Genomic DNA, 189,031 nt, shown 5'->3' with positions numbered 1-189,031 from the left:
TGCTCGACACCCGCAAGGGCCAGCACGACTACCACTACGACCCCCTCGCCCGCCTGACCCGCGCCAACCACTCGCAAGACGTACAGGAACGCTTCGGCCACGACCCGGCGGGCAACCTGCTGATGCAAAACCGCCCCGGCCCGGACATCGTCGCCGGCAATCGCCTGATGATCCAGGGCGATCATCACTATGACTACGACGCCTTCGGCAACCTGATCCGCGAGCGACGCGGCAAAGGCCAGCAACTTGTCACCGAATACCGCTACGACTGCCAGCACCGCCTGATTGACCTCACCACACCCAACGGGCAAACCGCCCACTATCGCTACGACCCGTTTGGACGGCGCATCAGCAAAACCGTGGAGGACACCACCACGGAGTTTTTCTGGCAAGGCGACAAGCTGATTGCCGAGCATCATGCGGAGCGCCATCGCAGTTACCTATACGAACCCGACAGCTTCCGCCCATTGGTTTTACTGGAAGGTTTTGGCCCAAAAGAAACAAAACCCTACCACTACCAACTCGACCACCTCGGTACGCCGCAGGAGCTCACCGCCCCCGACGGCGAAATCGTCTGGTCCGCGCATTACCGCGCTTACGGCGAAGTCGCACGCCTCGATGTCGGCAAAATCGACAACCCGTTGCGTTTTCAGGGCCAGTACTGCGACGTGGAAAGCGGGCTGCACTACAACCGTCATCGCTACTACAATCCGGATATTGGTCGATACCTGACACCGGATCCGGTGAAGCTGGCGGGTGGGATTAACGCATACCAGTACGTGCCGAATCCTACGGGGTGGGTGGATCCGCTGGGGTTGAGTACGTGTCCTGGTGGGGATGGGTGCGGACCAAGCGCTGAAGCTGAAAACTCTGCTGAAGCTGTTAATCATGGCGAACCCGCGTTACCGCAACTGAATCGCGCACAGAGACAGGCAAGGATTGATGAACTTGCAGAAGCAAATGCTCACCGGCGACTAAAAGAAATTGAACAGGAGCACCCAAGAGCACACTTTTTAGAGAAACACGGAGCACAAACAACTCTAACGTCTCAACTTGAGCGTGTGCAAACAGCAAAAAACCCAACAACCGGAGAAATCGAAATATATGCTAGAGGTCCAAATGAAGGACAACCGAAAATACCTAGCGCCGCCACTCGATATACTAGTCACAGGGATCAATTAAACGCTATCTATCGCGCCAAACTCATTTTTCGACGCACCAATATTGAAATGTCTCGCGAACCTATGGATATGGGAAAAACAATTGGAGAAGGATATAAAAAAGACACACTAGAGTATGGAATACAAAGAAGCGCCAGAGTAATATTAGACATAGATGGCAACCCAATTACCGCCTATACGGAATTCTAAAATGAAACTTCGCCCCAAACTCTCTATCATCCAAAGTTTATTATTCACATACAGTATAGAAAATTTTGACGACCTAGATAGAGAGTCCTATATTACATCAAAAAACATAAACGATGAGACAGAGCTTTCTGAATTATTTGACAAGCTAACCAAGCCGGAATTTACTTCATATAAACGCAGAGAGCGTCAATGGCACATAGATACACTTCGTCACTTCTTAAACACCGATGAAAATTTCAACTCCGTTTTTTATTTATTTGATACATATTTCAATGACGAAATTATAGATAATAGAAAATTCATGGAGGTTTTATTGAAATGTCTTGAGCGCTATGAAATCGAGTTAACTGATCATGATGGCGACACAGCTCAAATCGAGAGTTAACCGACCTCACCGAATAAAAATTGCCGATCATGGTTATAAACAATAAAAACAACGGAAGAAAAAAACTATTTCTCAATTCGTCAATGACCGGCATCAGCAAAAGTGGACAAATAAATCAATTGAATAAAATATTTATCCACCCCAAATGAGTAAAAAGGACAGATTTATTTGAATTTAACGAGCATTACGAAAAGCATGGACCTGAATTTGGTGCTGATAACAACCGTGAGCATCTGGTCACTGCGCAATACGTTGTAAACGAAGGCATACCGGCTCAATATTCGTACAAGGGCAAGCCAGCGATCGGCTATGTTTTACTTATGAAAGCAAACAAAGAAGGACAGGCTAAGCTTGCATTTTTCGGAATAAATACAAATGAACATATAAACACCTTGCATATAGTAACATCGGGAAAAACTTTTGGATAATGATAAATGGAGACGCAAATAAAAAAATCAGGCCTTACAGCGAACAACTATAAAAAAGCCAAAGTATTAGCACTTAACGACCACGTGAAAGAAGACGTAACACTACTTATTGAGGGCACAACTATAAACTGCTTTATCAGTTACAGCCCATACCAAATAATGATTGGAAATACTTATGACGTAGAATTAACAATAAATCTCGCAGATGACTACCATATTGAGATGGCCCAACCAAGGAATACCCTTGCCGAGTGGGCAGGGTGCGGATACTCATACTTTCTATATGGAGAGCTATGCAATGATTCACTCCATACTTTCACGACCCTAAATGACGAAGACGTGCACTACGACCACCCTGAGTGCAACGACCACTTCATCAAGCTGAAAGTTGAGAGAATTGACGTTACTTTTCACTAACACAGGCATATGAATCATAGATCCTCCAAGAGAAGAAATGGCAAAACAAACCAAACCTGTGCGGAGCAACGTCCCTGCCACAGGCTTGTGCAGTCCCTTAGATTTCCACTAATGCTAAGTTCATCGGGTACAAAGGAGCCGGTTTATTAGAAGCCCTCGCATGACCAGTGAGCTCGTCTGATAAAGCGCATCGAACCAGACTGCGTCGAACATTTCAAATAATTAAAAAACAAGCTCCGAAGAGGCTTTTATCACTTCAATAACTAAAAGACAATCTATAACAATAAAACAGAAAGCAACTAAATAATATAAATCCTTCCCCTTTTGTACACTAGACCACTCTGCAGGCCATAGATTCGGTAGAGTAGATGGCATTGGGGACCACTCATCACACTTCAACCTGCGACCAATCGAAAACCCTCGAAACGGTTATCTTGAGGGCGCCAAAAAACATTATCCATTCAGGAAGTAAGAATGAAATACTGGAACGACTTAGAGGGAAGTATATTTCTTAGCAAAATATTCAGCACCCCTATTGAAATTGGAAGAGTAGCTCTTTTCTCTTTAAGAATAGAAAACGACCAACCTTGTATTAGAATGGGTTTCGACATACCCGAATTCCCAGACAACCTACCGGATAAATGGAAAAACAAGGGGTTTAACATGTGCAGAATTGGCTTAACCTGCAATGACATTAAAAACCTAAACATCTTAAACCTTCCTGCACATGAGATATTCGCCGTAAAAATTAAAAAGGACAGTCACTATTTCACATTCGAAGCCATGAGCCAAAACGCCTCTATAAAGTTTAATGCTAAATTTGTCTCACTTGACGGACCTACTGTCTACACCAATGCCCCTGACGATTACTATTTCAAATGATATAAATACAATTACAACTTTCACGATCACATCTAAACACCGGAAAAATATTTTTAAATAACAGCCAAAATTCTAAAAAACTTAACAACCACTTTAAGATTGGTAATCGATCGCATAGATTTTTTTAGAACATACCGCATGAGCGCACACCAATACATGACAGCCCATGCTTATAAAACACTAATAAAATATCATTCGACCGGACATTGGCGGTCAAAATGGAGCAAGCAGTTAAACTGCTTACCTCTCAACTTCTGAGTGACTGACACACCGAGAGGAAGCCAAGAGAAGATCACCAATGCCTATTTACGAATAAAACCACACCAAACCACTTTAAACCAACTACAACCTTTAAAAAATCATTCAGCCATTTCCTTGAACAGGGAAAATCTATATCCGTTCGTCAGAGATAAGAAAAGACCAATTTCTCTCATCAATACCATAGCTGGTCAGCAGGCGCTTTGTAGAGTGAGAGAAAGGGAGTGTTTTACATAACAGAAACTATGGGCTCTATAGTCAGCCCCAATTCGCCCACCCGCCCCACCCCGCCTAAACTCCTCTGCATGTTGTTTCAACGGACAGAGGATTCACCATCATGGGCAAACGTCACCCCAATCTCCCCGCCTGGCAATGGCGTAACTACCCGCAGAACCATCAACACCCGACCAACCTGGCGCTGCACCTGATTGCCGTGCCGCTGTTTATCATCGGGTTTCTGTTGATCGTATCCGGGGTGTTCAGCCTGAGCCTGGCCAGTGTTGCTGTGGGCATCATCGGCATCCTGGCCGGCCTGGCGTTGCAGCGCCATGGCCATAGCCTGGAAACCCAGGCCAGTGAGCCCTTCAGTGATCGTAAAGATGCGGTGCAACGGCTGGTGGTCGAACAGTTCGTGACGTTTCCGCGTTTTGTATTGAGCGGTGGCTGGTGGCGTGCCTGGCGACAGCGCCACCGGCATTGAGGTCAGGCGAAGACCACGACGCTCTGGCGGCTGATGGCGATCAACTCGCCGGTCGGGCTCCAGAGTGCGGCGGCGGCATGCCCGTAGCCGTCGCGGGCGTGTTCGATATTGACGTAGTACTGGCACCAGTCGAGGGTGGTCAGCTGCTGCAACGGCTGGATAAATTCGATGGTCCAGGTCAGGGTGCTGCCCGGCGCGGGTTTGCTCAGGTGCGGCAGCAAGGCCGGTGGCCAAGCGTCCACCAGAGCGAGGATATGCGCCTCGGTCAACGCCTCTTCCTTCACATCGCCCCGCAGGCGCACCCAACCGCCCATATCGCGTGATTTATTGCCGGTAAACGGCAGCCCGCCGACGCTCCATCGCATGGCCAGGTGCCGCATGAACTCAGGTGTCACACCTTTGATGTACGGCAACTCCTGGCATTCATCCCAGTGTTTGAACGCCGGTGCAGGTTCGCTTGCGACGTCAATCTGCGACTCACGCGCGGCGCCAAAGCTGGACTGGACCACGGTCGCGACTTCGCCGTTCTGCACCACACGGCCGAGCAACTGGCTGACGGCTTTGCCTTCGCGCAATACTTCCACGTGGTAACTGGCGGCTACCTCCGGCTCAACCGGGCCGACGAAGGTGATCGCCAGTGAGCGTAACGGACGGTCCGCCGGTACCTGCGCGCGCAGGGCTTCATATTGCAAGGCGGCGACCAACCCACCAAACGTAGCCCGGCCCTGGCCCCATTCGGCCGGAATGGTCACATCCAGCGGGTTGCTACGGGCGGCATCGAGCAAATCACTAAAGCGCATCGGGACCTCACATCAAGAACACGGATGGGGTGATCTTAACCAGCGTGGGGTGACTGCACAGCGCCCATACCGGCCAAAAACCGGACCGGTTCAGAAACAATCGGCGCTGAGTTTATCCAGCACCCGATCCGCGTGCCCTTCTGCCTGGGCCATGGTGCGATGCCACACCGCAACGCAGGGTTGCAAATCCGCTTGGTGTTCGGCCTGGGCCAGCCACTGCCAGCAGTCGTGCCAATCGCCCAACGCGCTTTGGGCACGCTTGAGACGGGACATCGCTTTGGCGGGGAGTTTGTTCAGGTTGGGATACGCCTCGGCCGCGTAGCGCACGCGCTTGATCAGCAACCGTAAACGGTGACGGTCATGATCAGGGTCCTTCAAGGCGTCACCGAGCTTTTGCCATTGCTTGGCCAGACGCTTTTCGATGCGCGGGCGCAAGCCCTTGAGCAACTTCTGGTGCTCGGACGCACGAATAAACCTGGGGAAAGCATCGAGGATCAACAGCAGGTGGGCCACTTCGGGGGATTGCGCAACCTGCCGATAAGCCTCGGGTTGCAAGCGCAAACGCCGCGCAGCCGCCTCATGATAACCCTGCTGGTGCAGGTAGGCGGCCAGTACTTCTCGGTCGCGCAGGGGCGTGGTCAATTGACCCACCGCACTGGCGGCCAATTCAAGTTGCTCCACCCCCGGCAAGCCGCGCAGGGGCCGCAACAGGCTGCGCAGCCGCCGCACGGTGGTGCGCAGATCATGCAGGGCTTCATCGTCGGTGACGGCAGCGAGGCGAGCCTGGCAGCTCAGTAACCCTACTTCCAGGCCAATGACCTGAGCGACTAACTGATCGACCAAAGCTGACATCCCTTCCTCCGCTGACGATGAAATGCTCTGTCGCTACGGCTTAACGGCCGGCACGCGACTCACGAATATAGAAGCGTGCTTTCTCGGCCTTGTTGGCGCACCCCTCAAAGGCTTCGAATTGCTGCTGGGTCTTGGCGCCAGTCAACAAAGACAGGGCCTTGGAGTAACTGACGGTCCCGGCAAAGCCTTCAGCCTTGGCCAGGTCCAGCTCATGCCAGGCGGCATCCAATTGCGTGCCACAGCTATCACGGTAAGCCGTTTTCCCGGCGCAACCGGCCAGGGCCAACACGATCACAGGCACACACATCCAGGCTTTCATCGATGACACCTCAAAATAAACAGAAACAGTCGTAGGCTGTAGACGTTGCCTACAAGGAAAAGTGCCTTGTCTGGCCGCCCAAAAGCATAACTGACGATCGCCAGAGCATACCCGAGCGCCCTGGCCAAGCAGCAAAAATATTCCGCACATCGACGAAGATTGAGCCGCCCCTCGGATGAGCGCATTGTGGTCAACTGTTTTGCGAAGGATCAGCTCATGAAGAAACGTGTGGCCTTGGTACTGGGTTCCGGCGGAGCCCGAGGGTACGCCCATATCGGCGTGATCGAAGAAATCGAACGGCGTGGCTATGACATCGCCTGTATCGCCGGCTGTTCCATGGGCGCGGTGGTGGGTGGGATATACGCCGCCGGCAAGCTGGACGAGTATCGAAACTGGATCGAAAGCCTCGACTACCTCGACGTACTGCGCCTGGTGGATGTGAGCTTTCGCCTGGGCGCGATTCGTGGCGAGAAAGTGTTCGGGCAGATCCGCAAGATCGTTGGCGAGCTCAATATCGAAGAGCTGCGCATTCCCTACACCGCCGTCGCCACCGACCTGACCAACCAACAGGAAATCTGGTTCCAGGAAGGCTGCCTGCACCAAGCCATGCGCGCCTCCGCGGCGATCCCCAGCCTGTTTACCCCCGTGATGCAGGGCAACCGCATGCTGGTCGACGGCGGCCTGCTCAACCCATTGCCGATCGTGCCGGTGGTGTCGAGCCATTGCGACTTGATCATCGCGGTCAACCTCAATGCCACCAATCAAAAACACTACCAGTTGCCGGTGATCCAGCGGCCGCCTGCGTTCAAGAGTCGCTTCAATAACCTGGCCAGATCCCTGGGCTCACACCTGCCGTTTCGCCGTAAACAGGCTGAACAGTTACTGAAGCTGGAACAGGAAGCATTGCAGGCCGAAGCGGCAGAGATCAACCCATGGCTGGAGTCGGCGGAACCCGAGGCCCAGCAGCCCGCCGCAGCGCCGGAAAAAGAAGGCGCACCGAAGTCCGCAACCGGTTCGTTCATCATCGACAACGTCGGCCCGGCGTCACTGCTGGACTTGATCAACCAGAGTTTCGAGGTGATGCAGACGTCATTGGCGCAGTACAAGATTGCCGGTTACCCGCCCGACGTGCTGATCAACGTGCCGAAACGGGTGTGCCGGTTTTTCGAGTTCTACAAAGCGCCGGAGTTGATCGCCCTGGGGCGGGAGATTGCCAGTGATACGCTGGATCGGTATGAGAGTGAGCAGCATTGAAGTTGAGCTGTAGCTGATGGCCTCATCGGGAGCAAGCCCCCTCCCACAGGGGACCGAGTTCTACTTTTGGAATGTGCTCAAATGTGGGAGGGGGCTTGCTCCCGATGGCGTCGGAACAGGCACCCGCAATCTAGGCATTCAACAACCGATACCCCACGCCCGCCTCGGTCACGATAAACCTTGGCTGAGTGGGGTCGTCCGCCAGCTTCTGCCGCAGATGGCCCACGACGATGCGCAGGTAGTGGCTGTCCTCGGTATGGGTTGGCCCCCAGATGTCCTTGAGCAGTTGTTGCTGGGTGATCACCCGTCCCGGATGCCGGGCCAACTGCGCCAGTACCGCATATTCCTTGCGGGTAAGCGCCACTTCGGCACCGTCCAACAGCACGCGGCGATAGGCCAGGTCCACCGTCAGGGGGCCGAAATTCAAGGCGGCCTCCTGGGCCTCACCCACCGGCGCCTGGCGCAGCAATGCACGTACGCGGGCGAGAAACTCCTGGATCCCGAACGGCTTGGTCACATAGTCATTGGCGCCGCCGTCGAGGGCCTCGACCTTCTGACCTTCGCTGGCCCGCACCGACAGCACCAGCACCGGCACCGTCGACCACTCGCGAAACTCGCGCAGCACTTGCTGGCCGTCCATGTCGGGCAGGCCAAGGTCAAGGACCAGCAAGTCCGGTTTGCTCAACGCCGCTTGGGCCAGGCCTTCGTTGCCGGTGCCGGCTTCGATCACCTTATAGCCTTGGGAGGCCAGGCTGATGCGCAGGAATTTGCGGATCTGCGGTTCGTCATCAATGACTAGAATCGTCGCGGTCTGGCTCATGGTGTCCAATCAAAATCCGTGGAGAAAAGAGGGTAGCTCAGGCCCCGTGTTCCAAGCCAGGTTGTGTCGGTAAAGGCAGGAACAAAGTGATGCAGGTGCCCCGCCCGTCGATGCCATCGGCCACGCTGATATGCCCACCGTGCGCGCCAACCATACCCTGGCAGATCGCCAGGCCCAGGCCCGTGCCCTGCCCGCCCCGGTCACCACGGGCAGCGGTGTAGAACATATCGAAAATCTTCGCCCGCTCGTCCTCGGGAATCCCCGGGCCCTCATCGGCCACCGCGAAAAACAGCTGCTCATCCGCCACGCCGGCAGACAGCTGCAAGCGGCCCTGGGGCGGCGAAAAACGTGCGGCGTTTTCCAGCACATTGACCAAGGCTTGTTCGATCAACGCAGCATGGACATACAACAGCGGCAATTCAGCCGGCACATCGGTGCTTACGCGCAACGGCGCCAGCACGGCGCGCAAACGAGCGAGAGCACTGCCGACGATATCGCCGGGTGACACCCAGTCGCGCGCCAGCTTCAATGCACCATGCCCCAGGCGCGTCATATCCAGCAGGTTCTGGATGTAACGGTCGAGGCGCTCGGCTTCATCGCGGGTGCCCTCAAGCAACTCGCGGCGATCTTCCAGAGGGATCGCCTCGCCGAGAGCCAACAGACTGTCGATGCTGCCGCGCATGGAGGTCAACGGCGTGCGCAAATCGTGGGACACCGACGCCAGCAACGCGCTGCGCAACTGTTCGGTTTCGCCATGCAGCCGAGCCGATTCGAGTTCCTGGCCCAACTGAGCCCGCGCCAACGCCTGCGCCAGCGGCTGGCTCAACGCAGTGAGCAAGCGACGGCGTTGGCCGCTCAACTCCAGACCGGGCTTGGGGCTGACACCGAGCAACCCCAAAGGCCCCTCCTCACCCGATAACGGCCACCACCACCAGCGCCCGAATGGCAAGGTGCCCGTGCCCATGCCGGCCGGTTGATCGTGTTGCCAGGCCCAATCGGCGGCGGCGCGTTCGGCTTCGGTCAGGGTCAGCGGGCTGCCGGTCTCGACCTTCCAACCGCCCTGGCCGTCACGGTTGACCAGGCACAGGTCGAGGTCACTCCAGCCTTCCAGATGATGCGCCGCCGCGCTGATCACCGCCTGGCGATCGGTGGCGGCAGTGAGTTTGCGCGACAGGTCGAGCAGTTCACTGGTTTCTTCCTGGGTATCGCGCAGGGCCTGCAATTGCCGGCGTTGGCGCGCAGCAAGGTTGCCGGTCAAGGCCGCCATCAACAAGAAGAACAGCAGGGTCAGCACGTCTTCTTCACGCTGGATGGCAAACGAGAAATTCGGTGGGATAAACAGGAAGTCGTAGGTCAGGAACGACAACGCGGCGCACACCAGGGCCGGTCCCAGGCTGCTGCGTACCGCCACCAGCAAGACGGCCGCGAGAAACACCAGGGAGATATTCGGCAGCGGCAACACACTGGCCACCGCCCAGGCCAACGCCGCCGCGACGATGGTCGCCAGCACCGCCAGGCCGTAGTCGAACCAGACCAGCCCGCGCACGTCCGGCAGGCGCGGCGGTGCGGGCATGTCGTCGCTGTCGAGCACGTTGATTTCCAGGCCCCGTGCATTGCGCAGCAAGCGCGCCGCCAGGCCACCTCCAAACAAGCGGCGGCGCCAACGCATCCGTGACTGCCCCACCAGCAACAGGCTGGCACGACGTTCGGCGGCATGCTGGATCAGGGTTTTCGCCACTTCCCCCGCCCGCAGCAGGACGACCTCCCCCCCGAGCCGTTCAGCCAGTTGCTGGGCATTCTGCAGGTGCAGGCGCGATTGCTCATCGCGCGCACGACCGTTGTCGACATGCACCAGGCTCCAGGGTAAATGCCGGCGCTGGGCCACGCGGCTGGCGTGCCGTACCAGACGTTCGGCCTGGGCATCGCCATCGACTCCCACCAACAAGCGTCCGCGTACCGTCGGTGCCGCCTGGCCGAGCTGACGATAGCCTTGAGCCAAGTCATCATCGACGTGCGCGGCGGCGGTTTGCATCGCCAGCTCGCGCAAAGCCATCAGGTTGGTCTGGGTAAAAAACGCGTCGATCGCCGCGCGCGCCTGTTCCGGCACGTAGACTTTGCCGTCGCGCAAACGCTCCAGCAGCTCGCGCGATGGCAGGTCGATCAAGAGTAATTCGTCAGCCTCTTGCAGCACCCAGTCCGGCAGGGTTTCACGCACTTGCACGCCCGTGATGCCACGGACCTGGTCATTGAGGCTTTCCAGGTGCTGGACGTTGACCGTGGTGAACACGTTGATGCCGGCGGCGAGCAGCTCCTGGATGTCCTGCCAGCGTTTTTCGTGACGGCTGCCGGGGGCGTTGCTGTGGGCCAGTTCGTCCACCAGCACCAGCTTGGGTTTGGCGGTCAGCAGGCCGTCGAGGTCCATTTCTTCGAGCATCACGCCGCGGTATTCGCTGCGTACCAAGGGTTGCTGCGGCAGGCCACTGAGCAGGGCTTCGGTTTCGGCGCGACCGTGGGTTTCGACCACCCCGGCGATCAACCGCACGCCCTGGCGCAGCTGGGTGTGCGCGGCCTGGAGCATGGCGTAGGTCTTGCCCACACCCGGCGCGGCACCGAGGAAAACTTTGAGCCGGCCACGGCCGTCCCGGGGCAGTTCGGCTAACAAGGCATCGGCGCGGCCGGAGTCGCTCATGCGGGCAGTGTCCTTCAGGTATTTATCTAATCTGGCTCGATGAAGATCAACGGTGGGAGGGGGTTTGCTCCCGATAGCGGTGGGTCAGTTGCACTATCTGTAGCTGAGACACCGCTATCGGGAGCAAGCCCCCTCCCACACGGGATCAGAGTTTTTCCAGGGCCATGTTCAGTGCCAATACATTAACCACCGGCGGCCCCACCAACGGGCTTTCGATATGTTCATCCAACAACCGCTGCAAGGTCGAGACCGGCACATTCCGCGCGGCCGCCACCCGCGCCAGTTGATAGGCAATTGCCTGCGGTGGCAAGTGTGGATCAAGACCGCTGCCGGAGGTAGTCAGCGATGCCAGAGGGACCGGGCCCTGGCTGGGCACCCACTGTTTATTCGCGTCGTCAAAAATGCGCGTCGCCAGCGCCGGGTTGCTTGGGCCCAGGTTGCTGGCGCTGCTGGACACCGTCGCAAAGGCACCGGCCGACGGGCGCGGATGGAACCAGCTGTCACCGGTAAAGTCCTGTGCGATCAGGCTGGAGCCGCGCACCTTGCCGCTATCATCGCGCACCAGGCTGCCATTGGCCTGGTCGGGAAACGCCACCTGGGCGACACCGGTGACGACCAAGGGGTAAGCCACGCCAGTGATCAGGGTCATGAGTACCAGCAGGCTCAGGGCCGGGCGGATCATGTTAGTCATCTTCACATCCTCAATAAATCGACAAACCAGTGGGGTGGGTTACACCAAGTGCAGTGCGGTCAACAGCATGTCGATCGCCTTGATACCCACGAACGGCACCAGAATCCCGCCCAGCCCATAGATCAGCAGGTTGCGCCGCAACAGCGCCGCCGCACTTGCCGCCTGCACGCGCACACCGCGCAGCGCCAGCGGAATCAGCACCACGATGATCAGCGCGTTGAACACGATGGCCGAGAGAATCGCGCTTTGCGGGCTCTGCAAGTGCATGACGTTGAGCACGCCCAACTGCGGGTAGATCGCGGCAAACAGCGCCGGCAGGATCGCGAAATACTTGGCCACGTCGTTGGCGATGGAAAAGGTGGTCAACGCACCACGGGTGACCAGCAATTCCTTGCCAATCTGTACCACGTCCAGCAGCTTGGTCGGGTCGCTGTCGAGGTCGACCATGTTGGCGGCTTCGCGAGCGGCCTGGGTGCCATCATTCATCGCCATGCCGACGTCGGCCTGGGCCAGTGCCGGGGCATCGTTGGCGCCGTCACCGCACATCGCCACCAACCGGCCGTCGTTCTGTTCGTGGCGAATGCGGGCAAGTTTCTTCTCCGGCGTGGCTTCGGCCAGCACGTCGTCCACACCCGCCTCGGCGGCAATCGCGGCGGCGGTCAGCGGGTTGTCGCCGGTGACCATCACCGTGCGGATGCCCAGTTTGCGCAACTCTGCGAAACGCTCGCGGATGCCAGGCTTGACCACGTCCTTGAGATGGATCGCACCCAGCAATTTGCCATCGGCGCACACCAGCAGCGGTGTGCCGCCGCTCTGGGCAATCTTGTCGATTTCGCGGGACAGTGCCGGTTGCAGATCACGACGTTGTTGGCCAATGAATGCCAGCAGCGAATCCACGGCACCTTTGCGGTACACACGGCCCTGGTAGTCGACACCCGATAAACGGGTTTCGGCACTGAACGGCACGGCGGTCAGTTGATCCAGGGTCGGCTCCGCCTGGGGGTGCAGGGCGCGCAGGTATTCGACGATGGACTTGCCTTCGGCCGTGTCGTCCGCCAGCGACGCCAGCAAAGCACCTTCGGCCAGGTCCCGGCCGCTGACGCCAGGCGCTGCGAGCACTGCCGCGCAACGACGGTTGCCGAACGTGATGGTGCCGGTCTTATCCAGCAGCAATACGTGTACATCCCCCGCCGCTTCCACGGCACGCCCGGACTTGGCAATCACGTTGAGGCGCACCAGGCGGTCCATGCCGGCGATACCGATGGCCGACAACAGCCCACCAATGGTGGTAGGAATCAGCGTCACCAGCAGTGCGACCAGGAACACCAGCGGCAAGCTGCCATTGGCGAAGTGAGCGAACGGCTGCAGGGTCACCACCACCAACAGGAAGATCAGGGTCAGGCCGATCAGCAAAATGTCCAACGCGACTTCGTTGGGGGTTTTCTGACGTTTGGCGCCTTCCACGAGGGCGATCATACGATCCAGGGTCGACTCACCGGGGTTGGCGCTGATGCGGATCAGCAACCAGTCCGACACCAGCCGGGTGTTGCCGGTGACGGCCGAACGGTCGCCGCCGGACTCGCGGATCACCGGCGCGGATTCGCCCGTGATCGCCGCTTCGTTGACCGCCGCAATCCCTTCGATGACCTCGCCGTCACCGGGGATCATTTCCCCGGCGGCAACGCGGACCACGTCGCCTTTACGCAGGCTGGTGGCCGGCACCACCTTGAAACTGCCATCGGTCTCTTTACGCCGTGCGCTCAGACCTTCACTGCCGGCCTTGAGGCTGTCGGCGCGGGCCTTGCCGCGACCTTCGGCCAAGGCTTCGGCGAAGTTGGCGAACAACACGGTGAACCACAGCCACACCGCGATTTGCACGGCGACAAAGGTCGGCACGGCGGTGTCGGGCACGAAGCACAACACGGTCGTCAGGATGGCGGTCAGTTCAACCACCAGCATGACCGGAGAGCGTTGCAGCTGCCGTGGGTCCAGCTTGACGAAAGCCTTGCCCAGCGCCGGGCGCCACAGGTCGGAGATGGCGGTTTTGGCGGGTTCCTGGGTGGCTACGGAAGCCGCATTTTTTGCAGGCATATTCATTGTCATATCCCTTATCAGAAGCCCATGCTCAAGTGTTCGGCGATGGGGCCCAACGCCAGTGTCGGCAGGAAAGTCAGGCCGCCCACCAGCAAGATGGTCACGGTCAACAACGTCACGAACAGCGGGCCGTGGGTGGGGAAGCTGTTCTGGCCGATCGGCGCGGTCTTCTTCATCGCCAGGCTGCCGGCCAGGGCCAGTACCGGGAGGATGTAGCCGAAGCGGCCGATCAACATGCCCAGGCCCAACATCAGGTTATGGAACGCGGTGTTGCCACTGAAACCGCCGAACGCCGAGCCGTTGTTGGCGCTGGCCGAGGTATAGGCATACAGCAACTGGCTGAACCCGTGCGGCCCTGGGTTACTGATGGCACCGGCCGGGCCGGGCAGGCTGGCGGCGATAGCGCCGAGTACCAGCACACCCACCGGCATCACCAGCAGGGTCACGACGAGCAATTGCACTTCCTTGGCCTGCAGCTTCTTGCCCAGGTATTCGGGAGTACGGCCGATCATCAGGCCGGCGAGGAAGACCGCGATCAACACGTTGAGCAACATGCCGTACATGCCCGCGCCGACGCCGCCGAAGATCACTTCGCCGACCATCATGTTGACCAGCGCCACCATCCCGCTCAGGGGATTGAGGCTGTCTTGCATGCCGTTGACCGAACCGTTGGACGCCGCCGTGGTGGTCACCGACCACAGCACGGTGCCGGTGGTGCCGAAGCGCGCTTCTTTACCTTCCAGTGGTGCGGTTTGCTCAACCGCCGGGTTGCTCAGGGTCGGGTTGGGCTGGTATTCGGCCCACAGCGAAGTCGCGCCACCAATCAGGAACAGGGCCAGCATGCAACCCAGGATCGCGCGGCTCTGGCGCAGGTCCTTGACGTAGTGACCGAAGGTGAACACCAGTGCCACGGGGATCAGGATGATCGCGGCCAATTCGAACAGGTTGGCCCAGGCAGTCGGGTCTTCGAAGGGATGGGCGGAGTTGACGCCGAAGAAACCGCCGCCGTTGGTGCCCAATTGTTTAATCGCAATCTGGCTGGCCGCAGGGCCCAGCGGAATCACTTGATCCACGCCTTGCAGGGTCACGGCGTCCACGTAATGCGCGAAGGTCTGCGGTACGCCCTGCCATACCAGGAACAGCGCAAGCACCAGGCACAAGGGCAACAGGCCATAGAGGGTGGCGCGGGTCATATCGACCCAGAAGTTACCCAAGGTCTTGGTGGACTTGCGACCGATACCGCGGCAGAGCGCGACCAGGACGGCCAGGCCGGTGGCGGCGCTGACGAAGTTCTGCACGGTCAGGCCGACCATCTGGCTGAGGTAGCTCAGGGACGCTTCGCCGCTGTAGTTCTGCCAGTTGGTATTGGTCATGAAACTGACCGCGGTGTTGAAGGCCAGCGTCCACTCCTGCCCCGGCAATTTCTGCGGGTTCAGTGGGAGGTAGTCCTGGAACAGCAGGATCGCGAACAGCAACACAAAACCGGCCAGGTTGAACGCGATCAGCGCCAGCGTGTACTTCTGCCAGCTTTGCTCCTGGTGCTCGTCGACGCCCGACAGGCGATAGCAGGCTTTTTCCACCGGCGCCAGAACCGGGCTCAACCACGTGCGCTGGCCTTCCATCACCTTGTAGTAGAACCGCCCCAGGAACGGCGCCGGCACCAGCACCACGGCAAAAAAGGCGATGATCAGCCAATAGTCATAACTGTGCATAGCCCGCTCCTAGTTCCGATCCGCGCGTAACAGCGCAACCAGCAGATAAATGAACAGTGCCACGGCCAATAGCAGTGACACCGCGTCCAGAACGCTCATGGAAGTCTCTCCGTTTTGCGGCGATTGCCGCGTGTGAGGCAATTGTCCGCAGGAGCGGCGTAAAGGAACGAGACCGAGGGCGTGGGTGGGGCGTAAAGACGGCGTAAAGAGTGGCTTTACAGGAGGTTTACAGGGGCTGGGAGGGCCTCTTCGCGAGTAAGCCCGCTCCCACACTTGACCGCGTATTTTCTGATGAACCTCGGTGAAGTGTGGGAGCGGGCTTGCTCGCGAAAGCGCCAGTCGAGTCTCTGCCGCACTTTGCTGGTGCAACTCCAGCGACTTTCAAACGCCAAACCGTTCCCCCGACGACAGTCGCGTGTCTTTACGACACGGTTGCGTGGGCTGGCATGGCCGCTGCAACACCTTGAATCATTCCAACCAGTTCAGGGAGCACCCCATAATGAACACACAACTCAAACCCACTTTGGGCACCTTGCACCTGTGGGGCATCGCGGTCGGCCTGGTGATATCCGGCGAGTATTTTGGCTGGAGCTACGGCTGGGGCGTGGCAGGCACGCTGGGGTTTCTGGTGACGTCGCTGATGGTCGCGGCGATGTACACCTGCTTTATCTTCAGCTTCACCGAGCTGACGACTGCCATCCCCCATGCCGGTGGGCCGTTTGCCTACAGCCGCCGCGCCTTTGGTGAAAAAGGCGGCTTGATCGCCGGCCTCGCGACCTTGATCGAGTTTGTGTTTGCGCCCCCCGCCATCGCCTTGGCCATCGGTGCTTACCTGAATGTGCAGTTCCCCGCACTGGACCCGAAACACGCAGCCGTCGGTGCCTACATCGTGTTCATGGGCCTCAACATTCTCGGGGTGAAGCTCGCTGCCACGTTCGAACTGGTGGTGTGTGTACTCGCAGTCGCCGAATTGCTGGTCTTCATGGGCGTGGTCGCGCCGGCATTCAGCTTCAGCAACTTTGCCCTCAATGGCTGGGCCGGTGCGGACACCTTCGGCGCGCCGGCGATTGCCGGGATGTTCGCGGCGATCCCCTTCGCCATCTGGTTCTTCCTGGCTATTGAAGGTGCCGCCATGGCGGCCGAGGAGGCGAAAGATCCGAAACGCACCATCCCGAAGGCCTACATCAGCGGCATCCTGACGCTGGTGATCCTGGCCATGGGCGTGATGTTCTTTGCCGGCGGCGTGGGCGACTGGCGTGCGCTGTCGAACATCAACGACCCGCTGCCCCAAGCCATGAAGGCCGTGGTCGGTAACGGTTCGGGCTGGCTGCACATGCTGGTCTGGATCGGCCTGTTCGGGCTGGTGGCCAGTTTCCACGGCATCATCCTCGGCTACTCGCGTCAGTTCTTTGCCTTGGCGCGTGCGGGCTACTTGCCGTCCTTCCTGGCCAAACTGTCGCGTTTTCAGACACCGCACCGGGCGATCATCGCCGGTGGCGTGGTCGGCATCGCCGCCATCTACAGCGATGGCCTGATCAACCTGGGCGGCATGACACTGACAGCGGCCATGATCACCATGGCGGTGTTCGGTGCCATCGTGATGTACATCATGAGCATGCTCAGCCTGTTCAAGCTGCGCAATACCGAGCCACTGCTGGAACGTACGTTCCGCGCGCCGGGCTATCCCATCGTGCCGGGCATTGCGCTGGTGCTGGCCGTGGTATGCCTGGTGGCCATGGCCTGGTTCAATGCGCTGATCGGCTTGATCTTCCTGGGTTTCATGCTGGTGGGGTTCGTGTACTTCCAGATGACCGCACAGGACCGTGCCGACGCACCGGCGGATGCGATGTTGACCGGGCTCTGAGATATTGAGGCGGAACGGGCCTACACTGAACTACTCAGAATGCCCGTGACTCAAAGCGGTACTACTGTGGGAAAATTCTCCCACGATAGTCCGCCTCAAGGAGAGCCTTATGCCGTGGTATGCGTGGTTGATTTTAGTGGTAGCGATCGGGTCGATCGTCGGTGGGCTGCTGATGCTGCGTGACAGCGCCAACAAGGTGGAACTTACCGACGAACAACGTAAACGCGTGGCCGAACGCAACGCCCAGGCGGACGCCAAGGATGCGCAGGATCGCTAAGCCGGTTTACTCCCAGGCCGCCTTGGCAATGTGCAAACCGTGCTGCCCTTTGTAGGCAGCACGCTCAGGCTGGCTCCAGCCGTCCAATAACTCATCCTCCAACCGGTAGATTTCGACCCCCAGCGGACGGCACACCGTCAACGGGTCCTGCGCGTCCGGCCCCCACATCGGCAGCGAAAGATCTCCGCCAGGGCAAGTCGACAATGCGCACAGCAGATCGATCTCGGCGAAGAACTCCAGGTAGTCGCCCTTCTGTGCCGGGCAAGCCTTCATGAAGTACATGTCGTCATGATTGAGCCCGGTGCACTGGAAAATATTCAGCACGTCATGCACATCGAATTCCGTCAGGCCGTGGGGCAATACCGCACGAGTGAGGTTGGAGTGGCAATGATGATGGAAGTCCTCGCCCGTCAGCATGCGGTTCACATACGGATCGCAGCGCGTGCCTAGCAGATCATGCAAACGACCGCCATGTTCATCGATGCCATAGCTGGCCAGACTGTCATCGGTGATCGTTACCAGAGGTCTTAAAAATGGCAGGTTGGACCATAACCGGTCGTGGGTGCTGACATGGGCGCCCTGCAATTGCCTCGTACGCGCCGCCCACAGACGTTCGCGCGGGTCATTGGCGTTCCACACGTTGAAGTCACCCACCTGCGGCCCCACCGGCGTAGTGACACGGAACACATGCCCGGCCGGCACCTTCCACGCCCTCCCCGTCCGAATTGACACCTCGAACTGTTCGATCAGCGTACGCTGGCCGGCCCGGTCCCGAATACGCTCATAGAACGCCGTATCGACTTGCAGCGCAGAGCCTTTGCTGACTTGGTAAGCAGCTGGGTAGTCTTTGTACATGGGGCAACCCTCCTTCAAGGGTGATCAAACAAGGCAAGGGAAAGGCGTTCGGAATCGTCCAGGTACAGGCTCATCGCCTCTCAGGCGGCCAGCTTATTGTTACCAACTAATAACGTGTAGATCTCTTGGTCCCGTTCCAGCCAAGGTAGCTGAAAACACTGCTCGTTGGGCGCCGCACAAAACATCAGGCGCAACTGAGCAATAATCTGGGCAAAAAAATCATCGAACAAGGTACTGCACATAAGCCCGACAATCTGTTGGTGGAATACTAGGCTGTGCGTAGCAACGGCCCGCCAGTCCTCTCGCTCGCAGGCCAAACCCGCCGCTTCAATGGAACTCTGCATACACTCGGATTGGGAATTTGTCAGCGCGCGACTCTGAGCAATCGCCTGCAACTCCAGAGTGCGGCGGACCATAAACAGATCATGCACATCCTTTCGCTCCACGCGCCGAACCATCACACCCTTGTTGCGCACATAACGTGTGAGCCTTTCCTGACTCAAGCGATGCAACGCCTCACGAATCGTATTGCGCGATGCGTTATATCCCTTGACCAGATCCATCTCGATCAACGACATACCCGGAGATAACCGCCCACCGATGATGTCAGCGCGCAGCTCCCGCACGATCTGGTCCGCTAAAGACAAACTGAGTGACATATCCACCTCGAGATTGTTGAACAATCATTGGCCAAAACGGGATCACGTTTCATGCCAATAACGCCAGGTGGAGTAAAAAGTGCGACGCCGTTAAAATTTTCAATCGCTCGCGAGGTAGCTATGTGCGCTCCTCATCATCAGCGAAGAGCTTCCGTCCGTTTTCGACGTGACGAAGTAGCCGCATGTCGATGCCAGTAGGGAGTAATGATATCGCCGCGTAGCGCACCAGAATGCCAAGCTAGCAACACATGTGCTGATTGCAGCGCGCTGTAACATGAAAATTTATAGACAGAAAAGCCGGTCAATGACCGGCCTTTTTTACCTAAGGTTTCTTAATTAACTTCCAAACGATCGCGATTTTTTTCCAGAAGTGCCTTGCCAATACCTTTAACTTCCAGTAACTCATCGACCACTGTGAATGGGCCATTGCTCTCGCGGTAAGCGACAATCGCTTTAGCCTTGGAGGCGCCGATACCAAATAGGTCGCGCCTCAAGGTCTCCGCGTCGGCCGAATTGAGTTTGACTTTGACGGACTGTTGGGTGCCGCCAGACTGAACCGCAATAGAGACAGCGCTCTCGGCCTTGGAGGCAGGGACCGCGTACGCCAATGAGGTAGCACTGGTTAGAAACGCAAGAAAAAGTGCAGAAAAAACAGCGTTATACATAATCGATATACTCCATGACATCATAAGAAAGGCAGCCAATCCGAAGCTGCTCTCCAAACTTAGATGATGTGGCGCGCATGTCAAAAAGCAGAGCATTGCTAAGTATGTATCGTCGCTTCAGTGCATACAGCCTGTTCCCCCGTCAATTCGTGTAGGAGCAGATCACAGCGCCGGGAACGTTGCATGCTTGCCTACAGCCTGACTATCCGATCCTGATTCGATCATTTTCTAACAACATAGCCTTGAAGGTAAAATCACTAGTCATTTTCAAGTATCGAAGCTAGATAACTGCTAAAATGCATGAAATACTTTCACTATTGGATTATCTGTTTGTGAATAACCGCTATCTTAATCTGATGGGGCTCGCCTCGATTATCGTCTCGATATATTCACTTACCGCTCTTTATCCTGGGGCCATGACTTGGGACAGTCTAGATCAACTCAGACAAGCTCGGACAGGCACGTATACCGACTGGCAGCCTCCGACGATGGCTTTTCTCTGGAGCCTCTTTCTTAATTTAAGCGATGGCCCAGGCGCCATGCTGATTTTCCATTTTACTTTGTTATGGGGTACTTCGCTATTACTCTTCAAATGGAGTATCCGAGAAGGACATAGGTTTGGTTTTTTATTCTTGATTCTCCCCCTACTTCCCTGGGTAATGAATTTTCAGTTTACGATTTGGAAAGATGTTGGAATGGCCTACTCATGGGGGCTTTCCATTGCGATATGTATTTATTTCAGAGATCAGAAAAAATTTCCCGTGCTTGCAGCCGCCTTGGTGATAATTTTATTTCTTTATGGATCACTCGTTCGCTCCAACTCGCTCAGCGCCGGAGTGTTTTTAATGGCATTTCTATGTGCAAGCATCTTCAAGGTCAGCTCTAAAAAAAGCCTGCTTGGATTTATGATTGTTGGCATTGTGACAATCGTGATAGCACATTTGTCAGCAAGCGCCTTGTTAAATGCCAAAAAAGCCAACCCGGTTAGCTACGTTTTATTTGACGATGTCATAGCCCTTAAATTGCAAGGAGTAGATATACCCGTCAGCTTTTTGAATAGAGAAGAAATGGAAACCATCAAAAGCTGTGACTACCTTCACGCCCACGAGATCGGAGCCGCATTCTGCCTATCCGACGAAAAATTCACCGAAATCACTAGAGTACACTATGCAGAGTTGAAGGCTGTGTGGCTAGCAAATATCCCGCTGCATTTTTCGACTTATGCAAACTTTCGGCTGAATGCTTTTCTCAATCTCATTCGTGCACCATCGATGGCACCTTATTATTACAGCGAATTCAGCGTCAAGAATCAGCCGTTCACGGCAAGTTCAGGCAATCGCGAAGAGTCGGCTTCGAAACACTTAGTAGAACAATACATCACAACCTCCCAAGATATAGTGCCGGAGCTATTTAAACCATACACATGGATCTTAATCAGCTTAAGCTTGGTGGTGATGCTAACTTTATGTAAGGATCCCAAGGGAGCCGCCCTTTGGCTGCTCCCTTTCTCAGGGTTGAGCTATATGCTCAGCTACTTCCCCATAACACCTGCTGCGGACTTTAGATACGCATATTGGATGTGCTTCATAGCAAGCGTATCCTTCTTAATACTTGTAAATATACATTCAAAAAAACCTGTCAAACAAAAAAAACCCAAGGAAGTCTAAATACACTACGAAACCCAGCACTGATCATCATGTGCTGGGACACTCCCAGTCCAGCTGCGTTCATGAAGGCCTAAAAGTCGCCCCTGAAAACTCAAGGGTTATAACGACCAAAACACGTTTTAAATAACACGAATAAGATCGATAAATTACCTTTCACGCTGCTGATTTTCGTTGGCACCTCTCCCTCGGGATAACGCCTGGCGGTAGCCAGCTCAATGCAACGATAACCTAGTTTAGGGGCTCTATATGAAAGATAAGCCAAAAGCTCATATGTCACGAAAACATCACGAAAAATAGAGACTCTCGGATCTTCCAGCAGTCTACGGCTATACGCTCTGAAGCCTTGAGTTGTGTCGGACCATTTAAACCCGGAAAACAGACTAAGCATCGGCGCATGAACAAATCGAATGGCAAAATCTCGTAATTTAGGAGTATTCTCAGCGACGCCACCCACGACAAATCGCGAGGCTTGCACGAAGTCTATCCCGTTTTTTAATGCATTGATAAAATCAGGGATGGCACTCGGATCGTCCTTATCATTCCCGTCAATGGTTACGATACCTTCATACCCTTGTTCGAGCGCGAAAGCATAGGCGCAACGAAGCTGCGCGCTGAGCTTTCCTGCAGAGGTTTTAAGCAAGAGCCCTCTTACACTCAACTGTTGTAAAGCAGATACACCGAGTGAACCATCAGTAGTCCCACCATCGACGATAATAATGTCAGCAGCACCCGATATATTAAGCGCATGCATCTTATTCAACATATTTTTAATCCGTTCCCCCTCATTGATCACTGGAATGATTACACAGCAGGGATGCTGACGACCAAGCCAAAGTTGAATATTATAAGCAGGCACCACCCAATGCTCACAAACAGATGAAACATTATCTGGAGTACTCATGATGTTATATACCTTCAAGACACACGAACAGTGATCAAACCAACCCCAATGATAACTAGTACAATCCCCGCCACTGTCGTCCAATGAAAGGACTCACGAAAAAAAAAGACAGAAAACAATGCGACAGTAGCAATAGCCCCGGCTGTCAAAACCGGATGAGCGACATTCAAAGGAAGACGTGCAAGAGCACTCGCGTAAAATAGAAATGCGCCGCCATACAATGACAACCCAAGCCAAAATGGCCAGTTACTCAGGGCAGCAATAGGATCGCTTAGAGAGGGAAACTTTCTTGGTGGCATCATCGCCATTTTTATCAAAACACTAGCAGATGCATTGGAGAGTATTCCAAAAATCAAAATGAACCATTTAGCGCTCATACATCAGCTCCAGTTCGCAAGTTATGATAATGTTGCTGCGCGACTTGTATGGAACGCTCAATAGAAACCTCATGTGGCTCACTGGTCGTCGCAACCATCTCAATGGTCAACACATGCTCTGGCAAGTACTGGCTCAGAACCCGAGATATCAGCTGGTGTGCTGTATCACCATCACCCAAAGGTACCAAATCGGGTTCACTGAGGTGCACATGACCGATCAACGCCGCATAATCATGCAGGACCACTCGGGGATCCTCGCCATTAATCGTCAAAGCGCCAGTATCCAATTGCATCCGGAGTGCGGGATGTGCCAGTTGCTTAACCACTGCGGCGGTGCTAGAACTGTCAGTCATAAAATTTGCGCCATAATGCTCGGGGTTTGGCTCAAGACAGACTGTTACTCCTAGTGCTTGCGCGACATCTGCTAACTTTCGAAAAAAAGGTAATGCTATCGCCGCCGCCTGCGCATCATCTAGCCCCGTACGATCACGATTCTTGGGGGAGCCAAACACCACTCGGGAGGCTCCCAACTCTGCTCCTATACGGCAAACCGCTGCTAGATGTGTCTGTAATTTGGCTCTGTCCTCCCCGGTGCCAAACACATTCAACCCAGTGGTCCCAAACAACAGCGCCTGCATGCCGGTGATTTCGATATCTCGATCAGCCCACCACTTTTTGACTCGAAAAATATCAGCCGTGGTTGCATCAATTGGGTTGGGGAAGTACTTTCCGGGTGCGATATCAATAGCATCAATTGCATAGCGGTGTAGAAGCGCCGCAATGGCCTCGTCTTCTGAAACGTCCCAAGCAATATTAGAAACCGCGAGCCTCATAGTTACCTCGATGTAATAGTCACGGGCTCTGATTGCGCATACGCTCTGATGGCGAGAAGAACCTCACGCGAGCTATATTGATAACGGCCTTGCCCGTCAAATACATCCGCGTGTTTGCTTTGGAAATCATAAACTGCGGGAGAACTAGCCGTCATGTTAGAAAAATGCTTACCAAACCCAAGGGACGCAATCTCACTCACACTGACCGGTTCAGCCGTCAAGTGAACCAACTTCAGCCGGGCGGCGACGGCTTTCTCAATATCAGACCAAAGATTGACCATTGGGTAGAATTGGAATACTCCACGGCTATCAATTTCGGTAAGATTATTATAATTCAATAGATCGTAAATAACATTTTTGCGCAGGCCCGGGCCCACCAAGCCGGGCAATCGAACAATCAAATGATTAGAAAATTGACTCTCGACAAATTTCTCTAAGGCGCGGCGATTGAGGCCGTAAGCATGCAATCCGTCCTCCTCAACGACAGTATCTTCATCAACACCCAGCGGATCTCGAAAAACGTCGACAGTACTAATTAGAATGAACATTTTACATTGAATAGTTTTCAGGTGTGCAATCAGCCCTTCAATCGTACGACGGTCACCTTGAGAATCTTTATTAGCGATCCACTTCTGAGCTGGAGCTCCTGCACAGACGACCACATTGAATTTTTTATCTTCGATTTCTCCAATCGTTGTAGATCGATAGGAATATTCGAAAGAACTTTGTTTTAGCAAAGTGCTACCCACAAATCCTGAACAACCAATCAATGCATTCAATTGGCACCTGCCGGCTGATTAACAATCAACAATTCAAGGCTAAACATAACGTAAAACCCAAAAAGCTTAAGTGCAAATATAATATAAGTGCTAATACTTGAAAATTTAACTAGCGGCTTTCGCAGCGGATATGTTACAAGCTTCATGACGTCTAAGTGGCCATCAAATTCCGCCAAACGATCAGCCAAAGTATAATCGTTAAGATCAGCCGCATGAGAAACAGCGTGGTCGTCCGACGCGCTAAACAACTTCATTCAACCTCTCCAAGACATCATAAATATTGTCAATTTTACCGCCGAGGATCGAGTAGCAGCCAGGTAACGTGGTGTGCCTCTCAAAGAGAATCGGCCGCCCATCGTCACTTTCATTTTTAGCAAGAACAGTTTTTATCTCAAACAATGATTCTTGATAGGTTGCCCGCCAAACATCTGGCATATAGCGAGCAACGTCCCGCACCATACGCTCGACTCTGCTGGTTTTATGGTAACTCCGCAGCTTTTCATAAGGATCAAGGTCTGGCTGATCACACCAGTGCTGATGCGGCGTATAACGGACATGGGACAACGTGTGCAGGCCCCGAGCAGGAAACGGCATGATTGAAAAAAAGGGGCCATCCATAACCGTAACCCCCAATCCACATAGTGAATCTGGCATTTTCATCAACGCCATTTCAGTTATTTCTTGCTTAAGGCTACTCTGAATCCCAGAAAAATCACCAGCAAACTGATTAAGGCCACTATATGTACAGTTGAAAACATAACGGCTCTGGATGAGTTGTTCTGTACCCGAGTTAGTGCGAACGCCCACCTGCAACGGCGTCTCCCGACCTTTCGAAATAGTCAACGCATGAGTATTACAACGAACTGAAACACCGTTCTCCGCTAGCTCTCGCGCAGCCCAGCTCGCAAGCTTGAGAGTATCAAATGCATATTCGTTGACGACGTATACACTTTCAATCAAGCGAGGCTCAAATAATGTACGCAACATGGGGTCCGCTGCCCTAAACTCGACACCTATCTCACGACAAAATCGCTCAAACTGCCTGGATGTCACTTTAGAGTTTCTACGTGAAATAGCATACAGTTTAGTAAAGTCTTGATTTATCGCCTGAGGCCAATCCCGAACAAATTTCGGAAAATTTATTCGACTGCGGTAGGCAGTAGTGAAACTTCTTGGGTAGTGATAACCATTGTGGACGCGTGCTTGGTTATTGTAAGACGCCCGTGTTAATAAAGCGGCCTCGCGCTCAATCAGCACAACATGCTTAAACCCTTTCTGCTTTACAAGATAAATAGCAATTGCGGCACCGTAGAACCCTCCACCGATGATGACGGCATCCTGGTGGAGATGTGTCATGAAGGACTAACATTTGATGTAGGTTCGGACGCCGAAATTCCTGACACCACTTCTTCTAAGTTCAACTTATCAAAACGGGTAATACGTGCACTCGTAAACTCTTGCCCCACATGATACAGCGGCCCTTCGTTTGATAAACTCGCCATATTCAAAATATATTCACCCAACACTAGCAAGACCAGCGAGGTTAGGAAAAACATACCCGACAACTGCAGCGAGAAACTTATCCATCCGGGCGCTACATCTGTTTTAAATATAGCGATACAAACGACATACACACAGTACGCAAGGTTAGCCAGCGCTCCAAACAATGACAATGACGTCACCAATCGCATGGGAGCACGGGTGGTCGACACTAATAAGCGCATCCCTCTATCAATACTATCTCCTAAACGCTTTGGTGTAGAGGCTGCGGGTGTGGAACTATAATCCAAATAGGCACGGGCAAAGCCTCCCGTCGCTGGGAGATGTCGATAGGTAATTGCAGGTTGCGGATGCTGAAGAATAAAGTTGATTACTCTTTTGCTGAGAAGACGATACTGAGGGGCTTCTCGAGCCAAGTGCACACCATTAAACCGGTTATAAAGACTATGAAATGCAGTGTTGGCCCAACGATAAGCAAAACTTTGCTTATGTTTTTGTGCATTATTTGCAAATACCACATCAGCGCCATTGACCGCCTGATCGAGCATCTGAGGGATAAACCGAATATCATCAGATAATGGATCAATCACCGCAACGAAATCGCCCAACGCATTTTCCAAGCCAACCCAAGACGCTGTATCTGCATCCACCTCCTTGGTCAACGCATAGATTTGCAAATTCGCTAATCCAGTTTCACTGGTCAGGCGCTTTAAAACGCGAATACTGTCATCATTGGAAGCGTTGTCTACAACGATTAACTCGTAATCGCTGACGATGGAGGCAATTACAGACGCTGCGTCACAAAGGAACTGCTCGACTTCATCTGATCTGTTTCGAATGACGAATACCACTGATAAAAAACAAGGAAAAAACGTCATTTGCAACTCTCTCAAAAAACAACTGCCCAAAGCCCGACCGGTTGAGGTCCAGATATCAAACAAAGCAAAGGGCCTTATCCGATGCCTCTCATCCAATCAGGATAACAATTCGCCTATGGCGCCAGGTGACCTTTGTCGGCAACTGGTTGACCGTAATCTGAAAACCGCAGAGTAGCATCTCCTTTCCTAAAGACACTACTCAGTAGAACTGATGCAGAAAAGGCGTGAAGATAGTCAGGGTTCGAGCCGACGTTGCTGATAGATCAAGTCAACAATTTCGCCGTCAGGCGCGTATCCGCTGACGGTGTCACGCAGCAGCTGACGAACCCGTGCGTAATCATCCTGATCTACTGAAGCAAGCAGCTCCGTCAACTTAGCTTTAAGTATATCCCACGGCAAGTAATCTTCATTGGCACTCATGATCATCGGGTGTTGTGTCGCCGCAACGTTGTCACCAATCAGCAGCTCTTCGTATAGCTTTTCTCCTGGGCGCAACCCGGAAAACTCGATTGCGATATCGCCATGAGGATTTTTTTCTGAGCGCACACTCAGACCGGAGAGATGAATCATTTTCTCCGCCAGTTCAACGATTTTTACCGGCTCCCCCATATCCAGCACGAACACATCCCCGCCGAGCCCCATGGAACCAGCTTGGATTACCAACTGGGCAGCCTCTGGTATGGTCATGAAGTAACGCGTGATCTTGGGGTGGGTAACCGTTAATGGTCCTCCCGACTTGATTTGTTTATAAAACAGCGGAATCACGGAACCGGAAGAGCCGAGCACATTGCCAAAACGTACCATGGTGAAACGCGTTTTATTAACTCGTGACACGTTCGACTTATCGCCAAACAGCACCGGGGCCGGCTCGTGACTAAGAGCTTGGAGCGTTAACTCGGCTAGGCGCTTGGTGCTACCCATCACGTTAGTTGGACGCACTGCTTTATCGGTAGAAATTAAAACAAAGTTGGCCACGCCCGCCTGAAGAGCGGCTTGGGCGGTATTCAGTGTACCAATAACATTGTTTAATACACCTTCTGCAATATTATGTTCAACCATAGGCACATGTTTATAAGCCGCAGCATGGTATACAGTGTCTACACGCCATGTTTTAAAAACATCCAGCAGCTTCAGCTGATTACGTACCGAACCGAGGATTGGAAGTACCTTTACGGGTAGCGACTCACGAGTAATACGCTGTTCGAGCTCCGAAAGAATACTGTAGAGATTGAATTCGCTGTGCTCAAATAGTAGAAGTGTTATCGGACGCAGGGCAATAATCTGTCTGCACAATTCAGAGCCGATAGAACCGCCTGCTCCCGTCACCAGAACACATTGCCCTTTAATACAATGTTCGAGCAATTCAGCTTGGGCGGGCACTGCGTCACGGCCCAAAAGGTCAGCAATATCCACTTCTTGAATATCATCCACTTTGACCCTGCCGCTAGCGAGATCCATAAAGCCAGGGACACTTCGCACATGCAATGGAAAGCCTTCAAGGAAACCAAGTATTTCCCGGCGACGTGCGCGATTGGAGGAAGGGATCGCGAGTAAAATCTCCTGAGCTCCCGTTACGTCGATCATATGTTGGATGTGTTTTGGCTTATAAACTTGCAATCCGGAAATGACACGATCGGAAATGCTGGTATCGTCGTCGATAAACGCAACTGGGCGCATCACTCGCCCCATGCGCAACGCGGCAACCAATTGATTGCCAGCGGCACCAGCGCCATAGATGGCGACTCTGGGTAGGCCGTCTTCACGATTGGTAAATGGCACGTGCTGTGCTGCTGCAAACCAGTCCCCCAAAAAATATTGGCGCATAGCCAGTCGCAGCCCGCCAACCATAATAAGACTGAGCCACCAGTAATTGAAAATGATGGAGCGTGGGACGACGGTCTGGTGATTGCTATACCAGTACACCAATACACCAAGAATAAGAGAAGACAGGCTCACAGCCTTGATAATGGCGATGAGGGCATCGTTACCAAAGTAGCGCATGACCGCCCGATACATTCCGAAGCGCACGAACAACGGGATGGCAACTATAGGTGCGGCAACAAATAGCCAGAAATGATCGCGAAAGGGATTGACCATCTCGTCCACCCCAAGGCGAACGACGAAAGCAAGCCATAAAGCCGCCCACACGACGAACGTGTCGGTCCCGACCTGAATTAATCGTTTCTTTCGACGTGGCAAACCCACCAAGAATGCTCGCAACCTATCCATAGCCCTCTCACCCACCTCAGACCTCTCCCCTAGTTTTCAAAGCTGATATTCTACGTTTTTAAATACATCATGGTTCACTAAAAATTTGACCTATTGGGGCCTAGCTCCCAACCGGCTGCTCTAGCGCGCCGGCATTGAACTTCAGAGCGAGACCAATAAGCGGCACGTACGCCACAATCAGACCGAAAGCGCCGTCCAGCCCGAGGTATACGACACAAAAAGAGAGAGGGAGTAGCCAAAAGAGGTTGATGCCCGCTACAGCCAGGGTAACTGGCAAATGCCGGCCAAATCGCCTACTGGCAAACTGGTACGCATGGCTGCGGTGTGCTTCATACACCTTATCCCCACGCACAAGGCGACGGATCAACGTGAAGGTTGCATCAACAACAAACACTCCAATTAGAATCAACCATCCCCAAAACAATTGGGAAGAAGCCCATGCAGCCTGAATCGAAAGAACTCCGAGGGTGATACCCAAAAATCCACTGCCTGCATCGCCCATAAAAATGCGTGCTGGCGGGAAATTCCAGAACAAAAATCCAGCCACAGCTGCAGCTAGAAGCATTGGAAGCCATATCAAACCTTCAAAACCAGCCAGCCAATAGAGCAAACAAGCTCCCAGACACGCACTGATAGCCTCGATACTCGCAATTCCATCGATACCATCCATGAAGTTGTATAAGTTGAGCATCCATACAAGATACAAAATAGCGATAAACTGACCAAACCATTGAAGATTCACTTCTAAGCCAAAGATCGTAATCTGTGGCAGCCCCCCCAACCAGAATAGTGCCCAGCCGGCGCCCAGAAAGTGCCCCAACAAACGCCATCTGGCTGCAATATGACCATGGTCGTCCATAAAACCAATTAACGCGACCAGCGCCCCGGCCCCACCTAGAGCAATAACAGACGGTAGCGGAGCAAGCTCTGCTATAACCAGAAGCGGGAGTGTGAGAAGAAAGGTAAGTACAATCGCTACTCCGCCACCACGGGGAGTGGGCACAGAATGGGAACTGCGTGCGTTGGGAATATCAATAATACTTTTAGCCAAAGCATATCGGCGTAACACGGCAGTCAAAACGAGAGACAGAACAACGGCAATGAGCACCAACCACCAACTAGTCATTAGTTTTTTGTTTCCAGATAGTATGAGGCTGCAAGACCCAAAGCGTGATCAACAGTAACCGGCGGTCTCCAAGACAACAATGAGCACGTCTTACTAATGTCGACCTGTAGCGACCCACATAAGCGCTGCGACAGAGACTTTTTACCCAACAGACTTGCGCCAGTACTCAAAAACGCGCTAGGAATTGGCAAAAGCAAAGCTTTTTTATTTAACGCTGTCGCCATTCTACGTAATAGTTGAGTTGTAGACAGGTCCTCTCCATCGCTCACTAAAAATGTTTGATTGGCTGCCGCCGGATGTGTGGTAGTGGTGATGACAAGGTCTACAAGATTATCCAGCGCAACCAAGCTACGACGATTAAAAATTGAGCCAAAAGGCAGAGGAACCCCTTTATCCAACCAGCGCATCATGTTCAAAAAATTTGCTTTTACGCCCGGCCCATATACCAAAACCGGACGAATTATGACGACCTCCATACGGCTGTTTGCAGCGATGTCCCTCAGGCCGGCCTCAGCTTCCATTTTAGAAACACCATAGGGATCAAGCGGCGCTGGTATATCTTCTGCAGTAAACGGTTTTCCAGGTACCGTTGCCTCACCATTTACCTTGATAGAACTGATAAAAATGAATCGACCGACCCCATTTGCAACTGCCTGACGAGCCAAATTCAACGTCCCCTCGACATTGACCTTACGAAACACCGCCAGCGGATCAGACTCAGCGTCATTCATCACATGAACACGGGCAGCCGCATGGATAACCACGTCAACGCCCGCAAGCGCTTCAGCCCAATCCGTCACCGGGGAAAGCTCGCCAACGTTGATCTGTTTGATCCCATTTTGATGCTCAACAGCCTGGCGACGTACAGCACCGGTCACCTTGACGCCATCTTTTTTCTTTAGGACTTCGACCAATCGACTGCCTACAAATCCGGACGCACCGGTGATTAAAACATGCATCTAGAGCTCCCCCACACCAATACAAAACTGTAGTCGTGGCAATAATTACCTTGACTCGATATACGACCAGAAGGCGAATCACACCAGCAAACGGTCCATATACAAAGACATTTCATTGATGATGATCGGCTGGGCGAAATCTGTATGTGCTCTTTGCCTTGCAGCTTCAGCAAGCTTAATTCTCAAGCCACTATCAGAGTAGAGCGCCTTCATAGCCGCACTGATTTCATCAATCGCACCTGGACGGTGCAGAAGCCCGGTCTTGCCTTCCTGCACAGCATCACTCAAGCCATATATTCGCGAAGCAATGGCAGGAAGGCCGACGCCCGCAGCCTGAATAGTTGCCAAGCTGAAGCCTTCCCGGTAGCTGGGTAGGCTAAAGACATCCGAAGCCGCCATATATCCTTCAGGGTTATTGGTAAAGCCAACCCGGTGACACCGCCCCTTGAACTTCAACGCTAGCTCTGCAACCACATGCTCGACACCGTCTTCATCAGGGCCGACAACAAGCAAATGAGCATCCGGACAACTCATCGCGACATCGGTAAAGGCCCGCGCCAGATCCACAATTCCTTTGACGTGGGTCAAGCGCGCCATGAATAGAAAAACCAGAGCCGAATCATCCAGTCCAAGCTCGCGCCTGATTTTCTCTCTCATCATGGTATCTGGTTTGAAGCGAGCCAAGTCCACCCCACTAATTGAACCTTGACCAAGCACTTCGATTTTTGCGGGTTTAACAACGTTTTCCTTTATAAGGAAATCCCGCTGGGAAGGACTATCAGCCAGCAAATTGGTGGCCGCAGATGCTAGAAGCTGATCTAATTTCTTCAAAGCAAACCGTGAAAATCCTCGTTTTGTATACCAAACTTGTCCGGTGAAAATATGGACGCGATGAGGTACACGCGCAAAATAACCAGCCAGCATCGTTAAAAGACCCGATTTCGGCATGATAGACAGTACACAGTCAAAGTTTTCAGTTGTAAAAATTTTGAATAGCTTTATTAACGATACCAAATCACTGAACACCGAGACTTTGCGCTGTATAGGCAGCGGAATAAACCTAATGCTCTTGTCGAGAAATTGATAAATTTGCTCGGACTCTGCATTAGCCATTACGGTTACACAGTACTTTTCCGCCAGTTTATTAATGTGTTCAACCATAAACACCTTTAATGCGACTGGCACCGTAGCAACAACGCATATTCTCTTTTTCTTAATCATTATCAACCACAGCTTTGGAGTTCGTTTTTTTGATAAATTGGCTTAGCAATTCATGCATCGCCTGCGGTATCGTGTTTTCGAATTCAAACCCAATAGTTTGTTTAATTTTTTCCGAGCTGTAACCCACACATTTCACCAACTCATCTATTCGTTCGTGTGTCAACGGTAGTTTGATAAGGGGCGAGGTCAGGCTGACTAGAAGTCGTAGCACGCCTTCTGGAATTCTTACCCGAGGCTCGGATACATTATAGGCCTTCGCCATTGAACCAATAACCTCAGAGAGAAGGCAGTCATTGGATAAAATAAAAATCTGCCCTTTCGCTCTAGCATCAAAAGCACACATCATCAGTGCCCTGACGACATCATTAACATGAACATAAGTCGACAACGAGGGTAGATTGCCTATATAAAAAAATAGTCGTTTTCGGACCATGGCTGACAGCTGAAAAAATGATTGATTTGGCATTTCAGGGCCAACAACTATCGAAGGTCGCACAATAGTGTAGGTAAACAGCGGCTCCACTTTTGAAAAACTGATTACCAGTTCATCGGAAATAGTCTTGGTAACCTCATACTCTCCAGCCGGCGCCGGGGAACAATGTTCATCAATACTTGAATGCTGAGCCCTGGAAACTGCCCGTTTTCCATACGCTCCCGTACTGCTCAACTGAACCCAATGAAAAGGCTCACCGGTTTTTCTGATTTTTTCACTCACCGCTTTGAGCAGATTGGACGTGCCACGGACATGCAAGTCATACATCAAGCTGACATCTTTGATCTCGCCTGCACAGTGAAAGAGCGTATTACAGCCCTCGATGAAGTCCAAGAGTTGGTCACCCGACTCGAGGAGATCTCCCGGCACAACTTCCAATCCCGGATGGGACGGTCGCGCTTTCCTTGAAAGCATCCTCACCGTACCGCCTTGACTCAAAAGCGCCCTACAGAGAGGGGCACCGATAAAACCCGTGCCCCCAGTTACGCAAACATTCATACGCCCCCCTGAACAGAATTAAAGCTACTGCCTCCATAGGAAGCCACTTCAAGCAACATTGAATAAAGTGGCATATAGGGCCTCCAGCCGCTTATAACACATCAAATGCTTCGTTAAGATGATACGGCATGAAAGGCGTTGGCCCTTCCCCTTCCTCAAATATGAAATTTCTGTAACCGCTTATAGCCGCCAGCAAGCCAGCCAAAATAAGAGTGAGCTTGATGGTCCGATCAAAATCCAGCCGGCATCTACTGTAGGTGAGCAATATAGCGAGGGGGAATGCAAACGAGATCAAATCCAAAAACCTCAACCCGGCATATGAAACACTCGACACAGCCCAAAACATAACTGTAAAGCCGCCACCTAAGAACATCAGTTTTGTTTTCTCCAGTCGAGGCAATCTTGAGAGGCCTACGCCCAATACCAGCAGCAATAAAACCGCAATTTTACCTAACCCGGAAAGCGCGCTTGGTGACTCGGAATCTTGATAAGAGAGAAGCTTGGCGAAAAAATAATCACCATTAATACTAAATATCGCCAACACCGCAACGCAAGCAAGCGGGACTATTAGAACGTTAGAGGCTTTAGCCCAGCGCGCCTGGGAAGCCCAGATAAATACAAGAGAGACGAGGGAAGAGTAGTGAAAAAGCAAGGCCGAGACGGCCAAAACCAATCCCGTGAGCGTTTTAGACCGCCTTATATTTTGGACCGCAAATAATAATAACATCGCTGCGATGCCGATCCTCAGCCCATTCATTGTATATTGATATACGAAAGCAGGCAGCATATAAGAAAGCATCAAAAACTTTTCATTTTTATCCGAACGAAATAGATGCAAAAACATGATAAGGAATATAACGACACTGACCAGCCTGACAGCTATTTCCGGAACCCCCGTGATCTCGACAAGCACCCAGCTCATAAAAACAAAGCCCGGCTCCATCCCCGTCCAGGAAATACCCTCCATTAAGCGACCAACGACCACCTCATAGGTATTTGTGTCAGTGCCTACAGCCCCGCGGAAGACCGAAACAAACATAAAGAACAGCAATGCTACGCCTGCAAAAAAACGTGTCCGGTACCCGGACAATGCGGTGAAAAACAACGCCACCAGCAATATCAGCCAGCCCAGTAGATAAATCATTCTGTACGACTACCCAACTTGACCTTCGACGCTCGACGTAGATATCGCATCAAAGACCAAAACTTCAAAAAACAGTGGTAATAGAAGCCTATCTTCCTTTGCGCACGAAGCACTTTATATACTTCTAGCTCACCTTTTTCCATGTTCCACAAGTTACCACTCAACCCTGCATGCCCATACAAAGGCTTATGACAAAATGTCAGCGGCTTATCGATCGAATAGCAGTCTAAGCCGGAGCAGCATAAAACACACCAAAGCTCGTAGTCCTCGCAAAAACGTTTCCCCTCGGGAAACCGCAATGGTAAGTCCCGACGCAACATAATCGATGGGGTAGAAAATTTATTCGAAAGCAGCAGTTGCTGCTTCAATACCCGAGTGAAGGTCACATCACCGCTTTCATAAGGAGCGGTTGCTATGCTCGACGATTCCTCAATCGTCAGTCCCTTTTGTCCAGTTAAAAAAACTTCTGGATTGTTTTTCATCCACTCATACTGAAGTTCAATTTTTTTATAATGCCAGCTGTCATCGGAGTCTAAAAAAGCGATATAGGGTTGGCTTGCAATCCTCCAACCTTCATTTCGTGCCGTGCCAGGCCCCGAATTTACCGCCAATGAGATAACCTTAATCCAATGCTCCGGGTACTCCTTGGCCAATTCAAACAAAAAATTAAGCGTATTATCCGGGCTCGCATCATCAACGAGTATGACCTCAGCGGGTCGCAAGGATTGGTGGTAAACGGAATCAAGTGCACGTCGTATGGTCTCCTTACAACGATAGCACGGGATCACGACGCTCACCCAAGCGGTGTCTGGATTTTGAACACTTGACTCAGTAACCATTCAACACTTCCAATAACATATAGTCTGACGACGGCAACGCAATAGTTACCATTGAAACTTTCAACGCATCCGTGCCAACTTCAATGAGGAAGCTGTATCTTAACGTCAGACGCCTTTAAGACCTCCTCCAACCTCTGACTTGCCATATAGGAAGTATTGAGCCCCGTTAACACTTCGATGCTATTACTTACATGACGTGCCCGAAACCTATTTATTATACGGGAAGCGCCCCATAAGAACTCAGTCCAAAAAGAGCCGAGTAACTGACCTACGATTTTTGGAGCACCAAACAGCGAGCAAGCTTCTCGAAAAGAAAAAACTGTTTCTCGATAGGAACGAGGAAAGTAGACAAAACACTTCAGCAGTAACCTACCAAAATTGGGATTCAGAGAAACTCCTTTTTCCTCTTCAACCTTCTCTACCGCCTTCAGTAGAGAGTATGACCACACCGTAGGTACCGAGTAAAATTCAGGAACGCGTTTGTCCCATACAAGGTCTTTGAAGGGGGCGATATGTGGGTTATCGCGAAGCTTACCGTAGTGTCCTCCAGAGCTGCTTTGCCCAGAAGTACTCAGTCCAGAAGCTCCGGGAATAATGACTGGATAGTCAACCAGGAAGCAGCTTTCCGACTCGTTTGCGATCAGGAAAGAACTAAAGATGTCGGGACTTACTCCCCCAAACAAACTACCATACTTACTTACAATTCTATGGGCTAAGCCAGCAGAGATCATACCAGCATAAGCGCGGGGCATATTGAATACGCCACCACCAAAATTATCAAGCGCATACCTCATGGAACCAGTTAAATCATGAGCTACTACTGCGCCATTAAACGGTGCCAGGTGCAGCGTCCCAAAGTACGAGTCGCCTCGAGTGGAATGTTTGAAGTCATCCCAATAATAAAGCGCAGGAAAATTAAACTTTATCGAATCAACGCCTTTCGACTTAGCCCAGTTTGCAACATTAACAATCTCCGAAGAGACGAAATCGTCATCCCCGAGAAATACTAAATACTGCCCGTCAGCAGACTGAAGACCGAGATTAAAATTATCAACAACACTTATACCTGTGCGCCCCCTCACGAACTTTAAGCGCGACGCTGGTAAAGCCTCAGAAAATTTACTTGAAATATCATCTACCGGACTGGAATCACATACCACGACTTGAATATCGTCCGAAAGCTCCAAAATCGACTTTATCGACTGAACAGCATACTTAGCACGATTATGCGTCGGTATAATCACACTCAATAATGTCATACTTACGAACCAATACTATGCTTGATATATGCCAATGTCAGAAGCAATTCCTTGATCCCTTCTATATTGAGCAACTCAGTATTATGGGATGTGTAATCATCGATAGAGTTAGCTTCCGGATGCCCCTCGATAATAAACTTATCGTAGTTTAAGTCGCGGTTATCCGCAGGAATACGATAATACCGCCCCATATCCTTGGCTTTGGCCATTTCCTCACGAGAAACGAGTGATTCATACAACTTCTCGCCATGACGTGTACCAATGATGTTTACCGGCACATCACTCTGGAACAATTCTTTCAGCGCAACCGTCAAATCGCCAATCGTACTGGCAGGCGCCTTCTGGACGAAAATATCGCCTTGCTCGCCGTGCTCAAAGGCATGAAGAACCAAATCAACAGAGTCCTCAAGGCTCATCAGGAAGCGGGTCATGTTTGGGTCGGTGACAGTAAGCGGTACGCCCGCTTTGATTTTATCCACAAAGAGTGGAATTACCGATCCACGCGACGCCATTACATTTCCGTAACGAGTCGCACAAAGTACTGGCCCTCCCTCACGTACCATGCGCGATTTGGCGATCAGAATTTTTTCGCCCATTGCTTTAGAAATGCCCATCGCATTGATAGGGTAAACCGCCTTGTCGGTGCTCAACAGAACCACACGCTTCACGTTATTATCAATAGCCGCGTTCAGGACATTTTCTGTCCCGGTGATATTGGTCAGTACTGCTTCCATCGGGTAAAACTCACACGACGGTACCTGTTTCAAAGCCGCAGCGTGAAAAACATAGTCTACACCGGCCATGGCGCGACTAATGCTTTCATAGTTCCTTACATCACCAATATGAAATTTAACCTTGGAATTATTCAAGGCAATACGCATATCTTCCTGCTTCTTTTCATCTCGACTGAATACGATAATCTCTTTGACATCCGTATTCAAAAACCGCTTCAAAACAGTATTGCCAAAAGAGCCTGTACCGCCCGTAATCATTAAAACTTTATTATCAAACATATTACCATCCACCGATCAAATAATAATGTATAACGCGAAACCGAACACCGAGACGGATGCAAACACCAAGATCGACACTACCAGTGCTGCTTTCCTTGCATAAACTCCAACATCTGGCAGCCTTGAGGCCCTCAACCAGGAAATCACGGTTGACGCAGTATGATATGCAGAATAAATATAGCAAACCGCCTCAATATTTTTTTCAATTGCTGCGAATGTAGCTAACCCTAGTGTAACTGCAGTCAGGCATGCGGACATCACAGCCTGAAAGCGATAATCTTTGGCAAAAACCAGCAAACTGTAGGGTATGAAACCGAATGCACCGAGCGCCAAACCAGGAAGCAAGATTGCCACGTAGGTTGAGATCAGACCATTATTCTCGCTCGTGCCAACCCAAAGGTCGATGATTGGCGCGCGAAACCACCACAATATAAAGGTAGGCAAGGCTGTCACAAAAAATACGGAAAGCGCAAACCTGACGATGGTGCTTTTCGCCCTGGCTTGACTGCCCTCTACTGCCTCACGCAGAAAAATCGGCTGAAAGTATTGACTGACCGGTCCAGCAAGAATGGAAATCGGCGTCATACACAACAGACTGGCCAGGTAGTAAGGTGCAACGCTGCTGGCTGAAGCGAACATCGATATTATAGGCTTATCCAGCTGCGTTACCGCAGCTCCGGCTGCAGAAAATAAGACTAGAGCTCCGCCCATTTTCGTCAAGACTATTGCGTCAGAGATGGTCGGTTTCCTTGCCTGCGATAAGCCATCAGTGCTACCGGCAAGAGCCGAAACCACCAATTGACGGGTTAACCCCCAGTGTATAGCCGTCAGGATCAATTGAGCGATAATGAACACTTCCAAAGTTGCAGATACGTAGTTCAACGCAGCGGCAGTAATAAAGGCCCTAACTACGACCCCTACGATCTGCACACCACTACCCAACGTATAATTTCTCCGAGCTATTAGGCTGCAATAGTAAAGGTTTTGCATAACCAACAACCAAAAGAGCACTACCGAACCGACCACGACTAGCCATGATATCGAACTAGCAAAGTAAAAAAGCTTCAACGCAACAGCGATAAACAGCAATAATCCATAAAACCCCGAGAGACTTAACTCGGCCGTTCTAAGCAGAGTCAGCAATGAATTATCCGTGCCATTAGATACAGATATCTCTCTACCCGTCAGGGTGGACATCCCTAGGTCCATCATGACCAACAGTGCTTGAAGGGACAGAATGACAGCAACCACACCAAACTGCGAGCTGCCCAACAAATGGCTATATAAAGGTAAGAACAAGAAGGCCACCAGCAAGCTGGAAGACCTTCCTGCATACAACATTAGCATTCTTCCTATAACAGGAGTTCGCCAATTCATGACTGGCTATCGACTGCATGGGCGGCCTGCAATGCCACCGCTTCCTTCAAAGCGTCGGCGATAAATACCATGTCAACCTCTGTCAACCACCAGCCACAGGGCACACCTATGATGCTACTCTGGAGAACATCAGTGTTCGGTAGGTACTTTGCCCCCCCCTCAAACCCACTATAAACATCATTGCGCTGGTGCACACTCGAAGCCATAACCCCCCTCTTCTTCAACTCACTCAATACACGCGCTTGATCTTCAACAAGAATCAAAAAAACCCAATATACGGGCTCATCTGACTCACGCACCGGAACGGGTGTCAAACCCTGAACGCCCGAGATAAGCGAGGATAGCGCCTGAGCATTTCTAATGGTTGCATCTCGCCTAGTATTCAGCGATTCAAATTGTGCATAACCCAGTCCTGAACACAGATTGTTCATAGTCACTCCCCAGCCAATCTCGGGAATGTCGGAAAGAGGATTGATCTCACCGGTCTCGGCTCTGAAGGTCCCAAAGTCGATACCAAAACGCCTTAAGCGACGCGCCTTAGCAGCCATAGCTTCGTTGCGACAAGCTAATGCGCCACCCTCGGTGGCGTTAATTTGTCGATTTGGGTAAAAAGAATAGATAGCGAAGTCGGCGTACGATCCCACGGTTACGCCGTTTTGTGCAGCCAACAAAGCGTTATCACAATCTTCTATCAAAACCAGATTGTATTTCTTGCACAGTTCACTAATTTCTCTCGCAGGGCCCGGATAGCCAGCAACGTGATACAAGATTACAGCCTTCGTCTTTTCACTAATCTTCGACTCGAGGTCTGCAACACTCATCGATACGTTGCCCGGACTCACATCAACCCAAACAGGTATCGCCTTAGAATGAGCAATCGCCGAGTTTGTCGAGAGGCAAGCGAATGCTGTCGTCAACACCTCATCACCTGGCTGAACATCCGCAAGGTGCAGAGCAAGAAATAGCGCGCTAGTCATATCAACTGTCGATACTACGTGAGGCAAGCCAATAACGCCTTTCAGGGCATCCTCAAATTTCGCGACCCATTCTCCGCTGGCGATTCTGCCAGAGCGCAATATATCTAGCGCCACCACGTCCATCTCTGGGGTATGAACAACACCATAAAGCGGAAAAATTTTAGATATCACGTAACTTTTCTCTCTTCAACCACGCTTCAGTATGTCGACGATACGCTCGCGATCATCTTCGGATACCCACCAGCCACATGGAATGTGGATTAAGCGCTTGTAAAACTCTTCAAGCCCTGGCATTTCACCCGCGAATGGCTTAAAGACGGAGTGCAGGTGATTCGGGCGATGAAGTTTTGACGCCATTATACCGTTGGCTGCCAGTACCTTTTCAATTTCGTCCGAGTCATCGGCTAGAAGCGTATACAGCCAATACGCAGGCATTACGCCTGGCTCTACGGGAGCAGGCGCCAAACCCGCCACCCCTTGTAACGCGCTATCAAAATAGCGCCCATTATCGTAATGTCTTTTCAACAATGGCGAAATAACCTCCAATTGTTTTAGACCAATAACCGCAGCAACATTATGCATATTATATTTGTAGCCGACCTTGGTGATATCAACCTCGGTACGTGGAACACCTTTTGCCAAACCAAACCAGCGCAACTTACGCGCGTCCCCCATCTGACTAGGGTTTTTCATCGTCAGCAGACCACCATCTACCGTCGTCATATGTTTGATTGCTTGGAAAGAGTAAATGGCGTAGTCACCAACTGTGCCAACAGGCTGGCCATTATATTCCGCCCCCAACGCATGCGCACAGTCTTCAATCAATGAGAGCCCATGGCGATCGGCAATTTCTCTTAACTCTTTCAAGCGCACTGGATACCCAGCGTAATGCACAACACAAATAGCTTTTGTTTTTTCTGTAATAGCTGCAGCTACTGCATCTGGACACAAATTCCCCGTGCAACGCTCTACATCAGCAAAGACTGGTGTTGCACCTACCTGCAGAATAGTCGTATTGGTGGGTTCTGCAGTCATTGACGTAGTGATTACTTCATCACCTATTCCAACACCGGCTAATAGGAGAGCCAAATGAAGAGCTGCTGTACCGCTACTGGTAGCCAAAACATTTTTCAGTCTAAATTGTTCAGCAAAGGCATCTTCAAAGCGGTAAACATGCTCTCCCTCAGAAATCATCCCACTGTAAAGAACTGACTCCAACGCCGGTAGTAAAATATCACGCGGAGGCATCGCGACTTTAACCAGCGGAATAGGTGAGGCTACATTTGACATTTTTCAGATCCGATCGAGAAATTTAATTGTTGGCAATTTAACAGGAACACCGTCACCTAGATGCTTAACCATTCTTACCGCAGATGGTCGCAAATCAAGCCCAAGGCCTCTTTCCTCCAGTTCAGATATTAAAGAGTCACTTTCAGCTAAGTTGAGAGAATAACGGCCCGGCAAGGACGCCATCATAAGATCGACGATGTCTTTCTTTTCTCCAGCCCACTCCGCTACACTCCACCCATCCTTTACAGAGAAGACAACAATACTGGCTCTGTCACTTGAAATAACCTGCCCTCTGGAAGCAAAAGGAGGGATCCCACGTTTAGTTTCGCCGACGTCCGAGCCAGGCCAATCATGCGTAGCGTACACCATCTTGATACGCTGCTCTGGCGTTGACTCCACATAGCCAAACCTATCCTGCTGATCTATAACGAATCCTTGGCCTGCATAGACTTCTGGCTTTTGTGTCCAGAGTATCAACGCAGTCATATTCCGGCTCACGCCAAGCTCTATAGCGCTACTCATCAAACCCGACGCAAGGCCCTTGCCACGCCAGGCTTCATCTACACAGACCAACCCGATTAGACCTGCGCATGCATCTAGACCGACACGCAGCTCCCTGACCACTAGCGCCGCAAGCGCCTCACCAGTGCCGGACGGGTTTCTGATTTCCACGCAGAAAATACTCTGGGTACACGATATCCAGGGGAAATGGGCATTCAGATCAATTCCCCGACCTCTGGAAGCAAAGAAAACCTCCCAAAACAGCCGACGCGCAGACTCCGGCACCCCCGGGGAAATAATTGGCTTAAACGTCTGACCCATCCGATGCAGCTCCATAATTTGACGCGTTACGGCACAAGGTGAAAGAGTTGAGACTCTACCGCCTTTATCATGGCTTCGCATCAAAAGCCCCTACCTACTGAAAAAACAACACCACTGCACCAGATCAGGCGCTCCTGATGAACCAAGCATTTACCTTTTGAACTTTTAACGCGCTGCGCGTCCTCTCAGACGACCACCGGCACTCCGTAGTTCCGCATGAGCCGACGAATGCTCACCCGGGGCAAAGGGCTATAAAAACCAGGAAAGGCAACAAGCTCAATCAGAACCCTATCAGCCGCACGTATTCTCACTTGTTCTGAATACCTTTCGGGACTGCTACCTTACGGTAATCCATCGATACTGCGGAACGGCTCCCCACCCAACTGCGCCCTAGGACGATGGCGCTTCCGAGGATCCCGCCTGCGATGAGCCCTAGCAAAATAATCAGGATTTTCTTCGGCTTCATCGGCCGCAACGGCTCGAGAGCCTGCTGATCAACCACAACTAGCTTAAGACTGTCCAGGTTGATATTAAGATTTTTCAGACGCGCAATTTCTGCACGCAAAGGTTCTACACCTGCAAGAAATACATCCTCGTTTTTACGCTGATTAAGCACTTCAACTTGCCGGTTTAATTTGAGCAACTCCAACTCTTTAGCTATCTGGGAAACTCGCCCCTCGGTAAAGTCATCTGACTTACGCGCCATCAGGGCTGCACGCTCAGCCTGTAGAGCATCCACCCCCATAAAGTAAAGTGGAATTTGTTGATTGTTGATTTCAGTCCGCATGACACTGCCACCTTGCCGCCCTAGATCCCCTAGCGATGTCGGTGTCGTTGGCTTTTCAATACCCAACGAACGTGCGATACCAATAGCTTCGTTCAATTGGGCCACTCGGTCATTGCGCTGGGTTTTCAACTGCTCGCGAAGAGCTTTCAATTCGTCAGTCAGTTGAGCACGCCGAAGATTGTCTACCTCCTGCAAAGAGGCGATTTTGATCTGCTTATCATTGAGGTAACTAGAACGCGCAGCTTCGAGCTTGCCAGATAGCTCATTCAGGCGGTTTTTTACAATGACATTCATATCCGCCGCAATTTGCTTACGCTCATTGGTAATAGCGTACGTCACGAAATCATTAAGAATCGAGACACCATCAACGCCTTTGGGATAACTCATGTCCAGCTTAATAAACGCGCCCATAGCGCCAGCTTTTATTGCATCAGGCAAAGTAAGCGTAATGGAGTCTCGATTAAACTCTTCGAAACTCTGCTCCAGAGTCCGACCCGGGCGTACAAACGCTTGGAATAAATTCTGATTCTCACGGAAAAAGCCCAACCGTGTCTCATAAGATTCCAAAGATGCCCCCACTCGCAAAAGTGCAGCACTTGGAGGAAGCGAATAAACCTCTGATCTGTTCAGGGCATCTAATTCATTTATGGCTGCAGGGCGCAAAACGCTGCTGACCTGATATACCGGAGTAACAGTGAATGCATAAGCTGCAGCCACTAAAGCCCCACCAGCAGCAAAAAAAATAATGAGTATTTTCTGACGCCACATAGTACGAAACAAAGCGACGACATCAATTTCGTCGGAAGAGGAAACCGGGGGAGCGCGGAAGCTACTACTCACAACTAAAACCTGCCTTCAAAGAGAAACTGCGGGCTCGTTATGCAGACAATTTTATGTATTTATTGTTTTAGTTATATGACCGTCAAAATCCGGCGTCTCTGCCAAATCATGAACGCAAAAAATGCCCGTTATCGAGAACAGATTCCATTCTGCCATCTCCCTGACATATTACAAGTCTTGACAGGGCTGTAGGATGATTCATGCATGAAGAGAGATACAGCTCACAAGCTTGTAGGAAGAGTATACTGAGAGCGAAAGAAAGGCATCCAAGCGAAGATACAAGCACGCAATATCACGGTCTGACAAGCAACCTGTCAGCCCCGCAGCATCACGAGACCTCGGGGCGATTAAGATACATGAAGGAGACTTTCTGACAGACGGCTCTACGCCCGACATGCCGAACGCAGCGAAGCATAAGAATCAGCCCTACCCACGCTCCGCAGGCACCGCTTTACGTCGGCGACCACCAACCACAACCCCCAATAGCGGCCCGATCAGCATCCCAACAATCAATGCCAACACGACAAACACAGCTACCGGCATCTGCACAGTGGCCCAACCCAAAAATGAGAGCGAAACACCCTGCTGGTTTTCCAGTACAAAACCCAAGACAGCCAGGACTGCAACCAGTACAACCAATAGCAGCACAACGCGCTTAACCCCACGCATAACCTTCTCCTAACCCCAAAAAGACTCAGACGCCTTCTTCCTCTTCTTCGTTCACCCGATCGCGCAATTCCTTGCCCGGTTTGAAATGGGGAACAAACTTACCGTCGAGACTGACAGACTGACCGGTCTTTGGGTTACGGCCAACACGCGGCGCACGGTAGTGCAATGAGAAACTGCCAAAGCCTCGGATCTCGATACGATCTCCGGTAGCCAGGCACTGGGACATTTGCTCAAGCATGGTCTTGATGGCCAACTCCACATCTTTGGATGAGAGCAGCCCTTGATGGGTGACAATACGTTCGATCAACTCCGACTTCGTCATATTTTTCCCTTCTTTTTCAAGCAGCTAGGAAAAGCGCTCCGAAGGTTTTAGCATGACTTGATGAATTTGAACAGCCCATACGGTGACTTATCTCCAGGTACGACGGACACCTGCAAACACACCTTACAACCTCAGTTGCAGATGACCAGCATGGTACGCGTTACCGCGCCGGCAGGGTTCCACCCAAACAGGTAGTCGCCCTCTTCGTCCTTGGCATCACTGGACCGAGTGACAACCTTGTAACCTTGCGCCTTACACTCGCGCGCAGCGCGCTTTTCGCACTTGTCCCAGCCAGAACCAAGCCCTGAGCAGTCGATCTCTATGCCACTCACCCCGCGCTTGGCGTGAGTCTTGGCGCTGGTGGCAGAACAACCCACGAGCATCGCTACCGCCAATACTACGATCAGCCTCTTCATTTAATTCCTTATTGAAAAAACAACAGAACAGTCACACTCCTGAAAACTATAGCCAGTTCCCATCCTGAGCTGTAGACCTCAACTCTCTGTTGTTGATTCAACGAATTTCAGGCACAAAAAAGGGCGACCGAAGTCGCCCTTTTTCTATAGCTTTACAGAACTTAGTTCTGCTTAGCCATTGCCTGGCGCAGCAGTGCCGCCATGGTGGTGTCAGTACTTTCAGCTTCTGGAGCAGCTTTCAAGTTCTGGATCGCTTCCTTCTCTTCAGCATCGTCTTTCGACTTGATGGAGAGCTGGATCACGCGGCTCTTGCGGTCAACGCTGATGATCTTGGCTTCTACTTCCTGGCCTTCTTTCAGAACGTTGCGCGCGTCTTCAACGCGGTCACGGCTGATTTCGGAGGCTTTCAGAGTCGCCTCGATGTCGTCGGCCAGAACGATGATGGCGCCTTTGGCGTCAACTTCTTTCACAGTGCCTTTAACGATCGCGCCTTTATCGTTGTCCTGAACGTATTCAGAGAACGGGTCGCTTTCCAGTTGCTTGATACCCAGGGAGATGCGCTCGCGCTCTGGGTCAACCGACAGGATAACGGTGTCCAGCTCGTCGCCCTTCTTGAAACGACGAACAGCTTCTTCGCCCACTTCGTTCCAGGAGATGTCGGACAGGTGAACCAGGCCGTCGATGCCGCCGTCCAGACCAATGAAGATACCGAAATCGGTGATCGACTTGATGGTGCCGGAGATTTTATCGCCCTTGTTGAACTGGCCAGAGAAATCTTCCCATGGGTTAGATTTGCACTGCTTGATGCCCAGGGAGATACGACGACGCTCTTCGTCGATGTCCAGAACCATAACTTCCACTTCGTCGCCGACTTGCACGACTTTCGAAGGGTGGATGTTCTTGTTGGTCCAGTCCATTTCGGAAACGTGTACCAGGCCTTCCACGCCTTCTTCCAGCTCAGCGAAGCAGCCGTAGTCGGTCAGGTTGGTTACACGCGCAGTTACGCGAGTGCTTTCTGGGTAACGAGCCTTGATAGCAACCCATGGATCTTCGCCCAGCTGCTTCAAGCCCAGGGAAACGCGGTTACGCTCACGATCATACTTCAGAACCTTGACATCGATCTCGTCGCCAACGTTGACGATTTCGGAAGGATGCTTGATACGCTTCCAAGCCATGTCGGTAATGTGCAGCAGGCCATCGACGCCACCCAGATCGACGAATGCGCCGTAATCGGTGAGGTTCTTGACGATACCTTTGACTTGCTGGCCTTCCTGCAGGGATTCCAGCAGAGCTTCACGCTCGGCGGAGTTCTCTGCTTCCAGGACGCTGCGACGGGAAACGACAACGTTGTTGCGCTTCTGGTCGAGTTTGATGACCTTGAATTCGAGTTCTTTGCCTTCCAGGTGCGTGGTGTCGCGCACTGGACGAACGTCGACCAAAGAACCTGGCAGGAACGCACGGATGCCGTTAACGTCGACAGTGAAGCCGCCTTTAACCTTACCGTTGATAACGCCCTTGACCACTTCTTCAGCTGCGAAGGCTGCTTCGAGAACAATCCAGCATTCAGCGCGCTTGGCTTTTTCACGGGACAGCTTGGTTTCACCGAAACCGTCTTCAACCGAGTCCAGAGCAACGTGAACTTCGTCACCGACATTGATAGTCAGGTCACCAGCATCGTTGTAGAACTGTTCCAGCGGGATCAGAGCTTCAGACTTCAGACCAGCGTGAACGGTTACCCAGCGAGCTTGGTAATCGATATCAACGATAACACCGGTGATGATGGAGCCTGCCTGAAGGTTCAGGGTTTTTAGGCTTTCTTCAAAGAGTTCCGCAAAGCTTTCGCTCATTTTAATTCCTGTTGATAAGGGCGAAGAATACGCCCATCTCCACACCCCAGACGGTGTGGGTCAGTTTCAATTAAAAGAAGCACTACAGGACTATGACTGGTCCCCTGCAGCCTTCTTAGTCACCCGGCGATATCGCGAATGGCGATTTCACTCAAGATGCGTTCCAGCACCTGCTCGATGGACAACTCCGTGGAATCCAGCTGCATTGCATCAGCCGCCGGCTTGAGCGGGGCTACTGCACGCTGGGTATCACGCTCATCGCGCGCACGGATCTCATCTAGCAGACTCGACAGACTAACACCATCGACTTTTCCCTTCAACTGCAAGTAGCGCCGACGAGCCCGCTCCTCGGCGCTGGCAGTCAGGAAAATCTTCAGCGGCGCCTCGGGAAATACTACCGTGCCCATGTCACGGCCATCGGCCACTAGGCCCGGGGGCTCTTGAAACGCCCGCTGGCGCTGGAGCAATGCATCACGCACGGCCGGCAGCGCGGCTACCTGGGAGGCCCAGGAACCTACCTGCTCGTTACGCAGGTCATCGGTCACATCATCCCCTTCCAGGATGATCCGCTGGGGATGCCCCTCCGTCGCGCCGACGAACTGCACATCAAGGTGCGCCGCCAGCAGCTTCAGGGACTCTTCGTTGGTCAGGTCGACGCCATGGTTGCGTGCAGCAAACGCCAGCAAGCGGTACAGCGCGCCGGAATCCAGCAGGCACCAGCCCAGCCGCTTGGCCAGGATGCCAGCGATCGTGCCTTTGCCCGAGCCACTTGGCCCGTCGATGGTAATCACCGGTGCTTTGATATTCACAATTGAGCCTCTTGGGCAACACGGATGCCGACTTGGGCACACAATGTAAGAAAATTCGGAAAAGATGTAGCAACGTTGGCGCAGTCACGGATACGAATCGGTGCGGCCGCCCGTAAGGAAGCCACACTGAACGCCATGGCAATCCGATGATCACCCTGGGCATGCACTTCACCACCGCCCATCAAACCTGCGTCAATGATAATCCCATCGGGGGTCGGTTCACACTTCACCCCCAGCGCAAGCAGACCGTCGGCCATGACCTGAATGCGATCAGACTCTTTCACACGCAGCTCCTGCGCACCGCGCAACACGGTTCGCCCTTCGGCGCAGGCCGCCGCGATAAACAGCACCGGAAACTCATCGATAGCCAGCGGCACCAACGCCTCGGGAATCTCGATCCCCTTGAGTGCAGCCGAACGCACACGCAGGTCAGCAACCGGTTCACCACCGACTTCACGCAGATTTTCCAGGGTGATGTCCGCCCCCATCAACCGCAGGATATCGATCACCCCGGTACGCGTCGGATTGACGCCGACATGCTCCAGCAACAGCTCGGAACCCTCGGCAATCGAAGCCGCCACCAGGAAAAACGCCGCCGAGGAAATATCCCCCGGCACTTCGATACGGGTTGCAACCAGCGCATGGCCCGACTCTACCGATGCCGTAGCCCCTGCCACCGACACCGGATAGCCAAAACCGCGCAGCATGCGCTCGGTGTGATCACGGGTTGGCGCCGGCTCGGTCACTGAAGTCTGACCCTCGGCATACAGACCTGCCAGCAGCAGGCAGGACTTGACCTGCGCACTGGCCATTGGCATTGAATAGGCCACGCCCTTGAGCATCTGACCACCATGAATGGTCAGCGGCGGACAGCCTTGCGGCCCGGTCTCGATCACCGCGCCCATCTCCCGCAGCGGCGTCGCCACGCGACTCATTGGGCGCTTCGACAGAGAGGCGTCACCCGTCAACACACTGTCGAAGCCCTGCGCCGCCAGCAGCCCGGACAACAGGCGCATCGACGTCCCCGAATTCCCCAGGTAGATCGGCCCCGGCGCAGGCTTCAGCCCGTGCAAGCCGACACCATGAATGGTCACGCGCCCATGGTGCGGCCCTTCAATGACCACGCCCATGTCACGAAAAGCCTGCAAGGTCGCCAGGGCATCTTCGCCCTCAAGGAAACCTTCGACTTCCGTCACGCCTTCGGCCAATGAGCCCAGCATGATCGACCGATGGGAAATCGACTTGTCGCCCGGTACCCGGATACTGCCGCTCAAGCGGCCGCCCGGGTCGGCCAGAAACGTCAGCTCATCAGCGTTCACAGCCGCATCCATATAAGCCCGGCGAGCCAGGATCTTGCTGAAATGCTCACGCGCCACCCGCGCGCGGGTAAACACGCCCAATAATTGATGACCATCCCCCGCATCAACCGCGTCGCGCAAGGCGTCGAGATCACTGCGGAAAGTGTCCAGGGTGCGCAGCACCGCTTCGCGGTTGGCCAGGAAGATGTCGTGCCACATCACCGGGTCACTGCCGGCAATACGCGTGAAATCACGGAAACCACCCGCGGCGTAACGGAAAATATCGAGGTTCTCGTTACGCTTGGCCAAAGAATCCACCAGGCCAAAAGCCAGCAGATGGGGCAAGTGACTGGTTGCCGCCAGCACTTCGTCGTGGCGCTCGACCTGCATATGTTCGACATCCGCACCCAACTCGCGCCAAAGACGATCGACTACAGCCAGGGCTGCCGGATCGGTTTGCTCAAGCGGCGTCAGGATCACCTTGTGCCGGCGAAACAGCTGCGCATTGGACGCCTCTACCCCACTCTGCTCGGAACCGGCAATCGGATGGCCCGGCACAAAGCGCGCCGGCATGCCGCCAAAGGCCAGTTGCGCTGCGCGCACCACATTACCCTTGGCACTGCCGACGTCCGTCAGGATAGCCTGCCCCAAATCCATACTGGCGAGCACCGCCAGCAACTTCTCCATCGCCAGGATCGGCACGGCGAGCTGGATCACATCGGCGCCCTGGCACGCGAGCGCCAGGTCCGCCTCACAGCGATCGACCACCCCCAGCTCAACCGCCAGCTTGCGCGATTGCGGGTCCAGGTCCACACCGACCACTTCGCCGCACAGCCCGCTTTCACGCAGGCCCTTGGCGAAGGAGCCACCGATCAACCCCAGGCCAACCACCACCAGGCGACCGATCATAGGCACAACAGGTTGCAATGCGGTGACATCAACCACGGGCCAGGACCTTGGCCAACGCCTCCAGGAAGCGGCTGTTTTCAGCCGGCAAACCGATGGTGATACGTAAATGGTTCGGCATGCCGTAGTTGGCCACCGGACGCACGATCACGCCTTCGCGCAGCAAGCCCTGGAATACCGGGGCGGCCACCTGAGCCAGATCGACGCAAATGAAGTTGCCCTTGGATGGAATCCAGCCCAGGCCCAACTCACGGAAACCTTCTTGCAACTGCAGCATGCCGCTTTCGTTGATACGACGGCCTTCTTCCAGATGCTCGACATCCTTTACCGCCGCACAGGCCGCCGCCAGGGCGAGGCTGTTGACGTTGAACGGCTGGCGCACGCGGTTCAGCACATCGGCAACCACCGCCGTGGACAGGCCGTAGCCAACCCGCAGCGAGGCCAGGCCATAAGCCTTGGAGAACGTGCGCGAGACCAACAGGTTCGGATAGGCTGCCAGGAAATCCAGGCCGTCCGGCAGGTCGCTGCCTTCGGCGTACTCGATATACGCCTCGTCCAGCACCACCAACACGTGCGCAGGCACATCTTGCAGGAAGTCGTCCAACGCCTGGGTATCGAACCAGGTGCCAGTCGGATTGTTCGGGTTGGCGATAAACACCACACGCGTTTGCGCATCGATCGCCGCCAGCATGGCCGGCAGATCATGCCCCCAGTCCTTGGCCGGAATCACTCTCGCATCAGCGCCCACCGCCTGAGTGACGATCGGATAGACCGCAAACGCATGCTCACTGAACACGGCGTTCAGGCCCGGAGCCAGGTAAGCGCGGCCGACCAGTTCAAGAATATCGTTGGAACCGTTGCCCAGGGTCACCTGGTTCAGTTCGACACCGCACTTTTGCGCCAACAGTGACTTGAGGGCAAAGCCGTTGCCGTCGGGATAACGCGTCAGCTCGGCCAGCTCTTCACGAATCGCCGCCAGCACTTTAGGGCTTGGGCCCAATGGGTTCTCGTTACTCGCCAGCTTGACGATATTGGAGGGGTCCAGATCCAACTCACGCGCCAACTCGTCCACAGGCTTGCCCGGAACGTAAGGCGACAGTTGCTGCACGCCCGGCTGCGCCAGGGCGAGAAAGTTGCCACTCATGTTAAAGCCTCACAAAACCGCTTTCGGGTAAGAGCCCAGCACCTTGAGTGCCACGGCTTCCTGACTGATCTTCTCCAGCACGCCTTTGACCAGCGGGTCGCGGTGATGGCCGACGAAATCGATAAAGAACACATAGGTCCATTTACCGCTGCGCGAAGGGCGCGTCTCGATGCGCGTCAGGTCAATCCCGTTATCGTGGAACGGCACCAGCAACTCATGCAGCGCGCCGGGCTTGTTGCTCATGGAGACGATGATCGAAGTCTTGTCGTCGCCAGTCGGCGGCACTTCCTGGCTGCCGATCATCAGGAAGCGCGTGGAGTTGTCCGGGCGGTCCTCGATCTTCTCGGCCAGGCGCGTCAGACCATACAGGCCCGCCGCCATATCACCGGCGATGGCCGCCGAGTTCCACTCACCCTTGACCCGCTTGGCCGCTTCGGCATTGCTGGACACCGCAACACGCTCGACATTCGGGTAATGGGCATCCAGCCACTTGCGGCACTGCGCCAGGGACTGGGCGTGGGAGTAGATACGGCTGATGCTGTCGGTCTTGGTGTTCTCGCCCACCAGCAGGTGGTGGTGAATGCGCAGCTCGACTTCACCGCAGATCACCATGTCGTGCTCAAGGAAGCTGTCCAGCGTGTGGTTGACGGCACCTTCGGTGGAGTTTTCCACCGGTACTACTCCAAAATTCACCGCACCGGCCGCCACTTCGCGGAACACTTCGTCGATGGCCGCCATCGGCTTGCTGATCACCGCGTGGCCGAAGTGCTTCATGGCCGCCGCTTGGGTGAAGGTGCCTTCAGGACCCAGGTAAGCCACTTTCAGCGGCTGCTCCAGGGCCAGGCACGAAGACATGATTTCGCGGAACAATCGCGCCATTTCTTCATTGCCCAGCGGGCCCTTGTTGCGCTCCATCACGCGCTTGAGTACCTGGGCCTCACGCTCGGGACGGTAGAACACCGGCACCTCGCCTTCCGCCAGGGACGCCATCTTCACCCGTGCCACTTCCTGGGCACAGCGCGCACGCTCACTGATCAGTTCCAGGACTTTCTCGTCCAGGCTGTCAATGCGTACGCGCAGGGCCTTGAGCTCTTGTTCAGACATTAGCCGTGTTCCTTTTCGAACTCTGCCATGTAGGCAACCAGTGCGTTGATCGCGTGGATGTCGACAGCGTTGTAGATGGAGGCGCGCATGCCACCCACCGAGCGGTGGCCCTTGAGGTTCAGCAGGCCGCGCTCGTCGGCACCGGCCAGGAACGGCTTGTCCAGACGGTCATCAGCCAGCCGGAACGGCACGTTCATCCACGAGCGGTCAGTCAAGTTGATCGGGTTGCTGTACAGGCCGCTGTCGTCGATGAAGTCGTACAGGACGCGCTTCTTCTGTTCGTTGAGCTTGGCCATGGCCGCCACGCCGCCCTGCTCCTTGAGCCATTCGAACACCAGGCCCGACAGGTACCAGGCGAAGGCCGGCGGGGTGTTGTACATCGAGCCGTTATCCGCCGCGACCTTGTAGTTGAGCATGGTCGGGCACAGCGAACGGGCACGACCCAGCAGGTCTTCGCGGACGATGTTGACCAGGATGCCGCTTGGGCCGATGTTCTTCTGCGCGCCGGCGTAGATCATGCCGTACCTGGACACATCGATCGGGCGCGAAAGAATGTCCGAGGACATGTCGCACACCAGCGGTACGTCGCCCACTTCCGGCACCCAGTCGAATTGGAGACCACCGATGGTTTCGTTCGCGACGTAGTGTACGTAGGCAGCATCCTTCGACAGCTTCCATTCGTTCTGACCCGGAATGGCGAAGTAGTCGTAAGGCTTTGCGGTGCCCGCTACATTGACGTGACCGTAACGGGAGGCCTCTTCAATGGCCTTCTGCCCCCAGATACCAGTGTCGATATAGTCGGCAGTGCCCTCTTCGGGCAGCAGGTTCAGTGGGATCTGGGCGAACTGCTGGCTCGCGCCGCCCTGCAGGAACAGCACTTTGTAGTTGGATGGGATGTCCAGCAAGTCGCGCAGATCCTGCTCGGCCTTGGTGGCGATGGACACGAACTCATCGCTGCGATGGCTCATTTCCATCACGGAGAGGCCTTTTCCATGCCAGTCGAGGAGTTCACCCTGCGCACGCTGCAGGACTGCTTCAGGAAGCGCCGCGGGACCGGCACAGAAGTTATAGGCTCTCTTGCTCACATCCAATCTCACTCTGATCTGGTGGTAGTCACGCAAACATATCAGCCGACACCGGACCCGGTGTGGGAGCGGGCTTGCTCGCGAAAGCGATCTAACAGCCGACATCTGGAGTGAATGTCAGTCCGCCTTCGCGAGCAAGCCCGCTCCCACAAGGGATCTCCATAGTTGTCGATATTTCCATCCGGACAAACAACAAGGGGGCGAATCTTCATCCGCCCCCTGTATGTCCGCTTATTCCTGCGGTTCTTCGTCGTCTGCGGCAGCGTCGAGGGTTGGCTCGTCGACGTTGTCACCGCCGGTTGCGATCACTTCGCCATCAAACTCCTCGCCTTCCAACTCTTCGCCTTCGACTTCCGACGGCTCCTGGACACGTTCCAGGCCGACCAGTTTCTCGTCCTTGGCCAGCTTGATCAGGGTCACGCCCTGGGTGTTACGACCCAGGCTCGACACCTCAGCCACACGGGTACGTACCAGGGTGCCCTGATCGGAAATCAGCATGATTTCCTCACCATCGAGTACCTGGACCGCACCGACCAGACGGCCGTTACGCTCGTTGCTGACCATGGCGATCACGCCCTGGCCGCCACGCTTGTACTCAGGGAACTCGCTGATGGCCGTGCGCTTGCCATAACCACGCTCGGAGGCAGTGAGAATCTGGCTGCCTTCTTCCGGGATCAGCATCGAAATCAGCTTCTGCCCTTCCGGCAGGCGCATACCGCGCACACCGCGGGCGGTACGGCCCATGGCGCGAACGTCGGATTCCTTGAAACGCGTCACCTTGCCGCCGTCGGAGAACAGCATCACTTCACGCTCGCCATCGGTGATGGCTGCGGAGATCAGCACGTCGCCTTCATCCAGTTCCAGGGCGATCAGGCCCACGCTGCGCTGACGGCTGAAGGATTCCAGCGGGGTCTTCTTCACGGTGCCTTTGGCGGTCGCCATGAAGATGAAGTGACCTTCGGTGTATTCCTCGACCGGCAGCATGGTGGTGATGTACTCATCACTGTCCAGCGGCAGCAGGTTGACCAGTGGGCGACCACGGGCGGCGCGGGAAGCTTCAGGGATTTCGTAGGTTTTCAGCCAGTACACCTTGCCCTTGCTGGAGAACAGCAGCAGCGTGGTGTGGCTGTTGGCGACCAGCAGGTGAGCGATGTAGTCCTCATCTTTCACGCCGGTCGCCGATTTACCTTTACCACCACGACGCTGGGCCTGGTACGCAGCCAGAGGCTGGGTCTTGGCGTAGCCGCCGTGGGAGATGGTCACCACGCGCTCTTCTTCCGGGATCATGTCACCCAGGGTCAGGTCGAGGCGGGCATCGAGGATTTCGGTGCGGCGCACGTCGCCGTATTCAGCACGGATCACTTCCAGCTCTTCGCGGATCACTTCCATCAGGCGCACGGCGCTGCTGAGGATACGGATCAGTTCGCCGATCTGGTTGAGGATCTCCTGGTACTCGGCCAGCAGCTTCTCGTGCTCCAGGCCCGTCAGGCGGTGCAGGCGCAGTTCCAGGATGGCCTGGGCCTGTTCCGGCGACAGGAAGTACTTGCCTTCGCGCAGACCGTATTGCGGGTCCAGGGTCTCGGGACGGCAGGAGTCGGCACCGGCGCGCTCGACCATGGCCACCACGGCGCTGGATTCCCAAGGCGTGCTGACCAGCGCTTCCTTGGCTTCCGACGGCGTTGGCGAAGCCTTGATCAGCGCAATCACCGGGTCGATGTTCGACAGCGCAACCGCCTGGCCTTCCAGGATATGCCCGCGCTCACGAGCCTTGCGCAGCTCGAACACGGTACGACGGGTCACCACTTCGCGACGGTGACGCACGAAAGCTTCCAGCAGATCCTTGAGGTTCAGGATGCGCGGGCGACCATCGATCAGGGCCACGACGTTGATACCAAACACGCTTTGCAGCTGGGTCTGGGCGTAAAGGTTGTTGAGGATCACCTCAGGCACTTCGCCACGACGCAACTCGATCACCACGCGCATACCGTCCTTGTCGGACTCGTCGCGCAGCTCGGTGATGCCTTCGAGCTTCTTCTCCTTGACCAGCTCGGCGATCTTCTCGATCAGACGCGCCTTGTTCAACTGGTACGGGAGCTCGGTGATGACGATCTGCTGACGGCCACCGACCTTGTCGATGTCCTCGATGATCGAGCGGGCGCGCATGTAAATACGGCCACGACCGGTGCGGTAGGCTTCGATGATACCGGCGCGACCGTTGATGATCGCAGCGGTCGGGAAGTCCGGACCGGGGATATATTGCATCAGCTCATCGACGGTCAGCTCAGGGTTGTCGATAAGGGCCAGGCAACCGTCGATGACTTCACCGAGGTTGTGCGGCGGGATGTTGGTGGCCATGCCCACGGCGATACCGCTGGAACCGTTGACCAGCAGGTTGGGGATCTTGGTCGGCATGACAGCCGGGATCATTTCGGTGCCGTCGTAGTTCGGCACCCAGTCCACGGTTTCTTTGTGCAGGTCGGCCAGCAGCTCGTGCGCCAGCTTGGTCATGCGCACTTCGGTGTATCGCATCGCCGCGGCGTTGTCGCCATCGACCGAACCGAAGTTACCCTGGCCGTCTACCAGCAGGTAGCGCAGGGAAAACGGCTGGGCCATCCGAACGATGGTGTCGTACACCGCAGTGTCGCCGTGAGGGTGATACTTACCGATCACGTCACCGACAACACGGGCAGATTTCTTGTACGGCTTGTTCCAGTCGTTACCCAGCTCGCTCATCGCGAACAGCACACGCCGGTGCACGGGCTTCAAGCCATCGCGCGCATCAGGCAGTGCCCGACCGACAATTACGCTCATCGCGTAGTCGAGGTAGGACTGTTTCAGCTCGTCTTCGATATTGACCGGGAGGATTTCTTTGGCCAGTTCGCCCATGAGAAGCCTGATTCCTTTTTCGGGTGAAACCTCGTCACATCCATATGGGACGAACGAAGCTCGCCGCTGCCGACAGGGTGCCTGACAACGACTTACGACAAATCAACGAGTTATGACACGGATCTGCGCGTTATAGGCCACCCCTCGGGGTGGCCCTGGAAACCGCCGGATGTTATCACAATCGCCGCCACGCACCTATCCCCCTGATGCGCATGGAGCGTAGTAAGTTGACGGATGACAGGCTTGAGGGCGACGAGAGGGGCTCAGAGCTGAGTTGGGGTCATTTTTTGAGGGTAAATCCAAGGCTTTTATTGACTTCCGGGGCCAATCGGGGGCCATCCCTCGTCAATGCAGACGCTTGCGGCACATCAACTTCGCCAGCTTCGCCGCATCCGGCCGCTCGACGATGCCCTTTTCCGTCACGATCACATCGATCAGGTCCGCCGGCGTCACATCAAACACCGGATTGTACGTATCCACCTCTAACCACTGCCCGACGATGTCACGCAACTCGTCCGGATCACGCTCTTCCAGGGCGACATCCTCCCCCGTCGCCATCATCAGGTCGAGGGTGGAACTGGGGGCCACCACCATGAAGCGCACACCATGATGCATGGCGCATACCGCCAGCTGATAAGTGCCGATCTTGCCGATCACATCACCATTGGCGGCAATGCAGTCGGCACCGACGACGACCCAGGTCACGCCTTTGGTCTTGAGAATATGCGCGCCGGCGGAGTCGGCATTGACCGTCACCGGAACGCCCTCGCCCGCCAGTTCCCAGGCAGTCAGCCGCGACCCCTGCAGCCAGGGGCGGGTTTCGTTGGCGTAGACCTGCTCGACCAGCCCCTCCAGGAACGCCGCGCGAATCACCCCCAGCGCCGTGCCCACGCCGCCTGTCGACAAGGCACCGGCATTGCCATGAGTGAGGATCGCCTGGGCGTTGCCCTGGTGCCTGCGGATCCGTTCGACACCCAGTTGAGCCATGACCAGGTTGGCTTCCCGGTCGCTCTCATGAATCGCAATGGCCTCGGCCTCCAGCACCGCCAAAGGATCGGCAGGCTTTTTGAGGCGATCCAGGCGGTCACGCATACGCTGCAAGGCCCAGAACAAATTCGCCGCGGTGGGGCGCGAATCGGCTAACAGTGCGTAGTCCTCTTCCCACGCAGCCTGCCAGTCACCGCCCTCTGCGAGTCGAGAGCGGGCGGCCAGCACCAACCCATAGGCAGCACTGATGCCGATCGCTGACGCGCCCCGTACCACCATTGAGCGAATGGCCTGGGCCACCTCATCGACCGTGGTACAGGTTACCCAGCTTTCCCGGGACGGCAGCGCACGCTGATCGAGCAGATGCAGCGCGCCATCACGCCAATCGATGGCCTTTACTTTCTCGGCAGCCAACAGTCGGTCGCGCATCCCTTACCCCGCACTCATGAACAAAAGCCGCCGATTATAGCGATCCGCCAGCCAGGACGCTCGGGTATACTTCGCCCTTCTTTTATAGCTGCCTGGGAAGAAGCCCGCGATGACCGCCACTGCCGCCCCCCTCGACTTACTGTTACTGCCAAGCTGGCTGGTACCCGTCGAACCCGCCGGCGTGGTGCTCAAGGCACATGGCCTGGGCATTCGCGACGGGCGAATCGCTTTTATCGGGCCTCGCGAAGCCGCCTTGAAACTCGCCAGCAAAGAGACGCGTGAACTGCCGGGCATGTTGCTCAGCCCAGGCCTGATCAACGCCCACGGCCATGCGGCAATGAGCCTGTTTCGCGGCATGGCCGACGACCTGCCGTTGATGACATGGCTGGAAAAGCACATCTGGCCCGCCGAGGCCAAATGGGTCGACGAAGCCTTTGTCCGCGACGGCACCGACCTGGCCATTGCCGAGCAGCTCAAGGGCGGCATCACTTGCTTCTCCGACATGTACTTCTTTCCCAAGGTCGCCAGCGACTGCGTACACAACAGCGGGATGCGCGCGCAGATCGCCATTCCAATCCTCGACTTCCCGATTCCCGGTGCCGCCAGCGCCGATGAGGCGATTCGCCAGGGGATCGAGCTGTTCGGCGACCTCAAGCATCATCCGCGCATCAAAATCACCTTCGGCCCCCACGCGCCCTACACCGTGTGCGATGCGAACCTGGAAAAAATCCGCATAATCGCCGAAGAACTGGATGCTTCGATCCATATGCATGTACACGAAACCGCCTCCGAAGTGCTGCAGGCCGTGGACCAGACCGGGGAACGCCCATTGGCGCGCCTGGGCCGCCTGGGCTTGCTGGGCCCACGCTTCCAGGCCGTTCATATGACGCAAATCAGCGAAGATGACCTGGCTTTGCTGGTAGAAAGCAACACCAGCATCATCCACTGCCCGGAATCGAACCTGAAATTGGCCAGCGGCTTCTGCCCGGTGGAACGTCTGTGGCAGGCCGGTATCAATGTAGCAATCGGCACCGACGGCGCCGCCAGCAATAACGACCTGGACCTGCTGGGTGAAACCCGCACAGCCGCCATGTTGGCCAAGGCGGTCGCCGGGTCTGCCACCGCCCTGGATGCCCATCGCGCGCTACGCATGGCCACCCTGAACGGCGCCCGGGCCATGGGCCTGGAGAGCGAAATTGGCTCGCTGGAAGTCGGCAAGGCCGCCGACATGGTGGCCTTCGATCTGTCCGGCCTGGCGCAACAACCGATCTACGACCCGGTCTCACAGCTTATATATGCCACCGGGCGCGATTGTGTGAAACACCTTTGGGTCGCCGGCAAGCAGTTGCTCGACGACCGGCGATTGACCCGCATGAACGAACCGGAACTGGTCGCCTCGGCGATCGAGTGGGGCCGGCGCATCAGCGGACGAAACGAATAACGTCGGTTTTGAACCCCTGCGTTCAAAGCCTGCAAACCGATTTATCAGTTTTAGAGGATTCACCATGAGCAACGTCGACCACGCCGAAATCGCCAAATTCGAAGCCCTGGCTCACCGCTGGTGGGACCGCGAAAGCGAATTCAAGCCCTTGCACGACATCAACCCGCTGCGGGTCAACTGGATTGACGAACGCGTCAACCTGGCCGGCAAGAAAGTATTGGACGTCGGTTGCGGCGGCGGCATCCTCAGCGAAGCGATGGCCGTGCGCGGCGCCACCGTAATGGGCATCGACATGGGCGAAGCCCCGCTGGCTGTGGCTCAACTGCACCAACTGGAATCCGGCGTCAGCGTGGAATATCGCCAGATCACCGCCGAAGCCCTGGCCGAAGAGATGCCGGAGCAATTCGACGTGGTCACCTGCCTGGAAATGCTGGAGCACGTGCCCGACCCGTCTTCCGTGATCCGCGCGTGCTTTCGCATGGTCAAGCCGGGCGGCCAGGTGTTCTTCTCCACCATCAACCGCAACCCCAAGGCTTACCTGTTCGCGATCATCGGCGCCGAATACATCATGAAGCTGCTGCCACGCGGCACCCATGACTTCAAGAAATTCATCCGCCCCTCCGAACTGGGCGCCTGGAGCCGCCAGGCCGGGCTGACCGTCAAGGACATCATCGGCCTGACCTACAACCCGCTGACCAAGCACTACAAGCTGGCCAACGACGTTGACGTCAACTACATGATCCAGACCCTGCGCGAGGAGTAAGCCTGTGAAGTTGCGAGCAGTTCTCTTCGATATGGACGGCACCCTGCTGGACACCGCGCCGGACTTTATCGCCATCTGCCAGGCCATGCGCGCCGACCGTGGGCTGGCGCCGATCAATGACCAGCACATTCGCGATGAAATCTCCGGCGGTGCACGGGCAATGGTCGCCGTAACGTTCTCGATGGACCCGGAGTCGCCTGGTTTCGAAGAACTGCGCCTGGAATTCCTCGAGCGCTACCTCAAGGGCTGTGCAATCCACAGCAAACTGTTCGACGGCATGGGCGAGCTGCTGGATGACATCGAAAAATCCAAGCTGATCTGGGGTGTGGTCACCAACAAGCCGCTGCGCTTTGCCGAGCCGATCATGCAGCAATTGGGCCTGGCCGAACGTTCGGCACTGCTGATTTGCCCGGACCACGTGAAGAACAGCAAGCCGGACCCGGAACCCTTGATCCTGGCGTGCAAGATGCTCGACCTGGACCCGGCCAGCGTACTGTTCGTGGGCGATGACCTGCGTGACATCGAGTCCGGCCGCGACGCCGGCACCCGCACCGCAGCGGTCACATTCGGCTATATCCACCCGGACGATAACCCACGTCACTGGGGTGCCGATGTGGTAGTGGATCACCCGCTGGAACTGCGCAAGGTACTGGATAACGCGCTGTGCAGTTGCTGAGGCATGGCTGCCCCCTGTAGGAGCGAGCTTGCTCGCGAAAAACCTGAGAGCACCGCGTTTATCCAGAGACCACGCGCTATCGTTGACGTTTTTCGCGAGCAAGCTCGCTCCTACAGAAAGCATGCGGATTTCCTGTGAATTTTGTCGAGGTTGTTTATGTTTGATTACTCTGCACGACCGGACCTGCTCAAAGGCCGGGTCATCCTGGTAACCGGCGCCGGTCGCGGGATCGGCGCGGCGGCGGCGAAAACCTATGCCGCCCATGGCGCTACCGTGCTCCTGCTGGGCAAGACCGAAGCCAACCTGGCCCAGGTGTATGACGAAATCGAAGCCGCAGGCCAGCCTCAGCCGGTGGTGATTCCGTTCAACCTGGAGACCGCCCTGCCCCATCAATACGATGAACTGGCGGCCATGATCGAAAAGGAATTCGGCCACCTAGACGGCCTGCTGCACAACGCTTCGATCATCGGCCCACGCACGCCGATCGAGCAGTTGTCCGGCGAGAACTTCATGCGGGTGATGCACGTGAACGTCAATGCGATGTTCATGCTGACCAGTACCCTGCTGCCGCTGCTCAAGCTGTCCCAGGATGCCTCGGTGGTGTTCACCTCCAGCAGTGTCGGGCGCAAGGGGCGGGCGTATTGGGGCGCTTATGGCGTGTCGAAATTCGCCACTGAAGGTTTGATGCAGACCCTGGCCGATGAGTTGGAAGACATCGCTGCGGTCCGCGCCAACAGCATCAACCCCGGCGGCACACGCACGAGCATGCGGGCCCAGGCGTACCCAGGGGAGAACCCGATGGAACGGCCTGCACCGGAAGAGATCATGCCGGTGTACCTGTACCTGATGGGGCCGGACAGTGCCGGCATCAATGGCCAGGCGTTCGATGCGCAGTAACTGAAACGCCGGGAAAGCAAAATGTGGGAGATGGCTTGCTCCCGATGGCGGTGGGTCAGCAAAGAATTAACTGACTGACACACTGCTATCGGGAGCAAGCCCCCTCCCACATTTTTTTGCGGTGTTGTTTAGTTCTTCACCACCTCTTCGAGGGTGAAGCGGCCCAACGGGTTTTGCAGGAAGTTGCTCACATTCTTGCGTGAGATGTTGATGTACGGGCTGTAGTACAGGTCGATCCAGTTGACGTCCTGTTTCGCCAACTTCTGCAGTTCGACATACATCTGCTCACGCTTGGCCGGGTCCGCCTCGATACGTGCCGCCGCCACCAGGTCCTTGACCTTGTCGTTCTTGTAGCGGGTCATGTAGTTCTGGTTGGTGTCGTGGCCCAGGACGAAGGTGGTTTTCTGGTCCGGGTCGAGAATGTCGTTGGTCCAGTACATCACCGAGATATCGTAGTCACCGTCCACCAGCATCTGCCAGCTCTGGGTCGGGTCGACCTTTTGCAGGTTGGCGGTCACGCCGACCTTGGCCAGTTGGTCCTTGATGATCACCGCGATCTGCTCATCGGCTTCGTTGCCGGCATTGACCACGTAGTTGAGCTTCAAGTCCTTGGCGCCGGCCTGCTCCAACAGCTTCTTGGCCGCCGTCGGGTCGTACGGGCGCTGCAGGTTGTTGGCGTAGTGGTACAGCGAGCCTTTCGGGATGTAGGAATAGGCCACGGTGCCTTGACCGTAAGTAGCGGTCTTGACCAACGATTGCTTATCGATGGCCATGTCCAGCGCCTCGCGCACTTCCTGCTTGGCCAGCAGGCCGTGGGCGTGGTTGATCAGCAGGTGGTCTTCACGGGTAGACGGGTCGGAGTGGATCACGACGTTCGGGTCTTTTTTCAGCTCTTCCACCCGCGAAAACGGCACGAAGATCGCGGTGTCCAGCTCGTTGTTCTGCACCATGCGCATACGGGTGTTGTCATCGGTCACGGACACCCATTCCACGCCATCCAGGCTGACGCTCTTGGCTTGCCAGAAGTTCGGGTTTTTCTTCAGGATCACCCGATCGCCCTTGCGCCACTCATCCACGGTAAACGCGCCCGAGGTCACCGGTTTTTCCGAGTAGGCGTCTTCGCCCATCTGGGTCATGGCCTTTTCCGACAGGATCGAGACGGTCGGCGACGCCAGTTGCGAGAGGAAAGCCACGGCCGGTGTTTTAAGGGTCACCACCAGGGTCTTGGCGTCCGTCGCCTTGGCGGTATTGATCAGGCTGAACGGGTCGCTCCACAGCGAGGCTTTGTTGTCGCGGATACGCAACAGGCTGAACGCGGCATCGTCGGCGGTGATTGACGAGCCATCAGAGAACTTCGCATCACGCAGCTTGAACGTATAGGTCAGGCCGTCCTTGGAAATGTCCCAGCTTTCGGCCAGCCCCGGTTCCATCTTGGTGCCCAGGTTATCCACCCGCACCAGGGTGTCGTAGACGTTGGCGAATACCCAGGTGTCGCGGTTTTGCGCGCTTTTGATCGGGTCGAACGTGGTGCTGTCTTCACGGCAACCAATGGTCAGCACGCCGGCGGCGTGTGCCAACCCGGCTGTCAGGGACCACGCGGTGAGCGTAGCGGCGGCGAGCAACTTCAAGTGACGGGATTGCATGTCCATAACTCCTTGTTCATGAATGGCAGGAAAGGTTCAAGGGCTGTTCAAGCACGCAACTGTACCGATGCTCGTGCAGGAAATGGGTCGGCGGCAACACCACGGAACACTCCGTCCGGGCATGGCGGCAACGCGGGTGAAAGGCGCAACCGGCCGGTAAATTCAACGGGCTGGGCGGCTCGCCCGGCAGAAGCTGCGCAGGCAATGGCCGATGCGGGTCGATCTCGGGAATCGCCTCGATCAATGCCGCGGTATACGGATGGCGCGGCGCGCTGAACACCGCTTCCACCGGCCCTTCTTCGACGATCTTGCCCAGGTACATCACCGCCACGCGGTCGCACAGGCGCCGCACGATGGCCAAGTCATGGGCGATAAACAGGATCGCCAGGTTCATGCGCTGCTGCAGTTCCAGCAACAGGTTGATGATCTGGCCCTGGATCGAGACATCCAATGCCGCCACGCACTCATCGGCGATGATCAAGCGCGGCTCCACCGCCAGGGCGCGGGCGATACCGACGCGCTGGCACTGGCCGCCGCTGAGGGAGCCGGGCTTGCGGCTGGCCAGCTCGGGGCGCAGGCCGACCAGCTCGAGCAGTTCATCAACGCGGCGTGGAATCCCCGCCGGTGCGACTTTGCGCTGTACCCGCAGCACTTCGGCAAGGGTTTCGCCCACCGTGTGGCGCGGGTTCAGCGCGGCGTACGGGTCCTGGAAGATCATCGCGGTTTCATGGCGCAGGCGTGCGATGTCAATGGCGCTGCCGTGGGCCATGTCGATGCCATCGAACAATACCTGGCCGGCACTGATCGGGTTGAGGTGCAGGATCGCGCGCCCCAGGGTGCTTTTTCCGCTGCCGGATTCGCCCACCAAACCGAGGGTCTCGCCGGCGGCCAGGTTCAGCGAAACCCCGTTGACCGCCCTCACCCACTGTCGGTTCAAGCCGAACAACCCCGTACCGGATGCGGCAAAGCGCACCTCAAGATCCTTGACCTGCAACAGGCTCACGGACGGCCTCCCAATGGATAGTGACACGCCACTTGCGCGCCTTCGGGCAGCCGCTCGAAGCACAACGCGCCCACCTGCGGGCAACGCGGGTTGAAGCGGCAACCGTCCGGCAATGCATCCAGCAATGGCGGCTGGCCGGAGATGGTGCGCAGCAAGGCGTGGCCGCTGCTGTGGGCCGGCTGGCAATCGATCAGGCCGGCGGTGTAAGGGTGCTGCGGATGGGCCAGCAAGTCGTACTTGCTGCCGTGCTCGCACAGGCGCCCGGCGTACATCACGGCGATGGAGTCGCAGGTCTGCGCCACCACGCCCAGGTCATGGGTGATCATGATGATCGACAGGCCACGCTGGTCGCGCAGGTCCAGCAACAAGCGCAGGATTTGCGCCTGCACCGTCACATCCAGAGCGGTGGTCGGCTCATCGGCAATCAGGACTTTCGGGTTGCAGCCCAACGCCACGGCGATCATCGCGCGCTGGCGCATGCCGCCGGAAAACTCGTGAGGATAGTTGTCGACCCGCGCCTGGGGATCGGGAATGCCCACCTGACGCAGCACCTCGATCGCCTGCCGGCGGGCGTCTTTTTTCGATGCGCCTTGATGCAAGCGGATGCCTTCGCCTATCTGCTCGCCGATACGCATCAAGGGGTCCAGGTGGCTGCTGGGGTTCTGGAAGATCATCCCCAACTGACCACCCCGTACGGCACGCATCCCGGCGTCGTCCATTGACAACAAGTCCTGCCCGGCCAAGCGCACGCTACCGCCTTGCACACGCAGGCTGGGCGACGGCAGCAACCGCATCAGCCCGCGACACGTCAGGGTCTTGCCGGAACCGCTCTCCCCCACCAGGCCGAGGACTTCGCCTTCAGCCAGGCCGAAAGACACGCGATCAACCAGCGTGACATCCCGCCCGGCGTTATGCGCGATCACGCTGAGATCCTTGACCTGCAACAGGCTCATGAGCGATCCCCCAACACCTGCGCCACGCCATCGGCCAACAGGCTGAAGCCCATGGCCAGCGTCACAATGGCCAACCCCGGAAAGGTGCAGATCCACCACGCGGTGGTGATAAACGCTTGCCCTTCGGCCACCATCGTCCCCCACTCAGCCGTCGGCGGCTGCACGCCCAGGCCCAGGTAACTCACTGCGGCACCGTTGAGCAGCACCAGCACTGCGTCAGACATGGAAAACACGATCGAACCGAACATTGCGTTGGGCAGCAGGTGCCTGAACAGGATGCGCCCATGGCCGAAGCCCAGGCTCTTGGCGGCCAAGGCAAAGTCGCTTTCCTTGAGTACCAGGATCTGCGAGCGGATCAGCCGCGCATACGACACCCAGCCCACCAGCGCCATGGCGATATAAAAACTCTTCAGGCCCGGGCCGAGGATGGCCATGATCGCCAGCATCAACACCAGGAACGGGAATGCCAGGATCACGTCGATCACGCGCATGCAAAAGCTGTCGAAGCGCCCGCCGATATAGCCGGAAACCGCGCCGATGAATGTGCCGATCATGAATGGAAAAATCACCCCGACGACGGCCAGTTGCAGGTCGATGCGCGCGCCCCAGATCACCCGTGAAAGGATGTCTCGGCCGTAGTTGTCCGTGCCGAACGGATGGGCCAGGCTCGGCGCCAGCAAACTGAGGTCAGTGTGCTGCGCAATCGGGTCATACGGCGCAACCCAGGGTGCGCACAGCGCCAGGGCAAACCAGCCGAACAGTATCAACAGGCCCCACGCCGCAGTCAGCCGACCATTTCGAAAACCAAAACGCAGGCGCACGCGCCACGGAGCGATCAGTGGGCGACTGCTCATTGCATCTTCACTCGCGGGTCGAGGGCCACCGTCACCACATCGGCAAGGAAGTTGACCACCACCGTCGCACAGGCCAGCACCATGGCCACGCCCTGCACCACCATGTAGTCGCGGGTAAATATCCCGCGCACCAACAATTGGCCAATGCCCGGAATCGCAAACAGGCTCTCGATCACCACCGTGCCGCTGATCAGCCAGCCGATGTTGACGGCCAGCAGGTTGACCGCCGGCACCAGCGAATTGGGCAGCACATGCCGGCGAAATACGGCCGCCTCCGACAGTCCACGCGCGCGTGCAGCGGTGACGTGATCGGCCTGCAGCTCCATCAACATGCTCGCCCGCAGGTTGCGTACCAGCACCGCCGACAGCGCCAGTGCGATGGTCAGGCATGGCAGCAGCATATGGTGAGCCTTATCCAGCCAAGTCCGCCCATAGCCGGACACCGGGAACAAGCCCCACTGCACACTCAACAACAGGATCAACATCAAGCCCAGCCAGAATGCCGGCATGCCCAGGCCGACCGTCGTGAACACGCGGATCAGGTTGTCCACCCACCCGCCTTTATTGCGTGCCGCCAGCGTCGCCAGCGGCAGCGCAATCAGCAGCGCCAGCACCACGCTGCCCAGTACCAACACCAAGGTCGGTTCGATGCGGGTGACGATCAGCTTCAGGGCATCGACCTTGTACAACAACGACTGGCCGAGATCGCCCTTGAGCAGGTTCTTGAGGAAGTAGAAATATTGCAGCCACAGAGGCTGATCAAGACCGTACTGGGCGCGAATTTTCAGCAGCGCATCCGGCGTGCTGCGCGAGCCGAGCAAGGCCCGCGCCGGGTCGCCGGGAATGGAACGCACCAGCACGAAGGTGATCAGGCTGATGCCGAACAACACCGGCAGCAATTGCAGCGGCCGGGAGAGCACAAAGCGATAGCGCGCCAGGTTCATCCGTCAGCCTCGGTGGCGAGCGAGGAAGTCCAGCAACACCGGGAAGTACGCTTGGGGCTCCTCATAAAACGGCATATGGCTGCTGTTGGGAAAAACGTGCAACTCGGCGTGCCTGGCGGCTTGCTTCATGCGCATCGCGCAGGCCGGGGTCAGCTCGTCATGCTGGCCGGTGGTGATCAATATCGGCATCTTGAACCCGGCCATCTCGGGGATGCGGTTCCAGTCCTTGAGATTGCCGATATACAGGAACTCGTTTGGGCCTTGCATGGTTTCGTACGGGCCCATGTTCCAGTCGCCGAGGGAGCGCTTGACCGGCTCGGGCCATTCGTCCAGGCGGCACACGTGGCGGTAGTTGAGCAAGGTGATTGCCGCCTGGTACTGCGGGTGCTCGAGGGTGCCCATGGCTTCGTGGCGCTGCATCATGGCCACGGTTTCGCTGCCCAGGGCACCGCGCAGGCGGTCAAGCTCCTGGGACAGGTGCGGGATGTCGCCGACGGTGTTTTCCAGGATCAGGCTTTTCAGCGCATCGGGGTAGTGAATGGCGTATTCGATGCCCAGCCAGCCGCCCCAGGAATGCCCCAGCAAGTGCACACGGCCCAGGCCCAGGGTTTGGCGCACGGTTTCGACTTCTTCCACATAACGGCGGATTTCCCACAGGGAAACATCGGTCGGTCTGGCTGATGCGCCCGTGCCAAGCTGGTCGAATGCAACCACTCGCAGGTTATGGTCCTTGAGCCAGCCATGGGCGTCGCGCAAGTAATCACACGGCAAGCCGGGACCGCCGTTGAGACACAAGAGCACCTCATCGCCGTCCCCAAAGCTGTAGGCCACGAGGTTATGGCCATCGACTTGCACGTTGTACTGCTGGTCGGGGGCAATTTCACGCCACATGCATACATTCCTTGTGTTGTATCGGCCTGGCGGGTAGCGGCCGCTGATCAGGCCAACACTACCGAGGATGCCACGCGGCCATAACCTGGTATTTCTTATAGGTTTGGCCTGGCAGTCCTTCGCCGGGGCGTGGCATTCTACTTGCAGCAAGTCGAGATTCAAATGAATTCGGGAGCAGAACGGATGCTGGCCAAGCTGACCGCCTTCAATAATCGCCTCATGCCGGGCAGGAGCCTGGATGAACAGATGGACAACACTTTCATCCTCGCCCAACAATTGGGCTTCGATGCACTGGTGTATGACTACACCCCGGTGCCCATCGACCTCAATGGCACGCTCATCACCCCCTCGGTGCTGCAACTGCGCAACACGCCCAGCGACTGGCAGGCCTTGTGGTGCAGCGAAGGGTTTTACCAGATTGACCCGGTGCAGCATCTGGCACTGAGCACGGTGTCGCCGTTTGTCTGGTCCTACGAGGCAAAAGCCGAGACCGCCTTGCAGAAAATCATCGACCCTTGCCACGCGCCGGTATCGTCCTACCTGCATGAACAGCAACTGACCTGCGGGGTCAGCGTGCCTATTCATTTGCCCCGTGGCGGTTTTGCCTCCCTGACCGGCCTGCGCACCGGAAAGGCGCACACGGTGCTGAAGGATGCCCAGCAAACCCTGACGGATTTCAGCCTGATTACCCATGCCCTGCAGGAAGCGGCCTATCCGCTGTTCAGCAAGGAGCTACGCACCTACCCGCACATCCATTTGACCAAGCGTGAACGCGAGTGCCTGAAATGGGCCGCCGACGGCTTGACCGCCGCCGAAATCGCCAAGCAACTGAGCCGCTCATTGGCGGTGGTCACCCTGCACCTGACTTCAGCCATGCACAAATTGGGGGCCAAGAACCGTGTGCAGGCGGTGGTACGCGCCACCCATTACCGCCTGCTCGAAGATTGAGCCGTCGGCAAAAACCTATCTGTTTTGCTAGTTACCTAAATTTTGCGTGCAGACTATCGTGTCCCTGATCCTTTTTTTCACAGCAGGGTACGAAATGGAATTCATCGACAAAGTCCGCGAAGGCTATGCAACCTTTGGCGCCTACCAAACCTGGTACCGCGTCACCGGCGACCTGAGCAGCGGCCGCACTCCCTTGGTGGTCATCCATGGCGGCCCTGGTTGCACCCATGACTATGTCGACGCCTTCAAGGACGTCGCCGCCAGCGGCCACGCGGTCATTCACTACGACCAACTGGGCAATGGCCGCTCCACCCACTTGCCCGACAAAGACCCATCGTTCTGGACCATCAGCCTGTTCCTCGAAGAACTGAACAACCTGCTGGACCACCTGCAAATCAGCGATAACTACGCGATTCTCGGCCAATCCTGGGGCGGTATGCTCGGCAGCGAACACGCGATCTTGCAGCCCAAGGGCCTGCGTGCCTTTATCCCGGCCAACTCGCCGACCTGCATGCGTACCTGGGTCAGTGAGGCCAACCGCCTGCGCAAATTGTTGCCGGAAGGCGTGCATGAAACCCTGCTCAAGCATGAACAGGCCGGCAGCTACCAGGACCCGGAATACGTAGCCGCTTCGCGGATTTTCTATGACCAGCACGTATGCCGGGTCAATCCATGGCCGGAAGAAGTGGCGCGTACCTTCGCCCAGGTCGATTCAGACCCGACGGTGTACCACGCCATGAGCGGCCCGACCGAGTTTCACGTCATCGGCAGCTTGAAAGACTGGAACGTGATCGGCCGCCTGTCGGCGATCAACGTACCGACGCTGGTGATCTCCGGTCGGCACGACGAGGCCACGCCGCTGGTGGTCAAGCCGTTCCTGGATGAGATCGCGGACGTGCGCTGGGCACTGTTCGAAGATTCCAGCCACATGCCCCATGTGGAAGAACGCCAGGCGTGCATGGGGACCGTGGTGAAGTTCCTGGATGAGGCGTGTTCGGTGCCGCACAACGTACTGAAAGCCAGTTGAGATCCAAATGTGGGAGCGGGCTTGCTCGCGAATGCGGTGGGCCAGTTACACATGTGCTGACTGACACTCCGCATTCGCGAGCAAGCCCGCTCCCACATTTTAGACTTCGCTAGTCTCAGGTCTGGATGTTTTCCTGGCGGCATCGGGCACCAACGGAATCTCCTTCCCCTCAGCGTCAAACAACTTGCCGCCACTGAAGTAATCCCCATCGCGCAACGCCGCCACATCGTGGAAACACAGACTGCGCTCCGTCCCCGCCACGAACACCGATTGCTGGTCCGAGTTACCGGCGGTGAAGTGGTTGAACGCCAGGTTCAACAAAATCGCCATGATCGCTGACGAACTGATCCCCGAATGGAAAATCGTCGCAAACCAGGCAGGAAAGTGATCGTAGAAACTCGGCGCGGCGATGGGGATCATGCCGAAGCCGATCGAAGTGGCGACGATGATCAGGTTCATGTTGTTGCGATAGTCGACCTTGGACAAGGTGCGAATACCACTGGCCGCCACGGTGCCGAACAGCACGATACCGGCGCCACCGAGTACCGAGGTCGGCACGGCTGCGATCACCCGCCCCATGAAGGGCAGCAAACCGAGTACCACCAGGAATACCCCACCCGTGGCCACCACAAAACGACTTTTCACACCGGTCACCGCCACCAGCCCGACATTCTGTGCGAACGCGCTCTGCGTGAAAGAGCCGAAAATCGGCGCGAACATGCTCGACAGCATGTCAGCCCGCAGGCCATTACCGAGACGCTTGGAATCGACTTTGGTATCGATGATCTCGCCCACGGCGAGGATATCCGCCGAGGTCTCCACCAACGTCACCATGACCACAATGCACATGGAGATGATCGCGGCCACATGGAAAGTCGGTACGCCGAAATGCAAAGGTGCCGGGAAACCGAACATCGGCCCCTGGGTCACCCCGGAAAAATCCGCCATGCCAAGCAATACCGCGATGACGGTGCCGATGACCATCGCCAGCAGGATCGACAGGCGCGAAATGGTCGCACTGCCGATCTTGCTCAGCAGCAGCACCAGAACCAGGGTCAGCGCGGCCAGGCCGATATTCGCCATGCTGCCGAAATCGGCTGCACGGCTACTGCCGCCCATGGCCCACCGCGCCGCAACGGGCATCAGGGTCAGGCCGATGGTGGTGATGACAATGCCCGTCACCAGCGGCGGGAAAAACTTGGTGATCCTTGAGAACACTGGAGTGATCAACAACCCGATAAACGACGCGGCCATCACCGCCCCGAGAATCGCCGGCACGCCACCGGCGCCATCACTGCCGACAATCGCCACCATCGTCGCCACGCCAGCGAACGACACACCCTGCACCAGCGGCAGCTGACAACCGAAAAACGGCAGGCCAAGGGTTTGCAACAAGGTCGCCAGACCACCGGCAAACAAGGATGCCGCGATCAGCAGACCGATATCTGCCGGGGATAACCCGGCTGCCTGACCGACGATCAACGGTACCGCGACAATGCCGCCGTACATGGTGAGCACGTGCTGCAGGCCGTAAGCCATGTTAGCAGCGACGCCGAGATTTTCATCTTCCGGCCGCTGCGATGACGCCTTCGGGATAGTCATGGTGAGGGGTTCTCTGTTTTTGTTGTGCGAGCACTGTATGCAATGTTAGGACTGGATGTCCATAGAGTTGTATACAATCAATCGAACAAGATACCCTCCAACGGCGTTACAAAAATAATCCGGCCGTCACGAGCCTGAACGCCACAGGACCTATAACAATGAAAAAAACACTGCAAGGCGCCACCGTTGCCCTCACCCTCCTCGGCGGCGGGGAGGCCGTGGCGTTGGAATGGATGAACAACAGCGTGGGATTTCGCTACGGTGAACACTTCACCAACCCGAACAACCCCAATGATTTCAGCAAGCGCATCTACAGCTTCACCCACGCCAGCGGCTACCAATACGGCAGCAACTACCTGAATCTCGATGTGTTCCTTTCCGACAGCCGCGACCCACGCAAGGGTACCGACCAGGGTGGCAGTGAGGTGTATGCCGTCTACCGCCACCAGTTGTACGCTTCGCGGGTATTCGACGTGCCGCTCGGCACCGGGTTGGTCAAGGACTACGCATTGACCCTGGGCTTCGACGCCAACCGCAACAACAACTTCGCCTCGGCCAGGAAGCGCGCGCTGGTGATCGGCCCGACCTTGAAATTCAACACCGTCGGCGTGCTGGACCTGAGCCTGATGTACTACAAGGAAAGGAACCACACCGGCATCCCCGGCGCGAAAGAATCCAATCACACCTTCGACGATACCTACATGCTCAACCTTGCGTGGATGCGCCCGTTTGAAGTCGCCAGCCACGCGGCCAAATTCCAGGGTTTCATCAATTACGTCGGGGAAAAAGGCGAGGACTACCACGGCCGCGACACCGCCCCGGAAGCCTTGATGCGCACGGCACTGATGGTGGCGGTGCGGCCGGGCAAAAGCGTCAAGCCAAACCTGTATCTCGGGGTAGGCTACGAGTATTGGTACAACAAATTCGGCGTAGACGGCGGCCGGGGTAGCCGCACATCCACGCCGACGCTGAATATGGAAGTGACGTTCTAACGGAAGGAACCCAGCTCAAGCACTGGCCAATTCCGAATCATCCGTCTTGCGCCGCGCCAGCCAGTAACCCAACACCGCCAGCGGTGCGGTCGCCAGCATCACGATCACGGTAATCAGCAGCGGCTGTTCAAGCATCGACGAGACCAGCAGGCTGCTGAGAAAGCACAGCCCCAATTGCAGGGTGTTTTGCAGGGCTGCCGCCTTGCCGGAATTTTCCGCAAACGGCATCAGCGCATTCGCCACCACGATGGGGTAACTGGCACCGTTGACCAGCGCCATCAGGCAGAACGGAATCAACAGCGTGGTGAGGGTCGGCACCGTCAACGTAGCGACCAGGTACAACGCCGCCATGCTGATGCAATAGGCCAGCAGCAACCAGGGCAGCAGGGTTTTGCCCTGGTAACGCTGCAGTGCACTGCGGCAGCTGTAGCCACCGATCAGAAACGCCAAGGTCGGCAGCACATAGCTCAGGCCAATGTCATTCGGGCTATAGCCCATGCCGCCAAGGATGAAGGGGGAAGCGGTCAGCCAGGCGAAGAAACTGGCGGAACACGCGGCGAAGATCATCACGTTGCCGGTGAACACACGGGAGGTCAGCAGGTGGCCGTAGCCAAGGCGTGAAGGCTCACCCTGCCCGGCCTGACGTGTCGGCATCTTGCGCAGGAACAGCGTCGGCAGCAGCAACAACAGCGACACCCCCAGCAAGACCCCGAAGATCGCCTGCCAGCCAAAGTGATTCAGCACCACGGCCCCCAACAACGGCGCCAGGGCCGGCGACAGCGACATCAGCGGCATGATGCTGGCGAACACACGGTGAGCCTGGTCAGCCGGATAGCGGTCGATCACCAGGGCCTGCCAACTCACGGCGGCGGAACACACGCCAATCGCCTGGATGAAGCGTAATGCCAGCAACTGCGGCGCGGTCTCGACCCAGAACATGCCCAGGCATCCCAACACAAACAGGCCAAGGCCCGTGAGCAGGATGGGCTTGCGCCCCAGGCGGTCAGACAACGGCCCCCACAGCAATTGCCCCACGGCAAAACCGGCGAGGAAAATACTCAAGCTGGCGCCCACGGCCCCCGCACCAATCTGCAACTGCTCGCCCATGGCGCCGAACGCCGGCAAATACATATCCATGGCGAGATAACCGAGCATGCTCAGCCCCGCCAGATACCCAGTAAAACCCAACGAATTTTTCATCGAAACCTTTAAGAACTTGCCATCAAACTATTTGTTGACCGGCGCCCATTATGAAGCTGACAGTTTTGCTGTGAAGCGATAATAATTGGACACTCATATCAATATTTTTGAAGGCAATTCCCATGTGGTCTGAATACTCCCTGGATGTCGTCGATGCCGTGGCACGCCATGGCAGCTTCAGCGCCGCTGCCCAGGAATTGCACCGCGTACCGTCGGCCATCAGCTATACGGTGCGTCAGATTGAAGAGTGGCTGGCGGTGCCGCTGTTTGTGCGACGCCATCGCGATGTCGAACTGACCCCGGCTGGTCGGCTGTTCATCGACGAAGCTCGCGGTGTGATGAAAAAAATGCTCGGCACCCGGCGTCTGTGCCAGCAAGTGGCGAATGGCTGGAGCGGCCAGTTGAAAGTCGCCGTGGACTCCATCGTCAAACCCCAGCGCTGCCGTCAGTTGGTGTTGGACTTCTACCGGCAGTTTCCCGAAGTGGAATTGCTGTTGGAGTACGAAGTGTATAACGGCGTGTGGGACGCCCTGGCCGATGAACGCACCGACATTGTGATCGGCGCCACCAGTGCGGTGCCGGTGGCCAGCCACTTCACCTTTCGCGACATGGGCTTGTTGAACTGGTTGTGCGTGGCCAGCGCCAGGCACCCGTTGGCGGCGATTGAGGGCTTGCTCAGTGACGATCAATTGCGCCCGTTCGCCTCACTGTGCATGACCGACACCTCACGCAACCTGCCCAAGCGCGACACCTGGACCCTGGACAACCAACGGCGCCTGGTAGTCCCCAACTGGGCCTCGGCGCTCGATTGCCTGCGTGACGGCCTGTGCGTCGGCATGGCGCCGGCGCATCAGGTATTGCCGTGGATCGAACGCGGCGAGCTGGTCGCGCTGCAATTGCACCGACCGTTCCCGGCCAGCCCATCGTGCGTGGCCTGGGCCCAGAACAAACTGTCGCCGGCCATGGCGTGGCTGCTGGAGTACCTGGGCGATACCGAGACCCTGAACCAGGAATGGCTCAACGGGCACGACCTTTAGAAGACGATGATGGTCCCCTGTGGGAGGGGGCTTGCTCCCGATAGCAGTGCTTCAGTCGACACACAAGCTGAATGACCCACCGCTATCGGGAGCAAGCCCCCTCCCACAGGCCGATGGTATTTCAAGCCAACAGGCGGCTGATCGCCCGCACGATCATATCGACCTCCTTGCCCTCCAGGGTCAATGGCGGCAACAGACGGATGATCTTGCCCCGCGTCACGTTGATCAACAGCCCGTGTTCCTGAGCGGCGCGCTGGGCCAGGTCGCGATAAGGGCTGGTCAGTTCGATACCGATCATCAAGCCCTGCCCGCGAATGGCCAGCACCTGCGGGTGTTCGCTCAACTCCACCCGCAGCCGCGCCAACAAGCGTTCGCCCTGTTGCGCGGCATTCTGCAGCAAGCCTTGCTCTTCAATAATATCCAGCACGGTGCAGCCCACACGGCAGGCCAACGGGTTACCCCCAAAGGTACTGCCATGGCTGCCCGGGGTGAACAACTGAGCCACGGCGGCACGCGCCAGGCAGGCACCGATGGGCACGCCGTTGCCCAGGCCTTTGGCCAGGGTCATCACGTCCGGGGTAATGCCTTCATGCTGGAAGGCAAACCAGGTGCCAGTACGGCCGATGCCGGTCTGGATTTCATCGAGCATCATCAGCCAGCCGTGGCGCGTGCAGTGCTCACGCAGGGCTTTCAGGTAGCCGCGCGGGGCAGGCATTACGCCGCTTTCGCCCTGGATCGGCTCCAGCAACACGGCCGAGATACGTGGGCCGAACTGTTGAGTAAGCGCTTCCAGGGCCGCCATGTCGCCAAAGCCCACTTTGAGAAAATCCCCCGGCAAGCGCTGGAAACCCAAGCGCACCGATGGCCCATCGCTGGCCGCCATGGTGCCGAGGGTACGCCCATGAAAGGCGTTTTCCATCACCACCACCAACGGCTGCTCTATGCCCTTTTTCCAGCCATGCAGCCGCGCCAGCTTCAGCGCCGTCTCGTTGGCTTCGGCGCCGGAGTTGTTGAAGAATGCACGGTCCAGGCCGGACAACTGGGCCAGGCGCCGAGCCAGCTGTTGTTGCCAGTCGATGCTGTAGAGGTTGGAGGTGTGCAGCAACAAACCGGCCTGTTCACGGATGGCCGTCACCAGTTTCGGGTGGGAGTGCCCGACATTGGTCACCGCCACACCGGCCACCGCATCCAGGTATTCACGGCCCTGCTGGTCCCACAGGCGCGTGCCCAGGCCACGAGTGAAACTCAGGGCCAAGGGTTGGTAAGTGTCCATCAGGCAGGCGGCGGTCATGGTGGCAGGCTCCAGTGCATCGTTGTGATGGATGCAGTATCGTTAGCCACTCATGCTGGATAAACTGTGCAATCGTGCAAGGACTTTAAATCAGGGCTTGATAATGGATTTGTTCCAGGCAATGACGGTGTACGTGAAGGTGGTGGAGGCCGGCAGCATGACCGCCGCCGCCCACGCCTGCGGCATGTCGACCACCATGGTCGGCAACCACTTGCGCGCCCTGGAACAGAGGCTGGGGGTCAGCCTGCTCAAACGCACCACGCGCAAACAGAGCCTTACGGAATTCGGCGGGCAGTACTACCAGCGTTGCCTGGAAGTGCTCGGGCTGGTGGCTGACTCGGAGCAGTGGGCGGAACAAGCCCATAGCGACGTCCCCAAAGGCACCTTGCGCATCACCGCCCCCCCGGTGTTCGGCACCGAACGACTGTCGCCGGCCTTGAGCGAGTTTTCCCAACGCTACCCGCTGATCAACCTGTACGTGGTCCTGAACAATCAACGGATGGACCTGGTCGACAGCGGCTTCGACGTGGCGATTCGCCTGGGCGAGCTGGAACCCTCAAGCCTGATCGCCAGGCCCATGCGCGACTACACCCTGACCCTCTGTGCCTCACCCATTTACCTGGCGCGACGCGGTACGCCGCTGGTGCCAGAGGACCTGCGACAGCACGATTGCCTGGCGTTCGCCTACCCCTCGACCGACGACTGGCGCAATGCCGACAAGCTATGGCGCATGACCGGCCAGGAAGGCGAAGTGGAAGTTGCCGTGTCCGGCTCGCTGACGATCAACAGCTCCCAAGGCCTGCACCAGGCGGCGGTCCAGGGCATGGGCATCGTGATGCTGCCTGATGCCCTCGTACAACCCGACCTGCAGGCCGGAAAACTGGTGGCGCTGCTGACCGACTATCAACTGCCCTGCCGCCCCATGCATCTGCTCTACCGCCAGGATCGCTATCGCCTGCCCAAACTGCGCGCGTTCGTCGACTTCGTCATGGAAAAGTGGGCGCGCTAGAACGCCACGCCCAACTCACGCAGACGCGCAGCCGTGCGCTCGGCCGACACGTGGTGAATACCCTGCCAGCCGAGTGCAACAGCCGCCTCGGCATTGCCGGCGACATCGTCGATAAACACCACTTCGCCTGGCTGGATATCCGGCAGATGCGCACGCACCTGGTCCAGGCTGGCGTGATAGATCGCCGCATCCGGCTTGATCTGCTTCAACTCGCCTGACACCACGATGTCGCGAAAACGTTGCAGGAACGGGTAGTTGGCGCGCGCATATGGGAAGGTTTCGGCGGACCAGTTGGTGAGCCCGAACAACGGCATGCCGGCTGCATGCAGCGCTTCGAGAATCGCCACGCCTTCCGGCAGCGGGCCGCGCAACATCTCGTGCCAGCGATCGTAGTAGGCCTGGATCAGGGGTTCATGTTGAGGGTATTGGCTGATCAGGCTGCGGGTGCCCTCCGCCAGGGTACGACCAGCGTCTTGCTCGGTGTTCCAGGCTTGGGTGCAGATGTTGTCGAGAAACCATTGCCGTTCTTGATCGTCGGCAATCAGCTTGCGGTACAGATGCAGCGGGCTCCAGTCGAACAGGACACCGCCAAAATCAAAAACGACTGCACGAATCGTCATCAGATCCTCCGTTAGCGTGGCTTGATAGCCGTAGGAGTCTGGCAGATTGTGAGCAAGGGTGGGAGCGCGAGGGAAGGTAGGAAACTTCCAATTTCAGACAAGGAAAAGCGGGAGGGGTACGCCCCCTCCCACTTTCAGGCTGCGTCTCAGGCTTGAATCAGGCCATTGATCTTCACAGTCGGGTTCACGTCGGCTTCGTAATCCACGCCGTCGATTTCAAAGCCGAACAAGCGCAGGAATTCCGCCTTGTAGCCGGCAAAATCGCTGATCTCGTTGACGTTTTCATCAGTGACCTGGTTCCACAGGGCCGCCACGGCGTCCTGGACTTTCGGTTCCAGCTCAGCCAGGTCGGCACGCAGGCGGCCGTCGGCGTCCAGCTTAGGCTCTTTGCCGTACAGGCTGTCCTTGAACAGGCCATAGACCTGCTCGATGCACCCTTCATGAGTGCCCTGCTCTTTCATCACTTTGAACAGCAGCGACAGGTACAGCGGCATGATCGGGATGGCCGAGCTGGCCTGGGTGACCACGGCTTTGAGTACCGACACACGGGCGTCGCCCTTCAGCGCAGCGAGGTTGTCACGCAGGGTCAGGACTTTTTTGTCCAGGTCTTTCTTGGCTTCGCCGATAGAGCCGTTCCAGTAGATGTCCTGGGTCAGCTTCTCACCGAGGTAAGTGAAGGCCGTGGTCTTGGCGCCTTCGGCCAGCACATCGGCGTCACGCAGGGCGTCGATCCACAGCTGCCAGTCTTCGCCGCCCATGACTTTCACGGTGCCGTCGATTTCTTCCTGAGTGGCAGGCTCAAGGGTGGTGTCGACAACAACGCCTTTGTCGGTGTTGATCCCGCGCAGGGTCACTGCCTTGCCGATTGGCTTGAGGGTGGAGTTGTGCACCACGCCTTGCGGGTCGGTACGGCGTGGCGCGGCCAGGCTGTAGACCACCAGGTCGATCTTGCCCAGGTCTTTCTTGATGGTTTCGATGGTCAGGCGCTTGATCTCGTCGGAGAACGCGTCGCCGTTGATGCTTTTGGCGTACAGGCCTTTTTCGACGGCAAACTTCTCGAACGCGGCGCTGTTGTACCAGCCGGCGGAGCTCAGCTTGCCTTCTTCGCCTTCTTTCTCAAAAAACACGCCCAGGGTGTCGGCGCCGCAACCAAACGCAGCACTGATACGCGCGGCCAGGCCGTAACCGGTGGAGGAGCCGAGGACCAGCACCTTTTTGGGGCCGCCTTCAATGGCGCCGTGCTTGGTTACGTAGTCGATCTGCTCTTTGACGTTCGCTTCACAGCCAACAGGATGAGCGGTCACACAGATAAAGCCACGAACCCGCGGTTTGATGATCATAAAAATTCTGCCTCTTCCAAGGTGCCGAAGGCCAATGGTGGCCATTCAACTTCAATCGTACCGGTCTATGACGTCCGAAAAACCGAAGCGTCACGATAGACGCAAATCTTCTGTTCTCAAAATTCAATGCATAAAGGCCAGCGCACTTGTAAAAAAATGTACCGGGGCTTCACAAATTCGCAATATTTAAACCGCCAGGCGCCGCTATAAAGTCCTATCATGACGGATTGTTTCGTTTTGTTTCGGGTCCGGAGCCATGTTTCATGAGTAAAAGTGCTGTTCGCAAAAAGCTGGTATCAGTTGCCTGGGTGCTTGGCGTTCTGCTGTTTATCTACTGTTTCCCGCGCACCAGCCTGGTGTTTCTGCTGCTGGTGGTGTTCTGCGGCCTGTACGATTTCCTGCGCAACGGCCTGTATGACCGCGACACCATCAAGAAGTATTTCATCGGCAACGGCCGCAATACATGGATATTGGCTCCGTTCAACACCTTGTTCGACCTGTTGAGCAGCCGCAACCGCCACGTCTACACCATGCGCGACCTGCCGCCGGCCTGGCGTGAGGACCTGCAACAGGTGATCAATGACGCCATGGCCAACAAGGATGAAATCATCAGCTACCTGGATGAACGCATGGCCGAGAAGAAACGCGGCATGTTGTTCTTCCAGTGGTATGGCCGACCGATCGAAACCACCCTGGATATCCCGCAGTTGCGCAAGAAGCTGCCATTTGTGAAGACCATCGGCGTCTCGGTATTCAACGAGAACCGCTCGACCTCCTTCCACTTCGGCCCCCTGCGCATGATGTTCCGCGTGCTCTACAACATGGCCCCGGCACCGCACCATGAAGGCGTCTACATCCAGGTGGGCAAGCACAAGCACTACTGGCACGACGACCCGCTGTTTATTTTCGATGACACGCTGATGCATGCGTCCTTCAACAAAAACGATGCAAAACGCTACTGCCTGTTCATCGACATCGTGCGGCCGACCCCGCTGCCGGGCGTGCTCAACGCCGTGATCTCGGGCTTTGCCGGCCTGGTCTTCACCCTGCGTCGGGTTTTCTACAAAAACTGGAAGCTGATTCAGTAAGTTCTGCGGCATGATGGTGCCGGACGGTGTTTGCGCCCAGCCTGTGAGGCGGCCAGAATAACCGTCCAGTGCGACCGAATTCGGGCGCCCATCATTCTCAGGCCATCGCCGCTCCCGTGGCAGGCGATGGCTGTGCTTTCAAGGAATCAGAATGCCCCAACGTCAAGTCATCAATGCCTCAGTCAGCCCCAAGGGCAGCCTCGAAACCCTGTCTCAACGTGAAGTGCAACAACTGAGTGAAGCCGGCACCGGCAGCATCTACACCCTGTTCCGCCAATGCGCCCTGGCCATCCTCAACACCGGCGCGCATATCGACAACGCCAAGACCATCCTCGACGCCTACAAAGACTTTGAAGTGCGCATCCACCAGCAGGATCGCGGCGTGCGCCTGGAGCTGCTGAATGCCCCGGCCGACGCGTTCGTTGATGGCGAAATGATCGCGAGCACCCGTGAGATGCTGTTCAGCGCCCTGCGTGACATCATCTACACCGAGAACGAGCTGGACAGCCAGCGCATCGACCTGAGCAACTCCCAAGGCATCACCGACTACGTATTCCACCTGCTACGCAACGCCCGTACGCTGCGCGCCGGGGTCGAACCGAAGATCGTGGTGTGCTGGGGCGGCCACTCCATCAACACCGAAGAATACAAATACACCAAGAAAGTCGGGCACGAACTGGGCCTGCGCAGCCTTGACGTGTGCACCGGCTGCGGCCCCGGCGTAATGAAAGGCCCGATGAAAGGCGCGACCATTTCCCACGCCAAGCAACGCATCATCAACGGCCGTTACCTGGGCCTGACCGAGCCCGGCATCATCGCCGCCGAAGCGCCGAACCCGATCGTCAACGAGCTGGTGATCCTGCCGGACATCGAAAAACGCCTGGAAGCCTTCGTGCGCGTCGGCCACGGCATCATCATCTTCCCGGGCGGCGCCGGTACGGCCGAAGAGTTCCTGTACCTGCTGGGCATCCTGATGCACCCGGACAACCAGGACCTGCCGTTCCCGGTGATCCTCACCGGGCCGAAACACGCCGCGCCCTACCTGGAACAATTGCACGCGTTCGTCGGTGCCACCCTCGGCGAGGCGGCGCAGAAGCACTACCAGATCATCATCGACAACCCAGCCGAAGTGGCACGGCAGATGACTGCCGGCCTCAAGGCCGTGAAGCAGTTCCGCCGCGAACGCAACGACGCGTTCCACTTCAACTGGCTGCTGAAGATCGACGAAGGCTTCCAGCGCCCGTTCGACCCGACCCACGCCAACATGGCCAGCCTGCAGCTGAGCCACGCGTTGCCGCCGCATGAACTGGCCGCCAACCTGCGACGCGCGTTTTCCGGGATCGTGGCCGGCAACGTCAAGGACAAAGGCATCCGCCTGATCGAACAGAACGGCCCTTACGAGATCCATGGTGACCCGGCCATCATGAAACCGCTGGATGAGCTGTTGAAGGCATTCGTAGCCCAACACCGCATGAAACTACCGGGTGGCGCGGCGTATGTGCCGTGTTATCGCGTGGTTCAATAAAAAGCTGGCTGAGTAATCCGCGCAGCACCGCCACACCCTTGATTTCCACCCGCGGGCCGGGGTGCGCCAGTTCGGCCACCCCGGCCGTGGTCCAGGGCGCAATGCCCAAGTGGGAAAAGGTGGTCGGTCATATGCTGTATCTCTTTGCAGGCGTTTTCGGGCGTGTCGACCGAATAAATCGGGCTATTTTTTTAACTGTCCCGATCAACTCACACCAGCAGAGCACCTATGGACCAACGGATCTTGTCCTCCATAATTCCTTACCCTAAGGTAAGGAGCATAACGATGGAGATATTCAATATGGCAACCGCCACACTGACCTCAAAAGGGCAAATCACCATTCCGGTCCAGGTCAGAACAGCCCTGGGCCTGGAAACCGGAGACCGCGTAGAGTTCGTCGAAATGGAAGACGGCCGGTTTTCCATCATTGCCGCCAGCAAAACCGTACACGCCCTCAAGGGTCTGGTCCGCAAACCTGCCAAGGCGGTCTCGATCGAAGAAATGAACCGCGCCATCGCCACACAAGGAGCAAAAGCCGGATGATCGGCCTGGATACCAATGTGCTGGTGCGCTACGTCACCCAGGATGACCCCGCGCAATCCCCCAAGGCGTGCGAGTTGATCGAATCGCTCACCACGCTTTCGCCAGGCTTTGTCAGCCTGGTGTCAGTGGTGGAATTGGTGTGGGTTTTACAAAGCTGCTACCAATGCACCAAAAGTGAATTGGTGACGGTTCTGGAGACGCTGTTGCGCACCCGCGAATTGATCATCGAACAGGCGGAAATCGTTTGGCAGGCACTGCGGCGATTCACCGCGAGCAAGGCCGATTTTGCCGACTGCCTGATCGAGCGCTGCGCCCATTCGGCAGGGTGTGAATACACCGCTACATTTGATCTGGATGCAGCCAAGGCCACCGGGATGAAACGCCTGAACTGAGCCATCGCGTTGCGGTGGCGCCCAGGCTTTGGTAAAACCGCAGTCAGACCTGATCAAGAGAAACACTCACGTGCACAAGCTGCTTTTCGCAATCTTGAGCATGGCCCCAGCACTGGCCATTGCCGACAGCATCACCTGGCCCGATCTGCCGCAAAGCTGTTTCGTCAGCGGCCGCTCTGCCACCAGCGTAGATGTCGATACGGGCTGTGCGGCCTTCCTGATCAACGTGAAAGGCAAGGCGGCGGGTACGCCGATCAAAGTGGATATCCCGCAGTACGCCTTGCACATCGACGAGGCCACCGGCAAGGAAACGCCGGTGATCATCATCCAGGCCGAAGAAAACGGCGACATCAAGGCCGTGGGCTATCGGGAGCTGGGCACCGAGCAACTCGGCGCGGCATTGCTGCGTGAGGTTCGGCTTCTAGGCACCCAGAAGCCGAGCTAGCCAAGGCTTAGCGGACCCAGCCGCCACCCTGCCAGTGGTAGCCGTCACTACGTTGCACCCAGTGCGGATGCACATAGCGGTAGCCTTCGCGAACCGGCTCCCAGTGGCCATGCACCGCCACGTAACGCCCGCCCTGCCAACGCCAGTAACCGCGCGACCAGACATAGCCGTAACGTACCGGCGGCTCGACCTCGATCACTTGAACCGGCGGCGGTTGCGGCGCAACGACCTCGACATACTCACGTTGTACCGGCCCGCGCTCATGCACCACACGCTCTTGCACACACCCGGATGCCGCGACGACGACTGCCGCCAATGCCGCATAACGTAGCAACATAAAAAACCCTCGGGCGTTATCGCCCCACAAACACGCTGAAAATTCCCCCTTCCTGCAGCCTCGCTCCTGCTTGGCTCTGAGTTCTTTTTAACAGGTAGTGTCTGTCGGCGGGCTGAACGGCGGGCGCCTTAAGGCGGGCCAAAACGTTGCACCACGGCTTCGACAAAACGCCGTAGCTTGGCCGTGCGCTGCCGGTTTGCGGTGTAAACCAGGTGCATCGGGCGACTCGGTGCGTCGAAGGCCGGCAATACACGCACCAGCTCGCCTCTGGCCAGCGCCGTACGCAAGAAATCCTCGGGGCCCAGGACAATACCAAAACCATCCAGCGCAGCCGACATCAAGGCCCGGCTTTCATTGATCCGCAAACGGCTGGAAACCGCCACCTCGTGAGTGGCCGCACCTTGGTGAAACAGCCATTTGCGATCTGCCGGGCGCGACCAGTAGGCGTAGCCCAGGCATTCATGCTGCTCAAGGTCTGCCGGTATCAGCGGTGTACCGCGTGCCGCGAGGTAAGCCGGTGCCGCGCAGACCACCAGGCGATAAGGTGCCAAAGGCCTCGCCGTAAGGCTGGTGGTGGCCAGCGGGCCGATGCGAAAGGCGACCTCATAACCTTCCTCCACCAGGTCGACGAAACGGTCTGTCAGGTGCAGGTCGATTTCCACCTCCGGGTGATCACGCAGGAACGCCGTGATCAGTGGCATCAGGCTATAGGAGCCAAACGTTACCGGGGCGGTGATCCTCAGCTTGCCACGCGGCGTGTCGTTCATGATCTGCGCGAGCGAGTCGGCGGCGTCGGCTTCGGTGAGGATGTGCTTGCAACGCTCGTAGTACGCAGTCCCCAGTTCCGTCAGGCTTTGCCGGCGTGTAGTGCGGTTAAGCAGGCGCGCACCCAGGCGCTGTTCCAGCGCGGTGACATGCTTGGCGACCATTTGCGGCGACATATTCAAACGCTCGGCGGCACGCGCGTAGGAGCCCGACTCGGCGGCCATGACAAAGGCGTGCATGCTTGAAAGACGGTCCATCATTGCCTACTCCCAGTAACAACATCGACACCAAAACGCTCATTTATCGACATTTGGTTGCCAATCATCATAACCGCTCCCCCGTTCACAGGAGCAAGGACATGAAGATTGGCGTAATAGGCGCAGGCTTTATCGGACGGGCCGTGGCCGAATTGGCCCTGGCCGCCGGGCATGAGGTGATGTTGAGCAACTCCCGTGGCCCGCAAACCATGAGCAGCGTGCTCAGTGGTATCCCGGGCGTGCAGGTGGGCAGCGCGGAGGATGCCGCCCGATTTGGAGATGTGGTGCTGGTGGCCATCCCCCTGGAGCACTACCGCAGCGTCCCGGCGCAATGGCTGGAGGGCAAGGTGGTGATGGACGCCAATAACTACTACCCGAACCGTGACGGGCATATCCCGGCGCTGGACCGCTTTGAAACCACCACCAGCCGGCTGCTCGCCGAGCACCTGCCGCACGCGCAGGTGGTGAAGGTGTTCAACGCGATATTTGCCCCCGACCTGACCCAGGATGCTCGCCCCCACGGTGCGTCGGACCGGCGTGCCCTGCCGGTGGCAGCGGACGATGCGGCCGCCAAGGCGCAGGTGATCAGCTTGCTCGACGAACTCGGCTTCGATGCCGTGGATGCCGGCGGGCTGGATGACAGTTGGCGCTTTGAACGGGGCAAACCCGCGTACTGCGTCCCGCTGGATCAGGCGGGCCTGAAAGCCGCGCTGGCCAAAGCCGAACGTACCGTCGAACTGCCTGCCGTCGAACGCACCCGCCGGTAAACGCCCGTGCACAAAAAAGCCCGCTGACCGTCACCGGTTCAGCGGGCTGTTTACATCAGGCTTGGCTTACAGCGCCAGGTCGGATGCAGGCTTGCTCGGCTCAGCCGCAGGCTTGGCAGCCTCGGTGGCCTTTGGTGCAGCCAGTTGCGGAATGGCTGGCGGAGGGGTCAGTTGCAGGACGCCGGCCGTGTAGGCCCATTCCTTGGCAACCGCCTCAGGGCTGTCATTCAGCTTGGTACCGTAGCTCGGTACGATCTGATGCAGCTTGGCCTGCCACTCAGGGGTCGCCACCTTGTCCTTGAACACTTTCTGCAGCACGGTCAGCATGATCGGAGCCGCAGTGGACGCGCCTGGCGATGCACCCAACAGGCCGGCGATGGTGTTGTCTTCGGAGCTGACCACTTCGGTACCGAGTTTCAGGACGCCGCCCTGCTCTTCGTCACGCTTGATGATCTGCACGCGCTGGCCGGCTTGCCACAGGCGCCAGTCTTCTTTCTTGGCGTTCGGGAAGTACTCTTGCAGTGCCTTGAAGCGGTCGTCGTCCGACAGCATCAGTTGGCCGGCAAGGTACTCGACCAGTGGGTATTCACGAATACCGACTTTGGTCATTGGCCAGATGTTGTGGGTGGTGGTGCTGGTCAGCAGGTCCAGGTACGAGCCTTCCTTGAGGAACTTGGTCGAGAAGGTTGCAAATGGGCCAAACAGGATCACGCGCTTGCCATCCAGCACGCGGGTGTCCAGGTGCGGAACCGACATCGGCGGCGAACCTACCGAGGCTTTACCGTAAGCCTTGGCCAAGTGCTGCTCGGCTACGGCTGGGTTATCGGTCACCAGGAACGAGCCACCCACTGGGAAGCCTGCGTATTCCTTGGCTTCAGGAATGCCCGACTTCTGCAGCAGGTGCAGTGCACCGCCACCGGCGCCGATGAACACGAACTTGGCGTCGGTTTCAGTCTTGGTGCCGTCTTTCAGGTTTTTGTAGCTCACACGCCACGAACCGTCGGCGTTCTTGGTGATGTCCTGCACTTCGCTCGACAGTTTCAGGTCGAACTTCGGCGTGGTTTGCAGGTGGGCAACGAACTGGCGGGTGATCTCGCCGAAGTTCATGTCGGTACCGATCGGAGACCAGGTGGCCGCGATTTTCTGGTTCGGGTCACGCCCTTCCATCATCAGCGGAACCCATTTGGCGATCTGCGCCGGGTCTTCGGAGTACTGCATGCCGGCGAACAACGGGCTCGCCTTCAGGGCTTCGTAGCGCTTCTTGAGGAACTTGATGTTGTCATCGCCCCACACAAAGCTCATGTGCGGTGTGGAGTTGATGAACGAACGTGGGTTCTTCAGCACGCCCTGCTGGACCTGCCAGGACCAGAACTGACGGGAAATCTGGAACGCTTCGTTGATCTCGATCGCTTTCGGGATCTCAACGACGCCGTCCTTGTTTTCCGGGGTGTAGTTCAGCTCAGCCAGGGCCGAGTGACCGGTACCGGCGTTGTTCCAGCCGTTGGAGCTTTCTTCGGCCACGCCATCAAGACGCTCGACCATCTCCATCGACCAGCCCGGCTCCAGCTCGTTGAGCCAGACACCCAGGGTTGCACTCATGATGCCGCCGCCGATCAGCAGCACATCGACTTTCTTTGCCTCTTCCGCGTGAACGGACGTGATCCCCATCGACAAAGCCAGCCCCAGCAGGGCAGTGTTTACTTTCTTAAACATCTGTAGCACCTATGATAAAACGCCATCCGCCCTGCCGCCCCTGATCCTGGGCAACCCTCGATCACGCTACGTCAGGCAACGTCGCGCGGGGTTCGCACAATCACATGAGGACCGCAGGGTGGGCACACAAGGCCGATTGGATCGGCCTCACTGTTATGTCCCTTCTGCGCTGACTTCTTATCATTATTGGCTTCAGCTACCTGGGCGACAGCCAACCGCCGGGACGTATACGGGTGTACGCACCAGGGCAAGACTAGACCAAGACGGCGCGCAGAATATCACGCTGAACAGTGTTTATGCGTCGTTTGGCCAATTGACAGCTCTAAATCGCCGGTTTTGGCGCGCGCGTGTCAAGCCTGGCAGGCGCGACGTGGAGTCACAGGGTTGGAACGTTTACGCAAAAGGCTGTTCTAGACAGTTTCGCCGCCGCTTGCGTAGCATCGACGGCTCTCCTTCGTGCGTTCCATCCACACTAGAGTTACCCATGACTATCCAGCAAACACCCGGGCATGTGCTGCCCGCGCGTAGCGCCGCCAAAATGGAAGCGGCCATGGCCGTGGGCGCTTTCGCGATCGGCACCGGCGAATTCGCCATCATGGGCTTGATGCCCGATATCGCCCACAATTTGAATTTGAGTGAACCGCAAGTCGGCCACGCCATCAGCGCCTACGCCCTGGGCGTCATGGTCGGCGCCCCACTGCTGGCGATTCTCGGCGCCAAGTTGCTGCGCAAACACATGTTGCTGTTACTGATGGGCCTGTATGCCCTGAGCAACCTCGCCACCGCCTTCACCCCGACCTTCGGCTCGCTGGTGGCCTTCCGCTTTATCAGCGGCCTGCCCCACGGCGCCTACTTCGGGATTGCCGCCGTGGTCGCCTCCAGCATGGTGCCCAACGATAAACGCGCCGGCGCGGTCGCCCGCGTGATGATGGGCCTGACCCTGGCCATGCTGCTGGGCAACCCCATCGCCACCTTCCTCGGCCAGCACCTGGGTTGGCGCTCGGCGTTCGGGCTGGTCAGCGTGATTGCCTTGTGCACCATCGCACTGGTCTGGCAATTCGTGCCGCACCGCCACGATGAACAACGCAGCGACCCGCGCAAGGAGATGCGCGCGTTCACCAAACCGCAAGTGTGGATGGCGCTGTCGATTGGCGCCATCGGGTTTGCCGGGATGTTCTGCGTATTCAGCTACCTCGCCCCGACCATGCTCGAAGTGACCCGAGTGTCGCCACAGTGGATTCCGTTCGGGCTGGCAGCGTTTGGCGTGGGCGGGATCATCGGCAACATTGCCGGCGGCAAGCTGTTTGACCGCCTGCAGTTTCGTGCGGTGGGCTTGATATTGGTGTGGTCGATGGCCGTGTTGCTGTTCTTCCCCTTCGCGGCGGCGTCGCTGTGGAGCGTGCTGCTGAGCATGGGATTGGTCGGCACCATGGTGGCCTTGGCGGCACCACTGCAGATCCGCCTGATGGACATCGCCCACGAAGCCCCGAGCCTGGCGGCGGCGTCGAATCATGCCGCGTTCAACCTGGCGAACGCACTGGGGCCGTGGTTCGGCGGCATGGCAATCACAGCGGGTTATGGCTGGACAAGCACCGGCTACATCGGCGCGGCGACCGCCCTGGTCGGCCTGGGCCTCTACCTCATCGCCCGCCGCATGAAAGGCGGCCACTGAAACGCCAACGGTGGGAGGGGGCTTGCTCCCGAGAGCAGTGGGTCAGTCAACGCACTAACGGCTGACCCAGCGCTCCTCAATCATCATGCAACAACCCCGACCCATACTCCCCATAACTGCTCCCCAGCCCACTGCCGCCAAAATTCATCTTGGCGGCTTTGCTCGGGCTATGGTCGCCAAACGCCTGGCATCCGCCCGAGAAACACGGGTCGCTGCTCACGCCGGACGACCCGGACGAACACGCGCTCAACAGCAACGTGCCTGCAACCATCACGATTTTGACGAGGTTCGAGATCATGTTTTCAGTTCCCTGTGAGCTGGAGGCGCGTGAGTCCTCTCTTGAAGAGAATCGTAGACTTCAAAGGCGCGGGGAATGATGAAATTTCACTGCACGACAGCAGGGGTTCAGGTTGCCGCCTTCGCTATCTAGACGCCAACCGTTGCAGGGGAAGTGTTGCTCAGTCGCTGAAGTTCAAGCTGCCTGGCCGCACTGGCCTCGAGGTTCGCGCGCTCTTGGTCCAGATACTGATAAATGCTTTGGAGGTTGGCGATTTTCTGCTGGATCTGCGCCATCTTCTTTTCAATCAACTTGGCGCCGTCAGCACAATCGATCAGCTGGTTGCGCTGCGCATCCAGAATCTCGCCTATTTCCGCGAGGGAAAACCCCATGCTTTGCGCACGCTGGATAAAGTCCAGGTCCTGCAGGGTTTGCTCGGTATAAATACGATAATTGTTGGTTCGCCGTTGCGCTGAGATCAAGCCGATCTGTTCGTAGTAACGCAGCGTATGGCGGCTGGCACCGCTGCGCACCTCAAGTTCGCCTATTTTCATGAAAACAACACTTGACTGTAGAGTTGGGTCGACAGTTTACGCTTGATTTCTCACCTGACCCAAGGAACATATAAATGAGCGTGGAGTGCTTCGTCACAGGGGGTACCGGCTTCATCGGCCAACATCTGGTGGCGCACCTGAGTGCAAAAGGTCACACCGTACAGGTGTTGATGCGTCGGCCAGAGCGCCTTGCCGCACTGCGCGAACAAGTCGACCAGTTGGGAGGGAACGCGTCCCGGGTATTGGCCGTGGCTGGCGACCTGGAGCAGGACAACCTCGGGCTGAGCCTTGCCGACCGCGAAAGGCTGAGGCAAGCCCGCGTGGTATTTCACCTGGGCGCCCACTTTGCCTGGGGGCTCTCATTGGAGCATTCACGTGCCGTGAATGTGGAAGGCGCCAAGCGCGTGGCGCTATTGGCGGCTGAGCAAAAAAGCCGTTTAGTGATGATCGGCGGTTTCATGCTGAAAAACCATGAACACCTGCAACGCATAGGCATTGATCCTCATCATCCGGAGCTGACCGATTGGCCCGCCCTCTACCGGCATGTCGGTGCCTACGAGGGGAGCAAGCTGGAGGCACACTTTGCGACCCTGGAGTTGATGTCCGCCAAGGGCGCAGACGTGACCGTCGTCCATCCTGCCACGGTGTGTGGCCACAGCCACACCGGCCATATCCTCGAAGGTCAGCCACTGATGGAACTGATACGAAGCCTTATGCAAGGAAAGCTGACTGCCGTGCCCGGCACCGCCGAACACTGGCTGCCGCTGGTCACCGTGGACTATCTGGTCGAGTTGGTGGCGGCCAGTGCTTTTGACCCGGCCATGAAGGGCCAGGAACTGCTGGCACTGGATGCCCAAACGCCCAACTTGCGCGAGCTTTTGGCACAGGTGGCACAAGCCATCAGCTTGAAGCCTCCCAGGCATCACATTCCGCTGCGATTGCTGAAGTGGCTGCTGAAGATTCCGCCCGTCGCGCGGTTTTTGAATACCAGTGTGGAGGCTTTGGACTTCATCCAGACCACGCGTTTTGATACGGCGGCGGTGGAGCAGTTTGCCAAAAGGCATGGGATAGCCAAACCGGATGTAGGTGAGGCTTTGCGGCGTACGGCGGTGTTCGTCAAGGCACAGGGCGTAGCCACGGGCGAGTCTCGCTGACTTGTCGCGGGCATCTAGAGGTCGTGTTTTCAGTTGAGGCTCAGGGTACATCTTGAAGAGGCGTAGGCCTCAAAGACACAGGAAATAATGAAGTGGCAACACGGGTACAGGCTGCCGCCTTACGGTAAGGCGGCGGGAGGAGTTGTCAGGCGTTAGCCTTGCTGGCGGCAGGGGCGGCTTGCTCCTGGGCTCGGTCGACAAGCAACACGCTCAGGTCGATAAGTTGCTGGATGCCCAAGACGATGGCGCGGTGGGGGTCTTCGAGGTCGAACGCCAAGGTGGCGGCCATTTGGTTGGCGGATTCGAGGTTTTCGGAGGCGTTGGCCAAGAGGGTTTCGGTGTCGATGTTGGGGCTGACGAGGAATAGGTTGCCGGGTGGTTGATCGGTGGGCGCTACGTCGTCGGAAGCCGGCAAATAATGATGAATTGCTCGTTGAGCCGCTGCATGAAGCTTGGCGTCATTGGGTGCAGCGTCTGAAGCATACGGCGGATTAGGCGTGACCTTGTACATGGCGAAGCTCCTTTAGAATGTCAGGAACTGCCAATCTCACTTCCACATGAGGGTGGCAGCTGTACGCAGGTGTGGAAGACCAGGGCTAAAGGACCCGGCGCACCGAAGTGCCCCGCGCACAGCCGCCGTAAGCAATCATACAGACGTAAAAAAACGCCGGTAGGTGTTTATGGGCGATTGAACGACTTCAGCTTGGTCGGACTTCCACATCCGGCCGCTGGATTGGCAGCGGCTGGAGGAGGTTAGCTAGGGGTGGTCTGAGGGGCAAGCTGAGAAAATTGTGGGAAATTTCCTAGGCTATTTTGGACTGGCCACTAGATCATGCCGTACTCCGATGATGGATTGGACGCTTTAACTCTCTTACCCCCCGAAAATAAAAAGGACCTGAAGGCAGCAGGAAAATCTTGGTACCACATTCGTACCATGTCTTTTCTCCAGCTATATTTCTTCACATCCGCCCATTTTCTATAGCAGAAATTAAGCAACCGGATTCGGCTCCAATTCCGAGCACTGTCGCTGCTATGCTTGAGTTCTTATCAAAAGGAATCGGTAACCGTGCCAAGCGAATACGCACTAGTTGTTGTGCAGGAAAGGATCTATCAGAATCAACTGGCCCTAGAAGCAGCCATCATGGAGCTGACATCGTGGGTTGAAACCCAGGGCAGATCTGAAGTGGGAGGAAACGTCCACGGTGCACTGGAAGCCATCGGTGAAAATGCAGGGTTTATTCACCAGGGCGTGGCTCGCCTCAAGAGACTAGATATCAGATAGCCGAAGATTATCAAAGCCGCCCCCACCCGCTGGGTGGCAGTAATCTGCCAAAAGCTGCCGTCAGCTCAGGCAGCGCTTGGTGAAAAGATGGATAACTTGTATATCCTAAAATAGGATGTATTAGATCGCCGCCCCAAAAAAAACTCAAAGGGCAAGCAATCGAATATATATTAATCGAACACAACAAAAGCAATGGAGGATAGAATGCAGAAGCCCACCAGGTTCGAAATTAAAGGCTTATTTGGCACGCGTGATATAGATATTCCAATCGAATCAAATGCTCTTATTTTAGTTGGTCCAAACGGAATTGGAAAAAGCTGCGTTACGAATATATTCTATTTTTTTATATCAAGGCAATGGGCCAGACTTGCGGAATACGACTTTAAAGAGGTAGCAGTTTGGTTCGGACCTGATGAGGTCCGAGCGGCGCGCGCTGATATCAGTGGCTTATCGCACCTGGAAAAAGTCATCCGCAACTTTAATCCTTCCTCTCGCATATCGTCGTACATGGAAAAGTTACGCGAAAACGGCCTACTAGACGAGTTTGTTTCAGCACGAATGACTAGTAAGTCAAGGGACAAGTTTGCTAATGCTTTGTCAATGCCAGTGGACGAAGTCAGACATCTACAAATGTCAATTCTTCGTCGTTTTTCGTCTTTTGGGGAAGAAGGGGATATGTTCCCAACCCCTCGGAGCGATGTAGAAAAGCAGTTAATACAAAAAATGCCTGGACGGACTCTGTTTCTGCCTACATACAGAAGAATCGAAAAGGATCTTAGAGATATTTTTCCCGACTTAGAAGAGCGTGTAAAATCATCCTCTCATGGTTCTTCTCCAGCAAAGTTTGCTCGATCCGCCAATCACTATGTCGACCTTGTTAGCTTTGGAATGGAAGATGTGCGAGCTAATATTGATTCTAGAACGCGATTCCTTCGAGATTATTCGCTTGCACAGTTCAACGATCTTTCAGGGCTCTACTTGAGAGATGTCATTAAAGGAACAGCCGACCAATACTCACCATCGCAAATTGCCAGCCTTGACGAGGACTCTTTGGCGATAATACTCGGCCGAGTAAGCGAACAAGTTTTGTCGGCAGAAGAGAAAAGTCTTCTAAGATCAAAAATCCTCGACATGAAGGGAAAAAAACGAGATGAAATGGAGGTCAACGATCTCTATCTGGCCCACTACTTTAGTCGTTTGATGAGTGCTAGCGCTGATATTTCTTCGCAAGAAACTGAAATAATATCATTTGTTGAAGTATGCAACGCATATCTAAAACCAGGCAAACAACTAGTTTACGACGATACGAAATTTACTGTTGAAATCATTGATGATAGTGGCCGCCCTATTGACTTAAGCGTACTTTCGTCCGGCGAAAAGCAAGTTGTATCTCTGTTTTCCCATCTATACCTCGATGACGCTGAGGATCAGATTGTCATCATTGACGAGCCAGAATTGTCTCTGTCCGTGCCTTGGCAAAAAAGATTTCTAACAGACATATTGAAATCGACGCGCTGCGGGTTCATTTTTTCGGTCACACACAGTCCATTCATTTATCAGAATGAGCTTAGACCATCTGCGATTGATTTGCGTCTTAAGACTTCGACTTCTAATGAGGCCGAGTGAGATGGACGACTATGCAGCCTATCTTGCTGAAGAGGCTAAGTCTGATATTGCAGCATTGCATCAATTCAGAATTCTATATGAGCCCGCTCAAGAATCCTACCACTTCTTCTTTGAAGGTGAGGAGGATAGTCTTTTCTTTATGCCTGAAGCAAGGCGACACATACTGAATAATGTTGCATATATATATGACTGCGGCGGCAAACGCAACGTCATTCAAGTCAGGGACGACATCAAAGCCAATGGTTACAATGTTGATACATGTCTTTTTTTTGTGGATAGAGATTATGATGACTTTCTGGGAACTCAAGTAACTTTAGATGAAAACACTTACATAACAGATCAGTACTCCGTAGAAAACGATATTTCCACTATAGTAGCGGCCCGAATTCTTATGGCGGATGTACTACGCATATCCCAAGCCGACCCCGATTTTGCCAAGATTGAAGCTACTTTTACGGATGCTTACCGAGCATTCCATCTTGAGGTTCGCGCCTTAATAGGGTGGATATTGGCTGCAAAAGAAGAAAAGTGCTCACCAAATTTACGCAATACTACGGGCTTGAAAAATATTGTCACCTTAGTAGGCGTTAAGCCTGAGCTAACTAAAAATGGATTTATCGAATTCAAAAGAAAAGTAGTCGTTAATGGTAAACTACCGTCTATACCGGCAATACTTAGGTGGACTCGTCGCCTAGATCTAGGAACCGCAGGCCTTTGGATTCGTGGAAAGTACGATATATGGTTTTTTCATTCAATCATACTTGCCGCATTAGAGGAAGTTAACCTGCGTCGTAAAGCAGCGGGTGGTCGTGCAATTTCGATTCCAGCATCTCTCCGTGAGGGGCGGTTTTTTGAGGTTCTGGGGGCGCGCGTCCCTGTGCCGACTTCACTACAAGCATTTTATGCAACTAAATTTAGTTAAAACACTTAAGGGATGGCAGTCTTTTTGAACGGACGTCTGAATTTATTTCAACCTCATCTTTGGCCAACTCTATTGTAGCAGCCGGCCAAAAAGGGCATCTTGCAACGGGCTGCTTTGGGTCGATTTTGATCGCTCGAACAGCCCACTATTGGCTTTGCTTACAGTCATATACCTCCTTAGGAGCTTTCCCAAGCTGATAACTAGGGTTCGATTCCCTTCCCCCGCTCCAATATTTTCAAGCCTTCCAGCGGTATCAAGTCGACGCGACACAGAGCTGGTGACAGTTACTGGGGATATCGGGGTTAGACCACGAATACCTGACACAATGGCAGGCTTCTGATCCTCGATGAGGCTAAGTGCAATGCAGCTAGAAGCCACTCACCTACCTACCCAACACCCACGATGCATCCCTGATAAACTGCGCCCCATTCGCCTCGCTGACTCAGATCCCCCATGCCCCTACAAATCGCCCCCCTCTCACGCCGCTTCTCCGTCGCCCCCATGATGGACTGGACCGACCGCCACTGTCGCTACTTCCTGCGCCTGCTCTCCAAGCACGCCCTGCTCTACACCGAGATGGTCACCACCGGGGCGATCCTCCACGGCGATCATGAGCGCTTTTTGCGTCACGACGAAGCCGAGCACCCGCTTGCCCTCCAGTTGGGCGGCAGCGTCCCGGCCGATCTGGCGGCGTGCGCGCGCATGGCTGAGGCGGCCGGTTACGATGAGGTGAACTTGAACGTCGGTTGCCCTAGCGACCGCGTTCAGAACAACATGATTGGCGCGATCCTGATGGCGCATCCGGCGTTGGTGGCCGAGTGTGTCAAGGCGATGCGCGATGCGGTGTCGATTCCGGTGACGGTGAAACATCGTATCGGGATCAATGGGCGCGACAGTTATGCCCAGTTGTGTGATTTCGTCGGGACGGTGAGGGATGCGGGCTGCACCAGTTTTACGGTGCATGCGCGGATTGCGATTCTGGAGGGGTTGTCACCCAAGGAGAACCGCGACATTCCGCCGTTGCGCTATGACGTGGCGGCGCAGTTGAAGCGGGACTTCCCGGAGCTGGAGATCAATCTCAACGGCGGCATCAAGACACTGGAGCAGTGCCGGGAGCATTTGCAGACGTTTGATGGGGTGATGCTGGGGCGCGAGGCCTATCACAATCCGTATTTGCTGGCCGAGGTGGATCAGCAGTTGTTTGGCAGTGAGGCGCCGGTGATCAGCCGGGCCGAGGCGCTGGCGCAGTTGCGGCCTTATATTGCTGAGCATTTGGCCAGTGGCGGGACGATGCATCATATTACGCGGCATGTGCTGGGGTTGGGCACCGGGTTCCCGGGGGCGCGCAAGTTCAGGCAGTTGTTGTCGGTGGATATTCATAAGGCGGCTGACCCGCTGGCTTTGTTGGATCAGGCTGGGGAGTTGCTGGAAGGGCGGTGAGTGTCAGTTGGGGATTGGATGGTTGAGTTGCGCCATCGGGAGCAAGCCCCCTCCCACACTGTGCAAGGGCTCGGCTTCAGCTGCGGGCCCTTGCTATAGCGTTAAACTTTTACGGCACTGTTCCGTTGGGTACAGTTATCCATTTTCCGGTATTGCGGTCATATCGCTTCCAATCACTCTCCGTTCTAAGTTTTCGATATAGCGTATTGAATGTCGTACCGCCCAGAATTTGGACTTGAACTTCACCGCCTGCGGTTTTGCAGTTAACCAGCCCTAGAATGGGCGAGTCTGGATTCACTTGGAGTGCATACACCGCTTCTCCAAAGGTTCCGGTGGTGGCGTAGTCCAGTGCAAAACTTACAAACTGGCTTTGCGGGGTGTCGCTCGATTGCAGTGCGAGCAGTCGCATTGTCGTGTAGGTGGCACTGCTAAAACCCGGCTGGTGAAGGTCCGGTCCGTCAATTGCCCAATACTCCTTGGGCGTCCCCCCTCGCTTGACGAACTTCTCCAGGTCATTCTGGGCCTTGGCGTAGATCACGCCCTCCTTGAGCTTCTGGACATGCCAGTTGTTGGTGTCTGCGTTTTCATACGCGCGATACACCCAGGTGGCAGGCGCCGTCACTCTGGAATCGGTGATCTTGCCTCCGTAGGTCGAGGTCAGTTCATTTTCCTTTTCAAGGGTGCGGCTCCCTATCGGTTTACCGGCCTTGGCAGTGTCGATGATTGCGCGCATTTCCTGGGTATCGTAACAACCGGCACTGAGTGCCTGCTGCACCGTTACCTCGGCAAATGCTGCGGTGGAACATATAAAACCCATGGCAGCGAATAGCGTTGATATATTCCGTTTCATTACATCTCTCCTTTGTTTCGCAACTAACTAACAAACAGGTTTAATGAACAGGCACACGCACTTCGCCGCTAACGGTGATATCACAAGAATTTTTATCGGCTTACTTTGGCGTTTGCCAGTCAGGTATAGCACAGGTAGAAAAAGCAACAATCAACGTCAATAAAAATAAAGTTTTCACAACTTCAAAACATGCATATTCCCCATAGCAATAGCTTAATGACAAGGGAGCGACTCACATAAAATCCAGTTGAACCTCCCCTCGATTTTGGCCTCCTATTGAGCAGCAGAGCCGAGGATTCAAACGGCTGTTTTCAGGTTATCGCCCTCGCAAACGCTCGAACGCGTTTGCGCCCTTGAGCGCCTGCCGGTGCTCGGGTAATGTCATCAGACCCATAGGACAGAGCACGCCCATGACTTCCAAGCTGGAACAACTCAAGCAATTCACCACTGTCGTTGCCGATACCGGCGATTTTTCGACACTCGCCAAGCTCAAGCCACAGGACGCCACCACCAACCCTTCCCTGCTGCTCAAGGCCGCATCGATTCAAGGCTATTCCACGCTGCTGGACGCATGCGTGAAGGACTGTAACGGCGATGTGGGCTTGGCCAGCGACCGTTTTGCGGTGGCCGTGGGCCAAGAGATTCTCAAAGTCGTGCCGGGCCGTATTTCCACCGAGGTGGATGCGCGCCTGTCGTTCGACGAAGACGCCATTCTCAAGCGTGCGCACCGCCTGATCGACCTGTATGAAAAAGCCGGTGTTGGTCGTGACCGTGTACTGATCAAGATCGCCTCCACCTGGGAAGGCATCCGCGCGGCGGAAAAGCTGGAAAAAGAAGGCATCCAGACCAACCTGACCCTGCTGTTCTCCTTCGCCCAGGCCGTGGCCTGTGCCGAAGCCGGGGTATTCCTGATTTCACCGTTCGTGGGCCGTATCTACGACTGGTACAAGAAGGCCACCGGCAACGAATACACCGGCGCGGATGATCCGGGCGTACAGTCGGTGACGCGCATCTACAACTACTACAAGGCCAATGGCTATAAGACGGTAGTGATGGGTGCGAGCTTCCGTAACCTGAGCCAGATCGAGGAGTTGGCGGGGTGTGATCGCCTGACCATCAGCCCGGATCTGCTGGAGAAGCTGGCGGCCGATACCGGCAAGCTTGAGCGCAAGCTGTCGCCGGGGCATTCCGGTGAGGCACGTATCCATATGGACGAAAAGGCGTTCCGCTGGGCATCCAACGAAGACGCCATGGCGACTGAGAAGCTGGCGGAAGGTATTCGCCAGTTTGCTCGCGACCAGGAGAAGCTGGAAGCGTTGTTGTCGGCCAAGCTGTAAGACAGACGGCAGCAAAAAGGGCGGCACCTGTGAGGGTGCCGCCCTTTTTTGTGTTCGCCAATCTCAAACCGACCTCAGTCCAACGGTGGGAGGGGGCTTGCTCCCGATGGCGGTGGGTCAGTTATGAATTCAGTGGCTGACACACTGCAATCGGGAGCAAGCCCCCTCCCACATTTGGATAGGGTTTCAACTGGCGATCAGTGACGTTCGAGGGCGTTGACGAGGTCGTGGAAGGCTTCGCGGTTGGACTCGTTCAAGCCCATCAGGATCTTGTGTGCTTCGAGCACCTTGACCCGTACGATTTCTTCGGACTGGTCTTGCGAAGGCAAGTCGGTCAGGCACTCAGGGCACGGGATCGGGCGGTCAACGATGTTGAACACCTGGTCGAAGCCCATGGACTGCAGCAGACGGGTGATGTCTTCGTGGGTGGTGACCACCGTCGGCAACAGGCCGACCTTCTGCCGAGACAGAATGGACAACTTGGCCAACAGGCCCAGGGTGGTGCTATCGATGCTGCGGGTTTCGGTCAGATCGATCACGATCGCCGAGAAGTTCAGCGCTGTGAAGATCCGCTCAATCGTCGCATCCAGCGCCGAACACAAGGTCAGGCGCACTTCACCGACAAATTTCAGGACGAATGTCCCGTCTTGCTCGGCGAATTGGATTCTTCCGGTACTCATCAAAGATTCCTGCTCAACACCAATAGGGCGATATCATCCGGCATCTCCCCTAGCGTGGCCAATCCAAACACTTGCCGCAGGCCATCCAGGCTGCCGCCCGCCGACTTGACCTTTTGGGGCAAGGCGGCTTCTTTCTCCTTGAGTGTAGGCTCTGGAAGCAGGTCCAGGATACCGTCGGACATCAGCGTGAGACTGAAGGTCGGCGGCAGTTCCAGGATGTGGTCTTCGTAGGTGGCTTCGTTGAACAAGCCTACGGGCAGACCACGCCCTTCCAGGTAACGCACACTGTCGGGAGTGTATAAAACAGGCATCGGCAGGTGACCGCCAATACTGTAGGTCAGAAGACCGGTTTCTTCATCAATCACGCCGCCGACCATCGTCACGTGCTTGCCCAGCTTGCAGCTGATCAGGCCTCGGTTGATGTGGCCCAGCACCTCGGAGGGGGTGAACTCCGGCAAGGTGCCATTGCGCTTGGATTCAAACAACAACCGCGTGGTCATGAACTTCAACAATACGGTGACAAAAGCCGATGAAGCGCCATGGCCGGAAACGTCGGCCAGGTAGAACGCCACACGTCGCTCATCCACACGGAAGTAGTCGACAAAATCACCCGACAGGTACAACGACGGGATGATCTGATGGGCGAACTTGAACTCGTCGATGGTCCACGGGCTGACCGGCAGCATGTTCATCTGCACCTGGCGACCGGCGTTCTGGTCTTCCTGAAGCAGGTTGAGGCTGGCCTCGAGCTCGCGGTTGGCGGTTTCGAGCTTTTCGCGGTAGCGCTGGTTCTCGACCAGCAGGCGTGCACGGTCCAGCGCGCGGCGCACCGAGTGCTCCAGCACGGCGAGGTCTTCCAGGGGCTTGATCAGGTAATCGGCGGCGCCCAGGCGCAAGGCCTCCACGGCATCGTTCATCACGCCGGCACCGGACACGACAATCACCGGCGTCTGCGGCGCAAGCTCGGTCACCTGGCGGATCAGCTCAAGGCCACCCATCTGGGGCATGCGCAGGTCGCAGATCACGAGGTCGGGCTTGTCGCGCTCGAACACCTGGAGACCCTGTTGGCCGTTACCGGCCTGCAGGACGCTGAAGCCACTGTCTTCCAAATAGGCCGCGAGGCTCGCGCGCACTACTTCGTCGTCATCGATTATCAGCAGCGTGGCACTGGTTTTTTGCATGTGGGCAAACGGCGCCAGAATTAGGTTGGCGTAGGTGGCTCGACAATGGCCGGGCTCACGTACTGGATTCGCTTTCTAGCCTCTCTGTCCTACAAAGCATAGGCAACTAGCCCACGCACAACTGTAATGCAGAGGTGCCCTTCTAAGGCGCAGACGGTACTCCCATCCGTCAGGGGTTTCAAGCTCATGCCGATGGTCGCCGGGCGTCTTTACACCGCAAATCACCGGGAGTTATAAGAACAGCCAACACCACAACACAAAGTAAGGATGGAACCCATGAGCGAACACGAGCGCGACTACGCCGAAAAACGCGATTTCATCCGCATGCGGGTGGATGCCGATGTGTCGTTGATCCACGCCGGGCAGGAGATTGCCGGGGTATGCCTGGACCTTTCCAGCTCCGGTATGCAGGTGCAGGCCCCTCGCCAGTTCAACGTGGGTGACCAACTGACGGTGCGTATCGACTCAGAGCACGCGGCCCTCAAGGGCCTGGAGGCGGACACCGAGGTGGTATGGACCAAGGCCATGGGGGAGGAGCAGCATTTGGGCCTCAGAATCTTGAAAATGCGCTGAATACCGCTCATAAAAAAGGCGACCACTGAGGGTCGCCTTTTTCCATTTCAAAATGTCACGACTTAAAAGTCGTCGACGACCTTGCCATCCTTGACCTTGAACTCGCGGTTCTGCAGGTAAGCGTTACGGATGAAGGTGTATTTATCGCCGGTGATCAACTTCTCGCTGTCGAGCAAGCTGGCACGGGTATCAACCACGTTCAGGCCGAAGGTGCTGTTGCGCCAGCCGATATCGTTCATGTAGCGATACGGTTGGGTGTAGGTGTCCACGTACTTGGACGGCGCATCACGCAAGGTGCTCGGACCCAGCAACGGCAGCATCACGTAAGGGCCGCTGCCCACGCCCCAGTAGCCGAGGGTCTGGCCGAAGTCTTCGTCGTTACGGTGCAGCCCCATTTTGGTGCCGACATCAATAAAGCCCAGCACACCGAACGTGGTGTTCACCAGCAGGCGCGCGGTGTCGACACCGGCCGCATGCGGTTTGAGCTGCAACACGTCGTTGGCAAAGTTGCCCACGTCGCCGATGTTGCGGAAGAAGTTATGGACGCCCGTCTGCACAAACTGCGGGGTGACAAACTGATAACCCTGGGCCAATGGCTTGAGTGCGTAGGTATCAACGGTGTCGTTGAAGGTGAAGATTGGGCGGTTGACGCTTTCCCATGGATCGTCTTCGGACGCAGCCTGGGCGGCGAATGGGGCCATTAAAATAGTGGCACACACAGATAGCTGAGCGAAATATTGGCTCCAGCGCATAGCTTTGGCTCCTTGAATAGTCTGTCATGGGCGCTATGCCCTGAAGAAGATCGTCAGTATATGACGGAAGTATCAATTTAGGCAGCTAGTAGGAAATGTCATATGGAAAACGAACAAAATTCCTACAATCTCCTGTCAGTGTCATCTGCTTGTCATCGCGTCTCGCTAGCGTCACAGCTATTTCAGGGATGTCGAAATGCCTCACGCCGAAATTGCCGTCGCCAGCGCCCCCGCCTTGACTGCTGTCCTATTCGGCCTGAGTGGCTGCCTGGTGGATTTCGGTTCCCAGGCACGCTCCGATTCGCACTCTCTCGACTCACAGGCCACCCCGGGCGCCCTGAAGATCCTGCGCAGCCTCAAGGATCAGGGCGTGCCTTGCGCCTGGCTGGATGAGCTGCCCCCGGCAGTGACCCAGCCACTGGCTACTGGATTGCCCAATTGGTTGAAGGCAACACCTCCCTCCTCCATCCGCTGGCCTGCGCCGCATGCGTGCTGGCAAGCCTTGATGGAACTCAACATCGAACGCCTGGATGGCTGCGTATTGGTCAGCGGTGAACCACGCCTGCTGCAATCGGGGCTCAATGCCGGGCTGTGGACCATCGGCTTGGCCTCCTGTGGCTCACTCTGCGGCTTGGCGCCCGAGCCATGGCAGGCTCTTACCGAGCAACAGCGCGAGCACAAGCGCGCCAAAGCCACGGTGGCGCTGTATGGGCTGGGCGTGCACTCGGTGATCGATCACCTGGGCGAACTCGGCACTTGCCTGGCAGACATCGGCCGGCGCCGGCTCAAAGGCGAAAAGCCCTGATCGAGATCATGCACAGTCGGCGCCGGTGGATTAATCTACAGGTCAGCCCGTAGACCTTTCTCGGCGTGCCGCGGTCTATGCCAGTGCCTATCGATAAAAGGAAAAAAGTCATGCCTGATCGCAAAAAACTGGAAGAACAGGTCGAAATCCTGCGCGGGCAACTGGAACAGGAACCGCCGCTGTCGCTGGAAAAACGTGAAGCACTGGAAGAGCTGATTGCCCGGTTCGAAGTGCAGCTTGAATTGGAACCGGCGACTCAGACCCCCAGCATTGCTGACGATGTAAACCGGGCGTTGGAGGGTTTTGAACTGGATCATCCAGGCATTGCCGGGACACTGCGCAATATCGTGATCACCTTGGGCAACATCGGGATCTGATCTCCCCGTCAGCCAAGCGCAGATCCAATGTGAGAGGGGCAAACTCCCCTCTCACACTTGAACCTGGGTACAGGCTACTGACGAGCCAGGCGCACGTTCTGGAACGTCACATTCTCGGTGCTGCGATACGGGTTGATATCCAACCCGCCACGGCGCACATACCGCGCATACACCGTCAATTTCTCCGGCTTGAGCAGGCGCTGCAGGTCCAGGAAGATGCGTTCCACACACTGCTCATGGAAGTCCGAGTGCTGGCGAAAGCTCACGATGTATTCCAGCAGGCTGGCGTGATCCAGCGCCGCCCCCCGGTACTCCACCACTACGCTGCCCCAATCGGGCTGGCTGGTGACCGGGCAATTGGATTTGAGCAAGTGGCTGTGCACGCTCTCTTCGACGATGCGCAAATCGTCGCAGCGCAGCAATTCGGGGCGCGGATGCTCGTAGTTGCTGACACTGATATCCAAGCCGTCGATACACACGCCCGGTAAGGCCATCACGCCCTCGGCCTCGATCTCGGCCAGGCTGCGGATGCGTACCGTCACCGGCTTGCCGGCGGCGGCGCTGAGGTCATTGCGCAGCGTCGCTTCCAGGCCCTGGATGTCGGCAAAGGCGGTCTGGTTCAGCGAGTTGAGGTACAGCTTGAAGGACTTGGACTCGATGATGTTCGGCGAGTCGGCCGGGATGCTGAACTCACCGATGGCCACCACCGGCTTGCCCGACGGCAACAGCCAGGACAATTCGAAGCAGTTCCAGAAATCCACGCCCTTGTAAGGCAGGGTCTCGGCACTCAGGCCAAGCTCGGCCCATTTGGCGGCACGAGGGATCGGAAACAGCAACGACGGCGTGTAAGTGGAGATGTATTCACTGGACTTGCCCAGCGGCGAATGTTCGGCTGCGGGATGCATGGCGGAAACCTGGCTAAATAAACCGCGCCAGTCTATCAGCCTTTGCTCCCGCGCCTAAACGGCACCGGATCAATCGACGTTGAGCTTGCCGACCATACCCGCCTGGTAGTGCCCGGGAAGGTTGCAGGCAAACTCCAGGCCGGTGGCTTTACTGAACGTCCAAGTCAACTCGGCGGTTTTACCCGGCTCGACCAGCACGCTGTTGGGATCATCATGCTGCATGCCGGCCCCGTCACCATGCCCCATGGCACTGTGGTCCATCTTGCCCATGCCGGTAGCGGTGAGCATGCCGCTGGCCTGCATCTGTAACATTTCCTTCTGGTGCTCGGCATGCATCGTCGCATCGCCCAGGTTGAACTCGTGGAGCAACCGGCCTTTGTTGACGAGTACAAAACGCACCGTCTCACCGGCTTTTACGTCCAGTGACTTGGGCGCAAACGAAATGTCCTGCAGGACAACTTCCACAGTACGCGTGGCTTTGCTCGCCGGCGCCGGCTGGCCAAATGCGAAGGTGTGGGCTGCATCGGCAGCCACATCGAAACTCAACGCCAACAAGCAACCCGCCAGGATCAGGGGTGTACGCAACGCCATGGTTCTTCTCCAAAAATGTGTGACTCGCTTGACCCGCACTCTAAGATTACGCCGCTGCCAGCTACCTGACTGCTAGATTACAACTTTGTCAGGTTGCGCCCTTCCCCCGGCGCCCACGGTATAAAGCCCGTCGAGCCCCGTTGCCAAGAGCTGCCCATGAAACTGCTGATCGTCGAAGACCAACCCAAGACCGGCCAATACCTGCGCCAGGGCCTGGCCGAAGCTGGGTTTACCACCGAGCTGGTGGCTGACGGCACCACAGGCCAGCACCTGGCACTGACCGGTGACTACGACTTGCTGATCCTCGATGTGATGCTGCCGGGCCGCGACGGCTGGCAAATCCTGCAAGCGGTGCGCAGCGCCGGCCTGGAGCTCCCAGTGTTGTTCCTGACCGCCCGCGATGCCGTGGAAGACCGCGTGCACGGCCTGGAACTGGGGGCCGACGACTATCTGGTCAAACCTTTCGCGTTTTCCGAACTGCTGGCCCGCGTACGCAGCCTGTTGCGCCGTGGCAGCAGCACCCCGCAGGAAACGGCACTGCAACTGGCTGACCTGCGCCTGGACTTGATCCGCCGCCGTGTCGAACGGGACGGCCAGCGTATCGACCTGACCGCCAAGGAATTCGCCCTGCTCGAACTGTTGCTGCGGCGCCAGGGCGAAGTGCTGCCCAAGACCTTGATCGCCTCCCAAGTGTGGGACATGAACTTCGACAGCGATACCAACATCATCGAAGTGGCCATCCGCCGGCTGCGCCTGAAAGTCGACGATCACTACGCCAACAAACTGATCCACACCGTGCGCGGCATGGGTTATGTGCTGGAGGAACGCGCCAATTGATCAAGCGTTTATCCCTGGCCAGCCGCCTGGCACTGTTGTTTGCCGCCTGCACGGCGGTGGTCTCGTTGCTGGCCGGCGTGCTGTTCAACCGTGCCAGCGAAGCGCACTTCCTTGAGCTGGACCAACAACAGCTCGACAACAAGCTGCTGGCCTTGCGTGCGACCTTGCAGGGTGTCGACTCGCCGCAGTCGTTCGCCCAACGCGAAGCACAACTGCGCGCCGAACTCCTTCACCAGCAGGACATGACGCTGCGCATCAGCGCCGCCGGCCAGCGCTGGCTGGACAACGCGCCCAGCATTAGCCTGCCCGAGGCCCCCGGCCTGCACAGCCTGCAAAGTGCCGGCACCGAGTACCGGGTGTATAACGCGCCCCTGAGAGCAGGCCAGCCCGACTCGCCGCAACTGACCCTGATACTCGACATCACCCACCACCAGCACTTCCTGCAACGCATGCAACACCTGATCTGGCTCACCGTCGGGCTATCAGCCCTGGCTACCGCCCTGCTCGGCGCCTGGGCGGCACGCAGTGGGTTACGGCCATTGCGGCGCATGGGGGAAGTGGCCGCCGGCGTGTCCGCGCACTCGCTGACCCAGCGGCTGCCCCAGGAACAAATGCCGGTGGAACTGGCCGAACTGGCGCAGGCTTTCAACGCCATGCTTGGCCGCCTGGATGATGCCTTCCAACGCCTGTCGGCGTTCTCCGCCGACATCGCCCATGAACTGCGCACGCCCCTGTCCAACCTGTTGACCCAGACCCAGGTCATCCTTACCCAACCGCGCCCGCTCGAGGACTATCGGGAGGCCCTGCACAGCAATCTGGAAGAGCTGCAATGGATGGCGCAGTTGGTGAATGACATGTTGTACCTGGCCAAGGCGGATCACGGTTTGCTGGTACCCAAGCGGGAAGCGTTGGCGTTGGCGGATGAAGTGGATGCGTTACTGGAGTTCTTCACCTTGCTGGCCGAAGACGCACAGATCAGCCTGGTTCGCGAGGGGACGGCCCAGACGACGGGCGATCGTGGGATGCTGCGCCGGGCACTGTCGAACCTGCTGGATAACGCGCTGCGCTTTACGCCTGCCGGGGGCGAAGTGCGTGTGCACCTGCAGAACGGGGTGAGGCTTTGCGTGGAAAACACCGGTAAAGGTATTCCAGCGGCAGTGCTGCCGAGGTTGTTTGACCGGTTCTATCGGGCCGACCCGGCGCGCCGTGAAGGCAGTAGCGAGCATGCGGGGCTGGGACTGGCGATTACCCAGTCGATTGTACGGGCACATGGGGGGAGGATTTTCTGTGAATCCGAGGCGGGATGGACGCGGTTTGTGATTGAGTTGCCCGCCGGGATTTGATGCAAGATGGGCCGGCGCTATCGGGAGCAAGCCCCCTCCCACATTTGGATGTATTCAAAAATCAAAATGTGGGAGGGGGCTTGCTCCCGATAGCGGTCTCGAACCCTACGAATATCTCAGCGCATGCGCCGGCTCGATCTTCGCCGCCCGATAAGCCGGGTACAACGTCGCCAAAAAGCTCAGCACAAATCCGGCCGTGCAAATCAGCAACACATCACCGCCCTGCAGCTCCGAGGGCAGGTTGCTGACAAAATACACATCCGAGCTGAAGATATGCTGCCCGGTCACCCGCTCCAGCCAGCCCACCAGTTCACTCACGTTCAATGCCGCGATCACGCCGAGCACGCCACCGATCAAGGTGCCGACGATGCCGATCACCGTGCCCTGCACCATGAAGATCGCCATGATCTGGCGCGGCGTGGCACCGATGGTGCGCAGGATCGCGATATCCGCGCCCTTGTCGTTCACGACCATGATCAGGGTGGCGATGATGTTGAACGCAGCGACGGCGACGATCATCAGCAACAGCAGGCCGATCATGGTCTTTTCCATCTTCATCGCGCTGAACAGGCTGCCCTGGGTGTGGGTCCAGTCATCGGCCTTGTAGGCGGCGCCCAGGCTGGCGGCAATATCCGCCGAGACCTTGGGCGCTGTGTACAGGTCTTTCACCGCCAGGCGCACGCTTTGCACCTGGTTCGGCTGCCAATGCTGTATCTCTGCCGCGTCAGCCATGTGGATCAAGGCCATGGAGCCATCCAGCTCGGCGCCGACCTTGAAGATACCGACCACGTTCAAACGCTGCATGCGCGGCGTGATGCCCCCCGGTGCAGTGCTGACTTCCGGCACGATCAGGGTCAGCTTGTCACCCACGTTCAGGCGAAAGCGCCGTGCGGTGATTTCGCCTACCACCACACCGAACTCGCCTGGCTTGAGGTCATCCAGTTTGCCGCGCACGATGTGCTGGGCCACGATGGATACCTTGCCTTCCTGGGCCGGGTCGACGCCGCTGATCTCGATCGGCTGCATCGCACCTTTGTAGGAGAACATGCCGTCCATCTGCGTGAACGGCACGGCCGCCGTGACTTCAGGGTTCTTCATGGCGGCCGCAGCCACCGGCTGCCAGTCATTGATCGGGTTCACGCCGACGATGGTGGCGTGGGGCACCATGCCGAGGATGCGCGAACTCATTTCGCGCTGGAAGCCGTTCATCACCGACAGCACCACGATCATCGCCAATACGCCCAGGGCGAGACCGATCATCGAGGTCATCGAGATAAACGAAACAAAACGGTTGCGGCGCTTGGCGCGGGTATAGCGCGTGCCGATGAAAATCGATAACGGTCTGAACATTCGCGGGCACCGTTGAAAAAATGGAAAACCCGACGTCCGGCGCCGGGCTTGAAACGGGTCAGATGGCGACCAGATGACCTTCCTGCAAGTGCAACACGCGATCCATCTGGCGGGCCATGCTCATGTCATGGGTGACCACCAGGAACGCGGTGCGCATCTGGGTACTCAGTTCCAGCATCAAGTCCTTGATGCCCTGGGCCGTGTGGGTATCGAGGTTGCCGGTAGGCTCATCCAGCATCACCAACCCGGGGTTGTTGACCAGGGCACGGGCAATCGCCACGCGCTGGCGTTCACCGCCGGACAGCTCGGCCGGTTTGTGCTCCAGGCGATGCCCCAGGCCGACACGTTCCAGCAGCGCTTTTGCGCGCTGGCGCGCTTCCGGGATGGCGGTCTTGCCGATCAGCAGCGGCATGCACACGTTTTCCAGGGCGGTGAATTCCGGCAACAGGTGGTGGAACTGGTACACAAAACCGAGCGAACGGTTGCGCAGTTGGCCACGAGCCTTCTCGCCCAGCGCCGACAATTCTTCACCGGCCAGCCAGACGCTGCCCGCCGACGGCGTATCCAGGCCGCCCAACAGGTTGAGCAAGGTACTTTTGCCGGAACCGGAACTGCCGACGATCGCCACGCGCTCGCCAGGATGGAGTTCCAGTTGCAGGTTGGACAGCACCACCACCGACTCCGGGCCTTCCTCGTAGGATTTGCCCAGGTTGCGGCAGCTCAGGATTGCTTTTTCACTCATGCCCGATTCACTCATAACGTAAGGCCTGTGCTGGCTGGGTACGTGCCGCGCGCCAGGCTGGATACAGGGTGGCAAGGAAACTCAAGACCAACGCGGCACCGCCGACCATCAACACGTCCTGGGCCTGAACCTGGGACGGCAGGTAGTCGATGAAGTAGACGTCGGCGTTGAGGAACTTGTGGCCGATAACTTTTTCCAGCGCAGCGATGGCGGCGCTGACATTCAGCGCGGCGAGAATGCCGACAGCGGTGCCGATCAACGTGCCGACCACGCCGATCACGGTGCCCTGCACCATGAAGATCGCCATGATCTGCCCCGGCGTGGCGCCGAGGGTACGCAGGATCGCGATGTCACCTTTCTTGTCATTCACCACCATCACCAGTGTGGAAATGATGTTGAAGGCCGCTACGGCGACGATCAGCAGCAACAGCAGGCCGATCATGGCTTTTTCCATGCGAATGGCCTGGTAGAGGTTGCCGTGGGTGCGGGTCCAGTCGCGTGCGTAGTACTGGCTGTCGCCCAAGTGCTGGGCGATTTCCCACGACGCGCGCGGTGCATCGAACAGGTCGTTGAACTTCAGCCGCAGCCCCTGCACCTGATCCGGCTGCCAACGGTGCAGGCGGGCCAGGTCGGTGAGGTTGGTCAGGCCGAGGTAGCCGTCGATTTCGCCGGCGCCCACGTGGAAGGTGCCGACCACAGTAAAGCGCTTCATGCGCGGGAACATGCCCGCCGGGGTCACGGTGACTTCCGGCGCGACGAAGGTCAGCTTGTCGCCCACCCCCACACCGAGCTTGGCCGCAGCCTTGTCGCCGATCACGATGCCGAAGCTGCCGGGCTCCAGGTCGTCGAGTTTGCCTTGCAGCATGAACTTATCGATGATCGAGACCTTGCGCTCCTCGGCCGGGTCGATGGCATTGAGCAGGATCTTCTGCACCTTGCCGTCGTTGGTCAGCAACCCCTGCATCTGGGTAAAGGGCGCCACGGCCACTACCTTGGGGTTCTGGTTGACCTTGTCGGCCAGGCTTTGCCAGTCGCTGATGGGCGAATCGGCCTCGATGGTCGCGTGGGGCACCATGCCCAGCACGCGGGTGCGCATCTCATGATCGAAGCCGTTCATGACCGACAGCACCACGATCATCACGACCACGCCCAAGGCGAGCCCGATCATCGAGGTCAAGGAAATGAACGACACAAAATGATTGCGGCGCTTTGCACGGGTATAACGCGTGCCAATGAATACGAAGAGAGGTCTGAACATGTCGGGGCTTGTTCGGAGGAAAAGAAGACGTCCCGGTGGCGGGGTCTGGTAAGCAGCTTTACACTCTGACCATTACCGTTACCTGGGGTTCGCCATGTCGACATTAGATGAAGAAGAGCGCCGCGAATACTACCGTATCGACGACATGATCGCACTCCAAATCAAATGCCTGTCCGCCCCCGAAGCCGCGAGCAAGGAAGTGTTGCAGGATGATTCGCCGCTGTTCAATCTGCTCAGCGAGCTGCACCTCAGTGAATTCGAAGCCCAACACCTGTTACGCCAGCTCAGTGAGAAGGATCGCACCCTCGCCGCGTTCCTGCGCGTGCAGAACAAACGCCTGGACCTGCTCAGCCAGGTCATGGCCCGCGGCCTGCTCGATGAGGTCGGCGCACCGCAGCCGGTGATCATTTCCGAAGGGGGCATCGACTTCCAACACCCCACCCCGCTGGCCACCGGCGCTCACCTTGCCGTCAAGCTGGTGCTCATGCCCCAGGCCCTTGGCCTGCTGCTGCGTGCGCGGGTAACCCATTGTGACCCCAAGGGCGGTGGTTTTGACGTGGGCACCGAATTCGAAGCCATGACCGATGCCCAACGCCAATTGCTGGCGCGCTACATCCTGCAGAAACAAGCACAGGAACGCCGCTTGGCGCGGGAAAAGAGCGACGCCCCAGACACCTGATTCATCTTTACCCGGCCAGCAGACCTGGCATTAAGGAGCAATTGTGACCCTGATCTACGGCCATCGCGGTGCCAAAGGCGAAGCACCGGAAAACACCCTGACCAGCTTTCAGGAGTGCCTCAAGCACGGTGTACGCCGTTGCGAACTGGATCTGCACCTGTCCATGGACGGCGAGTTGATGGTCATCCACGACCCGACCCTCAAGCGCACCACCGACCGGCGCGGCAAAGTCGTCGAGTATTCGGCGGCCGACCTTGTGAAGATGGACGCACGCAAAGGCGGCCCGGGCTGGGTCAAGCCGTGCCCGATTCCCCGCCTGGAAGAACTGTTCGAACAGTGCGACTTCGATCACTGGCAACTGGAAGTCAAAAGCGCTTCACGCACCCGCGCCGCCACCACCGTGCTGGCGATTCGGGAAATGGCCGTACGCTTTGGCCTGATGGACAAGGTCACCGTGACCTCAAGCTCGCGGGAAGTGTTGAAGGCGGCGCTGGAACTGACCCCGGACCTGTCACGCGGCCTGGTTGCCGAGTATGCCTGGCTCGACCCGCTGAAAATCGCGCAGAACTATGGCTGTGAGATCCTGGCGTTGAACTGGACGTTGTGCACCCCTGAGCGCCTGGAAAAAGCCCAGCGTCAGGGCCTGCACGTGTCCGTGTGGACAGTCAACGAACCTGCGCTGATGCGCAGGCTCGCCGACTTCGGCGTAGATAGCCTGATTACAGACTTTCCCGGTTTGGCCACTGCCACCCTCGAGAATTACTGAAATCGGTCTCCCCGGCCGGCTCAGGCCACCGGCCGGAGCCGCTCAAAAAAGCCGGTTGAGGCCGTCGTAGGCCGCTACCCGATAGGCTTCGGCCATGGTCGGGTAGTTGAAGGTGGTGTTGACGAAATACTTGAGGGTATTTTGCTCACCCGGCTGGTTCATGATGGCCTGGCCGATGTGTACGATCTCCGACGCCTGGTAGCCGAAGCAATGCACGCCGAGGACTTCGAGGGTTTCGCGATGGAACAGGATCTTCAGCATGCCTTGCGGCTCGCCGGCGATCTGCGCACGCGCCATGCTCTTGAAGAACGCCTTGCCCACTTCATAAGGCACCTTGGCCTTGGTCAGTTCGTGCTCGTTCTTGCCGATCGAGCTGATCTCCGGAATGGTGTAGATCCCGGTCGGCACGTCGTTCACATAGCGCCAGCTGCCATTGTCGACGATGCTGCCCGCCGCCGAACGGCCTTGGTCATGCGCCGCGCTGGCCAGGCTTGGCCAGCCGATCACGTCACCCGCGCCGTAGATGTTCGGCACGCAGGTGCGGTAATTCTCGTCCACCTCGATCTGGCCACGGCTGTTGACCTTGACCCCGATGTTTTCCATGCCCAGCTTGTCGGTGTTGCCGGTACGGCCGTTGCACCACAACAAGGCGTCGGCCTTGATCTTCTTGCCGGACTTGAGGTGCAGGATCACACCATTGTCCAGGCCCTCGACCCGCTCATACTCTTCGTTATGGCGCACGGTGATGTTGTTGTTGCTGAAGTGGTAGCTCAACGCCTGGGAAATTTCCGAGTCGAGGAAGCTCAGCAACTGGTCGCGGTTGTCCACCAATTCCACCAACACGCCCAGGCCGCTGAAGATCGAGGCGTATTCACAGCCGATCACGCCGGCGCCGTAGATGATCAGTTTGCGCGGGGTGTGGCCCAGGCTGAGGATGGTGTCGCTATCGTAGATACGCGCGTGGTTGAAATCGATATCGGCCGGGCGATACGGGCGCGAACCGGTGGCGATGATGATGTGCTTGGCCACCAGCTTCTCGACCACACCATTGGAGCACACCACTTCAACGGTTTGCTCGTCGGCGAAACTGCCGGTGCCGAAGAACAGGTCGACACGGTTACGGGCGTAGTAACCGGTGCGCGACGCCACCTGCTTGGCGATGACTTTCTCGGCACTTTTCAACACGTCCGGGAACGAGAACCAGCGCGGCTCACCAATGGCCCGGAACATCGGGTTGGTGTTGAACTGCATGATCTGGCGCACCGAGTGACGCAAAGCCTTGGACGGGATGGTGCCCAGGTGGGTGCAGTTACCGCCGACCTGGCGACGGCTATCGACCATCGCCACCTTGCGCCCTGCCTTCGCAGCGTTCATCGCCGCACCTTCTCCAGCCGGGCCGGAACCCAGTACCACCACGTCGTAGTTGTAGACAGCCATGCGTACTCCTCAGAACAGGCCAGGCGCACGGTTGGACGCCTGGCTAAATCATGCCGCGGCCAGCGGTCATGAAGGACAATTCGGCTCAAGTGTGTGAACCGGGGCACAGTCTATATAAGGCTCAACGCCGCGCACATTAACCCTTGGTCGCGTCATAGGCCAGTATTGACTTAACGACAGATCCAGGAAATTGCAATAACTGCGACAACCAGTCACTTGACTATCGGTTTTTATTGCCTGGCATGGCTAATACACATATGGTTACAAAACTGTTCAGTGAAGCCTCGCGTAGCGACTTTGCAGCAAGGATGACCAGCGACCAGGGATCACCAATAAGATAGCCAAAATGAGTGCATGACATGTCCACGTCAACGGGCAAAGGCAAAGCGATCTTTCGCGTTGTCAGCGGTAACTTCCTCGAAATGTTCGACTTCATGGTCTACGGCTTCTACGCCACGGCCATTGCCAAGACCTTCTTCCCCACCGACAGCGCCTTCGCGTCCCTGATGCTGTCCCTGGCGACGTTCGGTGCCGGCTTCCTCATGCGCCCGCTGGGTGCGATCTTCCTCGGCGCCTACATTGACCGTCACGGCCGTAAAAAAGGCCTGGTGATCACCCTGGCGCTGATGGCCGCCGGCACCATCCTGATTGCCTGCGTGCCGGGGTATGCCACCCTGGGTGTCGCGGCGCCACTGATCGTACTGCTAGGCCGCCTGCTGCAAGGCTTCTCCGCCGGCGTGGAGCTGGGCGGCGTTTCGGTGTACCTGGCGGAAATCGCCACACCCGGCCGCAAGGGCTTTTTCGTCAGTTGGCAGTCCGCCAGCCAACAGGCCGCTGTGGTATTCGCCGGCCTGCTCGGCGTGGGCCTGAACCACTGGCTCAGCCCCGAAGAAATGGGTGACTGGGGCTGGCGCGTGCCGTTCCTGATCGGTTGCCTGATCGTGCCGGTGATCTTTGTGATTCGCCGCTCCCTGGAGGAAACCCCTGAATTCCAGGCACGCAAACACCGCCCTACCCTGCAGGAAATCGTCCGCTCGATCGGCCAGAACTTCGGCATCGTCATCGCCGGCATGGCATTGGTGGTGATGACCACCGTGTCGTTCTACCTGATCACGGCCTACACGCCGACCTTCGGCAAGGCGGAGTTGCACTTGTCGGACTTCGATGCCCTGCTGGTGACCGTGTGCGTGGGGATTTCCAACTTCATCTGGCTGCCGGTAATGGGCGCTGTGTCCGACAAGATCGGGCGTAAACCCCTGCTGATGGGGGCGACGATTCTGGCGATCCTCACGGCGTATCCGGCCCTGTCGTGGCTGGTGGCCAACCCAAGCTTCAGCCATCTGCTGATCGTGCTGTTGTGGCTGTCGTTCCTGTACGGTTCGTACAACGGTGCGATGGTAGTGGCGCTCACCGAGATCATGCCGGTCGAGGTGCGTACCACCGGTTTCTCCCTGGCCTACAGCCTGGCGACCGCAACGTTCGGCGGGTTTACCCCTGCGGCCTGTACCTACCTGATCCACGTACTGGACAACAAGGCGGCACCCGGGATCTGGCTCAGTGGCGCGGCCGTGCTGGGGTTGATTGCGACCCTGGTCCTGTTCAAGGGCAACCGGCATGCGCTGCGCACTGCCGAGGCCGCCGTCGTTCGCTGAACACTGAACCGCAGACAAAAAAACGCCCCGACATGTCGGGGCGTTTTCATTACGGCTGATGCTTAGCGCGGGAACGCAGGCGGGTTGACCCCAGCCATGTCTTCCATCACGCGAACCACCTGGCAGCTGTAGCCGAACTCGTTGTCGTACCACACATACAGGACAACGCGGTTGTCCTGGGTGATGGTCGCCTCGGCATCCACCACACCGGCGTGGCGCGAGCCAACGAAGTCGGTGGATACCACTTCCTGCGAATTGACGAAGTCGATCTGCTTATGCAGATCGGAGTGCAGCGCCATATAGCGCAGGTACTCGTTCATTTCTTCACGGGTGGCGGCTTTCTCGAGGTTCAGGTTGAGAATGGCCATCGACACGTTTGGCGTTGGAACGCGGATCGCGTTACCGGTCAGCTTGCCGGCCAGCTCAGGCAATGCCTTGGCAGCAGCGGTGGCGGCACCGGTCTCGGTGATTACCATGTTCAACGCGGCGCTACGACCACGGCGATCGCCTTTGTGGAAGTTGTCGATCAGGTTCTGGTCGTTGGTGTACGAGTGAACGGTTTCGACGTGGCCATTGACGATGCCGAACTTGTCATTCACAGCCTTCAGCACCGGCACGATGGCGTTGGTGGTGCAGGAAGCGGCGGACACGATCTTGTCGTCAGCGGTGATTTCGCCGTGGTTGATGCCGTGAACGATGTTCTTCAGCTTGCCCTTGCCAGGCGCGGTCAACACAACGCGGTCGATACCCGGGCAGGCCAGGTGCTGGCCCAGGCCGTCGGCATCACGCCATACGCCGGTGTTGTCCACCAGCAGGGCGTCCTTGATACCGTACTGGGTGTAATCCACCTCGGACGGGTTCTTCGCGTAGATCACCTGGATCAGGTTACCGTTGGCGGTGATGGTGTTGTTTTCTTCGTCGATGACGATGGTGCCATTGAACGGGCCGTGTACCGAGTCGCGACGCAGCAGGCTTGCGCGCTTGGTCAGGTCGTTCTCTGCGCCTTTGCGCACAACGATGGCACGCAGGCGCAGGCCATCGCCACCACCGGTTTTCTCGATCAGGATACGCGCCAGCAGGCGGCCGATACGACCGAAGCCGTACAGGACAACGTCGGTGCCTTTACGGGCAGCGGCGTTTTGCTGGCCAATCACCTCGGCCATTTCTTCACGCACGAACTGCTCGGCGCTGCGGCCATTGCCTTCGTTGCGGAATTTATAGGCCAACTTGCCCAGGTCTACCGAGGCCGCGCCGAGCTTGAGCTCGCTCATGGCCTTGAGCAGCGGGAATGTTTCGTGGACGGAGAGTTCGCTGTCGTCGGCGGAGCGATGGCGTGCAAAGCGGTGGGCTTTGAGAATCGCAATGACAGACTGGTTGATCAGGCTGCGGCCATAGATCGAGCTCACCACATTGTTATTGCGGTACAGCTGGCCGATAAGCGGAATCATCGCTTCTGCGAGTGCTTCACGGTCGATCCATTCACCAAGACACTGGTCGGGCTTCTGAGTCACGGGAACCTTCCACATGTAGGGGCAGAAAAAAGGGGCTACATTATGACGCCCGACCGCCCTCGGAGCAATGCGCCAAAGCCAACAAAAAGTGCTTGCCAAAAACAGACACCCCGCTGCAGCCCAGTAAATACGCGGCTTCCAGAAGGCCGCCGGATAGGCGACCCAGGCGACTTGTCCGTAACCCTCCGAAAACCATGCACCGTTTGGCACTACATATTGAGTCAAAACGCAGCTTTGTTTGTCTTAGCCACTACATTTCCTACAAACCGCATTAGGCACAGTCAGCAACTGACAGGCGGCACCTTGGGCCGTTACAATTACCGACTTTGTCGCAACGCTTGGAGCTCAACCTTCCGTGCCCGTTCTGCGTCTACCGCTTCTCCCTGCCGCGGCAGGTAAACAGCACTGGGGCAACCTGCCCGGTGCCGCCCTGAGCCTGGCCATTGCCGAGGCTGCCAGCGCAGCCAAGCGCTTTACCCTGCTGCTCACCGCCGACAGCCAAAGTGCCGAACGGCTGGAGCAGGAGCTGAGCTTCTTCGCCCCCGATTTGCCGGTGCTGCATTTCCCCGACTGGGAAACCCTGCCCTACGACCTGTTCTCGCCGCACCAGGACATCATCTCCCAACGCATCGCCAGCCTGTATCGCTTGCCGGAGCTGGCCCACGGTGTGCTGGTGGTGCCGATCACCACGGCGCTGCACCGCCTGGCGCCGACCAAGTTCCTGCTCGGTAGCAGCCTGGTGCTGGATGTCGGCCAGAAACTCGACGTGGACCAGATGCGCACGCGCCTGGAAGCCAGCGGCTACCGCTGCGTCGACACGGTGTACGAACACGGCGAGTTCGCCGTGCGCGGGGCATTGATCGACCTGTTCCCCATGGGCAGCAAACTGCCGTATCGCATCGACCTGTTCGATGACGAAATCGAGACCCTGCGCACCTTCGACCCGGAAAACCAGCGCTCCATCGACAAGGTCGATTCGGTCAAGCTGCTGCCGGCACGGGAATTCCCCCTGCGAAAGGATGCGGTGACCCGCTTCAAGGCGCGCTTTCGCGAGCGCTTCGACGTGGACTTCCGCCGCTGCCCGATCTTTCAGGATTTGAGCAGTGGGATTACGCCGGCCGGGATCGAGTACTACCTGCCACTGTTCTTCGACGAAACCTCCACCCTGTTCGATTACCTGCCCCAGGACACCCAGGTGTTCTCGCTACCGGGTATCGAACAAGCGGCGGAGAACTTCTGGAACGATGTGCGTAACCGCTATGAAGAGCGTCGCGTCGATCCGTCGCGTCCTTTATTGCCGCCCGCCGAATTGTTCCTGCCGGTGGAAGACTGCTTCGCGCGCCTGAAAAGCTGGCCGCGCGTGGTTGCCAGCCAGCAAGACCTGGAAGCCGGCAGCGGCCGCGAGCGCTTCCCCGCGCAAACGCTGCCGGACCTGGCAATTGAAGCCAAGGCCAATCAGCCGTTGGAAGCGCTGTCGAATTTCCTCGGCGATTTCCCTGGCCGCGTGTTGTTTACCGCTGAATCCGCCGGCCGCCGCGAAGTGCTGCTGGAGCTGCTGGAACGCTTGAAGCTGCGCCCGAAAACCGTCGACAACTGGCCGGACTTCGTTGCGGGCAAAGATCGCCTGGCGATTACCATTGCGCCGTTGGACGAGGGCTTGTTGTTGAACGACCCGGCCCTGGCGCTGATCGCCGAGAGCCCGCTGTTCGGCCAACGCGTGATGCAGCGCCGCCGCCGAGAAAAACGTGCCGACGCCAACAACGATGCGGTCATAAAGAACCTCACCGAGCTGCGCGAAGGCGCACCGGTGGTGCATATCGACCATGGCGTAGGTCGCTATCTGGGCCTGCAGACGCTGGAGATTGATAACCAGGCCGCCGAATTCCTCACCATGGAATACGCCGAGGGCGCCAAGCTCTACGTGCCCGTGGCCAACCTGCACCTGATCGCCCGCTACACCGGCAGCGACGACGCCCTGGCGCCGCTGCACCGCCTGGGTTCCGAGACCTGGCAGAAAGCCAAGCGCAAAGCCGCCGAACAGGTGCGCGATGTGGCCGCCGAGCTGCTCGACATCTACGCCCGCCGCGCCGCCCGCGAAGGTTATGCGTTCGCCGATCCGAAGGCCGACTACGCCACCTTCAGCGCCGGCTTCGCCTTCGAAGAAACCCCGGACCAGCAAACCACCATCGAAGCCGTGCGCGCCGACATGCTCGCACCCAAGCCGATGGACCGCCTAGTGTGCGGCGACGTGGGTTTCGGCAAGACCGAAGTGGCCATGCGCGCAGCGTTCATTGCCGTACACGCGGGCAAGCAAGTGGCGATTCTGGTGCCGACCACCCTGCTCGCCCAACAGCACTACAACAGCTTTCGCGACCGCTTCGCCGACTGGCCGGTGACCGTGGAAGTGATGAGCCGCTTCAAGTCGGCCAAGGAAGTGAGTGCCGCCGTCGCCGATCTCGCTGAAGGCAAGATCGACATCGTGATCGGCACCCACAAGCTGCTGTCGGACGATGTGAAGATCAAGAACCTGGGCCTGGTGATCATCGACGAAGAACACCGCTTTGGGGTGCGCCAGAAGGAGCAGCTCAAGGCCCTGCGCAGCGAAGTCGACATCCTGACCCTTACCGCCACGCCGATCCCGCGCACGCTGAACATGGCGGTGTCGGGCATGCGCGACCTGTCGATCATCGCCACGCCGCCGGCGCGCCGCTTGTCGGTGCGCACCTTCGTCATGGAGCAGAACAAAAGCACGGTCAAGGAAGCGCTGCTGCGCGAATTGCTGCGCGGTGGGCAGGTTTATTACCTGCACAACGATGTGAAAACCATTGAGAAATGCGCTGCCGACCTCGCCGAGCTGGTGCCGGAAGCCCGTATTGCCATCGGCCACGGCCAGATGCGCGAACGTGAACTCGAACAGGTGATGAGCGACTTCTATCACAAGCGCTTCAACGTGCTGATCGCCTCGACCATTATCGAGACCGGCATCGACGTGCCGAGCGCCAACACCATCATCATCGAGCGCGCCGACAAGTTCGGCCTGGCCCAATTGCACCAGTTGCGTGGCCGCGTCGGGCGCAGCCACCACCAGGCCTACGCCTATCTGCTGACGCCTCCACGCCAGCAGATTACCGGGGATGCCGAAAAGCGCCTGGAAGCGATCGCCAACACCCAGGACCTGGGGGCCGGTTTTGTACTGGCCACCAACGACCTGGAAATCCGCGGTGCCGGCGAATTGCTGGGCGACGGCCAGAGCGGACAGATCCAGGCGGTGGGCTTCACCCTGTATATGGAAATGCTGGAACGCGCCGTGAAGGCCATTCGCAAGGGCGAGCAACCGAACCTCGACCAACCCTTGGGTGGCGGTCCGGAAATCAACCTGCGCTTGCCGGCGCTGATCCCCGAGGATTATCTGCCGGATGTGCATGCACGATTGATCCTGTACAAGCGCATTGCCTCGGCCACCGATGAAGAAGGTCTCAAGGACCTGCAGGTGGAAATGATCGACCGCTTCGGCCTGTTGCCTGAACCGACCAAGAACCTGGTGCGCCTGACCTTGCTCAAATTGCAGGCCGAGCAGTTGGGGATCAAGAAGGTCGACGCCGGGCCTCAAGGTGGGCGCATCGAATTTGCCGCGCAAACGCCGGTTGACCCCTTGGTGCTGATCAAGCTGATCCAGGGGCAGCCCAACCGTTACAAGTTCGAAGGGGCTACGCTGTTCAAATTCATGGTCCCGATGGAACGCGCCGAAGAACGCTTTAATACCCTGGAGGCGCTGTTTGAGCGCCTCATTCCGAAATCCGCTTGAAGGACGCCCTCATGCGCCTGCTCCGCACCCTAAGCCTGCTGTTGGTGGTACTCGCACCGGCGGCCTTTGCCGACAGCCCGTATCAGGTGGAAATGATCCTGGTACGCCAGAACGCGGAGCCGGTGATCAACAGCCGCGCCGCGCCGGAAAACTGGGATGCCGGTGCCGTTCACCTGGGCAACGATAAAATCAGCCCGCCGCGCCTGAACAACATCGTCGACAAACTCAATGCGGACAACAGCTACACCGTGCTGGCGCACAAAGCCTGGGAGCAGAACCTTGGCGATCAACCGGTGAAAGTCGCGATCACCGACGGCCAGGAACAATTCGGCCAGTTCCCTATCGAAGGCGTGCTGAACCTGCAATTGGGCCGTTTCACCGATATCGACGCCGACTTCTGGATCAACCAGTTCGACAGCAATGGCAGCGTGATCGCCAGCGAGCACCTGGCCCAGAAAGACGTGCGCACCAAGAACAACCAGCTCAACTACCTGGATGGCGGCCATCTGGCGCTGCTGATCAAGATCACTTCGCTGACCGCCAAGCCACCCAGCGCACCACCGCCCGACATTCAGGACTGATCCAGCGCCATGCCCCTGACGTCGTCATTGACCAAACCGCTGGCCCCCTCGTGGGCCAACCGCTTTAAAGAGCAGAGCTTGGAGCGCGGGCGGCGTTATGCACTGGAAAATCGCGTGCGCATCGTCGAGTCCGGCGACAGCACCATCATCGCCAGTTGTGAAGGCTCCGGCAGCAACGTTTACCGGCAGACCATCTCACTGCGCGAATCGGCCAAGGGCACACTGATTCTGGTGGACAGCCGCTGTACCTGCCCGGTGCACACCAACTGCAAACACATCGCGGCGGTATTGCTCAAGGTTCAGGAAACCCTGGCTTACCCGGCCGCCGCCCAGGACGCCGAGCTGCTGGAAAAGCTCCAGGCCGTACTGGATAACCGCGTGGTGTTGCCGCAAGTGGTGATGGAAGATGTGCCGCCCGTGCCGCGCTTATGGCTGGCCAGTGCCGAATTCAGTGCGTTCGAGCCGCGCAACGGCAAGATGCAGCGCTATATCCAGCACCGTGCGGCGTTGTCGTTCAATTATTTGGGCAACTATGTCAGCGGGCAGAAAAACGCCGACATCATCGTGCGCCAGGAAACCCAGAGCCTGCGTATCAAGCGGCATCCCGAGCTGGAACAGCGCTATCGCGAGCAACTGCGCCTGCTGGGCTTCAAGATCGCTACGCGGCAGAGCAAAGCCCTGCCGGAAAGCGCCGGCGAACTGTTCGAAATGGTCAATGACAGCGCCTGGCTGAACTTCACCCTCAATGCATCGCCCACCTTGCGCAGCGAAGGCTGGGAGCTGCAGATCGATGAAGATTTCGGCTTCGACCTGAGCGCCGTCGATGATTGGTACGCCACGGTCGATGAAGGGCCGGAGCGCGACTGGTTCGACCTGGAGTTGGGGATTATCGTCAACGGTGAGCGCCTGAGCCTGCTGCCGATCCTGTTGAACCTGATGCGCTCCCACACCGAAATTCTCAACCCGGAAAAACTCGCACGGCGCCGCGATGACGAGCTGATCCTGGTGAATATCCCGGGGCTGCCCAATGGTCATGGGCCGCTGCAAGTAGCGCTGCCCTATGGCCGGTTGAAACCGGTATTGGCCACCCTTGGCGAGTTTTATCTGCAAGATCCCGGCACCACCACACTGCGCCTGGCAAAGGCCGACGCGATTCGCCTGAACCCACTCGAAGACCTGCCACTGCAATGGGAAGGTGGCGAGAAAATCCGCAACTTTGCCCAACGCCTGCGCGACATCAAGGATTTCACCTGCATAGCGCCCGAAGGGCTGAACGCAACCTTGCGCCCGTATCAGCTGGAAGGCTTGAGCTGGATGCAGTCGCTGCGCCAACTGGACGTCGGTGGGATTCTTGCGGATGACATGGGCCTGGGTAAAACCTTGCAAACCCTGGCGCATATTCTCAGTGAAAAAACCGCCGGGCGCCTGGACCGGCCGTGCATGGTGGTGATGCCCACCAGCCTGATTCCCAACTGGCTGGATGAGGCGGCGCACTTCGCACCGCAGCTCAGGGTATTGGCGCTGTACGGTGCGGGACGCAAGAAACATTTCCCGAACCTGCAGGACTATGACCTGCTGCTGACCACGTATGCGTTGTTGCCCAAGGACATCGAACGGCTCGCCGCCCTGCCCTTGCATGTGCTGATCCTGGACGAAGCTCAATACATCAAGAACCCCAACAGCAAGGCGGCCCAGGCGGCGCGCGAACTGAATGCACGGCAGCGCCTGTGCCTGAGTGGTACGCCACTGGAAAACCACCTGGGCGAGCTGTGGTCGTTGTTCCACTTTCTGCTGCCGGGCTGGCTGGGCGATGTCAAAAGCTTCAACCGCGATTACCGCGTGCCCATCGAAAAGCGCGCCAGTGATGTGCGATTGCAGCATCTCAATGGTCGGATCAAACCGTTCCTGCTGCGCCGCACCAAGGAGCAGGTGGCAACTGAGTTGCCACCCAAGACCGAGATCATCCACTGGGTCGATCTCAATGAGGCCCAGCGCGATGTGTACGAGACCATGCGCCTGGCCATGGACAAGAAGGTGCGCGACGAGATCACCCGCAAGGGGGTGGCCCGCAGCCAGATCATCATTCTTGAAGCACTGCTCAAGCTGCGCCAGGTGTGCTGCGACCTGCGCCTGGTCAACGACGCGACCTTGCCCGTACGGGGCAGCAGCTCCGGCAAGCTCGACAGCCTGATGGAGATGCTCGAGGAACTGTTTGAAGAGGGGCGGCGAATCCTGCTGTTTTCCCAATTCACCTCGATGCTCAGCCTGATCGAGACCGAGCTGAAAAACCGTGGCATCGCCTACGCCCTGTTGACCGGCCAGACCCGGGATCGGCGTACACCGGTGAAGGATTTCCAGAGCGGCAAACTGCAGATTTTTCTGATCAGCCTGAAGGCGGGTGGCGTAGGCTTGAACCTGACCGAAGCCGACACCGTGATCCATTACGACCCATGGTGGAACCCGGCCACGGAAAACCAGGCCACCGACCGCGCCTATCGCATCGGGCAAGAGAAGCCAGTGTTCGTGTACAAGATGATTGCCCGAGGCACGGTGGAGGAGAAAATCCAGCACCTGCAGAAGGAGAAGTCCGACTTGGCGGCAGGCGTGCTGGATGGTCGCACGACCGGGGACTGGCAATTGGGCAACGAGGATATCGAGGCGTTGTTTGCACCGTTGCCCAACAAACAGGAAAAGCGCTGACGGTCAGACCGTCATCGGGAGCAAGCCCCCTCCCACACTGATCGCGTTTCTTCAGATGAAACGCGGTCAAGTGTGGGAGGGGGCTTGCTCCCGATGGCCGCGACGCAGTGTTCAGTCGATCAACTGAGCCTCGCGCAACGCAGTGAGTGCCACCAACCAACGCGGGTCCTGCTTGTAGTCCGTCGATGCAATCGCCTGGCCACGCATGCGTGCAATGCGGGCCGATGGCTTGACCCTCATACGCTGTGCCGCGCTGAGTGCAAGCTCGGCGGCGGCACGATCGTTACACACCAACCCCATGTCGCAACCCGCTGTCAGCGCCGCTTCAATACGGCTCGCAGCGTCGCCCACCACGTGCGCCCCAGCCATGGACAGGTCATCGCTGAAGATGACCCCGTCGAACTGCAATTCGCCGCGCAGGATGTCCTGCAACCAGCGTCGCGAGAAACCGGCGGGCTGGGAATCCACTTGCGGATAAATCACGTGCGCAGGCATCACTGCCGCCAACTGCTTGCTCAGGCGTGCGAAAGGCACCAGGTCATTGTTGCGAATCTGTTCCAGGCTGCGTTCGTCATTGGGAATAGCAACGTGGGAATCAGCCTCAGCCCAACCGTGCCCCGGGAAGTGTTTACCGGTAGCGGCCATGCCGGCGCTGTTCATGCCCCGGATAAAAGCCCCGGCGAGCACAGCGGCGCGTTCGGGGTCAGCCTCGAAGGAGCGCGTGCCGACCACGGCGCTGCGCTGGTAATCCAGATCCAGTACCGGGGCAAAGCTCAGGTCAAGGCCCACAGCCAGCACCTCAGTTGCCATGATCCAGCCACACTGCTCGGCCAGGTATTCGGCATTGGGGTTATCCGCCAAGGCGCGCATCGCCGGCAAACGCACGAAGCCTTGGCGCAGGCGCTGCACGCGACCGCCCTCCTGGTCGACCGCCAGCAGCAAATCCGGGCGCACCGCACGGATGGCCGCGCTCAGCTCGCGGACCTGGCGCGGATGCTCGATATTGCGTGCAAAAATGATCAGCCCACCCACTTCCGGCTGACGCAACAGGTGACGATCCTCGGCCGTCAGCCAGGTACCGGCAACGTCGACCATCAAAGAACCTTGCAGGGCAGCAGTCATAAACCTTCCTTAAATAACGCACACAACCCGTTGCCCTCACGCAGCCCCCTTCATACTGGGCGCTGAGTGAAAGCAACGGGTTGCGAGTCAATAGCTGAAATCGGCATGGTGGCTAGCTTAGCGGATGCCAGCAGCCACGCACACCCGGCACGGTCATGCTTTGGCGACGGCCGGTGTCGATTTGCTGCGAGGACGCAATTGGGCGGCAGCCATGGCTTGATCGGTCACACCGGTTTCAGCACGCATGCCGGCGGCGAGAAATGGCACCATCAGGCGCATCACCTGCTCGATGGATGTGTTGACGCCGAAATCGGTCTCGGCAATGGCGCGCAATGCCTTGATCCCGGACATGCTGAACGCGGCGGCACCGAGCATGAAGTGCACACGCCAGAACAATTCGATCGGCGGAATACGTGGGGCGGCTTCATTGACCAACAACATGTAACGGCGAAATACCTTGCCGTACATATCTTCAAGATAACGCCGCAGGTGGCCCTGACTCTGGCTGAACGCCAGGCCTAACAGGCGCATGAAGATCGACAGGTCGTTGCCGCTGCGCGGTTGCACCACCAGCGCCTGTTCAACCAGGATTTCCAGCAGGTCTTCCAGGCTTGGCTTGTTTTCCGGCTTGGTCTGGCGACGCTCCAGTTCACGGTCGAGGCTGGCGCAGAACGGCCCCAGGAAGCGCGAGAATACCGCCTGGATCAGGGCTTTTTTCGAGCCGAAATGGTAATTCACTGCCGCGAGGTTGACCCCAGCCTTGCTGGTGATCAGACGCAATGAGGTTTCAGCAAATCCTTTTTCCGCGAACAACTGCTCGGCAGCATCGAGAATGCGTTCAACGGTTTCCGACTGGGCCATGGCTACTCCGCCTGACAAACACTTGTTTGAAACATACGTTTCAGAGTATGTCTTGTCAAGCCTGCGGTCCATTTTCCGGCCGGGCAGTCACCTGTTTCAGCGCTATTTAATCACATCCTGGCGGCTCTATAGGCAGCGCTGTCTGTGCCCTGCAGGCGCACCGACAAATGACCGTCCAGCGGAGCGCTCGAAAAGGATGATTGCCAAGCGCAGTCCACTGTATATAATCCCAGTCACTGTATAAAAAGACAGAGCGATCAACATGCTAAAACTGACGCCACGCCAAGCTGAGATTCTGGCTTTTATCAAGCGCTGCCTCGATGACAACGGCTACCCGCCGACCCGAGCGGAAATTGCGCTGGAACTGGGATTCAAGTCTCCCAATGCCGCCGAAGAACATCTCAAGGCCCTCGCTCGCAAAGGCGCGATCGAGATGACCCCAGGCGCTTCACGCGGTATCCGCATCCCTGGCTTCGAAGCCAAGGCCGATGAGTCGACGCTACCCATTATCGGCCGCGTCGCTGCTGGCGCGCCGATCCTGGCGCAGCAGCACGTCGAGGAGTCCTGCAACATCAACCCGACCTTCTTCCATCCGCGCGCCGACTACCTGTTACGGGTCCAAGGCATGAGCATGAAGGATGTGGGTATTTTCGACGGAGACCTGCTGGCCGTCCACACCACCCGCGAAGCCCGTAATGGCCAGATCGTCGTCGCCCGTATTGGCGATGAAGTGACCGTCAAACGCTTCAAGCGCGAAGGCAGCAAGGTCTGGCTTATAGCCGAAAACCCTGAGTTCGCCCCGATCGAAGTCAACCTGAAAGATCAGGACCTGGTGATCGAAGGCCTGAGCGTCGGCGTCATTCGCCGCTAAAGGAGGCACCATGCAGCTCGTGCACACCCCACAGCACACTCAACTGTCGCTGTTCGAGGCCTTCATGGCCCAACCTCTTGTGCCAATCCTCAAGGAAGCGGTCGAAGCGCCTTGGAGCGCCGAACCTGAGGCGTTCAGCGAGCTGTCGTTGCGCGGTGCTGCCGAGAGCTGCCTGAACCTGCTGGCGCCGATCCTTCGCGAATTAAGCGAGGAGAAAGACGCGCGCTGGCTGACGCTGATCGCCCCGCCCGCCAGCCTGACCCAGGCCTGGCTGCGGGACGCCGGCCTCAACCGCGAACGCATCCTGCTGTTGCAACCGCGCGGTACGCAAAGTGCGCAACAATTGACCTGTGAAGCTTTGCGACTGGGCCGTAGCCATACAGTCGTCAGCTGGTTGAACCCGCTGAACGCTAGCGCAAAGCAACAGTTGATCAATGCCGCACGTGAAGGCGACGCGCAAAGCTTGAATATTCGATTAGGGTAAAAGCGGGATGCTGCATTCAATGCGGGGGGGGGGGGGACTTTCAATGCCGGGGGCTGTAGTGAGCGGGCTTGCCCCGCGCTGGGCTGCGAAGCGGCCCCAAATTGAACAACGCGATACATCAGAAACCAAGCGATCTTAAATTGACCAACGCACTACATCAGTAACTAAGCGACACCTGGTTTTGGGGCTGCTTCGCAGCCCAGCGCGGGGCAAGCCCGCTCACTACAAAAACCGCGTCCACAGGAAGGGATCAGTTAAAACCGCACAGTCCAAAAGCAGGAATCAGTGAAGCACGCGTGGCCCATCTTCCTTCTCTGGCTCGCCTTCCGCCAGACGACCAGCCATCTGTACGCCCACGCTCAACATAGCTTTAGCCACTTCCACGTGCTGGCCTTGCAGGAACGCTTTTGCGTCCTCGGAAAAATCCAGAATAACCAGAGAACCCTCGTCCTCAGCGCGGCGCAGCTCGATTCGACCGTCAGGCAACTCGACAATTTCCAGAAAGGACGTTGGCATAAAAATGTGTTCTCCACGAAAGGCGGGGATTATATCAGTCATCCACCCAGCCCCGCAGAGGTTCTGAAGAGGTTTCTTTACAGCTTGATGAACGGTGCTTTGTGCTGTGCGCCCGAACAATAGGGGTGCCTCAGCACTCGTTCAACCCTTCCCGAAACCGCAAGGCCATCTTTTTCAGCTCCTGGCGCCAGCTTTCCAGCTCTTCGCGGCTCAATGGCTTAGGTTCATCATCTTCCAGGGCAACCGCCACAATCAGCGGCTGGGTCACATCGCCCTTGGGCACGTGGCGAACCCGTGGCGGCTGGAACATATCAGCATGAGCCTTGAGCAGGCGGGCGACCCAACTGTCAGGGTTTTGAGCCATTTCTACCAATTCCGCCAGTTCCGGGATGGCCATGGCTTCCAGTACTTGCGGGCTCATGATCATCTCTGCACGAGGTGAGCCGGCCTGGGGCAGGCGATAGAACCCGGCAATTTCATGGCACAGCCCCAGCAAGGCGCCGTACAGATGAAACAGTGCGGCCTCACGCCCCGCCTGGACCAGCGCGATGGCGTTCATCTCTTTCCCTTCCTCGGCGCGGCCAAGGGCATCCAGGGACAAACCCGCGAAGTAAATTTTCTGGTTGGTACGGGTATAGAGTTCGTTGGCCATAAAGGCAGTCTCCACAACGAATAGAACGTGATGCCGGCTACGTTTGGAGCGGGCTTGCTCGCAAAAACCTGAGGAAGCCATTATGTACCTGGCTTCCCGCGTTATCGTTAACGATTTTCGCGAGCTCAACACAAAAAAGGCCGCCCATGCAGGCGGCCTTTGTCTTTCACGGATCAGTGGATCAAGCGCCCTGACGCTTGTCCTCCACCTTCCACTTGCCGCCGTCGTAGAACGCTTTCCAGCCGGTAGGCTTGCCGTCCACCTCGGTCTGCACGTACTGCTCCTTGGTCTTGCGGCTGTAGCGGATCACGGCCGGGCGACCGTCCGGATCTTTCTTCGGTGCTTCACACAGGAAGTGGTACTTCGGATCGATTTCATCCTTGTGCGGCACGATCTCCAGCACCAGCGGCGCACGGGTCTCGCGGTTTTTCGGGAACTGGCTGGCCGCCAGGAACAGGCCCGAAGCCCCGTCACGCAGGATGTAGGTGTCGTTGACCTTCTCGCACTTAAGCTCAGGCATCTTCACCGGGTCCATCTTCGGCGGCGCCGCATCGCCGCTCTTCAGCAGCTTGCGGGTGTTCTTGCAGGTCGGGTTGGTGCAACCGAAGAACTTGCCGAAACGGCCAGTCTTGAGCTGCATCTCACTGCCGCACTTATCACATTCCAGGCTCGGGCCTTCGTAGCCCTTGATGCGGTAGGTGCCTTCTTCAATCTCGTAGCCATTGCAATCGGGGTTGTTACCGCAGATGTGCAGCTTGTGCTTCTCATCCAGCAGGTAAGCGTCCATCGCCGTGCTGCAGATCGGGCAGCGGTGCTTGCCACGCAGGACCAGCGACTCGGATTCGCCCTCATCATCGGCGGCAATTTCATCGCCCGGCACCAGGTTGACCGTCGCCTTGCAGCGTTCTTTTGGCGGGAGACTGTAGCCCGAGCAACCGAGGAATACGCCGGTAGAGGCCGTACGAATCTGCATCGGCCGCCCGCAGGTCTGGCACGGGATGTCGGTCATCACCGGCTGGTTGGCACGCATGCCGCTCTCAGGGCTTTCGGCCACTTCGAGTTTTTTCTTGAAGTCGCCGTAGAACTCGTCAAGAACGTTTTTCCAGTCGCGCTCGCCCTGGGCCACGTCATCGAGGTTCTCCTCCATGCCGGCAGTGAAGCCGTAGTCCATCAGGTTGGAGAAGCTCTCGGACAACCGTTCGGTGACGATGTCGCCCATTTTTTCCGAATAGAAGCGACGGTTATGCAGCGCCACATAGCCGCGGTCCTGGATGGTGGAGATGATCGCGGCGTAGGTCGAAGGACGACCGATACCCCGTTTTTCCATCTCTTTTACCAGGCTGGCTTCCGAATAACGCGCCGGCGGCTTGGTGAAGTGCTGGGACGGGTCGAGCTTGATCAGCTTCAGGCTGTCGCCTTGGGCCATATCCGGCAGCACATCGTCGTCGCCAGGCTTGGCAATCTGCGGCATGACACGGGTGTAGCCGTCGAACTTGAGGATACGGCCCTTGGCACGCAGCTCGAAGTCGGAAGCCGCCACGGTGACCGTGGTGGACAGGTATTGCGCCGGCAGCATCTGGCAGGCCAGGAACTGGCGCCAGATCAGCTCATAGAGGCGCTCAGCATCGCGCTCCATGCCGCTCAGCTTGGCGGGCGTGGTATTGGCGTCGGACGGACGAATCGCTTCGTGAGCCTCCTGGGCGCCTTCCTTGCTGCTGTAGACGTTCGGCTTCTCCGGCAGGTACTTGTTGCCGAACTCGCTTTCAATATAGGTACGCGCCATTGCCACCGCGTCCACCGACAGGTTGGTGGAGTCGGTACGCATATACGTGATGTAGCCGGCCTCATACAGACGCTGGGCCATCATCATGGTTTTCTTCACACCGAAGCCCAGGCGGTTGCTCGCGGCCTGCTGCAGGGTGGAGGTGATGAACGGAGCCGACGGCTTGCTGCTGGTCGGTTTGTCTTCACGCTTGACGATGCTGTAGCTGGAAGCCTTGAGCTTTTCCAACGCGGCCATGGCCTGGGCTTCGTTCAGCGGCTTGAACGCCTCGCCTTTCTCGCGGGCCACTTCAAAGCGTACGCTGGCGCCTTTGGCGGTGCCCAGGTCGGCGTGGACTTCCCAGTACTCTTCGGGGTTGAACGCACGGATCTCGCGCTCACGCTCCACGACCAGTTTCACCGCGACCGACTGCACACGACCAGCGGACAGGCCACGGGCGATCTTCGCCCACAGCAGTGGCGAGACCATGTAACCCACCACGCGGTCAAGGAAACGCCGCGCCTGCTGCGCATTGACCCGGTCGATGTCCAGCTCGCCCGGCTGGGAGAAGGCTTCCTGGATGGCTTTCTTGGTGATTTCGTTGAACACCACACGCTTGTAGCGGCTGTCATCGCCGCCGATGGCTTCCCGCAGGTGCCAGGCAATGGCTTCCCCTTCGCGGTCCAAGTCCGTTGCGAGATAGATGGTGTCGGCATCCTTGGCGAGCCGGCGCAGCTCTTCGATGACCTTTTCCTTGCCCGGAAGGATTTCGTACTTGGCCTTCCAGCCATGATCCGGGTCCACACCCATGCGCGAGACCAGTTGCTTGCGCGCTTTCTCTTTAGGGGTGAGCACCGGACCTTCGCCCGCAGCCGCCTTGCCGCGCTTGGCGGCAGGCTCCTTGCTGGCGCTAGCCGAACCGCTGGTGGGCAGGTCTCGGATATGGCCGATACTCGACTTCACCACGTACTCGTTGCCCAAGTACTTGTTGATGGTCTTGGCCTTAGCCGGGGATTCCACAATGACCAGCGATTTGCCCATGGATCGGAAAATTCCTGAATTCGAGAAGTGAAAGGCAGTTGGCGCCTGTCGCGGCAACGCTATATATAGTGGCAACAAGGTGAGGTCAAGCGCAGCATTCTGCGCGGCCTGCCGTTATTGCCCTGAAAAAAGACTGGGTTCGGCCTGGACCAAAGCAAAGCGCGGGACCTGCTCGCCGTCAACCTCAACGGTCTCCAGGAACATGCTCAACGGGCGCACCCAAAAGCCGTAATCGCCATACAGTGCTTGGTAGAACACCACTTCCTCTTCGGTCTCGGAGTGCCGCGCCACATTAAAAACGCGGTACTGCGGACCTTTATAATGCTGGTAGAGCCCCGGTTCGACTTTCATGCTCTGGCCCTCTTATAAAAATTTGTTAAAAAAAAATACAAAACCGCCAAAAAACAAAAACCGGGGCACTGGGCCCCGGCTTGCGTCAACTCAACGCTTAGACGCGTTCGAAGACGGTGGAAATGCCTTGGCCGAGACCAATGCACATGGTTGCAACCCCAAGGTTACCGCCATTTTGCTTCATCACGTTAAGCAGAGTGCCGGAGATACGTGCACCGGAGCAACCGAATGGGTGGCCCAGGGCAATTGCACCGCCGTGCAGGTTAACCTTCTCATTCATCTTGTCGAGCACTTTCAAATCTTTCAGCACCGGCAGGGCCTGTGCGGCGAAAGCTTCGTTGAGCTCGAAGAAGTCGATGTCGTTGATGGTCAGGCCCGCGCGCTTCAAGGCTTTTTGTGTGGCCGGTACTGGACCATAGCCCATGATTGCCGGGTCCACACCTGCTACCGCCATCGAACGGATCACCGCCAGCGGCTGGATACCCAGGTCCTGGGCACGTTGCGCCGACATCACGATCATGCACGAAGCACCGTCGGTAATCTGCGAAGAAGTACCCGCTGTCACGGTGCCGCCCTTTGGATTGAAGGCTGGCTTCAGGGCCGCCAGGCTTTCCAGGGTGGTATCCGGACGAATGGTTTCGTCGTAGTCGAACAGTTTCAGGAAACCGTTCTCGTCATAGCCGTTCATCGGGATGATTTCATCCTTGAACTTGCCTTCCACGGTCGCCTTGTGGGCCAACTGGTGGGAACGCAGGCCGAACGCGTCCTGGGCTTCACGGGTGATGCCGTGCATTTTGCCGAGCATTTCCGCAGTCAGGCCCATCATGCCCGAGGCTTTTGCCGCGTACAGCGACATGTGCGGGTTAGGATCGACACCGTGCATCATGCTGACGTGGCCCATGTGCTCCACGCCACCGACCACGAACACATCACCGTTGCCGGTCATGATCGCCTGGGCGGCAGTGTGCAGCGCGCTCATCGACGAACCGCACAGGCGGCTGACGGTCTGGCCGGCAGCCGTGTGCGGGATCTGGGTCATCAGCGACGCCATGCGTGCGATGTTCCAGCCCTGCTCCAGGGTCTGGTTGACGCAGCCCCAGATCACGTCCTCGACTTCGTTCGGGTCGACCTTGACGTTGCGTTCCAGCAGCTTGCTGATCAGGTGCGCCGACATGTCCTCGGCGCGGGTGTTGCGGTGCATGCCGCCCTTGGAGCGGCCCATCGGAGTACGACCGAAGTCGACGATCACGACGTCTCTTGGATTCAAGCTCATAAATATTCTCGCTCTAGTCGTCTGGGCACTTAACCGAAGAAGCGCTGGCCGTTCTTGGCCATTTCACGCAGCTTCGCGGTCGGGTGGTACAGCGGGCCCAGATCAGCGTATTGATCAGCCAGGGCAACGAACTCGGCCACACCGATCGAGTCGATGTAACGCAGCGCACCACCACGGAATGGAGGGAAACCAATACCGTACACCAGGCCCATATCGGCTTCGGCGGCGGTTTCAACGATGCCATCTTCCAGGCAACGCACGGTTTCCAGGCACAGGGCGATCATCATCCAGTTGATGATGTCCTCGTCCGACACCTCACGCTGTTCGTAGATGACCGGAGCCAGCACTTCGTGCACCGACGGGTCGGCCACTTTCTTCTGCTTGCCCTTCTTGTCGGCCTCGTAGGCATAGAAGCCCTTGCCGTTCTTCTGGCCCAGGCGCTTGGCCTCGTACAGCGCGTCGATCGCCGAGCGGCGGTCGTCCTTCATGCGGTCCGGGAAGCCCTCAGCCATCACATCGCGACCGTGGTGGCCGGTGTCGATGCCGACCACGTCCATCAGGTACGCCGGGCCCATCGGCCAGCCGAATTTTTCCATGACCTTGTCGATGCGCACGAAGTCCACGCCGGCGCTGACCAACTTGGCGAAACCACCGAAGTACGGGAACAGCACGCGGTTGACCAGGAAGCCCGGGCAGTCGTTGACCACGATCGGGTTCTTGCCCATTTTCTTGGCGTAGGCAACGGTGGTGGCAATGGCCAGCTCGCTGGACTTCTCGCCACGGATCACTTCCACCAGCGGCATCATGTGCACCGGGTTGAAGAAGTGCATGCCGACAAAGTTTTCCGGACGCTTGAGGGCCTTGGCCAGCAGCGAGATGGAAATGGTCGACGTGTTCGAGGCCAGGATCGTGTCGTCCTTGACCTGGGCTTCCACTTCAGCCAGCACGGCTTGCTTGACCTTCGGGTTCTCGACAACGGCTTCGACTACCAGGTCGACGTGGCCGAAATCACCGTAGGACAGCGTAGGACGAATGCCGTTAAGCACTTCAGCCATCTTCGCGGCGGTCATACGGCCTTTGTCCACACGGCCTACCAGCAGCTTGGCGGCTTCCGCCAGGCCTTGCTCGATACCGTGCTCGTTGATGTCCTTCATCAGGATCGGCGTGCCTTTGGACGCCGACTGATAGGCGATACCGCCACCCATGATACCGGCGCCGAGTACGGCGGCCTGTTTCACGTCCTTGGCGATCTCGTCGTAGGCCTTGGCCTTTTTCTTCAGTTCCTGGTCGTTCAGGAACAAGCCGATCAGGCTCTGGGCCGCCGAGGTTTTCGCCAGTTTGACGAAGCCCGCCGCTTCCACTTCCAGGGCTTTGTCGCGACCGAAGTTCGCGGCTTTCTGGATCGTCTTGATCGCTTCAACCGGCGCCGGGTAGTTCGGGCCGGCCTGGCCAGCCACGAAACCTTTGGCGGTTTCGAACGACATCATCTGTTCGATGGCGTTGAGCTTGAGCTTTTCCAGCTTCGGCTGACGCTTGGCCTTGTAGTCAAATTCGCCGCTGATGGCGCCCTTGATCAGGTTCAGCGCGGCTTCCGCCAGCTTGCCCGGCGCAACCACGGCGTCGACGGCACCGACTTTCAGTGCGTCTTCAGCTTTGTTTTCCTTGCCCGCGGCGATCCACTCGATGGCGTTGTCGGCACCGATCAGGCGCGGCAGACGCACGGTGCCGCCGAAACCTGGGTAAATGCCCAGTTTGACTTCCGGCAGGCCGATCTTGGCGGTGGCCGACATGACGCGGAAGTCTGCCGCCAGGCACATTTCCAGGCCGCCGCCCAACGCGATGCCATTGATCGCGGCAACGGTAGGCACGTTGAGGTCTTCGAAATCGCTGAAAATCTTGTTGGCTTCGAGGTTGCCAGCCACCAGCTCGGCATCGGGCAGCTTGAAGTTGTCGACGAATTCGGTGATGTCAGCGCCGACGATGAACACGTCCTTGCCGCTGGAAACGATCACGCCCTTGACCGAAGCATCTGCTTTGATGGCGTCTACGGCCTGACGCAGTTCGTTCAGGGTTAGACGGTTGAACTTGTTGACGGACTCACCCTTGAGGTCGAATTTCAGTTCGACGATGCCACTTTCAAGAGCCTTAACCGTGATGGCTTTACCTTCGTAAATCATCAACTGATCTCCACGATATGGAAGCTGAACAGTACACATTGAACGCTGGCCTCTGGTTGGGCATTGATAGTTGCGTCAATGCTCACGCCAATCCGCCAGGCACACCCGCCAATGCGATAGTCGGGGTTCTGTATGAGCGGTCTGACAGACAAACGCTCAATTCATACGCCCGTTTGATTTGGGTACGTCACCTTCATTCAATTCCGAGCAATTGTCAATCGCTCCGAAAGGCTAGTAAAAACGCGACTTTCCAGTCATTTCAGAACCTTTAGCCTAGGTGCGCCTCGCATCAATATTCAAACATTCACGAAATCAATAAGAGAAAAGTTCTGGGAAAAGGCTGTACAGAACGGGATATGCCGCTAGGCTAGCGACAACCTTAATGCGCTGGAGAGAACATCCGTCGCGAGAGATACACAAAATTACCGGCCTGCCTGGCCAACTCCAGCCCGATGAACATGTCGGGCTTTTTATTGCCTATTTTTCAGGCCAACGCCTTGAGCAGCGCATCAATGTCCTTCAGGACAGCGGCTTCACCCTTCTCCCCCCAATACAGGGCGATCATTTGCCTGTCGGCCTCGACTTTGTAGACATTGGCGGGCAGCGTCGCAAAATGCGGCAACAACTTTTCATCGACGCAGGGTTCACGCCATTGGTTGACCCACATTCCGGGCTCCAGTTGCCAGTAACTCCAGATGGCCGGCGTGCTGCCGCGTCGTGGCCGACAGTACTGTGCACAGGGGCTCGGCGGCTCCAGCTTGAGCCAGTGCGGCCACTCCTGGGGCGCCAATTGCATGGTCAGGCCAATGCGGCGTGCCTCCATGCGCAGGGCCATGCGCCCACTCTGATGGCGCGACGGACGCAGCCATGCCAGAGGGCTCAGAACCACCACAAGGATTGACACCACTATCCAGACCGTCATATGTGTACTCCCGAATTTCCAGTTGAGCGGATTTGATCTGACGCAACCCGATCCGCTTGAAAGCAGCCATACTGAATATATTGCAGTCCCCTGGAGGAACGCCCCATGTCATACGAACATATTCTGGTCGCCGTCGACCTGACCGAAGAGTGCGATCCAGTGATCAAGCGCGCCCGTGCCTTTGCGGTCGCAAGCGGCGCGAAGCTGTCGCTGGTACACATCGTCGAGCCCATGGCCATGGCCTTCGGCGGCGACGTGCCCATGGATCTCTCCCAGTTGCAGCAACAACAATTCGACCAGGCCAAAGAACGCCTCGACCGGCTCATCCTCAAATATCCCGAAGTGACCAAGGAACACTCCCACCTCACTTACGGCCAGCCACGTCAGGAGATTCACCACCTGGCCAAGGAACAGCACTGCGACCTGATCGTGGTCGGCAGCCATGGCCGCCATGGCCTGGCGTTGCTGCTGGGCTCTACCGCCAATGACGTGCTGCACGGCGCGCCGTGTGATGTGCTGGCCGTCAAACTGGTGAAAAACCCTTCTTAAATCAATGAGGGTCAAATGTGGGAAGGGGCTTGCCCCCGATGGCGGAGTGTCAGTCACCAGATGTATCGACTGACAGACTGCTATCGGGGGCAAGCCCCCTCCCACATTTAAACTGCATTCTCATATGAAAAACCCGGTGCTCATCAGATGAGCACCGGGTTTTTCAATACACTGGAATCACTCAGGCATCCAGCTCAGCCCAACGCTCCATCAGCACTTCCAGCTCCTGGTTCAATGTCTCCAGGGAAGCGATGACCTTGGCGGTTTCAGCCGCAGGGCGCAGGTAGAAACCCGCGTCAGCCATTTCCGCTTCCACCGCGGCAATCTGCTGTTCCTTGGCGTCGATGTCACCCGGCAAGGCTTCCAGCTCGCGCTGCAGCTTGTAGCTGAGTTTCTTCTTGCCAACCGGTGCCGCCGGCTCAGCGGGTGCCGCAGCGGCAGCCGGGGCGACGACCGCCGAGTTCAGGTCGGCCTTGCCGGACTTGCTCTCGGTCACACCCAGCAGGCGCGGCGAGCCGCCCTGACGCAGCCAGTCCTGGTAACCACCCACATATTCACGCACCTTGCCTTCACCTTCGAAGACCAGGGTACTGGTGACCACGTTGTCGAGGAATGCCCGGTCGTGGCTGACCATCAGCACCGTGCCGTTGAAGGTCAGCAAGACCTCTTCGAGCAACTCGAGGGTTTCCACATCGAGGTCGTTGGTCGGTTCGTCGAGCACCAGCAGGTTGGCCGGCTTGCTGAACAGCTTGGCCAGCAGCAGGCGCGCACGTTCCCCGCCGGACAGGGCTTTGACCGGCGTGCGTGCACGCTGCGGGCTGAACAGGAAGTCGCCCAGGTAGCTGAGCACATGGCGGCTCTGGCCGTCGATATCGATAAAGTCGCGACCTTCGGCAACGTTGTCGATCACGGTTTTTTCCAGGTCCAACTGATGGCGCAACTGGTCGAAGTAGGCCACGTCGATCTTGGTGCCCTCCTCCACCTTGCCGCTGGTGGGCTGCAGGCCGCTGAGCATCAGCTTGAGCAACGTGGTCTTGCCGGTGCCGTTGGCGCCCAGCAGGCCGATACGATCGCCGCGCTGCAAGACCATGGAGAAGTCCTTGATCAGGAACGGACCGTCCGGGTGATGGAAGCTGACGTTTTCCAGCACCATCACTTGCTTGCCCGACTTTTCGGCGGTATCCAGCTGGATATTGGCCTTGCCGGTGCGCTCGCGACGTTCGCTGCGTTCCACGCGCAGAGCTTTCAGGGCGCGTACGCGGCCTTCGTTACGGGTGCGGCGCGCCTTGATACCCTGGCGGATCCAGACTTCTTCCTGGGCCAGCTTCTTGTCGAACAGCGCATTGGCGGTTTCTTCAGCGGCCAGGGCGGCTTCCTTGTGCACCAGGAAGCTGGCGTAGTCGCCGTTCCAGTCGATCAGGCCACCACGGTCCAGTTCGAGGATGCGCGTCGCCAGGCTCTGCAGGAAAGCACGGTCGTGCGTGATGAACAGCACAGCCCCCTGGAAGTCCTTGATGGCTTCTTCCAGCCAGGCGATCGCGCCGATGTCCAGGTGGTTGGTCGGCTCGTCGAGCAGCAACAGGTCCGGCTCGGATACCAATGCCTGGGCCAGCAGCACACGGCGACGCCAGCCGCCGGACAACTCGGCCAGGGTCTTGTCGGCAGGCAATTGCAGGCGGCTCAGGGTGCTGTCCACCAACTGCTGCAGGCGCCAGCCATCGCGGGCTTCGAGGTCTTGCTGGACGTGCATCAGCTTGTCCAGATCGGCATCGGTCACACAGTTCTGCGCCAGATGATGGTATTCGGCGAGCAATGCGCCGACACCGTCCAGGCCCTCGGCAACCACGTCGAACACTGTCCGTCCGTCGGCTACCGGCAATTCCTGCGGCAGCTCGCCAATCTTGAGGCCCGGCGCGCGCCATACGGCGCCGTCATCGGGTTTCTGATCGCCTTTTACCAGCTTCATCATGCTGGACTTGCCGGTGCCATTGCGGCCGATGATGCACACCCGCTCACCACGGGCGATCTGCCAGGACACCTTGTCCAACAACGGCATAGCGCCGAAAGCAAGGGACACATCGCTGAATTTGAGCAGGGTCATGAGCTTCTCCAAAAACTGGGCGCGCATTCTACCTGAGTTGCGGGTGGGATGCGGCCGGCATTTTCGCTATAAACAGGTTCTACAGGACATTTGCGTCTAACTTGGATCAAGCGGGTCGCAAAGCTTTCACCGGCTGCGGGCAAAAGGCTAAGCTAGGGGCAGTCAGTGTCGGCGGTGCCGGCGCTATTCGTGATTTCTCTGCACGGACGTCTCATGCGCAGCCGCCTTTTCAGCTTTTTATCTTGTCTGCTTCTTTCCGCCACCGCCGTTCAATCCGCCCAGGCCGTGGATCTCACCACCCAACGTCAATATTACGATGAAGCCAAGCGCGCCCTGGCCAAAGGCGACAGCGGCCCCTACATGCAATACAGCCAGGCCCTGGCCGATTACCCGCTTACGCCGTACCTGGCCTACGACGAGCTGACCGCGCGCCTGAAAACCGCGAGCAACGAGGAAATCGAACAATTCCTCGCCAAAAACGGCGACCTGCCCCAGGCCAACTGGATGAAGTTGCGCTGGTTGCGCTGGCTGGCCGACCGTGGCGACTGGCAGACCTTTGAAAAGTACTACGACCCCAAGCTCAACTTCGTCGAACTGGACTGCCTGCACGGTCAATATCAGCTCACCCACAACCTGAAAGCTGAAGGCTACAAGACCACCGAAAAGCTGTGGATGACCGGCAAGACTCAACCCACCGCCTGCGATGCCACCTTCGGTCAATGGGCGGCCGACGGCCAGCTCACCGAGAAAAAGATCTGGGACCGCGCCAAACTCGCCGCCGAAGCGCGCAACTACGCACTGGCCAACAGCCTGGTGAAAACCTTGCCGACCCTCGGCGCCCAGGGCCGCTTGATGGTGGATGTCGCGCAAAAGCCTGACATGCTCGGCGACCCGTCGCGCTTCCTGCCGGCCACCGAAGCCATGTCCGATGCAGTTGGCCTGGGCCTACGCCGCCTGGCACGCCAGGACCCGGACAAGGCCATGGCCCTGCTCGACGGCTACGCCAGCAGCATGCACTTCTCCCGTGACGAAAAAGTGTCGATCGCCCGCGAAATCGGCCTGACCCTGGCGCGCCGCTACGACCCGCGCGCGCTGGACGTGATGACCCAGTACGATCCGGAGCTGCGTGACAATACCGTCTCCGAATGGCGCCTGCGCCTGTTGCTGCGCCTGGCTCGCTGGGAAGAAGCCTACCAGCTCACCCGCAAACTCCCGCAAGACCTGGCGACCACCAACCGCTGGCGCTACTGGCAGGCGCGCAGCCTGGAACTGGCCGAACCGAAAAACCCACAGGCGCTGGTGCTGTACAAAAACGTGGCCAAGGAACGGGACTTCTACGGGTTCCTCGCCGCCGATCGCTCCAAAGCGCCCTACCAGCTGACCAACAAGCCACTGGTCATGAGCCAGGCACTGATGAACAAAGTGCGCAACACCCCCGGCGTGCGTCGTGCCCTGGAGTTCTATGCGCGGGGCCAGGTGGTGGATGGCCGCCGCGAGTGGTACCACGTCAGCCGTCACTTCAACCGTGACGAGATGGTGGCCCAGGCCAAGCTGGCCTACGACATGAAGTGGTATTTCCCGGCAATCCGTACCATCAGCCAGGCGCAATACTGGGACGACCTGGATATCCGCTTCCCGATGGCGCACCGCGACACCCTGGTGCGCGAGGCCAAGGTGCGTGGACTGCATTCAAGCTGGGTGTTCGCCATCACCCGCCAGGAAAGCGCCTTCATGGACGACGCCCGCTCCGGTGTCGGCGCCAGCGGCCTGATGCAACTGATGCCTGGCACCGCCAAGGAAACCGCACGCAAGTTCAGCATCCCGCTGGCCTCCCCGGCCCAGGTGCTCGACCCGGACAAGAACATCCAGCTCGGCGCCGCCTACCTGAGCCAGGTGCACAGCCAGTTCAGCGGCAACCGCGTCCTCGCCTCTGCCGCCTACAACGCCGGCCCCGGCCGTGTGCGCCAATGGCTGCGCGGGGCGGACCACCTGAGCTTCGATGTGTGGGTTGAAAGCATTCCTTTCGACGAAACCCGCCAGTATGTGCAGAACGTCCTGTCTTATTCGGTGATCTACGGGCAAAAGCTCAACTCCCCCCAACCGCTGGTGGATTGGCATGAGCGCTACTTCGACGATCAGTAACTACCTGTAGTGAGCGGGCTCGCCCTAATGCCTGTCAGTTAAGCGATAGAGCGGACGATGGATAACCTGTGGGAGGGGGCTTGCTCCCGATGGACTGCGTAGCAGGCCCATTTTTGAGGCCGCTTCGCGGCCTATCGGGAGCAAGCCCCCTCCCACAATGACCGCGTTAAGCCTTAACTGACTGGCATTAGGGCTTGCCCTCCAGCGCGGCAAGCCCGCTCACTACAATTTGTCGCCTTGCTTCCCGTCACTGAACTGCAAAGCGGCCAATCGTGCATATAGAGGATTGCTCGCAATCAACTGCTGGTGCGTACCGACCGCGATCAATTTGCCTTGATCCATGACTGCGATCCGATCCGCGTTCTTGACGGTTGCCAATCGATGCGCAATCACCAGGGTGGTGCGCCCTTGCATCAACTGCGGCAGCGCCTGCTGGATCAAATGCTCGCTCTGGGCATCCAGGGCGCTGGTGGCCTCGTCCAACAGCAGGATGGGCGCATCTACCAGCAATGCACGCGCGATGGCCAGGCGTTGGCGTTGACCGCCGGAAAGGCCCATGCCGCCGTCGCCGAGGTGGGTCTGGTAGCCGTCGGGCATTTGCAGGATAAAGTCGTGGGCGTGGGCGATGCGCGCGGCGGCTTCGACCTGCTCACGCGTGGCGGACGGGTTGCCGTAGCGGATGTTTTCTTCGACGCTGCCGAAAAACAGCGCCGGGCTCTGGGATACCAGGGCAAAATGCCGACGCAGGTCCATGGGGTCGAGATCGGTCAGCGGGTGGCCTTCCAACAGGATGCGGCCTTGTTGTGGATCGTAGAAGCGCAGCAACAGGTCGAAAATCGTCGATTTACCCGCCCCGGACGGCCCCACCAGGGCGAGGGTTTCGCCAGGGTTGATCGTGAGGCTCAGGCCATCGATGGCATAGCGGTCTGGCCGCGACGGGTAGGAAAAATGCAGGTCCTGCAATTCCATACGCCCGCTGACCCGCTCCGGCAACTGCAGCGTGCCAGTGGCCGGTGCCTGGATCTCGTTGCTCGACTGCAATAGCTCGCCGATACGCTCAGCGGCCCCCGCAGCGCGCTGCAATTCCCCCAGCACCTCACTCAAAGTGCCTACGGCACTGCCGACGATCAAGCTATAGAACACAAACGCCGCCAGTTCACCGCCGGAAATGCGCCCGCTGATCACGTCCATGCCACCCACCCACAGCATCACCCCCACGGCGCCCAGCACCAGCATGATCACCAGGGTAATCAGCCAGGCCCGTTGGGCGATGCGCTTGCGCGCCGTGGCAAACGCGTCTTCCACGGTCACGGCGAAGCGTTGTTCGTCCTGCACCTGGTGGTTGTAGGCTTGCACGGTCTTGATCTGGCCGAGGGTCTCGGACACGTAGCTGCCCACATCGGCGATACGGTCCTGGCTCAGGCGCGAGAGGCTGCGCACGCGGCGACCGAAAATCAGGATCGGTGCCAGCACCAGCGGCAAGGCCACCACCACGATACTGGTCAGCTTGGGGTTGGTGACAAACAACAAAACGATGCCGCCGATGACCATCAACCCGTTACGCAGAAACAACGACAAGGACGAGCCGATCACCGATTGCAGCAGCGTGGTGTCGGTGGTCAGCCGTGACTGGATTTCCGAACTGCGATTGTTTTCATAGAACCCCGGATGCAGATAGATCAGGTGGTTGAACACCTGCCGACGGATGTCCGCCACCACCCGCTCGCCAATCCACGAGACCAGGTAGAACCGGGTAAAGGTGCCGACGGCCAGGCCCAGCACCAGCACCATGAACAGCCCGATGGACTGGTTGAGCAGGTGCGGTGACTGGGTCATGAACCCTCGGTCTACCAACAGACGGATGCCCTGCCCCATCGACAAGGTGATACCCGCCGTGACAATCAGCGCCAACAAGGCTGCCAGCGCCTGCCAGCGATAGGGCGCGATAAAACGGCTGGCCAAGCGAATCGCATGACGTTGACGGACTGAGAACATGGAGGGTTTCACCTGCGCCAAGAAAGAGAGGTCTGTGCACAGCAACATTGGGGGAACTTGTGTAAATAACAATGAGTCAGGTTATTTATGCCCGCCGATACAGGCTGCTAGAGGCTATCGGTCTAAAGCACGGCTGGAAATATGTATCGGTTTCTGGTGGACTGGATACCCGCACCGTGACTTTGCAAGGAGTTGTAATAGCTCGGTCACGCGGAGAAATTAAACTAGGTACACAACCTGATGAGGAGACAGGCCATGACCTTGCAAAACAGCAGCGATGCCAAAATTAACGTAATCCGCCAACCGCAGCAGTTGCCTTGCTCGTACATCGACGCCAAGGGCCGCGAGGTTCAGATTACCGAAGAGATGATCCAGCAAGCGTGTCACGAGCTGGAACAGCGACTGGTCAAACCTGCCCAGCAAGGCTGAAGCGCCCACGCTCTTTCAAACCCGGCCTCGATGGCCGGGTTTTTTATTGTGTGCTCGTTTATTGGGTGCTAGATCGTTACCGCACCCAAGGCGGACACGATGTTCGACAAGGCTGGCGATTCGCCGTTGATCCGCACGCGCAGACCATCGATCTCGCGGCGCTCCGGATAGTGCTTGCGCAGCAGGTCGAAAGCCTTGCGCTGCTCTTGCACGCTGCCTACGAGGCTGCGGCGAAAATCCGCATCATCACGGCGCGGGTCATACACGCTGCGGCACAAGGTCGCCAGCGCCCAGGCCGGGTCGGTCGAGGCATTCAGGTGCACCTCGGCCAGCCACGGCGCCGGCAGCAGGTCGCTCAATTGAATACTGGCCGGCTGGCCCAGATGCGCACAGAGCGCTTGATAGATCTGCGCCGTACCACGTTGCTTGCCGTCCAGGCTGTAGCCGGCAATATGCGGAGTGGCCAGCACGCACAGATCAGCCAGGTCGACATCCACCTGCGGCTCGCCTTCCCACACGTCCAGCACCGCTTGCAGGTCTTCGCGAGCCAGCAACACCTCGCGCAAGGCTGCGTTGTCGACCACCGGCCCCCGGCTGGCATTGATCAGCCAAGTGCCGGGCTTGAGACGATTCAGACGCTCGCGATCAAACAGATGCCAGGTGGAACCATTGCCGGATTGAGTCAGCGGCGTGTGCAGGCTGATGACATCGCATTGTTCGATGATCTGCTCCAGGCTGACGTAATCACCGTCTTCGGCGATCTGGCGCGGTGGGTCGCACACCCGCACATTCCAGCCCAGGCCCTTGAGCACCTTGACCAGGCGCCCGCCCACTTCACCCGCGCCCACCACGCCGTAGGTGCGCTGCTTGAGGTCGGCCCCCTCGATTTCAGCCAGGGTGTGCAAGCTGCCCAGCACATAATCCACCACACCCCGCGCATTGCAGCCGGGGGCGCTGGACCAGGCAATGCCGGCCTGCGTGAAGTATTCCAGGTCCAGGTGATCGGTGCCGATGGTGCAGGTTCCGACAAACCGCACCGCAGTCCCCTCCAGCAAGGCTCGGTTGACGTGGGTCACCGAACGCACTAACAGCACATCGGCCTGCTCGACCGTGGCGCGGTCGATGGAGCGACCGGGCACCCGGCGAATTTCGCCAAACCCTTCGAAGAAGGCATCGAGCAGCGGGATATTTTCGTCGGCAACAATCAGCATGGCAGGCTCCTTTCGCGGACCCGCAGTGTAACAGCGCGCATTCCCGGTGGGAGGGGCTTGCTCCCGATAGCGGTAGTCAGTTGCACATTTGTCTCTGAACCGCCGCTATCGGGAGCAAGCCCCCTCCCACTTGGATTCGCGGTGTTGGGGGAGGACGCTTACAAATCGCTAACACAGGTTTTTTCCTGGCCAATGCGTCAAAGCGTAGAATCCGCCGTCCTTGCACTTCGCTTCCCGATTGGACACCCCCGCACGTGAACACTGCCACCACCCCCCTCACCCGCCCCGCCCGTATCAGTCGGGAAGTGCGCGGCCTGCTGACCCTCGCCCTGCCGATCATGATCGGCCAACTGGCAACCACGGCGATGAGCTTTGTCGACGCCGTGATGGCCGGGCGCGTCAGCCCGCAGGATCTGGCGGCGGTGGGCCTGGGCAATTCGATCTGGATTCCGGTGTATCTGCTGATGACCGGCACCCTGCTGGCCACCACGCCGAAAGTCGCCCAGCGCTACGGCGCCGGCCAGTTCAGCGAGATCGGCCCACTGGTGCGCCAAGCCCTGTGGCTGGCGCTGGTGGTCGGGATCAGTGCCGCGTTGTTGCTGCTCTGCGCCGAACCCATCCTGCATGCCATGAAGGTCGAGCCCGACCTGATCGAACCCTCCATGGGCTACCTGCACGGTATCGCCGCAGGCATGCCGGCTGTCGCGTTCTATTACGTGTTGCGCTGTTTCAGTGACGGCCTGGGCCGCACGCGGCCAAGCATGGTCATGGGCCTGTGTGGGTTGGCGCTGAACATTCCCCTGAACTACATCTTCATCTACGGCCACCTGGGCGTACCGGCCATGGGCGGCGCGGGCTGCGGTTGGGCCACGGCGATTGCGATGTGGGTGATGATGCTCGGCCTGGCCGCCTGGACCCGCTGGGGGCCGGCCTATCAGAGCAGCGAGCTGTTCAAGCGTTTCGACTGGCCCCAGTGGTCGGTGATCAAGCGCGTGCTGGGCATCGGCCTGCCCATCGGCGTCGCGATCTTTGCCGAGTCGAGCATCTTCGCGGTGATCGCCCTGCTGATCGGCAGCCTGGGCGCTACCGTGGTCTCGGGTCACCAGATCGCGCTGAACGTCAGTTCCCTGGTGTTCATGATTCCTTACTCCCTGAGCATGGCGATCACTGTACGCGTCGGCCAGGCCCTGGGCCGTGGCGAACCCCGTGAAGCGCGCTTTGCCGCCGGGGTCGGCATGGGTACGGCGTTGGCGTACGCCTGCTTGTCCTGCGGCCTGATGCTGGTGTTCCGCGAACAGATTGCGACGATCTACACCCCCGACCCGGTCGTGATCCACCTGGCCTCGACGCTGATCGTGTTTTCGGCGCTGTTCCAGTTCTCCGACTCGGTCCAGGTCACCGCCGCCGGCGCGCTGCGTGGTTACCAGGATACCCGGGTGACCATGGTGCTGACGTTGTTCGCCTATTGGGGCGTGGGCCTGCCGGTGGGCTACGCCCTGGGCCTGACCGACTGGCTCGGCGCGCCCAGCGGCCCAAGCGGCTTGTGGCAAGGGCTGATCGTGGGCTTGAGCTGTGCGGCGGGGATGCTGCTGGTACGCCTGGCGCGCAGTGCACGCCGGCGCATCCGTGCGCACAAGGCGTATAGCTAGGAACGCAATTCAGGAAGCGTTCTTGCGAATCCAATACAGGTACGTACCGGCCTGCTCCTGCTGATCCACCAGTTCGTGGTCAAGGAACACGCAGAACTTGGGGATATCGCGGCGGGTCGACGGGTCGGTCGCGATCACCTTGAGCAAGCCGCCCGGCGGCAGGTCACGGATGTGTTGATGCAGCATCATCACCGGCTCCGGGCAGTTGAGGCCCGTTGCATCGAGCACTGCGTCTACAGGCAAATCGAGGGGTTGGTTCATACATCACTCCTGAAACGGCACGGCTCAAAATGTGGGAGCGGGCTTGCTCGCGAAGACGCGGGCACATTCAACATGGATTTCGACGGTTATACCGCTTTCGCGAGCAAGCCCGCTCCCACAGGGGTTTTGTGGTCAGTTCAAGTCTTCAGCGGGTCTTGGGTTTCTTCGCAGTTTCCAGCCGACGCAAGTGGCAAGTCACTTCTTCACGATCGTGATACAGCTGTTTGCAGCCGATCTCCACGCGAATGCCGCGCGCCTTGAAGCCTTCCTCGATACGCTCCAGCAAGCGCTTGACTTCGGCATAGCGCTGCTTCATCGGCAACTTGAGGTTCACCACCGCCTCACGACAATGCCCCTCGCCGATCCAGGTTTCCAGCAGCGCCGCATTACGTGCAGGCTTTTCAACGATGTCGCAGACCATCCAGTCCACCGGCTGCTTGGGCACGAAGGTGAAGCCGTCGGCCATCAAATGCTGCACCAGGCCGGTGTCCATCAGGCTTTCGGCCATGGGGCCGTTATCGATGGCGGTCACCAGCATGCCGCGGTTGACCAGTTGCCAGGTCCAGCCGCCCGGTGCTGCGCCCAGGTCGACGCCCGTCATGTCGCTGTGCAGCCGCTCGTCCCACTGCTCGCGGGGGATGAAGTGGTGCCACGCCTCTTCCAGTTTCAACGTCGAGCGGCTCGGCGCTTCGCGGGGGAACTTCAGGCGGGGGATACCCATCGGCCACATCGCCGAATTATTCGACTCGGCCAGGCCCATGAACACCTCACGACCACTCTTGAAGGTCAGCAGCAGGCGCGGCTTGCTCGGGTCGTCCACCAGCTTGCCGGCGTTCAACAAGGCTTTGCGCAGGTGCACTTCGAATTTCTTGCAGAAATTCGACAGCTCTTTGCCGTCGTTGGTGTCGACCATTTCCAGCCACAGGCTGCCGCACACCGGGAAGCCTTGCAGGTGCGCGAGGATCACGCTGATGCGATCCGTTTCCGGCAAGTCGATAAACACCCCGCGCGCCCACTGCCTTGGGAAGATCAACTCGGCAAAACACTGGCCGTGCATCAGGCGCTGGGCGCCGTCTTCTTCGGTGCAGACAAATTCGGCGCAGGCGCTGCCGGTCTTGGCCTTGGCATAGCCGGAAACGTTCAGGCGCGCGGCGTGCTCCGCGATCTCGGAACAGACTTCGCCTTCAAAACCCGGGCGGCAGTGCATAAAAAGGGTGTTCATCAACTCTCCTGGTGAATCGACCGGCTTGCGCTATCGCAATACCTGTCATGAAAACCCGCGCATGATAACGGAGTTCTGAACCTTGGACTTAGCGATAGAGTCCAGTTATTAGCCTGCTAATGAAAACAGGGCTAACGTGTAAGGCTCTGTTCGTCCCGTCAGGTCCGTAGCCGTGCGGACCATAAGGAGTCACGTAATGTCATCCCTTGATAGCCTGAGAACCCTTAAAACACTGGAAATAGACAGCAAGACCTACCACTACTTCAGCCTGCCCGAAGCCGCCAAGAGCCTGGGTGACCTGGACACGTTGCCGATGTCGCTCAAGGTGCTGCTGGAAAACCTGCTGCGCTGGGAAGACGCCAAGACCGTCACCGGTGCCGACCTCAAGGCCATCGCCGCCTGGCTCAAAGAGCGCCGGTCCGACCGCGAGATCCAATACCGCCCCGCACGGGTGCTGATGCAGGACTTCACCGGCGTACCGGCCGTGGTCGACCTGGCCGCCATGCGCGCCGCCGTGGCCAAGGCTGGCGGCGACCCGCAGCGCATCAACCCGCTCTCCCCGGTGGACTTGGTGATCGACCACTCGGTGATGGTCGACAAGTTCGGCAGCACCAGCGCGTTCGAGCAGAACGTCGACATTGAAATGCAGCGCAACGGCGAACGCTACGCCTTCCTGCGCTGGGGCCAGAGCGCCTTTGACAACTTCAGTGTGGTACCGCCCGGCACCGGCATCTGCCACCAGGTCAACCTCGAATACCTGGGCCGCACCGTATGGACCAAGGACGAAGACGGCCGCACCTACGCATTCCCCGACACACTGGTGGGCACCGATTCCCACACCACCATGATCAACGGCCTGGGTGTACTCGGCTGGGGGGTGGGCGGGATCGAAGCGGAAGCGGCGATGCTCGGCCAACCGGTGTCGATGCTGATTCCGGAAGTCATTGGCTTCAAGCTCACCGGCAAGCTCAAGGAAGGCATCACCGCTACCGACCTGGTGCTGACCGTCACCCAGATGCTGCGCAAAAAAGGCGTAGTGGGTAAATTCGTCGAGTTCTACGGCGACGGCCTGGCCGACCTGCCTCTGGCGGACCGCGCCACCATCGCCAACATGGCCCCGGAATATGGCGCCACCTGCGGGTTTTTCCCGGTTGATGAAGTGACCCTGGACTACCTGCGCCTGTCCGGTCGCCCGAGCGAAACCGTCAAGCTGGTTGAGGCCTACACCAAGGCCCAGGGCCTATGGCGCAATGCGGGCCAGGAGCCGGTGTTCACCGACAGCCTGGCGCTGGACATGGGCGACGTCGAAGCCAGCCTCGCCGGGCCGAAACGCCCGCAGGACCGGGTCTCGCTGCCCAATGTGGGCCAGGCGTTCAGCGACTTCCTCGACCTGCAGTTCAAACCCGCCAGCAAAGAAGAGGGCCGCCTGGAAAGCGAGGGCGGCGGTGGCGTCGCGGTGGGCAATGCCGACCTGGTGGGCGAAACCGACTATGAAGAGGCTGGCCAGACCTATCGCTTGAAAAACGGCGCTGTGGTGATCGCGGCGATCACCTCCTGCACCAACACCTCCAACCCCAGCGTGATGATGGCGGCCGGGCTGGTAGCGAAAAACGCCGTGGAAAAGGGCCTGACCCGCAAACCTTGGGTCAAGAGTTCCCTGGCGCCCGGCTCCAAGGTGGTCACCGACTACTACAAGGCGGCGGGCCTCACCCAATACCTGGACAAACTGGGCTTCGACCTGGTGGGTTATGGCTGCACCACCTGCATCGGCAACTCCGGCCCATTGCCCGAGCCGATTGAAAAGGCCATCCAGAAAGCCGACCTCACCGTCGCGTCGGTTCTGTCCGGCAACCGCAACTTCGAAGGCCGCGTACACCCGCTGGTGAAAACCAACTGGCTGGCCTCACCGCCGCTGGTGGTGGCGTATGCGCTGGCCGGTACGGTGCGCATCGATATCAGCCGCGAACCGCTGGGCAACGACCGGGATGGCAAGCCGGTGTACCTCAAGGACATCTGGCCAAGCAGCCAGGAAATCGCCGACGCGGTGGCCCAGGTCAGCACGGGCATGTTCCACAAGGAATACGCCGAGGTGTTTGCCGGGGACGCGCAATGGCAAGCGATTGAAGTACCGCAGGCCGCGACCTACGTATGGCAGAAGGACTCCACCTACATCCAGCACCCGCCGTTCTTCGATGATATTGCCGGGCCTTTGCCGGTGATCGAGGATGTCAAAGGCGCCAAGGTGCTGGCCCTGCTGGGGGATTCGGTGACCACCGACCACATCTCCCCTGCCGGTAATATCAAGACCGACAGCCCCGCCGGTCGCTACCTGCGCGAGCAAGGCGTGGAACCGCGCGACTTCAACTCCTACGGCTCACGCCGGGGCAACCATGAAGTGATGATGCGCGGCACCTTTGCCAATATCCGCATCCGCAACGAAATGCTCGGCGGCGAGGAAGGCGGCAATACGTTGTATATCCCCACCGGCGAGAAGATGGCGATCTACGATGCAGCGATGAAGTACCAGGCGGCGGGCACGCCGCTGGTGGTGGTTGCCGGGCAAGAATACGGCACCGGCTCCAGCCGCGACTGGGCGGCCAAGGGTACCAACCTGTTGGGGGTCAAGGCGGTGATCGCCGAGAGTTTCGAGCGTATCCACCGCTCCAACCTGGTGGGCATGGGCGTGCTGCCCTTGCAGTTCAAGCTGGATCAGAACCGCAAGACACTCAAACTGAGCGGCCGGGAGACGATCGATATTCTTGGGCTGACCCATGCCGAGATCGAGCCGCGAATGAACCTGACGCTGGTGATTACCCGGGAAGATGGCAGCACCGAGAAGGTCGAGGTGCTGTGCCGGATTGATACCCTGAACGAAGTCGAATACTTCAAAGCCGGGGGCATCCTGCACTACGTACTGCGCCAACTGATCGCCTCGTAGAAAACCAGGCAAATCAAAGGAGACCCAATGTGGGAGGGGGCTTGCCCCCTCCCACTTTTTTTACTGTGTTGCGATCAGAACAACCAGCGCCACAGCAACACCAGCACCACCACAGCCAGCACCGGCCGTGCAATACGGTAGGCCTTGGGATGCTTGCGCTTCCACTGCTTGACCACACCACTGAACTTGTCGCTGAAAGTCTTGCTCCAGGCATAGGCCTGGTTGATCCCACCTACGCGCTCGTCATCCAGGTTCTGCGGCGCGGTGGCGCGGCCCAGTTGCTTGCTGACCCAGCGGTTGACGCGGGTCATCAGGCGGTTGCTCAGCGGGCGCTCGATGTCGCAGAACAGGATGACGCGGGTCTGTTCGGTTTCGTTCTTCACCCAGTGCACATAGGTTTCGTCGAACATCACGTCTTCACCGTCGCGCCAGGCATAGATCTGGCCGTCGACAAAGATGCGGCAGTCGTCGGAGTTCGGCGTGGACAGGCCCAAGTGATAACGCAGGGAACCGGCAAACGGGTCGCGGTGCGGATTCAGGTGGCTGCCGCCCGGCAACAGCGCGAACATCGCGCCCTTGACGTTAGGGATGCTGCTCACCAGTGCCACGGTTTTCGGGCACAGTGCCTCGGCCGACGGCAGCGGTTTGTCGTACCACTTGAGGTAGAAACGCTTCCAGCCCTTTTTGAAGAACGAGCCGAAACCGGCGTCGTTGTTCTTTTCGGCGGCGCGGATGTAACCCTCGTCGAACAGGTGCATGGCCTCTTCGCGGATCACTTCCCAGTTGTCCTTGAGCACATCCAGTTCGGGGAACTTGCTGCGGTCCAGGTAGGGTTTGGACGGCACCGCCGAAAACAGGTACATCAAGGCGTTATAAGGGGCGAACAGCGCCGAATGGTTGACGAACTGACGCAACACCGGCAAACGCGCCTTGCCGCGCAAGTGCACGTACAGAATGCTGCCGATAAAAAGCGACAGCACCGACAGTTTGGCGGCCAAAGAAAAGGTCATGCAGCAACTCCTGGAAATAAGCGCCTGGCCAACAGCAGACGTAGCAGCCGGCCATGATAAACACTTGAGCCAGTATGCAGAAGGCCCAGGTCGACCGGCTGACCTACATCAACCCCCTTGGATAAAGACTTGTAGTGAGCGGGCTTGCCCCGCGCTGGGGGGCGAAGCCGCCCTAATCCAGACACCTCGGTCTTTCTAAAACACCGCGGCGTGCTTGTTGGGGCGGCTGCGCCCCCCAGCGCGGGGCAAGCCCGCTCACTACAGGCGATCAAGCCTGGTTCTCTTGCTCGGTAAACAAATCACTGAACAGCATGCTCGACAGGTAGCGCTCACCGGAGTCCGGCAGGATCACCACGATGGTCTTGCCCTGCATTTCCGGTTTCTCGGCCAGGCGCACGGCCACGGCCATGGCGGCGCCACAGGAAATACCGCACAGGATCCCCTCCTCCTGCATCAGGCGCAGGGCCATGGCCTTGGACTCATCGTCGGTCACCAGTTCGACGCGGTCGACCATCGACAAATCGAGGTTTTTCGGCACGAAACCGGCGCCGATCCCCTGGATTTTATGCGGGCTGGGCTTGATCTCTTCACCAGCCAGCGCCTGAGTGATCACCGGCGAGATGATCGGCTCGACGGCCACCGACACAATCGGCTTACCGACCGTCTTCTTGATATACCGCGACACGCCAGTGATGGTGCCGCCGGTGCCCACGCCTGCCACGAGCACATCCACGGCGCCGTCGGTGTCGTTCCAGATTTCCGGGCCGGTGGTTTTTTCGTGGATCGCCGGGTTGGCCGGGTTCTCGAACTGGCCCGGCATAAAGTACTGGGACGGATCGCCGGCAACGATTTCGCCGGCTTTTTCGATGGCGCCCTTCATGCCTTTGGCCGGCTCGGTCAGCACCAGTTCGGCACCGAGGGCCTTGAGTACCTTACGGCGTTCGATGCTCATGGACGCTGGCATGGTCAGCAGCAGTTTGTAGCCACGGGCCGCAGCGACAAAGGCCAGGCCAATGCCGGTGTTGCCGGATGTCGGCTCGACGATGGTCATGCCCGGCTTGAGTTTGCCGGTGCTCTCGGCGTCCCAGATCATATTCGCGCCAATGCGGCACTTCACCGAATAGCCCGGGTTACGCCCCTCGATCTTGGCCAGGATGGTCACGCCACGCGGTGCGATGCGGTTGATCTGTACCAGGGGCGTATTACCGATGGAGTGCGCGTTGTCTGCAAAGATGCGGCTCATGACGGGTCCTTAAAGCAATTTGAACAATGGCCCCAAGGGTATGCCTCGTCATCCGAGGCGTCCAGTCAGAGGAACGTTGCGCCCACGCCAAAGGTCCATCGCCTATACCGTTGGAGAACCTCACTATGAAACGTCGCTACAGTGGGCTGCTATGGATCGTCGCCGTACTGGTGGTGCTGTTGATCGCCCTGGACCTGGCCCTGCCCTATCTGGTGCGCAATTACCTCAATGACAAGCTCGCCGACATGGGCGATTACCGTGGCCAGGTCACTGATGTGGACGTGGCGCTGTGGCGCGGCGCGTACCGGATCAACGGCTTGCAGATCGTCAAGGTCGACGGCAAGGTGCCGGTGCCGTTCGTCAAGGCGCCAGTGATCGACTTGTCGGTGAGCTGGCATTCGCTGTGGTACGACCACGCCGTGGTGGCCGAGGTGCAGTTCTTCCAGCCGGAGCTGAATTTTGTCGACGGCGGCAACCAACAATCCTCGCAGACCGGTAAGGGCACCGACTGGCGTGAACAGTTGGGCAAACTGTTGCCGATCACGCTCAACGAAGTGCGCATTCAAGACGGCAAGATCGCCTTTCACAACTTCACCTCCAAGCCGCCGGTGAATATCAAGGCCAGTTCGGTGAACGCCAGTTTCTACAACCTGACCAATGTGGTCGACGTCCAGGGCAAGCGTGACGCCAGCTTCGAAGGTAAAGCCCTGTTGCAGGGCCAGGCTCCGCTGGAAGCCTCCGCCACCTTTGACCCGTTGAGCAATTTCGAAGATTTCGAATTCCGTTTCCGCGCCAAGGACCTGCAACTCAAGCGTATGAACGAGTTTGCCTCGGCCTACGGCAAATTCGACTTCAAGGCCGGCACCGGCGATGTGGTGATCGAGGCCCAAGCCGAAAAAGGCCAGTTGAAAGGCTACATCAAGCCGCTGCTGCGCGATGTCGAGGTGTTCGACTGGCAGCAGGACGTCGAGAACAAGGACAAGAACATCTTCCGCTCGATCTGGGAAGCCGTGGTCGGCGCCAGCGAAACCGTATTGAAGAACCAGAACAAAAACCAGTTTGCCACCCGCGTAGAGTTAAGCGGCAGCGTGCACCAGCAAAATATCAGCGCGTTCTCCGCGTTTTTGGCGATTTTGCGTAACGGTTTCATCCAGGCCTTCAATGCGCGGTATGAACAACCCAAACCCTCGGCGAATTGAATGTGACCGGTCATTCAGAGACTGAATAATCCGCCTGCGTTCACAGTCGCCGGGGCTGCGCGGTATAGTCCGGGCATAGATGAATTCGAGGAATGACCGATGAAGTTCGAAGGCACCCAGGCCTACGTTGCCACCGACGACTTGAAACTGGCCGTCAACGCTGCCATTACTTTGGAACGCCCGTTGCTGGTCAAGGGCGAACCGGGCACCGGCAAGACCATGCTCGCCGAGCAACTGGCCGAATCCTTCGGCGCCAAGCTGATCACCTGGCACATCAAGTCCACCACCAAGGCCCACCAGGGCCTGTACGAGTACGACGCGGTCAGCCGCCTGCGCGACTCGCAGTTGGGCGTGGATAAAGTCCACGACGTGCGCAACTACCTGAAGAAGGGCAAGCTCTGGGAAGCCTTCGAATCCGAAGAACGCGTCATCCTGCTGATCGACGAAATCGACAAGGCCGACATCGAGTTTCCCAATGACCTGCTGCAAGAACTCGACAAGATGGAGTTCTACGTCTACGAAATCGACGAGACCATCAAGGCCAAAAAACGCCCGATCATCATCATTACCTCCAACAACGAAAAAGAACTGCCGGACGCCTTCCTGCGCCGCTGCTTCTTCCATTACATCGCCTTCCCCGACCGCACCACCCTGCAAAAGATCGTGGATGTGCACTACCCCGATATCAAGAAAGAACTGGTCAGCGAAGCGCTGGACGTATTCTTTGATGTGCGCAAAGTCCCGGGCCTGAAGAAAAAACCTTCCACTTCCGAACTGGTCGACTGGCTCAAACTGCTGATGGCCGACAACATCGGCGAGGCCGTGCTGCGCGAGCGCGACCCGACCAAGGCCATTCCGCCCCTGGCCGGCGCCCTGGTGAAGAACGAGCAGGACGTTCAGTTGCTGGAACGCCTGGCCTTCATGAGCCGTCGCGGTAATCGATAATGTTGCTCAACCTGTTCAATGAGATGCGTGCAGCCAAGGTGCCAGTGTCGGTACGCGAGCTGCTCGACCTGATCAACGCCCTGAAACAGCGGGTGACGTTCGCCGACATGGACGAGTTTTACTACTTGGCCCGGGCGATTCTGGTCAAGGACGAACGGCATTACGACAAGTTCGACCGCGCCTTCGGTGCCTACTTCAACGGCCTGGAAAAACTCGATGACCATCTGCAGGCGCTGATCCCGGAAGACTGGCTGCGCAAGGAGTTCGAACGCTCGCTGACCGATGAGGAACGCGCGCAGATCCAGTCCCTGGGCGGCCTCGACAAATTGATCGAGGAATTCAAGAAACGCCTGGAAGAACAGAAAGAACGCCACGCCGGCGGCAACAAGTGGATCGGCACCGGCGGCACCAGCCCATTCGGCTCCGGTGGTTACAACCCGGAAGGTATCCGCGTCGGCGATGCGGGCAAGCGCCAGGGCAAAGCCGTGAAGGTGTGGGACCAGCGCGAGTACAAGAACCTCGACGATCAGGTCGAGCTGGGCACGCGCAACATCAAGATCGCGCTGCGCCGCCTGCGCAAGTTCGCCCGTCAAGGCGCGGCGGAAGAGTTGGACATCGACGGCACCATCGACCACACCGCCCGCGATGCCGGCCTGCTGAATATCCAGATGCGTCCGGAGCGGCGCAACACCATCAAGCTGCTGTTGCTGTTCGATATCGGCGGCTCGATGGACGCCCATGTGAAGATCTGCGAAGAGTTGTTTTCCGCGTGCAAGACCGAGTTCAAGCACCTGGAGTACTTCTACTTCCATAACTTCGTGTACGAGTCGGTGTGGAAGAACAACCAGCGTCGCACCTCGGAACGCACGTCCACACAAGACCTGCTGCACAAGTACGGCGCGGATTACAAAGTGATTTTCATCGGCGACGCGTCGATGGCGCCCTACGAAATCACGCAAGCCGGTGGCAGCGTCGAGCACTGGAACGAGGAGCCTGGGTATGTGTGGATGCAGCGCTTCATGGCCAAGTACAAGAAGCTGATCTGGATTAACCCGTATCCGAAGGACACGTGGGGCTATACGGCGTCGACCGGGATTGTGCGGGAGTTGGTGGAAGACCAGATGTATCCGCTGACCCTGCGCGGGCTCGAAGAAGGCATGCGTTTTCTCTCCAAATAAACACGCCTCCTGAGATCCAATGTGGGAGGGGGCTTGCTCCCGATAGCAGTGTGTCAGTCAGCCCATCAGGTACTGAGCCACCGCCATCGGGAGCAAGCCCCCTCCCACATTTTGATCCCAGTGTCTTTTAGACCGTGGCCAGCCGCAGTAAAAAGTCGACATGCTGCCGGTGTGCAGTCTCCTGCACCACCGGCGTCAACCTCACCGTTTCCCCCGGCAGGCACTGCGCCAATCGCGCCAGCGCCAACGGCGTCAAGGCGCCCAGGCGCGGATACCCCCCAATCGTCTGTCGATCATTAAGCAACACGATCGGCTGCCCATCCGGCGGCACCTGGATGGCCCCCAACGGAATCCCTTCGGAAATCAATGACGGCCCCTGGTACTGCAACGGCGTGCCCAGCAGGCGCATGCCCATGCGGTCGGCGCGGCTGTCGAGGGTCCATTCGGTGTTGAACGCATCAAACAGGCTTTGGCCGCTGAACTGGCCGATCTGCGCACCGACGATCACCTCCAGCGGCGCCTTGGCGGGCAAGGCCGGATCAGCCAACACCCTCATCGCCCCGCCGACACCGGAATAAGCCAGGCGACCGCCTTGGGCCAACGCCTTGCCGAAACCGTCCGGGCCACCCAGCTCCTCGCGCACGACCGTGGCGCAACTGCCCAACACCGATGGCGCATCGAACCCGCCCGGTGCCGCCAGGTAAGCCCGGGCGCCACTGAACGGCTGGGTGAAGCGCAGCCGCTGGCCCTTTTGCAGGATAAAACTGCGGCCTGGGCTGATCGCGCGCTCATCGATATACGCGCCCAGATCCGCCCCGGCCAACGCCAGCAGGCAATAATCCTCGGCCTGCAGGGTAAAGCCGCCCAAGGTGATTTCCACTACCGGCGCATCCAGCGCATTGCCCAGCAGCCAATTGGCCCAGGACATCGAGACCCAATCCAGCGCCCCGCCCTGCGTCACGCCCAGGTGGCGCACACCAAAGCGGCCCGCATCCTGCAACAGGCACAGCGGCGTGCTGGCCTCGATCAACAAGTGGCTCATGCCTGCGCCTCCAACGGCGTGTCGTCGCCACCCAGGTTGATGAATTCGGCATGGTCGACCGGCTCGAAACGCACTGTGTCGCCAGGCTGCATCAGGCTGTAGCCGTCACGTTCGCGGTCGAAGAGTTTGGCCGGGGTGCGCCCGATCAGGTTCCAGCCGCCGGGGGAGACCACCGGGTAGGCGGCGGTTTGCCGTTCAGCGATGCCGACGCTCCCCGCCGCGATGCGTTTGCGCGGCGTATTGAGGCGCGGTGTGGCGAGGATTTCATCGACCAGCCCCATGAACGCGAACCCCGGGGCAAAGCCGAGGGCGAACACCTGGTATTCATGGGCGCTGTGACGGCGGATCACCGCCTCAACCGCCAGGCCACTGCGCCGGCTGAGCAACGTCAGCTCCGGGCCCACGCTCAGGTCGTACCACACCGGCAGCACATGGGCTTGGCCGCTGCCCTGAACCTGAGGTTGCAGGTCAGTCAATGCCAGGTCGATCAACTCGCGTGCCTGGGCCGGGCTGAGCGCCGTGAGATCGTAATGCACCATCAAGGTGGTGTAAGACGGCACCAGATCCACCAGCGCCGCGCCGAACCTCTCGCGCAAGCGCTGAGTGGCGGCGAGCATCCACGGCATATTGGCTTCGGCAATCACGTCGAACAGACGCACCATCAAGCCGTCAATGGCGACCACTTCAATGCGTGGCTTCATGCTGACTTCAACGCCTCGCGGATGCGTTGTACCGCAGCGATCGAACTGGCGTTATCGCCATGCACGCACAAGGTGTTGGCCTGCAAGATCAAGGCGCTGCCGTCGCTGGCCGTCAGGGCTGCGCCACGGGAAATGGTCAGGGCCTGCCGCAGGATCGTGTCGGCGTCGTGATGCACGGCCCCCGGCAATTGACGGGAAACCAGGTGGCCCTTGGCGTCATAGGCGCGGTCGGCGAACGCTTCAAACCACAGGATCACACCGTATTCATCACCCAGCGCCTGGGCCGCGCTGTTGTCGCGGGTGGCCAGCAGCATCAGCGGCAAATCACCATAAGCCGCCACGGCCTGGATCACTGCACGCAGTTGCGCGGGGTTGGCCATCATGTCGTTGTACATCGCCCCATGGGGTTTGACGTAGCTGACCCGTCCACCCTGGGCGCGACAAATGCCATCGAGAGCGCCGATCTGATAATGCAGCAGGTCCTGGATCTCCTGGGCCGTGTAGGCCATGGAGCGACGGCCGAAGCCTTGCAGGTCCTGGTAGGCCGGGTGTGCACCGACTTGCACGCCATGCTTGAACGCCAGGCTGACGGTCTTGCGCATGATGCTCGGGTCGCCGGCATGAAAACCGCAGGCCACGTTGGCGCAATCGATGAACGGCATGACCTCGGCATCCAGACCCATGGTCCAGTTACCGAAGCTTTCGCCGATATCGCAATTCAATAACAGACGGCTCACGGTGGGCGCTCCTGTAGGCGTTGTTTTTTTGTAGTGTGGGATTTTTTACCCGGAACTCGCAACTTGTCCTCATACCCCAACGACGCTTATCGTGGAATGGCTCGATTTTTGGCGTTTGCCCGGTGCGGCGTCCAACTAATAAAAACCGATCCATGCATAAGAAAAGTTGATCCCATGAATTTGAAGTTCCTCGAAACCTTCGTCTGGGTGGCCAAGCTCAAGAGCTTTCGACTGACCGCCGAGAAGCTGTTCACGACCCAGGCCTCGATTTCCAGCCGCATTGCGGTGTTGGAAAGCGAGCTGGGTGTGAAGCTGTTGCTGCGCGACTCACGGGGCGTGAGCCTGACCCCGGAAGGCTTGAAGGTGCTCGATTACGCCGAGCAAATGATGGGGACCATGCAAGAGCTGAAGCGGTCCCTGGAAACCACCAGCAGCAAGGTCGGGCGCATTCGGATCGGCGTGATGGACACTGTCATCCACACCTGGCTGAGCCCGTTGGTGGCGGAACTGATGGATCATTTCCCGCTGGTGGAAATCGAGTTGATCGCCGATACCGCATTGAACCTCAGCGATCAGTTGCAAAAAGGCTTTCTCGATCTGATCCTGCAAACCGACCTGCTGCGCCTGGAAACCGTGCGCAGCCTGGAACTGGCCAGCCACCCCATGGCCTGGATCGTCGCCAGCCACTCGATTTACCACCGCGACTACGCCTCCCTCGCCGAACTGGCCCAGGAGCGCATCATTACCTACTCGAAAAATTCCCACCCGCACCAGGACGTGCTGAGCCTGATGCAGGCCAACGGCGTGGCCGCGCCACGGATGAACTGTGTGAATTCGGTGTCGGCGATTACCCGTTTGCTGCGCGATGGCTTCGGCATCGGGGCGCTGCCGCCGGTGCTGGTCAGCGAGGAATTGGCGCGGGGGGAATTGGTGATGTTGCCCATGACGCAAAAACTGCCGAACTTGCAGGTGGTGGTGTCATGGCGTGTGGGAGTGGAGTTGGTGGAGGAGATTGTGGGGTTGTGCCAGACAGTCGTGGCCCGTTATGCCGAGCAAGTCGGCGAGGAGCGGATGGTCCTGAGCTGAAACGGTGGGAGGGGGCTTGCTCCCTCCCACATTAGGTCAGAGCCCCTTGAGGTCGCGCTCTTCAATCGGCCGGCTCTGGCGCATGCGCTTGCCGCCCAGCACGATCCAGTCGATCAGGCGATACAGGCACTCCAAGCCGAACGACAACAACATCGCCCCACCCAGCCCCCAGCCCATGGCTTCGGGCGTGAGCAGGATCTGGTAGCTGTAGCCGTTCCAGGTTTCCCGACGAATGTCCGGGTCGGCGGCTACCGCCACTTGCAGGGCGCGGATATACCACGGCCCTTGCATCGCCTGGAATTGCTTGTCCAACGCCACCTGGCGGTCGAGCAAGGTGCCCAGGCTGTTGGCATCGCTGCGGAACACCGGGTCGTCACTGGCGCGGTAATGCGCCACCAATGCCTGCAAGTCGCCGTTGAAGAACTGTTGCGCGGTGGCATCGAAGCCACGCAGGCCGGTCTGGGCTTCGATCAAGTGAGCTTCGACGCGCTTGGCATAGTCGTTGATAAACCCCGGTACTTGCACACCGACCAGCAAGCCAATGGCAAACAGTACCAACCGCAGATAACTGAGCAACATGGTCGATATCCTTACTCGGTGACACCCTGGCTGACGCATTCACCGCGTCGCCACAGGCTCCATTGGCCCGGTTCGTAGCGGGTCCAGTTTTCGTTGTCGGTCAAAGGTTCGGTGGCGATGACCGTGACCACGTCATCGGGCGTGGTTTCGGCCTGAAAATCGACGATCACGTCGACATCCTTCAAGCGCGCCGGGCCAAAAGGGGCGCGCCGGGTGATCTGTGCCAGTTTGGTCGAGCAGTAGCAAAACAGCCAGTCGCCGTCACTGAGCAGGCAGTTGAACACGCCTTTGCTGCGGTATTCGGCACAAGCGGCGATCAGGTCAGGCAAGACCTGTTCAATCTCCACAGGTTCGGGGAAGGCCTCACGCACGCGGTTGAGCAAGTCGCAGAACGCCGCTTCGCTGTCGGTATCGCCCACCGGCCGGTAGAACGTGGCGCGGGGGTTAAAGTCCGCCAGTTGGCCGTTGTGCGCAAAACACCAGTTGCGCCCCCACAGTTCACGCACGAACGGGTGGGTATTGGACAGGCACACCTTGCCCACGTTGGCCTGGCGGATATGACCAATCACCACTTCACTTTTGATGGGATAACGCTGCACCAGCAAAGCGACTTCCGATTCACTGCTGGCAGCCGGGTCCTGGAACAGGCGCAGGCCACGGCCTTCATAGAAAGCAATGCCCCAGCCATCGCGGTGGGGGCCGGTGCGTCCGCCGCGCTGCATCAGCCCGGTAAAACTGAATACGATATCGGTGGGGACGTTGGCACTCATGCCCATCAATTCACACATGCCAGGGCTCTCGCTGCAGGGCGGACGACGTCAAAGGCGCGGCTCGACCCGTACACCACTGACCGGTGCCGGGCGGCGCAAGGGTTCCTCGTCGTCCTGCTCGGCGGCCAACGCGGCATCGACCGCCGCCTTGCGCTCGCGACGGGCATTGGCGGCGCGCTCGATGGGCCAGCGGATCAACACAAACACGAGATACACGGCAAACGCGATCATCGTGTACATGAACAGATCGGAAATGGCCCGCCAGGCGTTATTGCCGACCTTGAGCACCAGGTCCATGGCGGTGATGGCCACCGCCGGGGCGAACTGGGTCTTGACCGGGTCGACGATGGTCGGGCTGAACAGCAACACGGCCATCAGCAATTGCAGCGGCTCGCGCAGCCAACGCCAGATCCAGCGGGTCAGGCGCCACCATACCAACAGGCAGCCCAAAGCGGCGAAGGCGTAAAGGCCCCAAGCGATCAGATAGTCGTTCTCGGTCATGGTGTCCATGGCAAGGTAGGCAAACAGGCGGCTATGATAACGGCTTTTGCGCGTCTCGGCTGCAATGCCTGCGACCCTGCGCCAGACGGAGAGTATTCCATGCCTATAGCGACCGCCCCGATTGCCCGCAAGGGTCAAGGCCCAGACCCTTACGCCTGGCTGCAAGAGCGTGACAACCCCGAAGTACTTGATTACCTCAGGGCTGAAAACGCCTGGCAGGAAGCACAGCTCGCCGACCAGAAAGCTCTGCGCGAAACCCTGTTCGAAGAAATCAAAGGGCGCATCCTGGAAACCGACCTGTCCCTGCCCTCGCCCTGGGGACCGTACCTGTATTACACACGGACCACCGCGGGTGACGAATACGCTCGCCACTATCGCTGCCGCCGCCCGGCGGATGACAGCCACCAAGTGGATGAGAGCAGCGAAGAGCTGCTGCTTGACCCCAACGTGCTGGCCAAGGGTGGTTTCTTCTCCCTCGGCGCCTTCAGTATCAGCCCGGACCATCAGCGCCTGGCCTACAGCGTGGATACCAGCGGTGAAGAGATCTACACCCTGTACGTGAAGGAATTGGCCACCGACAAAGTCAGCGAACTGGAGTTCGAAAACTGCGACGGCAGCATGACCTGGGCCAATGACAGCCTGACCCTGTTTTTCGGCGAACTGGACGATACCCATCGCCCGCACAAACTGCATCGCTATCGCCTGGACGGCACGGCGGCGCAGGAGGTGTTCCACGAGCCCGAGGGACGTTTCTTCCTGCATTGCTACCGCTCCAGCTCCGAGCGCCAGCTGCTGCTGGCCCTGGGCAGCAAGACCACCAGCGAGACCTGGGCATTGGACGCCGACCACCCAGAGCGGGACTTCACCTGCCTTGCGCCACGGGTCGAGGACCATGAATACGATGTCGACCACGGCCAGCGTGACGGCGAGTGGACCTGGTTTATCCGCAGCAACCGCGACGGCATCAACTACGCGCTGTTCGTCGCCGCCGACACCGGCAGCGTGCCCGACGAGGCCGACTGGCAGAACCTGATCCCGCACAGCGACGAGGTCATGCTCGACGGTGTGAGCCTGAACGCCGGCGCCATGACCCTCAGCCTGCGCATCGGCGGCCTGCCGGTGATCGAAGTGCACCCTCAGGGCATGCCGACGTACCGCGTGGAATTACCCGACGCTGCCTATAGCCTCTACGTACAAAACAGCCTGGAATTTCCGAGCGACAAGATCCGCCTGCGCTACGAAGCGCTGAATCGCCCGGCCCAGGTCCGTCAGCTCGAACTGCCGACAGGCGCGCAAACGGTGCTCAAGGAGACCCCGGTGCTCGGCGCATTCATCGCCGATGACTACGTCAGCCAGCGCCTGTGGGCGACCTCCGTCGACGGCACCCAGGTGCCGATCAGCCTGGTGGTCAAGCGTGACCAGCTCGGTAAAACCACACCGCTGTACCTCTACGGCTACGGCGCCTATGGTTCGAGCCTGGACCCGTGGTTTTCGCATGCACGCCTGAGCCTGCTCGACCGTGGCGTCGCCTTTGCCATTGCCCATGTGCGCGGCGGTGGCGAGCTGGGGGAAGCCTGGTATCGCAACGGCAAGCAGGCGCACAAGCAGAATACCTTCAGCGATTTTATCGCCTGCGCCGAGCACCTGATCGCCCAGGGCCTGACCACATCCAGACAATTGGCGATCAGCGGCGGCAGCGCCGGTGGCCTGTTGATCGGCGCGGTACTCAACCAGCGCCCGGAGCTGTTCCAGGCGGCGATTGCCGAAGTGCCGTTCGTCGATGTGCTCAACACCATGCTCGACCCGGAGCTGCCATTGACCATCACCGAGTATGACGAGTGGGGCAACCCTGAAGAGCCCGAGGTCTACGCACGCCTCAAGGCTTACGCGCCTTACGAAAACGTCAGCGCGCAAGCCTACCCGGCCACCTTGGTGATCGCCGGCTACAACGACAGCCGCGTGCAGTACTGGGAAGCCGCCAAGTGGGTGGCCAAGCTGCGTGACACCAAGACGGACGACAACCTGCTGCTGCTCAAGACCGAACTGGGCGCCGGCCATGGCGGCATGAGTGGCCGGTACCAAGGACTGCGTGACGTGGCGCTTGAGTACGGTTTTGTGTTCAAGGCCCTGGGGTTGGCCTAACCGCCGGGCGTCTTCGGCTTGCTGTCGCTCTGTTGCAGGCCAGGCACCGTCTGGTCTTTCGGCGGCGTGGGCAACACAATCGGCTCCAGCGCGGGCGAGCCGTTGACAGTGGCCTTGGGGGCGGCGGGCGGGCTGACTTGCGGATACAACGTGGGGGTCGGTGTGCCCGGGGCACCTGGGGTTGGCGCGGGTGCGACCGGCACGGTTTGCGCCTCTTGCGCCTGCGCCGTACCCAATGTGAGCGCGCCCAGCACAATGGCCGTTAGAATGTTGCACTTCATCGATGGCTCCATGGCCTGACCGGAATACCGTAAGGCTACTCCCAACCGCGCAAGAATGCCCTTCTCAATGAGATTTCCATGAAACGTTTCGTTCTGCTGGACACCACCCCGATCCCCGACAACGGCGGTGCCTTGTGCCTGTTCGAATATGGCGAGGATTTCGTCATCAAGATTCAGGGGGGCGATGGCGGCCAGTTGATGAATACACGCATGCATGGCTCCGAGGATGCGCTGGCGGAAATTCCCTGCCGCAAGGTCGCCGGCCGGCCGGGTTCACGCGTATTGATCGGCGGCCTGGGCATGGGCTTTACCCTGGCCTCGGCCCTCAAGCACCTGGGCAAGACGGCCGAAGTGGTGGTCGCGGAGTTGGTACCGGGCGTGGTCGAGTGGAACCGCGGCCCGCTCGGGGAGAAGGCCGGGCGCCCGTTGCTGGACCCGCGCACGGTGATCCGCCTGGAGGACGTGGCCAAGGTGCTGCAAGCCGAGCCCCAGGGCTTTGACGCGATCATGCTCGATGTGGACAACGGTCCCGAAGGCCTGACGCAAAAGGCCAATAGCTGGTTGTATTCCGCCGCCGGCCTGGCCGCCTGCGCCAAGGCCCTGCGCCCCAAAGGCGTGCTGGCCGTGTGGTCGGCCAGCGCCGACAGGCTGTTCAGCGACAAACTGCGCAAGGCCGGGTTCAAGGCCGAAGAAGTGCAAGTCTTTGCCCATGGCAACAAGGGCACCCGGCATACCATCTGGATTGCGGAAAAAATCAAAGGTTGAACACAGAGGGTCAGTTCAGGGACTTGCGGTAATCGATCACGTACGGCACTTTCTTGTCGAACGTCTTTTCCAGCTCGTTGCGGTCCAGCTGGGTCATGCCGCCCAGTTGATGTGCGGTAAAACCGCTGTCACCGACCGGTGAGCCCGGTGCCAGGCTGACCATACGCTTGGCCACCGCTTCAATGGCATCCTTGTAGCCGCCCTTCTTGTCCAGGTTGTAGGCGCCCAGGTCGATCTGGGTGCGCAGCCAGTTGCCCCAGTAGAACTCCAGGAATTCCGGCGCGATGGCGCCATCGTCCGGCTTGCCGTAGGCGGCCTTGCGGGTGAAATACACCAGGCTGCGGAAAGTGTCGTCCTGCAGGTTCTTGAAGCCCAGGTGCGCCGGCAATTTCGCGGGCGACAACGCCTGGCCCTGGTTGTCCTTGAGCCAGACCTTGCGCGACGCCTGCATGCGCTGCCAGAAAGCTGCCATGTCCGGGCTGCCGCTGAAATCATCGGTGACCTTGACCCACATTTTCAGCTTGGGACCGCCGCCGGGCACTTCCCACAAGGTGGTGAAGCTGTGGTGACCGTCGGTGAGGTACAACTGGCCGGCCGGGCCGACGACCACGGTTTTCATGTCTTCGGGATGGGCGCCCACCGGGTCCTTGCAGGTGAAACTGCTCGGTTGGTGCAGGTCGGCCTTTTTCGGCACTTTGTCGGCGGCGCCCTGGCCATTGGTCTCGCAGTACTCATCGAAGACCTTGGCCGGCTTGTCGGCGAACAAGCCGAGGCTGTAGTAGATCTGGTCAAAACCCACCACAGCCTGAGTCGGGTGCAATTGTTCGAGGGTAACCTCGATCACCTGCCCCGGTTTGGGCGTGGAGAACGCCTGGGCCTGGGCGGTGACGACACACAGCAGTAACGCAACAATCCATGAATGCAGACGCATGAGTTTCAGATCCTTGTATGTAAAGTGAAGCAGTCATTTACAGCGCGAGCGGCTAGAATCAACCCTATCCGTGAACCCGCAAATAGCCAGGAGCCATGATGAGCTCGACCAACCCGCCCTCCCACACCGCCAAGCTGGATCGCATCCTCGCCGATGCCCAGCGCGACCGGGAAATGGGCTACCGCGACAAAGCCTTGAAGATGTACCCACACGTATGCGGCCGCTGCGCCAGGGAGTTTTCCGGAAAACGCTTGAGTGAACTGACAGTACACCACCGCAACCATAACCATGATGACAACCCCCAGGATGGCTCCAACTGGGAGCTGCTGTGCCTGTATTGCCACGACAACGAACACTCGCGCTACACCGACCAGCAGTACTTCGGCGACGGCTCCACCAGCAGCCCGACCATTGCCAAGGCCACCCATAACCCGTTTGCGGCGTTGGCTGGGTTGATGAAGAAGGACAGCTGATAAATAGGGGGTTGTCGGTGCCGGCCTCATCGGGAGCAAGCCCCCTCCCACATTTTGATGGGTGAATACCGTCAAATGTGTGGGGGCTTGCTCCCGATAACGATCGCCCAAGCACTACAGCAGGCCGAGGCCGTATAATCGCGGTTTTTCTGCAAGGCACCCTTCCCGTGGGCAATAAACGCTACAGCTGCATCGGTCTGTATAACCCCAAATCCCCCGAGAACGTCGGCTCGGTGATGCGTGCCGCCGGCTGCTACGGCGTGGCCTCGGTGTTCTACACCGGCGTGCGTTACGAGCGCGCCCGGGACTTCATCACCGATACCAAGAAGGTCCACCACGACATTCCCCTGATCGGCATCGATGACCTGAAAAAGATCCTGCCCCTGGGCTGTATCCCGGTCGCCGTGGAACTGGTGGAAGGCGCCCGCCCGCTGCCCGAATACACTCACCCCGACCGCGCACTGTACATCTTCGGCCCCGAAGACGGCTCCCTCGACAAAGAGATCCGTGACTGGTGTGAGGACGTGGTGTACATCCCGACTACCGGCTGCATGAACCTCGCCGCCACGGTCAACGTGGTGCTCTACGATCGCCTGGCCAAGGGCAACAACACCCGTTCAGGCCCCAAGTATTAATTTTCCGGGAACATCCGGCGCCTGCAAACAGTCAGCTATTTACACTTGCCCTTGTTGGAGAGAGATCATGAGCGACAGCAAATACCTGCGACCGGCGATCGAACACGCCCCACTCGACACACAGCCCACCCAGAACGTGCACGGCTGGGAACGTATCGGTTCGGTGGCCGGCGGTGTGATGATGGTCGGCAAAGGACTGCGCCGTGGCGGGATTTTCGGCTTGATCCAAGTGGCAATCGGCGGCGTGGCGCTGGCCCGTGGTTTTACCGGGCACAGCTCGCTCAAGGACAAGCTGGAGCAGGGTCGCCAGGAAATGAACAGCGTGCGCACGAAGATCGAACGTGCCGGCCAGGAATTGAAGAACCTGAAGACCAAGGCGGAAGTCGCCGCAGAAAAAGCCACCAAGACTGCTGGTTAATCGCCGCCCCCTTCCACACTTTGATCGGTACATGACTGGGGATCAACGCAACAGCTTGGTCTCCAGCACCACCGACGACTCGCCGATCACACTTTCAGCCAATTGCACGAACTGCGCAGTGGTGATGCTGTTCACCCGCATGACCGCTTGCGCCAGATCATCCAGCGAACGCTTGTTGTGGGTTTTCACGCGGATTTCGCGGTCGAGCTCCTGCAACAGCAGCACCGCCTGGGCCACCGCCCCGGCGCTGATGTGCTCGCCGCGCAATGTGCTGACGCCCTTGCCGTCCTTGCCCAACCGCGCCTGTATGGCCGCGTAGCGCTCATCGGTGATACCTCCGGCGCGCCGCATCAGCTCGATCGCGTAATACTCGCCCAGGCCCTCGCGAATCCAATCGCTGCTGTCGTGATCATTGAAGCGGCCGATGGCCTGCACCACTTCGCGGATCAGCGGGCTGCTGCCGTTTTCGCTGACCAGTGGCGTGCGGCTGCTGAGGTAGATCGAATCGCGCGATGCCACCACGCCCCGGCGCATCGGGTCGTTGGCGCCCACGATCAACAGTTTCGCTGGATGGCGCGGAAACGCCGCTTCCACTTGCGGCCAGACGAATGTCAGCAGCGTCAAAACATCCATGCGGCGCATGCCCTGGCCCTTGGGCGAGGCCACGGTGACTTCGGTTGCACCCAGCCGTATGCGACGGCTGCCGAGGGTGCCGGCGAGCATCCAGCCGGTGGGGCGGTCGAACAGGCGGGAGACGTTATCGACGCGAAATTTGTTTTTACCGATGCGCGGCCAGGCGGTTTCGATGCTCTTCCAACCGGAGGGCAATTCGAACACCAGGCGCGAAACCAACTCGGTTCCGTCCTGTTGGTCGAGCCGAGCGGTTGGCACCAGGTCTTCACCGCGCAGCAGCGCCCAGTTGGGCGTCATCCGTGTTTCATAGACACCGGGCTTGCGGGCATGGGTAAGGCGCACGCGGTAGGTCAGGCTGGACTTGTCGGCACTGGGCTGCCAGAGGCCGCGGCTGCCGGTGACGGTCCACTGACCGTCGGCCTTGAAATCGCTGTAATCGCCCGCGCGCCCCAGGTCCAGGTTGAGGCTGCGCACCGCCGAGCCTTGGGACAGGCTCACGCGCACTTCGGCCTGATCGCTCTGGGGCAGCAACTTGACGTGATAATCCAGGTCGACTTTGTTCGCACACCACGCCGACATGCTCAGCGCCAGCAACACCAGGCTTGCCGCCAGCTTGGTTCCCCCCCGCATACACACTCCTTGGTCAACCGGCACGGAAGATCAGGTAATCCTCCCAGTCGTCTTCGGGCACGCTGCCTTCGCTGAGCATGCGCCCGGACTGGGAAATGCGTTCGTGATGGACCGCATCGCGGTCACCGCAGACCAGGTGGTGCCACAGCGGCAGGTCTTTGCGCTCGCTGACCAGGCGGTAGGCGCAGGTCGGCGGCAGCCATTTGAACTGATCAGCCTGGCCCGGCGTGAGCTGGATGCAATCAGGCACCGAGGCGCGACGGTTGGGGTAGTCGGTGCACTGGCAGGTTTTCAGGTCGAGGAGTTTGCAGGCGATACGCGTGTAATAAACACTGTTGTCGTCTTCATCCTCGAGCTTTTGCAGGCAGCACAGGCCACAGCCGTCGCACAACGACTCCCACTCCTCCTGGTCGAGGTGTTCAAGGGTTTTGCGTATCCAGAAAGGTTCGACTTTGGCGGCCATGGCTCTACATCAACATCATCAGGTGAAAAGGCCGCCAGTCTAGTGCCCAAGCCCCTTGGGGCCAAGCGCTTACGACTGGCGGTGTGACCAGACTTGTCAGTCTAGTCGCCGCGCAGTAGCTTTGAGCACCGAATTGACGATCAGGAACTTGCCCATGAGCCGTGTTGCCGACTACCCGATTCACACCCAATTCACCGACCGCTGGTCGCCCCGGGCCTTTACCGGCGAAAGCATTCCGCAAGAGACGCTGCTGAGCTTTTTCGAAGCCGCACGCTGGGCACCGTCGGCCTACAACTCACAGCCGTGGCGCTTCCTGTATGCGCGTCGCGACACGCCGAACTGGGAGCGCTTCCTGGGCCTGCTCAATGAATTCAACCGGGGCTGGGCGCAGCACGCGTCGGCCTTGGTGATCATCGCCTCGAAAACCGACTTCATCGCCCCCGGCGCCAGCGAAGAAACTCCAGCACTGTGGCATACCTTTGACACCGGTTCTGCCTGGGGTCACCTCGCCCTGCAAGCCAGCCTCGCCGGTTGGCACACCCACGGCATGGCCGGCTTCGATCAGGAACTGACGCGCAAGGAGCTGAAGATTCCGCAAGGTTATGCGCTGCACGCCGCCGTGGCCGTGGGCAAACTGGGCGATAAGTCGACCTTGCCTGAATACCTGCAAGGCCGTGAAGCGCCGAGCCCGCGCCGGCCGTTGAGCGAGCTGATCTGCGAGGGTGACTTCAGCCTCTGACGCTTATGTGGGAGGGGCAAGCCCTGATGCCAGTCAGTTAAGCGATAAAGCGGGCGAAGAATAAATTGTGGGAGGGGGCTTGCTCCCGATGGACTGCGTAGCAGGCCCATTTTTGAGGCCGCTGCGCGGCCTATCGGGAGCAAGCCCCCTCCCACAATGACCGCGTTAAGCCTCAACTGATACGCATCAGGGCTTGCCCCCTCCCACAATGTGTTCCGAGTGCAGTCAGTAACCGCGCGCGAAATCCACTTCCCCGCGCAACGCCTGCTTGGCCTGATACGCCCGCAGGTTCTGCACAAACAACGCCACCATCTTCGCAGGCGACGTCGGCGCCGAACTGTGCCCGGTCAGCAGCAGGCCCCACGCGGTCCAGAACGGGTGGCGCTGCGGCAACGGTTCCTGGCGGCACACGTCGATCACCGCGCCGGCCAGGTGCCCTTCTTTCAACGCCTCGACCAGATCGGCATCGACCACCGCCACGCCGCGCCCGACGTTGATGAACAACGCGGTAGGCTTGAATTGCTTGAACAGCGCCGCGTCGTACAGGTCATGGGTGTCGGGCGTGTTGGGCAGCAGGTTGACCACGTAGTCCACCTCCCCCACCAACCGGCCCAATTGATCGAGCGCGGCCACTTCAATAAATGGCGCCTGCTCACGTGCGGTGCTGGCGATACCGTAGAGCTCGACGCCAAACGGCAACAGAAACTCAGCCACGCTCTGGCCGATATCGCCGGTACCGACCACCAGCACTTTGCGCCCCGCCAGGCTCTGGCCCAGGCGGTTGTCCCATTTGCGCTCAACCTGGCTGACCAGCCGCGCCAGCACTTCACGCTCATGGCCCAGCATGTAGGTGAGTACAAACTCGGCCATGACCTGGCCAAAGATGCCGACCGCACGGGTCAGGCGATAGTTGCGCGGCAAGCCTTCGGCCAGCAGCGGTGTGATACCCGCCCAGGTCGATTGCAACCATTGCGGCTGGTGGCCCTGACGCAACAGGGTCGCCAGCAGGTCCGGCTGGCCCAGCCACACCGGGCAATCGGCGGCCAGGCGCGACAGTTCGGCGGAATCGCCGCTGGTCAGTACTTCAAGGTCCGGAGCCGCTGCGCGCAGCAGTTGGGCGTAGAGCGGGTGATCCTGTTCAGCAATCAGAACACGCATGGTTCAAACCTTTCAAAAACAGTGCAGACGGCCGCCCGCATCCTTACGGCCACCGCCAACTAATACGAGTCCATGGAAGAAGGTGCCCTGAACCGGGCACTGATCGATTACACCGGGTCGTTGCGGCGCAGCAGCTCTTCGGGCAAGTGTTCGATGTACTCGTCCTCGGCCGGCGGCATTTGCAGGTGGTAGCCCTGCTTGTCGAGGTTTTCCAGGACTTGCACGATGTCTTCCTGTTGCAGCTTGCGCTCGGGCGTCAGCACCAGGTCGAACGCGTGCACCGGCTTGCCGAACACCGTGACCAAGCCTTCGGGCACGCGCTCCAAAGCATCGCTTTTGAGTACGTAGAGGTACATGCCGGCACGTTTCGGGCTGCGGTAGATGGAGCAAATACGTTTCAAGGCTGTTCTCCGGCAGTGGCCAGGCTGTCGAGCAGCGCCTGGCCCATCAACTCGCGGCGCCAGCCCCGCAGCGAGTCTGGCAATTGGTAAGGCCCATCGGGGTAGCCACTCTTGACCAGGGCTTCGAGGGTTTTCTTGCGCAGCATCAGTTCCGGCGCCATCTCCAGGCGTTCGGCGAACGCCTGGCCCTGGGCACGCAGTGCTTTGATCAGCGCGGCAGCCTCGACCGGCAAGGGTTCTGCAACGGCAGGCGGCCATTGGTCCGCGGGTACGCTAGCGGCACGTTTGATCAGGTCCAGCAGGAACTGGCCGTCCTGACGCACAGTGCGCGGGTGCATGTCTTCGATCTTGCCCAGGGCGGCGAGGTTATCCGGCTGGGTTTTGGCCAGGGGCCATAACGAATGTTCGCGAATGATGCGATTGCGCGGCAGGTCACGCGCACGGGCCTGCTGTTCGCGCCAGGCGCACAGTTCGCGCAGGACCGCCAGTTGGGCGCGGGACAGTTTCCACGCCAGCTTGGCCTCGCGGTACACCTCGTACGGGTCGACTTCGCGGCGCAGGTTGGCCACCAGTTCGGCGCCGTCTTCCAGCACCCAGGCGTACTTGTCGGCAGACAGTTGCGGGCGCAGGCGCGTGTAGACCTCGGCCAGGTGCACGGCGTCTTCGGCGGCGTAGCTCACTTGGGTCTCGGACAATGGCCGCTGCAGCCAGTCCGAGCGGGTCTCGCCCTTGGGCAACTCGATATCGAGCACGGCGTGCACCAGGCGCGAGTAGCCCATGGAAAAACCAAGGTTCAGGTAGGCCGCGGCCAATTGGGTGTCGAACAACGGCACCGGCAGGCTGCCGGTCAGGCGCAACAGCACTTCGAGGTCTTCGCTGCAGGCATGCACCACCTTGATCACCGCTGGGTTTTCCAGCAAGGCGGCCAACGGTTGCCAGTTGTCGATGGTCAGGGGGTCGATCAGGTAAGCGCGGACGCCATCACCAATCTGGATCAGCCCGGCAATGGGATAAAAAGTGTCGACCCGCATGAATTCGGTGTCGAGGGCAACGAATGGCAACTGCTGCCATTCGGCGCAATGCTGGCCGAGGCTATCGTTGTCGCAGATCCAGTGAATATCGATGGCCACACGGCTCTCCCTTGAAGAATGGCGCGCAGTATATATCGCGAAAGGGGCTTGCGAGCATTCGCAGTGCACACACGATCATGAAAACTCCGACAAGAAATGGAGAATAGTCCGACGAGCGGGACTTATCCTCTCTTACGCAGAACGTAGACCCGCCATAACTGGGAGCCTGGGAGGAATTCCTGGTAATTCAGGACCTTGAAACCGGCCTGACGGAATTCGCCTTCCACCGGCGCGCGCGCGCTCACCGAGACGATCACCGTGTCACGGCTGACCCGATGAAACTCTTGCAGCAAGGCCAGGCGCACCTCGCTGTCGTGGACGTGGCGAAACAATTCCAGGCAGAAAATGCAGTCCACCGCATTCGCCGACAAGCCAATGGAAAACGCTGACCCTTGGAAGGTCTTGATCCGCTTGAGCAACGTTGCCGGATGATGGGTGCGGGCGTGGTCGAGCATGGCCTGGGAGTTGTCCGAGGCCAGGATCACCCGGTTGACGTGTTCGCCCAGCACCGGCCAGAACCGCCCCGAGCCGCAGGCCAGGTCGAGAATCAGCCCCGGCTCGCCGGCCACGCTCAACGCATGGCGCACCAGCCGCGCAGTCCGCCACGCGGCCAGGCGCTGCAACAGCCTTGGCGGACGGGTGTCACCGCACACCCGGGCATGTTCACGGTCACAGCGCTCGGTGAATTCGATCTCGATGGAGGATGGTGAATGTGGCGACATCGCGGGCTCATGTAAGCGAAACGGTAGTAAGCGTCCTTGATTCACAGCTTAACCATCGCAACGTGAAAAAAAGGTCGAAACCGTCACGACTACAACGCCCTTCAGGCCTGGTTCAGGTACCAGCGCCAATCCTGCTCACCCACCTCCCCCATGAACTGACGATATTCGGCGCGCTTGACCGCCAGGAACACCCCGAGGAACTCACGGCCGAAAGCCTCCTGTGCCCAGGTTGACGCTTCCAATGCACGCAGGGTGGTGAGCCAGTCGGTGGGCAGGAGCTGCGTGGCCTGGGCATAGCCATTACCTTGCACCGCAGCGCCGGGGTCGCATTGTTCGCGGATGCCCCGATGGATACCGGCCAGAATCGCGGCGGCAGCCAGGTACGGGTTGGCATCGGCGCCGCAGATGCGGTGCTCGATATGCCGCGAGTTCGCCGGGCCGCCAGGGATGCGCAGGCTGACAGTGCGGTTGTCCACCCCCCAGGTGGCGGCCAGCGGCGCGTAGCTGTTGGTCTGGAAGCGACGGTAGGAGTTGGCGTTGGGGCAGAACATCAGCAGCGAGTCGAGCAAGGTGCCGAGCATGCCGCCCACCGCCTGGCGCAGCAGCGGTGTGCCGTCGGCCGCGTCGCTGGCAAACAGGTTGTGACCCTGAGCGTCTGCCAGGCTGACGTGCATGTGCATGCCGGTGCCCGCCAGGTCGGCGAACGGCTTGGCCATGAAGCAGGCGGTCATGCCGTGTCGGTGAGCCACGCCCTTGACCAGGCGTTTGTAGCGCACCGCTTCGTCCATGGCTTGCAACGCATCGGCGCGATGTTCCAGGGTGATTTCCACCTGGCCTGGGGCATATTCGGAGATCGCCGTACGCGCCGGGATGCCTTGCACTTTGCAGGCACTGTAGAGGTCGGCGAGAAACGGCTCGATCTGCTCCAGCTCGCGCAGGCCATACACCTGGGTCGAGCGTGGGCGACTGCCATCCGCATCTCGCGCCGGTTGCGGGCGCCCGTTGCGGTCGGGCTTCTGGTCGAGCAGGTAGAACTCCAGTTCCGCCGCCATCACCGGGTAGTAACCATCGGCGTTCAACCCCTGGATAACCTTGGCCAGCAAATGCCGGGGGTCGGCCACGGTGGCCGGCAAGCCTTCGGTGGGGTGCATGCTGACTTGCACCGCCGCCGTCGGGATCAGCCGCCATGGCATCCGCTGCAAGCTGCCGCTGACCGGGTAGGCGCGGCAGTCGATATCACCGACATCCCACACCAGCCCGGAGTTTTCCACGTCATCACCGTTGATGGTCAGGCCAAGGATGGTACTGGGCAGCGGCCGGCCGCTTTGGTACACCGCCAGCAGTTCATCGCGGTGCAGCAACTTGCCGCGCGGTACACCGTTGTTGTCGAGGATAAACAGCTCGAACATCTCGATGTCCGGGTTATGTTCAAGGAACGCTTGGGCTTCGTGCAGGCTGGCAAAAACACTCATGAAAATTCTCATACGTTTGTATCAGACAGGCGCACAGGCGCCGCCGGGCAGATGCGCACAGGTGCGCGTCATCCATGGGGTGAATCAACGTAGGAGAGAGGTATCCGGTGGGCGGGCGTGACGGCAATGGAACAGCGCCCAGAAAGCCAGTTCGGACGGCAACGCCTCGACGACCGTCGAACCGCTCGGCACTAAAGCGCGGGGCGATATCTCGGGGTGGGTGTCGGGGGAACCATCCATGTACGGATCACAGTGAGGTAGATGCCGGCCAGCGTCACATGCGCACAACCGGTGTTCAATTCAGGGTTGGCGGAGTGTGGTTGCGGCTCGGCTAAACATTTGCCATCCCAGGGCCCGCTGGAAATAATGACCGCCCCGCCCATGCCCCAAGGACTCGACCGCATGAAAGCTCCGCTGGCCTTCTGTTTATTGGCAAGTCTGACCTCCTACGCCCTGGCTGATTCGCGCCTGGACGATGTGCTTCAACGCGGGACGCTGACCGTGTGCACCACCGGCGACTACAAGCCCTACTCCGCTTTGCGCGCCGATGGCCGTTATGAAGGCATCGACATTGCCATGGCCGAATCCTTGGCCAAGAGCCTCAACGCCAAGATCCACTGGGTGCCCACCACCTGGAAAAGCCTGATGCCGGATTTCCTCGCCCAACGTTGCGACATCGCCGTGGGCGGTATTTCCGTGTCGCTGGAGCGCCAGAAAAAAGCCTTCTTCAGCCAACCGCTGGGCGTCGACGGCAAGATCCCGTTGGTGCGCTGCGCCGACGTGCAACGCTACCAGAGCGTCGAGCAGATCAACCAGCCGCAGGTGCGGGTGATCGAGCCGGCCGGCGGCACCAATGAAGTGTTCGCCCGCGCCCATCTGGGCCAGGCGCAGATCCGCCTGCATGACAATGTGACGATCTTCGACGAACTGCTGGCGGGCAAGGCCGACGTGATGATTACCGACGCCAGCGAAGCGCGCTACCAGCAAAAACAGAAGCCAGGGCTGTGCGCAGTCAACCCGGAGCGGCAGATGCAGTACAGCGAAAAAGCCTTCCTGCTGCCCCGGGATGATGTGGCCTGGAAAAGTTACGTCGACCAATGGCTGCACCTGAGCGTGGCCACCGGGGAGTACGAAGGCATTGTCAGCCAGTGGTTGGCGGCGCCCTGAGCCACAGCCGTCTACGCTCTTGTCACACTGATAAGAAGAGGATGGGTAATGAAGGGACTACTCCGGTTCACCTGGCTGCTGCTGTTGTGTTTCGGCCCGGTGCACGCAGCCACTGCGAATGACGATGCCCAGGCTGCCAAGGCCCTGTTGGAAAAAGCCTTGGCTTACTACCAGAGCAACGGCGACAAGGCCTTGGCCGCGTTCAGCCGCCAGGGCGAGTTTATCGACCACGACCGCTACGTGTTCGTGGTTGACACCCAGGGCGTGCTGCTAGCCAGCGGCGGGCCGTCTTCCGCCTTGATCGGTCGCAACGTGTCCGAACAGCTCGGCCCGGACCTGCAAGCCTCGTTCAAACAGGCGCTGGCCACCCCCGAAGGCCAAGGTATCCAACAGGCCGACTACCGCTGGCAGAACTGGAACGATGGCAAGGTCGAACACAAGCATGTGTTCTATCAGCGCGTGGGCCAGCGCATCCTGGCGGTGGGTTACTACTTGCCACGGGCGACTCCGGAACAAGCGCGAGCCTTGCGCGACAAGGCGGTGAAGGCGCTGGTCAAGGATGAGGCCGGTACGCTCAAGGCCATCAACTCACTGCAAGGTGGGTTCCTGCAGGATGATCTGTATGTGTTCGTAGTGGACCTGGATACCCGGCGCTATGTGGCCCACGGCACCAACCTGCGACTGGTCAACACCGACTTCAGCAAGATCAAGGACCCGGACGGCAAGCCCGTCGGCGAGCCGATCCTGCATCTGATGACCCAACAGGACCAGAGTGAATACAAATACCGCTGGAAAAACCCGGTCACCGACAAGGTGGAAAACAAGCATGCATACTTGCGCAAGACCGGACATTTCATGGTGGCGGTCGGGTACTACAGCCCCTGATCAGGCTTGAAACCCAATCAACTGTGGGAGGGGGCTTGCTCCCGATGGCAGTGGTTCAGTGAAAACATCGTTAACTGACACAATGCCATCGGGAGCAAGCCCCCTCCCACAGTTGTTTTTCGCCCTGTCGGTTATCTAGCTTTGTCTTCGCGCCCGCGCAACAGGCGGTTGGGCATTGCAATCGCCGCCGCCAACCCCAGCAGCGACACCGCCGCACTCACCATCAGCAGATGTCGGAACGTCACCGCCAGCTCCCCGCGCAGGGCATCCTGCGCCGGGCCTGGCGCGGCGTTCAGGCCGTCGAGCAGCACGTTGCCGGAACTGCCCTCGGTAACCAACGCACCGCTGGCCAGATGGGCAAAGCTGGAATCCTGCAACAGCGCCAGCAGCAGCGCCGACATACACGCCACCCCCACCGCCCCGCCCAACGAGCGGAACAGGTTGGTGGTGCTGGTGGCGACGCCAATATCACGCTGCTCAACGGAGTTTTGCGTGCCGACCAGGGAGGTCGGGAACTGCATGCCGGCAGCGATGCCGCACAGCAGCATGAAAATCGCCGTCAGCCCGACCGCCTGCGGGGCACTGTAGGCCATGCCCAGAATGGCGAACGGACTCAACAGCGCGCCGGTGAGAATCATCGGTTTATAACGGCCGGTCACCGAGGTCATGCGCCCTGCAAAGTAGGCTCCCATCGGTAAGCCCATGGCCAACGGCAGCAGGTGCAAGGCGGCGCTGTCGGCACCCGAGCCGGTCACCGTCTGATAACGCAGGGGCATCAACACCGTCAGGGAAATCGCCTGGAAGCTGGTGAAGAAAATCGTGCACCAGCACAGCACCGCGCTACGGTTGGCGAACAGGTGCATGGGCAATAACGGCTCGCGCGCCCGGCGTTCGTGCCACACAAACGCGCTCAGCGCCACCCACGCACAGGCCAACAACCCCAATACCTGCTCATCACGCCAATGATGGCCCTGGCCGATTTCGGTGATGCCCAGCAGCAGGGCGGTCAGGCCGATGATCATCAGCACGGTGCCGAGGTAGTCGATGATCGGTTTGCGTTGCGGCACCGGCAGCCCTACCAGCGTGCGATGGGCCACATACCAGGCACCGGCACCCAGGGGCAGGTTGATCAGGAACACCCAGCGCCAGGACAGATACTCGGTCATATAACCGCCCAACACCGGCCCGGCCACGCTGGCCACCGCGTACATACTGCTGAAATAGCCCTGGTAACGCCCGCGCTCACGAGGCGGGATGATGTCGCCGATAATCGCCTGGCTTACGGAAATCATGCCGCCGGCGCCGATACCCTGGAGAATCCGCGCCAGCACCAGTTGCTCCATGCTTTGCGCCATGCCGCAGAACAGCGAGGCCAAGGTGAACACGCCCATGCCGATCAGCATCATCGGTCGCCGCCCGTACAGGTCGCCGAGCTTGCCGTAGATCGGCACCGCCACCGTCATCGCGACCATATAGCCGGAGATCACCCAGGCCAGCAGGTTGACGTCATGGAATTGCGCGGAGATGGCCGGCATCGATACGGCGACGATGGTTTGGTCCAGTGCGCCAAGGAAAATCGCCATCATCAATGCGACAAGCACACTACGTACGGCGGGGACGGATGGGGCGGGCTGATTCAGGTGGGTCACGGCAGAACCTTCGAGCAGAGCCCGCGAGGCAGGAAAGGCCCGCGGGAATGCTCGATACGATAGCAGGCTACTCGATAGCTTCGTAAGGAAGTCCGACGTAATTTTCCGCGATGGTTTGACGCCCCGCCTGCGAGTGGATGAAGTATTCCAGCTCACTCTGTGCAATCCGCTGGCTGAAGCCGTCCGCTTCCGGAAACTGATGCAGCATCGAGGTCATCCACCAGGAAAACCGTTCGGCCTTCCAGACGCGACGCAAGCAGATCGCGGAATACTTCTCCAGCAGGTCCACCCGCCCTTCGCGATACACCTTGAGCAAGATCCGATACAGCGTGCTCACATCGCTGGCCGCCAGATTCAAGCCCTTGGCGCCGGTGGGGGGCACGATGTGCGCGGCATCCCCAAGCAGGAACAGGCGCCCGTACTGCATCGGTTCCACCACGAAGCTGCGCAGGGGCGCGATGCTTTTCTCGATCGACGGGCCGGTGACCAACTGTTGCGCAAGAGGGCCGGGCAGGCGGTTTTTCAGTTCGTCCCAGAAGCGCTCGTCCGGCCAGGCTTCCAGCGACTCGTCCACCGGCACTTGCAGGTAATAGCGACTGCGGGTCGCTGAGCGCATGCTGCACAGGGCGAAGCCGCGCGCGTGCTTGGCGTACACCAGTTCAGCATGAATCGGCGGCGTGTCGGCCAGGATGCCCAGCCAGCCGAAGGGGTAGACCCGTTCGAAAACGCTCAGCGACTCGGCCGGGATCGACTGCCGGGCCACGCCGTGGAAGCCGTCGCAACCGGCAACGTAGTCGCACTCCAGGCGAAAGGTTTCACCCTGGTGCTCGAAGGTCACCCAGGGACGCTCAGTTTTCAGATCATGGGGCTGCACATTGGACGCTTCGTACAACGTCACGGCGCCAGCAGCGGCGCGGGCAGCCATGAGGTCGCGGGTGACCTCGGTCTGGCCGTAGATCATGACCGATTGGCCGCCGGTCAAGGTCTTGAGGTCGATGTGGGTCAGCTGGCCATCGAGTGCCAGCTCGAAACCATCATGCACCAGCCCTTCGGCATCCATACGTCGGCTGACGCCTGCTTCGCGCAGCAGGTCGACCATGCCCTGCTCCAGCACCCCGGCGCGGATGCGGCCTTGCACGTAGTCGGCGCTCTGGCGCTCTAGGATGAGGGTCTGGATACCGGCGTTGTGCAACAGCTGGCCGAGCAGCAATCCGGAAGGACCGGCGCCGATAATGGCGACTTGAGTCTTCAGCGTTTTCATTATTCTTATCACCTGCTGGCTTCACCCGAACTGATCAAGTGAAAGAGTTGTCATTGGTCTTGTGGCTGACATTTTTCACTTGAGCGGGCAGCATAAGAAGGTGAGAACTGCCACAAAACCTGCGCTTTTTGCCAATTTGGGCGATTACCGCACCACTGTCCTGAGTATCGGATTGAAACCATGACCAAAACCGCGATTCCGGTCTTCAAGCTTTATGGGGAAAGCCAGCAATGGCCTACGCCCGATTTGTTGCACTGCGAAACCATTTCCCGAAGGAGTCGGGAATACCAGTGGGAAATCCAGCCCCACCGGCACGCGGATCTGTGCCAGTTGCTCTATGTACACAAAGGCCAGGCGCACCTGGAAATCGAAGGCCAGCACACCACACTCGACGAAGCCACCCTGCAGGTGCTGCCGCCGTTATGCGTACACGGGTTTCGGTTTTCAGAAGATGTGGAAGGCTACGTGGTGACACTGTCGGCACCGCTGGTCAGCCACTTGCAGACGCAGTTGGGCAGTACGGCCGGCGGCCTGCAGACCTTGGGCAATTATCCGGCCGGCAAGGACAGCGACTACCTCAACAGCCAGTTCGCACGTTTGCAGGACGAGTACGCCGATGATCAGCCGGCACGGGACATGATGATGCATGCCCTGGTCAGCGTGCTGCTGGTGTGGATCAGCCGCCAGGCCATCCAGCGTCGCCACCCACGGCCGCCCCGTGGCCGCGAGTATTTCCGCCGTTTCACCCAGTTGATCGAACAGCACTACCGCGAGCATCCCAAGATCGAAGACCTGGCTCACAAGCTGGGCATCTCGGTCTCGCACCTGAACGGGACGTGTCGGGAGCTGGGCGGCCAACCGGCCTTGCAGATCATGCACGACCGCCAGTTGCTGGAAGCCAAGCGCCTGCTGACCTACACCAGCATGACCATCAATGAAATGTCGGAGGTGTTGGGGTTTTCCGACCCAACGAATTTCTCTCGGCTGTTTCGCCGACGGGTCGGGTTCTCACCCAAGGCGTTTCGCGAGCAATTGAAGGCCGGGCAGCCTACCTGAGCGCGCTGAAACTGCCGGTGCGGGGAACGCATTGGTCCTGATGACAACCGATCGCGAATGCCGCCGGCTGCATGCGTGTCTGTTCAACGCGGTAGGCGGCAGTCCCGTACAGCGCAGTGGCAAATGCGCTGAGGGTGAAAATCATCAGGTACTTTCTGGTTTTGATGCTCATGGCACAGACCTCTGAACGGATCTACACAGTGCTGTTTTAAGCATAGGTCAGCCGGAGCGACTTGCCATTATCGGGCGTCATTCAATCGGTTTATATCCGCTCAAAGACCTTTGTCCCACAAAGGCTCTTCCGGAAACCTGAGCACAAGGAAATCCAGCAGGCTACGCAGCGCCAGGGACATGTGTTTACGCGAGGCATACACCGCATAAACATTCATTTGCTGAGGCTCGGCCTCCGGTAGCAAACGGATCAGTTCACCACTACGGATGTAGTCCCCCGCCTGATAGCTGGGCAGCCGCGCCACACCAGCCCCTGCCAATGTCACCCGTAACAATGTCGTTGCCTCATTGGCGGTGATATTGCCTTGCACTGCCACCGACACCGGTTCTGCATTCTCGGTGAAGTGCCAGAGACTTTTGCCGAAGTAAGAGTGCGTCAGGCAATTGTGCTGTACCAGGTCTTGCACCTGACGAGGGTGTGGATGTTCGCGCAGATATGCTGGCGAGGCGCAGATGACCGAACGGCAGAGCGTCAGCTTGCGGGCGATCAGGCTGGGGTCCAGTTCGAGACTGGTGCGAATGGCCAGGTCGATACGTTCATCCACCAAGTTCACCGTACGATCAAGCATTTGCAGGTCGATACTCACTAACGGGTACTGCTTGACGTACTCGGCCACGGCATCCGCCAACTGTGCCTGGCCGAACGAACTACTGACACTGAGCCGCAACTGGCCACGCGGCGCTTCGTCCGGCTCACTGACGGCAGCCTGCATGTCGTTGCACAACTCCAGCATCTGGCGGCACCGAGGCAGCGTTTCGATACCGGCGGCGGTCAGGCTCAGCTTGCGTGTGGTGCGGTGCAGCAGGCGCGCACCGACCCAGTCTTCCAGCTCGGCCAAATAGCGCGAGACCACCGGACGCGACAGATCCAGATGGTCGGCGGCGGCCGATTGACTGCCCAAGTCGACCACTGTCACAAACACGCGCATTGCTTGAAGACGATCCATGATTTGCCCGATTTTAGAAACAAACTATGTCCAAGCATCGCATTTTTTGTTGCGTTTGGTGCAACTAAGCTCTGTACACCCCTTACCGATGGCAGGAGCTGCCCGATGTTCTCGACCTTCAAACGCCTGACCCTGGCCACCGCCGCCCTGGCCTTCGCAGCCCACGCGGCAGCGGCAGAGCTGAAACTCGACGTGTACAACCCAGGCGAAGCCGCGATCTTCCCGGTCAGCTCGGTGCTGGTCAGCGGCGCCAACGACGCGATCCTGGTGGATGCGCAATTCGGCAAAGGCCAGGCCGAGCAACTGGTGCAGAAAATCCGCGCCAGCGGCAAACACCTGACCACCATCTACATCAGCCACGGCGACCCGGACTACTACTTCGGCCTCGATACCCTGACCGCAGCGTTCCCGGACGCCAAGGTACTGGCACCGCAACCGGTGGTTGACCACATCAAGGCCACCGTGGCCGGCAAACTGGACTTCTGGGGCCCGAAAATGGGCGCCGACAAACCGGCCAAAACCCTCGTGCCGCAAGTGCTTGAAGGCCACAGCCTGACCCTTGAAGGCGAGCAACTGGAGATCGTCGGCCTGGACGGCCCGCAACCGGATCGCAGCTTTGTGTGGATCCCGTCGATCAAGGCCGTCGTCGGCGGTGTGGTCGTGGCCGAAAACATCCACCTGTGGATGGCCGACACCCAGAGCGCGCAGTCCCACAAAGATTGGCTGGCAACGCTGCAACGTATCGAACAACTGAAACCGCGCACGGTGATTCCAAGCCACTACCTGGGCAGCCCATCGCTCAAATCCGTGGCGTTTACCGCCGACTACATCAAAGCCTTCGATATCGAGACCGCCAAGGCCAAGGACTCCGCTGCCCTGATCGCAGCCATGAAGAAGCGTTACCCGACCCTCGCTGATGAAAGTTCGCTGGAACTGAGCGCCAAAGTCGCCAAGGGCGAAATGAAGTGGTGATTGGTTTTAAACCCTGACCGTACTGGAGAATGTCATGAGCAAGATTGCAATCATTGGTGCCACCGGCCGTGCCGGTAGCCAACTGCTGGAAGAAGCGCTGCGCCGTGGGCATACCGTCACCGCCATCGCCCGTAATACCGACAAACTGACGGCACGCCCAGGCGTGACCGCCAAGCAAGTCGACGCCCTGGATGCCGACGCCCTGCAACAGGCCGTGAGCGGCCATGATGTGGTGATCAGTGCCGCACACTTTTCCACCCTGCCCGCCAGTGCGGTGATCGGCCCGGTGAAAAAGGCCGGGGTGAAACGCCTGCTGGTGGTGGGCGGTGCCGGTTCGTTGCTGCTGCCAGGTGGCAGCCGTGTGATCGACAGCCCGGGCTTCCCAGCCGAATACAAGGCGGAAGCCAGTGCGGGCGCGGAGTTTCTCGACACGCTGCGTCAGGAGAAGGAACTGGACTGGACATTCCTGTCGCCATCGGCGGAGTTCGTGGAAACCGAGCGTACCGGGAAATTCCGTTTGGGCCAGGATGATTTGCTGGTGAGCAGCGAAGGCCGCAGTTGGATCAGCTTCGCTGACTTTGCGATCGCGTTGATCGACGAAGTTGAATCACCGAAGCACTCCCGCCAGCGCTTCACCGTCGGCTACTGATCCACTACAGGCAACCGGTAGTATGCCTGTAATGAGCGGGCTTGCCCTAATGCCAGTCAGTTAAGCGATGAAAGCGGTCGATGAATAAATTGTGGGAGGGGGCTTGCTCCCGATAGGCCGCGCAGCGGCCTCAAAAATGGGCCTGCTACGCAGTCCATCGGGAGCAAGCCCCCTCCCACAGTGACCGCGTTAAGCCTTAACTGACTGGCATTAGGGCTTGCCCCCCAGCGCGGGGCAAGCCCGCTCACTACAAGTCAGGTCGGGGTGGGTTTTGCTTGATTCGCCAGCCATTCCATTAGTGCTTCAAGGCCTGCCGACAGCTCGGCGCCCGGTGGGCGCACCAGGTAATACGCCATCCCCGTCGGCACCCGCAGTTCAAACGGCATCGCCAGCCTGCCGGCCGTGACATCCTCGCCAATCAACGCGCTATCACCGATCGCCACGCCTGAACCTTGTGACGCCACCGTCATGGCCAGATCCAAGGTCTCGAAATGATGCCCCTGGGCCAGGTTGCTCAGCCGCGTATTCGCTGCTTTCAACCACAACGCCCAATCCCGCCCATCCCGGGTAGGGTGCAGCAGCACCTGTTGCTGCAAGTCGGCCGGTGCCCGCAAACCACCGAGCAAGGCGGGAGCGCAGACCGGCGTGAGTTGCTCATCAAACAAATGCCGCGCTTCGGCAGGTGGCTCGGCGATGGGCGCATAGATCACCGCCGCGTCGAATGACTCGCGGCGAAAATCCACGGTGTAGGCCACGGTGGTGGTGAGCTCCACCGGCACATCCGGACGTTCACGTTGCCATTGCATCAGGCGTGGCAGCAACCAACGCATGACACAGGTGGGCGCCTTGAGTTGCAGGGTTTCGCGACGATCGCCGATCTGCTCCAGCGCATCCACGATCAAGCCAAATACTTGCTGTACGCGCAGCGACCATTCACGGCCCTCTTCGGTCAGGCTCAAGCCCCGCGCCTGGCGCTGGAACAAGGCGTAGCCGAGGTGGCTTTCCAACCCGGCAATCTGCCGGCTCACCGCGCCCTGGGTGATATGCAATTGCTCGGCGGCGCGGGTGAAGTTGCAACACTGGGCGGTGACCCAGAACGTGTGCAGGGCGGGCAGCGGAGGAAGACGTTTCATCGCAATTGAGCCATGACGTGAGGACATGGCTAGTATGACTTTTTATCGATTGTTGCCGCTACCGCCCAGCCGCTCCAATACCGCCTCGAAACCCTCACAAGAGCGACATGTATGGCGACCTGCGGCGAAGTACTGGTCAATCTCCTGGAACGCTACGGCGTGGACCAGGTGTTCGGCATTCCCGGCGTGCACACCGTGGAGCTGTACCGCGGCCTGGCACGCTCCGGCATCCGTCACGTCACCCCGCGCCATGAACAGGGTGCCGGGTTTATGGCTGATGGTTACGCGCGTACCCGCGGCAAGCCAGGCGTGTGCTTCATCATCACCGGCCCCGGCATGACCAATATCACCACAGCCATGGGCCAAGCCTACGCGGACTCGATCCCGATGCTGGTGATTTCCAGCGTGCAATCGCGCAGCCAATTGGGCGGCGGGCGCGGCAAGTTGCACGAACTGCCCAACCAGAGCGCGATGATTGCGGGCGTCGCGGCGTTCTCCCATACCTTGATGTCGGCCGCAGAATTGCCGGGCGTCCTGGCGCGGGCCTTTGCCGTCTTCCAGGCCGCTCGACCGCGCCCCGTGCATATCGAAATTCCGCTGGACGTACTGGTGGAAAACGCCGATGCATTGCTCGACTGTACGCCCGTCAGCGTGGCGCGAGCCGGCGCGGCACCCGCGTCGGTCAAGCAGATGGGCCAGTTGCTTGGCGCAGCAAAACGCCCGCTGATCCTGGCGGGCGGCGGCGCCATCGAGGCCGCGCCTGAGTTGACGCGCCTGGCCGAAATCCTCGGCGCACCGGTAGCCCTGACCATCAATGCCAAGGGCATGCTGCCCTCCTCCCATCCGCTGCTGATCGGCTCGACCCAGACCCTGCCCGCCACGCGCGCGCTAGTGGCCGAGGCCGATGTGGTGCTGGCGATCGGCACGGAGCTGGCGGAAACCGACTATGACGTGACCTTCGCCGGTGGCTTCGAGATCCCAGGGGCGCTGCTGCGTATCGACATCGACGCCGACCAGACCGTGCGCAACTACCCGCCCCAGGTGGCGCTGGTGGCCGACGCGCAAATCGCCGCCGCAGCCTTGCTCGACGACTTGCACAAACAGGTATTGCCGACCCGCGATTCGACCTGGGGCGGCCAACGAGTCGCCCGCCTGTGGGCGGAACTGACGCCGGCCTGGGATGCCGCCACTCGCGCACAGACGTTGTTGCTCGACACGGTTCTGGATGAACTGCCGAGTGCAGTGCTGGTAGGTGATTCCACCCAGCCGGTGTACAGCGGCAACCTGACCCTGAACCTCGACCACCCACGGCGCTGGTTCAACTCTTCCACCGGCTACGGCACCTTGGGCTATGCCTTGCCGGCCGCCATCGGCGCCTGGCTGGGACGTGGCGACGGGCAGCCGGTGGTGTGCCTGATCGGCGACGGCGGGTTGCAGTTCAGCCTGCCGGAGCTGGCCAGTGCCGTGGAAGCCCGCACGCCGGTCATCGTGCTGCTGTGGAATAACCAGGGTTACGAAGAGATCAAGAAATACATGGTCAACCGCGCCATTGAACCCGTGGGTGTAGATATCTATACGCCGGACTTTATCGGTGTGGCTAAAGCCTTGGGCTGCGCGGCCGAAAGTGTGCGGGGCATCGAACCGTTGCGGGCGGCCTTGCGCGCCGCCACGGATCGCCAGGGGCCGACGCTGATTGAAGTCGACCAGGCACTGTGGATGCAGGAGGTTGCAGCTGCCGTAGGGTATTGAACGGTGTGTCTATCGATGGCGTGCAGGCGGGGACTGACGTCGTGTTACCAACATTATTTGTCCCACACCAAACATAGAAACGACCTACAGAGCTTTCTATTGGTACGGCCGTTCCGTTAAGCTTTTGTGCAGTCTTGTACTGAGTTCGGTACAACGGGTTTACGGACGAAACCGATGCTAAACAGTAACTTGCTCAGAAAGCTCGATATGCAGGACTTGATGGTGTTTATCGCCGTCTATGACCAGAGCAGCGTTACCGAGGTCTCCGAAACGCTGTTCGTCAGTCAGTCCACCGTGAGCTACAGCCTGAAGAAGCTGCGCACCAGCTTCGAAGACGAGCTGTTTATCAACACGCGGGCCGGCATGCGCCCGACCTACAAGGCCACCACCATGTATGGCCATGTGCAGAAGATCCTGGAGAGCATCAACCTGTGCCACGCCGGCGGCCAGGCCTTCGACCCGAAACAGAAGGCCGCCTCGACCTGGTGACGGCGTCGGCTTCAAGCCTTAGCCGATTGCGACTTTGCTGTAGGACTCACGATCCATGTCGTCCAGTTGCACGCTGAGCTGAACCTGCACATCCGCCGGCCATTCGCCCAAGTCCTGCAAGGCCGCCAACAGGCTTTGCGACAACTGCTGCTTGATCTGCGGCGACCGCCCGCTAAGCAGCGACAGCTTGACCGCGATAAAACCGCGTGGGCTGAGCGAGGTGCCCACCTGGAAATTCTCCACCTTCACTGCGCGGCTCTTGATATCGAACTCGGAAGCGAACTGCCCGGACGCCATCAGCACGTTGTTGAGCCGCAACAGGGTTTTCTCGACAGGCAAGTCCGTGAGGTTGGCGGTGTATTCCAGATGCAGGTGCGGCATTAAAAGCTCCCGATGGTTGTAGGAAAAGAGTCATACGTATAACACGCAGGCGCACTGATTCAGAGCGCTTTCAGTATTCCCTCAAGGGGTATCTCAAGATTTTGCCGGCGGCGCCGCCAGTGAGTCGCGGTCACTCATGAACGCCTCCAGCCGCGAGCGCATCCAGCGTTCCGCCGGGTCGGTATCGACGTGGCTGAGCCAGACCATGGACAGGTCGAGGGTCGGGGTTTCAAACGGAAATGGCTCGCAGAACAGCTGCCCGCTGGCGGCCATGGCCTGGGCGGTGTAGTCCGGCAAGCTGGCGATCATGTCGGTGCCGGCGAGCAACGCCGGCAGCGCGCTGTATTGCGGCACCGACAGCACTACCTGGCGCTTGCGGCCGATCTCGGCCAGCCATTCATCGGCAAACCCGGACACGTTGGCGGTGTGCGACACCAGCACATGAGGGCGTGCGCAATATTCGTCGAGGGTCAGCGGTGTGTCCGAGGCATCGGCGCGTAGCAGGCACGGGCGGATATGCCGCAACAGCTTGCGCTTGGCATTGGCCGGCAGGCCGCGGGTCTGGGTGATGCCGACGGTGATATCACCGGATGCCAACAAGTCAGGGATGCGCCAGTAATCCACATGTTGCACCACAAACACCACCAAGGGCGCTTCCTGGCGCAAAGCCCGCAACAGCGGCGGTAGCAGACCAAACTCGACGTCATCGGACAGGCCGATACGGAAGGTCATGGTGCTGCGGGACGGGTCGAAATCGTGAGTCAGGCTCAGGGCCGACGACAGCGAATCCAGGGCCGGCGACAGGTGCTGGATGATTTCCTCGGCCCGCGCCGTCGGTTCCATGCGGTGGCCAACGCGAATGAACAGCGGGTCATTGAACAAGGTGCGTAAACGGTTGAGGGCCGAACTGATGGTCGGCTGGCCGAGAAACAGCTTCTCCGCCACCCGCGTCACGTTGCGTTCGAGCATCAGTGCCTCGAAGACCACCATCAGGTTGATGTCGGCCTTGCGTAGTTCATTACGATTCATCGGCGCCTGCCCCTCTCCCCAAGACAACGCGCAGTTTAGAAAGGCCGCCGGGCTGCGTCTATGTGAACACTGTTCATCGAGCGGCTTTGCGACTATAAATCAGCTCTTGAAGGTCACAGGAACACCATCGTGCTGTTCATTATCGCCTTGGCCATTGTCGTGGCCGGGTTTTGTCTATGGGTTGTCCGATTCATCGCCAACCCCACCGTGAGGACACTGCTGCGCGTTTTTATCGGCTTGTGCCTGGCGACGGTGGTCGCCTACATGGTGCTGGCGGCGGGGTTTCCGACGTCGCTGCTGGTTTGATCTGGAATAGCCTCAACCCACTTGTGAGCAAGGACTGCCAAGCATGAAATTCGCCTACACCATCATCTATGTGCCGGACGTTGCCGCCTCCCTGGCATTCTTTGAAATAGCCTTCGGTTTCACTCGCCGTTTCCTGCATGAATCGGGTACCTATGGCGAGCTGGAAACCGGCGAAACCACCCTCTCGTTTGCCGCCCACGAATTGGCGGGCATGAATTTCGACGGCGGCCACGTGCAGGCCCATGCCTCCAGCAAACCGCTAGGAATGGAAGTGGGTTTCGTCACCGAGGACGTGTTCGCCGCCCACGCCAAAGCCCTCGTCCATGGCGCGACAGAGCTGTCGCCACCGAGCACCAGGCCCTGGGGGCAGGTGGTGTCTTATGTGCGTTGCCCGGATGGAACGCTGGTGGAATTGTGTACCCCGATCCATTGATCGAGTGAACCTGTTCATGGTTAGAGCAGGGACTGAAACGGCCGAGCGACTAATCCACCCTGTGATTCGCCCGCTTCAACCTTTCGGCCTGAGCGTTGCTTACATGCTGAATCGGTTTACTGTCATAAATGTCAGTAGACTTTCAAATGTATTGAATGCCTTATTACGCAACAGCGTTCGTAGGGTCTATAAATCGATGCGAGGGTTCAGTAATGAACAGGTCCGACACACACGAGACAACAGGTTTTTTGCACGCGCAGATTGGTGGGGAGCGATGGGAGGCAAGTTCTGTGGTTCTCTATTTACATACAAGAAATTTAACGGTGGGAGGTCCAAAAGGCGGCGCGATGGAGAAAGGTTTGTATTTTGACTTCCCCAGAGGAATCAGACCGGGCCAGTATAAAATCACTCCCACGTCATCTGTTGAGGCTTGGTTTAACCCAGGCAAAAACGCTCCAAGCTGGGTAGCTTACGAGGGCGTGGTGACCGTGGCCTCAGTCTCCGAAGATGAGCCTTCAATTACACTATCCTGCGATTACATAGCCACTAATCCGCTCAACCCGAGCGAGCATAAAAAAATCACTGGAACCGCACAATTCAAAGGTGCGTCTACGGAAACGAGTAAAAACCACAAAATCCAATCTTAATTATTCTCTGGCTGCTGAGTTAAATTCATAACTCACTTAACACAGCACAGTAAAATTTACACATCACTTCATTAATTTTACGAGTGGCGGTGTTCCGACGATATAACTTGTTCGCCAAAACACCCCTCTCAGTATTTGATAGTGACCTTTCGATTATCAGGGCTTGAGTGGAACTTCCTGATCAAGCGGTGAAAGCTCCGTAGAGTCATCATGCTTCCACGTCTGGGGCTTTTCCTCCTCACGCTGACGCTGAGGTTGTGCAAGCTCCGGATCATCCCGTTCCTTCTGCTCATTATTCATAGCCACCTTCCTTCCTTAAGAATGGTTCACCCATCCAGCATAGAACAGAGCAAGCATTTTGGGCGGACGCCCCCAATTGATAACAGTTACGCATCAATTCATCCAAATAACTCACTTATCATTTCTAAATGTGTCAGCCACTATCCCGGGTCTTAAGCGAAACAAGCTCTTAAAAAGAACGCTGGAGACACAAAAACCATGACTAGCCCTTCCCGGCCCGACGCTGCCCCTTCGAAAGTGGGTGCAGTACTACGCGTTACCTCGGGCAACTTCCTCGAACAGTTCGACTTCTTTCTGTTCGGCTTCTACGCCACCTATATCGCTGCCGCGTTCTTCCCCGCCGCCAATGAGTTTGCGTCATTAATGATGACCTTCGCCGTGTTCGGCGCGGGTTTCCTGATGCGTCCACTGGGCGCGATCGTTCTGGGTGCCTATATCGATGACGTCGGTCGCCGCAAAGGGTTGATCATGACTCTGTCGATCATGGCCAGCGGCACGCTGCTGATCGTGCTGGTACCGGGTTATCAGACCATTGGCCTGTGGGCACCGCTGCTGGTGCTGCTGGGGCGCTTGCTGCAAGGTTTTTCGGCCGGTGCGGAACTGGGCGGCGTGTCAGTGTACTTGTCTGAAATGGCCACACCGGGCCGCAAAGGCTTCTACACCAGTTGGCAGTCCGGCAGCCAACAGATCTCCATCGTGGTTGCGGCCGCCTTGGGTTATGGCCTGAACCAATGGATGGAACCGGCTGTAGTTGCCGATTGGGGCTGGCGCATTCCCTTCGGCCTGGGTTGCGTGATCATCCCGTTCATTTTTGTACTGCGACGCAACCTGCAGGAAACCGAAGAGTTCGCCAACCGCAAACATCGCCCAAGCATGCGCGAAGTGCTGGCGACCCTGGCGAAGAACTGGACCATGGTGATCGGCGGCATG

At 58.3% G+C, this 189,031-nt stretch carries 179 protein-coding genes and 4 pseudogenes (1 of these 183 only partly in view); 71 read left to right on the top strand and 112 right to left on the bottom strand.

Annotated elements, in window-relative coordinates; translation table 11 throughout:
- The 6 genes and pseudogenes from JBE38_RS19375 to JBE38_RS19350 form a co-directional block, all read left to right on the top strand.
- Positions 1–1,370 (top strand): RHS repeat domain-containing protein (locus tag JBE38_RS19375; protein WP_205344913.1); only part of this gene is annotated, 1,370 nt, incomplete at its 5' end.
- Between the two features lies 1 nt (position 1,371).
- On the top strand, positions 1,372–1,755 hold the full coding sequence (locus JBE38_RS19370) for a hypothetical protein (RefSeq protein WP_205344912.1): 384 nt from the start codon (positions 1,372–1,374) through the stop codon (positions 1,753–1,755).
- Positions 1,756–2,189: 434 nt separating this feature from the next.
- The gene (locus tag JBE38_RS19365) at positions 2,190–2,600 is read left to right on the top strand and encodes a hypothetical protein (protein ID WP_205344911.1); all 411 of its coding nucleotides are present in this window, start codon (positions 2,190–2,192) and stop codon (positions 2,598–2,600) included.
- A gap of 343 nt (positions 2,601–2,943) precedes the next feature.
- Positions 2,944–3,072: pseudogene (locus JBE38_RS27825) on the top strand (HNH/endonuclease VII fold putative polymorphic toxin); the annotation flags it as partial.
- Positions 3,073–3,074: 2 nt separating this feature from the next.
- Positions 3,075–3,482, top strand: coding sequence for an Imm50 family immunity protein (locus JBE38_RS19355; protein WP_205344910.1), 408 nt, complete (start codon positions 3,075–3,077; stop codon positions 3,480–3,482).
- A 595-nt stretch (positions 3,483–4,077) separates the two neighbouring features.
- Positions 4,078–4,440, top strand: coding sequence for an Mpo1-like protein (locus tag JBE38_RS19350; RefSeq protein ID WP_090366044.1), 363 nt, complete (start codon positions 4,078–4,080; stop codon positions 4,438–4,440).
- Between the two features lie 2 nt (positions 4,441–4,442).
- Here the strand turns inward: JBE38_RS19350 and JBE38_RS19345 are convergent, their stop codons facing one another.
- The 3 genes from JBE38_RS19345 to JBE38_RS19335 form a co-directional block, all read right to left on the bottom strand.
- Positions 4,443–5,240 carry an acyl-CoA thioesterase gene (locus JBE38_RS19345; protein WP_205344909.1) on the bottom strand — a complete coding sequence of 266 codons (798 nt, stop codon included), beginning with the start codon at positions 5,238–5,240 and terminating at the stop codon, positions 4,443–4,445.
- A gap of 90 nt (positions 5,241–5,330) precedes the next feature.
- A complete protein-coding gene (locus JBE38_RS19340) occupies positions 5,331–6,092 on the bottom strand; it encodes a CHAD domain-containing protein (protein ID WP_090366047.1) in 762 nt (253 codons plus the stop codon).
- A gap of 40 nt (positions 6,093–6,132) precedes the next feature.
- Positions 6,133–6,411: a hypothetical protein gene (locus JBE38_RS19335; RefSeq protein ID WP_017734442.1), complete on the bottom strand. Its 279-nt coding sequence runs from the start codon at positions 6,409–6,411 to the stop codon at positions 6,133–6,135.
- A gap of 216 nt (positions 6,412–6,627) precedes the next feature.
- Here JBE38_RS19335 and JBE38_RS19330 point away from each other — a divergent pair, with 216 nt between their 5' ends.
- Complete coding sequence (locus tag JBE38_RS19330; protein ID WP_060753234.1) at positions 6,628–7,665, top strand: patatin-like phospholipase family protein; 1,038 nt, start codon at positions 6,628–6,630, stop codon at positions 7,663–7,665.
- Between the two features lie 130 nt (positions 7,666–7,795).
- On the opposite strand, the gene JBE38_RS19325 is transcribed toward JBE38_RS19330, so the two are convergent.
- From JBE38_RS19325 to kdpF, 6 genes are all read right to left on the bottom strand, one after another.
- Positions 7,796–8,485 carry a response regulator gene (locus JBE38_RS19325; RefSeq protein ID WP_090366049.1) on the bottom strand — a complete coding sequence of 230 codons (690 nt, stop codon included), beginning with the start codon at positions 8,483–8,485 and terminating at the stop codon, positions 7,796–7,798.
- A gap of 37 nt (positions 8,486–8,522) precedes the next feature.
- Positions 8,523–11,174 (bottom strand): sensor histidine kinase, encoded by a 2,652-nt coding sequence (locus tag JBE38_RS19320; protein ID WP_205344908.1) that lies wholly within the window; start codon positions 11,172–11,174, stop codon positions 8,523–8,525.
- Positions 11,175–11,319: 145 nt separating this feature from the next.
- Entirely contained in the window at positions 11,320–11,865 is a 546-nt protein-coding gene (gene kdpC, locus JBE38_RS19315; RefSeq protein WP_090366052.1) for a potassium-transporting ATPase subunit KdpC, read from the bottom strand.
- A 39-nt stretch (positions 11,866–11,904) separates the two neighbouring features.
- On the bottom strand, positions 11,905–13,962 hold the full coding sequence (gene kdpB / locus JBE38_RS19310; RefSeq protein WP_205344907.1) for a potassium-transporting ATPase subunit KdpB: 2,058 nt from the start codon (positions 13,960–13,962) through the stop codon (positions 11,905–11,907).
- A 14-nt stretch (positions 13,963–13,976) separates the two neighbouring features.
- On the bottom strand, positions 13,977–15,671 hold the full coding sequence (gene kdpA, locus JBE38_RS19305) for a potassium-transporting ATPase subunit KdpA (RefSeq protein WP_104995878.1): 1,695 nt from the start codon (positions 15,669–15,671) through the stop codon (positions 13,977–13,979).
- Between the two features lie 9 nt (positions 15,672–15,680).
- Entirely contained in the window at positions 15,681–15,770 is a 90-nt protein-coding gene (gene kdpF, locus JBE38_RS19300) for a K(+)-transporting ATPase subunit F (RefSeq protein WP_057703805.1), read from the bottom strand.
- 400 nt (positions 15,771–16,170) lie between these two features.
- Between kdpF and eat the strand changes: the two genes are divergently transcribed.
- Both eat and JBE38_RS19290 read left to right on the top strand, forming a co-directional pair.
- Positions 16,171–17,535, top strand: a complete 1,365-nt coding sequence (gene eat, locus JBE38_RS19295; protein WP_205344906.1) for an ethanolamine permease — start codon at positions 16,171–16,173, stop codon at positions 17,533–17,535.
- Positions 17,536–17,644: 109 nt separating this feature from the next.
- Positions 17,645–17,812, top strand: a complete 168-nt coding sequence (locus JBE38_RS19290; RefSeq protein ID WP_008437727.1) for a DUF2897 family protein — start codon at positions 17,645–17,647, stop codon at positions 17,810–17,812.
- Positions 17,813–17,818: 6 nt separating this feature from the next.
- Here JBE38_RS19290 and JBE38_RS19285 read toward each other — a convergent pair whose 3' ends face one another.
- From JBE38_RS19285 to JBE38_RS19275, 3 genes and pseudogenes are all read right to left on the bottom strand, one after another.
- Positions 17,819–18,667 carry an urea carboxylase-associated family protein gene (locus tag JBE38_RS19285; RefSeq protein ID WP_205344905.1) on the bottom strand — a complete coding sequence of 283 codons (849 nt, stop codon included), beginning with the start codon at positions 18,665–18,667 and terminating at the stop codon, positions 17,819–17,821.
- Positions 18,668–18,681: 14 nt separating this feature from the next.
- Positions 18,682–19,326, bottom strand: a pseudogene (locus JBE38_RS19280) (GntR family transcriptional regulator).
- 332 nt (positions 19,327–19,658) lie between these two features.
- Positions 19,659–19,991, bottom strand: a complete 333-nt coding sequence (locus tag JBE38_RS19275) for a ComEA family DNA-binding protein (RefSeq protein ID WP_090366057.1) — start codon at positions 19,989–19,991, stop codon at positions 19,659–19,661.
- A gap of 332 nt (positions 19,992–20,323) precedes the next feature.
- Here JBE38_RS19275 and JBE38_RS19270 point away from each other — a divergent pair, with 332 nt between their 5' ends.
- Positions 20,324–21,658: a hypothetical protein gene (locus JBE38_RS19270; RefSeq protein ID WP_205344903.1), complete on the top strand. Its 1,335-nt coding sequence runs from the start codon at positions 20,324–20,326 to the stop codon at positions 21,656–21,658.
- A 91-nt stretch (positions 21,659–21,749) separates the two neighbouring features.
- On the opposite strand, the gene JBE38_RS19265 is transcribed toward JBE38_RS19270, so the two are convergent.
- From JBE38_RS19265 to mtnA, 32 genes are all read right to left on the bottom strand, one after another.
- Complete coding sequence (locus tag JBE38_RS19265; RefSeq protein WP_090366060.1) at positions 21,750–22,559, bottom strand: glycosyltransferase family 2 protein; 810 nt, start codon at positions 22,557–22,559, stop codon at positions 21,750–21,752.
- Positions 22,560–22,573: 14 nt separating this feature from the next.
- On the bottom strand, positions 22,574–22,936 hold the full coding sequence (locus tag JBE38_RS19260) for a DMT family transporter (RefSeq protein WP_090366061.1): 363 nt from the start codon (positions 22,934–22,936) through the stop codon (positions 22,574–22,576).
- Positions 22,933–23,769 (bottom strand): sugar phosphate isomerase/epimerase family protein, encoded by an 837-nt coding sequence (locus JBE38_RS19255; protein ID WP_205344902.1) that lies wholly within the window; start codon positions 23,767–23,769, stop codon positions 22,933–22,935. Before JBE38_RS19255 ends, JBE38_RS19260 begins: the two co-directional genes overlap by 4 nt.
- A 2-nt stretch (positions 23,770–23,771) precedes the next feature.
- Complete coding sequence (locus tag JBE38_RS19250) at positions 23,772–24,548, bottom strand: NAD(P)-dependent oxidoreductase (protein WP_205344901.1); 777 nt, start codon at positions 24,546–24,548, stop codon at positions 23,772–23,774.
- Positions 24,545–24,802 (bottom strand): hypothetical protein, encoded by a 258-nt coding sequence (locus JBE38_RS19245; RefSeq protein ID WP_205344900.1) that lies wholly within the window; start codon positions 24,800–24,802, stop codon positions 24,545–24,547. Before JBE38_RS19245 ends, JBE38_RS19250 begins: the two co-directional genes overlap by 4 nt.
- A complete protein-coding gene (locus JBE38_RS19240; RefSeq protein WP_205344899.1) occupies positions 24,789–25,904 on the bottom strand; it encodes an NAD(P)/FAD-dependent oxidoreductase in 1,116 nt (371 codons plus the stop codon). The genes JBE38_RS19245 and JBE38_RS19240 overlap by 14 nt, the downstream gene beginning before the upstream one ends.
- Entirely contained in the window at positions 25,901–26,926 is a 1,026-nt protein-coding gene (locus JBE38_RS19235) for a glycosyltransferase (RefSeq protein ID WP_205344898.1), read from the bottom strand. Before JBE38_RS19235 ends, JBE38_RS19240 begins: the two co-directional genes overlap by 4 nt.
- Before the next feature lie 234 nt (positions 26,927–27,160).
- Positions 27,161–29,155, bottom strand: a complete 1,995-nt coding sequence (locus tag JBE38_RS19230; RefSeq protein WP_205344897.1) for a polysaccharide biosynthesis protein — start codon at positions 29,153–29,155, stop codon at positions 27,161–27,163.
- Positions 29,156–29,255: 100 nt separating this feature from the next.
- Positions 29,256–30,281: an MraY family glycosyltransferase gene (locus tag JBE38_RS19225; RefSeq protein ID WP_090366072.1), complete on the bottom strand. Its 1,026-nt coding sequence runs from the start codon at positions 30,279–30,281 to the stop codon at positions 29,256–29,258.
- Positions 30,281–31,240, bottom strand: a complete 960-nt coding sequence (locus JBE38_RS19220; protein ID WP_090366074.1) for a UDP-glucose 4-epimerase family protein — start codon at positions 31,238–31,240, stop codon at positions 30,281–30,283. The genes JBE38_RS19225 and JBE38_RS19220 overlap by 1 nt, the downstream gene beginning before the upstream one ends.
- Before the next feature lie 78 nt (positions 31,241–31,318).
- Positions 31,319–32,461 carry a glycosyltransferase gene (locus JBE38_RS19215; protein WP_205344896.1) on the bottom strand — a complete coding sequence of 381 codons (1,143 nt, stop codon included), beginning with the start codon at positions 32,459–32,461 and terminating at the stop codon, positions 31,319–31,321.
- Positions 32,454–33,452 carry an NAD-dependent epimerase/dehydratase family protein gene (locus tag JBE38_RS19210; protein ID WP_240202545.1) on the bottom strand — a complete coding sequence of 333 codons (999 nt, stop codon included), beginning with the start codon at positions 33,450–33,452 and terminating at the stop codon, positions 32,454–32,456. The genes JBE38_RS19215 and JBE38_RS19210 overlap by 8 nt, the downstream gene beginning before the upstream one ends.
- A gap of 91 nt (positions 33,453–33,543) precedes the next feature.
- Positions 33,544–34,596: an EpsG family protein gene (locus tag JBE38_RS19205; RefSeq protein ID WP_205344894.1), complete on the bottom strand. Its 1,053-nt coding sequence runs from the start codon at positions 34,594–34,596 to the stop codon at positions 33,544–33,546.
- Entirely contained in the window at positions 34,593–35,435 is an 843-nt protein-coding gene (locus tag JBE38_RS19200; RefSeq protein WP_205344893.1) for a glycosyltransferase family 2 protein, read from the bottom strand. The genes JBE38_RS19205 and JBE38_RS19200 overlap by 4 nt, the downstream gene beginning before the upstream one ends.
- Positions 35,436–35,515: 80 nt before the next feature.
- Positions 35,516–36,694, bottom strand: coding sequence for a glycosyltransferase family 2 protein (locus JBE38_RS19195; protein ID WP_205344892.1), 1,179 nt, complete (start codon positions 36,692–36,694; stop codon positions 35,516–35,518).
- Positions 36,695–36,696: 2 nt separating this feature from the next.
- Complete coding sequence (locus JBE38_RS19190) at positions 36,697–37,707, bottom strand: polysaccharide biosynthesis protein (RefSeq protein ID WP_090366083.1); 1,011 nt, start codon at positions 37,705–37,707, stop codon at positions 36,697–36,699.
- Between the two features lie 15 nt (positions 37,708–37,722).
- Complete coding sequence (locus JBE38_RS19185; protein WP_205344891.1) at positions 37,723–39,084, bottom strand: lipopolysaccharide biosynthesis protein; 1,362 nt, start codon at positions 39,082–39,084, stop codon at positions 37,723–37,725.
- Positions 39,081–40,232 (bottom strand): DegT/DnrJ/EryC1/StrS family aminotransferase, encoded by a 1,152-nt coding sequence (locus tag JBE38_RS19180; RefSeq protein WP_205344890.1) that lies wholly within the window; start codon positions 40,230–40,232, stop codon positions 39,081–39,083. Before JBE38_RS19180 ends, JBE38_RS19185 begins: the two co-directional genes overlap by 4 nt.
- A 15-nt stretch (positions 40,233–40,247) precedes the next feature.
- Positions 40,248–41,351, bottom strand: a complete 1,104-nt coding sequence (locus JBE38_RS19175) for a DegT/DnrJ/EryC1/StrS family aminotransferase (RefSeq protein ID WP_205344889.1) — start codon at positions 41,349–41,351, stop codon at positions 40,248–40,250.
- 3 nt (positions 41,352–41,354) lie between these two features.
- Positions 41,355–42,173, bottom strand: coding sequence for a GNAT family N-acetyltransferase (locus JBE38_RS19170; protein ID WP_205344888.1), 819 nt, complete (start codon positions 42,171–42,173; stop codon positions 41,355–41,357).
- A gap of 307 nt (positions 42,174–42,480) precedes the next feature.
- Positions 42,481–43,800 carry a Wzz/FepE/Etk N-terminal domain-containing protein gene (locus tag JBE38_RS19165; protein WP_205344887.1) on the bottom strand — a complete coding sequence of 440 codons (1,320 nt, stop codon included), beginning with the start codon at positions 43,798–43,800 and terminating at the stop codon, positions 42,481–42,483.
- A 426-nt stretch (positions 43,801–44,226) separates the two neighbouring features.
- Complete coding sequence (locus tag JBE38_RS19160) at positions 44,227–44,469, bottom strand: lipopolysaccharide assembly protein LapA domain-containing protein (protein ID WP_205344886.1); 243 nt, start codon at positions 44,467–44,469, stop codon at positions 44,227–44,229.
- A 25-nt stretch (positions 44,470–44,494) separates the two neighbouring features.
- A complete protein-coding gene (ihfB, locus tag JBE38_RS19155; protein ID WP_003189779.1) occupies positions 44,495–44,791 on the bottom strand; it encodes an integration host factor subunit beta in 297 nt (98 codons plus the stop codon).
- A 131-nt stretch (positions 44,792–44,922) separates the two neighbouring features.
- Positions 44,923–45,207, bottom strand: coding sequence for a hypothetical protein (locus JBE38_RS19150; RefSeq protein WP_060753211.1), 285 nt, complete (start codon positions 45,205–45,207; stop codon positions 44,923–44,925).
- 161 nt (positions 45,208–45,368) lie between these two features.
- Positions 45,369–47,054 carry a 30S ribosomal protein S1 gene (rpsA, locus tag JBE38_RS19145; protein ID WP_060753210.1) on the bottom strand — a complete coding sequence of 562 codons (1,686 nt, stop codon included), beginning with the start codon at positions 47,052–47,054 and terminating at the stop codon, positions 45,369–45,371.
- 119 nt (positions 47,055–47,173) lie between these two features.
- Positions 47,174–47,863 (bottom strand): (d)CMP kinase, encoded by a 690-nt coding sequence (gene cmk / locus JBE38_RS19140; RefSeq protein ID WP_205344885.1) that lies wholly within the window; start codon positions 47,861–47,863, stop codon positions 47,174–47,176.
- Positions 47,860–50,070, bottom strand: a complete 2,211-nt coding sequence (locus tag JBE38_RS19135) for a bifunctional prephenate dehydrogenase/3-phosphoshikimate 1-carboxyvinyltransferase (protein WP_205344918.1) — start codon at positions 50,068–50,070, stop codon at positions 47,860–47,862. The genes cmk and JBE38_RS19135 overlap by 4 nt, the downstream gene beginning before the upstream one ends.
- A gap of 28 nt (positions 50,071–50,098) precedes the next feature.
- Complete coding sequence (gene hisC, locus JBE38_RS19130) at positions 50,099–51,211, bottom strand: histidinol-phosphate transaminase (RefSeq protein ID WP_205344884.1); 1,113 nt, start codon at positions 51,209–51,211, stop codon at positions 50,099–50,101.
- A gap of 9 nt (positions 51,212–51,220) precedes the next feature.
- Positions 51,221–52,315: a prephenate dehydratase gene (gene pheA, locus JBE38_RS19125; RefSeq protein ID WP_003218812.1), complete on the bottom strand. Its 1,095-nt coding sequence runs from the start codon at positions 52,313–52,315 to the stop codon at positions 51,221–51,223.
- A complete protein-coding gene (gene serC, locus JBE38_RS19120; RefSeq protein ID WP_205344883.1) occupies positions 52,315–53,400 on the bottom strand; it encodes a 3-phosphoserine/phosphohydroxythreonine transaminase in 1,086 nt (361 codons plus the stop codon). Before serC ends, pheA begins: the two co-directional genes overlap by 1 nt.
- A gap of 231 nt (positions 53,401–53,631) precedes the next feature.
- Positions 53,632–56,286, bottom strand: coding sequence for a DNA gyrase subunit A (gene gyrA / locus JBE38_RS19115; protein WP_205344882.1), 2,655 nt, complete (start codon positions 56,284–56,286; stop codon positions 53,632–53,634).
- Positions 56,287–56,631: 345 nt separating this feature from the next.
- Complete coding sequence (gene mtnA / locus JBE38_RS19110) at positions 56,632–57,702, bottom strand: S-methyl-5-thioribose-1-phosphate isomerase (protein WP_090366098.1); 1,071 nt, start codon at positions 57,700–57,702, stop codon at positions 56,632–56,634.
- A 109-nt stretch (positions 57,703–57,811) separates the two neighbouring features.
- Between mtnA and JBE38_RS19105 the strand changes: the two genes are divergently transcribed.
- The 4 genes from JBE38_RS19105 (at position 57,812) to JBE38_RS19090 (ending at position 61,479) form a co-directional block, all read left to right on the top strand.
- Positions 57,812–59,143: a TRZ/ATZ family hydrolase gene (locus JBE38_RS19105; RefSeq protein WP_205344881.1), complete on the top strand. Its 1,332-nt coding sequence runs from the start codon at positions 57,812–57,814 to the stop codon at positions 59,141–59,143.
- A gap of 64 nt (positions 59,144–59,207) precedes the next feature.
- A complete protein-coding gene (gene ubiG, locus JBE38_RS19100) occupies positions 59,208–59,906 on the top strand; it encodes a bifunctional 2-polyprenyl-6-hydroxyphenol methylase/3-demethylubiquinol 3-O-methyltransferase UbiG (protein ID WP_060753204.1) in 699 nt (232 codons plus the stop codon).
- Positions 59,907–59,910: 4 nt separating this feature from the next.
- Complete coding sequence (gene mupP / locus JBE38_RS19095) at positions 59,911–60,582, top strand: N-acetylmuramic acid 6-phosphate phosphatase MupP (protein ID WP_060753203.1); 672 nt, start codon at positions 59,911–59,913, stop codon at positions 60,580–60,582.
- 156 nt (positions 60,583–60,738) lie between these two features.
- Entirely contained in the window at positions 60,739–61,479 is a 741-nt protein-coding gene (locus JBE38_RS19090; RefSeq protein ID WP_060753202.1) for a YciK family oxidoreductase, read from the top strand.
- Positions 61,480–61,607: 128 nt separating this feature from the next.
- Here JBE38_RS19090 and JBE38_RS19085 read toward each other — a convergent pair whose 3' ends face one another.
- The 6 genes from JBE38_RS19085 to JBE38_RS19060 are packed head-to-tail and all read right to left on the bottom strand — an operon-like array spanning position 61,608 to position 67,767.
- The gene (locus JBE38_RS19085) at positions 61,608–63,122 is read right to left on the bottom strand and encodes an ABC transporter substrate-binding protein (protein ID WP_060753201.1); all 1,515 of its coding nucleotides are present in this window, start codon (positions 63,120–63,122) and stop codon (positions 61,608–61,610) included.
- Between the two features lie 16 nt (positions 63,123–63,138).
- Positions 63,139–64,125 carry an oligopeptide/dipeptide ABC transporter ATP-binding protein gene (locus JBE38_RS19080; RefSeq protein ID WP_205344880.1) on the bottom strand — a complete coding sequence of 329 codons (987 nt, stop codon included), beginning with the start codon at positions 64,123–64,125 and terminating at the stop codon, positions 63,139–63,141.
- Positions 64,122–65,078 carry an ABC transporter ATP-binding protein gene (locus JBE38_RS19075; RefSeq protein WP_205344879.1) on the bottom strand — a complete coding sequence of 319 codons (957 nt, stop codon included), beginning with the start codon at positions 65,076–65,078 and terminating at the stop codon, positions 64,122–64,124. The genes JBE38_RS19080 and JBE38_RS19075 overlap by 4 nt, the downstream gene beginning before the upstream one ends.
- Positions 65,075–65,932: an ABC transporter permease gene (locus JBE38_RS19070; protein ID WP_205344878.1), complete on the bottom strand. Its 858-nt coding sequence runs from the start codon at positions 65,930–65,932 to the stop codon at positions 65,075–65,077. Before JBE38_RS19070 ends, JBE38_RS19075 begins: the two co-directional genes overlap by 4 nt.
- Positions 65,929–66,876: an ABC transporter permease gene (locus JBE38_RS19065; RefSeq protein ID WP_090366104.1), complete on the bottom strand. Its 948-nt coding sequence runs from the start codon at positions 66,874–66,876 to the stop codon at positions 65,929–65,931. The genes JBE38_RS19070 and JBE38_RS19065 overlap by 4 nt, the downstream gene beginning before the upstream one ends.
- A gap of 3 nt (positions 66,877–66,879) precedes the next feature.
- Positions 66,880–67,767 (bottom strand): proline iminopeptidase-family hydrolase, encoded by an 888-nt coding sequence (locus JBE38_RS19060; protein ID WP_205344877.1) that lies wholly within the window; start codon positions 67,765–67,767, stop codon positions 66,880–66,882.
- A 183-nt stretch (positions 67,768–67,950) separates the two neighbouring features.
- Here JBE38_RS19060 and JBE38_RS19055 point away from each other — a divergent pair, with 183 nt between their 5' ends.
- Both JBE38_RS19055 and JBE38_RS19050 read left to right on the top strand, forming a co-directional pair.
- On the top strand, positions 67,951–68,715 hold the full coding sequence (locus JBE38_RS19055) for a LuxR family transcriptional regulator (RefSeq protein ID WP_090366107.1): 765 nt from the start codon (positions 67,951–67,953) through the stop codon (positions 68,713–68,715).
- Between the two features lie 94 nt (positions 68,716–68,809).
- Entirely contained in the window at positions 68,810–69,742 is a 933-nt protein-coding gene (locus tag JBE38_RS19050) for a proline iminopeptidase-family hydrolase (RefSeq protein WP_060753194.1), read from the top strand.
- Positions 69,743–69,841: 99 nt separating this feature from the next.
- On the opposite strand, the gene JBE38_RS19045 is transcribed toward JBE38_RS19050, so the two are convergent.
- The gene (locus tag JBE38_RS19045) at positions 69,842–71,344 is read right to left on the bottom strand and encodes a nucleobase:cation symporter-2 family protein (RefSeq protein WP_205344876.1); all 1,503 of its coding nucleotides are present in this window, start codon (positions 71,342–71,344) and stop codon (positions 69,842–69,844) included.
- A gap of 158 nt (positions 71,345–71,502) precedes the next feature.
- Here JBE38_RS19045 and JBE38_RS19040 point away from each other — a divergent pair, with 158 nt between their 5' ends.
- The gene (locus JBE38_RS19040; RefSeq protein WP_198761438.1) at positions 71,503–72,336 is read left to right on the top strand and encodes a nucleoside-binding protein; all 834 of its coding nucleotides are present in this window, start codon (positions 71,503–71,505) and stop codon (positions 72,334–72,336) included.
- Between the two features lie 15 nt (positions 72,337–72,351).
- On the opposite strand, the gene punC is transcribed toward JBE38_RS19040, so the two are convergent.
- Positions 72,352–73,536: a purine nucleoside transporter PunC gene (gene punC / locus JBE38_RS19035; RefSeq protein WP_205344875.1), complete on the bottom strand. Its 1,185-nt coding sequence runs from the start codon at positions 73,534–73,536 to the stop codon at positions 72,352–72,354.
- A gap of 122 nt (positions 73,537–73,658) precedes the next feature.
- On the opposite strand from punC, the gene punR reads away from it, so the two are divergent.
- A complete protein-coding gene (gene punR, locus JBE38_RS19030) occupies positions 73,659–74,573 on the top strand; it encodes a DNA-binding transcriptional activator PunR (protein ID WP_161548798.1) in 915 nt (304 codons plus the stop codon).
- A gap of 121 nt (positions 74,574–74,694) precedes the next feature.
- On the opposite strand, the gene JBE38_RS19025 is transcribed toward punR, so the two are convergent.
- The gene (locus tag JBE38_RS19025; protein ID WP_205344874.1) at positions 74,695–75,864 is read right to left on the bottom strand and encodes an aspartate aminotransferase family protein; all 1,170 of its coding nucleotides are present in this window, start codon (positions 75,862–75,864) and stop codon (positions 74,695–74,697) included.
- Between the two features lie 103 nt (positions 75,865–75,967).
- Here JBE38_RS19025 and JBE38_RS19020 point away from each other — a divergent pair, with 103 nt between their 5' ends.
- Positions 75,968–76,873, top strand: coding sequence for a LysR family transcriptional regulator (locus tag JBE38_RS19020; RefSeq protein WP_205344873.1), 906 nt, complete (start codon positions 75,968–75,970; stop codon positions 76,871–76,873).
- Here the strand turns inward: JBE38_RS19020 and JBE38_RS19015 are convergent.
- Positions 76,870–77,493, bottom strand: a complete 624-nt coding sequence (locus JBE38_RS19015; RefSeq protein ID WP_161548795.1) for an HAD family hydrolase — start codon at positions 77,491–77,493, stop codon at positions 76,870–76,872. The two genes, JBE38_RS19020 and JBE38_RS19015, sit on opposite strands and share 4 nt — an antisense overlap.
- A 146-nt stretch (positions 77,494–77,639) precedes the next feature.
- Positions 77,640–78,833: an enoyl-ACP reductase FabV gene (fabV, locus tag JBE38_RS19010; RefSeq protein ID WP_205344872.1), complete on the bottom strand. Its 1,194-nt coding sequence runs from the start codon at positions 78,831–78,833 to the stop codon at positions 77,640–77,642.
- Between the two features lie 263 nt (positions 78,834–79,096).
- Here fabV and JBE38_RS19005 point away from each other — a divergent pair, with 263 nt between their 5' ends.
- Together JBE38_RS19005 and ppnN are read left to right on the top strand one after the other, a co-directional pair.
- Positions 79,097–79,921, top strand: coding sequence for an aspartyl/asparaginyl beta-hydroxylase domain-containing protein (locus JBE38_RS19005; RefSeq protein WP_126870899.1), 825 nt, complete (start codon positions 79,097–79,099; stop codon positions 79,919–79,921).
- Positions 79,922–80,072: 151 nt separating this feature from the next.
- On the top strand, positions 80,073–81,446 hold the full coding sequence (ppnN, locus tag JBE38_RS19000; protein ID WP_060753184.1) for a nucleotide 5'-monophosphate nucleosidase PpnN: 1,374 nt from the start codon (positions 80,073–80,075) through the stop codon (positions 81,444–81,446).
- Positions 81,447–81,465: 19 nt separating this feature from the next.
- Here ppnN and JBE38_RS28075 read toward each other — a convergent pair.
- A pseudogene (locus JBE38_RS28075) lies at positions 81,466–81,571 on the bottom strand (RidA family protein); the annotation flags it as partial.
- Between the two features lie 160 nt (positions 81,572–81,731).
- On the opposite strand from JBE38_RS28075, the gene JBE38_RS18995 reads away from it, so the two are divergent.
- The 3 genes from JBE38_RS18995 (at position 81,732) to JBE38_RS18985 (ending at position 82,826) form a co-directional block, all read left to right on the top strand.
- Entirely contained in the window at positions 81,732–81,989 is a 258-nt protein-coding gene (locus tag JBE38_RS18995) for an AbrB/MazE/SpoVT family DNA-binding domain-containing protein (protein ID WP_126870803.1), read from the top strand.
- Complete coding sequence (locus JBE38_RS18990; RefSeq protein ID WP_161548793.1) at positions 81,986–82,381, top strand: PIN domain-containing protein; 396 nt, start codon at positions 81,986–81,988, stop codon at positions 82,379–82,381. The genes JBE38_RS18995 and JBE38_RS18990 overlap by 4 nt, the downstream gene beginning before the upstream one ends.
- A 100-nt stretch (positions 82,382–82,481) precedes the next feature.
- On the top strand, positions 82,482–82,826 hold the full coding sequence (locus tag JBE38_RS18985) for a hypothetical protein (RefSeq protein ID WP_060753317.1): 345 nt from the start codon (positions 82,482–82,484) through the stop codon (positions 82,824–82,826).
- Between the two features lie 7 nt (positions 82,827–82,833).
- On the opposite strand, the gene JBE38_RS18980 is transcribed toward JBE38_RS18985, so the two are convergent.
- On the bottom strand, positions 82,834–83,163 hold the full coding sequence (locus JBE38_RS18980) for a YXWGXW repeat-containing protein (protein ID WP_060753181.1): 330 nt from the start codon (positions 83,161–83,163) through the stop codon (positions 82,834–82,836).
- A 128-nt stretch (positions 83,164–83,291) separates the two neighbouring features.
- Positions 83,292–84,188, bottom strand: a complete 897-nt coding sequence (locus JBE38_RS18975) for a LysR family transcriptional regulator (protein WP_198761432.1) — start codon at positions 84,186–84,188, stop codon at positions 83,292–83,294.
- Positions 84,189–84,238: 50 nt separating this feature from the next.
- Between JBE38_RS18975 and JBE38_RS18970 the strand changes: the two genes are divergently transcribed.
- A complete protein-coding gene (locus JBE38_RS18970) occupies positions 84,239–84,952 on the top strand; it encodes an NADPH-dependent F420 reductase (RefSeq protein WP_275113243.1) in 714 nt (237 codons plus the stop codon).
- 66 nt (positions 84,953–85,018) lie between these two features.
- On the opposite strand, the gene mqo is transcribed toward JBE38_RS18970, so the two are convergent.
- Positions 85,019–86,665, bottom strand: a complete 1,647-nt coding sequence (gene mqo / locus JBE38_RS18965) for a malate dehydrogenase (quinone) (RefSeq protein ID WP_060753178.1) — start codon at positions 86,663–86,665, stop codon at positions 85,019–85,021.
- A gap of 484 nt (positions 86,666–87,149) precedes the next feature.
- Here mqo and JBE38_RS18960 point away from each other — a divergent pair, with 484 nt between their 5' ends.
- Positions 87,150–88,337 (top strand): MFS transporter, encoded by a 1,188-nt coding sequence (locus JBE38_RS18960; protein WP_205344871.1) that lies wholly within the window; start codon positions 87,150–87,152, stop codon positions 88,335–88,337.
- A 76-nt stretch (positions 88,338–88,413) separates the two neighbouring features.
- Here JBE38_RS18960 and JBE38_RS18955 read toward each other — a convergent pair whose 3' ends face one another.
- Entirely contained in the window at positions 88,414–88,635 is a 222-nt protein-coding gene (locus JBE38_RS18955; protein ID WP_060753176.1) for a hypothetical protein, read from the bottom strand.
- Between the two features lie 128 nt (positions 88,636–88,763).
- Positions 88,764–89,168: a MerR family transcriptional regulator gene (locus tag JBE38_RS18950; protein WP_205344870.1), complete on the bottom strand. Its 405-nt coding sequence runs from the start codon at positions 89,166–89,168 to the stop codon at positions 88,764–88,766.
- A 74-nt stretch (positions 89,169–89,242) separates the two neighbouring features.
- Here JBE38_RS18950 and JBE38_RS18945 point away from each other — a divergent pair, with 74 nt between their 5' ends.
- Complete coding sequence (locus JBE38_RS18945) at positions 89,243–90,322, top strand: SDR family oxidoreductase (RefSeq protein ID WP_205344869.1); 1,080 nt, start codon at positions 89,243–89,245, stop codon at positions 90,320–90,322.
- 145 nt (positions 90,323–90,467) lie between these two features.
- Here the strand turns inward: JBE38_RS18945 and JBE38_RS18940 are convergent, their stop codons facing one another.
- A complete protein-coding gene (locus JBE38_RS18940) occupies positions 90,468–90,833 on the bottom strand; it encodes a DUF6124 family protein (protein WP_205344868.1) in 366 nt (121 codons plus the stop codon).
- 555 nt (positions 90,834–91,388) lie between these two features.
- On the opposite strand from JBE38_RS18940, the gene JBE38_RS18935 reads away from it, so the two are divergent.
- From JBE38_RS18935 to dusA, 4 genes are all read left to right on the top strand, one after another.
- Entirely contained in the window at positions 91,389–91,604 is a 216-nt protein-coding gene (locus JBE38_RS18935) for a hypothetical protein (protein ID WP_205344867.1), read from the top strand.
- A gap of 204 nt (positions 91,605–91,808) precedes the next feature.
- Positions 91,809–93,230, top strand: coding sequence for an AAA family ATPase (locus JBE38_RS18930; RefSeq protein WP_205344866.1), 1,422 nt, complete (start codon positions 91,809–91,811; stop codon positions 93,228–93,230).
- A gap of 1 nt (position 93,231) precedes the next feature.
- A complete protein-coding gene (locus JBE38_RS18925; protein ID WP_205344865.1) occupies positions 93,232–94,152 on the top strand; it encodes a DUF4435 domain-containing protein in 921 nt (306 codons plus the stop codon).
- A 453-nt stretch (positions 94,153–94,605) separates the two neighbouring features.
- Complete coding sequence (dusA, locus tag JBE38_RS18920; protein WP_205344864.1) at positions 94,606–95,592, top strand: tRNA dihydrouridine(20/20a) synthase DusA; 987 nt, start codon at positions 94,606–94,608, stop codon at positions 95,590–95,592.
- 109 nt (positions 95,593–95,701) lie between these two features.
- Here dusA and JBE38_RS18915 read toward each other — a convergent pair whose 3' ends face one another.
- Positions 95,702–96,442: a hypothetical protein gene (locus JBE38_RS18915; protein ID WP_205344863.1), complete on the bottom strand. Its 741-nt coding sequence runs from the start codon at positions 96,440–96,442 to the stop codon at positions 95,702–95,704.
- Positions 96,443–96,852: 410 nt separating this feature from the next.
- Here JBE38_RS18915 and tal point away from each other — a divergent pair, with 410 nt between their 5' ends.
- Complete coding sequence (tal, locus tag JBE38_RS18910; protein ID WP_205344862.1) at positions 96,853–97,779, top strand: transaldolase; 927 nt, start codon at positions 96,853–96,855, stop codon at positions 97,777–97,779.
- 197 nt (positions 97,780–97,976) lie between these two features.
- On the opposite strand, the gene rssC is transcribed toward tal, so the two are convergent.
- Entirely contained in the window at positions 97,977–98,459 is a 483-nt protein-coding gene (gene rssC, locus JBE38_RS18905) for an anti-sigma factor antagonist RssC (RefSeq protein WP_010212025.1), read from the bottom strand.
- The gene (gene rssB, locus JBE38_RS18900) at positions 98,459–99,640 is read right to left on the bottom strand and encodes a two-component system response regulator RssB (RefSeq protein WP_060753168.1); all 1,182 of its coding nucleotides are present in this window, start codon (positions 99,638–99,640) and stop codon (positions 98,459–98,461) included. The genes rssC and rssB overlap by 1 nt, the downstream gene beginning before the upstream one ends.
- Before the next feature lie 276 nt (positions 99,641–99,916).
- On the opposite strand from rssB, the gene JBE38_RS18895 reads away from it, so the two are divergent.
- Complete coding sequence (locus JBE38_RS18895) at positions 99,917–100,213, top strand: PilZ domain-containing protein (RefSeq protein WP_060753167.1); 297 nt, start codon at positions 99,917–99,919, stop codon at positions 100,211–100,213.
- A gap of 62 nt (positions 100,214–100,275) precedes the next feature.
- On the opposite strand, the gene JBE38_RS18890 is transcribed toward JBE38_RS18895, so the two are convergent.
- Positions 100,276–100,914, bottom strand: a complete 639-nt coding sequence (locus JBE38_RS18890; protein WP_372241670.1) for an MlaA family lipoprotein — start codon at positions 100,912–100,914, stop codon at positions 100,276–100,278.
- 247 nt (positions 100,915–101,161) lie between these two features.
- On the opposite strand from JBE38_RS18890, the gene JBE38_RS18885 reads away from it, so the two are divergent.
- Complete coding sequence (locus JBE38_RS18885) at positions 101,162–101,770, top strand: HAD family phosphatase (protein WP_205344861.1); 609 nt, start codon at positions 101,162–101,164, stop codon at positions 101,768–101,770.
- A 110-nt stretch (positions 101,771–101,880) separates the two neighbouring features.
- Positions 101,881–102,147, top strand: coding sequence for a DUF4404 family protein (locus JBE38_RS18880; RefSeq protein WP_060753164.1), 267 nt, complete (start codon positions 101,881–101,883; stop codon positions 102,145–102,147).
- Positions 102,148–102,221: 74 nt separating this feature from the next.
- Here JBE38_RS18880 and queF read toward each other — a convergent pair whose 3' ends face one another.
- Positions 102,222–103,052: an NADPH-dependent 7-cyano-7-deazaguanine reductase QueF gene (queF, locus tag JBE38_RS18875; RefSeq protein WP_060753163.1), complete on the bottom strand. Its 831-nt coding sequence runs from the start codon at positions 103,050–103,052 to the stop codon at positions 102,222–102,224.
- 69 nt (positions 103,053–103,121) lie between these two features.
- Positions 103,122–103,643 carry a copper-resistant cuproprotein CopI gene (gene copI, locus JBE38_RS18870; protein WP_205344860.1) on the bottom strand — a complete coding sequence of 174 codons (522 nt, stop codon included), beginning with the start codon at positions 103,641–103,643 and terminating at the stop codon, positions 103,122–103,124.
- Between the two features lie 156 nt (positions 103,644–103,799).
- Here copI and JBE38_RS18865 point away from each other — a divergent pair, with 156 nt between their 5' ends.
- Together JBE38_RS18865 and JBE38_RS18860 are read left to right on the top strand one after the other, a co-directional pair.
- Positions 103,800–104,480, top strand: coding sequence for a heavy metal response regulator transcription factor (locus JBE38_RS18865; protein WP_090366148.1), 681 nt, complete (start codon positions 103,800–103,802; stop codon positions 104,478–104,480).
- Positions 104,477–105,823 carry a heavy metal sensor histidine kinase gene (locus JBE38_RS18860; RefSeq protein WP_205344859.1) on the top strand — a complete coding sequence of 449 codons (1,347 nt, stop codon included), beginning with the start codon at positions 104,477–104,479 and terminating at the stop codon, positions 105,821–105,823. The genes JBE38_RS18865 and JBE38_RS18860 overlap by 4 nt, the downstream gene beginning before the upstream one ends.
- Positions 105,824–105,928: 105 nt before the next feature.
- Here JBE38_RS18860 and JBE38_RS18855 read toward each other — a convergent pair whose 3' ends face one another.
- The 3 genes from JBE38_RS18855 to JBE38_RS18845 are packed head-to-tail and all read right to left on the bottom strand — an operon-like array spanning position 105,929 to position 109,173.
- The gene (locus JBE38_RS18855; protein ID WP_205344858.1) at positions 105,929–107,173 is read right to left on the bottom strand and encodes a lipoprotein-releasing ABC transporter permease subunit; all 1,245 of its coding nucleotides are present in this window, start codon (positions 107,171–107,173) and stop codon (positions 105,929–105,931) included.
- Positions 107,174–107,231: 58 nt separating this feature from the next.
- Positions 107,232–107,915, bottom strand: coding sequence for a lipoprotein-releasing ABC transporter ATP-binding protein LolD (lolD, locus tag JBE38_RS18850; protein WP_162843511.1), 684 nt, complete (start codon positions 107,913–107,915; stop codon positions 107,232–107,234).
- Positions 107,916–107,922: 7 nt separating this feature from the next.
- Positions 107,923–109,173: a lipoprotein-releasing ABC transporter permease subunit gene (locus JBE38_RS18845; RefSeq protein ID WP_205344857.1), complete on the bottom strand. Its 1,251-nt coding sequence runs from the start codon at positions 109,171–109,173 to the stop codon at positions 107,923–107,925.
- A 94-nt stretch (positions 109,174–109,267) separates the two neighbouring features.
- Between JBE38_RS18845 and JBE38_RS18840 the strand changes: the two genes are divergently transcribed.
- A complete protein-coding gene (locus JBE38_RS18840; RefSeq protein ID WP_205344856.1) occupies positions 109,268–109,852 on the top strand; it encodes a PilZ domain-containing protein in 585 nt (194 codons plus the stop codon).
- 43 nt (positions 109,853–109,895) lie between these two features.
- The gene (locus tag JBE38_RS18835) at positions 109,896–110,618 is read left to right on the top strand and encodes a glycerophosphodiester phosphodiesterase (protein WP_060753155.1); all 723 of its coding nucleotides are present in this window, start codon (positions 109,896–109,898) and stop codon (positions 110,616–110,618) included.
- Between the two features lie 42 nt (positions 110,619–110,660).
- Here the strand turns inward: JBE38_RS18835 and sthA are convergent, their stop codons facing one another.
- Positions 110,661–112,055: a Si-specific NAD(P)(+) transhydrogenase gene (gene sthA / locus JBE38_RS18830; protein WP_060753154.1), complete on the bottom strand. Its 1,395-nt coding sequence runs from the start codon at positions 112,053–112,055 to the stop codon at positions 110,661–110,663.
- A 359-nt stretch (positions 112,056–112,414) separates the two neighbouring features.
- Between sthA and tcuC (JBE38_RS18825) the strand changes: the two genes are divergently transcribed.
- On the top strand, positions 112,415–113,707 hold the full coding sequence (tcuC, locus tag JBE38_RS18825) for an MFS transporter (protein ID WP_205344855.1): 1,293 nt from the start codon (positions 112,415–112,417) through the stop codon (positions 113,705–113,707).
- 62 nt (positions 113,708–113,769) lie between these two features.
- Here tcuC (JBE38_RS18825) and JBE38_RS18820 read toward each other — a convergent pair whose 3' ends face one another.
- Positions 113,770–115,233, bottom strand: a complete 1,464-nt coding sequence (locus JBE38_RS18820; RefSeq protein WP_060753152.1) for a glyceraldehyde-3-phosphate dehydrogenase — start codon at positions 115,231–115,233, stop codon at positions 113,770–113,772.
- Positions 115,234–115,573: 340 nt separating this feature from the next.
- On the opposite strand from JBE38_RS18820, the gene mfd reads away from it, so the two are divergent.
- Genes mfd through JBE38_RS18805 form a run of 3 tightly spaced genes read left to right on the top strand, consistent with a single transcriptional unit; the run spans position 115,574 to position 122,304 of the window.
- Entirely contained in the window at positions 115,574–119,023 is a 3,450-nt protein-coding gene (gene mfd / locus JBE38_RS18815) for a transcription-repair coupling factor (RefSeq protein ID WP_205344854.1), read from the top strand.
- Positions 119,024–119,034: 11 nt separating this feature from the next.
- Positions 119,035–119,604: a CsiV family protein gene (locus tag JBE38_RS18810; RefSeq protein ID WP_090366155.1), complete on the top strand. Its 570-nt coding sequence runs from the start codon at positions 119,035–119,037 to the stop codon at positions 119,602–119,604.
- 9 nt (positions 119,605–119,613) lie between these two features.
- Positions 119,614–122,304, top strand: a complete 2,691-nt coding sequence (locus JBE38_RS18805; RefSeq protein ID WP_205344853.1) for a DEAD/DEAH box helicase — start codon at positions 119,614–119,616, stop codon at positions 122,302–122,304.
- A gap of 111 nt (positions 122,305–122,415) precedes the next feature.
- Here the strand turns inward: JBE38_RS18805 and nagZ are convergent, their stop codons facing one another.
- Both nagZ and JBE38_RS18795 read right to left on the bottom strand, forming a co-directional pair.
- Positions 122,416–123,426, bottom strand: coding sequence for a beta-N-acetylhexosaminidase (gene nagZ, locus JBE38_RS18800; protein WP_205344852.1), 1,011 nt, complete (start codon positions 123,424–123,426; stop codon positions 122,416–122,418).
- A gap of 153 nt (positions 123,427–123,579) precedes the next feature.
- Positions 123,580–124,287 carry a TetR/AcrR family transcriptional regulator gene (locus JBE38_RS18795; protein ID WP_053255043.1) on the bottom strand — a complete coding sequence of 236 codons (708 nt, stop codon included), beginning with the start codon at positions 124,285–124,287 and terminating at the stop codon, positions 123,580–123,582.
- A gap of 262 nt (positions 124,288–124,549) precedes the next feature.
- On the opposite strand from JBE38_RS18795, the gene lexA reads away from it, so the two are divergent.
- Positions 124,550–125,158, top strand: coding sequence for a transcriptional repressor LexA (gene lexA, locus JBE38_RS18790; RefSeq protein WP_060753147.1), 609 nt, complete (start codon positions 124,550–124,552; stop codon positions 125,156–125,158).
- 10 nt (positions 125,159–125,168) lie between these two features.
- Positions 125,169–125,642, top strand: a complete 474-nt coding sequence (gene sulA, locus JBE38_RS18785) for an SOS-induced cell division inhibitor SulA (protein WP_090366160.1) — start codon at positions 125,169–125,171, stop codon at positions 125,640–125,642.
- Between the two features lie 282 nt (positions 125,643–125,924).
- On the opposite strand, the gene JBE38_RS18780 is transcribed toward sulA, so the two are convergent.
- From JBE38_RS18780 to JBE38_RS18750, 7 genes are all read right to left on the bottom strand, one after another.
- Positions 125,925–126,158 carry a hypothetical protein gene (locus JBE38_RS18780; RefSeq protein ID WP_017254451.1) on the bottom strand — a complete coding sequence of 78 codons (234 nt, stop codon included), beginning with the start codon at positions 126,156–126,158 and terminating at the stop codon, positions 125,925–125,927.
- A 130-nt stretch (positions 126,159–126,288) separates the two neighbouring features.
- Positions 126,289–126,810, bottom strand: coding sequence for a DUF6586 family protein (locus JBE38_RS18775; RefSeq protein ID WP_060753145.1), 522 nt, complete (start codon positions 126,808–126,810; stop codon positions 126,289–126,291).
- 181 nt (positions 126,811–126,991) lie between these two features.
- Complete coding sequence (gene topA, locus JBE38_RS18770) at positions 126,992–129,613, bottom strand: type I DNA topoisomerase (protein ID WP_060753144.1); 2,622 nt, start codon at positions 129,611–129,613, stop codon at positions 126,992–126,994.
- Positions 129,614–129,727: 114 nt separating this feature from the next.
- Complete coding sequence (locus tag JBE38_RS18765) at positions 129,728–129,964, bottom strand: DUF1653 domain-containing protein (RefSeq protein WP_021490990.1); 237 nt, start codon at positions 129,962–129,964, stop codon at positions 129,728–129,730.
- 97 nt (positions 129,965–130,061) lie between these two features.
- Complete coding sequence (gene fadA, locus JBE38_RS18760) at positions 130,062–131,237, bottom strand: acetyl-CoA C-acyltransferase FadA (RefSeq protein ID WP_016975260.1); 1,176 nt, start codon at positions 131,235–131,237, stop codon at positions 130,062–130,064.
- Positions 131,238–131,266: 29 nt separating this feature from the next.
- A complete protein-coding gene (fadB, locus tag JBE38_RS18755; protein WP_060753143.1) occupies positions 131,267–133,414 on the bottom strand; it encodes a fatty acid oxidation complex subunit alpha FadB in 2,148 nt (715 codons plus the stop codon).
- Between the two features lie 484 nt (positions 133,415–133,898).
- Positions 133,899–134,336, bottom strand: a complete 438-nt coding sequence (locus JBE38_RS18750) for a hypothetical protein (RefSeq protein ID WP_090366162.1) — start codon at positions 134,334–134,336, stop codon at positions 133,899–133,901.
- A gap of 105 nt (positions 134,337–134,441) precedes the next feature.
- Between JBE38_RS18750 and JBE38_RS18745 the strand changes: the two genes are divergently transcribed.
- Entirely contained in the window at positions 134,442–134,885 is a 444-nt protein-coding gene (locus JBE38_RS18745) for a universal stress protein (RefSeq protein ID WP_090366163.1), read from the top strand.
- 181 nt (positions 134,886–135,066) lie between these two features.
- Here JBE38_RS18745 and JBE38_RS18740 read toward each other — a convergent pair whose 3' ends face one another.
- A complete protein-coding gene (locus tag JBE38_RS18740; RefSeq protein WP_090366165.1) occupies positions 135,067–136,986 on the bottom strand; it encodes an ATP-binding cassette domain-containing protein in 1,920 nt (639 codons plus the stop codon).
- A 213-nt stretch (positions 136,987–137,199) separates the two neighbouring features.
- Here JBE38_RS18740 and JBE38_RS18735 point away from each other — a divergent pair, with 213 nt between their 5' ends.
- Positions 137,200–139,128, top strand: coding sequence for a transglycosylase SLT domain-containing protein (locus JBE38_RS18735; RefSeq protein WP_060753139.1), 1,929 nt, complete (start codon positions 137,200–137,202; stop codon positions 139,126–139,128).
- Between the two features lie 222 nt (positions 139,129–139,350).
- On the opposite strand, the gene JBE38_RS18730 is transcribed toward JBE38_RS18735, so the two are convergent.
- Positions 139,351–141,171 carry an ABC transporter transmembrane domain-containing protein gene (locus JBE38_RS18730; RefSeq protein ID WP_205344851.1) on the bottom strand — a complete coding sequence of 607 codons (1,821 nt, stop codon included), beginning with the start codon at positions 141,169–141,171 and terminating at the stop codon, positions 139,351–139,353.
- 207 nt (positions 141,172–141,378) lie between these two features.
- Between JBE38_RS18730 and JBE38_RS18725 the strand changes: the two genes are divergently transcribed.
- On the top strand, positions 141,379–141,552 hold the full coding sequence (locus tag JBE38_RS18725) for a PA1571 family protein (protein WP_060753137.1): 174 nt from the start codon (positions 141,379–141,381) through the stop codon (positions 141,550–141,552).
- 68 nt (positions 141,553–141,620) lie between these two features.
- Here JBE38_RS18725 and pdxB read toward each other — a convergent pair whose 3' ends face one another.
- Entirely contained in the window at positions 141,621–142,763 is a 1,143-nt protein-coding gene (pdxB, locus tag JBE38_RS18720) for a 4-phosphoerythronate dehydrogenase PdxB (protein ID WP_126870608.1), read from the bottom strand.
- Between the two features lie 254 nt (positions 142,764–143,017).
- Here pdxB and JBE38_RS18715 point away from each other — a divergent pair, with 254 nt between their 5' ends.
- Positions 143,018–144,412 carry an MATE family efflux transporter gene (locus JBE38_RS18715; RefSeq protein ID WP_060753135.1) on the top strand — a complete coding sequence of 465 codons (1,395 nt, stop codon included), beginning with the start codon at positions 143,018–143,020 and terminating at the stop codon, positions 144,410–144,412.
- 9 nt (positions 144,413–144,421) lie between these two features.
- Here the strand turns inward: JBE38_RS18715 and tusA are convergent, their stop codons facing one another.
- Entirely contained in the window at positions 144,422–144,673 is a 252-nt protein-coding gene (gene tusA, locus JBE38_RS18710; RefSeq protein WP_060753134.1) for a sulfurtransferase TusA, read from the bottom strand.
- Between the two features lie 145 nt (positions 144,674–144,818).
- Entirely contained in the window at positions 144,819–145,895 is a 1,077-nt protein-coding gene (gene rlmM, locus JBE38_RS18705) for a 23S rRNA (cytidine(2498)-2'-O)-methyltransferase RlmM (protein WP_205344850.1), read from the bottom strand.
- 196 nt (positions 145,896–146,091) lie between these two features.
- Here rlmM and acnA point away from each other — a divergent pair, with 196 nt between their 5' ends.
- Positions 146,092–148,833 (top strand): aconitate hydratase AcnA, encoded by a 2,742-nt coding sequence (gene acnA, locus JBE38_RS18700; protein ID WP_205344849.1) that lies wholly within the window; start codon positions 146,092–146,094, stop codon positions 148,831–148,833.
- A 74-nt stretch (positions 148,834–148,907) separates the two neighbouring features.
- Here the strand turns inward: acnA and JBE38_RS18695 are convergent, their stop codons facing one another.
- The gene (locus JBE38_RS18695; RefSeq protein WP_205344848.1) at positions 148,908–149,843 is read right to left on the bottom strand and encodes an aspartyl/asparaginyl beta-hydroxylase domain-containing protein; all 936 of its coding nucleotides are present in this window, start codon (positions 149,841–149,843) and stop codon (positions 148,908–148,910) included.
- 268 nt (positions 149,844–150,111) lie between these two features.
- The gene (gene cysK / locus JBE38_RS18690) at positions 150,112–151,086 is read right to left on the bottom strand and encodes a cysteine synthase A (protein WP_090366173.1); all 975 of its coding nucleotides are present in this window, start codon (positions 151,084–151,086) and stop codon (positions 150,112–150,114) included.
- Between the two features lie 125 nt (positions 151,087–151,211).
- Here cysK and JBE38_RS18685 point away from each other — a divergent pair, with 125 nt between their 5' ends.
- From JBE38_RS18685 to JBE38_RS18675, 3 genes are all read left to right on the top strand, one after another.
- A complete protein-coding gene (locus tag JBE38_RS18685) occupies positions 151,212–152,285 on the top strand; it encodes a DUF748 domain-containing protein (RefSeq protein ID WP_090366174.1) in 1,074 nt (357 codons plus the stop codon).
- 99 nt (positions 152,286–152,384) lie between these two features.
- Positions 152,385–153,230 (top strand): AAA family ATPase, encoded by an 846-nt coding sequence (locus JBE38_RS18680; RefSeq protein WP_060753128.1) that lies wholly within the window; start codon positions 152,385–152,387, stop codon positions 153,228–153,230.
- The gene (locus JBE38_RS18675; protein ID WP_060753127.1) at positions 153,230–154,408 is read left to right on the top strand and encodes a vWA domain-containing protein; all 1,179 of its coding nucleotides are present in this window, start codon (positions 153,230–153,232) and stop codon (positions 154,406–154,408) included. Before JBE38_RS18680 ends, JBE38_RS18675 begins: the two co-directional genes overlap by 1 nt.
- 127 nt (positions 154,409–154,535) lie before the next feature.
- Here the strand turns inward: JBE38_RS18675 and JBE38_RS18670 are convergent, their stop codons facing one another.
- Genes JBE38_RS18670 through JBE38_RS18660 form a run of 3 tightly spaced genes read right to left on the bottom strand, consistent with a single transcriptional unit; the run spans position 154,536 to position 156,888 of the window.
- Positions 154,536–155,450, bottom strand: coding sequence for a 5-oxoprolinase subunit C family protein (locus tag JBE38_RS18670; RefSeq protein WP_205344847.1), 915 nt, complete (start codon positions 155,448–155,450; stop codon positions 154,536–154,538).
- On the bottom strand, positions 155,447–156,151 hold the full coding sequence (locus JBE38_RS18665; RefSeq protein WP_205344846.1) for a 5-oxoprolinase subunit B family protein: 705 nt from the start codon (positions 156,149–156,151) through the stop codon (positions 155,447–155,449). The genes JBE38_RS18670 and JBE38_RS18665 overlap by 4 nt, the downstream gene beginning before the upstream one ends.
- Positions 156,148–156,888 (bottom strand): 5-oxoprolinase subunit PxpA, encoded by a 741-nt coding sequence (locus JBE38_RS18660; RefSeq protein WP_205344845.1) that lies wholly within the window; start codon positions 156,886–156,888, stop codon positions 156,148–156,150. The genes JBE38_RS18665 and JBE38_RS18660 overlap by 4 nt, the downstream gene beginning before the upstream one ends.
- A 174-nt stretch (positions 156,889–157,062) precedes the next feature.
- Between JBE38_RS18660 and JBE38_RS18655 the strand changes: the two genes are divergently transcribed.
- Positions 157,063–157,974 (top strand): LysR family transcriptional regulator, encoded by a 912-nt coding sequence (locus tag JBE38_RS18655; RefSeq protein WP_205344844.1) that lies wholly within the window; start codon positions 157,063–157,065, stop codon positions 157,972–157,974.
- A 36-nt stretch (positions 157,975–158,010) separates the two neighbouring features.
- On the opposite strand, the gene JBE38_RS18650 is transcribed toward JBE38_RS18655, so the two are convergent.
- From JBE38_RS18650 to JBE38_RS18640, 3 genes are read right to left on the bottom strand one after another with little or no spacing between them, the layout of a single operon-like run.
- A complete protein-coding gene (locus JBE38_RS18650) occupies positions 158,011–158,553 on the bottom strand; it encodes a DUF2937 family protein (protein WP_060753122.1) in 543 nt (180 codons plus the stop codon).
- A gap of 11 nt (positions 158,554–158,564) precedes the next feature.
- Positions 158,565–159,341, bottom strand: coding sequence for a class II glutamine amidotransferase (locus JBE38_RS18645; protein WP_090366180.1), 777 nt, complete (start codon positions 159,339–159,341; stop codon positions 158,565–158,567).
- A 30-nt stretch (positions 159,342–159,371) separates the two neighbouring features.
- On the bottom strand, positions 159,372–159,833 hold the full coding sequence (locus JBE38_RS18640) for a hypothetical protein (RefSeq protein ID WP_060753120.1): 462 nt from the start codon (positions 159,831–159,833) through the stop codon (positions 159,372–159,374).
- A gap of 90 nt (positions 159,834–159,923) precedes the next feature.
- Here JBE38_RS18640 and JBE38_RS18635 point away from each other — a divergent pair, with 90 nt between their 5' ends.
- On the top strand, positions 159,924–161,966 hold the full coding sequence (locus JBE38_RS18635; protein ID WP_205344843.1) for a S9 family peptidase: 2,043 nt from the start codon (positions 159,924–159,926) through the stop codon (positions 161,964–161,966).
- Here the strand turns inward: JBE38_RS18635 and JBE38_RS18630 are convergent.
- Positions 161,963–162,247, bottom strand: coding sequence for a hypothetical protein (locus JBE38_RS18630; RefSeq protein WP_060753118.1), 285 nt, complete (start codon positions 162,245–162,247; stop codon positions 161,963–161,965). The two genes, JBE38_RS18635 and JBE38_RS18630, sit on opposite strands and share 4 nt — an antisense overlap.
- Before the next feature lie 78 nt (positions 162,248–162,325).
- Between JBE38_RS18630 and JBE38_RS18625 the strand changes: the two genes are divergently transcribed.
- Positions 162,326–163,012, top strand: coding sequence for a spermine/spermidine synthase domain-containing protein (locus tag JBE38_RS18625; RefSeq protein ID WP_205344842.1), 687 nt, complete (start codon positions 162,326–162,328; stop codon positions 163,010–163,012).
- Positions 163,013–163,022: 10 nt separating this feature from the next.
- Here JBE38_RS18625 and JBE38_RS18620 read toward each other — a convergent pair whose 3' ends face one another.
- The gene (locus tag JBE38_RS18620; protein WP_205344841.1) at positions 163,023–163,943 is read right to left on the bottom strand and encodes a ParB/Srx family N-terminal domain-containing protein; all 921 of its coding nucleotides are present in this window, start codon (positions 163,941–163,943) and stop codon (positions 163,023–163,025) included.
- 98 nt (positions 163,944–164,041) lie between these two features.
- Here JBE38_RS18620 and JBE38_RS18615 point away from each other — a divergent pair, with 98 nt between their 5' ends.
- The 3 genes from JBE38_RS18615 to JBE38_RS18605 all read left to right on the top strand — a co-directional run bounded on the left by JBE38_RS18615 (position 164,042) and on the right by JBE38_RS18605 (position 165,469).
- Positions 164,042–164,416 carry a YajD family HNH nuclease gene (locus JBE38_RS18615; RefSeq protein ID WP_060753115.1) on the top strand — a complete coding sequence of 125 codons (375 nt, stop codon included), beginning with the start codon at positions 164,042–164,044 and terminating at the stop codon, positions 164,414–164,416.
- Between the two features lie 167 nt (positions 164,417–164,583).
- Positions 164,584–165,051, top strand: a complete 468-nt coding sequence (locus tag JBE38_RS18610) for an RNA methyltransferase (protein ID WP_003189607.1) — start codon at positions 164,584–164,586, stop codon at positions 165,049–165,051.
- 67 nt (positions 165,052–165,118) lie between these two features.
- Positions 165,119–165,469 carry a YgaP family membrane protein gene (locus JBE38_RS18605; RefSeq protein WP_060753114.1) on the top strand — a complete coding sequence of 117 codons (351 nt, stop codon included), beginning with the start codon at positions 165,119–165,121 and terminating at the stop codon, positions 165,467–165,469.
- 42 nt (positions 165,470–165,511) lie between these two features.
- Here the strand turns inward: JBE38_RS18605 and JBE38_RS18600 are convergent, their stop codons facing one another.
- Positions 165,512–166,732 carry a hypothetical protein gene (locus JBE38_RS18600; protein ID WP_161549691.1) on the bottom strand — a complete coding sequence of 407 codons (1,221 nt, stop codon included), beginning with the start codon at positions 166,730–166,732 and terminating at the stop codon, positions 165,512–165,514.
- A gap of 13 nt (positions 166,733–166,745) precedes the next feature.
- Positions 166,746–167,195, bottom strand: a complete 450-nt coding sequence (locus JBE38_RS18595) for a YcgN family cysteine cluster protein (protein WP_060753112.1) — start codon at positions 167,193–167,195, stop codon at positions 166,746–166,748.
- Positions 167,196–167,349: 154 nt separating this feature from the next.
- Here JBE38_RS18595 and JBE38_RS18590 point away from each other — a divergent pair, with 154 nt between their 5' ends.
- Positions 167,350–167,934 (top strand): nitroreductase family protein, encoded by a 585-nt coding sequence (locus tag JBE38_RS18590; protein ID WP_198761391.1) that lies wholly within the window; start codon positions 167,350–167,352, stop codon positions 167,932–167,934.
- Between the two features lie 225 nt (positions 167,935–168,159).
- Here the strand turns inward: JBE38_RS18590 and JBE38_RS18585 are convergent, their stop codons facing one another.
- The 5 genes from JBE38_RS18585 to JBE38_RS18565 all read right to left on the bottom strand — a co-directional run bounded on the left by JBE38_RS18585 (position 168,160) and on the right by JBE38_RS18565 (position 172,817).
- Positions 168,160–169,092 carry a D-2-hydroxyacid dehydrogenase gene (locus JBE38_RS18585; RefSeq protein WP_104995809.1) on the bottom strand — a complete coding sequence of 311 codons (933 nt, stop codon included), beginning with the start codon at positions 169,090–169,092 and terminating at the stop codon, positions 168,160–168,162.
- A 107-nt stretch (positions 169,093–169,199) separates the two neighbouring features.
- Positions 169,200–169,493, bottom strand: coding sequence for a YcgL domain-containing protein (locus JBE38_RS18580; protein ID WP_060753109.1), 294 nt, complete (start codon positions 169,491–169,493; stop codon positions 169,200–169,202).
- The gene (gene rnd, locus JBE38_RS18575; protein WP_090366191.1) at positions 169,490–170,623 is read right to left on the bottom strand and encodes a ribonuclease D; all 1,134 of its coding nucleotides are present in this window, start codon (positions 170,621–170,623) and stop codon (positions 169,490–169,492) included. Before rnd ends, JBE38_RS18580 begins: the two co-directional genes overlap by 4 nt.
- Positions 170,624–170,745: 122 nt before the next feature.
- Positions 170,746–171,345, bottom strand: a complete 600-nt coding sequence (locus JBE38_RS18570; RefSeq protein ID WP_060753107.1) for a class I SAM-dependent methyltransferase — start codon at positions 171,343–171,345, stop codon at positions 170,746–170,748.
- A 101-nt stretch (positions 171,346–171,446) separates the two neighbouring features.
- The gene (locus JBE38_RS18565; RefSeq protein ID WP_205344840.1) at positions 171,447–172,817 is read right to left on the bottom strand and encodes a glutamine synthetase family protein; all 1,371 of its coding nucleotides are present in this window, start codon (positions 172,815–172,817) and stop codon (positions 171,447–171,449) included.
- A gap of 402 nt (positions 172,818–173,219) precedes the next feature.
- On the opposite strand from JBE38_RS18565, the gene JBE38_RS18560 reads away from it, so the two are divergent.
- Both JBE38_RS18560 and JBE38_RS18555 read left to right on the top strand, forming a co-directional pair.
- Entirely contained in the window at positions 173,220–173,984 is a 765-nt protein-coding gene (locus JBE38_RS18560) for a transporter substrate-binding domain-containing protein (protein ID WP_060753105.1), read from the top strand.
- 48 nt (positions 173,985–174,032) lie between these two features.
- Positions 174,033–174,869 carry a cache domain-containing protein gene (locus JBE38_RS18555; RefSeq protein WP_205344839.1) on the top strand — a complete coding sequence of 279 codons (837 nt, stop codon included), beginning with the start codon at positions 174,033–174,035 and terminating at the stop codon, positions 174,867–174,869.
- A gap of 131 nt (positions 174,870–175,000) precedes the next feature.
- Here the strand turns inward: JBE38_RS18555 and JBE38_RS18550 are convergent, their stop codons facing one another.
- Both JBE38_RS18550 and pobA read right to left on the bottom strand, forming a co-directional pair.
- Positions 175,001–176,518 (bottom strand): DHA2 family efflux MFS transporter permease subunit, encoded by a 1,518-nt coding sequence (locus JBE38_RS18550; protein WP_205344838.1) that lies wholly within the window; start codon positions 176,516–176,518, stop codon positions 175,001–175,003.
- A 67-nt stretch (positions 176,519–176,585) separates the two neighbouring features.
- A complete protein-coding gene (gene pobA, locus JBE38_RS18545; RefSeq protein WP_205344916.1) occupies positions 176,586–177,770 on the bottom strand; it encodes a 4-hydroxybenzoate 3-monooxygenase in 1,185 nt (394 codons plus the stop codon).
- Between the two features lie 189 nt (positions 177,771–177,959).
- Here pobA and JBE38_RS18540 point away from each other — a divergent pair, with 189 nt between their 5' ends.
- Positions 177,960–178,835, top strand: coding sequence for a helix-turn-helix domain-containing protein (locus tag JBE38_RS18540; protein ID WP_090366198.1), 876 nt, complete (start codon positions 177,960–177,962; stop codon positions 178,833–178,835).
- Here the strand turns inward: JBE38_RS18540 and JBE38_RS18535 are convergent.
- Positions 178,828–179,007 carry a hypothetical protein gene (locus JBE38_RS18535; RefSeq protein ID WP_060753685.1) on the bottom strand — a complete coding sequence of 60 codons (180 nt, stop codon included), beginning with the start codon at positions 179,005–179,007 and terminating at the stop codon, positions 178,828–178,830. The genes JBE38_RS18540 and JBE38_RS18535 overlap by 8 nt on opposite strands.
- Before the next feature lie 100 nt (positions 179,008–179,107).
- Complete coding sequence (locus tag JBE38_RS18530) at positions 179,108–180,013, bottom strand: LysR family transcriptional regulator (protein WP_060753686.1); 906 nt, start codon at positions 180,011–180,013, stop codon at positions 179,108–179,110.
- A gap of 105 nt (positions 180,014–180,118) precedes the next feature.
- Between JBE38_RS18530 and JBE38_RS18525 the strand changes: the two genes are divergently transcribed.
- Positions 180,119–180,985, top strand: coding sequence for an MBL fold metallo-hydrolase (locus JBE38_RS18525; RefSeq protein WP_205344837.1), 867 nt, complete (start codon positions 180,119–180,121; stop codon positions 180,983–180,985).
- Positions 180,986–181,019: 34 nt separating this feature from the next.
- Positions 181,020–181,634: an NAD(P)-dependent oxidoreductase gene (locus tag JBE38_RS18520; RefSeq protein ID WP_060753688.1), complete on the top strand. Its 615-nt coding sequence runs from the start codon at positions 181,020–181,022 to the stop codon at positions 181,632–181,634.
- A 254-nt stretch (positions 181,635–181,888) separates the two neighbouring features.
- Here the strand turns inward: JBE38_RS18520 and JBE38_RS18515 are convergent, their stop codons facing one another.
- Positions 181,889–182,767: a LysR substrate-binding domain-containing protein gene (locus JBE38_RS18515; protein WP_205344836.1), complete on the bottom strand. Its 879-nt coding sequence runs from the start codon at positions 182,765–182,767 to the stop codon at positions 181,889–181,891.
- 111 nt (positions 182,768–182,878) lie between these two features.
- On the opposite strand from JBE38_RS18515, the gene JBE38_RS18510 reads away from it, so the two are divergent.
- Entirely contained in the window at positions 182,879–184,516 is a 1,638-nt protein-coding gene (locus JBE38_RS18510; protein ID WP_205344835.1) for a 5-guanidino-2-oxopentanoate decarboxylase, read from the top strand.
- 174 nt (positions 184,517–184,690) lie between these two features.
- Positions 184,691–184,996 (top strand): annotated as a pseudogene (locus JBE38_RS18505) (LysR family transcriptional regulator); the annotation flags it as partial.
- A gap of 27 nt (positions 184,997–185,023) precedes the next feature.
- Here the strand turns inward: JBE38_RS18505 and JBE38_RS18500 are convergent.
- Together JBE38_RS18500 and JBE38_RS18495 are read right to left on the bottom strand one after the other, a co-directional pair.
- Positions 185,024–185,386, bottom strand: a complete 363-nt coding sequence (locus tag JBE38_RS18500; protein ID WP_090366203.1) for a 5-carboxymethyl-2-hydroxymuconate Delta-isomerase — start codon at positions 185,384–185,386, stop codon at positions 185,024–185,026.
- A 93-nt stretch (positions 185,387–185,479) separates the two neighbouring features.
- Positions 185,480–186,415: a LysR substrate-binding domain-containing protein gene (locus JBE38_RS18495; protein WP_060753693.1), complete on the bottom strand. Its 936-nt coding sequence runs from the start codon at positions 186,413–186,415 to the stop codon at positions 185,480–185,482.
- 129 nt (positions 186,416–186,544) lie between these two features.
- Here JBE38_RS18495 and JBE38_RS18490 point away from each other — a divergent pair, with 129 nt between their 5' ends.
- The 3 genes from JBE38_RS18490 to JBE38_RS18480 all read left to right on the top strand — a co-directional run bounded on the left by JBE38_RS18490 (position 186,545) and on the right by JBE38_RS18480 (position 187,801).
- A complete protein-coding gene (locus JBE38_RS18490; protein ID WP_162843513.1) occupies positions 186,545–186,721 on the top strand; it encodes a hypothetical protein in 177 nt (58 codons plus the stop codon).
- A 43-nt stretch (positions 186,722–186,764) separates the two neighbouring features.
- Complete coding sequence (locus JBE38_RS18485) at positions 186,765–187,154, top strand: VOC family protein (protein ID WP_060753694.1); 390 nt, start codon at positions 186,765–186,767, stop codon at positions 187,152–187,154.
- Positions 187,155–187,366: 212 nt separating this feature from the next.
- Positions 187,367–187,801 (top strand): hypothetical protein, encoded by a 435-nt coding sequence (locus JBE38_RS18480; RefSeq protein ID WP_205344834.1) that lies wholly within the window; start codon positions 187,367–187,369, stop codon positions 187,799–187,801.
- Positions 187,802–187,957: 156 nt separating this feature from the next.
- Here the strand turns inward: JBE38_RS18480 and JBE38_RS18475 are convergent, their stop codons facing one another.
- A complete protein-coding gene (locus JBE38_RS18475) occupies positions 187,958–188,101 on the bottom strand; it encodes a hypothetical protein (RefSeq protein ID WP_205344833.1) in 144 nt (47 codons plus the stop codon).
- 198 nt (positions 188,102–188,299) lie between these two features.
- Here JBE38_RS18475 and tcuC (JBE38_RS18470) point away from each other — a divergent pair, with 198 nt between their 5' ends.
- Positions 188,300–189,031, top strand: the 5' portion of a protein-coding gene (tcuC, locus tag JBE38_RS18470; RefSeq protein WP_060753695.1) for an MFS transporter. 573 nt of this gene lie beyond the right edge of the window; 732 of the gene's 1,305 nt are visible here — the first part of the coding sequence; the start codon lies at positions 188,300–188,302; its stop codon lies off the right edge, out of view.

This window comes from Pseudomonas sp. ICBG1301 (assembly GCF_016918385.1).
Lineage (GTDB): Bacteria > Pseudomonadota > Gammaproteobacteria > Pseudomonadales > Pseudomonadaceae > Aquipseudomonas > Aquipseudomonas palleroniana.
This window is presented reverse-complemented; position numbering and strand designations above follow the sequence as displayed.

Excerpts from the sequence above, each read along its gene's own strand:
- tcuC (WP_205344855.1), top strand. The coding sequence starts at position 112,415 with ATGTCCACGTCAACGGGCAAAGGCAAAGCGATCTTTCGCGTTGTCAGC.
- ubiG (WP_060753204.1), top strand. The coding sequence starts at position 59,208 with ATGAGCAACGTCGACCACGCCGAAATCGCCAAATTCGAAGCCCTGGCT.
- JBE38_RS19015 (WP_161548795.1), bottom strand. The coding sequence starts at position 77,493 with ATGACGATTCGTGCAGTCGTTTTTGATTTTGGCGGTGTCCTGTTCGAC.
- JBE38_RS19235 (WP_205344898.1), bottom strand. The coding sequence starts at position 26,926 with ATGACGTTTTTTCCTTGTTTTTTATCAGTGGTATTCGTCATTCGAAAC.
- JBE38_RS18725 (WP_060753137.1), top strand. The coding sequence starts at position 141,379 with ATGACCTTGCAAAACAGCAGCGATGCCAAAATTAACGTAATCCGCCAA.
- JBE38_RS19020 (WP_205344873.1), top strand. The coding sequence starts at position 75,968 with ATGGATTTGTTCCAGGCAATGACGGTGTACGTGAAGGTGGTGGAGGCC.
- JBE38_RS19225 (WP_090366072.1), bottom strand. The coding sequence starts at position 30,281 with ATGACTAGTTGGTGGTTGGTGCTCATTGCCGTTGTTCTGTCTCTCGTT.
- JBE38_RS19355 (WP_205344910.1), top strand. The coding sequence starts at position 3,075 with ATGAAATACTGGAACGACTTAGAGGGAAGTATATTTCTTAGCAAAATA.
- JBE38_RS19210 (WP_240202545.1), bottom strand. The coding sequence starts at position 33,452 with ATGAATGTTTGCGTAACTGGGGGCACGGGTTTTATCGGTGCCCCTCTC.
- kdpA (WP_104995878.1), bottom strand. The coding sequence starts at position 15,671 with ATGCACAGTTATGACTATTGGCTGATCATCGCCTTTTTTGCCGTGGTG.
- JBE38_RS19245 (WP_205344900.1), bottom strand. The coding sequence starts at position 24,802 with ATGAAGTTGTTTAGCGCGTCGGACGACCACGCTGTTTCTCATGCGGCT.
- JBE38_RS18820 (WP_060753152.1), bottom strand. The coding sequence starts at position 115,233 with ATGTGGAAGGTTCCCGTGACTCAGAAGCCCGACCAGTGTCTTGGTGAA.
- JBE38_RS18865 (WP_090366148.1), top strand. The coding sequence starts at position 103,800 with ATGAAACTGCTGATCGTCGAAGACCAACCCAAGACCGGCCAATACCTG.
- JBE38_RS18810 (WP_090366155.1), top strand. The coding sequence starts at position 119,035 with ATGCGCCTGCTCCGCACCCTAAGCCTGCTGTTGGTGGTACTCGCACCG.
- JBE38_RS18765 (WP_021490990.1), bottom strand. The coding sequence starts at position 129,964 with ATGAAAGTCGAACCGGGGCTCTACCAGCATTATAAAGGTCCGCAGTAC.
- tal (WP_205344862.1), top strand. The coding sequence starts at position 96,853 with ATGACTTCCAAGCTGGAACAACTCAAGCAATTCACCACTGTCGTTGCC.
- JBE38_RS18880 (WP_060753164.1), top strand. The coding sequence starts at position 101,881 with ATGCCTGATCGCAAAAAACTGGAAGAACAGGTCGAAATCCTGCGCGGG.
- JBE38_RS18750 (WP_090366162.1), bottom strand. The coding sequence starts at position 134,336 with ATGACGGTCTGGATAGTGGTGTCAATCCTTGTGGTGGTTCTGAGCCCT.
- JBE38_RS19240 (WP_205344899.1), bottom strand. The coding sequence starts at position 25,904 with ATGACACATCTCCACCAGGATGCCGTCATCATCGGTGGAGGGTTCTAC.
- JBE38_RS19320 (WP_205344908.1), bottom strand. The coding sequence starts at position 11,174 with ATGAGCGACTCCGGCCGCGCCGATGCCTTGTTAGCCGAACTGCCCCGG.
- rpsA (WP_060753210.1), bottom strand. The coding sequence starts at position 47,054 with ATGAGCGAAAGCTTTGCGGAACTCTTTGAAGAAAGCCTAAAAACCCTG.
- copI (WP_205344860.1), bottom strand. The coding sequence starts at position 103,643 with ATGGCGTTGCGTACACCCCTGATCCTGGCGGGTTGCTTGTTGGCGTTG.
- hisC (WP_205344884.1), bottom strand. The coding sequence starts at position 51,211 with ATGAGTGGCAACTTTCTCGCCCTGGCGCAGCCGGGCGTGCAGCAACTG.
- gyrA (WP_205344882.1), bottom strand. The coding sequence starts at position 56,286 with ATGGGCGAACTGGCCAAAGAAATCCTCCCGGTCAATATCGAAGACGAG.
- rlmM (WP_205344850.1), bottom strand. The coding sequence starts at position 145,895 with ATGAACACCCTTTTTATGCACTGCCGCCCGGGTTTTGAAGGCGAAGTC.
- JBE38_RS18635 (WP_205344843.1), top strand. The coding sequence starts at position 159,924 with ATGCCTATAGCGACCGCCCCGATTGCCCGCAAGGGTCAAGGCCCAGAC.
- JBE38_RS18950 (WP_205344870.1), bottom strand. The coding sequence starts at position 89,168 with ATGAAAATAGGCGAACTTGAGGTGCGCAGCGGTGCCAGCCGCCATACG.
- topA (WP_060753144.1), bottom strand. The coding sequence starts at position 129,613 with ATGGGCAAATCGCTGGTCATTGTGGAATCCCCGGCTAAGGCCAAGACC.
- JBE38_RS19075 (WP_205344879.1), bottom strand. The coding sequence starts at position 65,078 with ATGAGCCTGTTGCAGGTCAAGGATCTCAGCGTGATCGCGCATAACGCC.
- JBE38_RS19285 (WP_205344905.1), bottom strand. The coding sequence starts at position 18,667 with ATGTACAAAGACTACCCAGCTGCTTACCAAGTCAGCAAAGGCTCTGCG.
- mqo (WP_060753178.1), bottom strand. The coding sequence starts at position 86,665 with ATGTTTAAGAAAGTAAACACTGCCCTGCTGGGGCTGGCTTTGTCGATG.
- JBE38_RS18940 (WP_205344868.1), bottom strand. The coding sequence starts at position 90,833 with ATGTACAAGGTCACGCCTAATCCGCCGTATGCTTCAGACGCTGCACCC.
- JBE38_RS18640 (WP_060753120.1), bottom strand. The coding sequence starts at position 159,833 with ATGGACACCATGACCGAGAACGACTATCTGATCGCTTGGGGCCTTTAC.
- JBE38_RS18540 (WP_090366198.1), top strand. The coding sequence starts at position 177,960 with ATGACCAAAACCGCGATTCCGGTCTTCAAGCTTTATGGGGAAAGCCAG.
- JBE38_RS18780 (WP_017254451.1), bottom strand. The coding sequence starts at position 126,158 with ATGCCAACGTCCTTTCTGGAAATTGTCGAGTTGCCTGACGGTCGAATC.
- fabV (WP_205344872.1), bottom strand. The coding sequence starts at position 78,833 with ATGATCATCAAACCGCGGGTTCGTGGCTTTATCTGTGTGACCGCTCAT.
- ihfB (WP_003189779.1), bottom strand. The coding sequence starts at position 44,791 with ATGACGAAGTCGGAGTTGATCGAACGTATTGTCACCCATCAAGGGCTG.
- JBE38_RS18560 (WP_060753105.1), top strand. The coding sequence starts at position 173,220 with ATGAAAGCTCCGCTGGCCTTCTGTTTATTGGCAAGTCTGACCTCCTAC.
- JBE38_RS19325 (WP_090366049.1), bottom strand. The coding sequence starts at position 8,485 with ATGAGCCAGACCGCGACGATTCTAGTCATTGATGACGAACCGCAGATC.
- JBE38_RS18535 (WP_060753685.1), bottom strand. The coding sequence starts at position 179,007 with ATGAGCATCAAAACCAGAAAGTACCTGATGATTTTCACCCTCAGCGCA.
- JBE38_RS19050 (WP_060753194.1), top strand. The coding sequence starts at position 68,810 with ATGGAATTCATCGACAAAGTCCGCGAAGGCTATGCAACCTTTGGCGCC.
- JBE38_RS18675 (WP_060753127.1), top strand. The coding sequence starts at position 153,230 with ATGTTGCTCAACCTGTTCAATGAGATGCGTGCAGCCAAGGTGCCAGTG.
- punC (WP_205344875.1), bottom strand. The coding sequence starts at position 73,536 with ATGAAAAATTCGTTGGGTTTTACTGGGTATCTGGCGGGGCTGAGCATG.
- JBE38_RS18555 (WP_205344839.1), top strand. The coding sequence starts at position 174,033 with ATGAAGGGACTACTCCGGTTCACCTGGCTGCTGCTGTTGTGTTTCGGC.
- JBE38_RS19335 (WP_017734442.1), bottom strand. The coding sequence starts at position 6,411 with ATGAAAGCCTGGATGTGTGTGCCTGTGATCGTGTTGGCCCTGGCCGGT.
- cysK (WP_090366173.1), bottom strand. The coding sequence starts at position 151,086 with ATGAGCCGCATCTTTGCAGACAACGCGCACTCCATCGGTAATACGCCC.
- pheA (WP_003218812.1), bottom strand. The coding sequence starts at position 52,315 with ATGTCTGAACAAGAGCTCAAGGCCCTGCGCGTACGCATTGACAGCCTG.
- JBE38_RS19275 (WP_090366057.1), bottom strand. The coding sequence starts at position 19,991 with ATGTATAACGCTGTTTTTTCTGCACTTTTTCTTGCGTTTCTAACCAGT.
- JBE38_RS18520 (WP_060753688.1), top strand. The coding sequence starts at position 181,020 with ATGAGCAAGATTGCAATCATTGGTGCCACCGGCCGTGCCGGTAGCCAA.
- JBE38_RS19370 (WP_205344912.1), top strand. The coding sequence starts at position 1,372 with ATGAAACTTCGCCCCAAACTCTCTATCATCCAAAGTTTATTATTCACA.
- tusA (WP_060753134.1), bottom strand. The coding sequence starts at position 144,673 with ATGAACCAACCCCTCGATTTGCCTGTAGACGCAGTGCTCGATGCAACG.
- JBE38_RS18625 (WP_205344842.1), top strand. The coding sequence starts at position 162,326 with ATGAAACGTTTCGTTCTGCTGGACACCACCCCGATCCCCGACAACGGC.
- JBE38_RS18605 (WP_060753114.1), top strand. The coding sequence starts at position 165,119 with ATGAGCGACAGCAAATACCTGCGACCGGCGATCGAACACGCCCCACTC.
- JBE38_RS19205 (WP_205344894.1), bottom strand. The coding sequence starts at position 34,596 with ATGATTTATCTACTGGGCTGGCTGATATTGCTGGTGGCGTTGTTTTTC.
- JBE38_RS19025 (WP_205344874.1), bottom strand. The coding sequence starts at position 75,864 with ATGACCGCCGCCTGCCTGATGGACACTTACCAACCCTTGGCCCTGAGT.
- JBE38_RS18740 (WP_090366165.1), bottom strand. The coding sequence starts at position 136,986 with ATGACCCTGCTCAAATTCAGCGATGTGTCCCTTGCTTTCGGCGCTATG.
- rssB (WP_060753168.1), bottom strand. The coding sequence starts at position 99,640 with ATGCAAAAAACCAGTGCCACGCTGCTGATAATCGATGACGACGAAGTA.
- JBE38_RS19160 (WP_205344886.1), bottom strand. The coding sequence starts at position 44,469 with ATGCGTGGGGTTAAGCGCGTTGTGCTGCTATTGGTTGTACTGGTTGCA.
- JBE38_RS18590 (WP_198761391.1), top strand. The coding sequence starts at position 167,350 with ATGAGCCGTGTTGCCGACTACCCGATTCACACCCAATTCACCGACCGC.
- JBE38_RS18525 (WP_205344837.1), top strand. The coding sequence starts at position 180,119 with ATGTTCTCGACCTTCAAACGCCTGACCCTGGCCACCGCCGCCCTGGCC.
- JBE38_RS18685 (WP_090366174.1), top strand. The coding sequence starts at position 151,212 with ATGAAACGTCGCTACAGTGGGCTGCTATGGATCGTCGCCGTACTGGTG.
- eat (WP_205344906.1), top strand. The coding sequence starts at position 16,171 with ATGAACACACAACTCAAACCCACTTTGGGCACCTTGCACCTGTGGGGC.
- queF (WP_060753163.1), bottom strand. The coding sequence starts at position 103,052 with ATGCATCCCGCAGCCGAACATTCGCCGCTGGGCAAGTCCAGTGAATAC.
- kdpC (WP_090366052.1), bottom strand. The coding sequence starts at position 11,865 with ATGACTAACATGATCCGCCCGGCCCTGAGCCTGCTGGTACTCATGACC.
- JBE38_RS19040 (WP_198761438.1), top strand. The coding sequence starts at position 71,503 with ATGAAAAAAACACTGCAAGGCGCCACCGTTGCCCTCACCCTCCTCGGC.
- JBE38_RS18620 (WP_205344841.1), bottom strand. The coding sequence starts at position 163,943 with ATGCGTCTGCATTCATGGATTGTTGCGTTACTGCTGTGTGTCGTCACC.
- JBE38_RS18980 (WP_060753181.1), bottom strand. The coding sequence starts at position 83,163 with ATGTTGCTACGTTATGCGGCATTGGCGGCAGTCGTCGTCGCGGCATCC.
- JBE38_RS18745 (WP_090366163.1), top strand. The coding sequence starts at position 134,442 with ATGTCATACGAACATATTCTGGTCGCCGTCGACCTGACCGAAGAGTGC.
- JBE38_RS18995 (WP_126870803.1), top strand. The coding sequence starts at position 81,732 with ATGGAGATATTCAATATGGCAACCGCCACACTGACCTCAAAAGGGCAA.
- JBE38_RS19345 (WP_205344909.1), bottom strand. The coding sequence starts at position 5,240 with ATGCGCTTTAGTGATTTGCTCGATGCCGCCCGTAGCAACCCGCTGGAT.
- JBE38_RS18915 (WP_205344863.1), bottom strand. The coding sequence starts at position 96,442 with ATGAAACGGAATATATCAACGCTATTCGCTGCCATGGGTTTTATATGT.
- JBE38_RS19135 (WP_205344918.1), bottom strand. The coding sequence starts at position 50,070 with ATGATCGGTCGCCTGGTGGTGGTTGGCCTGGGGTTGATCGGTGGCTCC.
- sthA (WP_060753154.1), bottom strand. The coding sequence starts at position 112,055 with ATGGCTGTCTACAACTACGACGTGGTGGTACTGGGTTCCGGCCCGGCT.
- JBE38_RS18485 (WP_060753694.1), top strand. The coding sequence starts at position 186,765 with ATGAAATTCGCCTACACCATCATCTATGTGCCGGACGTTGCCGCCTCC.
- JBE38_RS18735 (WP_060753139.1), top strand. The coding sequence starts at position 137,200 with ATGCGCAGCCGCCTTTTCAGCTTTTTATCTTGTCTGCTTCTTTCCGCC.
- JBE38_RS19085 (WP_060753201.1), bottom strand. The coding sequence starts at position 63,122 with ATGCAATCCCGTCACTTGAAGTTGCTCGCCGCCGCTACGCTCACCGCG.
- JBE38_RS18500 (WP_090366203.1), bottom strand. The coding sequence starts at position 185,386 with ATGCCGCACCTGCATCTGGAATACACCGCCAACCTCACGGACTTGCCT.
- dusA (WP_205344864.1), top strand. The coding sequence starts at position 94,606 with ATGCCCCTACAAATCGCCCCCCTCTCACGCCGCTTCTCCGTCGCCCCC.
- lolD (WP_162843511.1), bottom strand. The coding sequence starts at position 107,915 with ATGAGTGAAAAAGCAATCCTGAGCTGCCGCAACCTGGGCAAATCCTAC.
- JBE38_RS18775 (WP_060753145.1), bottom strand. The coding sequence starts at position 126,810 with ATGGCCAACGAACTCTATACCCGTACCAACCAGAAAATTTACTTCGCG.
- JBE38_RS19220 (WP_090366074.1), bottom strand. The coding sequence starts at position 31,240 with ATGCATGTTTTAATCACCGGTGCGTCCGGATTTGTAGGCAGTCGATTG.
- JBE38_RS18570 (WP_060753107.1), bottom strand. The coding sequence starts at position 171,345 with ATGTCGCCACATTCACCATCCTCCATCGAGATCGAATTCACCGAGCGC.
- JBE38_RS18645 (WP_090366180.1), bottom strand. The coding sequence starts at position 159,341 with ATGTGTGAATTGATGGGCATGAGTGCCAACGTCCCCACCGATATCGTA.
- JBE38_RS18955 (WP_060753176.1), bottom strand. The coding sequence starts at position 88,635 with ATGATCTCGAACCTCGTCAAAATCGTGATGGTTGCAGGCACGTTGCTG.
- JBE38_RS18655 (WP_205344844.1), top strand. The coding sequence starts at position 157,063 with ATGAATTTGAAGTTCCTCGAAACCTTCGTCTGGGTGGCCAAGCTCAAG.
- JBE38_RS19055 (WP_090366107.1), top strand. The coding sequence starts at position 67,951 with ATGCTGGCCAAGCTGACCGCCTTCAATAATCGCCTCATGCCGGGCAGG.
- JBE38_RS19200 (WP_205344893.1), bottom strand. The coding sequence starts at position 35,435 with ATGGTTACTGAGTCAAGTGTTCAAAATCCAGACACCGCTTGGGTGAGC.
- JBE38_RS19175 (WP_205344889.1), bottom strand. The coding sequence starts at position 41,351 with ATGTCAAATGTAGCCTCACCTATTCCGCTGGTTAAAGTCGCGATGCCT.
- JBE38_RS18510 (WP_205344835.1), top strand. The coding sequence starts at position 182,879 with ATGGCGACCTGCGGCGAAGTACTGGTCAATCTCCTGGAACGCTACGGC.
- JBE38_RS18975 (WP_198761432.1), bottom strand. The coding sequence starts at position 84,188 with ATGATGGACCGTCTTTCAAGCATGCACGCCTTTGTCATGGCCGCCGAG.
- JBE38_RS18650 (WP_060753122.1), bottom strand. The coding sequence starts at position 158,553 with ATGTTGCTCAGTTATCTGCGGTTGGTACTGTTTGCCATTGGCTTGCTG.
- JBE38_RS19290 (WP_008437727.1), top strand. The coding sequence starts at position 17,645 with ATGCCGTGGTATGCGTGGTTGATTTTAGTGGTAGCGATCGGGTCGATC.
- JBE38_RS19070 (WP_205344878.1), bottom strand. The coding sequence starts at position 65,932 with ATGAGCAGTCGCCCACTGATCGCTCCGTGGCGCGTGCGCCTGCGTTTT.
- fadB (WP_060753143.1), bottom strand. The coding sequence starts at position 133,414 with ATGATTTACGAAGGTAAAGCCATCACGGTTAAGGCTCTTGAAAGTGGC.
- JBE38_RS18895 (WP_060753167.1), top strand. The coding sequence starts at position 99,917 with ATGAGCGAACACGAGCGCGACTACGCCGAAAAACGCGATTTCATCCGC.
- acnA (WP_205344849.1), top strand. The coding sequence starts at position 146,092 with ATGTCATCCCTTGATAGCCTGAGAACCCTTAAAACACTGGAAATAGAC.
- JBE38_RS18840 (WP_205344856.1), top strand. The coding sequence starts at position 109,268 with ATGTCGACATTAGATGAAGAAGAGCGCCGCGAATACTACCGTATCGAC.
- JBE38_RS19005 (WP_126870899.1), top strand. The coding sequence starts at position 79,097 with ATGAGTAAAAGTGCTGTTCGCAAAAAGCTGGTATCAGTTGCCTGGGTG.
- JBE38_RS19350 (WP_090366044.1), top strand. The coding sequence starts at position 4,078 with ATGGGCAAACGTCACCCCAATCTCCCCGCCTGGCAATGGCGTAACTAC.
- JBE38_RS18600 (WP_161549691.1), bottom strand. The coding sequence starts at position 166,732 with ATGCGGGGGGGAACCAAGCTGGCGGCAAGCCTGGTGTTGCTGGCGCTG.
- JBE38_RS18925 (WP_205344865.1), top strand. The coding sequence starts at position 93,232 with ATGGACGACTATGCAGCCTATCTTGCTGAAGAGGCTAAGTCTGATATT.
- JBE38_RS18805 (WP_205344853.1), top strand. The coding sequence starts at position 119,614 with ATGCCCCTGACGTCGTCATTGACCAAACCGCTGGCCCCCTCGTGGGCC.
- lexA (WP_060753147.1), top strand. The coding sequence starts at position 124,550 with ATGCTAAAACTGACGCCACGCCAAGCTGAGATTCTGGCTTTTATCAAG.
- JBE38_RS18595 (WP_060753112.1), bottom strand. The coding sequence starts at position 167,195 with ATGGCCGCCAAAGTCGAACCTTTCTGGATACGCAAAACCCTTGAACAC.
- JBE38_RS18630 (WP_060753118.1), bottom strand. The coding sequence starts at position 162,247 with ATGAAGTGCAACATTCTAACGGCCATTGTGCTGGGCGCGCTCACATTG.
- JBE38_RS19065 (WP_090366104.1), bottom strand. The coding sequence starts at position 66,876 with ATGAACCTGGCGCGCTATCGCTTTGTGCTCTCCCGGCCGCTGCAATTG.
- JBE38_RS18695 (WP_205344848.1), bottom strand. The coding sequence starts at position 149,843 with ATGACCTTTTCTTTGGCCGCCAAACTGTCGGTGCTGTCGCTTTTTATC.
- fadA (WP_016975260.1), bottom strand. The coding sequence starts at position 131,237 with ATGAGCTTGAATCCAAGAGACGTCGTGATCGTCGACTTCGGTCGTACT.
- JBE38_RS18565 (WP_205344840.1), bottom strand. The coding sequence starts at position 172,817 with ATGAGTGTTTTTGCCAGCCTGCACGAAGCCCAAGCGTTCCTTGAACAT.
- JBE38_RS18615 (WP_060753115.1), top strand. The coding sequence starts at position 164,042 with ATGAGCTCGACCAACCCGCCCTCCCACACCGCCAAGCTGGATCGCATC.
- sulA (WP_090366160.1), top strand. The coding sequence starts at position 125,169 with ATGCAGCTCGTGCACACCCCACAGCACACTCAACTGTCGCTGTTCGAG.
- punR (WP_161548798.1), top strand. The coding sequence starts at position 73,659 with ATGTGGTCTGAATACTCCCTGGATGTCGTCGATGCCGTGGCACGCCAT.
- rssC (WP_010212025.1), bottom strand. The coding sequence starts at position 98,459 with ATGAGTACCGGAAGAATCCAATTCGCCGAGCAAGACGGGACATTCGTC.
- JBE38_RS19060 (WP_205344877.1), bottom strand. The coding sequence starts at position 67,767 with ATGTGGCGTGAAATTGCCCCCGACCAGCAGTACAACGTGCAAGTCGAT.
- JBE38_RS19105 (WP_205344881.1), top strand. The coding sequence starts at position 57,812 with ATGACCGCCACTGCCGCCCCCCTCGACTTACTGTTACTGCCAAGCTGG.
- JBE38_RS18985 (WP_060753317.1), top strand. The coding sequence starts at position 82,482 with ATGGCCCCAGCACTGGCCATTGCCGACAGCATCACCTGGCCCGATCTG.
- pdxB (WP_126870608.1), bottom strand. The coding sequence starts at position 142,763 with ATGCTGATTGTTGCCGACGAAAATATCCCGCTGCTCGATGCCTTCTTC.
- JBE38_RS18945 (WP_205344869.1), top strand. The coding sequence starts at position 89,243 with ATGAGCGTGGAGTGCTTCGTCACAGGGGGTACCGGCTTCATCGGCCAA.
- JBE38_RS18845 (WP_205344857.1), bottom strand. The coding sequence starts at position 109,173 with ATGTTCAGACCTCTCTTCGTATTCATTGGCACGCGTTATACCCGTGCA.
- JBE38_RS19195 (WP_205344892.1), bottom strand. The coding sequence starts at position 36,694 with ATGACATTATTGAGTGTGATTATACCGACGCATAATCGTGCTAAGTAT.
- JBE38_RS18665 (WP_205344846.1), bottom strand. The coding sequence starts at position 156,151 with ATGAAGCCACGCATTGAAGTGGTCGCCATTGACGGCTTGATGGTGCGT.
- JBE38_RS18795 (WP_053255043.1), bottom strand. The coding sequence starts at position 124,287 with ATGGCCCAGTCGGAAACCGTTGAACGCATTCTCGATGCTGCCGAGCAG.
- JBE38_RS18885 (WP_205344861.1), top strand. The coding sequence starts at position 101,162 with ATGCCTCACGCCGAAATTGCCGTCGCCAGCGCCCCCGCCTTGACTGCT.
- JBE38_RS19230 (WP_205344897.1), bottom strand. The coding sequence starts at position 29,155 with ATGGATAGGTTGCGAGCATTCTTGGTGGGTTTGCCACGTCGAAAGAAA.
- nagZ (WP_205344852.1), bottom strand. The coding sequence starts at position 123,426 with ATGACTGCTGCCCTGCAAGGTTCTTTGATGGTCGACGTTGCCGGTACC.
- JBE38_RS19215 (WP_205344896.1), bottom strand. The coding sequence starts at position 32,461 with ATGATTAAGAAAAAGAGAATATGCGTTGTTGCTACGGTGCCAGTCGCA.
- JBE38_RS18670 (WP_205344847.1), bottom strand. The coding sequence starts at position 155,450 with ATGAGCCACTTGTTGATCGAGGCCAGCACGCCGCTGTGCCTGTTGCAG.
- JBE38_RS18475 (WP_205344833.1), bottom strand. The coding sequence starts at position 188,101 with ATGAATAATGAGCAGAAGGAACGGGATGATCCGGAGCTTGCACAACCT.
- JBE38_RS18930 (WP_205344866.1), top strand. The coding sequence starts at position 91,809 with ATGCAGAAGCCCACCAGGTTCGAAATTAAAGGCTTATTTGGCACGCGT.
- mtnA (WP_090366098.1), bottom strand. The coding sequence starts at position 57,702 with ATGCGCGACCGACTGTTGGCTGCCGAGAAAGTAAAGGCCATCGATTGG.
- JBE38_RS18960 (WP_205344871.1), top strand. The coding sequence starts at position 87,150 with ATGACTATCCAGCAAACACCCGGGCATGTGCTGCCCGCGCGTAGCGCC.
- JBE38_RS18530 (WP_060753686.1), bottom strand. The coding sequence starts at position 180,013 with ATGGATCGTCTTCAAGCAATGCGCGTGTTTGTGACAGTGGTCGACTTG.
- JBE38_RS18515 (WP_205344836.1), bottom strand. The coding sequence starts at position 182,767 with ATGAAACGTCTTCCTCCGCTGCCCGCCCTGCACACGTTCTGGGTCACC.
- JBE38_RS19185 (WP_205344891.1), bottom strand. The coding sequence starts at position 39,084 with ATGAATTGGCGAACTCCTGTTATAGGAAGAATGCTAATGTTGTATGCA.
- JBE38_RS19045 (WP_205344876.1), bottom strand. The coding sequence starts at position 71,344 with ATGACTATCCCGAAGGCGTCATCGCAGCGGCCGGAAGATGAAAATCTC.
- JBE38_RS19265 (WP_090366060.1), bottom strand. The coding sequence starts at position 22,559 with ATGAGTACTCCAGATAATGTTTCATCTGTTTGTGAGCATTGGGTGGTG.
- JBE38_RS18990 (WP_161548793.1), top strand. The coding sequence starts at position 81,986 with ATGATCGGCCTGGATACCAATGTGCTGGTGCGCTACGTCACCCAGGAT.
- JBE38_RS18585 (WP_104995809.1), bottom strand. The coding sequence starts at position 169,092 with ATGCGTGTTCTGATTGCTGAACAGGATCACCCGCTCTACGCCCAACTG.
- JBE38_RS18480 (WP_205344834.1), top strand. The coding sequence starts at position 187,367 with ATGAACAGGTCCGACACACACGAGACAACAGGTTTTTTGCACGCGCAG.
- JBE38_RS18730 (WP_205344851.1), bottom strand. The coding sequence starts at position 141,171 with ATGTTGCTGTGCACAGACCTCTCTTTCTTGGCGCAGGTGAAACCCTCC.
- JBE38_RS19340 (WP_090366047.1), bottom strand. The coding sequence starts at position 6,092 with ATGTCAGCTTTGGTCGATCAGTTAGTCGCTCAGGTCATTGGCCTGGAA.
- JBE38_RS19365 (WP_205344911.1), top strand. The coding sequence starts at position 2,190 with ATGGAGACGCAAATAAAAAAATCAGGCCTTACAGCGAACAACTATAAA.
- ppnN (WP_060753184.1), top strand. The coding sequence starts at position 80,073 with ATGCCCCAACGTCAAGTCATCAATGCCTCAGTCAGCCCCAAGGGCAGC.
- JBE38_RS18680 (WP_060753128.1), top strand. The coding sequence starts at position 152,385 with ATGAAGTTCGAAGGCACCCAGGCCTACGTTGCCACCGACGACTTGAAA.
- JBE38_RS19255 (WP_205344902.1), bottom strand. The coding sequence starts at position 23,769 with ATGAGGCTCGCGGTTTCTAATATTGCTTGGGACGTTTCAGAAGACGAG.
- JBE38_RS19090 (WP_060753202.1), top strand. The coding sequence starts at position 60,739 with ATGTTTGATTACTCTGCACGACCGGACCTGCTCAAAGGCCGGGTCATC.
- JBE38_RS19170 (WP_205344888.1), bottom strand. The coding sequence starts at position 42,173 with ATGGGTCAGACGTTTAAGCCAATTATTTCCCCGGGGGTGCCGGAGTCT.
- JBE38_RS19190 (WP_090366083.1), bottom strand. The coding sequence starts at position 37,707 with ATGTTTGATAATAAAGTTTTAATGATTACGGGCGGTACAGGCTCTTTT.
- kdpF (WP_057703805.1), bottom strand. The coding sequence starts at position 15,770 with ATGAGCGTTCTGGACGCGGTGTCACTGCTATTGGCCGTGGCACTGTTC.
- JBE38_RS19150 (WP_060753211.1), bottom strand. The coding sequence starts at position 45,207 with ATGAAGAGGCTGATCGTAGTATTGGCGGTAGCGATGCTCGTGGGTTGT.
- JBE38_RS18495 (WP_060753693.1), bottom strand. The coding sequence starts at position 186,415 with ATGAATCGTAATGAACTACGCAAGGCCGACATCAACCTGATGGTGGTC.
- JBE38_RS18855 (WP_205344858.1), bottom strand. The coding sequence starts at position 107,173 with ATGTTCAGACCGTTATCGATTTTCATCGGCACGCGCTATACCCGCGCC.
- JBE38_RS18890 (WP_372241670.1), bottom strand. The coding sequence starts at position 100,914 with ATGGCCCCATTCGCCGCCCAGGCTGCGTCCGAAGACGATCCATGGGAA.
- JBE38_RS19330 (WP_060753234.1), top strand. The coding sequence starts at position 6,628 with ATGAAGAAACGTGTGGCCTTGGTACTGGGTTCCGGCGGAGCCCGAGGG.
- JBE38_RS19260 (WP_090366061.1), bottom strand. The coding sequence starts at position 22,936 with ATGAGCGCTAAATGGTTCATTTTGATTTTTGGAATACTCTCCAATGCA.
- kdpB (WP_205344907.1), bottom strand. The coding sequence starts at position 13,962 with ATGAATATGCCTGCAAAAAATGCGGCTTCCGTAGCCACCCAGGAACCC.